Source organism: Pseudomonas sp. FBCC-B1565, from assembly GCF_059133265.1.
The window spans coordinates 2,057,806-2,285,222 of the sequence record NZ_CP101438.1 but is presented as its reverse complement, the minus strand read 5'-3'; the positions used below and the strand labels follow the sequence as shown (position 1 = coordinate 2,285,222).

At 61.2% G+C, this 227,417-nt stretch carries 216 protein-coding genes, 9 tRNA genes, 5 pseudogenes and 1 riboswitch (2 of these 231 only partly in view); of the genes and pseudogenes, 92 read left to right on the top strand and 138 right to left on the bottom strand.

Annotated features, from left to right (window positions below; all coding sequences use genetic code 11):
- The 11 genes from NL123_RS10850 to NL123_RS10800 all read left to right on the top strand — a co-directional run.
- A protein-coding gene (locus tag NL123_RS10850) for an alpha/beta hydrolase family protein (RefSeq protein WP_494357745.1) crosses the window boundary here: on the top strand, positions 1–69 show its final stretch. 681 nt of this gene lie to the left of the window's left edge; the window shows 69 of its 750 coding nt (coding positions 682–750); its start codon lies beyond the left edge, outside the window; the stop codon is at positions 67–69.
- Positions 70–176: 107 nt separating this feature from the next.
- Positions 177–944, top strand: a complete 768-nt coding sequence (locus NL123_RS10845) for a FadR/GntR family transcriptional regulator (protein ID WP_248482596.1) — start codon at positions 177–179, stop codon at positions 942–944.
- Positions 945–1,169: 225 nt separating this feature from the next.
- The gene (locus tag NL123_RS10840) at positions 1,170–2,372 is read left to right on the top strand and encodes an ABC transporter substrate-binding protein (RefSeq protein WP_494357744.1); all 1,203 of its coding nucleotides are present in this window, start codon (positions 1,170–1,172) and stop codon (positions 2,370–2,372) included.
- Between the two features lie 57 nt (positions 2,373–2,429).
- Positions 2,430–3,290 carry a branched-chain amino acid ABC transporter permease gene (locus NL123_RS10835; RefSeq protein WP_015884776.1) on the top strand — a complete coding sequence of 287 codons (861 nt, stop codon included), beginning with the start codon at positions 2,430–2,432 and terminating at the stop codon, positions 3,288–3,290.
- Between the two features lies 1 nt (position 3,291).
- Complete coding sequence (locus NL123_RS10830) at positions 3,292–4,302, top strand: branched-chain amino acid ABC transporter permease (RefSeq protein ID WP_248482599.1); 1,011 nt, start codon at positions 3,292–3,294, stop codon at positions 4,300–4,302.
- On the top strand, positions 4,299–5,048 hold the full coding sequence (locus NL123_RS10825) for an ABC transporter ATP-binding protein (protein ID WP_248482601.1): 750 nt from the start codon (positions 4,299–4,301) through the stop codon (positions 5,046–5,048). Before NL123_RS10830 ends, NL123_RS10825 begins: the two co-directional genes overlap by 4 nt.
- On the top strand, positions 5,048–5,743 hold the full coding sequence (locus tag NL123_RS10820; protein ID WP_028617000.1) for an ABC transporter ATP-binding protein: 696 nt from the start codon (positions 5,048–5,050) through the stop codon (positions 5,741–5,743). Before NL123_RS10825 ends, NL123_RS10820 begins: the two co-directional genes overlap by 1 nt.
- 13 nt (positions 5,744–5,756) lie before the next feature.
- A complete protein-coding gene (locus tag NL123_RS10815; RefSeq protein ID WP_494357743.1) occupies positions 5,757–7,025 on the top strand; it encodes a Zn-dependent hydrolase in 1,269 nt (422 codons plus the stop codon).
- Positions 7,022–8,428: an amidase gene (locus NL123_RS10810; protein WP_494357742.1), complete on the top strand. Its 1,407-nt coding sequence runs from the start codon at positions 7,022–7,024 to the stop codon at positions 8,426–8,428. Before NL123_RS10815 ends, NL123_RS10810 begins: the two co-directional genes overlap by 4 nt.
- A gap of 175 nt (positions 8,429–8,603) precedes the next feature.
- Complete coding sequence (locus tag NL123_RS10805; RefSeq protein ID WP_248482607.1) at positions 8,604–9,467, top strand: LysR family transcriptional regulator; 864 nt, start codon at positions 8,604–8,606, stop codon at positions 9,465–9,467.
- 58 nt (positions 9,468–9,525) lie between these two features.
- Positions 9,526–10,530: a LacI family DNA-binding transcriptional regulator gene (locus NL123_RS10800; protein WP_071495890.1), complete on the top strand. Its 1,005-nt coding sequence runs from the start codon at positions 9,526–9,528 to the stop codon at positions 10,528–10,530.
- Here the strand turns inward: NL123_RS10800 and NL123_RS10795 are convergent.
- From NL123_RS10795 to NL123_RS10765, 7 genes are all read right to left on the bottom strand, one after another.
- On the bottom strand, positions 10,527–11,252 hold the full coding sequence (locus NL123_RS10795) for an SDR family oxidoreductase (protein ID WP_248482609.1): 726 nt from the start codon (positions 11,250–11,252) through the stop codon (positions 10,527–10,529). The genes NL123_RS10800 and NL123_RS10795 overlap by 4 nt on opposite strands.
- Entirely contained in the window at positions 11,253–12,785 is a 1,533-nt protein-coding gene (locus NL123_RS10790; protein ID WP_494357741.1) for an FGGY-family carbohydrate kinase, read from the bottom strand.
- Positions 12,786–12,787: 2 nt separating this feature from the next.
- Positions 12,788–13,867 (bottom strand): alcohol dehydrogenase catalytic domain-containing protein, encoded by a 1,080-nt coding sequence (locus NL123_RS10785; RefSeq protein ID WP_071495893.1) that lies wholly within the window; start codon positions 13,865–13,867, stop codon positions 12,788–12,790.
- A gap of 28 nt (positions 13,868–13,895) precedes the next feature.
- On the bottom strand, positions 13,896–14,888 hold the full coding sequence (locus tag NL123_RS10780; protein ID WP_248482613.1) for an ABC transporter permease: 993 nt from the start codon (positions 14,886–14,888) through the stop codon (positions 13,896–13,898).
- Positions 14,854–16,362: a sugar ABC transporter ATP-binding protein gene (locus NL123_RS10775; RefSeq protein WP_494357740.1), complete on the bottom strand. Its 1,509-nt coding sequence runs from the start codon at positions 16,360–16,362 to the stop codon at positions 14,854–14,856. Before NL123_RS10775 ends, NL123_RS10780 begins: the two co-directional genes overlap by 35 nt.
- A gap of 63 nt (positions 16,363–16,425) precedes the next feature.
- Positions 16,426–17,349, bottom strand: a complete 924-nt coding sequence (locus NL123_RS10770; protein WP_248482617.1) for a substrate-binding domain-containing protein — start codon at positions 17,347–17,349, stop codon at positions 16,426–16,428.
- A gap of 177 nt (positions 17,350–17,526) precedes the next feature.
- Positions 17,527–18,786, bottom strand: coding sequence for an IS256 family transposase (locus NL123_RS10765; protein WP_494357739.1), 1,260 nt, complete (start codon positions 18,784–18,786; stop codon positions 17,527–17,529).
- A gap of 219 nt (positions 18,787–19,005) precedes the next feature.
- Here NL123_RS10765 and NL123_RS10760 point away from each other — a divergent pair, with 219 nt between their 5' ends.
- A complete protein-coding gene (locus NL123_RS10760; RefSeq protein ID WP_494357738.1) occupies positions 19,006–19,683 on the top strand; it encodes a sterol desaturase family protein in 678 nt (225 codons plus the stop codon).
- Complete coding sequence (locus NL123_RS10755; RefSeq protein ID WP_494357737.1) at positions 19,680–20,777, top strand: SMP-30/gluconolactonase/LRE family protein; 1,098 nt, start codon at positions 19,680–19,682, stop codon at positions 20,775–20,777. Before NL123_RS10760 ends, NL123_RS10755 begins: the two co-directional genes overlap by 4 nt.
- Before the next feature lie 60 nt (positions 20,778–20,837).
- Here the strand turns inward: NL123_RS10755 and NL123_RS10750 are convergent, their stop codons facing one another.
- From NL123_RS10750 to NL123_RS10725, 6 genes are all read right to left on the bottom strand, one after another.
- The gene (locus NL123_RS10750; protein WP_494357736.1) at positions 20,838–22,349 is read right to left on the bottom strand and encodes a hypothetical protein; all 1,512 of its coding nucleotides are present in this window, start codon (positions 22,347–22,349) and stop codon (positions 20,838–20,840) included.
- A 113-nt stretch (positions 22,350–22,462) separates the two neighbouring features.
- The gene (locus tag NL123_RS10745) at positions 22,463–22,843 is read right to left on the bottom strand and encodes a hypothetical protein (RefSeq protein WP_179029066.1); all 381 of its coding nucleotides are present in this window, start codon (positions 22,841–22,843) and stop codon (positions 22,463–22,465) included.
- Between the two features lie 2 nt (positions 22,844–22,845).
- Positions 22,846–23,841: a hypothetical protein gene (locus tag NL123_RS10740; protein ID WP_494357735.1), complete on the bottom strand. Its 996-nt coding sequence runs from the start codon at positions 23,839–23,841 to the stop codon at positions 22,846–22,848.
- 137 nt (positions 23,842–23,978) lie between these two features.
- Positions 23,979–25,040, bottom strand: coding sequence for a lipocalin-like domain-containing protein (locus NL123_RS10735; protein ID WP_494357734.1), 1,062 nt, complete (start codon positions 25,038–25,040; stop codon positions 23,979–23,981).
- A complete protein-coding gene (locus tag NL123_RS10730) occupies positions 25,030–27,492 on the bottom strand; it encodes an ABC transporter permease (protein ID WP_494357733.1) in 2,463 nt (820 codons plus the stop codon). Before NL123_RS10730 ends, NL123_RS10735 begins: the two co-directional genes overlap by 11 nt.
- A gap of 1 nt (position 27,493) precedes the next feature.
- Entirely contained in the window at positions 27,494–28,162 is a 669-nt protein-coding gene (locus tag NL123_RS10725; RefSeq protein WP_248482632.1) for an ABC transporter ATP-binding protein, read from the bottom strand.
- 275 nt (positions 28,163–28,437) lie between these two features.
- Here NL123_RS10725 and pmrG point away from each other — a divergent pair, with 275 nt between their 5' ends.
- The 3 genes from pmrG to NL123_RS10710 all read left to right on the top strand — a co-directional run bounded on the left by pmrG (position 28,438) and on the right by NL123_RS10710 (position 32,465).
- Entirely contained in the window at positions 28,438–29,115 is a 678-nt protein-coding gene (gene pmrG, locus NL123_RS10720) for a lipopolysaccharide core heptose(II)-phosphate phosphatase PmrG (RefSeq protein ID WP_248488231.1), read from the top strand.
- A gap of 174 nt (positions 29,116–29,289) precedes the next feature.
- On the top strand, positions 29,290–30,945 hold the full coding sequence (arnT, locus tag NL123_RS10715; protein WP_494357732.1) for a lipid IV(A) 4-amino-4-deoxy-L-arabinosyltransferase: 1,656 nt from the start codon (positions 29,290–29,292) through the stop codon (positions 30,943–30,945).
- Entirely contained in the window at positions 30,945–32,465 is a 1,521-nt protein-coding gene (locus NL123_RS10710; RefSeq protein WP_494357731.1) for an ArnT family glycosyltransferase, read from the top strand. Before arnT ends, NL123_RS10710 begins: the two co-directional genes overlap by 1 nt.
- A gap of 9 nt (positions 32,466–32,474) precedes the next feature.
- On the opposite strand, the gene NL123_RS10705 is transcribed toward NL123_RS10710, so the two are convergent.
- The 7 genes from NL123_RS10705 to NL123_RS10675 form a co-directional block, all read right to left on the bottom strand.
- Positions 32,475–33,185: an AAA family ATPase gene (locus tag NL123_RS10705; RefSeq protein ID WP_494357730.1), complete on the bottom strand. Its 711-nt coding sequence runs from the start codon at positions 33,183–33,185 to the stop codon at positions 32,475–32,477.
- Positions 33,185–33,928, bottom strand: a complete 744-nt coding sequence (locus tag NL123_RS10700; protein WP_494357729.1) for an ABC transporter permease — start codon at positions 33,926–33,928, stop codon at positions 33,185–33,187. The genes NL123_RS10705 and NL123_RS10700 overlap by 1 nt, the downstream gene beginning before the upstream one ends.
- An 8-nt stretch (positions 33,929–33,936) precedes the next feature.
- Entirely contained in the window at positions 33,937–35,130 is a 1,194-nt protein-coding gene (locus tag NL123_RS10695; RefSeq protein WP_494357728.1) for a YcaO-like family protein, read from the bottom strand.
- Entirely contained in the window at positions 35,117–35,923 is an 807-nt protein-coding gene (locus tag NL123_RS10690) for a SagB/ThcOx family dehydrogenase (RefSeq protein ID WP_494357727.1), read from the bottom strand. Before NL123_RS10690 ends, NL123_RS10695 begins: the two co-directional genes overlap by 14 nt.
- On the bottom strand, positions 35,920–36,486 hold the full coding sequence (locus NL123_RS10685; RefSeq protein WP_494358296.1) for an McbB family protein: 567 nt from the start codon (positions 36,484–36,486) through the stop codon (positions 35,920–35,922). Before NL123_RS10685 ends, NL123_RS10690 begins: the two co-directional genes overlap by 4 nt.
- Positions 36,487–36,541: 55 nt before the next feature.
- Positions 36,542–36,781 (bottom strand): hypothetical protein, encoded by a 240-nt coding sequence (locus tag NL123_RS10680; RefSeq protein WP_494357726.1) that lies wholly within the window; start codon positions 36,779–36,781, stop codon positions 36,542–36,544.
- Between the two features lie 698 nt (positions 36,782–37,479).
- Positions 37,480–38,409 (bottom strand): ATP-binding cassette domain-containing protein, encoded by a 930-nt coding sequence (locus tag NL123_RS10675; protein WP_494357725.1) that lies wholly within the window; start codon positions 38,407–38,409, stop codon positions 37,480–37,482.
- Between the two features lie 561 nt (positions 38,410–38,970).
- Here NL123_RS10675 and NL123_RS10670 point away from each other — a divergent pair.
- Positions 38,971–39,279, top strand: coding sequence for a DUF6124 family protein (locus NL123_RS10670; protein ID WP_248482644.1), 309 nt, complete (start codon positions 38,971–38,973; stop codon positions 39,277–39,279).
- Between the two features lie 302 nt (positions 39,280–39,581).
- Here NL123_RS10670 and NL123_RS10665 read toward each other — a convergent pair whose 3' ends face one another.
- Positions 39,582–45,791, bottom strand: a complete 6,210-nt coding sequence (locus NL123_RS10665) for an amino acid adenylation domain-containing protein (protein ID WP_494357724.1) — start codon at positions 45,789–45,791, stop codon at positions 39,582–39,584.
- 489 nt (positions 45,792–46,280) lie between these two features.
- Between NL123_RS10665 and NL123_RS10660 the strand changes: the two genes are divergently transcribed.
- The gene (locus NL123_RS10660; protein WP_248482648.1) at positions 46,281–47,072 is read left to right on the top strand and encodes a helix-turn-helix transcriptional regulator; all 792 of its coding nucleotides are present in this window, start codon (positions 46,281–46,283) and stop codon (positions 47,070–47,072) included.
- A complete protein-coding gene (locus NL123_RS10655; protein WP_248482650.1) occupies positions 47,072–48,523 on the top strand; it encodes an efflux transporter outer membrane subunit in 1,452 nt (483 codons plus the stop codon). Before NL123_RS10660 ends, NL123_RS10655 begins: the two co-directional genes overlap by 1 nt.
- On the opposite strand, the gene hpaA is transcribed toward NL123_RS10655, so the two are convergent.
- On the bottom strand, positions 48,450–49,310 hold the full coding sequence (gene hpaA / locus NL123_RS10650; RefSeq protein WP_248482652.1) for a 4-hydroxyphenylacetate catabolism regulatory protein HpaA: 861 nt from the start codon (positions 49,308–49,310) through the stop codon (positions 48,450–48,452). The two genes, NL123_RS10655 and hpaA, sit on opposite strands and share 74 nt — an antisense overlap.
- A gap of 128 nt (positions 49,311–49,438) precedes the next feature.
- Between hpaA and NL123_RS10645 the strand changes: the two genes are divergently transcribed.
- Genes NL123_RS10645 through hpaI form a run of 8 tightly spaced genes read left to right on the top strand, consistent with a single transcriptional unit; the run spans position 49,439 to position 56,632 of the window.
- Positions 49,439–50,104, top strand: a complete 666-nt coding sequence (locus NL123_RS10645) for a fumarylacetoacetate hydrolase family protein (protein WP_494357723.1) — start codon at positions 49,439–49,441, stop codon at positions 50,102–50,104.
- Positions 50,101–50,871 (top strand): fumarylacetoacetate hydrolase family protein, encoded by a 771-nt coding sequence (locus NL123_RS10640; RefSeq protein WP_248482656.1) that lies wholly within the window; start codon positions 50,101–50,103, stop codon positions 50,869–50,871. The genes NL123_RS10645 and NL123_RS10640 overlap by 4 nt, the downstream gene beginning before the upstream one ends.
- A gap of 5 nt (positions 50,872–50,876) precedes the next feature.
- The gene (gene hpaE, locus NL123_RS10635; RefSeq protein ID WP_248488232.1) at positions 50,877–52,337 is read left to right on the top strand and encodes a 5-carboxymethyl-2-hydroxymuconate semialdehyde dehydrogenase; all 1,461 of its coding nucleotides are present in this window, start codon (positions 50,877–50,879) and stop codon (positions 52,335–52,337) included.
- Positions 52,338–52,384: 47 nt separating this feature from the next.
- Positions 52,385–53,242, top strand: coding sequence for a 3,4-dihydroxyphenylacetate 2,3-dioxygenase (gene hpaD / locus NL123_RS10630; protein WP_058426096.1), 858 nt, complete (start codon positions 52,385–52,387; stop codon positions 53,240–53,242).
- A gap of 15 nt (positions 53,243–53,257) precedes the next feature.
- Entirely contained in the window at positions 53,258–53,650 is a 393-nt protein-coding gene (locus NL123_RS10625) for a 5-carboxymethyl-2-hydroxymuconate Delta-isomerase (protein ID WP_248482658.1), read from the top strand.
- A gap of 45 nt (positions 53,651–53,695) precedes the next feature.
- Positions 53,696–55,000 (top strand): MFS transporter, encoded by a 1,305-nt coding sequence (locus NL123_RS10620; protein WP_494357722.1) that lies wholly within the window; start codon positions 53,696–53,698, stop codon positions 54,998–55,000.
- Between the two features lie 11 nt (positions 55,001–55,011).
- Entirely contained in the window at positions 55,012–55,815 is an 804-nt protein-coding gene (gene hpaH / locus NL123_RS10615) for a 2-oxo-hept-4-ene-1,7-dioate hydratase (RefSeq protein WP_071495921.1), read from the top strand.
- Positions 55,816–55,831: 16 nt separating this feature from the next.
- Complete coding sequence (hpaI, locus tag NL123_RS10610; protein ID WP_494357721.1) at positions 55,832–56,632, top strand: 4-hydroxy-2-oxoheptanedioate aldolase; 801 nt, start codon at positions 55,832–55,834, stop codon at positions 56,630–56,632.
- Positions 56,633–56,696: 64 nt separating this feature from the next.
- Here the strand turns inward: hpaI and hpaR are convergent, their stop codons facing one another.
- Positions 56,697–57,119, bottom strand: a complete 423-nt coding sequence (gene hpaR / locus NL123_RS10605; protein WP_058426101.1) for a homoprotocatechuate degradation operon regulator HpaR — start codon at positions 57,117–57,119, stop codon at positions 56,697–56,699.
- A gap of 206 nt (positions 57,120–57,325) precedes the next feature.
- On the opposite strand from hpaR, the gene NL123_RS10600 reads away from it, so the two are divergent.
- Genes NL123_RS10600 through NL123_RS10590 form a run of 3 tightly spaced genes read left to right on the top strand, consistent with a single transcriptional unit; the run spans position 57,326 to position 59,855 of the window.
- The gene (locus NL123_RS10600) at positions 57,326–58,624 is read left to right on the top strand and encodes an NAD(P)/FAD-dependent oxidoreductase (protein WP_494357720.1); all 1,299 of its coding nucleotides are present in this window, start codon (positions 57,326–57,328) and stop codon (positions 58,622–58,624) included.
- A gap of 30 nt (positions 58,625–58,654) precedes the next feature.
- On the top strand, positions 58,655–59,020 hold the full coding sequence (locus NL123_RS10595) for a cupin domain-containing protein (RefSeq protein ID WP_248482666.1): 366 nt from the start codon (positions 58,655–58,657) through the stop codon (positions 59,018–59,020).
- Positions 59,021–59,033: 13 nt separating this feature from the next.
- Positions 59,034–59,855 carry a molybdenum cofactor biosynthesis F family protein gene (locus NL123_RS10590; RefSeq protein WP_248482668.1) on the top strand — a complete coding sequence of 274 codons (822 nt, stop codon included), beginning with the start codon at positions 59,034–59,036 and terminating at the stop codon, positions 59,853–59,855.
- 135 nt (positions 59,856–59,990) lie between these two features.
- Here the strand turns inward: NL123_RS10590 and feaR are convergent, their stop codons facing one another.
- The 3 genes from feaR to NL123_RS10575 all read right to left on the bottom strand — a co-directional run bounded on the left by feaR (position 59,991) and on the right by NL123_RS10575 (position 63,074).
- On the bottom strand, positions 59,991–60,932 hold the full coding sequence (feaR, locus tag NL123_RS10585; protein ID WP_248482671.1) for a transcriptional regulator FeaR: 942 nt from the start codon (positions 60,930–60,932) through the stop codon (positions 59,991–59,993).
- 113 nt (positions 60,933–61,045) lie between these two features.
- The gene (locus NL123_RS10580; protein ID WP_494357719.1) at positions 61,046–61,612 is read right to left on the bottom strand and encodes a DUF3156 family protein; all 567 of its coding nucleotides are present in this window, start codon (positions 61,610–61,612) and stop codon (positions 61,046–61,048) included.
- Complete coding sequence (locus NL123_RS10575; RefSeq protein WP_248482674.1) at positions 61,575–63,074, bottom strand: APC family permease; 1,500 nt, start codon at positions 63,072–63,074, stop codon at positions 61,575–61,577. Before NL123_RS10575 ends, NL123_RS10580 begins: the two co-directional genes overlap by 38 nt.
- 217 nt (positions 63,075–63,291) lie before the next feature.
- Between NL123_RS10575 and NL123_RS10570 the strand changes: the two genes are divergently transcribed.
- Positions 63,292–64,614, top strand: coding sequence for an alginate export family protein (locus tag NL123_RS10570; RefSeq protein ID WP_248482676.1), 1,323 nt, complete (start codon positions 63,292–63,294; stop codon positions 64,612–64,614).
- 32 nt (positions 64,615–64,646) lie between these two features.
- Here the strand turns inward: NL123_RS10570 and NL123_RS10565 are convergent.
- Together NL123_RS10565 and NL123_RS10560 are read right to left on the bottom strand one after the other, a co-directional pair.
- Positions 64,647–65,126, bottom strand: a pseudogene (locus NL123_RS10565) (flavin reductase family protein); the annotation flags it as partial.
- A gap of 57 nt (positions 65,127–65,183) precedes the next feature.
- Positions 65,184–66,353: a p-hydroxyphenylacetate 3-hydroxylase oxygenase component gene (locus NL123_RS10560; RefSeq protein WP_494357718.1), complete on the bottom strand. Its 1,170-nt coding sequence runs from the start codon at positions 66,351–66,353 to the stop codon at positions 65,184–65,186.
- 236 nt (positions 66,354–66,589) lie between these two features.
- Here NL123_RS10560 and NL123_RS10555 point away from each other — a divergent pair, with 236 nt between their 5' ends.
- Complete coding sequence (locus NL123_RS10555) at positions 66,590–68,077, top strand: aldehyde dehydrogenase family protein (RefSeq protein ID WP_494357717.1); 1,488 nt, start codon at positions 66,590–66,592, stop codon at positions 68,075–68,077.
- A gap of 262 nt (positions 68,078–68,339) precedes the next feature.
- Here the strand turns inward: NL123_RS10555 and NL123_RS10550 are convergent, their stop codons facing one another.
- From NL123_RS10550 to NL123_RS10520, 7 genes are all read right to left on the bottom strand, one after another.
- Positions 68,340–68,744: a RidA family protein gene (locus NL123_RS10550; RefSeq protein WP_494357716.1), complete on the bottom strand. Its 405-nt coding sequence runs from the start codon at positions 68,742–68,744 to the stop codon at positions 68,340–68,342.
- Positions 68,745–68,852: 108 nt separating this feature from the next.
- A complete protein-coding gene (locus tag NL123_RS10545) occupies positions 68,853–69,785 on the bottom strand; it encodes a pyridoxamine 5'-phosphate oxidase family protein (protein ID WP_248482684.1) in 933 nt (310 codons plus the stop codon).
- Between the two features lie 79 nt (positions 69,786–69,864).
- The gene (locus NL123_RS10540) at positions 69,865–70,749 is read right to left on the bottom strand and encodes a LysR family transcriptional regulator (RefSeq protein ID WP_494357715.1); all 885 of its coding nucleotides are present in this window, start codon (positions 70,747–70,749) and stop codon (positions 69,865–69,867) included.
- Positions 70,749–71,669 carry a LysR family transcriptional regulator gene (locus NL123_RS10535; RefSeq protein ID WP_248482688.1) on the bottom strand — a complete coding sequence of 307 codons (921 nt, stop codon included), beginning with the start codon at positions 71,667–71,669 and terminating at the stop codon, positions 70,749–70,751. The genes NL123_RS10540 and NL123_RS10535 overlap by 1 nt, the downstream gene beginning before the upstream one ends.
- A 178-nt stretch (positions 71,670–71,847) precedes the next feature.
- Positions 71,848–72,468, bottom strand: a complete 621-nt coding sequence (locus tag NL123_RS10530) for a glutathione S-transferase family protein (RefSeq protein ID WP_248482690.1) — start codon at positions 72,466–72,468, stop codon at positions 71,848–71,850.
- 112 nt (positions 72,469–72,580) lie between these two features.
- Positions 72,581–73,372 carry an ABC transporter permease gene (locus NL123_RS10525; protein WP_058426118.1) on the bottom strand — a complete coding sequence of 264 codons (792 nt, stop codon included), beginning with the start codon at positions 73,370–73,372 and terminating at the stop codon, positions 72,581–72,583.
- On the bottom strand, positions 73,369–74,052 hold the full coding sequence (locus tag NL123_RS10520; RefSeq protein ID WP_248482692.1) for an ABC transporter ATP-binding protein: 684 nt from the start codon (positions 74,050–74,052) through the stop codon (positions 73,369–73,371). The genes NL123_RS10525 and NL123_RS10520 overlap by 4 nt, the downstream gene beginning before the upstream one ends.
- Before the next feature lie 174 nt (positions 74,053–74,226).
- On the opposite strand from NL123_RS10520, the gene NL123_RS10515 reads away from it, so the two are divergent.
- From NL123_RS10515 to NL123_RS10505, 3 genes are all read left to right on the top strand, one after another.
- Positions 74,227–75,423 carry a DUF1835 domain-containing protein gene (locus NL123_RS10515; RefSeq protein ID WP_248482694.1) on the top strand — a complete coding sequence of 399 codons (1,197 nt, stop codon included), beginning with the start codon at positions 74,227–74,229 and terminating at the stop codon, positions 75,421–75,423.
- Between the two features lie 46 nt (positions 75,424–75,469).
- Positions 75,470–76,294 carry a 5'-nucleotidase, lipoprotein e(P4) family gene (locus NL123_RS10510; protein ID WP_248482695.1) on the top strand — a complete coding sequence of 275 codons (825 nt, stop codon included), beginning with the start codon at positions 75,470–75,472 and terminating at the stop codon, positions 76,292–76,294.
- 72 nt (positions 76,295–76,366) lie between these two features.
- Positions 76,367–76,744 carry a c-type cytochrome gene (locus NL123_RS10505; RefSeq protein WP_494357714.1) on the top strand — a complete coding sequence of 126 codons (378 nt, stop codon included), beginning with the start codon at positions 76,367–76,369 and terminating at the stop codon, positions 76,742–76,744.
- Between the two features lie 3 nt (positions 76,745–76,747).
- On the opposite strand, the gene NL123_RS10500 is transcribed toward NL123_RS10505, so the two are convergent.
- From NL123_RS10500 to NL123_RS10390, 23 genes are all read right to left on the bottom strand, one after another.
- Positions 76,748–77,011 carry a RidA family protein gene (locus NL123_RS10500; protein WP_494357713.1) on the bottom strand — a complete coding sequence of 88 codons (264 nt, stop codon included), beginning with the start codon at positions 77,009–77,011 and terminating at the stop codon, positions 76,748–76,750.
- 393 nt (positions 77,012–77,404) lie between these two features.
- Entirely contained in the window at positions 77,405–79,516 is a 2,112-nt protein-coding gene (gspD, locus tag NL123_RS10495; protein WP_494358295.1) for a type II secretion system secretin GspD, read from the bottom strand.
- A 5-nt stretch (positions 79,517–79,521) separates the two neighbouring features.
- On the bottom strand, positions 79,522–80,040 hold the full coding sequence (locus NL123_RS10490; protein WP_494357712.1) for a type II secretion system protein, XpsN-like: 519 nt from the start codon (positions 80,038–80,040) through the stop codon (positions 79,522–79,524).
- The gene (gene gspM, locus NL123_RS10485) at positions 80,037–80,639 is read right to left on the bottom strand and encodes a type II secretion system protein GspM (RefSeq protein WP_494357711.1); all 603 of its coding nucleotides are present in this window, start codon (positions 80,637–80,639) and stop codon (positions 80,037–80,039) included. The genes NL123_RS10490 and gspM overlap by 4 nt, the downstream gene beginning before the upstream one ends.
- On the bottom strand, positions 80,614–81,603 hold the full coding sequence (locus NL123_RS10480; RefSeq protein ID WP_494357710.1) for a PilN domain-containing protein: 990 nt from the start codon (positions 81,601–81,603) through the stop codon (positions 80,614–80,616). The genes gspM and NL123_RS10480 overlap by 26 nt, the downstream gene beginning before the upstream one ends.
- Positions 81,600–82,301, bottom strand: coding sequence for a type II secretion system minor pseudopilin GspK (locus NL123_RS10475; protein ID WP_494357709.1), 702 nt, complete (start codon positions 82,299–82,301; stop codon positions 81,600–81,602). The genes NL123_RS10480 and NL123_RS10475 overlap by 4 nt, the downstream gene beginning before the upstream one ends.
- The gene (locus tag NL123_RS10470; protein WP_248482708.1) at positions 82,298–82,867 is read right to left on the bottom strand and encodes a type II secretion system protein GspJ; all 570 of its coding nucleotides are present in this window, start codon (positions 82,865–82,867) and stop codon (positions 82,298–82,300) included. The genes NL123_RS10475 and NL123_RS10470 overlap by 4 nt, the downstream gene beginning before the upstream one ends.
- A complete protein-coding gene (locus NL123_RS10465; protein WP_248482710.1) occupies positions 82,864–83,196 on the bottom strand; it encodes a type II secretion system protein in 333 nt (110 codons plus the stop codon). Before NL123_RS10465 ends, NL123_RS10470 begins: the two co-directional genes overlap by 4 nt.
- Positions 83,193–83,618, bottom strand: a complete 426-nt coding sequence (locus tag NL123_RS10460; RefSeq protein WP_248482712.1) for a GspH/FimT family pseudopilin — start codon at positions 83,616–83,618, stop codon at positions 83,193–83,195. The genes NL123_RS10465 and NL123_RS10460 overlap by 4 nt, the downstream gene beginning before the upstream one ends.
- A gap of 7 nt (positions 83,619–83,625) precedes the next feature.
- The gene (locus tag NL123_RS10455; protein ID WP_248482713.1) at positions 83,626–84,015 is read right to left on the bottom strand and encodes a type II secretion system protein GspG; all 390 of its coding nucleotides are present in this window, start codon (positions 84,013–84,015) and stop codon (positions 83,626–83,628) included.
- Positions 84,016–84,028: 13 nt separating this feature from the next.
- Entirely contained in the window at positions 84,029–85,225 is a 1,197-nt protein-coding gene (gspF, locus tag NL123_RS10450) for a type II secretion system inner membrane protein GspF (RefSeq protein ID WP_248482715.1), read from the bottom strand.
- The gene (locus NL123_RS10445; protein ID WP_494357708.1) at positions 85,222–86,913 is read right to left on the bottom strand and encodes a GspE/PulE family protein; all 1,692 of its coding nucleotides are present in this window, start codon (positions 86,911–86,913) and stop codon (positions 85,222–85,224) included. The genes gspF and NL123_RS10445 overlap by 4 nt, the downstream gene beginning before the upstream one ends.
- 510 nt (positions 86,914–87,423) lie before the next feature.
- Complete coding sequence (fecE, locus tag NL123_RS10440) at positions 87,424–88,215, bottom strand: Fe(3+) dicitrate ABC transporter ATP-binding protein FecE (RefSeq protein ID WP_494357707.1); 792 nt, start codon at positions 88,213–88,215, stop codon at positions 87,424–87,426.
- Between the two features lie 4 nt (positions 88,216–88,219).
- Entirely contained in the window at positions 88,220–89,188 is a 969-nt protein-coding gene (locus NL123_RS10435; RefSeq protein ID WP_494357706.1) for an iron chelate uptake ABC transporter family permease subunit, read from the bottom strand.
- On the bottom strand, positions 89,185–90,174 hold the full coding sequence (gene fecC, locus NL123_RS10430) for an iron-dicitrate ABC transporter permease FecC (RefSeq protein ID WP_494357705.1): 990 nt from the start codon (positions 90,172–90,174) through the stop codon (positions 89,185–89,187). The genes NL123_RS10435 and fecC overlap by 4 nt, the downstream gene beginning before the upstream one ends.
- 2 nt (positions 90,175–90,176) lie before the next feature.
- Positions 90,177–91,091, bottom strand: a complete 915-nt coding sequence (locus NL123_RS10425; RefSeq protein WP_494358294.1) for a Fe(3+) dicitrate ABC transporter substrate-binding protein FecB — start codon at positions 91,089–91,091, stop codon at positions 90,177–90,179.
- A 337-nt stretch (positions 91,092–91,428) separates the two neighbouring features.
- Positions 91,429–93,819: a TonB-dependent siderophore receptor gene (locus NL123_RS10420; RefSeq protein WP_494357704.1), complete on the bottom strand. Its 2,391-nt coding sequence runs from the start codon at positions 93,817–93,819 to the stop codon at positions 91,429–91,431.
- A gap of 84 nt (positions 93,820–93,903) precedes the next feature.
- Positions 93,904–95,514, bottom strand: a complete 1,611-nt coding sequence (locus NL123_RS10415) for a gamma-glutamyltransferase family protein (protein ID WP_494357703.1) — start codon at positions 95,512–95,514, stop codon at positions 93,904–93,906.
- A 30-nt stretch (positions 95,515–95,544) separates the two neighbouring features.
- Positions 95,545–96,324 carry an amino acid ABC transporter ATP-binding protein gene (locus tag NL123_RS10410; RefSeq protein WP_494357702.1) on the bottom strand — a complete coding sequence of 260 codons (780 nt, stop codon included), beginning with the start codon at positions 96,322–96,324 and terminating at the stop codon, positions 95,545–95,547.
- 2 nt (positions 96,325–96,326) lie between these two features.
- A complete protein-coding gene (locus NL123_RS10405; RefSeq protein WP_058426249.1) occupies positions 96,327–97,103 on the bottom strand; it encodes an amino acid ABC transporter permease in 777 nt (258 codons plus the stop codon).
- Positions 97,104–97,115: 12 nt separating this feature from the next.
- Positions 97,116–97,922, bottom strand: coding sequence for an ABC transporter substrate-binding protein (locus NL123_RS10400; protein ID WP_494357701.1), 807 nt, complete (start codon positions 97,920–97,922; stop codon positions 97,116–97,118).
- Between the two features lie 65 nt (positions 97,923–97,987).
- Positions 97,988–98,662 carry a GntR family transcriptional regulator gene (locus NL123_RS10395; protein ID WP_494357700.1) on the bottom strand — a complete coding sequence of 225 codons (675 nt, stop codon included), beginning with the start codon at positions 98,660–98,662 and terminating at the stop codon, positions 97,988–97,990.
- Positions 98,663–98,947: 285 nt separating this feature from the next.
- Positions 98,948–99,838: a LysR family transcriptional regulator gene (locus NL123_RS10390; RefSeq protein WP_071492172.1), complete on the bottom strand. Its 891-nt coding sequence runs from the start codon at positions 99,836–99,838 to the stop codon at positions 98,948–98,950.
- Positions 99,839–100,003: 165 nt separating this feature from the next.
- Here NL123_RS10390 and NL123_RS10385 point away from each other — a divergent pair, with 165 nt between their 5' ends.
- The 5 genes from NL123_RS10385 to NL123_RS10365 all read left to right on the top strand — a co-directional run bounded on the left by NL123_RS10385 (position 100,004) and on the right by NL123_RS10365 (position 105,730).
- Positions 100,004–101,086, top strand: a complete 1,083-nt coding sequence (locus NL123_RS10385; RefSeq protein WP_248482733.1) for a 4-oxalomesaconate tautomerase — start codon at positions 100,004–100,006, stop codon at positions 101,084–101,086.
- 43 nt (positions 101,087–101,129) lie between these two features.
- Positions 101,130–102,443: a dicarboxylate/amino acid:cation symporter gene (locus tag NL123_RS10380; RefSeq protein WP_248482735.1), complete on the top strand. Its 1,314-nt coding sequence runs from the start codon at positions 101,130–101,132 to the stop codon at positions 102,441–102,443.
- A gap of 128 nt (positions 102,444–102,571) precedes the next feature.
- A complete protein-coding gene (locus NL123_RS10375; RefSeq protein WP_248482737.1) occupies positions 102,572–103,876 on the top strand; it encodes a CitMHS family transporter in 1,305 nt (434 codons plus the stop codon).
- A gap of 100 nt (positions 103,877–103,976) precedes the next feature.
- The gene (locus NL123_RS10370; protein WP_494358293.1) at positions 103,977–105,221 is read left to right on the top strand and encodes an OprD family porin; all 1,245 of its coding nucleotides are present in this window, start codon (positions 103,977–103,979) and stop codon (positions 105,219–105,221) included.
- Positions 105,222–105,430: 209 nt separating this feature from the next.
- Positions 105,431–105,730, top strand: coding sequence for a superinfection immunity protein (locus NL123_RS10365; RefSeq protein WP_248482741.1), 300 nt, complete (start codon positions 105,431–105,433; stop codon positions 105,728–105,730).
- Positions 105,731–106,064: 334 nt separating this feature from the next.
- Here the strand turns inward: NL123_RS10365 and NL123_RS10360 are convergent, their stop codons facing one another.
- On the bottom strand, positions 106,065–107,000 hold the full coding sequence (locus NL123_RS10360; protein ID WP_248482743.1) for an AraC-like ligand-binding domain-containing protein: 936 nt from the start codon (positions 106,998–107,000) through the stop codon (positions 106,065–106,067).
- A 521-nt stretch (positions 107,001–107,521) separates the two neighbouring features.
- Between NL123_RS10360 and oxdA the strand changes: the two genes are divergently transcribed.
- The 10 genes and pseudogenes from oxdA to NL123_RS10310 all read left to right on the top strand — a co-directional run bounded on the left by oxdA (position 107,522) and on the right by NL123_RS10310 (position 117,336).
- Positions 107,522–108,589, top strand: a complete 1,068-nt coding sequence (gene oxdA / locus NL123_RS10355) for an aliphatic aldoxime dehydratase (protein WP_494357699.1) — start codon at positions 107,522–107,524, stop codon at positions 108,587–108,589.
- The gene (locus tag NL123_RS10350) at positions 108,586–109,455 is read left to right on the top strand and encodes a transporter (RefSeq protein WP_248482747.1); all 870 of its coding nucleotides are present in this window, start codon (positions 108,586–108,588) and stop codon (positions 109,453–109,455) included. Before oxdA ends, NL123_RS10350 begins: the two co-directional genes overlap by 4 nt.
- Positions 109,456–109,573: 118 nt before the next feature.
- Complete coding sequence (locus NL123_RS10345) at positions 109,574–111,088, top strand: amidase (protein WP_494357698.1); 1,515 nt, start codon at positions 109,574–109,576, stop codon at positions 111,086–111,088.
- Between the two features lie 79 nt (positions 111,089–111,167).
- Positions 111,168–111,770, top strand: coding sequence for a nitrile hydratase subunit alpha (nthA, locus tag NL123_RS10340; RefSeq protein WP_494357697.1), 603 nt, complete (start codon positions 111,168–111,170; stop codon positions 111,768–111,770).
- Positions 111,771–111,811: 41 nt separating this feature from the next.
- Positions 111,812–112,474: a nitrile hydratase subunit beta gene (gene nthB, locus NL123_RS10335; RefSeq protein ID WP_248482752.1), complete on the top strand. Its 663-nt coding sequence runs from the start codon at positions 111,812–111,814 to the stop codon at positions 112,472–112,474.
- Positions 112,471–113,718, top strand: a complete 1,248-nt coding sequence (locus tag NL123_RS10330) for a GTP-binding protein (RefSeq protein WP_248482754.1) — start codon at positions 112,471–112,473, stop codon at positions 113,716–113,718. The genes nthB and NL123_RS10330 overlap by 4 nt, the downstream gene beginning before the upstream one ends.
- Before the next feature lie 17 nt (positions 113,719–113,735).
- A pseudogene (locus NL123_RS10325) lies at positions 113,736–114,686 on the top strand (PAS domain-containing protein); the annotation flags it as partial.
- A gap of 102 nt (positions 114,687–114,788) precedes the next feature.
- Positions 114,789–115,022, top strand: a pseudogene (locus NL123_RS10320) (methyl-accepting chemotaxis protein); the annotation flags it as partial.
- Positions 115,023–115,093: 71 nt separating this feature from the next.
- Positions 115,094–116,734: an AMP-binding protein gene (locus NL123_RS10315; RefSeq protein WP_494357696.1), complete on the top strand. Its 1,641-nt coding sequence runs from the start codon at positions 115,094–115,096 to the stop codon at positions 116,732–116,734.
- 11 nt (positions 116,735–116,745) lie between these two features.
- Positions 116,746–117,336, top strand: a complete 591-nt coding sequence (locus tag NL123_RS10310; RefSeq protein WP_494357695.1) for a TetR/AcrR family transcriptional regulator — start codon at positions 116,746–116,748, stop codon at positions 117,334–117,336.
- A 64-nt stretch (positions 117,337–117,400) separates the two neighbouring features.
- Here the strand turns inward: NL123_RS10310 and NL123_RS10305 are convergent.
- From NL123_RS10305 to thrS, 11 genes and pseudogenes are all read right to left on the bottom strand, one after another.
- A pseudogene (locus NL123_RS10305) lies at positions 117,401–117,835 on the bottom strand (methyl-accepting chemotaxis protein); the annotation flags it as partial.
- 153 nt (positions 117,836–117,988) lie between these two features.
- Positions 117,989–118,588, bottom strand: a pseudogene (locus NL123_RS10300) (PAS domain-containing protein); the annotation flags it as partial.
- A gap of 341 nt (positions 118,589–118,929) precedes the next feature.
- A tRNA-Pro gene (locus NL123_RS10295) sits at positions 118,930–119,006 on the bottom strand.
- A gap of 90 nt (positions 119,007–119,096) precedes the next feature.
- Positions 119,097–119,453, bottom strand: a complete 357-nt coding sequence (locus NL123_RS10290) for a MerR family transcriptional regulator (RefSeq protein ID WP_010209127.1) — start codon at positions 119,451–119,453, stop codon at positions 119,097–119,099.
- Entirely contained in the window at positions 119,434–119,736 is a 303-nt protein-coding gene (ihfA, locus tag NL123_RS10285; protein WP_002553164.1) for an integration host factor subunit alpha, read from the bottom strand. The genes NL123_RS10290 and ihfA overlap by 20 nt, the downstream gene beginning before the upstream one ends.
- 3 nt (positions 119,737–119,739) lie before the next feature.
- Entirely contained in the window at positions 119,740–122,118 is a 2,379-nt protein-coding gene (pheT, locus tag NL123_RS10280) for a phenylalanine--tRNA ligase subunit beta (RefSeq protein ID WP_494357694.1), read from the bottom strand.
- 26 nt (positions 122,119–122,144) lie between these two features.
- The gene (gene pheS / locus NL123_RS10275) at positions 122,145–123,161 is read right to left on the bottom strand and encodes a phenylalanine--tRNA ligase subunit alpha (RefSeq protein ID WP_003192486.1); all 1,017 of its coding nucleotides are present in this window, start codon (positions 123,159–123,161) and stop codon (positions 122,145–122,147) included.
- A gap of 108 nt (positions 123,162–123,269) precedes the next feature.
- The gene (gene rplT, locus NL123_RS10270; RefSeq protein ID WP_002553161.1) at positions 123,270–123,626 is read right to left on the bottom strand and encodes a 50S ribosomal protein L20; all 357 of its coding nucleotides are present in this window, start codon (positions 123,624–123,626) and stop codon (positions 123,270–123,272) included.
- Positions 123,627–123,656: 30 nt separating this feature from the next.
- Positions 123,657–123,851 (bottom strand): 50S ribosomal protein L35, encoded by a 195-nt coding sequence (gene rpmI, locus NL123_RS10265; RefSeq protein ID WP_002553160.1) that lies wholly within the window; start codon positions 123,849–123,851, stop codon positions 123,657–123,659.
- A 60-nt stretch (positions 123,852–123,911) separates the two neighbouring features.
- Positions 123,912–124,463, bottom strand: a complete 552-nt coding sequence (gene infC, locus NL123_RS10260) for a translation initiation factor IF-3 (protein WP_169850653.1) — start codon at positions 124,461–124,463, stop codon at positions 123,912–123,914.
- A complete protein-coding gene (gene thrS, locus NL123_RS10255) occupies positions 124,463–126,385 on the bottom strand; it encodes a threonine--tRNA ligase (RefSeq protein WP_248483038.1) in 1,923 nt (640 codons plus the stop codon). The genes infC and thrS overlap by 1 nt, the downstream gene beginning before the upstream one ends.
- 367 nt (positions 126,386–126,752) lie before the next feature.
- On the opposite strand from thrS, the gene NL123_RS10250 reads away from it, so the two are divergent.
- Positions 126,753–127,067: a hypothetical protein gene (locus NL123_RS10250; protein WP_081049314.1), complete on the top strand. Its 315-nt coding sequence runs from the start codon at positions 126,753–126,755 to the stop codon at positions 127,065–127,067.
- A gap of 289 nt (positions 127,068–127,356) precedes the next feature.
- The gene (locus NL123_RS10245) at positions 127,357–127,569 is read left to right on the top strand and encodes a cold-shock protein (protein ID WP_003234260.1); all 213 of its coding nucleotides are present in this window, start codon (positions 127,357–127,359) and stop codon (positions 127,567–127,569) included.
- A 73-nt stretch (positions 127,570–127,642) separates the two neighbouring features.
- Here the strand turns inward: NL123_RS10245 and NL123_RS10240 are convergent, their stop codons facing one another.
- Together NL123_RS10240 and NL123_RS10235 are read right to left on the bottom strand one after the other, a co-directional pair.
- Positions 127,643–127,963, bottom strand: coding sequence for an I78 family peptidase inhibitor (locus tag NL123_RS10240; protein WP_025857833.1), 321 nt, complete (start codon positions 127,961–127,963; stop codon positions 127,643–127,645).
- 144 nt (positions 127,964–128,107) lie between these two features.
- Positions 128,108–128,416, bottom strand: coding sequence for a hypothetical protein (locus NL123_RS10235; RefSeq protein WP_071492213.1), 309 nt, complete (start codon positions 128,414–128,416; stop codon positions 128,108–128,110).
- Positions 128,417–128,586: 170 nt separating this feature from the next.
- Between NL123_RS10235 and NL123_RS10230 the strand changes: the two genes are divergently transcribed.
- A complete protein-coding gene (locus NL123_RS10230) occupies positions 128,587–128,799 on the top strand; it encodes a hypothetical protein (protein ID WP_010209115.1) in 213 nt (70 codons plus the stop codon).
- Between the two features lie 33 nt (positions 128,800–128,832).
- On the opposite strand, the gene NL123_RS10225 is transcribed toward NL123_RS10230, so the two are convergent.
- The 7 genes from NL123_RS10225 to NL123_RS10195 are packed head-to-tail and all read right to left on the bottom strand — an operon-like array spanning position 128,833 to position 135,796.
- Positions 128,833–129,861: a nucleoside hydrolase gene (locus NL123_RS10225; RefSeq protein WP_179029782.1), complete on the bottom strand. Its 1,029-nt coding sequence runs from the start codon at positions 129,859–129,861 to the stop codon at positions 128,833–128,835.
- A gap of 25 nt (positions 129,862–129,886) precedes the next feature.
- A complete protein-coding gene (gene rbsD, locus NL123_RS10220) occupies positions 129,887–130,291 on the bottom strand; it encodes a D-ribose pyranase (RefSeq protein WP_494357693.1) in 405 nt (134 codons plus the stop codon).
- On the bottom strand, positions 130,288–131,205 hold the full coding sequence (rbsK, locus tag NL123_RS10215) for a ribokinase (protein ID WP_248483042.1): 918 nt from the start codon (positions 131,203–131,205) through the stop codon (positions 130,288–130,290). Before rbsK ends, rbsD begins: the two co-directional genes overlap by 4 nt.
- A 23-nt stretch (positions 131,206–131,228) precedes the next feature.
- Entirely contained in the window at positions 131,229–132,251 is a 1,023-nt protein-coding gene (locus NL123_RS10210; protein ID WP_248483044.1) for a LacI family DNA-binding transcriptional regulator, read from the bottom strand.
- Between the two features lie 3 nt (positions 132,252–132,254).
- Positions 132,255–133,232, bottom strand: coding sequence for an ABC transporter permease (locus tag NL123_RS10205; protein ID WP_010209107.1), 978 nt, complete (start codon positions 133,230–133,232; stop codon positions 132,255–132,257).
- Complete coding sequence (locus tag NL123_RS10200; protein WP_058426259.1) at positions 133,229–134,782, bottom strand: sugar ABC transporter ATP-binding protein; 1,554 nt, start codon at positions 134,780–134,782, stop codon at positions 133,229–133,231. The genes NL123_RS10205 and NL123_RS10200 overlap by 4 nt, the downstream gene beginning before the upstream one ends.
- Positions 134,783–134,839: 57 nt before the next feature.
- Positions 134,840–135,796: a sugar ABC transporter substrate-binding protein gene (locus NL123_RS10195; RefSeq protein WP_248483046.1), complete on the bottom strand. Its 957-nt coding sequence runs from the start codon at positions 135,794–135,796 to the stop codon at positions 134,840–134,842.
- Between the two features lie 553 nt (positions 135,797–136,349).
- Between NL123_RS10195 and NL123_RS10190 the strand changes: the two genes are divergently transcribed.
- The 3 genes from NL123_RS10190 (at position 136,350) to NL123_RS10180 (ending at position 138,555) form a co-directional block, all read left to right on the top strand.
- Positions 136,350–137,438, top strand: a complete 1,089-nt coding sequence (locus NL123_RS10190) for an asparaginase (RefSeq protein ID WP_058426261.1) — start codon at positions 136,350–136,352, stop codon at positions 137,436–137,438.
- A gap of 171 nt (positions 137,439–137,609) precedes the next feature.
- Complete coding sequence (locus NL123_RS10185; protein WP_083351486.1) at positions 137,610–137,861, top strand: DUF1654 domain-containing protein; 252 nt, start codon at positions 137,610–137,612, stop codon at positions 137,859–137,861.
- 4 nt (positions 137,862–137,865) lie between these two features.
- Positions 137,866–138,555 carry an endonuclease gene (locus tag NL123_RS10180; protein ID WP_071492196.1) on the top strand — a complete coding sequence of 230 codons (690 nt, stop codon included), beginning with the start codon at positions 137,866–137,868 and terminating at the stop codon, positions 138,553–138,555.
- Between the two features lie 31 nt (positions 138,556–138,586).
- Here NL123_RS10180 and NL123_RS10175 read toward each other — a convergent pair whose 3' ends face one another.
- Positions 138,587–138,952 (bottom strand): SPOR domain-containing protein, encoded by a 366-nt coding sequence (locus NL123_RS10175; protein WP_494358292.1) that lies wholly within the window; start codon positions 138,950–138,952, stop codon positions 138,587–138,589.
- 263 nt (positions 138,953–139,215) lie between these two features.
- On the opposite strand from NL123_RS10175, the gene csrA reads away from it, so the two are divergent.
- Positions 139,216–139,410 carry a carbon storage regulator CsrA gene (gene csrA, locus NL123_RS10170; RefSeq protein ID WP_003192511.1) on the top strand — a complete coding sequence of 65 codons (195 nt, stop codon included), beginning with the start codon at positions 139,216–139,218 and terminating at the stop codon, positions 139,408–139,410.
- Positions 139,411–139,927: 517 nt separating this feature from the next.
- On the opposite strand, the gene NL123_RS10165 is transcribed toward csrA, so the two are convergent.
- A complete protein-coding gene (locus NL123_RS10165) occupies positions 139,928–140,605 on the bottom strand; it encodes an HAD-IA family hydrolase (protein WP_248483055.1) in 678 nt (225 codons plus the stop codon).
- Between the two features lie 205 nt (positions 140,606–140,810).
- Here NL123_RS10165 and NL123_RS10160 point away from each other — a divergent pair, with 205 nt between their 5' ends.
- From NL123_RS10160 to NL123_RS10140, 5 genes are all read left to right on the top strand, one after another.
- Complete coding sequence (locus NL123_RS10160) at positions 140,811–141,581, top strand: alpha/beta fold hydrolase (RefSeq protein WP_058426268.1); 771 nt, start codon at positions 140,811–140,813, stop codon at positions 141,579–141,581.
- Between the two features lie 111 nt (positions 141,582–141,692).
- Complete coding sequence (locus tag NL123_RS10155; protein WP_248483057.1) at positions 141,693–141,938, top strand: DUF2790 domain-containing protein; 246 nt, start codon at positions 141,693–141,695, stop codon at positions 141,936–141,938.
- A 42-nt stretch (positions 141,939–141,980) separates the two neighbouring features.
- Positions 141,981–142,652 (top strand): heavy metal response regulator transcription factor, encoded by a 672-nt coding sequence (locus NL123_RS10150; protein WP_015884955.1) that lies wholly within the window; start codon positions 141,981–141,983, stop codon positions 142,650–142,652.
- Positions 142,649–144,049 carry a heavy metal sensor histidine kinase gene (locus NL123_RS10145; protein ID WP_494357692.1) on the top strand — a complete coding sequence of 467 codons (1,401 nt, stop codon included), beginning with the start codon at positions 142,649–142,651 and terminating at the stop codon, positions 144,047–144,049. The genes NL123_RS10150 and NL123_RS10145 overlap by 4 nt, the downstream gene beginning before the upstream one ends.
- A gap of 125 nt (positions 144,050–144,174) precedes the next feature.
- The gene (locus tag NL123_RS10140; protein WP_248483061.1) at positions 144,175–144,393 is read left to right on the top strand and encodes a hypothetical protein; all 219 of its coding nucleotides are present in this window, start codon (positions 144,175–144,177) and stop codon (positions 144,391–144,393) included.
- A gap of 15 nt (positions 144,394–144,408) precedes the next feature.
- On the opposite strand, the gene pcp is transcribed toward NL123_RS10140, so the two are convergent.
- The 3 genes from pcp to NL123_RS10125 are packed head-to-tail and all read right to left on the bottom strand — an operon-like array spanning position 144,409 to position 146,721.
- Positions 144,409–145,050 carry a pyroglutamyl-peptidase I gene (pcp, locus tag NL123_RS10135; RefSeq protein ID WP_248483063.1) on the bottom strand — a complete coding sequence of 214 codons (642 nt, stop codon included), beginning with the start codon at positions 145,048–145,050 and terminating at the stop codon, positions 144,409–144,411.
- A 7-nt stretch (positions 145,051–145,057) separates the two neighbouring features.
- The gene (locus NL123_RS10130; protein ID WP_248483065.1) at positions 145,058–146,008 is read right to left on the bottom strand and encodes a DUF979 domain-containing protein; all 951 of its coding nucleotides are present in this window, start codon (positions 146,006–146,008) and stop codon (positions 145,058–145,060) included.
- Positions 146,005–146,721 carry a DUF969 domain-containing protein gene (locus tag NL123_RS10125; protein WP_248483067.1) on the bottom strand — a complete coding sequence of 239 codons (717 nt, stop codon included), beginning with the start codon at positions 146,719–146,721 and terminating at the stop codon, positions 146,005–146,007. The genes NL123_RS10130 and NL123_RS10125 overlap by 4 nt, the downstream gene beginning before the upstream one ends.
- A gap of 340 nt (positions 146,722–147,061) precedes the next feature.
- Between NL123_RS10125 and NL123_RS10120 the strand changes: the two genes are divergently transcribed.
- Positions 147,062–147,607 carry a hypothetical protein gene (locus NL123_RS10120; protein ID WP_494357691.1) on the top strand — a complete coding sequence of 182 codons (546 nt, stop codon included), beginning with the start codon at positions 147,062–147,064 and terminating at the stop codon, positions 147,605–147,607.
- Positions 147,608–147,616: 9 nt separating this feature from the next.
- Positions 147,617–147,781, top strand: a complete 165-nt coding sequence (locus NL123_RS10115; RefSeq protein WP_248483071.1) for a hypothetical protein — start codon at positions 147,617–147,619, stop codon at positions 147,779–147,781.
- Between the two features lie 97 nt (positions 147,782–147,878).
- On the opposite strand, the gene NL123_RS10110 is transcribed toward NL123_RS10115, so the two are convergent.
- Positions 147,879–147,955 (bottom strand) — tRNA-Val (locus NL123_RS10110).
- Between the two features lie 184 nt (positions 147,956–148,139).
- Here NL123_RS10110 and NL123_RS10105 point away from each other — a divergent pair.
- On the top strand, positions 148,140–149,423 hold the full coding sequence (locus NL123_RS10105; protein ID WP_248483072.1) for an NAD(P)/FAD-dependent oxidoreductase: 1,284 nt from the start codon (positions 148,140–148,142) through the stop codon (positions 149,421–149,423).
- A gap of 161 nt (positions 149,424–149,584) precedes the next feature.
- On the opposite strand, the gene NL123_RS10100 is transcribed toward NL123_RS10105, so the two are convergent.
- From NL123_RS10100 to leuC, 19 genes are all read right to left on the bottom strand, one after another.
- Positions 149,585–149,661 (bottom strand) — tRNA-Asp (locus tag NL123_RS10100).
- A 105-nt stretch (positions 149,662–149,766) separates the two neighbouring features.
- A tRNA-Asp gene (locus NL123_RS10095) sits at positions 149,767–149,843 on the bottom strand.
- 55 nt (positions 149,844–149,898) lie between these two features.
- Positions 149,899–149,974: transfer RNA gene (locus tag NL123_RS10090), tRNA-Val, on the bottom strand.
- 107 nt (positions 149,975–150,081) lie between these two features.
- On the bottom strand, positions 150,082–150,846 hold the full coding sequence (locus NL123_RS10085) for an SDR family oxidoreductase (RefSeq protein WP_033901791.1): 765 nt from the start codon (positions 150,844–150,846) through the stop codon (positions 150,082–150,084).
- Between the two features lie 11 nt (positions 150,847–150,857).
- Positions 150,858–152,069 (bottom strand): O-succinylhomoserine sulfhydrylase, encoded by a 1,212-nt coding sequence (locus NL123_RS10080; RefSeq protein ID WP_248483074.1) that lies wholly within the window; start codon positions 152,067–152,069, stop codon positions 150,858–150,860.
- A gap of 65 nt (positions 152,070–152,134) precedes the next feature.
- On the bottom strand, positions 152,135–153,640 hold the full coding sequence (purF, locus tag NL123_RS10075) for an amidophosphoribosyltransferase (protein ID WP_058426877.1): 1,506 nt from the start codon (positions 153,638–153,640) through the stop codon (positions 152,135–152,137).
- A 41-nt stretch (positions 153,641–153,681) separates the two neighbouring features.
- Entirely contained in the window at positions 153,682–154,239 is a 558-nt protein-coding gene (locus NL123_RS10070) for a CvpA family protein (protein WP_003192538.1), read from the bottom strand.
- Between the two features lie 195 nt (positions 154,240–154,434).
- Positions 154,435–155,094, bottom strand: a complete 660-nt coding sequence (locus NL123_RS10065; protein WP_494357690.1) for an SPOR domain-containing protein — start codon at positions 155,092–155,094, stop codon at positions 154,435–154,437.
- Positions 155,078–156,385, bottom strand: a complete 1,308-nt coding sequence (gene folC / locus NL123_RS10060; protein ID WP_494357689.1) for a bifunctional tetrahydrofolate synthase/dihydrofolate synthase — start codon at positions 156,383–156,385, stop codon at positions 155,078–155,080. The genes NL123_RS10065 and folC overlap by 17 nt, the downstream gene beginning before the upstream one ends.
- Positions 156,382–157,302, bottom strand: a complete 921-nt coding sequence (accD, locus tag NL123_RS10055; RefSeq protein ID WP_058426880.1) for an acetyl-CoA carboxylase, carboxyltransferase subunit beta — start codon at positions 157,300–157,302, stop codon at positions 156,382–156,384. The genes folC and accD overlap by 4 nt, the downstream gene beginning before the upstream one ends.
- 243 nt (positions 157,303–157,545) lie before the next feature.
- Positions 157,546–158,178, bottom strand: a complete 633-nt coding sequence (locus tag NL123_RS10050) for a phosphoribosylanthranilate isomerase (protein WP_248483081.1) — start codon at positions 158,176–158,178, stop codon at positions 157,546–157,548.
- 63 nt (positions 158,179–158,241) lie between these two features.
- Complete coding sequence (gene truA, locus NL123_RS10045) at positions 158,242–159,066, bottom strand: tRNA pseudouridine(38-40) synthase TruA (protein ID WP_248488244.1); 825 nt, start codon at positions 159,064–159,066, stop codon at positions 158,242–158,244.
- A 141-nt stretch (positions 159,067–159,207) separates the two neighbouring features.
- Positions 159,208–161,757, bottom strand: a complete 2,550-nt coding sequence (locus NL123_RS10040; RefSeq protein WP_494357688.1) for a FimV/HubP family polar landmark protein — start codon at positions 161,755–161,757, stop codon at positions 159,208–159,210.
- 162 nt (positions 161,758–161,919) lie between these two features.
- A complete protein-coding gene (locus tag NL123_RS10035; protein ID WP_494357687.1) occupies positions 161,920–162,930 on the bottom strand; it encodes an aspartate-semialdehyde dehydrogenase in 1,011 nt (336 codons plus the stop codon).
- 239 nt (positions 162,931–163,169) lie between these two features.
- Positions 163,170–164,282 carry an aspartate-semialdehyde dehydrogenase gene (gene asd / locus NL123_RS10030; RefSeq protein ID WP_058426885.1) on the bottom strand — a complete coding sequence of 371 codons (1,113 nt, stop codon included), beginning with the start codon at positions 164,280–164,282 and terminating at the stop codon, positions 163,170–163,172.
- Between the two features lie 64 nt (positions 164,283–164,346).
- Positions 164,347–165,429, bottom strand: a complete 1,083-nt coding sequence (gene leuB / locus NL123_RS10025; protein WP_017737859.1) for a 3-isopropylmalate dehydrogenase — start codon at positions 165,427–165,429, stop codon at positions 164,347–164,349.
- Between the two features lie 53 nt (positions 165,430–165,482).
- On the bottom strand, positions 165,483–166,247 hold the full coding sequence (locus tag NL123_RS10020) for a class I SAM-dependent methyltransferase (protein ID WP_248483087.1): 765 nt from the start codon (positions 166,245–166,247) through the stop codon (positions 165,483–165,485).
- A 128-nt stretch (positions 166,248–166,375) separates the two neighbouring features.
- Positions 166,376–167,020 carry a 3-isopropylmalate dehydratase small subunit gene (leuD, locus tag NL123_RS10015; protein ID WP_058426887.1) on the bottom strand — a complete coding sequence of 215 codons (645 nt, stop codon included), beginning with the start codon at positions 167,018–167,020 and terminating at the stop codon, positions 166,376–166,378.
- 10 nt (positions 167,021–167,030) lie between these two features.
- Entirely contained in the window at positions 167,031–168,449 is a 1,419-nt protein-coding gene (leuC, locus tag NL123_RS10010) for a 3-isopropylmalate dehydratase large subunit (RefSeq protein WP_058426888.1), read from the bottom strand.
- A 140-nt stretch (positions 168,450–168,589) separates the two neighbouring features.
- Between leuC and NL123_RS10005 the strand changes: the two genes are divergently transcribed.
- Together NL123_RS10005 and NL123_RS10000 are read left to right on the top strand one after the other, a co-directional pair.
- Positions 168,590–169,480, top strand: a complete 891-nt coding sequence (locus NL123_RS10005) for a LysR family transcriptional regulator (RefSeq protein WP_248483090.1) — start codon at positions 168,590–168,592, stop codon at positions 169,478–169,480.
- 66 nt (positions 169,481–169,546) lie between these two features.
- Entirely contained in the window at positions 169,547–172,825 is a 3,279-nt protein-coding gene (locus tag NL123_RS10000) for an EAL domain-containing protein (protein ID WP_494357686.1), read from the top strand.
- A gap of 3 nt (positions 172,826–172,828) precedes the next feature.
- On the opposite strand, the gene NL123_RS09995 is transcribed toward NL123_RS10000, so the two are convergent.
- From NL123_RS09995 to uvrB, 12 genes are all read right to left on the bottom strand, one after another.
- Complete coding sequence (locus NL123_RS09995) at positions 172,829–174,127, bottom strand: hypothetical protein (RefSeq protein WP_248483094.1); 1,299 nt, start codon at positions 174,125–174,127, stop codon at positions 172,829–172,831.
- A gap of 140 nt (positions 174,128–174,267) precedes the next feature.
- Positions 174,268–175,524, bottom strand: a complete 1,257-nt coding sequence (locus tag NL123_RS09990; protein ID WP_494357685.1) for a hypothetical protein — start codon at positions 175,522–175,524, stop codon at positions 174,268–174,270.
- 555 nt (positions 175,525–176,079) lie between these two features.
- Positions 176,080–177,039, bottom strand: a complete 960-nt coding sequence (locus NL123_RS09985; RefSeq protein WP_248483098.1) for a tRNA dihydrouridine synthase — start codon at positions 177,037–177,039, stop codon at positions 176,080–176,082.
- A gap of 55 nt (positions 177,040–177,094) precedes the next feature.
- A complete protein-coding gene (locus NL123_RS09980) occupies positions 177,095–177,529 on the bottom strand; it encodes an acyl-CoA thioesterase (RefSeq protein ID WP_033901813.1) in 435 nt (144 codons plus the stop codon).
- A 40-nt stretch (positions 177,530–177,569) separates the two neighbouring features.
- Positions 177,570–178,403 carry an alpha/beta hydrolase gene (locus NL123_RS09975; RefSeq protein ID WP_494358291.1) on the bottom strand — a complete coding sequence of 278 codons (834 nt, stop codon included), beginning with the start codon at positions 178,401–178,403 and terminating at the stop codon, positions 177,570–177,572.
- 14 nt (positions 178,404–178,417) lie between these two features.
- Positions 178,418–178,957, bottom strand: coding sequence for a TetR/AcrR family transcriptional regulator (locus NL123_RS09970; RefSeq protein ID WP_058426896.1), 540 nt, complete (start codon positions 178,955–178,957; stop codon positions 178,418–178,420).
- 181 nt (positions 178,958–179,138) lie between these two features.
- Positions 179,139–179,214: transfer RNA gene (locus tag NL123_RS09965), tRNA-Glu, on the bottom strand.
- Positions 179,215–179,291: 77 nt separating this feature from the next.
- A tRNA-Ala gene (locus NL123_RS09960) sits at positions 179,292–179,367 on the bottom strand.
- Between the two features lie 50 nt (positions 179,368–179,417).
- A tRNA-Glu gene (locus tag NL123_RS09955) sits at positions 179,418–179,493 on the bottom strand.
- 78 nt (positions 179,494–179,571) lie between these two features.
- A tRNA-Ala gene (locus NL123_RS09950) sits at positions 179,572–179,647 on the bottom strand.
- A 147-nt stretch (positions 179,648–179,794) separates the two neighbouring features.
- Positions 179,795–181,276, bottom strand: a complete 1,482-nt coding sequence (gltX, locus tag NL123_RS09945) for a glutamate--tRNA ligase (protein ID WP_248483100.1) — start codon at positions 181,274–181,276, stop codon at positions 179,795–179,797.
- A 176-nt stretch (positions 181,277–181,452) separates the two neighbouring features.
- Positions 181,453–183,468 (bottom strand): excinuclease ABC subunit UvrB, encoded by a 2,016-nt coding sequence (uvrB, locus tag NL123_RS09940; protein WP_248483102.1) that lies wholly within the window; start codon positions 183,466–183,468, stop codon positions 181,453–181,455.
- Between the two features lie 343 nt (positions 183,469–183,811).
- Between uvrB and NL123_RS09935 the strand changes: the two genes are divergently transcribed.
- Together NL123_RS09935 and NL123_RS09930 are read left to right on the top strand one after the other, a co-directional pair.
- The gene (locus tag NL123_RS09935; RefSeq protein ID WP_248483105.1) at positions 183,812–185,008 is read left to right on the top strand and encodes an amino acid aminotransferase; all 1,197 of its coding nucleotides are present in this window, start codon (positions 183,812–183,814) and stop codon (positions 185,006–185,008) included.
- A 100-nt stretch (positions 185,009–185,108) separates the two neighbouring features.
- The gene (locus NL123_RS09930; RefSeq protein WP_092250320.1) at positions 185,109–185,318 is read left to right on the top strand and encodes a hypothetical protein; all 210 of its coding nucleotides are present in this window, start codon (positions 185,109–185,111) and stop codon (positions 185,316–185,318) included.
- A gap of 13 nt (positions 185,319–185,331) precedes the next feature.
- Here NL123_RS09930 and ptrR read toward each other — a convergent pair whose 3' ends face one another.
- The gene (gene ptrR, locus NL123_RS09925; RefSeq protein ID WP_494357684.1) at positions 185,332–186,204 is read right to left on the bottom strand and encodes a putrescine utilization regulator PtrR; all 873 of its coding nucleotides are present in this window, start codon (positions 186,202–186,204) and stop codon (positions 185,332–185,334) included.
- 103 nt (positions 186,205–186,307) lie between these two features.
- Here ptrR and NL123_RS09920 point away from each other — a divergent pair, with 103 nt between their 5' ends.
- A complete protein-coding gene (locus tag NL123_RS09920; protein ID WP_494357683.1) occupies positions 186,308–187,690 on the top strand; it encodes an aldehyde dehydrogenase family protein in 1,383 nt (460 codons plus the stop codon).
- A gap of 56 nt (positions 187,691–187,746) precedes the next feature.
- Here the strand turns inward: NL123_RS09920 and NL123_RS09915 are convergent, their stop codons facing one another.
- Positions 187,747–188,052: a protealysin inhibitor emfourin gene (locus NL123_RS09915; protein WP_071490119.1), complete on the bottom strand. Its 306-nt coding sequence runs from the start codon at positions 188,050–188,052 to the stop codon at positions 187,747–187,749.
- Positions 188,053–188,066: 14 nt separating this feature from the next.
- Positions 188,067–189,128, bottom strand: a complete 1,062-nt coding sequence (locus NL123_RS09910) for a M4 family metallopeptidase (RefSeq protein WP_494357682.1) — start codon at positions 189,126–189,128, stop codon at positions 188,067–188,069.
- Between the two features lie 130 nt (positions 189,129–189,258).
- Between NL123_RS09910 and NL123_RS09905 the strand changes: the two genes are divergently transcribed.
- Positions 189,259–190,185: a DNA/RNA non-specific endonuclease gene (locus NL123_RS09905; protein WP_494357681.1), complete on the top strand. Its 927-nt coding sequence runs from the start codon at positions 189,259–189,261 to the stop codon at positions 190,183–190,185.
- Between the two features lie 149 nt (positions 190,186–190,334).
- Here the strand turns inward: NL123_RS09905 and NL123_RS09900 are convergent, their stop codons facing one another.
- The gene (locus NL123_RS09900; RefSeq protein ID WP_248483116.1) at positions 190,335–190,778 is read right to left on the bottom strand and encodes a hypothetical protein; all 444 of its coding nucleotides are present in this window, start codon (positions 190,776–190,778) and stop codon (positions 190,335–190,337) included.
- A gap of 103 nt (positions 190,779–190,881) precedes the next feature.
- A riboswitch (cobalamin riboswitch) is annotated at positions 190,882–191,076 on the top strand.
- A 103-nt stretch (positions 191,077–191,179) separates the two neighbouring features.
- Here NL123_RS09900 and NL123_RS09895 point away from each other — a divergent pair.
- The 3 genes from NL123_RS09895 to NL123_RS09885 are packed head-to-tail and all read left to right on the top strand — an operon-like array spanning position 191,180 to position 193,952.
- Positions 191,180–192,190: an ABC transporter substrate-binding protein gene (locus NL123_RS09895; protein ID WP_494357680.1), complete on the top strand. Its 1,011-nt coding sequence runs from the start codon at positions 191,180–191,182 to the stop codon at positions 192,188–192,190.
- The gene (locus NL123_RS09890) at positions 192,187–193,191 is read left to right on the top strand and encodes a FecCD family ABC transporter permease (RefSeq protein ID WP_248483120.1); all 1,005 of its coding nucleotides are present in this window, start codon (positions 192,187–192,189) and stop codon (positions 193,189–193,191) included. Before NL123_RS09895 ends, NL123_RS09890 begins: the two co-directional genes overlap by 4 nt.
- Complete coding sequence (locus NL123_RS09885; RefSeq protein WP_494357679.1) at positions 193,188–193,952, top strand: ABC transporter ATP-binding protein; 765 nt, start codon at positions 193,188–193,190, stop codon at positions 193,950–193,952. Before NL123_RS09890 ends, NL123_RS09885 begins: the two co-directional genes overlap by 4 nt.
- Positions 193,953–194,144: 192 nt before the next feature.
- Here the strand turns inward: NL123_RS09885 and NL123_RS09880 are convergent, their stop codons facing one another.
- Both NL123_RS09880 and NL123_RS09875 read right to left on the bottom strand, forming a co-directional pair.
- Positions 194,145–194,609: a GNAT family N-acetyltransferase gene (locus NL123_RS09880; RefSeq protein ID WP_494357678.1), complete on the bottom strand. Its 465-nt coding sequence runs from the start codon at positions 194,607–194,609 to the stop codon at positions 194,145–194,147.
- Positions 194,610–194,626: 17 nt separating this feature from the next.
- A complete protein-coding gene (locus NL123_RS09875; protein WP_248483125.1) occupies positions 194,627–195,166 on the bottom strand; it encodes a hypothetical protein in 540 nt (179 codons plus the stop codon).
- 146 nt (positions 195,167–195,312) lie between these two features.
- On the opposite strand from NL123_RS09875, the gene NL123_RS09870 reads away from it, so the two are divergent.
- Complete coding sequence (locus NL123_RS09870) at positions 195,313–195,747, top strand: DUF6678 family protein (protein WP_494357677.1); 435 nt, start codon at positions 195,313–195,315, stop codon at positions 195,745–195,747.
- Between the two features lie 216 nt (positions 195,748–195,963).
- Here the strand turns inward: NL123_RS09870 and NL123_RS09865 are convergent, their stop codons facing one another.
- Together NL123_RS09865 and tspO are read right to left on the bottom strand one after the other, a co-directional pair.
- The gene (locus NL123_RS09865) at positions 195,964–196,881 is read right to left on the bottom strand and encodes an alpha/beta hydrolase fold domain-containing protein (protein WP_494357676.1); all 918 of its coding nucleotides are present in this window, start codon (positions 196,879–196,881) and stop codon (positions 195,964–195,966) included.
- Complete coding sequence (gene tspO, locus NL123_RS09860) at positions 196,881–197,321, bottom strand: tryptophan-rich sensory protein TspO (RefSeq protein ID WP_222540100.1); 441 nt, start codon at positions 197,319–197,321, stop codon at positions 196,881–196,883. The genes NL123_RS09865 and tspO overlap by 1 nt, the downstream gene beginning before the upstream one ends.
- A gap of 195 nt (positions 197,322–197,516) precedes the next feature.
- Here tspO and chrA point away from each other — a divergent pair, with 195 nt between their 5' ends.
- A complete protein-coding gene (chrA, locus tag NL123_RS09855; RefSeq protein ID WP_494357675.1) occupies positions 197,517–198,704 on the top strand; it encodes a chromate efflux transporter in 1,188 nt (395 codons plus the stop codon).
- Here the strand turns inward: chrA and NL123_RS09850 are convergent.
- The 3 genes from NL123_RS09850 to NL123_RS09840 form a co-directional block, all read right to left on the bottom strand.
- The gene (locus tag NL123_RS09850) at positions 198,693–199,265 is read right to left on the bottom strand and encodes a nucleotidyltransferase family protein (protein ID WP_494357674.1); all 573 of its coding nucleotides are present in this window, start codon (positions 199,263–199,265) and stop codon (positions 198,693–198,695) included. The genes chrA and NL123_RS09850 overlap by 12 nt on opposite strands.
- A gap of 138 nt (positions 199,266–199,403) precedes the next feature.
- The gene (locus NL123_RS09845) at positions 199,404–200,036 is read right to left on the bottom strand and encodes a hypothetical protein (protein ID WP_248483135.1); all 633 of its coding nucleotides are present in this window, start codon (positions 200,034–200,036) and stop codon (positions 199,404–199,406) included.
- A 102-nt stretch (positions 200,037–200,138) separates the two neighbouring features.
- A complete protein-coding gene (locus NL123_RS09840; protein ID WP_494357673.1) occupies positions 200,139–200,372 on the bottom strand; it encodes a hypothetical protein in 234 nt (77 codons plus the stop codon).
- Positions 200,373–200,532: 160 nt separating this feature from the next.
- On the opposite strand from NL123_RS09840, the gene NL123_RS09835 reads away from it, so the two are divergent.
- The 4 genes from NL123_RS09835 (at position 200,533) to NL123_RS09820 (ending at position 203,038) form a co-directional block, all read left to right on the top strand.
- Complete coding sequence (locus tag NL123_RS09835) at positions 200,533–200,964, top strand: YeeE/YedE family protein (protein ID WP_494357672.1); 432 nt, start codon at positions 200,533–200,535, stop codon at positions 200,962–200,964.
- Positions 200,965–200,966: 2 nt separating this feature from the next.
- Entirely contained in the window at positions 200,967–201,392 is a 426-nt protein-coding gene (locus tag NL123_RS09830; RefSeq protein WP_494357671.1) for a DUF6691 family protein, read from the top strand.
- Positions 201,393–201,477: 85 nt separating this feature from the next.
- Positions 201,478–202,467, top strand: coding sequence for a zinc-dependent alcohol dehydrogenase family protein (locus NL123_RS09825; RefSeq protein ID WP_494357670.1), 990 nt, complete (start codon positions 201,478–201,480; stop codon positions 202,465–202,467).
- Between the two features lie 340 nt (positions 202,468–202,807).
- Positions 202,808–203,038 carry a DUF6124 family protein gene (locus tag NL123_RS09820; protein WP_494357669.1) on the top strand — a complete coding sequence of 77 codons (231 nt, stop codon included), beginning with the start codon at positions 202,808–202,810 and terminating at the stop codon, positions 203,036–203,038.
- 115 nt (positions 203,039–203,153) lie between these two features.
- On the opposite strand, the gene NL123_RS09815 is transcribed toward NL123_RS09820, so the two are convergent.
- The gene (locus NL123_RS09815) at positions 203,154–205,154 is read right to left on the bottom strand and encodes an AAA family ATPase (protein ID WP_494357668.1); all 2,001 of its coding nucleotides are present in this window, start codon (positions 205,152–205,154) and stop codon (positions 203,154–203,156) included.
- Positions 205,155–205,367: 213 nt separating this feature from the next.
- Positions 205,368–207,206, bottom strand: coding sequence for an ATP-binding protein (locus NL123_RS09810; RefSeq protein ID WP_494357667.1), 1,839 nt, complete (start codon positions 207,204–207,206; stop codon positions 205,368–205,370).
- 274 nt (positions 207,207–207,480) lie between these two features.
- On the opposite strand from NL123_RS09810, the gene NL123_RS09805 reads away from it, so the two are divergent.
- From NL123_RS09805 to NL123_RS09785, 5 genes are all read left to right on the top strand, one after another.
- The gene (locus tag NL123_RS09805) at positions 207,481–208,389 is read left to right on the top strand and encodes a helix-turn-helix transcriptional regulator (protein ID WP_494357666.1); all 909 of its coding nucleotides are present in this window, start codon (positions 207,481–207,483) and stop codon (positions 208,387–208,389) included.
- Positions 208,386–209,966, top strand: a complete 1,581-nt coding sequence (locus NL123_RS09800) for a hypothetical protein (protein WP_494357665.1) — start codon at positions 208,386–208,388, stop codon at positions 209,964–209,966. The genes NL123_RS09805 and NL123_RS09800 overlap by 4 nt, the downstream gene beginning before the upstream one ends.
- Positions 209,963–212,743, top strand: coding sequence for an AAA family ATPase (locus NL123_RS09795; RefSeq protein ID WP_494357664.1), 2,781 nt, complete (start codon positions 209,963–209,965; stop codon positions 212,741–212,743). Before NL123_RS09800 ends, NL123_RS09795 begins: the two co-directional genes overlap by 4 nt.
- A gap of 342 nt (positions 212,744–213,085) precedes the next feature.
- Positions 213,086–213,712 carry a LysE family translocator gene (locus NL123_RS09790; protein ID WP_494357663.1) on the top strand — a complete coding sequence of 209 codons (627 nt, stop codon included), beginning with the start codon at positions 213,086–213,088 and terminating at the stop codon, positions 213,710–213,712.
- A gap of 306 nt (positions 213,713–214,018) precedes the next feature.
- Positions 214,019–214,612 carry a hypothetical protein gene (locus tag NL123_RS09785; protein WP_494357662.1) on the top strand — a complete coding sequence of 198 codons (594 nt, stop codon included), beginning with the start codon at positions 214,019–214,021 and terminating at the stop codon, positions 214,610–214,612.
- Here the strand turns inward: NL123_RS09785 and NL123_RS09780 are convergent.
- Positions 214,597–214,932: a hypothetical protein gene (locus NL123_RS09780; protein WP_494357661.1), complete on the bottom strand. Its 336-nt coding sequence runs from the start codon at positions 214,930–214,932 to the stop codon at positions 214,597–214,599. The two genes, NL123_RS09785 and NL123_RS09780, sit on opposite strands and share 16 nt — an antisense overlap.
- Positions 214,933–215,147: 215 nt before the next feature.
- Here NL123_RS09780 and NL123_RS09775 point away from each other — a divergent pair, with 215 nt between their 5' ends.
- The gene (locus NL123_RS09775) at positions 215,148–215,684 is read left to right on the top strand and encodes a hypothetical protein (RefSeq protein ID WP_494357660.1); all 537 of its coding nucleotides are present in this window, start codon (positions 215,148–215,150) and stop codon (positions 215,682–215,684) included.
- Positions 215,685–215,698: 14 nt separating this feature from the next.
- On the opposite strand, the gene NL123_RS09770 is transcribed toward NL123_RS09775, so the two are convergent.
- Positions 215,699–216,307, bottom strand: a complete 609-nt coding sequence (locus NL123_RS09770; RefSeq protein WP_494357659.1) for a LysE family translocator — start codon at positions 216,305–216,307, stop codon at positions 215,699–215,701.
- Between the two features lie 111 nt (positions 216,308–216,418).
- Here NL123_RS09770 and NL123_RS09765 point away from each other — a divergent pair, with 111 nt between their 5' ends.
- From NL123_RS09765 to NL123_RS09755, 3 genes are all read left to right on the top strand, one after another.
- The gene (locus NL123_RS09765; protein ID WP_494357658.1) at positions 216,419–217,282 is read left to right on the top strand and encodes a LysR family transcriptional regulator; all 864 of its coding nucleotides are present in this window, start codon (positions 216,419–216,421) and stop codon (positions 217,280–217,282) included.
- Positions 217,283–217,379: 97 nt separating this feature from the next.
- On the top strand, positions 217,380–217,742 hold the full coding sequence (locus tag NL123_RS09760) for a hypothetical protein (RefSeq protein ID WP_494357657.1): 363 nt from the start codon (positions 217,380–217,382) through the stop codon (positions 217,740–217,742).
- Positions 217,743–217,811: 69 nt separating this feature from the next.
- Positions 217,812–219,059 carry a hypothetical protein gene (locus NL123_RS09755; protein WP_494357656.1) on the top strand — a complete coding sequence of 416 codons (1,248 nt, stop codon included), beginning with the start codon at positions 217,812–217,814 and terminating at the stop codon, positions 219,057–219,059.
- A 338-nt stretch (positions 219,060–219,397) separates the two neighbouring features.
- Here NL123_RS09755 and NL123_RS09750 read toward each other — a convergent pair whose 3' ends face one another.
- Positions 219,398–220,123: a BPL-N domain-containing protein gene (locus NL123_RS09750; protein ID WP_248483165.1), complete on the bottom strand. Its 726-nt coding sequence runs from the start codon at positions 220,121–220,123 to the stop codon at positions 219,398–219,400.
- A gap of 125 nt (positions 220,124–220,248) precedes the next feature.
- On the opposite strand from NL123_RS09750, the gene NL123_RS09745 reads away from it, so the two are divergent.
- A complete protein-coding gene (locus tag NL123_RS09745; RefSeq protein WP_248483167.1) occupies positions 220,249–220,875 on the top strand; it encodes a LysE family translocator in 627 nt (208 codons plus the stop codon).
- Here NL123_RS09745 and NL123_RS09740 read toward each other — a convergent pair whose 3' ends face one another.
- Entirely contained in the window at positions 220,876–221,502 is a 627-nt protein-coding gene (locus NL123_RS09740) for a glutathione S-transferase family protein (RefSeq protein WP_494357655.1), read from the bottom strand.
- A 131-nt stretch (positions 221,503–221,633) separates the two neighbouring features.
- Here NL123_RS09740 and NL123_RS09735 point away from each other — a divergent pair, with 131 nt between their 5' ends.
- Entirely contained in the window at positions 221,634–222,089 is a 456-nt protein-coding gene (locus tag NL123_RS09735) for a VOC family protein (protein ID WP_058425639.1), read from the top strand.
- On the opposite strand, the gene NL123_RS09730 is transcribed toward NL123_RS09735, so the two are convergent.
- A complete protein-coding gene (locus NL123_RS09730; RefSeq protein ID WP_494357654.1) occupies positions 222,067–222,693 on the bottom strand; it encodes a TetR/AcrR family transcriptional regulator in 627 nt (208 codons plus the stop codon). The two genes, NL123_RS09735 and NL123_RS09730, sit on opposite strands and share 23 nt — an antisense overlap.
- Positions 222,694–222,827: 134 nt before the next feature.
- On the opposite strand from NL123_RS09730, the gene NL123_RS09725 reads away from it, so the two are divergent.
- Positions 222,828–223,268: a hotdog fold domain-containing protein gene (locus tag NL123_RS09725; RefSeq protein WP_248483173.1), complete on the top strand. Its 441-nt coding sequence runs from the start codon at positions 222,828–222,830 to the stop codon at positions 223,266–223,268.
- A 173-nt stretch (positions 223,269–223,441) separates the two neighbouring features.
- Here the strand turns inward: NL123_RS09725 and NL123_RS09720 are convergent, their stop codons facing one another.
- The 4 genes from NL123_RS09720 to NL123_RS09705 all read right to left on the bottom strand — a co-directional run.
- Positions 223,442–225,499, bottom strand: coding sequence for a methyl-accepting chemotaxis protein (locus NL123_RS09720; RefSeq protein ID WP_494357653.1), 2,058 nt, complete (start codon positions 225,497–225,499; stop codon positions 223,442–223,444).
- Positions 225,500–225,844: 345 nt separating this feature from the next.
- The gene (locus NL123_RS09715; RefSeq protein WP_494357652.1) at positions 225,845–226,144 is read right to left on the bottom strand and encodes a DUF3144 domain-containing protein; all 300 of its coding nucleotides are present in this window, start codon (positions 226,142–226,144) and stop codon (positions 225,845–225,847) included.
- Positions 226,145–226,183: 39 nt separating this feature from the next.
- A complete protein-coding gene (locus NL123_RS09710; RefSeq protein WP_494357651.1) occupies positions 226,184–226,879 on the bottom strand; it encodes a tRNA (adenine(22)-N(1))-methyltransferase in 696 nt (231 codons plus the stop codon).
- A protein-coding gene (locus NL123_RS09705) for a FadR/GntR family transcriptional regulator (RefSeq protein WP_248483181.1) crosses the window boundary here: on the bottom strand, positions 226,876–227,417 show its 3' portion. 178 nt of this gene lie beyond the right edge of the window; 542 of the gene's 720 nt are visible here — the last part of the coding sequence; its start codon lies off the right edge, out of view; the stop codon is at positions 226,876–226,878. The genes NL123_RS09710 and NL123_RS09705 overlap by 4 nt, the downstream gene beginning before the upstream one ends.

Genomic DNA, 227,417 nt, shown 5'->3' with positions numbered 1-227,417 from the left:
GACTTCCTGGTCTACGGCAAGCAACCTCCACGCTCCACGCGCTGCCTGGATTCCGCCGACAGGCAGTAACCCCCCGTTTGCGACCTGTTGGCCTCAAAAACGACACCCGGCGTTGACGCTGGGGGGCGATCGTTATTAAGTGCTATTTATCCGCATTAATACGATAAATCGAACCCATGCTAAGCCGCCCGCTACGACGCAAACGCCAGAAGCTGTCCGATGTGATTGTCGAGTCGGTCAAGCGCTCCATCGTCACCGACGCCTTGAAGCCCGGCGACCGCCTGCCCACCGAGCGTGAGCTGATGGAAAGCTTCCAGTGCTCCAAGGGCTCTGCCCGCGAAGCACTCAAGGCCCTGGAAGTGGAAGGCCTGGTGAGCACCCGCACCGGCCCCAGCGGTGGCGCCTACCTGAACCAGGCCGGCACCGAACCGGCCAGCCGTGCACTGCGCAACTACCTGCACTTCCAGCACCTGGACGGCGAGCAGGTGTACCAACTGCGCAAAGTCATCGAAGTGGAACTGGCGGTGTCGGTGCTGGGGCGCCTCAGCGAAGACGATTATCAAGCCCTGCAAGACAACGTGGATTTCTGCAGCGCCCCGGAAGACAGCGAAGCCGGCCAGCGCGAGCAACGCCTGGCGGAACTGGAGTTCCATAACCTGCTGGCCAAGGCCTGCCCCAACCCGCTGCTGAGTTTCATGGCGCAGTTTCTCAACGACCTGCTGCGCGACCTGGTGGTGCTGAAAAAAGCCTACAAGCCCAAGCGCAAGCAGTTCGACGCGGCCAACCTGGATTATCACAAGCAGTTGCTGATCGCCTTTCGTGCCGGGGATGAACGTGCGGTACGCAGCTTGATGCATGAACACATGTGCGATGCCGAACACCACATGACCGCCCTTGAAGGCCAGGTCAGCCCGCATTTTCTACTGGAGTTCGATCACTCTTAAGGAACACCACAGACCCCATGTGGGAGGGGGCTTGCCCCCGATGACGCCAGCACACTCAACATTCATGTCGACTGACACACCGCCATCGGAGGCAAGCCACCTCCCACAGTTGGGCTGCATTTCAACCACACACCGTTTCATCCAATAACAGGCCTGCCCACAGGCCCTTGCTCCACCGTATCGCCATTGCCACTCCTGCCAATAACTAAACCAGGGAGTCACCCCATGCAGCGTCGTACGTTGTTGAAAGCCAGTCTCACCGCAGCCGCCGCCCTCAGCCTCCCGCTGAGCGTGCGTTCGGCATTTGCCGCCGAGCCCTTTACCTTTTACGGCCTCAAGTCCATGTCTGGCGCGTTTGCCAGCTATGGCAAGTTTGCCGACATGGGTTCGCGCCTGGCGGTGGAACAGCACCCCGAGGTGCTGGGTCGCCCGTTGAACTACAAAGTCATCGACACCGAAGGCAACGCCGGCAAGGCGGTGCGCAAGGTCCAGGAAGCCATCCAGCAGGATGGCGCGCGGTTCTTCCAGGGGTGCACCTTGTCGTCGTCGGCACTGGCGGTGGCCAAGGAAGTCGACAAGGTCGGTGGCGTGTTCATGACCCCGGTGGGCGCCGATGAAGTCACCGGCAAGGACTGCAACAAGGCAACCTTCCGCTGGTCGGTGCCCACCTACGGCGCGATCCGCGAAACCCTGGTGCCGCTGATCAAGCTGCTGCCCGACGCCAAGCGCTGGTACACCATCACCCCGCAATACGTGTTCGGCGAAGCCCTGCTCGAAGGCGCCAAAAACGTGCTCAAGGAACACGGCCTGGAGCATGTCGGCAACAGCTACCACTCGCTGCAGGAGCAGGAATTTTCCGGCTACCTGACCAACGCGATCTCGACCAAACCCGACGTGCTGGTGCTGCTCAACTTCGGCAGCCAGTCGTCCAACACCCTGCGCCAGGCGGTGAATTTCGGCATCAAGGAGCGCATGAAAGTGCTACTGGTGTGGTCCGCCGGCCTCGACCAGTTCCAGGAATTGGGCAGCGACGTGCTGGAAGGCGTGTACCTCGGCGCGCAGTACTGGCACCAGGTCGACACCCCGCTCAACCGTGAACTGGTCAAGCTCACCCAGGCCAAGTACGGCATCAACCCCACCTACCCGCTGGCCGCCGATTACATCAGCACCAAGGTCATGCTCGAAACCATCATTGCCACCGGCAGCTTCGACGGGCCGACCGTGGCCAAGGCCATGCAGGGCCTGAGTTTCGAAGGGCCGACCGGCAAGGAATCGATCCGCGCCGGTGACCACCAGGTGATCAAGGATTACTACCTGCTGATCGGCAAGGCCAGCAACGACATGGCCGACAAGGATGACCTGGCCAAAGTGCTCAGCGCCGGCCAGTCGTTCCCGCCGGTGGACGCCACGGGCTGCACGCTCGGCTGATCCGCTGAATTTTGTAGCGCAGGGCCGCGCAAGCGGCGTCCTGCCGAGGGTTCCTGCATGCTTAATCTTTACCTGTTCCAGATCCTCAACGGCCTTGGGCTGGGGATGATCTACTTCCTCATTGCGGTCGGGCTGACGATCATTTTCGGCCTGCTCAATTTCGTCAACTTCGCCCACGGCGCGTTCTTTCTGCTCGGTGCCTACATCTGCTACACCGCCGTGAGCCTCACCGGCAACTTCTGGCTGGCGCTGCTGATCGCGCCACTGGTGGTGGCTGCGTTGGCCTGGGTGATCGAGCGCCTGTTGATCCAGCGCATCTACCACTTGCCGCACATGTTCCAGATCCTGGTGACCCTGGGCATCGCGCTGATCATCCAGGAGGCCAGCGTGATGATCTGGGGCCCGGTGGGCAAGAGCGTCGCGGTGCCGGAACTGCTGCGCGGCGTGCTGGTGGTGGGTGATTTCGTCTACCCCTACTACCGCCTGTTCCTCATTGTGTTTTCCGGGCTGGTCGGCCTGGGCCTGTGGCTGCTGCTGGAACGCACGCGCTTCGGCGCCCTGGTGCGCGCCGGCAGTGAAAGCACCGAAACCGTGTCGCTGCTGGGCACCAATATTTTCCGCCTGTTCTCCATGACCTTCGCCCTCGGCGTGGCCCTGGCCGGCGTCGCCGGTGTGCTGTTTGCACCGTTGCGCGGCGCGCAGCCCTTTGTCGGCCCGGAGATTCTCGGCGTGGCCTTCGTGGTGGTGGTGATCGGCGGCATGGGCTCGTTCAGCGGTGCGCTGGTCGGCGGTTTGCTGGTGGGCGTAGTGCAAAGCCTGATGACCACACTCTGGCCCCAGGGTGCGAGCCTGATGATCTACGGCGCGATGGCCGTGGTGATTCTGGTGCGCCCTTACGGCCTGTTCGGGAGAGCCTGACATGAGCGAGAAAAATCCCCTGCCGTTTGCCAAGACGCAATCGCGCGCCATGTTGCTGTGGGTGCTGGCGGTACTGATCGGCCTGCCGTTGATATTGCCCTCAGCAACCCTGGCCACCGAGATCCTGATCTTTGCCATGGCCGCCCTGGCCTGCAACCTGTTGCTGGGCTACACCGGGCTGCTGTCGTTTGGCCAAGGCATTTTCTTCGGCGCCGGCGCGTATTGCGCGGCGCTGCTGATGATCCACCTGCAACTGGGCCTGTTCACTGCGTTGCTCGGCGCCGCCATCGCCGGTGGCTTGCTGGCCTTGCTGGTGGGCGCCCTGGCGATCCGCCGTACCGGCATCTACTTCGTGATGCTGACCCTGGCCTTCAGCCAGATGGCGTATTTTGTCGCCTACACCCTCAGCGACTGGACCGGCGGCGACAACGGCCTGCTCAGCGTGCCGCGCCCGGAAATCCGCCTGGGCGACACCGTGCTGTTGTCCCTGGCCGACGCCCGCGCGTTCTACGGTTTTGTCGCGGTACTGTTCCTGCTGATCTTCATCGGTGCGCGCCGGGTGATCGCCTCGCCGTTCGGCAGCACGCTGATGGCGATCCGCGAAAACGAAACCCGTGCCTCGGCCATCGGCTACGACACGCGGCACTTCAAGATCCTGGTGTTTGTGCTGTCCGGCGCCGTCACCGGGATTGCCGGGGCGCTGTACGCCATGCTGCTGCACTTTGTGCCGCTGTCGAACATCGACCTGGCGATGTCCGAGAACATCCTGATCATGACCATCGTCGGCGGCACCGGTTCGCTGTTCGGCTCGCTGCTGGGCGCCGGTTCCATCGTGCTGCTCGGGGATTTTCTCTCCGACCTGTGGCCGCGCTGGCTGATGCTGCTGGGGGTGATCCTGATCCTGGTGGTGATCTTCATGCGCGGTGGTTTGTGGGGCGGCCTGGCGTCGCTGTTCGAGAAGGTGCGCGGCAGCCGCAAGAGCGTGGTTGTCGCCAAGGAGGAAGGGCTATGAGCATCCTGCTGGAAACCCAGGACCTGGAACTGGCCTATGGTGCGTTCCATGCGGTGAATGGCGTCAACCTCAAGGTCGAGGCCGGCACCATCCACACCATTATCGGCCCCAACGGCGCCGGCAAGACCAGCCTGTTCCACTGCCTCACCGGCGAGCGCCAGGCCACCGCCGGGGCGATCCATTTCGACGGCCGGAACCTGATGCGCAAACCCGCCCACGGCCGTGTCGGCCTGGGCATGGCGCGCTCGTTCCAGCTCACCAGCCTGTTCCAGAACCTCAGCGTGCGCGAGAACCTGCGCCTGGCCGCCCAAGGCCGTGACGGCGCACGCGCCCTCAACTTCTGGCGCCGCGTAGACAGCCAGCGCGAACACCTGGAAATGGCCGACCAGGTGCTGGAGCGCCTGCAACTCACCGCCCGCGCCGACACCCTGGCCGGCGAGTTGTCCCACGGCCAGCAACGGGTGCTGGAGGTGGGCATGTCGATCTGCTCCAAGCCCAAACTATTGATGCTCGACGAACCCACCTCGGGCATGGGCATCGATGACATCCCGATCATGACCCAACTGATCAGCGACCTTGGCCGCGACCACACGGTGCTGTTGATCGAACACAACATGAGCATTGTCATGTCCATCAGCCAACGCATCACGGTGATGAGCCACGGCCAGATCCTGGTGGAGGGCACGCCGGAATTCGTGCGCGCCGATGAACGTGTGCGCACCGCGTACCTTGGGGAGGCTGCCTGATGCTGATCGTCGAGAATATCCATTCGTACTACGACAAGAGCCACGTACTGGAAGGCGTGTCGCTCACCGTCAACCCCGGCGAACTGGTGACACTGCTGGGGCGCAATGGCGCCGGCAAGACCACCACCCTGCGCAGTATCCTCGGCATCATCTGCCCGCGCCAAGGCCAGATCCACTTCAACGGCCAGGCGCTGGTCGGGCAGAAGATCTTCGAAATCGCCCGCCAGGGTTTGGCATTGGTGCCGGAGAACCGCGGGATTTTCCGCTTGCTCACCGTCGAGGAAAACCTGCGCATCGCCGCCCGAAAGACCAGCCGCTGGCAGCTTGAAGACGTCTACGCCATGTTCCCGCGCCTCAAGGAGCGGCGCAAAAACGCCGGCCACGCGCTGTCTGGCGGCGAGCAACAGATGCTCGCCATCGCCCGCGCGCTGCTCAACGACCCCAAGCTGCTGATCCTCGATGAACCCACCGAGGGCTTGGCCCCGGTGATCGTCGACGAACTGGTGAAGATCCTGCGTAAGGTCAAGGACGACGGCCTGCCGGTGCTGCTGGTGGAACAGAACCTGATGGTCTGCGACAAACTCGCCGACCGCCATTACGTGCTTGAACAGGGCCGCGTGGTCTACGAAGGCAGCGCCGAAGCCTTCCGTGCCGACCCTACGATCAAAAACCGTTATTTGGCCCTGAGTGCCTGACCGGAGACTGCTAATGAACAGTTTTACGCAACCGCTCCAGAGCAACGCCCCGCTGATCAACCGCGACCGCCTGTGGCAATCGCTGATGGATTTGGCCCAACTGGGCGCCACGGTAAAAGGCGGCGTGTGCCGCCTGGCCCTCACCGACCTCGACCGCCAGGCCCGCGACCTGTTTGTGCAATGGTGCGAGGCGGCCGGGTGCAGCGTCAGCGTTGACGCCATCGGCAATATCTTTGCGCGCCGTGCCGGGCGCAACCCTGCCCTGCCTCCGGTGATGACCGGCAGCCATATCGACACCCAGCCCACCGGCGGCAAGTTCGACGGGTGCTACGGGGTGATGGCCGGGCTGGAAGTGATCCGCACCCTGAATGATTTAAAGATTGAAACCCAAGCACCGCTTGAAGTGGTGGTGTGGACCAACGAAGAAGGCTCGCGCTTTCCACCGTGCATGATGGGCTCCGGGGTGTTTGCCGGTAAGTTCGACTTGCAGGACACACTCGACAAAGTCGATGACCAGGGCCTGTCGGTGGGCGCCGAATTGCAGCGCATCGGTTACGCCGGCTCCCGCGCCGTGCTCGGCCACCCGGTGGGCGCGTATTTCGAGGCGCATATCGAACAGGGCCCGGTGCTCGAGGACCAGGCCACCACGATTGGCGTGGTCATGGGGTGCCTGGGCCAGAAGTGGTTCGACCTGACCTTCACCGGCGTCGAAGCCCACGCCGGCCCGACGCCGATGCACCTGCGCAAGGACGCCCTGGTCGGCGCCGCCGAGGTGGTCAGCGCGGTCAACCGCATCGCCCATCAACAGCAGCCCCACGCCTGCGGCACGGTGGGTTGCCTGAGCCTGCACCCAGGCTCGCGCAACGTGATTCCCGGCGAGGTGCACATGACCATCGACCTGCGCCACCTGCACGCGGACACGCTGCAAGCCATGGTCGATGAAGTGCGCGGCGTGATCGAAGCCACCGCCCAGCGACACGGCCTGACCTTTGAACTGACGCCCACCGCCGATTTCCCACCGCTGGACTTCGCCCCGACCTGCGTCAACGCGGTGCGTGACGGTGCCGAGGCCCTGGGCTTGAGCCATATGGACATCGTCAGTGGTGCCGGGCACGACGCGATCTTCGTCGCCGAACTCGGCCCGGCCGGGATGATCTTTGTGCCGTGCGAAGGCGGCATCAGCCATAACGAAATTGAAAACGCCGCGCCGGACGACCTGGCGGCGGGCTGCGCGGTATTGCTGCGCGCCATGGTCAATGCGGCACAGGGGGAAACGGCATGAGTGAGATCGGCCAACTGACGGCGGTGCAACTGCTGCAGCATTTTCGCGACAAGACCTTGTCGCCGGTGGAGGTTACCGAAGACGCCTTGCTGCGTATCGAACGCTACAACCCGGTGGTGAACGCCTATTGCCACGTCGACCCGGAAGGCGCGCTGAGTGCGGCGCGCGCCTCGGAACAACGTTGGCTCGACGGCCGACCCTGCGGTGCGTTGGACGGTGTGCCGGCGTCGATCAAAGACCTGACGCTGACGATCGGCATGCCGACCCGCAAGGGCTCGCGCACCTCATCCGCCGAAGGGCCGTGGGACGTCGACGCGCCCTTCACAGCCTTTATGCGCAAGGCCGGCGCGGTGCTGCTGGGCAAGACCACCACCCCGGAATTCGGCTGGAAAGGCGTGACCGACAACCCGCTGTACGGCATCACCCGCAACCCCTGGGACACGCGCACCACGGCGGGCGGCTCGTCCGGCGGCGCAGGCGCAGCGGCGGCGTTGAACCTCGGCGTGTTGCACCAGGGCAGCGATGCGGGCGGTTCGATCCGGATTCCCTGTGCGTTTACCGGCACCTTCGGCATCAAGCCGACCTTCGGTTATGTGCCGCAATGGCCGGCCAGCTCCATGACGATTCTGTCGCACCTGGGGCCGATGACCCGCACGGTGGAAGACAGTGTGCTGATGCTGCAGACCATCGCCCAACCGGACGCACGGGATGGCTTGATCGGTGCTCCACGCACCACACCATGGCTGACGCCGGGTACGGATTTGAAAGGCTTGCGCGTGGCCTACAGCCCGACCTTCGGTTACGTCGATGTCGACCCACAGGTGGCCAAGGTAGTTGCCGAAGCGGTTCGAGGCCTGGAACAACTGGGCGCCCATGTCGAGCAGATCGACCCAGGGTTCAGCGACCCGCTGGAAGTGTTCAGCACCTTATGGGCAGCCGGCGCAGCGCGCCTGACCGGCGCCATGAGCGAGGCACAAAAACAGCTGCTGGACCCCGGACTGTTAAAGATTGCAAAACGTGGCGAACAGCTGAGCCTGGACGACTTCAGTGCCGCCCTTGAAGCCCGCGCCGCATTGGTAGCGCGCATGGCCGCGTTCCATGAGCATTACGATGTACTGGTGTCGCCGATGATGCCGATCACCGCATTCGAAGCCGGGCACGACGTACCGCCCGGCTCCGGCTTGCAGGCATGGACACAGTGGACCCCCTTCACCTACCCCTTCAACCTGACCCAGCAACCGGCGGCGTCGGTGCCGTGTGGGTTGGCGGCGAATGGCTTGCCGGTGGGGTTGCATGTGGTGGGCGCGCGGTTTGCCGATGAGCAGGTGTTGCGGGTGTGCCAGGTGTATGCAAAGGCATTCCCGACCAAGCACCTGCAGGCCCCAATCACCAGAACACCGTAGGACCCCATGTGGGAGGGGGTACACGCAGATGGTCCTGGCCCTATCTGGCTGAGGACGAACACTGCAACTGTGGGTACTTTTCGCCAGTTCTACCTAAAGACCTTGGGAGCAAGCCTCCTTCCACAGTATCGGGCGCATTCCTTTACACTGTCCCCCATTCATCCCCGGGGGCTTCATGGACATCGAACTGGCACGCACCTTCCTCGAAATCACCCGCTGCGGCAGCCTCGCCGCAGCGGCCGAGAAACTGCACGTCACCCAGACCGCCATCACCGCACGGGTCAAGAGCCTGGAAAGCCAATTGGGCAGCACACTGTTCGTGCGCAACCGCGCCGGCGCCCGGCTGACCGCCGATGGCGAGGCCTTCGTGGTGTACGCCAACCAGTTGCTGCAGACCTGGGAGGCCGCCAAACGCGACCTGCCGCTGCCCGATGGCTATCGCAACGTGCTGCACATCGGTGGCGAAGTCAGCCTGTGCAACCCGCTGATGCTCGGCTGGGCCCAGGCCCTGCGCCAGAACATCCCCGGCCACGCCCTGCGCACCGAAATCCGCGAAGGCGAATACCTGCTGCGCCAACTGGAGCTGGGTGTACTGGACGCCGCCCTGGTGTTCCAGCCGCAGTACTGGCCGGGCTTGCAGGTGGAGCAGGTGCTGGAGGAAAAACTGATTCTGGTGCAGCTGGTGAGCAACCCGGCGCCCTATGTGTACATCGATTGGGGACCCGGTTTTCGTCAACAACACGACGCCGCCCTGCCCGACAAGGCCCGCGCCGCGCTGAGTTTCAACCTGGGGCCGCTGGCGTTGCAGTACATCCTTGAGAACGGCGGCGCCGGCTATTTCCGGACCCGCGTGGTGCAGAGCTACCTGGACAGCGGCGTGATGCAACGCGTGCCCAAGGCGCCGGAGTTCAGCTTCCCCACCTACCTGGTGTATTCACGGGCGCGAGACTCGGCGGTGTTGCAACAGGCGCTGGGGTTGCTGCGCGAGGTGGTCAAGGCCGAAAGCGACTGGTCGCAACGCTGGGACCCGCTGATTTGAAGCAACAATATCCGCCGCGCATGCTAGCCTGCGGGTGTTTCCTTTTGCAGCCTTACCGATGAACAAGAAAAAGTCCGTCACCATCAGCGACATCGCCAAACAGGTCGGCATGACCACCATCACGGTGTCACGGGCGCTGAGCAAACCTGACCTGGTCAAGCCGGCCACCCTGGCACGCATCCTCGAAGTGGCGCGGGAGCTGGACTACGTGCCCAACGCCTTCGCCCGCGGGCTCAAGCGCAGTGAAAGCCTGATCATCGGCGTGATCACGGCGTCGGTGGACAACCCGTTCTACAGTGAAATGATCAAGGCGATTTCCCGCGAGGCCAAGCAGCACGGCTACACCATCATGCTGGTGGACACCGATGAGCTGGAAGAACTGGAAAGCAAGGCCGTGGACACCCTGTTGGGCTACCGCGTGGCGGGGATCATCCTGTCGCCGGTCTCGGATGAACCGGGCTACCAGCCCGACTACCTCGAACGCCTGGCCAACGGCAAGACCCCAGTGGTGCTGCTCGACCGCACGATCCACGACAGCCCGTTCAGCCGTGTGGTGCTCGACAACTACCACAGCGGCATCCAGGCCGCGCACTACCTGCTGCGCCAGACGCCCGACCTCAGGCGCCTGCTGGTGCTGACCGGCCCCGAACATTCACGCATCACCGTGGAGCGCCTCAAGGGCCTGCGCGAAGTGCTGGCCGAACACCCGCAGGTGCAGGTCGAAGTGCAGGCCGGCGACTACACGCTGATGCCCTCCTACCTGCATACCCTCGACTACCTGGCCGAACACTCCGCGCCGGACGCGATCATGGGGTTCAACCAGTTGATCACCCTCGGCGCGCTGCGCGCGTTGCGCATGCACAACATCCCCCACGACAGCCTGACCATCTGTGGCATCGACCGCCTGCCCTTCGCCGATATCTTCGGCGTGCCCATCGCCTGCGTGGCCCATGATGCGTCCCTGGCCGGCAGCAGCGCGGTACGCCTGCTGCTCGACCGCCTCGAAGACCCGAGCAAGCCGCGGGACAAGGTGGTCATCGCTGGCCAGTTGGAAAACGGCTAACGACTGGTATAACCGCCGTCGATGGGCAGGCTGACGCCGCTGATCATGCTCGCCGCGCGGCTCAGCAGGAACAGCACCGGCAGGGCCACTTCCGCGGTTTGCGCAAAACGCCCCAAAGGAATCGCCGCCAGCGCCGGGTCACGCTTGGCCGGTGCGGACCACGCCATGGTCGCCATCGGTGTGAGCGTGACCGTTGGGTTGACGCTGTTGACGCGAATGCCGAAGCGGCCCCACTCGGCACATTGCACGCGGGTGATCGCATCCAGCGCCGCCTTGGAGGCACAGTAGCCGAGGTGATCGTCCAGCGCCACCAACGAGGCCTGGCTGGAGACGTTGACGATGCTGCCGGCGATCTGCGCTTCGATCATTTTCGCCGCCACACGGCTGGCGACCTGCGCAGCGGCGCGGGCATTGACGTTCATCACCTGGTCAAACGCCTCGGCGCTGATGGCAGCGGCAGGTTCCAGGCGCGAGATGCCGGCGCAGTTGACCAGGCCGTGCAGCGGCGGCAGGTCTTGCAGGGCTTTGTCGAGGGCCGTGCTGTCAGCGATGTCCAGGCAGAGGCTGTGGCAACCGAGTTGGGCCAGGGCCTGCGCGTCGCGGCCGAGGGCAAACACGTCGGCGCCGCTGGCGATCAGTTGCAGGGCGATTTCACGGCCAATGCCGCTGCTGGCGCCGGTGACGAGGATGCGGTGGTGGGTGAAGTCGAAGGCGGCGTTCATTCAGTTCTCCTGCAGGCTGTGCATGATCGGTTTCAGGGCCGGATAAAGCTTCAGGTATTCGCCGAATGCACGGTCATACGCCTCGACGTTTTGCGCCTTGGGCTCAGCGCGCAGCTCCAGTTGCACCCAGCCCTTGTCCATCGCCGCATCACTCACCAACCCCACCGTATGCGCCGCCAGCAACGCCGCGCCCAACGCCGCCTCAACCTCCTGAACGATGGTGTACACCGGGTACCGCGTGACGTCGGCGATGATCTGCATCCACAGGTCCGAATGGCTCGCCCCGCCCACCACGATCAAGCGCGGGTCCAGGGAGTGCGCACCGCGCGTACCCGCTTCGATGTTATGCCGCAAGGCAAAACTCACGCCTTCCAGCACGGCGCGGTACAGGTGGATCCTGGTGTGGTACAGGTTCAAGCCGACAAAACTGCCACTGGCGCGGTCATCCCACACCGGGCTGCGCTCGCCCATCAGGTAGGGCAAGAACAACAGGCCCTCACTGCCTGCCGGGATGTGCATCGCCCGCTGCTCCAGCAGCACCAGGCTGTCCTGGCCGCTGGCCTTGGCCTGTTGCTCTTCGGCCTGGCAGAACTGCTCGCGAAACCAGCTCACCGAAGCCCCGGCGGTGATCGCACCACCGAAGATGTACAGGTCACGGTGGCCGTTGTAGACGTGGGGCATGCTGACCAGGCCATGGCGCGCATCCACCTGCTGGTTGAGGTAACCCCAGCACATGCTGGTGCCGATCATCGCCACGTGGCTGCCCGGTTGTGTCACCCCCGCCGCCAGCGTGGCCATGGCCGCATCGACGCCACCCGCCAGGATCGGCGTGCCGGCCTGCAGGCCCAGGCGTGTCGCCCAGGCCTCAAGCAAACCACCGACCACCTCCCCGGAATGCACCAAGCGCTGCGGCATCATGGCCTGCGGGATACCCAGCGCATCGAGCATCTCGGCCGACCAGCCACGCGCCTTCACGTCGTAGACGCCACCAATGTTGCCGGCACTGCTGTGGTCCACCGCCAACTCACCGGTGAAGCACCAGTTGAGATAGCTGTTCGGCGGCAGCAGGTAGCGGGTCTTGGCCCACACTTCGGGTTGGTGCTGCTTGAGCCAGAGCATCTTGGTGAAGCCGTAGTAGCTGTCCACCGAGTTGCCGGTCACCTCGAACAGGCGCTCCAGGTCCACATGCTCGCGCACCCAGGCCACTTGCTCGCCGGCGCGGCGGTCCATCCAGATCAGGCACGGGTGCAGCGGTGTGAGCTGCGCATCCACCGCAATCCCCGAGCCGCCATACAGGCTGCTGATGCACAGCGCCTTGACCTGGTCTTTCGCCACAGCGGCCTTGGCCATGCACTGCGCCACGCAGGCCTCGACGGCGTCCAGCCAGACCTGCGGCCATTGTTCGGCCCAGCGCACTTTCGGGGTATCCACGCGATACCCCTGGCTGTGCTGGGCGATGATCGTGCCTTGAGCATCCACCAGCAGCGCCTTGGTGCTCTGGGTTCCGATGTCGACCCCCATCACGTAATTCATGTTCAAACCACCGGCTTCAACAGCACCTTGATCGACTTGGTCGAGTTGGCCAACTCAAAGGCTTCGGCCCAGTCGTCCAGCGGGAAGTCATGGGTGACGATGCCTTTGGAGGTGACCAGGCCGCGCTCGAACAGGTCGATGGCGATCGGGTAGCAATACGGGCCGAGGTGCGCGCCGCGTACGTCCAGTTCCTTGCGGTCGCCGATGATCGACCAGTCGACGCTGGTCTCGGCGCCGAACACGCTGAACTCGACAAAACGCCCGAGCTTGCGGATCAGGTCCAGGCCCTGGGTGACGCCGGCCGGTACGCCAGTGGTTTCGATGTAGACGTCGCAGCCGTAGTTGTCGGTGAGGCCGTTGATGATCTCGCGGGCGTTGTCGCGGGCCGGGTTGATCACCACGTCGGCGCCAAATTGCTTCGCCAGTTCCAGGCGCTCGTCGACCATGTCGATCACCACCAGTTTCTTCGGGGTCTTCAACGCGGCGACCTGGACCATGCACAGGCCGAGGGTGCCTGCGCCGGCGATCACCACCACGTCGTCAAGCTGGATATCGCCACGGTTGACGGTGTGGATCGAGCAGGCCATCGGCTCCACCAGCGCCGAGTCTTCCAGCGACACCGACTCGGGAATCTTGTGCACGATGGCAGTCTTGGGGATGCGCATGTACTGGGCCATGCCGCCTTCGGCCACTTCGCGCTGGAAGCCGAAGATGTTGTGCACTTCGCACATCCAGTACTTGCCGGATTTGCAGAAACGGCACTTGCCACAGGGCACGATCTGCTCGGCGATCACCTTGTCGCCGACCGCGACTTCAAAGTGCTCGGCGGCGCCCTCGCCGACTTCCACCACATAACCGAAAAACTCGTGCCCCGGCACCACCGGCGCCTTGACCCAGGGGTTGTCGCCGCCCCAGAACATCGCAGCGCCCGAGTGGCACTTGCAGTCACTGGCGCAGATGCCGCAGGCGGCGATGCGGATCACCAGTTCATTGGCGCGGGCCTGGGGTTTACCGATGCGTTCCAGGCGGTAGTCTTTGGGGCCGTGGCAGACGACGGCTTGCATGTCGGTGTGCTTGTCCATGGTGTCGAGTCCTGTGCTTGTTAGGAGTTTATTTGTGGCGCTGACGGCTGATGAAAATCGCCAGCAAAATGATCGCGCCCTTGATCACGCTCTGGACGTAGGGCGACACGCCAAGCATGTTCAGGCCGTTGTTCAGCACGCCAAGCAGCATGGCGCCGAGCAAGGTGCCGACGATCACGCCGCGCCCGCCGGCAATCGACGCGCCGCCGAGTACCACGGCGGCAATCGCATCCAGCTCGAACGACACGCCGGCATTCGGCTGGCCGCTCATCAGGCGTGAAGTGAGCACCAGCCCGGCAATCGCTGCGGTCAGGCCGCTGATGCCATACACCAGCAGTTTGAAGCGCGCGGCACGCACGCCGGAGAGGCGCACCGCTTCTTCATTGCCGCCGATGGCGTAGATGTAGCGGCCGATGCGCGTGTGTTGCAGCAGCACATAGGCGGCGGCGTAGGTAATCAGCATGATCAGGATCGGCACTTCGATGCCGAACAGGCTCTGACGGCCGAAGAAGCCAAACCACTCCGGCAGCCCGGAAATCGGGTAGCCGTCGGTGTACATCAGGCCCAGGCCCCGAGCGATGCCCATGGTCGCCAGGGTCACGATGATCGGCGGCATGTGCAGGTAGGCGACGAACAGGCCGTTGCCGATGCCGAAGGCCACGCCGATCAACATCCCCGCGCCAATCGCCAGGCCCGGCGGCAGGCCCGCGACCATCAACCCGGCGGTGAGCGTGCCGGACAACGCCATCACCGGCCCCACCGACAGATCGATGCCGCCGGTGAGAATCACGCAGGTCATGCCCACCGCGATGATCGCGTTGATCGACACCTGGCGGGCGATGTTCGACAGGTTACTGGCGGTGAGGAAGGTGTCGCTGGCGAGGATCATCACCAGGGTCACCACCACTAACCCCACGAACGGATAGAACGCCGGCGAGCGCACCAGCCGCGCCAGGTTCAGGCGCAGCCGGCTGCTGTCGACGGTGTTAATGGACGTATTCACTTGAGCCCCCTGTTGCATGGCGCATGACCTCTTGAGGATTGACGGCGGACGCTTCGAGGACCTTGACGATCGCGCCCTTGTGAAACACGGCGACGCGGTCGCACATGCCGATGACTTCCGGCAGCTCGGAGGAAATCATGATGATTGCGTAGCCCTGTTCGGTGAGGCTGCGCATCAGCGCGTAGATCTGCGCCTTGGCCCCCACGTCGATGCCACGGGTGGGTTCGTCGAACACCAGCACGTCGCAGTGGTGGTTGATCCAGCGGGCGATCACCACCTTCTGCTGGTTGCCGCCACTGAGGTTGAACACCCGGCTTTCGCCGCTGGGGGCCTTGATCGACAGCTGGCGCATCAGGTCTTCGACACTGGCGCATTCCCTGGCCTTGTCGATCAGGCCCGAGGCGTTCTGGTATTTGGGCAGGTTGTTCAGCGAGATGTTTTCACGAATGCTGAAATCGGTGATCAGCCCTTCGCTCTTGCGGCTTTCCGGCAGCAGGCCGATGCCGTGGGCGAGCGCCTGGGCCGGGTCATCCAGGGTAATTTTCTCACCGCGTAGCCACACGTCTTTGCTCACCGACGGCAGCGCGCCCATCATGCCCAGGGCCAGCTCGGTGCGACCGGAACCGACCAGACCGGCAAAGCCGAGGATCTCGCCCTTGTGCAGTTGGAAGCTGTTGCGGGGGCCGTTGCGCACCAGCTGAATATCCTTGACCTCCAGCAACAGCGGGCCGCGTGCGCTGCTCGGTTTGGGCGGAAAACTGCATGCCAGGCGGCGCCCGACCATCATCTCGACCAGGCGGTCGATGTCACTGTCGGCCACATCGGTGACGCCGACATTGCCGCCGTCGCGCAACACGCTGATGCGGTCGCACACCTGGAAAATCTCCTCCAGGTGATGGGAGATAAAAATCACCGCCACGCCCTGGCGCTTGAGCTCGCGCATGATCTCGAACAGCAGCTCGGCTTCGCTTGGCGTAAGGGTGGCGGTGGGTTCGTCGAGCACCAGCAGGCGCGCATCCAGGGCCAGGGCCTTGGCGATTTCGACAAACTGCTGCTCGGCCACGCTCAGGTGCTTGACTGCGCATTGCAGGTCGATGATCACGCCGAGGCGCTTGAACAGCGCCTCGCTGGCCTCGACCATTTCGCGCTTGCGCAGCAGGCCTAAGCGGTTGCTGAGCTCATGGCCGAGGAAGATGTTTTCCACGGCCGTGAGGTACGGAATCAGGCTGAATTCCTGGAACACGATGCCAATGCCGGCGGCGATTGCATCGCGGTAGGTCGCGAACTGCCGGGCCTGGCCATCGATCAGGATCTGGCCTTCGTCCTGACGCTCGACGCCGCCGAGGATCTTCATCAGGGTCGATTTGCCCGCGCCATTTTCGCCGAGCAAGGCATGGATCTCGCCGCGCTCGACCTGCAGGTTGATGGACTTGAGGGCCTGTACGCCCGGGTACCGCTTACAGATGTTTTCCAGCTTCAGAAGACTGCTCATGCCGCCGACCTCGTATTCAGAAGGAGACCGCAAACCCCACGGATGGCGTGGGGCCTGGGTGGTTTACCAGCTGAAATCCTTGGCCTTGGCCTGGTCGATCAAGGTGATGTCCACCGGGATGGTGGCCGGCACTTGCGAGCCCCACTTCTTGGCCAGGGCGATGCCCAGGGCAAGGCGGATCTGGTCACGAGGGTATTGCGCCGAGGTGGCGATGAATTTGCTGCCGGGTTTCTGGATCGCCTTGATCGCTTCCGGCGCGCCGTCGACGCTGACCAGTTTCACGTCCAGGCCGCTGGCTTCGATGGCCGAGAGTGCGCCGAGGGAGCCGTTGTCATTCACGCTGAAAATGCCCTTGAGGGTGGGCTGGGCCTGCAGCATATTTTCGGTGACGGTCAGCGCCTGGTCACGTTCCTGCTTGCCGTTCTGGATGCTGACAATCTTGATGTCCGGGTGCTTGGCCACGGCTTCTTTGCAACCACGCACACGCTCCAGGATCGGCACCACGGCAATGCCGTCGAGGATCGCGATATTGCCTTTGTCGCCGATGCTCTTGGCCAGGTATTCACAGGCCTGGAAGCCGGCGTCGAAGTTTTTCGAACCGACGAAGGAGTCCAGCGGGCCGTCCGCCTGGGCGTCTACCGCAACCACCACCACACCGGCGGCGTGGGCGGATTTGACGGCCGATTGCACGCCGACCGAGTCGGTGGGGTTGATCAGCAGGATATCGATGCCTTTTTGCAGCATGTCTTCAACGTCGCTGACCTGCTTGGACACGTCGTGGCGGGCGTCGGTGATGATCAGTTTCGCACCGATGGTCGCCCCGGCTTCTTCCAGGGCGTTTTTCATGGTGACGAAATAGGGGTTGTTGATTTCCTGGAAGGACGCGCCGATGCGGATCGGCTTGGCGGCGTCGGCAAAAGCGGGGGCAGCGGTACCGAGGGTGATGCTTACAGCCAATAAACACAGGGTTTTCGGGAGCATTTTCATGGCGTGGTTCTCTGTTTTGTTTTTATTGTTAGAGCAAATGTTATCGTTAACATTTTGCGAGAAGCTAACAAGGAAATTCGGGTGACGCAAGGGGCCACTGGTCGGCTTCGGTCGGAAGGGAGTATCAGTTTTTTTGTGTTCGGGCTGATTGGGCCTGCCGTCAGGTAGGCCATTGTTTTACCAGCTCGGCCTGGTAAATCGGTCTCCGTAGAGAATCGCAAACTGGTTAAGCGCCACTTTCCAGTCGTGTGCCGCTCGGCTCCAGTCAGCAGTGATATTGCGCAACGCTAGCCAGATCAACTTTGTCGCGGCGTCGTCGGTCGGGAAATGCCCACGAGTCTTGATGATCTTGCGTAACTGAGCATTGATGCTTTCGATGGCGTTGGTCGTGTAGACCACCTTGCGGATGGCTGGAGGGAAGACAAAGAACGGGATCACCCGGTCCCAGGCTCGACGCCACGCAGCGACCACCGTCGGGTATTGCTTGCCCCAAGGCCCTGCTTCAAAAGCGTTTAACTCTTGCTCTGCAGCATCGGCATTAATCGCCTGGTAAATCGGTTTGAGCGCCTTGGCCAGCGGGCGGCGCTTATCCCAAGCCGCGTAATCCAGACTGTTTCGTATCAGATGCACGATGCAGGTTTGCAGCGTGGTGGCAGGAAAAACTGCTCCCAAGGCCTCGGGTATGCCTTTGAGACCATCGGTGACGGCGATCAAAACATCTTCAACGCCTCGCGTCTTGAGGTCGTTGAACACCTTCATCCAGAACTTCGCGCCCTCTGTGTTCTCAATCCAGATACCCAAAATGTCGCGCGTACCATCAGGCAGTACGCCCAGCGCCAGATAGATGGCCTTGTTGCGCACTAAGCCCTCGTCACGGACCTTAACTCTCAGCGCATCAAAGAAAATGACCGGATACATGGGTTCCAGAGGGCGTTGTTGCCATGCGCCAACCTCATCCAGAACAGCATCAGTCACTGAGCTGATGAAGTCATGCGACACATCGGTTCCGTACTGCTCCGCCAGAAACGCGCGGATTTCACGTACCGTCATGCCGCGGGCGTACATGGCGATGATCTTGTCGTCAAAACCGGTAAATCGACGTTCGTGTTTCGGGATCAGGATCGGCGCGAAGCTACCTTCTCGATCCCTGGGGATTTCCAGTCGAAGCGGCCCATCGTCTGTGAGCACCGTCTTGCCGCTTTTACCGTTGCGCTGGTTGGTTGAATCCTCGGGGCGCTCCGCGCCCTGAGGATAACCAAGGTGGTGCCCCAGTTCGGCCCCCAAGGCTCGCTCAATCAGCGCTTTTTTGAACGCCATGGAGGCGTCCTGAATGGCTTCGGCACTCATCGGCCCCTTGACGAACTGGTCGATGAGCTCCTGTGGGATCGAGGGCAACTCCCTCGCTGTTGCACTGGCAGCTTTCTTTTTGGTCGGCATACATGCACCTCTAGCTACATGTTATGCCCGAACACAAAATTTCTGACAGTCCCGGTCGGAATGTCACACGGGGGGCTGCTTCGCAGCCCAACGCGGGGCAAGCCCGCTCGCCACAGCAAGCCCCCTCCCACACGTGTTCATGTGTGCACCACAAAACCTCGCACAATCTTGAGTAACAACTAAGCTCAGCCTCCAACAAAAAAGACCGAGCTGCCTGCCATGGCCCATCCCACCGAGACCTTTCGCGCCCGTTACCGCGCCCAAGTCGCGCCCCACTACAACCCCTGGCTCCACGCCAGTTTCGTGTTCGGCTACGGCATCGCGTGCATCAGCCTGGCCTGGTCATCGACGCACCAGATCACCGCGCTGCAATGGCTGACCGTGCCCGCGACGCTGGTGTTCTTCAACCTGTGTATCTACCTGGTACACCGCCACCTCGGCCACCACAAACACGCCCTGGCCCGCCTGTTCTATGCGCGCCACACCGGCGATCACCACAGTTTTTTCACCCCCGGCCACATGACCTACGACAGCCCTAGGGACTGGCGCGTCATTCTGTTTCCGGCCTGGCTGATCGTGCTGCACAGCCTGGCGATCACCCTGCCCGCCTGGTGGCTGCTCCAGCAGTTGAGCCCCAACGTCGCCGGATTGTTCGCCGGGTGCATGCTCCTCGGATATTTGCTTTACGAATTGTTTCACGCCTGCGAACACCTGCCCGCCGACCACCCAGTGGCACGGCTGCCGTGGCTGCGCCAGATGCACCAGTTGCATGCCCTGCACCACCGCCGTGAGCTGATGCAGGGGCACAATTTCAATATCGTCCTCCCGCTGATGGATTACTTGTTCGGCACCCTGTACTGGGAGCCGGACCCCCACGACAACCAGGAATCGTCATGAGTACCCGTCCCAAAAAACTGCGTCATCTGTTGTTTGTGCTGTTTCTGCTGGTGATCGCCTTCTTGCTGTTGATGCCCACCAAAGTGCAACCGGTGAACTGGACACCGCCCAAGCCGCCGTCGCTGAAGGACGGCCCCTACGCCGAAAACCAGCGCCTCAAGGGCGTGCAGAAGATCGGCGCGCAGGACATCGCCGGGCCCGAAGCCTTGCTGCTGGATGCCCAGGGTTATCTGATCAGTGGCTTGCATGACGGGCGCATCATCCGCACCGCACCCGACAGCCGCAGCCTGGAGGTACTGGCCAATACCGGCGGTCGGCCCCTGGGAATAGCGCTGCACCCGGATGGGCGCTTGATCATTGCCGATGGCATCAAGGGCCTGCTCGCCCTGGATGCAAACCGCCAACTCACTACCTTGAGCACGGGAGCCAATAACGTCCCCTTCGGTTTCACCAATGACGTCACCGTGGACGCCAGCGGGCGTTATGCCTACTTCAGCGATGCATCGAGCCGCTGGGGTTATGGGCAGGACGGCGAAGCGGTGATCGAACATGGCGGCGATGGTCGGCTACTGCGCTATGACTTCAGCAACGGCACCACCGAGGTGCTGCTCGACCAGCTGCAATTCGCCAATGGCGTGGCCCTGGGCCCGGATGAACATTATGTACTGGTCAATGAGACCGGCGCCTATCGCATCAGCCGGTATTGGCTCAAGGGCGAACGTGCCGGCAGCCATGACCTGTTTATCGACAACCTGCCCGGCCTGCCGGACAACCTCAGTTTCAACGGCCAGGACCGTTTCTGGGTAGCACTGTATTCACCGCGTAACCCGTTGCTGGACGGCTTCGCCGGCTACCCCTTGCTGCGCAAAGTGATGGTGCGGGCGTTGATGGTGGTGCCCAAGCCGATCGAGCGCAAAGCCTTTGTGCTGGGGTTGGATACGCAAGGCAAGGTGATTGCCAATTTGCAGGATGGCAGCGCGGGCAACTACTCGCCCATTACCACCGCTCGGGAATACGGCGAGTGGTTGTACCTGGGCTCGCTGAAGAGTACGAGCATGGCGCGCCTGCCGTTGGCACTGGCGTTGGCGCCCTGACGCAAAAAGGGCATACAGGCGCTCGGCCTGTATGCCCTGGTGGTTACCGGTTAAACACGCTTAGCTCTTGGTACTGCTGAGCAGGGTCTGCTTGCACAGGTGGCCAAAGCTGACGAACTGGACATTGTCACCGCCGACGCCAATACCCGGATATTCGAGCACTTCCATACGCCATACGCCGTAGTTGAAGTCGGTACGCCAGGTGTTTTTGTAGCCCTGGGCGTAGTCGACAAAGGTGGTCTGGAAGTCACCGAAGCAGGTGCCTACGTTGATCGTGCCCCCTGCCAGACCGGCGCTGTTGGTGGCCGCCGAATAGCCTTTGTAGACAATAGCGCCGGTGTCCGGGTTGATGTGTTGGTCGAGGTAGACGATCGGGTGCAGCCCCACCAACGGTGCGCCGGTGCTGTCCGACAGCCCCATGGTCCAGCTCAGGTCGCGATAGGCCTGGGTGGTCATGTAGCCATACCCCACGTTGGACGCGGAGGAAGGAATGCGCAACACGTTGCCTTCGCCTTTCACATCAGGGTTGTTCACCCGAGGGTTGGAACCGAAGGACAGGTTGTATTTGCCCGTCGCGCTCCAAGGCTCATTCGGGTGTTGGTTCGGACGAACACGCACCTTGACCACACCGCCGACACCCGGGTTCGGGATCGACGTCGACACGACATTCGCGCCCACGGTGACCCACTGGCTGCCATCGAAACGTTCAAGGATCCACTTGTTGCGCGTGCTGCCACTGGCCGCGTCGGCCGTCAGCGCGATACCCACGCTCTGGCCACGAACCGCCGTGAAATCAAAGTAGTCGACGTCGTTGAGGCTGTCGGCGTTGCCTTTGATGTAGTTCAGGGTATCCGGCAGTTGAAACGCCGTGTCAGGCGTGTCATTGGGCTCATAGGCATCGATATTGGCATCCACCGCCACACCGAACTGGAAGCTGGAACCCGGCACCGCTGCGTTGGCTTCCATGAACCAGTAGTAGTCACCGGCAGGCACCACACCGCTCAGGCTTTCATCGCCCGTGCCTGGGTTATTGGAGGTGCCCAGCGGGAGCGGATTGCCTTGGCCATCGTCCTGGAACAGGGTCAACGACATGTCGGTGCCTGCGGTCTGGCCCACCAGCAACGCGTTGATGCGCGCCTTCTGTGGCAGGTTGAAGTGGTAGCACAGCAGGTCACCGGTCTGCACGCCATTGAGGGTGTACAACTGGTTCACGTCCAGCGTGGTTTCGCAGCCCTGGACCAGTGCCGCCTGCACGGCGGCCGCTGCCTGGGCATCGGCTTTCCTGACCTGGGTCACCGGCGCCGGCGCGGCGTGATCTTCCACCACCGAATCGGCCTGGGCCTTGGCGGCGAACGCCGGTTTTTTCAGTTGAGCGCCCGCTTTGAGTTGCTGCTTGAGCGTCGCAGGGGCCTTGGTGGCCGGTACTTTACCGGCGGCCTTGAGGCTTTGCTTGATGTCAGTTTGAACGGCTTGGGCAGCCAGGTGAGGGTATTGCTCGGCCAGGGCGAAGGCCGAAACGAAGCAGGAGGCCGCCATGGCCGCGCCCAGCATAAAGGCTTTTTTCGATTTCATTTTTTATCCATCCATAGTTAAAAAGTGAAGCTCAGGTGACGTCCGGTCACCTGGGATGGAATGTAGGATATGACTGGATGGATGTACAGTATTTTTTGAAAGAATTTCAATTTCTATGGAATGGGGATGTCACACCACCAGCGCCAGAAGCTCCAGACAGCTGTTGCAATCAACCACATGAACCCAAGGTAATAGGGCCAAACCACCCAGCGCTTAAGCGATAAGGGAATGGAAGCCAGTTCGGCCTCAGTCACCAACCCAGCTTTCAGATGGCGCTTTGAATCTGAAAGTATTTCAGCAATCAGCATCATGCGATATTGCCTGTCGATCCAACGATTTCGGCTCCAAAATCGCTTATTGCCGCAGACCATTTCGTTTTGGCTGAAGTAACTCTCCACCTCGTCGAGCTTTGTATATTCGACAAAAAAACCCAGCCCCAAAACGACAAACACTCCTGCAAAATGCACAAGGGTGAAAGCAAGAAAAAACGACACCGTTAAGCTCCCTCCGGTACAAAGATCACGTCGCCATTGGCTTCTTGGATCTTTCCACCCAATAAAGCACTTTCATGACTAAAAGCATTACCTACGGTCTGCCCACCCGCAGCGCCGCCAATGATTGCGCATGCAAGCTCACCGCGCCCCTTCAGCGCAATCCCCAAAAACATGCGACAACCACGAATCGCAAGTTTGGCACCATACTTTCCCCCGACCGCAGCCCCCGCCACTGACCCCACCAACCTCCCCGTCTCCACATACTTCGCCCGTCTACACTGCGCCTCCCGCCCCTCCACACACGCCTCTTTGATCTCCAACCCCGCCACTCCCACATCCAGCGCCAACCCCACATAAGTCCCTTTACCCAACCACTTCGACATCTGCGCAATCTCCCGCATCCGCTTCGCATACCCGGCGATCTCACCTTTATGCAGATAGCTCTTGGTCGATAGGCCCAATACCTTTTTCAGCGACTCATTGCCCTGCAACCCCGTCCCCAACCGTGCCGCACCGTGCAGTTGCACCTCCAACCGCCGGAACAACCCCTGGCGCTGTTGAATAAACGCCGTCCTGTCCAACGCACCGTCCTTCAACCGCTGATGCAACCGCTCGATCTCCTCCAGCGTCTGCGCCACTTCATCCAGGTGCCGCGCCCAGGCCGACGTCGCGCTGCCGATGCCAATCGAGCCCTTCGCCATGAAACTCTGCAGCAAGTCATAGTTGTCGATCACCGTCGTGCCGGCCGCAGCACTTCCCTCCAGATGGCGACGTACCTTTTCGGCATGCCGCATCAACCAGGCCTCCTCGACCGAGCAATTCACGCTGTGGCTGTCGGGAATAATCACCAGTTGCCCCGGCGCCACCAGGCCGGGGCGCAGGTGCCGGTTCAACACATCAAAATGAGCGGAGCGCTGGCGGCTGGGGGCACCGCCCATCAGTCGGTTTTTCAAGCTCTGATAGTCCGTTACGCGGTTGTTGATAAAACTTTGCGCCATGCCTCACATCCTGTGAGCAGTGAAGATGGCGTCGAAATATAAGCAAGCACCTGCGCCCCGGACACACGTCCAGGGGGGGCGATTTACATTTGGGAAGCTGCCTACGCAGCATAGAAATACAGCCTACGGAAACAACCCTAATACCCAGTCATTTCCAGGTAACCCACCCCACCCTCGAACTGCACCGGGCCTTCCCAGTACGGGATACTCAGGTTCATCCAGGCATTCGGGTTGACCGCTTGCGTGGTGATATCCAGCTGCTTGCCGGGGATTTTCAGCGACCAGCGAGTGGGGATCTTGCGCCCTTCAATAGTCGTCGTATCCAGAGGCGTCAGTTGGATATCTGCGTTGTGCAGGGTTTGTGTATGGCCCTCGCGATCAATCCAGGTGCCGGTCAGGTAGGACGTGCCATCGGTTTGCCGTACACGAAACAGCATCAATTGCTCGCCCCGGTCCAGGTGCAGGGAAAACCAGTCCCAGCCGGTCTGGCTGGCGGTCAGCGGTTGGCTGCTCCATTCGCGGTCGAGCCAGGCCGGGCCGCTGACTTGATACACCCTGCCGTCAATGCTGACGCTGCCACGGGCACTGAAAAATGGCTGGCTGTAGTAGTACGAAGCCTGGCCCTGGTCGGATTTTCGGCTGTAGCCGTGGTCGCCCTGCAGCACCAATGGACGGCCGGACGTCAGGTGCAGGTCGTAGGCGAATTGCGCACCGCTGGCCTTGAGTTGCATGTCCGCAAGAGGGCTCTCGGCACCGGGTCGGGCGACGAAATTCCAGTCGTCGATCCAGGCATTGAACGGCACTGCCTGAGCTCCGGCCTGGCCGACGCCGCCGCGTGCGTAACGTTCGGCAGCGTAATGGCGTGTGGCGGACGTAACGGCGGCGTGGCCGAGCCACACGGTGGAGTCGTGCCAGCCCGCTTGCACTGGCCCGGCCTTGAGCGCGTTGCGAAACAGCGTCCACTGCACGCCGAAGACATTGCCTTGCGCGTCCTTGAGGTTGGCGGTGACGTACCACCATTCGATACGAAAGCCCGCATGGGGGCCGTGATCCTCGGGGAAGCTGAACACCTTGCCCGGCACCACCTGGGAAAAATCCGTCGCGTCGCTGCCCAGACCGGCAAAGCTCTCTTGCGGCGCGGGCACTTTGTCGCAAGCGGCCAGTAACAGACACGCCAACAACAGGGGCTTAATCTTCATTGGCAAACGTCCTCAACAAATCCGCAGGACGGCTGCGGTACAACTGCCACAACGGCCAGGCCGACGCCAGCAGGGTCGCCAGCATCGCCAGCCCGAGCAATTGCGCCAGCTGCCACGGGAACACCTGCAGCGGCAGGCGCCAGCCAAACGCCTGCACGTTGATCACTGCATCCAGGCACCAGGCCAACAGCAGGCCGAGCGGTACCGCCAGGACCAATGTGAGCACCGCCAGCAGCCAGGTCTGGCCGAGGTTGAGCAGCATCAATTGCCGACGCGTGACGCCCAATGCCCACAGCGGTGCAAGCTGGCCCAGGCGGCTCTGGCTCTGGGTCAACAGGCTGATGAACAACGCCAAGCCGGCCACGCCCAAGGTCAGGCTGTTCAGCGCGGCAGTGGCGGCGAAGGTGCGTTCGAACACCTGGCTCGACCAGCCCTTGAGTTGTTGCTGATCGACGATACGGCTGTCGTCCAGGGCAAAGGCGCGTTGCACCTCACGTACCAGCGGCGCCACGTCCGGCGGCGAGACCCGCAGGTTGAAACGCGCCGGTGACAGCGTCGGCCAGTGCGCCAGCAGATGTTGTGAATTGACCAGCACATGCCCCTTGGGGTTGCCGTAGTCGGCGTAAACCCCCACCACCTTCGGCGACCACACACCTTGAGGCGTGGGGATATTCACGGCATCGCCCAGCTTCACCCCAAGCCGGCGCGCCAGCTGCTCGCTGAGCATCAAGGTGTCGCCCTTCTGCAACTGGTCCCAGGGTTCGCTCGTGGCCTCCAGCAGCGGCCAATGCTGGCGGTAGGTGGGATCATCGACCACACCAAACAGGTCCGCCGGCCAACCCTGCACTTGCACGGCGACCTGCCAGGTGGGCAGCACGGTCTGCACCAACGGCTGTTGCGCCAGCCAGGTGCCGAGTTGTTCGGCCTGGGCAGGGGTTTGTGGGTTGAGATACAGCTCGGCGGTCAGACGTTGCTCCAGCCAGTTGTTGAAGGTATGCCGAAAACCCGAGGTCATGGAGCCCGCGCCGATGTTTGCGGCCAGCGCCAAGAGCAACGCCATCAGGGCCAGGCTCAAGGCCGGCAACTGCTGGCGGCAGTCGGCGAGAAACCACTGGCCGAGCACCGAACTGCTACGCCCCAACACGGCCTTGAGCAGGCCGTTGAGCAGCACCGGCAAACCGAGCGCCGCACCCAGCAGCAAGGCGGCCATCAGCACAAACCCGGCAGCCAGGCTATTGCCCAGCCACAGCGCCAGCAAGGCGATCAGCAAGGCGGCGCCAGCCACCCACGCTTGACGGCGCAACCAGCGCCCGTGGGCTTCATGCCAAGCCTGGGCATTGGCCAGCGCCAGCAAGGGCAGGCGCGCTGCCCGCCACAGGCTACTGGCACCGGCGAGCAGCGCACCGATCAGGCTCAAGCCCAGCCCTGCGCCCCACCACCAGGGGCTGAGGCTCAACTGCCCCGGGACTTCGGCGCCATACAAACCACGCAGGCTGGCGGCCACATCGGGCAATAACAGACTGGCCAGCAAGTAGCCACTGGCGACGCCCAGCACACCTCCCAGCAACGAGAGCACGCCCAGCTCCACACTCAGGCTCACAATCAGCATGCGCACGCTGACCCCACAAGCGCGCAACGTACGCAGCAACCCGCGCCGTTGCTCCAGGGCCAGGCCGATGGCGGCATGCACAATGAACAGCCCCACCACAAAGGACAGGAAGCCCAGCGCGTCGAGGTTCAGGTGAAAGCTCTCGGTAAGGCGTGCGAGGTTGTTGTCCTCGCCTTGCTTGAGCTGCAACCCGGCGGGCGGCGTGGGCTGGCTGGCGGCGAATGCCTTGTCCACCAGCAGGCGCGACAGGCGCTCGGGCATCTCCAGCACAGGCTGGGCAAACCCGATGTCGGTGAGCAACAGGCCGGGCGCCATGTCTGGTTGGGCTTGCAATGGCGGCAGTGTGCGGCCGCCCACGGTGGTCGGTTGCTGGCCTTCGCGCAGTCCCAAGGCCTGCAAGGTCTGCGGCGCGATCCAGGTACGCCCCGGCGGATCAAAGAAGGCGAGCATCTGCGCCTGCCTCAAGCGCTGCCCCGCCACGGCGCCGCTGCCGGGCAACGACAACGGGTCGATGCCCATCAACTGCAGGCGTACCTCTTCCAGGCCCTTGAGCTGCACTCGCCCCTGCACCACCGGCGAGACCGGCCACCCGGCGCGGCGCAATTGGGCGAAGATCGCCTGGGGGAAACTCGCCCCGTCCGGCGCACCGAGGCTGGCCTGGGGTTCACCGCCGATCAATTGGCTGGCACGGGCATAGCTGTCACGCGCCTGGCTGTTGAGGGCTTGCACGCCGATCAACAGTGCGGTGGCCAGCCAAAGGCCGGTGAGCACGCTGAAAAACTGCACAGGATGCCGTCGCCAGTGGCTGAGCAATGCGCGCAAGGTCCACTGAAATACCGCCATCTCAGGCGGCGCCTGCGGCTAGAACGCGCCCACGCTGCAACACCACCTGGCGGTCCAGCCGTGCAGCGATGCGCGGGCTGTGGGTGACCATCAACAAGCTGGTGGGACTGTCCCGCAAAAGGTCCAGCAACAGTTGCAGCACTTCGTCGCTGGTCGCCTCGTCCAAGTTGCCGGTGGGCTCGTCGGCCAACAACAGGCCCGGCCGCGACGCCAATGCGCGCCCCACCGCCACCCGTTGCTGCTGGCCGCCAGAGAGCTGTTCCGGGTAGCGCTTGAGCAAATCCCCCAGGCCCAGGCGCTCGATCAACTGCGCCTGCCACTGCGGGTCAAAGCGCCCCGCCAGCCGCGCCTGGAACGCCAGGTTGTCCTCGACCCGCAAGCTGCCGATCAGGTTGAACTGCTGGAACACCAGGCCGATTTCGGTACGTCGCCAATGGGCCAGTTGCGCTTCGCTCAGTTGATCAAGGCGCTGCTCGCCCACCTGAATGCTGCCGCCATCCACACGGTCGAGCCCGGCCACCAAGTGCAGCAAGGTGCTCTTGCCGCTGCCCGACTCGCCCATCAGCGCCAGGCTGCTGCGCTGGCCCAGGTGCAGATCGACACCGGCCAGCACCGCCAACGGCCCCTGGGGGGTGGCATAGCTTTTGATCACACCTTGCACCTGCAACATGACAACACTCGTTTGATGGGCGGCCATCGAGAATAACGGCTGCCGACCAAGGCCACGCAAATTTTTCACATCGATTTCACCAGCTGCCCACCCGTGCCTCATTAAATTACCCACCAAGCCTCACTTGCCGGCAACTTGTTAGTTGTCCTTTTTCACAACTTTTTACATGCAAGGTGTTCAGCGAAAAGACAGCCGTCGTGTGACAGCCTCTGGTCCCACTAAGGACATTCGCTAAAACGTTGCGCCTAATTAATACAAGACTGCCAACAATGCCCATGGTGAATGAAGTGGTTGACCTTACCCTGACCAAACCGCGCTCGCCCCGGGACTTTTTCAAGCGTTTGCAACGACTCTGGCTGGGACTTGCGGTGGTTGGCCTGCTGCTGGTGTGCAGCCTGTTCTGGCCGGCGTCGCCACGGGACCTGGGCATCGGCAACCGCCTGCTGACCTCGCAAGTGATGCCGCTGTGGCGCGACGGCGACCTGATCGTACTGGTGCGCCATGAGGAGCGTTGCGATCGCTCCGCCAACCCGTGCCTGGGCCCGATGGAAGGCCTCACGGTACACGGCAGCCAACAGGCCGAAAAGCTCGGCAACGCCTTTAAATCCATGGGGATGGACACCAGCGATGTGCTCGCCAGTCCCGCTATCCGCACGGCGCAGACCCTGCGTTTCATGTTCGACAAAAACGAGCTGACCTCGGGCCAACAGGCCATCTGCGGCACGGCCATGGGCGAGGAATTGCTCAGTCAAAAGACCCCCGGACGCAATCTGGTGTTCGTTACCCACAGCGGTTGCATCGCCGACTTCGAAAAAACCCAGGGCTTCCCCCATGCCGCGTTCCCCGAATACGGCAGCGCGTTGTTCGTGCAGGCATTGCCCAACGGCAAGTTGAAGATCCTGGGCATCGTCAACAATCCGGATTGGCCTGCCGCGCTAAAACAGACCCACTAACTTACTCCCCGCCCTGTTCAGCAAAAAGACAGCCCTGTTCTGGCATGTTTAGTTGCGCCTTTTAACTAAGGACGTCATGAATATTTTCTGCAATTGTGTGAACGCTGTGATTTTTTCCACTATTACTTCATCACTTGAAACCCACATCTCAGAGCGTCAGGGAGCGACGTTTGCATGACCCGACTAAAACCCCTGCCGGTATTACTGCTGGCCTTCGTTGCGTTTTACCTGCTGCCCCTGGGCCTGCATGGTTTGTGGATCCCGGACGAAACCCGCTACGCCCAGATCAGCCAGGAGATGCTTCAAACCGGCAACTGGGTGGCGCCGCATTTCATGGGCATCCGCTATTTCGAAAAACCCGCCGGCGGCTACTGGTTGATTGCCCTGGGCCAGGCGGTGTTCGGCCAAAACCTGTTCGGCGTGCGCATCGCCTCGGCGCTGACCACCGGCTTGAGTGTGCTGCTGGCCTACTTGATCGCCCGTCGCCTGTGGAATGACCCGCGCAAAAGCTTCGCCTGTGCCCTGCTCTACCTGAGCTTCGGCCTGGTGGCCGGGCAGGCGGGGTATTCCAACCTCGACCCGCAATTCACCTTCTGGGTCAACCTGAGCCTGGTGGCGCTGTGGTTTGCCCTCGATAGTGCCACGCTGCGCGGCCGCCTCTGGGCCTGGGTCGTCGTGGGCCTGGCCTGCGCCATGGGGTTCATGACCAAGGGCTTTTTGGCCTTGGCGCTGCCGGTGCTGATTGCCGTGCCGTACATGCTCTGGCAGCGTCGCCTGGGTGAGTTGCTGCGCTATGGCCCGTTGGCGATGGTGGTCGCAGTACTGGTGTGCCTGCCATGGGCGCTGGCCATCCATCTTCAGGAACCGGACTTCTGGCGCTTCTTTTTCTGGAATGAACACATTCGCCGCTTCAGCGCCGACAACGCGCAGCATGTGCGGCCGTGGTGGTTCTTCCTGCCGATCATCGCCGTGTCCAGCCTGCCGTGGGCCGGTCTGCTGCCAACGACTCTGCGCAAGACCTGGCAGGAAAAACGCCAGCCGGCGATCACCTTCCTGGCGTTGTGGCTGCTTCTGCCCCTGGGCCTGTTCAGCTTGAGCCGAGGCAAGCTGCCGACCTACATCATGCCGTGCCTGCTGCCCCTGGCACTGCTGATGGGCCATACGATGATCGACCTGGTCAAGCAGGGCAAAGCCCGCACGATCTGCCTCAATGGCCTGTTCAACTTCGTGATCGGCATGGCGGCCATGATCGGCCTGATCTACCTGCAAATCGCCCGGCCGCTGTACAGCAACAGCCACGCCGAGATGTTCAACTTGTCCCTGGCCTTCATCGTGCTGCTGGTGTGGATTCTCACCAACCTGCTGCAAGTGATTCGCCCACTGACGCTGTGGGCAATGCCTGCACTGGGCATCGGCCTGCTGGTGATCCTGTTGCCGGCGAGCATGCCGTCGTGGATTGCCGACAACGAAATGCCCGACCAGTTTGTGCTTGAACACCTGGAAGAACTGCAACAGACCCAGGCACTGCTGAGCAATGAACTGGGGAGTGCCAGCGCCCTGGCCTGGCGCCTGAAACGACCAGAAGTATCGCTGTATGACACCGAGGGCGAACTGCGCTACGGCTTGCAATACGCGGGCTCGGTGCATCGCAAAGTGGAACTGGACGGGGTCCAGGCCTGGCTCAAGGAGGCGCGCCAGCACGGCTCGGTGGGCGTGCTGCTGCGGGTCAACAGCACCAGTGAAATGCGCGAAGCCGGGCAACTGCCGCCAGGCGGCAAACGCTACTACAAGGGTTATCTCGAATTGATCATCTACCCGAGCCTGCCCTGATGACACCCTTCTGGAAGACCGAACGCGGCGCCCTGCTGCTGTTGCTGGGCGTCACCGCGCTGTTGCTGCTCACCGGCATCGGCGCACGCGACCTGTGGGGCCCGGAGACCCGCTGGGCGAACATCGCCTTGCAGATGCTACAGAGCGGGGACTACTTCGACCCCTACCTCAAGGGCACCCCCTATTACGACAAGCCCCTGCCCTCCTACTGGCTGATCACCGCCACGGCCCACCTGATGGGCGGCCTCGGGCCGTGGTCACTGCGCTTGCCCTCGGTGATCGGTGCGTGGCTGAGTGTGTGGCTGGTCTACCTGCTCGGTGAGCAACTGATGCGCAAGGGCACCGGGCTGATCGCCGGCTGGATGCTCGCCACCACCTTTTACTTTCTGTTCTGGGCGCGGGTGGCCACGGCGGATGTGCTGACGATGTGCGGCGTGCTGGCGGCCGTCTGGTGGTACTGGCGCGGGCCGGACGACACCCGGCTGGGTCGCTACACCGTGTTCTTCCTGTTGCTGGCCGTGACCTCGCTGTTCAAGGGCTTGATCGGTTTTGTGCTGCCGGGCCTGGTCCTGCTGCCGCACCTGCTCGGCGAGCAGCGCTACAAGCGCCATCTCAACCTGCGCTTGCTACTTGCGCTGCTGATCGCCGCCGCGGTATATGCCGTGCCGTTCGTGCTCTCGCATATCTACGGTGCGCCCACCTATGGGCAAAGCGGCCTGGCCCTGGTATTCCGCGAAAACGTGGTGCGATTCTTCGACCCCTTCGACCACATGGGGCCGATCTACACCTACCTGATCTACCTGCCCGCCTACACCCTGCCGTGGCTGCCGTGCTGGCTGCTCGGCCTGTGGCTGGCGCTGCGGCACTGGCGCCAGACCCCGCCCAACGTGCGATGGCTGGTGTGGGGCCTGGGCCTGTTGTTTGTGTTCTTCACCGCCAGTGGCAGCCGGCGCAGCTACTACGTGTTGCCGCTGGTGCCCTTCGCCCAGTTGCTCGGCGCCTGGTGGCTCAGCGAACGCCTGCAGGCCAGGCCCGCCAGCCGGCCGCGCTGGTACAAAGGGTTCGCCTGCGCCGCCGTGTTGATGCTGCTGGTCATTGGCGTGGCCTACCCATGGAGCAACGGCAATGGCGGCGTCACCCGCTTGGCCGAGGATGTGCGCAGCGAAGCGGTCAAAAGCGCGCCGTGGGAGCAATGGCAACTGGTGCTGGTGGAAGTGGACAACAAGGTACCGATGTACCTGCAAAACGCTGGCAAGCCGTTCTACTACGTGGCCGAGACCCAGGACTTCCCGCGCCAGGGCGACAGCGCAGCGTTCATGGCCTGGCTGCAGAAAACCAGCGGCAAGGCCTTCGACCCGCAGCGCACGATCATCGTCGCGCAGTATTCCAAGGACGACCCGACACCGTTGGCGTACCTGGGCGCGGATCACCAGGTCATCACCACCCAGCCGGACAATGGCGAGCGTTTGTTTCAAAAACGTGAGGGTGGCAGCGTGGCGTTCGTTCCCTTGTCCAAATAGACGACGGTCTTATCCTTTGCGGCTGGCGGCATGGATAAATGCCTCATCCAGGCTTTGGGCGTCGTACGCGTCCATGAAGCCTTGCGCGTCAGTGAACCGGTTGAATCGCCTTTGGCTCAGCATATAAAAATCATCGCAATGCGCGACGATCTCATCGACGTTATGTGATGAAACCAAGACCGCGACACCCTCTGCCGCAGCCCCCTCCAGACAGCGCCAAATGTGATAACGAAACTCCGGATCCACACCCGCAGTGGGCTCATCCAGTATCACCAAGTCCGCGTTGGCACAAAGCAACGACAACGTAAAAAACCAGCGTTTCTCTCCATAGCTGCACAGCGCAGATTTTTTGTTCCAGATCGCGCAGTAGCGCTCGGCGATGCCGGGGCTCCATTTTTCGATTTTATCGAGTGCATGTTGTTGGGTGACCCGGGTGTCGGAGCAAAACAGCATGGCCATTTTGAAGATGTCGAACATGCGAAATACAGGGGGTGTGCTGATGACCTGCGACAGGTACAGCAGCTTGGAGAAGGAGCTGCTTATTTCACCCCCCTCCACTTTCTTCAGACCGCACAGCACGTCAAAAAACGTCGTTTTACCGGAGCCGTTTGGGCCGAGAAGGCCTGATATGCAACCGGCCTCAACTGTCAGCGAAGCCTGATGAAACACGGTATGAGTTCCATACCTGACACCGAGAGAGTCTACGAGAAGCCTCGCCATCAATATCGACTCCAAACAGGATTAATCAACAAAAAACGACAGAGCACTAAAAACAACAACAGAAGGGAAAGGCTAACCACCCAGACAACCAACGCGCACTCCACCACGCCGCCCAACATTATTTTATTCGCCCACCACAGGGGGTTGAAAAAATTGACAATCGTTAATAGGGGATTGACTGAACCCATACTGACGATCCCAAGCGCCAACATCAAAAGGGACAGAATAGAAAAGAGCGTACTCGCATTTTGAAAACCTAATGGGACCAGCGTCAGCAATAACGCGGGTATAGAGAAAAGAACAAAGCAAACATAAAATCGCCCTACAACCATGAGGTATTCAGCACTATCAAGCCCCCCTGAATACATTCGCGTGAGCACATAAAATACAGAGCAATACACTATTGAAACAACTGAGTAAGCAAAAAACTGCCCAAGCAAAAACACAACCTTCGTACGGCCCGTATAAACAAAAGACCGAAGGAAGCCACTTTCCCTTCGCCCGACGATGTAAAAGGCCAGACCAAACAACGCCACATTGGAGGACACAAATGCGTAAAACCATGAAGTCCCCGAAAGATAATCCACAGCCTCACCACTCAGCGGCGCACGCGCATAGCTAATCAAGTAATAGGTCACCACGGGAGACACGACTGTCCACAACAATGCAACCGGTTCTCTGAGTTGCTCTTTTATGAATAACGCCGCTAGCACAGCCGGTCTTGACACAAAATAAAAGTCCATGATTGACCTCACGGAAACGGGACCATCACGCCTAGCCTAGTGCTGAGTATCGACGACTCAAACTCCTTGGAGTACTTATTTATCAAATTGAAATTCTGCGAATTATTCATATGAAGAAACAAATCAGGAGAGACAAACTTAACAAAAACGCCTGCCACTCCGTTAATTTCTTCTAATTTTGAGTAAAAATAGCCAGCGATATCTAATTGCTTCAGTACAAGCAAAAATTTAGGCAATGTAAAATCTTGTAGAGATCCCACACCTCCACACTCGAGCACATTGACGGTTTCCAGATAGGTCTCATAAGCATTGCAACTTAAAAAGTAACGAATATATGAGTCCTCAAGCTTTTCCTCGTCAGAGTCGGTTGCCTTGAACACATTCATAAAACGAAAAGTCTGCCAGAGTTCTAGCAAGGACTTTTCTAAAGCGAGCGTCATATTCGAAGAATAGGCCATACCAGCACAATAATTCACATGACGATCATTTCTTTCCTGTCCATACACAACCAATATGCAACACCCTGGAAATCTGGCATCCGATATATCTAAAAAAGTAATATCCCCGGAAATAGATAGAAGACCATATAAGTACCTGACTTCCCGACTCGCCAATAATTTCTTCACTTCTGTAGCCGGGATCAGTGAACGACACATTTTCGTTAACCAGAACCTGATAAGAAACTGACGTTCAAGGTATTCTTTTATCGCCCCTAGAAAGGCAGTATCTGGGCACCAGTGAAAACTGCACCCACAGGTATCCCGCAAAGGGTAGAACACGTTATCATCACCGACGCTATGGGACGAGAGCGAAATACAGACAGTAGGAATAAAACACGTAGAGAAGTCAGAGGCTCTGGCCACTTGACTTAAAGCAAATCTGTGCGCGCCAACCTCTGCTAGAGTGGTTTTCTTATTCGCAGTCTGAATGAATGCTTCCGCAAAACCCAGAGACTCGCTTCCTGATAGAGACTCACTAAGGCAACCACGTTCTTTTGCTAAAACTTCCCTATAGAAATGCCGGCGCTCGAAATACTCACCTGTAGCAGTTTTTATCGAATTCGAGCCTCCTCCGACACCAGATCCATTAACAGAAAGGAAATCCGATATTTCTACGGAGCTTGGCAGGCCGAGTATGCCCGCAGGCTGAAAAAGGAGTATCCCGGGCAAATCCGGATTATGCATACCATTAATAAGCTTCATGCTGCTTACCTACAAAATGAACGCACATCGGAAAAAACAGAGCAGGGTTAATTCCCAAAACTTTGCACAGCATAAGGTCTGTATAAGCCGACCATAGCCGACATGACAGCCCCAAGAGCTTTGCTTGCAGTTCGACAAGCATGTAAATTGAACCAACCTCCATCAATGCCATTCGATACGCACGATACCGATACTTGAAGAGATTTTTAGGCATATAGACCGCGTAAACTATTGCCAGACTGGGCGCTCCAATTTTATTAGAAGAGAACAGCAGTGCCGCTTTGAGTTCCTCTACGGCAACTTGAATTTGCATCACCTCAAATTTTCGAGACTTCGGAAGCAAATGGAGTACTTTTCCAGGACAAGGCCAAGTAGGATTATTCTCAATCATCGAACAGAGAAAAACCTCAGCCGGGTACAGTGCACCACCGCTCGGATATCCTCTTTTACAAGAGCCTAAATCCCGTGACAGTAATGGGAACATCAATTTTTCTACATCTGAAAACTCTAACGAGAGAGATGCAAAACCTTCACACGACTCATTCCTGTATAATGCTCCCTCTCTATCGTCTTGGGATATATTGATCGCCAGCGACAGATCCATATCGGGATAAAGCGCCAATTCATTACCCGTTAGTTGATCCAGACTTTTCTCATCCAACCGATGGAGAACTGTACGACCTTTAGTAGCGCCATGAAATGTAAAATTACCCTTATTATGAAATTCAAGCACCTCATCGTAAACTGACGACTCTATAAACCTAAGATAATAATCATGCGGTATATTTTTCATTTACCCGCCCTCAAACAATCACACATATACCAGTGCGAGTTAGATTCTTCTGACATCTGACCATCCACCAGTTGAATATATGAACCATGCAGAACATCATCCTGATATTTATGCATATCATTATACTCGGTGAAAAACTTAACCTTTTTGATAACCGCACCAACAACGATCATTTCCTGATAAAGACTGAGCGTCTTAGCGGGCACACCTATATGCTCATTCTTACAAAACGCCAAAACACTCGCCCAGTTATTCTTTGAAGCCGTCACTGACTGGTTATGAATAAGCCTGTCAACGCTACAAAAATGACACGGATTCCCTATCTCTGCGATATGAGGCTGACCAACGCAAAAAATGCTACCCATTTGCCAACAAACACTAATGGCGCTTTTAGGGGACGCGCGCGCAAGATCAAAATATAAACTTTTAACGCGATCATAATCATACGTATAGCACAACAGCACAATAAAACACCTAAGATTTCGCACTGACTCGACCAACTCACTTGAAAACGATTTAAACTCCAAACACGTGGAAAGCTCACATCTGAATAGGCGTTCGATATCAACCTGACCTGCCCACTCATGAACAACTATCGTTTTTTCAAAATATATTTCCTCAGCTAGTCGCAGGGGAACTACTCTTTCTAACTAAAAATTCAAAAGCACCACTTTGACTCAAACCATTTTCCGCCAGCACCTCTTCCAGCTCAACTTTCGTCATTAACTTCGACAGCTTTATTTGTCGAAGAGCATTCAGTAACGACTGAGAATGAATTTTCGAAATCCCAACATCGGAAATCAGCAGACTCTCCGTTTCGAAGTTCAATATTTCATAATTGGGTATGATTATATTCATTGTACGATCCCCTGTAGAGGTTTTCTGACAAACCAGAAAACCTCATTAGGTGAGTGAATACTGAATTTACTCATCCGTTGATGCAGGCTCCATTATCGAGTTATGGCAGCCCCCGCTTCCCCCATTACACCCACCGCCCCCACCACACCCTCCGCTACCACCGCACCCACCTTGACTTCCTGACGCTCCGGCATTACCTGCGTACGGGTTGAACCCTTCTTCACTTTCGAAACTAAAAACAATTTCTCCAAACTCTTCGCTGTTCATTTCGGGCCTCCAGTTTCAGCCTTATACATATATTGACTCAGGTTGCTCACCATCAAGCAACAAAACCAAAACTAGTCCAACTGGAGAATATCGCAACAACAATAAAAACCTCATGCAGGAAATATAACTACTAATTTTAGGAAATTTCACTCACACACTTCAGACGATCAACAATTGCCAAAAGCGTCAGAACCATCACACATCGCGCCTCAAAAAATCAATCCATGTAAATTTAACAACTTAGGGATTATCGAACTCACAGAAGCAACTAATACGCACGCAGGTGTCTTTTGCAAAACAGAACTCAGTCCTACAGACGCGAAGAAAAAAAACCGATAAACGGCACAGGTTATTTCTTAGGGTTTGTCACCCGTGCGAGTAAATACGATCCGCCCGCAGTAGGCATCACTCACTGCGCCATACGCCCGCAATCAAGTATCCGGATTGATCCTGCTTTTGCGCTCCGCATCGGCCTCGCCCGTGTCCATCCGCAAACCCTCCACCTGCTCCTGCACCGCCCGCCCCTCCGCCCGGTTGCGGATGAAACCGGCCCGGGTGAACCGTTCCAGAAACGGCACCGGCAAGGCTTTGTCGGCAGTTACCGCAGGTTGTTCAGCCACATCGCCAAACAAGGTGTACGCCGCACTCGGCAAGTGCCGGGTGTTGAGGTCGCTGGTCAGTCGGCCCGCTTGCAGGACGATAGCGCGGTTGGTCACCCGTTGCAGGTCAGACAAGCGTTGGGAAATATAGAGGATCGCCACGCCCCGGGCGCGCTGGCTGTCGATCAGGCCGAGCAGGCGTTCGGCGTCGGTTTCCGACAGGGCGGCGGTGGGTTCGTCGAGGATCAGCAACCTGGGTTGCAGGGCAAAGGCCCGGGCCAGTACCAGCAGTTGGCGCTCGGCCTGGCCAAGGCGTTCCACCGGGTGTTGCAGCGGCAGGTCCAGGCCCAGCCCGGCGGCGATGGCTTCGGCGCGTTGCAGCAGGCTTTTGCGGTTGAGCAGAAAATCCGCATCGGGTTGACCCAGTTCATCCAGCAACAGGTTCTCGGCCACACTCAGGCCAGGGGCGATGGCGTCGTCGGGGTCTTGGTGCACCGCCACGATGCCAACCCGCCGCGCCGACAACGGCGAGGCAAAGCGTTGGCGCTGCCCATCGACCCACACCTCACCGGCATCCGCCGCCAGGCTGCCGCTGAGGATCTTCACCAGCGTCGACTTGCCCGCCCCCGTGGCACCGAGCAACGCCACGCCCTCGCCCGAGTAAATATCCAGGCTGACCTGATCCAGCGCCCGTTGGGCACCAAAGGTCTTGCACAGGCCCAGCAGGCGGATCAGGGGCTCGGGGGCAACCGGGTTGCTCATGGCTAATCTCTAAGGCGGAACGATGACTCATTACAACGTGCGAACACGCTGATTTATTCCGAACAACAATGAGTTAGGCCCCGGATTAAATGCATTACCTCAAGAACAATCCAATAGCTGAATCGCATAGCCAAATTTTTTTGAGTTATAAGGCAGTTATTAGCAGCTTGAGGAATGCGTTCAGCAAAGCAACCCTGTGGACCACAGGGACGGCAACGGCATCGTTGAGCGGGAGGGTTAGTGGCATTTGGTCATGCTTTGTAAAGGGCCAGCAAGGCGTGTCGCTTTTAATTGCAGGACGTTTCCTAGACAATCTCCGCCGCCTTGTGCCTGCCGGAATCGGTGGCTAGTCTGCGGTCCGTCACTGGTTTTCAGTGATCGGGTTTAGTCGCCCGGAATGACACAAGGCGCATGGTCACATGAAGTTTTATGGTGGCTGTGCGCAGGGCACCTTCGGGTGCGCCGGATTTCCTTGTGGCCGGTCGACTAACCTGCGTACAGCCGCCACCCATCGTTTAGTCGCGCCAGGTGTTGGCTCCTATTCACACAAGGAACTACACCATGAACAAAGCCCTACCCGACCCACCAAAAGACCTCACCAAAGACCGCGCCTCCTTCAACCGCGCCATTGACCATTACCTGCCTTCACAGGGTTTCCACGCCCTCCACGAAGACCTGAGCTTCGAAGACGCCCTGCTCTACACCGCCAGTTTGCTCGACAGCGCATCCGCCACCGCGCTGGATTGTGGCGAGACACTGAGCAACCCCGAACGGGCGAGAATCCTGGCGGTCTGGCATTTGCTGGAGATCGCCAAGGCGACAGTAGATCGCTCCATCGAGTGCCTGAAACCTGCGCCTGCGACTGCCTGAACACGGTCCTACAAAGCAGCTTACCTATGTGCGTGAGCTGACTTGGTGAGTCATCCCGACAAGAGTGCTTTGGTTGCTTTCGACTGGGCAGGCATTCTGTGGCGAGCGGGCTTGCCCCGCGTTGGAGTGCGTAGCGCTCCCAGCTTTTTTGGGGCTGCTACGCAACCCAACGCGGGACAAGCCCGCTCGCCACAGTTGCAGTGTTCGCCCTTGATGGAATGGTATCAGCCAGATACTTGAAAGGGCTGGCCATAAGGGCGGAACCCTAAGCAGCGGTTACCTAAATAACGGATATGCCCCCGTCAAATCCGCCGCCGCCGCCCCAACTGCGGAATAGCCGCCTGAGGCACCTCCACCCGCTGAACCTGCGTCAACACACACACCGCCAATTGCGCCACCGTCGGATGACTGAACAACGCCCGCGCATCCACCTCCACCCCCGCCTTGCGCATCCGCGCCACCAGGTTCACCGCCAACAACGAATGCCCGCCCAGCTCAAAGAAATGATCGTGTCGCCCCACCCGCTCCAACTTCAGCACCTCAGCCCAGATCCCCGCCATCAACACCTCCACCGCCCCGACCGGCGCCGCATAGGCGCGGCTCACCACCGCCCCCACCCCCGGCTCCGGCAAGGCCTTGCGGTCGAGTTTGCCCGCTGGGTTGAGCGGTAATTCGTCGAGCTGCACAAACGCCGCCGGCACCATGAACTCCGGCAACTGCTCCAGCACATGGGCGCGTAATGCATCCAGGCTCGGCGCCTCGCCACGCACGGTGAAATACGCCACCAGGCGTTCATCGCGAATCAATACCGCCACCTCGCGCAACGCCGGATGCACCAGCAGCCGTGACTCGATCTCCCCCAGCTCCAGGCGCACACCGCGAAGTTTGACCTGGAAGTCGTTACGCCCGAGGAACTCCAGATTGCCGTCAGGCAGGTAACGCACCAGGTCGCCAGTGCGATACAGCCGATCACCGGCCACGAACGGGCTGTCGATAAAGCGCTCGGCGGTCATCTGCTCCAGCCCCAGGTAACCCCGGGCCACGCCGACGCCACCGATATGCAACTGACCGCTCACGCCCATCGGCACCGGCGCATCGTGTTCATCCAGCACATACAGGCGTGTATTGTTGATCGCCCGCCCAATCGGCAACTGCAATGCCGGCACCGGCGCGCCGGGTTCCAGGGTCCAGGCGCTGCTGTCCACTGTGGCTTCAGTGGGACCGTAGACGTTATGCAGGCGCACCTTGGGCAAGCGCGCCTGCACGCCACGGGCCAGGGCTTCGGTGAGTTCGCCGCCGCCGCACAACACATCGGTGAGGCTGCTGCACAGCGCGGACTCTTCCAGCTCAAGGAACTGCTGCAACATCGCCGGCACGAACTTGATCACCGTGATCTGCTGCTCACGTATCACCTGCGCCAGGTAGGCCGGTTCGCGATGGCCGTCGGGCCGTGCCAGCACCAGGCGCATGCCGTTGGTGAGCGGCCAGAACAGCTCCCACACCGAACCGTCGAAGCTGAACGGTGCCCGCTGCAACAGCGCGCCGCCCTCGGCATTGGGGCACAGCTGCGAGCCCCAGTGCATCAGGTTGCCGAGGCCACGGTGTTCGATCATCACGCCCTTGGGTGTGCCGGTGGAGCCCGAGGTGTACATCACATAGGCCAGGTTGGCCACGCTCAGCCCCGGCACCAACGGGTTGCCGACAGGTGCCTGGCTCCAGGCGCAGTGGTCGAAGTCGATCACCGGGATCGACACGTCACCCGGCACGTCACGGGTGGCGGCATGTACCAGCAGCGCCACCGGTTGGCTGTCGTGGAGCATGTAGGCCAGGCGCTCGCGCGGGTAGCCCGGATCCAGCGGCACATAGGCACCGCCGGCCTTGAGGATGGCCAACAGGCCCACCACCAGCTCCAGCCCGCGTTCGACGCACAGCGCGACGCGGGCGTCCGGTTGCACACCGCGCTCACGCAGGTGGAAGGCCAGTTGGTTGGCGCGTTCGTTGAGTTCGCGGTAGGTCAGTTGCAACTCGCCGGCCTGCACGGCGATGGCATGGGGGATATGCCGTGCGTGGGCTTCGAACAGCGCCTGCACCGTGAAAGTGTCGGGGTAGTCGGTGTCGGTCGCGTTGAAGTCCACCAGCAGGGTTTTCAGCTCGCCGGCGGGCAGTACCTGGACGTCGCGCAACGGTGTCTGTGGCGCCTGGTCCAGCGTGTCCGCCAAGTTGATCAGTGTGTTTTCAAGGTAGTCGAGCAGCCGACCGGCGCCAATTTGCTGCGGCGCCTTGGCCTTGATCCGGAAACCCTTGGCCGTGTCGTCCACGGTCAGCATCAGCGGGTAGCTGAGGATGTCCTCACTGCTGAGCAAGGCAATGCCCGGCACCAGGGTCAGGTCACGCTCGGCGTCGGTGTGCCGGTAGTTGAGCAGGCTGTTGAACAACGGCGACGCGCCGCTGCAACGCTGGGCCAGCGCAAGGGAGGCTTGTTCATGGACGAGCAAGGCGCTGAGCCGGGCGTGGGTGCAAGTGAGCGCATCCGCCACCGTTCGCCCGGCCAGGCGCACCCGCAGCGGCAAGGTGTTGATGAACATGCCCAGGGCACGGTCGGCGCCCTCGCCCGCCTGCAAACGGCCGAGCAGCACGGTGCCGAAGACCACGTCATCACGGCCGGCGACACGGCTGAGCACCTGCGCCCAGGCCAGGTGGAACAGGCTGGCGGTGCTCACGCCCACGCCACGCGCCAGGGCACGCAAACGCTGATTGAGGCTGTCACTCAAGCCACGTTCGACTTGTTCGGTGTGCGCCCGATCCGCCTGGCGCTCCTGTAGACCGAAGGCCAGGGTCGGCTCGTCGACATCCCCCAACTGCTCGCGAAAGAACGCCTCGTGCGCCGCTTGACGTGCCGGCGAACGGGCTTGCACCACCACATTGCGATACGGCACCGGCGCCGGCAACTGCGCCTGCTGGCCGAGCAAGTGGGCGCGGATTTCCTGCATCAGGATCGTGGTGGAGGTGGCGTCATTGACCAGGTGATGGAACCGCAGCCGCGCCACCCAACGCGAGTGCTGCGGCTCTTCGGCATAGTCCAGGGCCATCAGCGGCGCCTGGCGCAAATCCAGCGGCGCAGGGTCTTCGCGCAGCGGCTCAACGCGTAATTGCGCCTGACGCCACACCACCTGCATCGGTTGCTCCAGGGCCTCCCACACCAGGCTGGTGCGCAGGATGTCGTGGCGGTTGATCACCTGTTGCAGGGCCTGGGCAAATGCGTCCAACTGCTCGCGCTGCGCAAAGCTGAACAGCGCCTGTTGCTGATAAGGATCGCGTTCATCGGTGATGTGGTGGTAGAGCAAGCCTTCCTGCAACGGCGCCAGCGGGTAGATGTCCTGCACATTGGCCGCGCCGCCGGGGATGCGCGCGACGATAGGCGCCAGGCTGGCGGGGTCGAGTTCGGCCAGCTCCGGCGCGTCCACGTCACTGAGTTCACTCGCCGCCGCCAGGGCCGCCAGGGTCGGCTGGCCGAACAGCACCTGGACATCGGCGCGCAGCCCGACCTGGCGCATGCGTTGCACCAATTGCACGGCCAGCAATGAATGCCCGCCCAGTTCGAAGAAGTGGTCGTGGCGCCCGACCTGCTGCACCTGCAACAGCTCGGCCCAGATCTGCGCGAGTACGCTTTCCGCGCCGGCGTGCGGTGCTTCGTACAGGCGGGTGACGAATGCGTCTTGGGTGGGTGTGGGCAGCGCCTTGCGATCCAGCTTGCCGTTGGCGGTCAGAGGCAACACGTCCAGCTGTACGTAGGCGGCCGGCAGCATGTAGTCGGGCAGCGACGCTTGCAGGTGGGCGCGCAGGGCTTCGATCGGCACCGCTTCACGCGGGACGAACCAGGCCAGCAACTGCCCTTCGCGGGCTTGCACCACGGCGTCCTGAATATGCGGATGCGTGGCCAGGGCCGTTTCGATTTCGCCCAACTCAATGCGCACGCCACGGATTTTCACCTGGTCGTCGTTGCGCCCCAGGTATTCAAGGTTGCCGTCCGGCAGCCAGCGCACCAGGTCGCCGGTGCGGTACATGCGCCCCTGGGTGAAGGGATCGTCGAGGAAACGCTCGGCACTGAGGTCGGGACGCTTGAGATACCCGCGCGCGATGCCGTTGCCGCCCACGTACAACTCCCCTGCCACGCCGATGGGCAGCGGCTGTTGCTGCGCGTCCAGCACGTACACCGTGGCATTGCCGATGGGTGCGCCGATATGCAATGGCCGGCCGACAGCCATGGGGCCAGAGGTGGCGACCACCGTGGCTTCGGTAGGGCCATAGTTGTTGATCACAGCGAAGGACTGCGCCTGGGTGAACGCGCGCAAGCGGTCGCCGCCGATCAGCAGGGTGCGCAGTGTCGGGTGGTGCAGGCCCTGGCTGAAGGCGTACTCGGCCACGGGCGTCGGCAGGAAGCACACGTCCAGCGGCTGCGCCTGCCACCAACCGAGCAGCGCGTCGATGTCTTCGGCGCCGTCATGGGCCGGCGGCAGGTGCAGCGTGGCGCCCACGCACAACGCCGGCCAGACCTCCCAGGCCATCGCGTCAAAACCAAAACCGGCAACGCTGGCGGTGTGGCTGCCGGCATGCAGGTCGAAGGCCCGGCAGTGCCAGTCCACCAGGTTCGAGACGCTGTGGTGCTCGACCATTACACCCTTGGGCAAACCGGTGGAGCCCGAGGTGTAGATCACATAGGCGAGGTGGGAGGGGCTGACCGCTACGCGGGGGTTGGTGCCCAGGTGGAAGGTCGGGCGGTCAAGCTGAATCACCGGCACCGTCAAGGGCGGCAACCGATGCAGCAAATCGTGCTGGGTCAGCACCACTACCGGGTCGCTGTCGTGCAGCAAGTAATTCAGGCGCTCGGCGGGATGGGCCGGGTCCACCGGCACGTAGCAGGCGCCAGACTTGAGGACCGCCAGCAACCCCACCAACGTGTCCAGCCCACGCCGCGCCAGGATCACCACCCGGTCGTCCGGCCGCACGCCGCGCTCCAGCAGTTGATGGGCCAGCGCGTTGGCCTGCTGGTTGAGTTGGGCGTAGCTCAGGTGCCGCCCCTGATACACCGCCGCCACGGCGTCCGGCGCGCGCGCAGCCTGGGCTTCGATGCGCGCGTGTAGGGTCTGCGGCGGCGTGACGGGCTGGGTGGTGGCGTTCCATTGTTGCAACCGCGCCTGTTCGGCGGGTGTCACCAGAGAGAAATCGCGGATCGTCAGCGCGGTGTCTGCCAGCCCCTGCTCCAGCAGCCAGGTAAAACGTTGCGCCAGGGCCGCCACTTCATCGTGCTGGAAGTACGCCTCGTTGTAGACGCAATGCAGGCACGCGGTGTCCTGGTAGCGATTGCTGCGCAGGTGGATGGCCAGCGGCAGCGGCTCGTGGTGGTTGGACACCTTGACTGCACGGGCCACTGTCGTGCCGTAGCGCAGTTCATGGTCGTCCTGCTCGAAGGACACCGACAGGTCGAACAGCTGGCCGCGATCGCTGCGACGCAGGCCCAACTCACGGTTCATCTCGCTCAGAGGGAAACGCTGGTGGCGGAAATCCTGCTTGAGCTGGTCGCGCACCCCACGCACCAACGCGCTGAACGGCAACTGCTCATCAAACTGCAAGCGCACGGCGCTGACCTGGGTGAACAGCCCGACGGTGGAACGAAACCGCGCATTGGAACGATTGAGAATCGGCAACCCCACGACCCACTCCTGGCGTTGGGCGGTGCGGGTGAAATACACATACAGCGCCGCCAGCAGCACATGAAACGCCGACGCCTGGTAACGGTTGGCCACCTGTTCCATGCGGTTGAGCAGTGCCACCGGAAACGCCTGCGCCAGGGTATTGCTCGTGGCCTTGGCCGTGTGTCGCGGGGTCAACAGCGGCTCGGGAATCAGCCGGTACTTGCCCAGCCAATAGGCGCGGTCGCGGGCATAACGGGCTGACGCGTGGTAGTGCTGGTCTGCGTCGATAAAGTCGATGTAGGACGGCGCCGGCGACTCCGCTTGCCGGCCTTGCACCAGGGCGGTGTACAGCTGCGCGAGGGATTGCAGCATCTGGCCGAAGCCCCAGCCGTCGAGGATCAGGTGGTGGGCCTGGGTGCCGAGGCGATAGTGGTTGTCGTCGAGCTTGACCAGGAAAAAGCGGAACAGCGGCGCGCCCTGCATCGCATAAGGCCGGGCCATTTGCGCCTGCATCAGGGCGTGGCTCGCGGCCTGCGGATCAGCACAAGCTGACACGTCATGCCGCGCCAGTTCCACAGCCAACGTCGCAGCGAAAGTCTGGCGAGGCAAGCCGTCGGCGTCGCTGTGCAGTTGGGTGCGCAACGCGTCGTGCCTGGCGACCAGAAGTTCGACAGCGCGCTGCATCAGGCCGGGGTCGATGGCGCCGGCAAAGTCCACATAACCACCGATGTTGTACAGCGGCGAGTCGCCTGCGCGCAGTTGGTCGAGCCAGATGTCCTGCTGGGCGGCGGTGAGGGGGAAGCTGGGTGAATGCTTCATAAGATCCTTCTCATGGAGGTCAGGCACTGGCCGCGCAGGGGTGCCCATTTCGACGAATGGGCCGGATTGGAGCATGGGGGCCAGGGGCTGTCTGTCACCCTAAACCCGGACATTCAAATGGATAGACCAGGCTTGGCTGATGGTTCACTGCTGAAACGATTAAAGAGTTGTAGGACATTGGCTATATTTGGCCGATGCCGGTTTGAATTGAACATTTCAAAAAATATATTTTTATCTTATTTATCATAGAGTTAATTAACCCTAAAAAATCCGCTTGGTGACTCGTAGTCGGAATTACCTCTCAGAAACGTCGAATTAATGACGCGGTTTCTATGGCAGGTTGTGTCCCTCGTTTCCGCTACATACGTAGGACAAATCCACTGGCTAAATACACTTTCGAATACCGACTCTGGTGTGTGAGCAACGGATCGCCCCCGCAGAGGCCCAGAGCGTCTGTACACGGTTTTCGATATCAAGGATGAGAAGGCTATGAGTTTGACCAGCAGTATTGCCAACACCCAAAGCCCGCATTTCTACGCTGAAATGGGCGAGTTGATTGCCAGCAGTGGCCACCCGGGCTTTGCCGCCCACATGCTGCACCTGGTGGACAAGTGGGTGCCGATCCACCTGGTGGATCTGAGCGAATGGACCCTCGACGAGCTGCGCGATCGCGTGCTCGATATCACGCTGCTGGGCAGCGCCGGCCAGACGCAGGACCTGCCGCCCCTGGCGCTGAATTCCATGGACGACCACCCGCTGCTGCGTGAGATGCTGGGTATGCAGGACCCGCTGCTCATACAGTTGAAGGCCAAGGCCAACAGCGCTCACCCGCGCGGCACCTCGCACCAGTGCAACCTGGTGTCGCGCCAGGGCAATCGGCGCTGTGTGATTTCGTTTTATCGCCCGCCGACCCAGCGCGGGTTTTCCCTGGCCGAGTTGTCGTTTCTCAAGTGCCTGTCGGACACGCTGCTGCCGCTGATCGAGTGCCACGCCCAGAGCCTGCGCCAGGCACCGCACACCGAGGTCGAACCGGCCCACACGTTGCTGGAGCAGTCGCAATTGCAACGTGAGTTCTACAAGCGCCTGTCCCTGGGCGACATCACGTTGTCGGCGCGCGAGCAGGAGGTGTGCCTCGGCTTGCTGACCGGCGGCACCGTGCCGCAGATCGCGGAGAAACTCAGCGTGAAGAACAGCTCCATCGAGACCTACCTCAAGCGCGCCGCCGCCAAGTTGGGCGTGAGTGGCCGGCACGGTCTGGCCAAGTGGATGGTGGGCGCCTGATGCATAAATTGAGCTCCTTCGCGATGGCCTGGATGCTCGGCGGCTGCTCGCTGATCCCGGACTACCAACGGCCTGCGGCGCCCGTGCCTGCGCAGTATCCCCAGGCTGGCGTGTATGCGCTGGCGCAGGCCGGCACGTCGGACTGGCAGCAGCTGTTCCACGACCCGGCGCTGCAAGGGTTGATTGGCGATGCGCTGGTCAATAACCGCGACTTGCGCGTGGCCGCGCTGAACGTCGAGGCGTTCCAGGCGCAGTACCGTATCCAGCGTGCCGACCTGTTCCCGGCCGTGTCGGCGACCGGCGCCGGGCAGCGCCGGCGTGTGCCGGGCGACGTGACCGGCACGGGCAAGGCCGCCATCACCTCCAGCTATTCCGCGACCCTGGGCATCAGCGCCTACGAGCTGGACCTGTTCGGCCGCATCCGCAGCCTCAGCGAACAGGCCATGCTCACCTACCTGGGCACCGAAGAGGCGCGGCGCACTGCACAGCTGAGCCTGGTCGCCAACGTCGCCAATGCCTACCTGACCTGGCGCGCCGACCAGGAACTGCTGGCCCTGGCCCGGCAAACCCTGGTGGCCAACGAACACAGCCTGCGCCTCACCGGCCGCAGTAAAACCGCCGGCAAAGCCTCGGCGCTGGACGTGGTGCAAGCCACCACCAGCGTCGAAAGCACCCGCGCCAGCGTGGCCCGCTATGAGCGCCAGGTCGCCCAGGACCTCAACAACCTCGCCCTGCTGGTAGGCGGTCCGGTGGACGAACAGCTGCCGTCGCGTCCACTTGCCGCCGACCTGGTGGCGCGCGTACCGGCCGGCCTGCCCTCGGACTTGCTGCAACGCCGCCCGGATATCCTCCAGGCCGAATACCAGTTGCGCGCCGCCAACGCCAATATCGGTGCGGCCCGCGCAGCGTTTTTCCCGTCGGTGAGCCTGACCGCCAACGCCGGCAGCGCCAGCACCGAACTGTCGGGGCTGTTCAAGGGCGGCTCGGGCAGTTGGACGTTCCAGCCGCAGATCAACCTGCCGATCTTCAACGCCGGCAGCCTGCGCGCCAGCCTTGACTACGCCAAACTGCAAAAAGACATCAGCGTGGCGCAGTACGAAAAATCCATCCAGACCGCCTTCCAGGAAGTTGCCGATGGCCTGGCGGCGCGGCAAACCTATACCGACCAGTTGCAGGCGCAGCGGGATTTCGTCGCGGCCAACCAGCAGTATTACAACCTGGCCGAGCATCGCTACCGCAGTGGCGTCGACAGCAACCTCACCTTCCTGGATGCGCAGCGTGCGTTGTTCAGTTCGCAACAAGCGTTGATCGTCGACCGCCTGGCGCAACTGGTGGCGGAGGTGAAGTTGTACACGGCGCTGGGCGGCGCGTGGAACGTCAGTGCAAGCCCGACTGCCGCAGCCGATACTCCCCCGGCGTCACCTGGGCATACCGAAGGAAAAACCGGCTGAAATACGCCGGGTCCTTGAAGCCCAACTGGTAGCAGATTTCGTTGGCGGAACTGCCGGTGAACAGCAACAAGCGCTTGGCTTCCTGCATCACACGTTCCAGGATCAGGCGCTTGGACGGCAGGTCGGCCAGGCGCCGGCACACCTCATTGAGGCGCGCCTCGGTCACGCCAATCCCCTCGGCATAGCGCGACAGCGGCCAGTGCTCCAGATAGTGGGCCTCGATCAATTCGTTGAAGCGATGGAAGATGCGCAGGTCTTCGTGCCGGGTCGGGCGCGCCGGCAGTGAGTGGGCGCACAGGCGCAGCAGGCGAATCATGATCAGGCGCGTGAGGCTGTCCAATGCGGCGGCGCGCCCTGCCCGCGCGGCGTTGATCTCATCGTTGAGTTCTTCGAACAGTTGATCCAGGCCGTGGTCACCCGCCGTCAGCGCCACGCAGGCCGCGCCGGAAGCCAGGCTGGGGTCGGCGTCGATCAGTCCCCACACCAACTGCTGGCGCACCGTCAGCACATGCCCATCGGCATCCGCCTCGGTGACAAAGGCGTGGGGCACCGTGGGCGGCGTGAGGAAGAACATCGGCCCGGACTCCACGAACTGGCGGTCATCCAGGTACACCCGCACCGCGCCGCTCTTCACGTAATGCACCTGGAAAAACCGGTCATGCCGATGCACGGGCATGTTGCGCCCGAAAAATCCCGCCAGGTTGCCGAGCTTGTCGTAATGCACCTCGGCATCGCTGTAACGCTGGTCGTAGACCTGCCCGATGTTGATGTTGGGGATCGGCTTCACGGTGCCCTCTTCTTGTTGTTATGACGCCAGAGGATTTTGCCACGCTTGACGGTAGTTAACATATTAATTATAACGTTAACACATTAACGAACTGCCTATGCAGCAGTCGCCACCGCCAGGAGAAACGCATGAGCCGTACCCTGCATGATGTTGCCAGCGGCACCCTGTTCGGCGTCGCGCTGAACTACCAGGGCCTGCTGGACCAGCATCTCGCCGCCTTCCAGCAGGCGCCCTACCAGAAGCCGCCGAGCAAGCCGGTGCTGTTTATCAAGACCCCGAATACGCGCAACGAGCACGCTGGCGTGGTGCTGCACCCCGAGGGTGAACGCCTGCAACCCGGCCCCGCGTTAGGCGTGGTAATCGGCCAGCGCGCCAGTCGTGTCAGCCTGGAAAACGCCATGGCCCATGTGGCCGGCTATGTGGTGGTGAATGAATTCAGCCTGCCGGAAGACAGCTACTACCGCCCGGCCATCAAAGCCAAATGCCGCGATGGTTTTTGCGTCCTCGGGCCACAGTTAGTCCCACGGGACCAGCTCGCCAACCCCGGTCAACTGAGCCTCAAGATGTGGGTCAACGGCGAACTGCGCCAGGAAAACACCACGGCCAATTGGGTGCGCGATATCCCGCAACTGATCGCCGAAATCAGCGAATTCATGACCCTGCATCCCGGCGATGTGTTGATCACCGGCACCCCCGAAGGGCGCGTCGATGTGCTGCCGGGCGACAGGGTAGAAGTCGAGATCAGCGGCGTGGGCCGTCTGCTCAATCACATTCAAGCGGAGACCCCAGCATGAAACACGCCCGTATCCGCTTTGAAGGTGAAGTGCACGCCGTACAGGTGCAAGCCGACAACACCGTGCGTTTGAGCGATGGTCGCCTGCTCGTCGAAGACCAGGTGCAGTGGCTGCCACCGGCCACCGGCAACATGTTCGCCCTGGGCTTGAACTACGCCGACCATGCGGCCGAACTGGCCTTCACCCCACCCACCGAACCCCTGGCCTTCATCAAGTCCGTCGGCACCTACACCGGCCACCGCCAGGTCACCTGGCGCCCGGACAACGTCGCCTACATGCATTACGAGTGCGAGTTGGTGGCGGTGATCGGCAAGGCCGCGCGCAACGTCAAGCGCGCCGACGCCCTGGACTACCTGTCCGGCTACACGGTGTGCAACGACTACGCGATCCGCGACTACCTGGAAAACTACTACCGCCCCAACCTGCGCGTGAAAAACCGCGACGCCACCACCCCGGTCGGCCCGTGGATCGTTGATGTGGCCGATGTGCCCGACCCCGGCAACCTGACCCTGCGCACCTGGGTCAACGGTGAGCTGCGTCAGGAAGGCAGCACCCGCGACATGATCTTCGACATCCCCTACCTCATCGAATACCTGTCCAGTTTCATGACCCTGCAACCCGGCGACATGATCGCCACCGGCACGCCCGAAGGCCTGGCCGATGTGGTGCCCGGCGATGAAGTGGTGGTGGAAGTCGAAGGCGTGGGCCGTCTGGTCAACCGAATTGTCAGCGAGGCGGAGTTTTTCTCCGCCCGGAAAGAGGCGTGAGCAGCATGATCAAACACTGGATCAACGGCCGTGAGGTCGAAAGCAAAGACACCTTCATCAACTACAACCCGGCCACCGGCGAGGCGATTGGCGAAGTCGCCAGCGGCGGTGCCGAGGAAGTGGCCCAGGCCGTAGCGGCCGCCAAAGACGCGTTCCCGAAGTGGGCCAGCACCCCGGCCAAGGAACGCGCACGCCTGATGCGCAAGCTCGGCGAACTGATCGAACAGAACGTGCCGCACCTGGCCGAACTGGAGACCCTGGACACCGGCCTGCCGATCCACCAGACCAAGAATGTGTTGATTCCCCGGGCGTCGCACAACTTTGATTTCTTCGCAGAAGTCTGCACGCGCATGGATGGCCACAGCTACCCGGTGGACGACCAGATGCTCAACTACACCCTCTACCAGCCGGTGGGCGTGTGCGGGCTGGTGTCACCGTGGAATGTGCCGTTCATGACCGCCACCTGGAAGACCGCGCCGTGCCTGGCGCTGGGCAATACAGCGGTGTTGAAGATGTCCGAGCTGTCGCCGCTGACCGCCAATGAACTGGGACGCCTGGCGGTGGAAGCCGGGATTCCCAACGGCGTGCTCAACGTGATCCAGGGCTATGGCGCCACGGCCGGTGACGCGCTGGTGCGGCACCCGGATGTGCGCGCCATTTCGTTCACCGGCGGCACCGCCACCGGCAAGAAGATCATGCAGACCGCCGGCCTGAAAAAGTACTCCATGGAACTGGGCGGCAAGTCGCCGGTGCTGATCTTTGAGGATGCCGAGCTTGAGCGCGCCTTGGATGCGGCGCTGTTTACCATCTTTTCCCTGAATGGCGAACGTTGCACCGCCGGTAGCCGTATCTTTATCCAGGAAAGCGTCTACCCGCAGTTTGTCACCGAGTTCGCCGCCCGCGCCAAACGCTTGATCGTCGGTGACCCACAGGATCCGAAGACCCAGGTCGGCTCGATGATCACCCAGGCGCATTACGACAAGGTCACCGGCTACATCAAGATCGGCATCGAGGAAGGCGCCACCCTGCTCGCCGGTGGTCTGGAACGCCCGGCCAACCTGCCGGCGCACCTGAGCAAAGGCCAGTTCATCCAGCCGACCGTGTTTGCCGATGTGAACAACCGGATGCGCATCGCCCAGGAAGAAATCTTCGGCCCGGTGGTGTGCCTGATCCCCTTCAAGGACGAAGCCGAGGCCCTGCAACTGGCCAACGACACCGAGTACGGCCTGGCCTCCTACATCTGGACCCAGGACATCGGCAAGGCCCATCGCCTGGCGCGCGGGATCGAAGCCGGCATGGTATTTATCAACAGCCAGAACGTGCGCGACCTGCGCCAGCCATTTGGCGGGGTGAAAGGTTCCGGCACCGGGCGTGAAGGCGGCCAGTACAGCTTCGAAGTGTTTGCCGAGATCAAGAACGTGTGCATTTCCATGGGCAGCCATCACATTCCGCGTTGGGGTGTTTAACCCCCGCCAAGGCGCTCCAACAACAATAATGAACCTGGAGAATCATCATGGGCGAAGTGGTCCTGGCAGCGAAGATCTGCCACGTGCCGTCGATGTACCTGTCGGAACTGCCCGGCAAGCATCACGGCTGTCGCGAAGCGGCGATTGCCGGTCACAAGGAGATCGGCCGCCGCGCCCGCGAACTGGGCGCCGACACGGCAGTGGTGTTCGACGTGCACTGGCTGGTCAACAGCGGTTACCACGTCAATTGCGGCGAGCGGTTCCAGGGCACCTACACCAGCAACGAGCTGCCGCACTTCATCAAGAACATGGAGTACGCCTACCCCGGTTGTCCCGAGCTGGGCGCGTTGATCGCCGCCGAGGCCAACCTGGCCGGCGTGCGCAGCATGGCCCACAACATCCCGAGCCTGGAGCTGGAATACGGCACCCTGGTGCCCATGCGCTACATGCACATGGACGTGCCGGAGGCTGAGACATTCAAGGTCATTTCCATCGCCGCCTGGTGCGCCTGGCACCGCCTGGAAGACAGCTTCGCATTCGGTGCCGCCGTGCGCCGGGCCATCGAGAAGAGTGACCGCAAGGTGCTGGTGCTGGCCTCGGGCTCGCTGTCGCACCGCTTTTCGGACGACCGCCAGGCCGAGGCGAATATCCACACCTGGACCCGCGAATTCGACAAGCAAGTGGACCTGCACGTGGTGGAGATGTGGAAGCAAGGCCGCTTCAAGGAGTTCTGCGCGATGCTGCCGGACTACGCCGAGCACTGCTTCGGCGAAGGCAAGATGCACGACACCGCGATGCTCCTGGGGCTACTCGGCGGGCCGGATTACGCCAAGCCGGCGGAGATCATCACACCGCCGTTCGGCAGTTCGGGCACCGGCCAGATCAATGCGATTTTCCCCCTGTAGAACCGGGAGCAACCCATGCCGCACTTTATCGCCGAGTACACCGACAACCTCGAACCACAGGCCGACCTGCCCGGCCTGTTTGAAAAGATCCACCGCGTGCTGGGCGACAGTGGCGTGTTCCCCCTCGGCGGTATTCGCAGCCGTGGCGTACGCCTGGACACCTGGCGCATGGCCGATGGCAAGCACGACTACGCCTTTGTACACATGACCCTCAAGGTCGGCCATGGCCGCGACCTGGCCACGCGCCAGGCGGTGGCCGAAGCGGTGTTCGCGGTGATCAACGCGCACTTTGCCGAGTTGCAGGCGCAACGTTTGCTGGCGCTGTCATTCGAGATGGTCGAGCTGCATCCGCAACTCAATTTCAAACAGAACAATGTGCATGCGTTCCTGAATAACCCGGCGGGGTAAACCCGCTGTTCTCCCCACGGCCTCTCAGACAAAAAGTACAACATCATGAGCACAGCCCACTCCACCGCCAGCCGCGTGCTGGCCGAGCACGACCGTACCCATCGTTCAGTGACGTGGCGCCTGATGCCGCTGTTGCTGGTGTGTTACCTGTTCGCCCACCTGGACCGCATCAACATCGGCTTCGCCAAGATGCAGATGAGCAGCGACCTGCAGTTCAGCGACACGGTCTATGGCTTCGGCGCTGGGCTGTTTTTCATCGCCTATGCGCTGTTCGGGGTGCCGAGCAACATGGCCCTGGACCGCGTCGGCCCCAGGCGCTGGATCGCCAGCCTGATGGTGGTGTGGGGCCTGTTGTCCACTGGCATGTTGTGGGTGGAGAGCGCCCATGGTTTCTACGTGCTGCGCTTTTTGCTGGGGGTGGCCGAGGCCGGGTTTTTCCCGGGGATCCTGGTGTTTCTCAACCGCTGGTACCCGGCACGCCGTCGCGGCCAGGTCACCGCGTTATTTGCCATCGCCGTGCCCATGGCAGGGGTGTTGGGCGGGCCGTTGTCCGGGGCGATCCTGGAACACTTCCACGATGTCGGCGGAATGCGTGGCTGGCAGTGGATGTTCCTGATCGAAGGCCTGCCCGTGGTGCTGCTGGGGCTGGTGGTGCTCAAGTGGTTGCCGGACGGCTTCGACGCGGTGCACTGGCTGACCGCCGAGCAAAAACAACAGCTGCGCGACCAACTGCGCAGCGAGGAACAGCGCAAGACCATTACCTCGTTCGGCGGCATCCTGCGCGACCCGCAGGTATGGCTGCTGGTGGCGGTGTATTTCGCGGTGATGCTGGCGGTGAACACCCTGGCGTTCTGGATGCCCACGCTGATCCATGGCGCCGGCATCGGCCGCGACAGCCAGGTCGGCCTGCTCAGTGCCGTGCCGTACCTGGCCGGATGTTTCTTCATGATCGGCTGCGGGCGTTCCTCCGACCGCCATCGCGAACGCCGCTGGCACCTGTGCGTGCCACTGCTGATGGCGGCGGTCGGGATCGCCGTGGCGGGCCTGGCGCCGGGCAATCCGCTGCTGGTGATGGGCGGGCTGGTGCTGGCCGGCATGGGCGCCAGTGCCGCCCTGCCGATGTTCTGGCAACTGCCGCCGGCGTATCTGTCCACCACCACCCAGGCCGCCGGCATCGCCATGATCAGCTCGTTCGGCAGCGTTGCCGCGTTCCTCGCGCCGTACCTGATCGGCTGGATGCGCGACGCCACCCAGAGCGCCAGCCTGGCGCTGTACGTACTCGCCTTGTTCATCGCCCTCGGCGGCCTGCTGGTGCTGCGCACCCACGCCGCCATCGTCAACCCACATTAAGGACCGTTGCCATGCTCCCCCCCCAGCAAATTCTCCAGGCCGCTGCGCACCTGGACCGCGCCGAACGCAGCCGCGAACAGGTGCGCCAGTTTTCCCTCGACTACCCCGGCATCACCCTCGACGACGCCTACGCCATCCAGCGCGCCTGGGTCGCGCAAAAGATCAAGGACGGGCGCACCCTGAAGGGCCACAAGATCGGCCTCACATCGCGGGCCATGCAGGTCTCGTCGAACATCACCGAGCCCGACTACGGCGCCCTGCTCGATGACATGTTTTTCGACGAAGGCAGCGACATTCCCTTCGAACGCTTCATCGTGCCGCGAGTGGAAGTGGAGCTGGCGTTTATCCTCGGCAAACCGCTCAAGGGCCCCAACTGCACGGTGTTCGATGTGCTCGACGCCACCGAGTGGGTGATCCCGGCGCTGGAGATCATCGACGCGCGCATCCAGCAGGTCGACCCGCAGACCAACGCGACGCGCAAGGTGTTCGACACCATCTCCGACAACGCCGCCAATGCTGGCGTGGTGCTGGGCGGCCGTGCCGTGCGGCCGACCGAGATCGACCTGCGCAAGGTGCCGGCGGTGCTGTACCGCAATGGCGTGATCGAAGAGTCCGGCGTGTCGGCCGCCGTGCTCAACCACCCGGCCAAGGGCGTGGCCTGGCTGGCGAACAAACTGGCACCCTATGACGTGACCCTGCTGCCGGGGCAAGTGATCCTCGGCGGCTCCTTCACCCGCCCGGTCGCAGCCCGCCCTGGCGACACGTTCCATGTCGACTACGACCTGCTTGGGTCGATTGCCTGCCGCTTCGTCTGAACCCTGGAGGATTGCCATGGACCTGCCCATCAACCGCTTCAAACACCGCCTGCACAGCGGCGAGGTGCAGATCGGCCTGTGGCTCGGCCTGGCCGACGCCTATTGCGCAGAGTTGGCCGCCAATGCCGGTTTCGACTGGCTGCTGATCGACGGCGAACACGCGCCCAATCACCTGCAAGGCATGCTCGGCCAGTTGCAGGCCATCGCGCCCTATCCCAGCCAGGCGCTGATCCGCCCGGTAATCGGCGACAGTGCATTGATCAAGCAACTGCTGGATATCGGCGCCCAGACGCTGCTGGTGCCCATGGTCGAAAGCGCCGCCCAGGCGCGTGAGCTGGTGCGAGCGATGCGGTATCCACCCCTGGGCATTCGCGGTGTCGGCAGTGCCCTGGCGCGGGCGTCGCGCTGGAACAGCATTGCCGGTTACCTCGACCAGGCGGATGAACAGATGTGTCTGCTGGTGCAGATTGAAAACCGCGAAGGCCTGGCGAACCTGGACGAGATCGCCGCCGTCGAGGGTGTGGACGGTGTGTTTATCGGCCCGGCGGATTTGAGTGCGTCGCTGGGGCATCGGGGCAATCCGGGGCATCCCGAAGTCCAGGCGGCGATTGAAGACGCCATCGGGCGCATCGTGAAGTCGGGCAAGGCGGCTGGGATTCTGAGTGCCGATGAAAACCTGGCGCGGCGCTATATCGAATTGGGCGCGACCTTTGTCGCAGTGGGCGTGGATACCACTGTGTTGATGCGTGGGTTGCAGGCGCTGGCCGGGAAATTCAAAGGCTCGCCCACGGCCGGCCACGGTGGTGGCGTCTACTGAGGTCTCATGTGGGAGGGGGCTTGCCCCCTCCCACATTTTGCTCGGCGGTGACTCAGCTATGACCTCAGCGCTTGATGTTCTTCAAATCATCCAACAAGCCCAGCAGCGCCTCGAACTTCTCTTCGCCAAACTGATCCTGCAACCGCTGGTAGTTGGCCTCCATGCACTGGCTCATCGACTCGAAACTCGCCTTGCCCTTGTCAGCCAACGTCACCAGTACCCGGCGCTGGTCCTGCTCGGCCTTGCGCCGGTGCACCATGCCGGCGGTTTCCATGCGCACCAGCACGCCGGTCATGCTCGGCTTGAGGATGCAGGCCAGTTCCGCCAATTGGTAAATCTCCAGTTCACCGTACTGTTCGAGGATGCGGATGATCCGCCATTGCTGTTCGGTCAGGCCGTGTTCATTCAGGGACGGGCGGAAAAAACTCATGGCGGCTTCGCGGGCTTGCAGCAAGGCCAGGGTCAGGGATTGTCGAGGTTTGGACATAGGGATCAGGGTCACGAAGTATTTAGTTAATAATTTAACGAAACTCTAACATTCCCTGCCGGCGAGCGCGCTATAACTTGTCGAGTGCACCGCCCATGGCGCGCTGAATCAAATGCATGGGCACGCAGGGTCAAGACTTCCATCTCGCCAGGGCCCCTAATGGAGGTATCCGCTTTAGAGCCTTCCTTCACTTTTCAGGCTGCGCCATGATCAACATCGAAACCCCCACGTATTACACCGCCACCAAGAAATACAACTTGAGCTTTCCCACCCTGGAACAGGACATCGACGCCGATGTGGTGGTGATCGGCGGCGGTTTTTCCGGCATCAACACGGCCCTGGAACTGGCGGAAAAAGGCATCACCAATATCGTGGTGCTTGAAGCGCGCTACCTGGGTTTCGGCGGCACCGGTCGCAACGGCGGGCAGATCATGGCGGGCATCGGCCATGACCTGGAGAAGATCAAGAAGGACGTGGGCGAAGACGGCCTGCGCCAGGTGTTCGAGATCAGCGACCTGGGCGCGGACATCATCAAGAACCGCATCGCCAAGTACAACATCGACGCGGACTTCTGCCACGGCTACGGCTACATGGGCTTCAACGCCCGCCAGGAAAAAACCCTGCGCGCCTGGGAAAAGGACTTCAAGTCGATCAACAGCCAGCACGAAATCCGCTTTCTCGGCGGCGCGGATGTGCAACAGATCATCGGTTCCAAGGCCTACAGCAGCGCCCTGCTGCACATGGGCGGCGGGCATGTGCACTCGCTCAACCTGCTGCTGGGCGAAGCCACCGCACTGGCCGGCCATGGCGTGCGGATTTTCGAGAACAGCCCGGCGCTGGAAGTCAGCTACGGCGAACGCATCACCGTGCGCACCGGCCGTGGCTCGGTACGCGCCAGCAAACTGCTGTGGGCCTGCGACAGTTTCCTCAACAAGCTGGAGCCGGAGCTGCACCGTTCGACCATCAACACCTACGCGTTCCAGATGATGACCGAGCCGTTGTCCGAGGAGCTGATCCAGTGCATCAGCCCGATTCGGGGGGCCTACAGCGACATTCGCCCGGTGATCGACTACTACCGGGTGACCAACGAAAACCGCCTGCTGTTCGGCGCCGCAACGCCGTTGGTGGAGCATATTCCCGGCGACCTCAAGGCCTGGAACCGTCACCTCATGCTGAAGATCTTCCCCTACCTCAAGGACGTGAAAATCGACCTGGCCTGGGGCGGCCCGATGGCGTGCAGCCCCAACCTGTTCCCGCAGATCGGCACCTTGCCGGGGCGCAGCAACGCGTTTTTCGTGCAGGGCTATTCCGGTTTTGGCGTGACCCCGAGCCACATCATCTGCAAGGTCCTGGCCGAAGGCATGAGCGAAGGCTCGGCGCGCTACGACCTGGTCAGCTCGATTCATCGCCCGACCATCATCGGCAAGGACGCGATCCGCCCCTTGCTGCTGACGGCGGGCAAATCCTGGCACCAGCTTTCCGGCTATTGGAACGGGCGCCGCTAACCGCATTTTTTACTCAACTGGAGAACTGCCATGCCCCTCACCCCCCTCAAGCACAACGTCCAACTCTCGGAACTCGAACCTTGGGGCACCGTGGCCGACCTCGGCTCCGAGATCCTCGAAGGTGACGTGCGCGCCTTCGGCAAGATGACGTTCGGCGCGCCCACCGACCCGGTCAGCAGCGCTTATTTCGGTACCACCCAGGGCAAGTTCCGCATGGTTTATCCGTTTGCTGAACAAGCCACGGTGGTCACTGGGGAAGTGCTGCTGACCGACGAATCCACGGGCCACACCTCGCGCTACAAAGCCGGTGACAGCTGGTTCGTGACCAAAGGCACGCCCGTGCTGTGGGAAGTGCTCAGCGAAAGCTTCGTCAAACATTACTTCGCCGTCGTGTAAGGGAGGGGTTGCCATGACGAGTTCTCCCGACTGGATTACCGTCGGCGCACTGGCCGACGGTTTCGCTCCAGACGCCTTCATCCTGCCCAACCTGGCCGAGCTGGCGGGCCAGGCGTTCACCCTGCATTTCGCCAATGGCTGGCAGATCGAGCACCGTTTCGAGCAGGACCGCCTGGCCTGGCACGCCGCCGATGGCCACTCCAGCGGCAGCGCACCGTACCGCGCCACCTCGATTCGCCCGGGCCTGTACCTGGTGGATTTCATCAAGCACGAGGCCGGGCATAGCTGGTCGATCAGCCTGGTGCTGGACACACCAAACGCCTCGTTCACTGCCGTGATCGGGCGCCTGCCGGACCAGGCCGAGACCCACGAAGGCCTCTACCACCGTGCCCTGGCCGGCAAGCCGCTGACCTCGGTGGAAGTCGACTTCCTCCACGGCAGCCTCGACCGCCCGTGGCAGGCCGGCCACTGCCGGCATGCGCCCACCGAGGAACTGGTGGGCCTGCGCAACCGGTACCGCTACAGCCCCAGCGAAGTCTACGAGCACATCTACCTCAACGAGCGGTTCTATGCCTGGCAATGCCTCAAAGGCGTGGAGCAAGGCCTGTGCGACACCGACCGCTGCCATTACTACAAGATCGCCGAACAGCTGTACCTGTTCGTGTGGCAGGAGAAGATCGTGCCGACCCTCGGCCTGGTGCTGATCGACCTGCAACAGCACCGCAGCGACGGCAAGATCTTCGGCTATGCCGGTGCATCCTTCGATGCGCTGTCGAACTTCCCCATCAGCTCGTATTGCCAGGTGCTCAACCGCACGGAGTATCCCGATGACTGAGCCGCGCACGGTCTAAATGTGGGAGGGGGCTTGCCCCCGATAACAGTGTGTCAGTCACCACAGGCTTGGCTGAACCACCGCTATCGGGGGCAAGCCCCCTCCCACATTTGATCTCCTTTGTTTTGAAGATCCCGTTTATGCCCCCACCGCCTGCATCCGGCTCGAACGGAAATCCTTCGGCGACACCTCGAACTGCTTCTTGAACGACCGGCTGAAGTGCGCCGAGTCGGTAAAGCCCCACTTGTAGGCAATCGAGGTGATCGACTCGCTGCGCAGGCACGGGTTGGTCAAGTCATCCGCGCTGCGCTTGAGCCGCGCGCGCTGGATGTAGCGGCACACGCTGTCGTCCTGTTCTTCGAACAGACGGTACAGGTGGCGCACCGAGATATTCAGCCGGTTGGCCAGGCCGATCGGGCTGAGCCCCGGCTGGCTCAGGGATTCATCGATGACCTTCTGCACGTAGCTGCGCAGGTTGCTGCCCTGCAGCGCTGCCAGGCCGTCGCGGCACTCTTCGCCCTGCTCCAGGGCCGATCCCAGCAGCGACACGAAAGCCATCTGCAACGCCTCCACTTCACCCGCGCCGTCTGCGGTGGCGTCCTTGCACAGTTGATCCATCAGCACATGCAGCATGCGCCCGCAGGCTTTGGTCGAGGAGATCTTGCCGAAAGCCCGTGCGTCGCCGCCCAGGTGCTTGCACACCTGCGGCCGCGAGAGTGACAGCGAGGCGTGTTCGATCAGGCCGAAGGGGGTGATTTCGATGGAGCCCACCGAGTCCATCAACAGCATCTCGCCAGGCGCCAGTTGCAGGGTCTGGCCGTTCTGCGCGATCTGCGAATAGCCGCTGCGTTGGCTGACCAGGAAACAGTCCTGGTCGTTGTCATGGTCGGCGTGGTGCGCCGGGCGTTTGATCAGCCCGGCATTGGTGCGCAGGATGGCCACGCCGCGCGGCAAGTCTCGGATCTCGCCGATGAACAGCGAGCGGTTGAACGCCAGTTCCGTCTCGAAATAACCGCACGCGGCGCGTAGCTCGCGGTTCCAAGTGTCCAGCCCGTCGTGTGCATGCTGTGGGATGCTCATGGGGTGTCTCCGCAATGGCTTCTTTTTGTTGTTCTGATGCAATAGTTAACATGTTATCTATATGCACGCAACAACAACCTGTGTGCCCATTGCGCAAGCACTAATGATGCCAATCAGAGGTTCGACAACACCCGATTCAACCCGACCAGCGCCGCGAGCAAATGACTGCGCTGCACCGCGCTCAGGGCGATATAACGCCGAAACGCCGGCAGGCGATTGACCACCTCGCTGCCGCCCATATGCTCCAGGCGCACGCACCATTGCTGGTCGTGCAGCTCGATGCGCAGACGCTTGAAATCCAGCGGCATCAGCGCCTGGAACAACGCCTCATCGGCCAACAAGCGTGCCTGCAACTCACGGCCCAATGCCTGGTTGCCGGCACGGCGCTGCACACGAATTCCATGGCGCCGGATCGCGCCGCCATGGTGCACCGCGAAACTCGCCGTGCCGCCCGTCGTAGCCGGTACGCGCAGGACAAACTCGGTCAGCACCAGGTGCATCAAAAACTGCGACTCGGTGCGCTCGACAATCTCGAACGCCACGCCGTCCACTTCAAGCGTTGCCAGCCCAAGGTTGCGCCGCAGGTGCGCCAGGGTCACCCCCGGTCGATACCCCGACGGTGCACGATCGGCACGCCACAGCTCAAACAGTCTTTGCCGCAAAGTCGCCATAACCGTCATCAGCCTGCTCCGGTTGGTTACTGAACTCCTTTGCCAATACCTCCTCCACAGAGGCCGGCTTGAAGGGGTTGACCTTCTGCACCACCAGGGTCCAGAACAGTGCATACGCCGCCGTACCGGCCAGCATCACGCCAAACGGCACATAGATGTCCGCCGGGGTCATGCCCGGTGGCGTGATGAACCACATGCCCAGCAGGATGCCGATGCTCGACACGATCTGCGGCAGCGGGAACCACGGCGAGCGATAGGCCCGTGGCAAGTCCGGCCGCCGAATACGCAGGCTCACCACCGAGATCGTCACCAGCAGGTAGGCAAAGCTCCACGCACACACCGCTGCCAGCACCAGGTGCATGATGTTGTCGGTGTTGCCACCCAGGTACAGCGCGTGAAGGCAGGGAATCAGCATCGCCACCAGGATGCACAGCAGCGGCGTCTTGAAACGTGGGTGCAGGTAGGTGAAAACCTTGGGCAACGCCCCGTCCACCGCCATGCCGTAGAGAATCCGTGGCACGCCGGCCATCAAGGTATTGATGGTGGCCGCGCCGGCAAACAGAAAACCGATGCCCAGCCACAGCGGGCCGATCTGCCCCATCACCTGCTCGGCGAACCTGGGGATGGCCATGGGCGTGTCCAGCAGGTGCACGCCCGAGGCGGCATCGAGCACCACGTTTTCCACCTGGCGTTTCATCGCCGCGCCATAGATGAACATGCAGGTGGCCACACCCATCAGCCCCAGCATCATCGCGCGCGGCATCACCTTGGCCGATTGGCGCAGGTCCGGCGCCAGCGGCGTGACGAACTCGCAACCGACAAACATGAACATCGCCATGCCCACCAGCGACAGCACGGTGATCAGGTCGGTGCCCACCAGCGACTCACCGAACCAGCCTTCCAACTGCACAGCGGGCGCGGCGATCAAGCCCAGTACGCCAAACACCATCAGGGTGGTCCACATGCCGAAGGTGAGGATGATTTCCGCCCGGCCAAAAGCACTGACGCCAAACGCGTTCAGCACCCCAAAGACGATCACGAAACCCACGCCGAGCAACCATGACCCACCCGCCGATTCCGCCAGGGTGTTCAAGTGTTCGAAGTTCACCAGGGCCATGACCCCGGACAGGATGGTTTCAGCAGTGCCGGCAAACACATGCACGATCAGGTACGCCGACAAGGTGCCGGTGATCGCGAAAAACCGCCCCATGCCGCAATTGATGTAGTCGTACACCGAGCCGGTGGTGGGCAGGATCGAGGCGGCCTCGGCAAAGGTGGTGGCCTGGGCCAGCATCATTACCACGGCGATCAGCATCGCCAGGGCGAACGCACTGCCGCCGATGCCAAAGCCCATAGTGGCGGTGAGGATCACCGGGCTGGCCATGATCAGGCCAATGGTGCTGGCCAAGGCGGTGGGGAAACCTACCGTACCCCGGTTGAGGTGCGCGGTGAGTCGGTCGTTGATCGACATGGTGGGGTCCTCGAAGACGGTTTTTTTAATGTATCGGTACTCTGCGCCCCACTCGAATTGATCGTCTTGCCCCTGTCTGCCGCCGGTTTTGTTGCTCCCTGCCACAGCGGGCGGCGTGGCGGCCAGGGTCAATTCCCTGGCACGCAGAGAAAAGACTCAGGCCCCCGCCACTCGCCCTAATGCGCCCTCACTCTTAACCAAGCTGGGGACAATAACAATGGAGCACACACTGAAAAATCGCGGCCTGCGCCAGGCGGTCGGCCTGGGGATTGCGCTGCTGGTGGGCCAAGCCCAGGCGGTCGAGCTTTACGCCGATGCCGACACCCACGTCACCGGCAACTTCCTTGCCGTGTACGGGATGTTCAACAGCAAGAAGAACTACGACGGGCGCAACGGCGGTTCCACCTGGCGCGAGGCCTTCATCAAGTACGGCCTGAGCGTCGACCAGAGCCTGGGCCGCTTTGGCGGCGTGTATGGCACGGCCAACCTGGTGAGTTCCGGCACCTGGGGCGATGGCGATGCCTCCGGGGTCACCACGGGCAAGGAGCGCACCACCAAGTTCGACGAAGCCTTCGCCGGCTGGCGTTCGGGCGAGCTGTTCCCGGCCTTGGGCAAGGACGGCGTGGACCTGTCGTTCGGTCGGCAGATCATCATGCTGGGCGACGGTTTTCTCATCAACGACGACGGCCCCAATCTGGGCAAGGGCGTGGGTGACGGCGAGTTCAACCGCGGCGGCGCCTACTACATCGCTGCACGCCATGCCTTCGACAAGACTGCGGTGATTCGCCTCGGCGGCAAGGACGGCGTACATGGCAGCCTGATGTGGATCAAGTCCGACAACCCCGCCCAGGCCATGACCGAAATGGCCGCCGGCACCCTGGAGTACAGCGCCGCGCCGGGCACCCTGGGGCTCACGTATATTCATGGGATCGATGTGGACGAGCGCTTCGCCAGCGACGTGCAGCGCCAGCGCAAAGGCATGAACCTGTACAGCCTGCGCGGCGCCGGCAATGCCGGTATCGACAACGCGCACTTCGCCTTTGAACTGGCCCGCCAGAACCGCCGCGACAGCCAGCAGAACGCCGGCTACGCCGAAGCCGGCTACACCTTCGCCGACCTGCCCTGGTCGCCGGACTTGACCTACCGCTACGCGCGCTATTCAAAGAACTGGGACGCGATGTTCGCCGGCTTCAACCGCGGCTACGGCACCTGGGTGCAGGGTGAAGTGGCGGGCAACTACTCCGGCCCCTACAACACCAACACCTCCGTGCAACACGTGGCGCTCAAGGTCAAGCCACTGGAGAACCTCACCCTGGGTGCGCTGTTCTTCGACTACACCACCGTCAGCACCCGCGGCCAGCTGAACCTGGACGGTCGCGAGCTGGACCTGTACGCCGAGTGGGCGGTGAACGAGCACCTGATCATCACCCCGCTGCTGGGCCTCTACAAACCCGACAAGGATGCCGAAACCGGCGGCAACCAGGTCGGTGGCAACGGCACCAATGTCTACAGTCAGTTGGTGGTCGCCGTACCGTTCTGAACCGTCTCGGGCGCGCAGGGACGCAGCGCCTGGACCTCTGCATAAGCGCCCTGGTGATACAACAGCGGCGCACGCCCGAAATCGTCGAAGGCCACCACCTTGCCGATCATGATCCAGTGGTCGCCACCGTCCACCTGCTGGTATTTCTCACAGTGGAAGCGTGCCGAGCAATCGGCGAACACCGGTGAACCGCCCTCCCCCGGTTCGTACTCGATCAGCGCGAAGCGGTCTTCGCGTGGGCGCGCAAAGTTGTTGGACAGGTGCACCTGATCCGCCGCCAGCACATTTACCGCAAAGTGGCTGGCCTCCTCGAACACTTCGTGGCTGTTGGAGCGTTTGTCGATACTCCACAGCACCAGCGGTGGGTCGAGGGACACCGAGTTGAAACTGTTGGCGGTCACGCCCACCTTGCGCCCGGACGCGGTAGCGGCGGTGACCACGGTCACGCCAGTGGCGAAGTTGCCCAGGGCACGACGAAAGGCCCGTGGGTCGAAAAGGCTGTTGTCAGGCATGCAAGACTCCCGGGCGCCCTCGGACGGACGCCCTGATTGTTGTAGTGGAAGAACGGGTCACACCATGCTCGGGTCCGGCTCCAGGCCCATCAGCTCACGGCCGAGGATCTGCGCGCAGACGTCGTAGTCGGTGTAGGCATGGGCGCCGGTCATATGCGAATCGCGGAACAGGCGCTGCATTTCGTTGTGTTCGAACCAGGCATTGCCACCGGCTGCGGCGAACAGGCGGTCCACCGCCTCGATGCACATCTTGGTGGCGTAGGCCTGGTTGGTGCGCCAGAACGCCAGGGTTTCGCGGCTCGGGTAACGCTGGGCGGCGCTGTGTTCGGCGTGGTCCTGCCAGGTTTTTTCGAGGAATGCGCGGGCAGCGGCCACCTGGTGGGTGGACTCGGCCAGGCGCATCAACGCCGGCGTTGCCGCGCCCACGGCAGCACCAGTGTAGGCGCGCACGCGGGTTCTGGTTTTTTCGCGGAACACCTCCAGCATGCGCTCGGCCACGCCCAGGCTGACGGTGGAAAAACCACTGGCGAAATACGGCCGGTATGGCGCGTAGAAAATCTGGCTGTCGGGGTAGAGGCCAAAACCTGCGGACTTGCCCTCCATCATGTCCCTGGCCTTCTGGATCCGGTGCTCGGGCACCCAGGCATTGTCGATGACCAGGGTCTTGGTGCCGCTGCCCTTCATGCCGGCGGCGAACCAGTCATCGCGGATCTGGTAGTCGCTGCGCGGCAGCACGGCAAAGCAGTAATCCTGGGTGCCTTCGGCATTCTGTCGACGGCAGCCGACAATCGCCCATTCGCCGTGATCACAGCCGCTGCTCCAGCCCATTTCACCGCTGAAGTGCACACCGCCTTCGCCCTCCACCACGCGCCCGAACGGCGCAATACTGCTGCTGGCGGTGGCATCCGGGTTTTCGCCCCAGATTTCCTGCTGCAACCGGGCCGAAAACAGCGCCAGTTGGTGGCTGTGGGTGCACAGCAAGCTCATGGCCCAGGCGGTACTGGCACAGCTGCCGGCGAGCAAGGCGATGCAGTCGGCGAACTCGGGCAGCGACAGTTCCAGGCCACCAAAGGCCTTGGGTTGAAAGGCACGGTGCAGGCCGATGCTTTTGAGCAAGGCGATGTTCTCATCCGGCACCTGGCGTTGCTGTTCGGCACGCGTGGCATTCGCCGCGATCAGCGGCAGGAGGGGCTTAAGGTCTTCGAGGAGTGGGTTTGGCTTTTTCATGGACGGCCCTGCTTATTATTGGAAGTCCGGCAGCCGCTCCAAGTCGAGGAGCAGCGCTGGATGCAGGGCCAGTATCGAACGGCGCGGGCCGGTGGAAAATGCACGTTCCACAGGCAAGGTTGTACTTTTCACAGGCGCGGCAGCCACAGGCATGACGCCTGGCAGGCACAGTCAAGCCAGGCGCCGGTGGCTTGATTACCCTCGGCTTTTCTTTTGTGAACTGCCAGGAACCTGCCATGAGTGATATCCCGCTGCTGCCTCACGTCGAAGCGTTTTTACGTCGACCCCATGGGCTGTTCATCGACGGTGTCAACGTCCGCAGCCATTCCAGCCAGACGTTGGCGGTGACCAATCCGGCCACCGGTGAGGTGATCGCCCAGGTCGCCGATGCCGACCTGGCGGATATCGATGCGGCCGTAGACTCCGCCAACCGGGGCTTCCAGTTGTGGTCCCAGGCTGCGCCGGCGACACGCGGCAATGTGCTGCTCAAGCTCGCCGACCTGCTCGAACGCAACCGCGAAGAACTGGCGCAGATCGAGACCTGCCAGTCCGGCAAGATCATCCAGGTTGCTCGTGCGTTCGAGGTCGACCAGGCGGCGCACTTCCTGCGTTACTACGCAGGCTGGGCGACCAAGATCAGCGGCCAGACGCTCACCCCGTCGCTGCCCTCGTTCAATGGCGAACGCTACACCGCGTTCACCCTGCGCGAACCGGTGGGCGTGGTGGTAGGCATCGTGCCGTGGAATTTCTCGACCATGATCGCCATCTGGAAACTCGCCTCGGCACTGGTGACCGGCTGCAGCATCATCATCAAGCCCAGCGAATTTACGCCGCTGACCATACTGCGTATCGCTGAGCTGGCGATTGAGGCCGGCCTCCCGGCGGGTGTGCTCAACGTGTTGACGGGCGGCGGCCACGTCGGCAAAGGCCTGGTGGAACACCCCGGCACGCACAAGGTGTCCTTCACCGGTTCGGTGCCCACCGGCATCGCCGTAGGCCGCAGTGCCATGGGCGCCGGCCTCACCCGCGCGACCCTGGAACTGGGCGGCAAGAACGCCGCCGGCTTCCTGCGTGACGTGGACGTGGACAAGGCGGTGGACGGCATCATCGAAGCCGGTTTTTTGCATTCCGGGCAAATCTGCGCGGCGGCCGAACGTTTCTTCGTGCACCGCTCGCAGATAGACGCGGTGCTCGACAAACTCAGCCAGCGCCTCAGCCGCCTCACCATCGGCTCGCCGCTGGACGAACGCACCGAATTCGGCCCGGTCACCCACCATCAGCATCAACTCAAACTGCTCGGCTACTTCAGCCAGGCCCGCACCGAAAACAACCGGATCATCCACGGCGGCAAACTCATCGACCGCCCCGGCTGCTACGTCGAACCCACGGTGATCCTCGCCAACAGCATCAACGACACCCTGCTCAACGAAGAAACCTTCGGCCCGATCGCGACCTTCCTGCCCTACGACAGTGAAGACGAGCTGCTCGCGCTGATGAACAACGGCCCCTACGGCCTCAGCGCCAGCCTGTGGACCAATGACTTGGGCAAGGCCCTGCGCATGGTGCCGGCGATCAAGGCCGGCACGTTGTGGGTGAACATGCACACACTGCTCGACCCGGCAGTGCCGTTTGGGGGCAATAGGTCTTCGGGGGTTGGGCGGGAGTTTGGCAGTGCATTCATCGAGGATTACACCGAGCTCAAGTCGGTAATGATTCGGTACTGAGGGTCAGCCCTTTCAAGGTCTTTGAAAAACCGGCCATATCTGGCTGATACCCTCCCAATAGGGCGGACACTGCAACTGTGGCGAGCGGGCTTGCCCCGCGTTGGGCTGCGAAGCAGCCCCAAAACCAGGCGCCGAGGATTACCTGACACACCGCACGCTTCCGAACCTGGGGCCGCTTCGCGCCCCAACGCGGGGCAAGCCCGCTCGCCACAGAAAGCCCACTCACCACAAGAGGCCCGCCTGCCGATCCCCCTAATTGGATTTACGCCTGCGCAATCACCGCCTCCGCCTCGATCTCAATCAACCAATCCGGCAACGACAACCCGCTGACGATAATCCACGAAGACGGCGGCGGGTTGTGCGGGAAGCGCTCGCGCAGCGCTTGCGCGATCGGCTCCTGCTGGTCACGGGCGGACTCGGCGATGTACAGCCGCAACATGATCACGTGAGACAGGTCACCGCCGGCCTCGGCCAGCACCTTTTCGATGTTGTCCAAAGCGGCGGCGGTCTGTTGCGCAATACCCGGGCCGACGGTGCGCTCGTCAGCATCCACACCGACCTGGCCGGACAGCATGATGCGCCGGCCTTGCGGCACTTCCATGGCCTGGCTGAAGCCGTATTGCAGGGCGTTGAATACCGTTGTGGGATTAATGACCTTCCGTTGCATGACACTTCCTTGTTGTTTGTAGGAAAACAAGGCTAACCCAAAGCAATCGTTCAATCCGGCGGTTCAACATCCCGCAACATATCGGGGATCGTCGAGGGGCGGGACAGACTACCAACTCCCCATCGCCAGACTGAACGGCGAAAACTCCGCGAACTGCCACCGCAACGCCAACGCCGCCGGGCGCCGTACGACATGTTCCACGGTGACCGTCCACAAGCGCTGGGCGCCCTCGAACAGCGCCACTTCAGGGCCATCGAGGATCAGTGAAGTACGCCCAGCCACCTGCAGCACATCCCCCGATTCAAAATCGATAAACAACAACCCCGCCACCGGGTTCACCTGCAAATTACCCAAGGTGTTGAAGAACAGGTTGCCGGCAAAGTCAGGGATGGTCAGCACGTTGCCTTCGACCCGTACAAAACCCGTATTGCCGCCGCGATGGGAAACGTCCACCGAGCGCTGGCCATCCACCTCGACATAGCTGGCGACGAAGAAGGTATCGGCGTTGCGGATTGCCGCTTGGGCCGCCTCATCCAGGCTGCTGGAACGTTCGGCCACGCTACCGGGTTTACGTGCGACGGCATCCATCGGCCGCAGTTGAATGTACTTGGGGCAATTGCCGAACGTGTGCACCACGTCGACCGAAAAGCCCTCGTGATCGAGCACACCGATACGCCCATTCATACGGTTGCGACGGCGGGTGTTGAGGTCGATGCCCAGCAAGCCAATGGATGCGCCTTCACGCAAGGCATTGCGGGCAGGGTCGCTCGCGGATGGCAAGCTATCAACCTGCAAGGTCTGTGGGTCCGGCGAGTGGGCAAAGCCCGGCGCACCTTCAAGCATCGTCGCCCAGGGAATACCTTGCTCGTCCACCACACCCAGCATCAGGTACGGCAACAAGGGGTAGAAATCCCGATGCTGCTCGGGCAAATGGTCACGGATCACCTTGGGCCCGACCACGGCCATGCGCTCGGCGACGCCCACAGCTTCTTGCATGTGCCGTTCACCGGCATGCCAGGGGGATTGTTCGATCAGGTTCATGGCAAGCACCTCATGTTGGATAACCCGATGCTGCGCCCTGCCCGCCACCGAGGGAATCACCACGCCAGGCAATCCACTGTTACGCCAGCTGAAATGCCGGGTGTTCACGCAGCGCCGCCACGCAGTGGTCGACAAAGCTGCGCACGCGCATCGGTGCGTTGCGGCCTTGGCGATACACCACGTGCACGGGCAATGGCGGCTGTTCAAAACCCGGCAACAGGCGGCGCAATTGTCCATTCTGCAGATGCTCGTGAACCGGGTAACTCAGGCAGCGAATCACCCCCGCGCCATGCACCGCCGCATTGATCGCGCCCTGCACCGTGGCGCAGCCAAGGCGCGCACGGGCCTTGAGTTGATAACCCTGGAAATCCCAATGCACCTGATCGGCACTGGCAATCAGCCGATGCTGCTTGAGGTCGTGCGGGCGTTGGGGCTCGCCATGAACAGCGAGATAGTCGGGGCTGGCGCAAAGAATATTCCGCACCTGCCCCACGGGCCGGGCGATCAATGATGAGTCGGGCAGTTCACCGACGAGGATCGCCACGTCCAGCCCTTCTTCGTGCAGGTTTGGATAATAGTCGTGGTAATGCGCCGCTAGGCTCACCTCGGGATAACGGTCCAGGTAGTCGGCCAACACCGGCGCCATCACATAACGGCTGAACAGAAAGGGCAGAAACACCCGCAGGTTGCCCTGGGCCTGCACATGCAAGCCTTTGGCCGAGGCTTCGGCGGCGCCCACGGCGGCGAGCAGGCGCACGCAATCGGCCAGGTACGCGTTGCCGGCGTCGGTCAGGTTCACGCCGCGCGTGCTGCGCTCAAGCAACCGCACGCGTAGCCGCGCTTCCAGGCGGGCCACCGCACGGACCAGGGTTGGCCCGGACACCTGCACACTGCGCGCCGTGCCGGCCAGGCTCGAGTGCCCGGCCAGTGCTGCGAACAGTTGCATGTCGCGATAGCGCTCCATCAACCGCACCGTTTCATCGCCGGGTTCAGGGCAGCATCCTGGCCCAGGCGATGGCTGAGGAAGTCGACAAAGGTATTGATCTTGGCCGGTACACGGCCGCTCTTCTGGAACACCACCTGGATCGGTAACGGCTCAGCCTCATACGCTTGAAGGACGATCTCCAACTCGCCCGCCGCCACTGCCGTGGCGACCTGATAGGACAGCACCCGCGTCATGCCCCAGCCCAGGCGTGCCAGGTTGATCGCGGCATTGTTTGCCGTAACGACCAGGCGCGGCTCGATGGGCACGGTCAAGGGTTGGCCGGCGTCGACAAACTCCCAGCCACTCACCAGTTGGCTCGACGATGACGTGACGATCTTGGCCTCACGCAACTGCGACGGATGCTCCGGTCGCCCGTGCTGGTCGAGATAGGCTGGCGCTGCACAGACGACCCGGCGCACTTCACCGACCTTGATCGCCTGCTGGCCCGGCTCGTGCAGATGACCGATACGCACGGCTACATCGACGCCTTCGTCGACCAGGTTGACCACGCGGTCGACCAGCAACGCATTGATGTTCACCAACGGAAAGCGGTCCAGGTATTCCCCCAGCACCGGCGCCACATACAACTCGCCGAACAGCACCGGCGCGGTGACCGTCAGGTGGCCGCAGGGGATGGAGTAACTGCCCGCCGCCGCTTCTTCGGCTTCATCGAGTTCCGCCAGGATGCGCCGGCAATCTTCCAGGTAACGCTGGCCGGCTTCGGTCAGGTGCAAGCTACGGGTGGTGCGCGCCAGCAGTTGGGTACCGATGCGTTCCTCCATGGCGGCAATGGCCCGCGTGACGCTGGGCGGCGAGGTGTTCAGGCGGCGCGCGGCGGCGGCAAAGCCCTCCTCCTCGGCCACCGCCAGGAACACCTGCATTTCATGAAATCGGTCCATCGGCACTCCTCTCAAAAAACACCACCCTCACCTTGTAGTGAGCGAGCTCGTCTCGCGTTGGGGCGCGAAGCGGCCCTGAAACCTGCCACCGCGTATTTTCTGAAACAACGCAGCGGTCTTATTGGGTCTGCTTCGCAGCCCAGCGCGAGGCAAGCTCGCTCACTACATAGGGTTTGCGTTAATGGGATTGCAAGCCCACGGCTGTGCGTGGCATGCCGACGAACCCCGGCAACGCTTCAATGCTGGCAAGCCAGGCGCGCACCTGAGGGTAGTCAGCCAGCGACACATTGCCTTCGGGCGCATGGGCCACGTAGGTGTAGAACGCAATATCAGCAATAGAAGGCTGCTCGCCGGCCAGGAAACGGCTCTGACTCAGTTGTGCCTCCACCAGCTTCAGCAGGGCATGGGAACGAGCAATGGCGGCGACGGTGTCGACCTCGGCACCAAACACGGTGGCGAGCCGCGCCGACGCAGGCCCTGCGCTCAGTTGACCGGCGGCCGCCGAGAGCCAGCGCTGCACTCGGGCCTGCCCCACAGGATCGCCCGGCAGCCATTGGCCCTTGCCGTAGGTGTTGGCCAGGTAAACCAGGATCGCATTGGAGTCGGCCAGCACCACACCGTTGTCATCGATCGCCGGCACCTGGCCGAAGCTGTTGATCGTGGCCAGATAGTCGGCGGTCTTGTGGGCACCTTGCTTGAGGTCCACCAGGTTGTATTCCACCGGCAAGCCCAGCAGGGACAGCATCAGTTCCACGCGGTGGGAGTGGCCGGACAACGGAAAACCATAGAGTTTGATCATGAAAGGCTCCAAAAGAAGGGGGTCTCGACGCCCCGCATACTCCACCGCTGCCCCGGCCGTTGGAATCACCAGGATTTACAATCGAGCATTTCACCCGATGAAACAATACCGCTCAGCGCTCCTCGAGCCTGTCCCTCAGGAACCGATGACTCACCGAAAACAACCGCCGATAGGTCAGCAGCACCGCCCCCACCGTACCCAACGCCGACGATGCGGCAATCAGGAACATGATCACGATCTGATACCGCACCGCGTCCACCGGGCTCTCTCCCGCCAGCACCTGCCCGGTCATCATGCCGGGCAGGCTGACGATGCCGACCACCGTCATTTGGTTCAGCGTCGGGATCATCCCCGCACGCACCGCCTGGCGGATAGCTTCCTGCGCGGCCTCCCAGCGTGAACCGCCGAGGGCCAGGATCATTTCGATGGTGTTGCGCCCCGAGGTCAGTTCCTGGGTCATGCGTTCGATGCCCAGGGAGACGCCGGTCAAGGTGTTGCCGAGGATCATGCCGAGGATCGGGATCGCGTACTGCGGCTCGTACCAGGGGTGGATGCGGATCACCGCAAACAAGCCCACGGCGGTGACCAGCCACGAACTGCCCCACACCGACAGGATGCTGTCGACCCGCTGGCCCCGGTAAGTCCGCCGCCCACGCCCGGCAGCGGAGAGGCCGGCGATCAGGGTCATGGCGCACATCAGCGGCAGCACCACGTACCAGTAGGCGAACTCGAACACCCAGCCCAGCAGGTAACCGATGGCCAGCAGTTGCACCACGGTGCGCACCGCCGCCCACAGCAATTGGCGGCCCAGGCCCAGGCGCAACAGCAGCGACAGCGCGCCATTGATCAGGATCAGCGAGGCGGCAATGCCCATGTCCAGCGCGGTGAGATTTTGATAGTTCATGGCTGGGCCGCTCCGCTCAACACACCGGCACTCATCTGCAAGTGGAGGTCACTCATGCGCCGGGCCTGGTCCAGGTCGTGGGAGACCCAGATACAGGCACGGGAACGATCCCCGGCAAACCAGGCGTCGATCAGCGCTTCCACTTCGCGGGATGAGCTGGGATCGAGGGCGGCGGTGGGTTCATCGAGCAACAGCACTTCGGGGTTGAGCTGCAGGGTGCGGATCAGCGAAACCACCTGGGACTCACCGCCCGACAGGTCGGCGGCGCGCTTGGCCAGAAAGTCCGGCGTCTTGCCGGCGTGGCCCAGCAGTGTGGTCACTGTCGCCAGATCGAAGCTGCGCTTGCGCGAGGTGTTGAGGCTGAAGGGGAAGCGCAGGTTGTCCTCCACAGTGCCGTCGAGCAGCGCCGGGCGTTGGGACAGGTAGCTGATATGGCAGCGGTAGTGGGGAATCTGCGCGTTGCCGATCGGCTGGCCGTTCCACAGGACCTGCCCGGAGGTGGGCGCATCCAGCAGCGCCAGTGCGCGCAGGAACACACTTTTGCCGGAGCCGGATGAGCCGGTGATCGACACGCGGTCGCCGGCCTGCAGGCTGAAATCGGTGGGCTGGAGCAACGGCACCTGGCGGCGCTCGTCCAGGCGCGTGAGGGCGCGGGTTTCGATTAACGGGGTGTCGGTCATGAACTCATTACTCGGTTGAACGGCTTGCAATCAAAAACCTCACTGCCTATATTCCCTGCCTGGCGCTCTCTACGCCACCTTCCGCGGAAAGGGCTGCGCCCAGGACACTGCAACATCCTCTTTTTTCTACGACTCCCCACCTTGAAGCGGAAAAGGTTTGTGCAAGGAGATCGTATGTCCCAACCCTTCAACACCGATGGCCGTCTCAACCTTGAGCAACAGCGCAAGCGCGCCAAGGAACTGCTGCCGCGCCTCAAAGCCCAAGACCCGAACGCTACCTTGTCCCAGGCCCAATGGGAAATCGCCAAGCAGCTGGGCTTCAGCAGTTGGCCAAAGCTCAAGGCCCATGTCGATGCCATCGACTTCGCCACCCGCCACCCCGATTTTGCCGCCAGCGATGAAGCCCGCACCACCCACTGGCGCTGCGGCAATGACATTGCCCACAGCCTGCAACTGGCGGGGTTCAAAGGTCAGTTCCGGATGCTCACCGACCCGCTGTGCATGGGGCCGGTCCGCAATCTGCCCCGCCAAGCCTTCCGCGCCCTGCGCAGCGCTTTTATCAGCCAGGCCTTTGCCATTGATGCAGCCGATGCAGCTCGTCGCGTCGACGCCGAATACGACCACCTCGAAGCATTGGCCAGCGCCGACCACAGTGTGCTGTGGTGCGAAGCGGATGCCTATGACCAACTGTTCCTGATCCGCGCACTCGCCGGCCTTGAACACGCGCCGCGCGCACTGGAACTCATCGAGGTGGACCGCATTCCCGGCGTGCAGCGCTTTATCGGCATCGGCCAACTGGCGCCGGATGTGTTGGCGTGGCTGTGGCCGCAGCGGCGCTTGATCGGGGATGATGCGGTGCAATTGGCCAAACAGGCCTGGTCGGCGTATTGCGACAGCTCACCCGTCCAATGGGCGCAACTGGCCCACGACAACCACCCCGCCTTGCCGTTGCTTGCCCCGGCGTTGTTGCGCCAATTACAGGAACTGCCCGGTCTGCATGACGGCCTTTCGTTGACCGAGCGCCTGGCCCTGACGTACCTCGCCGAGAACGGGCCAACGCCGTTTGGTCGGGTGTTTGCCGAACTGATGGCCAAGCGTGAACCGCTGCCGTTTCTGGGCGACATGATGTTTCATGCGCTGTTGCAACCGCTGCTCGATGGCGACAAGCCTTTACTCACGGCCACCGAGACGCACCTGGAATGGCCGCGCCAGGTGCTGGCGTTGACTGCGCTGGGGCAAGCCGTGCTGAACGGTCACGCCAACTGGCTGGATCACGCCAGCCATGTGCGATGGGTGGGTGGGGTATGCCTGCGACCTCGCCAACCCCACTGGGCGATTGATGAGCACATCATGCCGGTCTGGCGCCCGTGATTACGCTAACGTGCTGCCCATTCAACCTTCACTTGCGAGACTGCCCATGCGCAACCTGATCTTCGCCAGCCTGCTTCTGCTGGCGGGCTGCCAACAAACGCCGCCGGCCAATGACCAACTCGATGCCGTGCTCTGGACCCAGACCTCTATCGAGCATGAGTTGATTTACCGACAGCTTTTCGCCAATGCCACCCGCCAACTTGACGTGGCGTTGGCCGATCCCACCTGGGATGCCCTGCCCTTTGCGCCACGCAACCTGAACGGGTTGCCGCCGGCGGTGGTGGTCGATATCGACGAAACCTTGCTGGACAACGTGCCGCTCAACGCCCGCGACGTGGTCAACAACCAAGTCTATTCCTACGACCGCTGGAACACCTGGGTCGACCAGGCCAAGGCCCAGGCCTTACCCGGTGCCGTGGCGTTCCTGCAAGCGGCCCGGCAAAAAGGCATCAAGGTCTATTACCTGACCAACCGCGAACACAGCCAGGTCGCCGCCACGGTGAAGAACCTGCGCCTGCGCGGTTTCCCAATCGAAAGCGACGAACAGGTCTTGGCCGCCAGCACCCCCACCGGTCACTGCGAAAGCGCCGGCTACGGCAAGAACTGCCGCCGCCAATGGGTCGCCGCCCATGCCCGCGTGTTATTGATGGCCGGGGATTCCCTGGGGGATTTCGTGCAGGCCGACCACAACACCCTCGCGGATCAGCGCAAGGCGGTGGAGCCCTATATGCACTGGTTGGGACAACGCTGGTTCTTGTTGCCCAACCCGACCTATGGCAACTGGTACAGCGCGCCGTATGAGGATGATGAGAAGCTGCCGTTCGAGCAAAAGCGCAAGCTCAAGCAGCGGGCGTTGCAGTTGCAGGAGTAATCAGCCTTGGCTGGCCCACCGTCCTTGACGCCATCGGCTCACATCTGATTGACACACTAAGGCCATATGGAAATGAAACGAGTACTTATCACATCGCTCGGCGCTCTATCGCTGCTCCAACCGTCATTCTCTTCGGCGGATAACACCAACGGGAAAACCCTCTTCACCCAGCGGTGTGCGATGTGCCATGGCGCCGATATCAAAGGCACAGGCCCCCTGGCCAACAAGAGCAATCCCCCGACACCTGACCTGACCACCGCCACGTTCAAAAAACGCCTGAATGACTACCCAGGCGTTATCGTCTCTTCAATCATCCTTCGCCCCAATGGCGACCTGATCCCGAGGACGTTGCGAGAGAACGGCGTGAAGCTAGCGCCATTCGCGTGGAGGGTTAGCGACTTCCGCGATTTGAATCAATACATGAGCGGTGTGATTGCCAAGACGCGTTGAGTCTCACAGCGTTCTTGCAGCGATCGCCTCCACTTCAACCAACGCACCGGGCAATGGCAACGCCACCACTTGCAGCGCCGTACGTGCGGGCTTGTTCGGTTGCACTTCGGTAATGCCATCGGCCGCCGGTGTGCCTGCCGGGGCGCTGGCATCGTGCAGGTCAGGCAAGGCGCCGCTGATGAAGATCAGGCTGGCGGATGCCGGCACCGTGACGGTCTGGAAAATCGGGAAGTCGCCGACGCTGGTACGTTGAATGCGGTCGCTCATGATGAATCGCCTTCAATGACGCATGGGTCACTAAACCACCTTCAAAAACCGCCAACGCCCCTTGTTGTGGCGAGCGGGCTTGCCCCGCGTTGGGCTGCGCAGCAGCCCCAGACCAGACGCCGCGTTCTAGCCATAAAGACTTCGTAGCCTTGATGGGGCCGCTTCGCAGCCCAACGCGGGGCAAGCCCGCTCGCCACAGTAAGTCGGTTACACAGAACAAAAAACGTATCTACGATGCGAAGCGAGTCGCTCTTGCTTTTGATCTTGGGCGCCCCGTCAAACACGCTGGCCGAACGCAGGCTTGAATCCGTGGGTAACCCGGCAGGACGCCGGGTTAGCCGCCTTAAGGGCGGAACCATAAGCCGCCGTTACCGAAGAAACGGATATGTACACCTACCTACCCGGCCGCAACAACTGCATCTGCTGCCGATAATCATCCGTCACCTGCCGAGCCTGCCCACTACTGGTAATCACCCTGGGCGTAATCAACACAATCAACTCCGTCCGATCCTTGGACTTGCTGGTACTCCCAAACAACCAGCGCAACCCCGGGATCTTTCCCAGATACGGTACGGCACTGACACTCTCCCCGTTGTCCTGCTTGATCAACCCCCCCAGCAACACCGTCTGCCCACTCTGCACCGCCACCTGCGTCGACACCGAACGCGTCGAAATACGCGGATTCACCGGCGTATCGCTGGTACCACTCTGGCTCTCGGCATCACTGACCTGCTGCTGGATATCCATGTACACCAACCCCCCCGGATTGATCCGCGGCACCACATCCAGGATCACCCCGGTCTGCACATACTCGACGCTGCTCAACGTGGTATCGGCATCCCCGGTGTTGACGGTGGTCTGGCTGATGGGAATGTTGTCCCCCACCTGAATCTGCGCCGGCTGGTTGTTCATCACCACCAGCGACGGCGCCGAGAGCACCTGGGTGCGTCCATTGGTTTCCAGCGCATGCAACGCCACCTGCAGATTCGAACTGACAAATGAGTAGAACAACGAGTCCGTCGCCCCCAGCCCTGCCCCGCCACCGCCCAGCGCGCCCTGGCTGCCGGAGGCATTGGCCACCGTGGTGCTGCCAGAATTGCCCGCCAGGCGGCCCAAGTACCACTGCACCCCCAGGTCCAGCTCACCGGTGAGCTTGACCTCAAGAATCCGTGTCTCGATCTGCACTTGCAGCGGTGGGTTGTCGAGGCGCTTGATCGCCGCTTCGATCTCTTTCCACTGCGCAGGACGAGTGCGCACCAACAGTTGGTTGCTGCTCTTTTGCGCGGTGATACGCGTGCCGGCCTCCAGGGCGTTGGTGGCAGCGACCGGCTGCTCTTCCGGCTCGGGTTCTTCAACGGCAGGAGGGTTGTTCTGCAAGCCACCGGTATTGAGTGACGACAGGGTCGTCGTGCGCAACCCCGGCGCGACCTTGGCCGGCGTGTCGTCCTTGATCGCGCCGGTGCCGTAGATCTGCCGCAGGTACTTGGCCAGGTCGACGGCCTTCATGTTGCGCACGTCGTAGACGTACATCTGTGGCTCGTTGCCGCCGCCCTCGTCGATGGTGCGGATCCAGGCGCCGACTTCGCTGAGGTACTGGGGCTGGGAAGAAATCGCTACCACCGAGTTGGTCCGTTCAATCGGCAGAAAGCGCAGCATGCCCGCCAGGGGCATGCCGCTGTCCGGGCCGAACAGGCTTTGCAGCTGAGGCATCAGCTCGGCCACCGACGCGCGTTGCAGGCCGAACACGCCCACCGACATGCCCTTGAGCCAGTCCACGTCGAAGGTGTCGATGGTGTCCTGGTAGTTGGCCAGTTCATCCGGCGTACCGGCCAGGCTCAGCACATTGCGCGCCGGGTCGACCAGCAGAAACGCATTCTCGCGGGCGAAGGGCTTGAGCAGTTTCTGCATCTCGGTGGCGGAGATGTAGCGCAGCGGAAACAGCCGCGCCGACAAGCCGCTGGAAGGTTGCGCCACGCTCATCTGCGGCACCAGCTTGCCCGCCACCGCCTGGCTGGCTGGCAGGATCACGTAGCGGTCGCCCTGCTTGATCATCGCGTTGTCGGTCCAGGACAACAGGGTTTCGAGGATCGACAAGGCCTGCTGCTTGTCCACCGGCTTGGAGGTGGAAAAGCTGACGTTGCCCTTCACGCCCTGGGCGATGCTGTAGTTTTCGTGCAGCAGGTCGCCCATCACGCTGTTGATCACCGCTTCGATGGGTTGGTCGGCGAAGTTGAACACGATGTCGCCGCCCTCTGCCTTCGCACCCGGCGTGGCCGCCGGCGCACGCACGAACTGTTGGTTGCCCCGGATCAACTGGCGCTGCGCGGGAGACTTGACCAAGGGCTGGGCAACTTCCGTTGGGGGCGCCTCGCTGGGTGGGCGTTGCGCGCCGGTGCCCTGCATGGCCTCGTGCAGAAGCTCATCATCCGGTTCGAGACGGTCGGGAAAGCTGCCACAGCCGCCCAGGGCAAGGGCGGTGGCCAGGCATAACGTGGAGGTGCGCATGTCGATCAAGGGAGGGGCTCGCGGGGCAAAGTAAGGGGGGGTCGCTTGGACGGTGGCGGCAAGCGCTTGGCGTAGAAGCTCAAGGTCTGGGTGCGACCGTCCAGGCTGAAACGGGCGGATTGCGGAGTGAGGTGTTCCAGGCGCCAGCCGTTGGGCAGGGTCTGGCCCAGGCGCACGGTCAGCAGCGGGCCGTCGACCTGCTTGAGCATGGCCATCTGCAGGTTGCCGGTGATCATGATGCCGCTGAGGGTGAGATGGGCCAGGCTGCTGACCTGCGCCTTGCCCACCACACGATCCGGGCTGCGATCCGGGCTGAACAGCGGCGCTTGCCACGTGGCGGCCAGGTTGTCCAACGGCACACTGGGCAGCCCCTGCATTTGAGCGGTGGGATGGGCGCGCACAGGTGCTTCGGGCAGCCATTGCGGTTCATCACCCAGGCTGCTGAGGATCACCGCCATCAGCACGCCCAGCAACCCCGACAGGCCGAGCAAGCCCCACTCCACGGGGCGCAACCGGCTCATCATGGCGTCACCCGCGACGGTTGCAGGTAGCCGCGCACCAGCAGGTGCACCACCAGCTTGCCCGCACCACCACTGGCCGGCGCCTGCTGGCTGCGGCGGATGCGCAGCTCATCCACAAACAGGAACGGCGGTTGGTATTCGAGCTCATGCAGCAGCGCTTCCAGGGGCTCGATGGCGCAATCGAGTGTGAGGCTGACCTTGACCTGGCGATACGGCTCGCCGTCGTCCTGCTCCGGGGTGATGGGCTTGCGTTGGCTCAGGCTGCACCCGCCGCCGAGGTTGGCGTGGCTATTGATCAGGTCAGCGAGGCGCTGCATCAGATCGGCGGCGACCACGTCCGGGTCGTCCCCCGGCAGCAGGCTGGTGCTGCTGGCGGGGTCCTGGCGGGCTTGCTCAAGCTGTTGGCGTAACGCATCGCGTTGGCGCAACACACCGGCATAACGTTGCTGTTGCTCGCGCAGTTGTTCGGCCTGTTCACCCATGTCACGCAAGGGGCCGGCAAACCAGCTGTCGACCAACAGCCAGTAAGCCGCGCCGACCACCACGGCCAGCAGCAACAAGGCCGCGCCGCGACGTTCACGGGGTGTGAGGGGTCGGCGCATCGGCAGCCTCCTGGCGTAGGTGGGCGCGCAGGGCAAACTGGTCCTTGCCGGTGCGCGCATCGGGTTGGATCACCCCTTCGAACTGGGCGTTTTCCAGACTGCGGCAACCCTTGATGCGAGTGATCAGCGCACTGGCCTTGGCGCTCTGGCCGGCGATGGAAATCTCGCCGTCCTTCACGTCCAGTTGATCCAGCCAGGTGTCGGCGGGCAGGCAGGTGGTCAGGTCGTTGAGCAACGCTGCCAGTGGCGGTTGCGCCAGTTTGCGCCGGGTGAGGTACTGCGCCGCGCCGCGGGTATTGAGCAGTTGCTGGCGCAGCGCATGCACCTCGGCGACCTCGGCTTTTTGCTGTTGGACGCTGGCGTGCATAACGTCGATAACGCGCTGGCGGTCGTTGAGCCACAGCAGCATCGCCGCGATCAGCAACGCCCCGCACAGCCACGCCAGGCTGCGTTGCAAGCCCATGCCGGCGGGCCGCTGCGGGCGCAATGGCGCGGGCAGCAGGTCGACGCCGAGGTCCGCCGCATCCACGCGATGGGGATGCAGGCCCAGGGTGGCGCAGTCGGCGAGGATCTGGTCCAGGCGTTCGCGCAGGATCGCCACCAACGTCACCTCAAGGTGGGTGGAAGTACGTCGCTCCTGACGCGCCACAAAGTAGAGTTGGTCGGCCTCGAACGGGGTGTAGCGGTCCAGCTCGTAGCCGACCACGGCGCTGAGATTGCGCCCGGCCGCCAAGGGCAGTCGTACGCTTTGCACCAGCACGGCGTCGGCGCCGAGCATCAGCACCTGGCGCGTGCTGCCCGTTGCGACCGGCGCGTTCAATGGCCAGTGATGAATCTGCTCGGGTGGCTCTTGCCACGCCAGCCAAACGGGTACACAGGCGCGCAACTCCGCGATCCATGCCTGCCAACCCTGTTGCAGCAGGCTGCCGCGCCAGTGTCGGGCGATGGGTTCCAGTCGATTCATTCTTGCCAACGCAACACCCGGTAGGGTTGTGCGCTGTCCTCCGATGGGCTCAATAAAACGGTGACTTGCAGCCGCGCCTGATAACCGCCGGGCCGCTCGGCGCGGCTATCGACCACCAGCACTTCGCCGGGGTCCACGCCTTCGGCGTTCTGGCGCGGCAGGTTCAGCGCCTTGCGCATCAGCGGGCTGGCGAAGGCGGGATCGGGGCGGTCCAGGTCGCTCCACAAGGTGATCTCGGGCAGCAAGCGGCTGTAGAGGGTTTGCGTCATGCCGGGCAATTGGCGTACTTCTTCCAGCACCCGCAACGGCGCCAGGCCCTGGTTACGTCGTGCTTCGAGGGCCGTGGCCAGTTGTGTGGCCTGGGCCGGGGTAGCGCCACAGGCCAGGGCCAGGCGCGTGAAGTCCTGGGCATCAGCGTTGATCAGGTAGAGCTTGCCGCGCTCGCTGCGCAGGCTCACGTGCAATTGGGCGTCGTCAAAGGCCAGGGGGATGTCGCGACCATCGGCAACCCAATGCCGATCGGCCATGACCTGCGCGATACCGGCTTCGGCGGCCAACACGGTCTGGGTGTGCTGGCGCAGCCACAGGGCCTGGCGACTTTCCAGCTGTACCCAGCCGGCCAGACCGCCGAGCAACACGCTGAGCAACGCCAGTACCCACAGCACCAGTAGCAACGCAGCACCACGTTGGCGCTTCATTCTTCAACACTCCCGCTGGACAGGTTCAAGCGCAAGGCAATCACCTGGGTGACCCAGGGCACCGGCCCCGCCACGCTGGCAGCGATGCGCACGGCCGAAGGCAAGCGCCTGGGCCAGGGCCATTCACTCACCCAGCCGGTGGGCTGGCCCAGCGGTGACTCGCCGCGATAACTGAACTGCAACGCCTCGATGTTGTTCAGCAGCACCTGGGGTTCACGTTGAGAAAACCCCACCTGCAACGCCTGTTCGACCCGTTGCAGGCTGAACCGATGGATCCCGCCACCAAGCACACCAGGCAAGGTCGAGACAAATTCCAGACGCTGCGCCGTGCCCACGAAAAAACCATCGCCCTCGCCCACCGCCAGCGGCAACGCCTCGCTGATCGCCGTGCGCAAAAACTGTTGGGCGGCGCGCACTTCATCCAGGCTCACCGTGTACGCCTGGGCCTTGGACACGGCGCGATTGGCCCCCAGCAATGCGCCGCCGACCAGCACCAGCAAAACGCCGAGCAAGCTGAGCACCACAAGGATCTCCAGCAAAGTGAAACCCTGCTCGCGGCGCTTCACAGGCGCGCCTTCAAGGTGCTGAAGCGGGCCTGGTGCGAGCCTTCGCTGAGGACCAGGTCGAGACGCACGATCCGCGCTTGCTGCCGGGTGCTGATCAGTTGCCAATGGATGCCGTCGAGTTCGCCCTGGCTGACGCCGTTGCTCAAGCGCCCCGCCGCTTCCTGGTCGAAAATCGTCAGCGCCGCGTGGGTCAGCCGGTCACTGTGGGCCACCTGGGACAACGAGCGCGCACTCTGGCCAAAGGCAACCAGCAGCACCGTGCTGCACACCGCCATCAGCGTGAGGGCGGCGAGCATTTCCAGCAGGGTGAAACCGGCCTGGCGCTTCATGGCAGCGCCTTGGCTTGCACGCTGCCGGTGAGCCAGCCGATATCGATGCGCCAACGCCGGGCACCATTGGCCACGAGGAGATTGCCGCCGGTGGAACTGCCGTCGGGGTAGAACTCGACACCAGGGCCGACCTGTTCGGCGGTGTGCAGCGTCACATGCAACTCGGACGGCCACCGTTGCACCGCTCGCCCCGGCGCCTGGAACGTACGGTCGCTCAGATCGAACACGGTACGCGCAGGCTGCCCACTGACAATCGCCCCTGCCCGCGTGGTGCGCAGCGCCTCCACCATCTGCCCCACCGCATGGCGTTCCTTTGCCACCTGCAAGCCCTGGCGCACACCCAGCCCCAGCACGCTGGCAGCCAGGCTGATCAGCAGGATCACCACCAGCATTTCCAGCAGGGTGAAGCCGCGCTGGAGCATGGCGGCCCTACTCCCAATTGCCCAGGTCGGCACTGTAGCCTTCGCCGCCCGGCTGGCCGTCCTGGCCATAGAAGATCAGGTCGAACGCGCCGTGTTCGCCAGGAAAGCGATAACCGAAGGCGTGCCCGAACGGGTCCTTGAGGTCCGACGGCTTGGCATAGCCACCGGGCCTGTCCACCAGCTGTTGCAGGCTGGTGGGCGGTGCGCCGACGTCGAGGGCGTAGCTGTCGATCTTCATGCTCAGGCTAGCCAATTGGGCCTTGCCGGCGCCGTACTTGCCCTTGTCCACATTACCGCCGACCTGGCGCACGACGATGGTGGCGACGATGCCCAGCAGCACGATCACCGCGAGCATTTCCAACAGGGTGAAACCGCCTTGGCGGCGTGGTTTTTTCATGGGGTCAGCTCCTTTATATATTGCTGGTCAGGCTCGTCAGCGGCAGCATGATCGCCAGCATGATCACCGCCACCAGCACCGCCATGACCAGGGTCAGGGACGGCACCAGCGCGGCCAGCAGGCGGTCGATGCCGCGCTTGGCTTCGACGTCGAAGATGTCGGCGACCTTGAGCAACATGCCGTCGAGTTCGCCGGCCTGTTCGCCGACTTCAATCATTTGCACGGCCAGCTCGGGCAGCAGCGGCTGGCTGCCAAACGCACTGGCGAGGGTGCCGCCGGCTTTTACCGATTCCGCCGCACGCCCGACCTGGGCCTGCAACGCATGGTTGGTACAGACTTGCCGCGCAATCACCAAGGCCTGCAGCAACGCCACGCCATTGCTCAGCAGCGTGCCGAGGGTACGGGCCAGGCGTGCCGCTTCGACGCGTTGCAGCAACGGGCCGACCACACGAATACCGAGCAGACGCCGGTCGTAGCGCTCGCGAAACAGCGGATCGCGCAGGCGTGCGGCCCCCAACCAAACGATCACGCTCAACCCGGCCAACAGCGCCAGGCCATAGGCGCCGAGAAACGTCCCGAGGGCCAGGATCACCTCGGTGATCAGCGGAATCGGCACGCCCAGGTCCTGGAAGATCGGCACGAACTGCGGCACCACATACGCCAGCAGCAACGCCAGGGAACCCAGCACGCCCACCACCAGGAACGCCGGGTAGATCAGCGCATTGATCACTTCGCCACGCAGCAATTGGCTGCGTTCCAGGTAATCACTGAGTTGGCGCAACGTCCCTTCCAGCGCGCCACCGGCCTCACCGGCCCGCACCATGCTCAGGTACAACGACGAGAACGCCGGACCCTCTTCTTCCAGCGCGGCGGACAACGGCTTGCCGGCCTTGACCCGGTCGCGCAGGCGTTCGATCAACGCGCGCACCTGGGGTGGGCCGGGCTGCTTGAGCAGCAGGCTCAACGAGCGCTCAAGCGGCTGACCGGCCCCCAGCAGCGTCGCCAATTGCTGGGTAAACCTCACCAACGCCTGGCCCTTCAACGGCCCGCGTGCCCTGCGCAGGCCGGGGCCGCCGGCCGGTTCGATGTGCAACAGCAGCCAACCGCGCTTGTGCAGGGTCGCCACCGCAGCGGTTTGATCGGTGGCCTCCAGCGTACCGTTCTGCGGCGCGCCCTGGCTGTCCAGGGCACGGTAGCTGAACAGGCTCAAGCGTCCTCTCCACGGGTCACGCGCAGCACTTCTTCCAGCGAAGTAATCCCCGCCAGTGCCTGGCGCAAGCCTTCTTCATACAAAGTGCGCAAACCGGCGCGGCGTGCGGCCTGTTCCAGGGTCGAGGCGTCGGCGTGGCGCATCAGCAGGCTGCGCAGTTCGTCGTTCATCACCAGCAGTTCGGTGAGGGCGCTGCGGCCGTGATAGTCCCCGCGATAGAGCAGGATCGGGCGTTGTTCGGTGAGGCGGTCCAGGCCGTGTTCGGCGATCAGTTCGGGCGGCGCTTCGAAAGCGACACACGTGGCCGGGTCCAGGCGCCGCACCAGGCGCTGGGCGAGGATGCCGCTGACAGTCGAGGCGATCAGGTAGCTTTCCACGCCCATGTCCAGCAGCCGCGTGATGCTGGCGGCGGCGCTGTTGGTGTGCAGGGTGGAGAGCACCAGGTGCCCGGTGAGGGACGATTGGATGGCGATGCGGCAGGTTTCCAGGTCGCGGATCTCGCCGATCATGATCACGTCCGGGTCCTGGCGCACGATGGAGCGCAACGCCCCGGCGAAGTCCAGGCCGATGGCGGGCTTGACCTGGATCTGGTTGATGCCTTCGAGCTGGTACTCCACCGGGTCTTCCACGGTGATGATCTTGCGCTCGGCGGTGTTGAGCCGCGACAGCGCGGTGTAGAGCGTGGTGGTCTTGCCGGAGCCGGTGGGCCCGGTGACCAGCAGGATGCCGTGGGGCCGCGCCAGCAGGTCGAGGAAGGCGGCCAGGCGCTGGCCGTCGAAGCCCAGGCTGGGAAAGTCGAACTGCACGGTCTGCCGGTCCAGCAGGCGCAGCACCACCGACTCGCCGAAACTGGTGGGCACCGTGGACACCCGCAGGTCCAGTTCCTTGCCCTGGATACGCAGCATGATGCGTCCGTCCTGCGGCAACCGGCGCTCGGCGATGTCCAGCCGCGCCATGATCTTCACCCGCGAAATCACCGCCGCCGACGAACTGGCCGGCGGCGCTTCGGCGTCGTGCAACACACCGTCGATGCGGTAGCGCACCTTGAGCTGGTGTTCGAAAGGTTCGATGTGAATATCCGAAGCACGTTGCTCCACCGCGCGTTGCAGGATCAGGTTGACCAGGCGGATCACCGGCGCTTCCGAGGCAAGGTCCTTGAGGTGTTCGATATCGTCCTGGGCACCACCTTGTTCATCGAGGTTTTCGATCAACGTGCCCATGGCCGAACGGCCCTGGCCGTAGTAACGCTCGATCAGCGTGTCGACCTCAGTGCGCGGGCCGATCGCCAGCCACACCGGCACCTGGCACGCATAGGCCAGGGCCTGGAACGGATAACGCAGCGCCGGGTTGGCGGCCAGCACGCGCAGGCCACCCTGGGTCCAGCCCATGGGCACCACCTGATAGTGACGCATAAAGCGTTCAGTCAGGGCGGGCAAAGGATCGAGCAACGGCGGCGCAGCGTCGGCCAGCAACAGCGGCGCACCGAGCAAAGCCGCCCAGGCACGGGCCAATTCAATATCGGAAACCAGGCCCAGGCGGGTCAGCAGGCTTAGCAGGTCATCCGACGGCAAGCGCCGGGCGCGCTCCAGGTCCACCGTTTTCAACCCGGCATGCTGCATCAGCCACACACACACCTGGTCGGTGTGCGGGATCTGCATCTGGCAGGCATCGATAGGCGCTGACGACATAAGGTTGAGGTATCTAGTATTGCGAAAAAGTATGGCTATTTGGAACTACTTAAACATGCCATTAGTTAGCCATAACCCAAGGGAGAACAAGCCGGGGTTATCGACTGGAAGTTATAGCGCTAGTTCCTGAAGAGGGGGAATAAAATAGACACAATGACCGAGAACCCCGTGACAGAGCCTTAGCAGCTAATAGCCACTACTTCGCTAGTTGCAATTAGCCACTTATGCGCTTTCACGCAATTAAATGGCAGCCCAATAAACTCACTGGACTTACTTCACCTTCGACGCGGAGCACACTCGCACTTTCGAGTGGCCGTTAACCAGGATTATCGAGCATTGAAATGTGGGAGTGCGTTGGCATGCCTGCGTGAGTGGTTTGGGGGCTGCTTCGCAGCCCAACGCGGGGCAAGCCCGCTCGCCACAGCAGGCCCGCTCGCCACAGGAGGCCGGGCCGGCTACACAGAACAAAAACCGTATCCACGATGCGAAGCGAGTCGGTCTTGATCTTGATCAGGCCTTGGCCCGAGTGCTTTTTTCAACCAGGCACATCGGCGTCCCAGCGACCGGCTCTTGCATCACCCGCACCTGCACCTCAAACACCCGCCGCATCAGCTCTGCACTGACCACCTCCCCCGGCACACCATCGGCCACCAACTTACCGCCGTGCATCACCGCCAAGTGATCGGCATACCGGCACGCCTGGTTGATGTCATGCAGCACAGTGATCACGGTCTTGCCCTCGGCAGCCAGTTCGCCCATCAGGTCGAGCAATTCGACCTGATGGCTGATATCGAGATAAGTGGTAGGTTCGTCGAGCAACACCACCGGCGCATTCTGCGCCAACACCATCGCCAGCCAGGCACGCTGGCGCTGGCCGCCGGACAAGTCCGCCAGGGCGCGATCAGCCAACACGTCCAGTTCCAGGCGCTGCATGGCTTGGCTTACGTGAGCCTGATCACTGCCGCTCAAGCGCCCCCACAGCGAGTTATGCGGGCTGCGACCATAGGCAACCAACTGGCGCACGCTGACGCCTTCGGGCACTGGCAACACTTGCGGCAAGAACGCGATCTGCCGTGCCAACTTCCGGGCAGACAGGCTGGCATAGGCCTGGCCATCCAGGGTCAACTCGCCCTGGGTCGGCTTGAGGATGCGCGCGAAGGCCTTGAGCAAGGTGGACTTGCCGCAGCCATTAGGGCCGATCAACGCGGTGACCTTGCCGGCGGGCGGTGCAAAGGACAGACCTTGCACGATACGGCTGGCGCCGTAGCCGATGTCCAGCTCGCGTGCCTGGAGAATACTCATGTCATCAACCCTTGAACCGTGCCAGCAACCAAAGAAAATACGGCGCGCCGATCACCGCCGTAAGCACCCCGGCGGGGATTTCGCTGGGCGCGATCAGCGTGCGCCCCAGCGTATCGGCGAGCACCAGCAGCAACGCGCCGATCAGCATCGCGGCCGGCAGCAGGTACTGGTGATGCCCGCCCACCAGCCGCCGCGCCATGTGCGGCGCGACCAGGCCGATAAAGCCAATCGGACCGATCACCCCCACGCCCAGGCTGGTGAGCAACACCGCGCAGGCCATCGCCGACCAACGCGTACGGCTCAGCGCGGTGCCCAGGCTGTGGGCCGCCTCATCGCCCAAGGCGATCAGGTTGAGCGGCTTGGCCAGGCACAGGCCCACGGGGATCAATACGAGGAACGGCAACACCAGCGCCACATGGTGCCAGTTGCGACTCCACAGGCTGCCGGTCAGCGCAAGCAGCGCGGTGTTGATATCCAAGGGGTGAGAGAGGATCAGAAACTCGGTGACGCTGGACAAGGTCACCGCAATCGCCACTCCGGACAACGCAAAGCGCACCCCGGAAAAACTCACGCCGGTGTTGTACAGCGCCAGCAGCAACGCGCCGCCGGCCCCGCCGAGGCAAGCCACCAGCGGCAGCCAGGCAATCGGCAGGTGTGGCCAGCCGATGATCGCCACGGTCAGCGCCAACCCGGCGCCTTGGGTCACGCCGAGGATCTCCGGCGAGGCCAGCGGGTTGCGGATCACGCCCTGCACAATCGCCCCGGCCAGGCCGAAGGCCGCACCCGCGAGGATCGCGATCAGGCTGCGCGGCAGGCGGTGGTTCCACACTTCGAAGTCGAGGGCGTCGTGGGCCAGCAGGCGTTCCAGAACGGTGTGCGGCGTGAGCCACAGCGTGCCGGCGCTGAGGCTGACCCCGGTTGCCAGCAGCAACAGGCCGAGCAGCATCCACAGGCGCAGTCGTGGGCGGATCATAGGGCGCGCCTGGCAAGAAAGAGGAAAAACGGTGCGCCGATCAGCGCGGTGACCACCCCCGCCGGCGTTTCCACCGGGAAGGCCACGGCGCGGCTGAGCAGGTCGGCCCCCAGCACGATCACCGCGCCCAATGCGGCGCTCAGCGGGATCAGCCAGCGGTAGTCATTGCCCAGGAACTGACGCAGGATATTCGGCGCGATCAGCCCGACAAACCCGATCGGCCCCACCGCACACACGCTGGCGCCCACCAGCAGCAAACTGGCGACAAACACTTGCAGACGCAGGCTGGCGATGCCCACGCCCAACGAGCGCGCGGCGTCTTCGCCAAGGTTGATCAGGTTCAGGCGCGGCGCACACCAGAGTGCCCACAGGCCGCCGATCAAGGTGCACGGCCAGAGCAACTGCACCTGCGCAGCGCCGACATTGGCCAGGGAGCCGGCCAGCCAGTTGAGTACACTTTGCGCCTGGGCCTCGACCAGGATCACCGTGAGCCGGGTCAAGGCCGCGCACAACGCCGCCACGGCCACGCCGGCCAATACCAGGCGGCCCTGGGCCGTGGTCGGCGACCAGGCACCGCCGAGGCTGAACACCGTGATCCAGGCCAGCGCGCCGCCCAGGCAGGTCATCAACAGCGCACCACCGGCAAAGGGCAGTGCGACCAGGCCGGTGGAAAACAGCGCCAGTCCCAATGCGGCGCCCGCCGTCACACCAAACAGGGACGGCGACGCCAGACGATTGCGCGTAATGCCCTGCATCAGCGCGCCGGCGAGGCCCAGGCAGGCGCCGACCAACGCGGCACACACGGCCCGTGGCACACGCAACTGGGCGACGATATAGGCCATGTTGCCGCCAACGCTGCCCTGGTGCACCAGGTCATTCCAGGCATCCGTCGCCGTCAGGGTGAAGGGTGACCAGCTGTACAGCGACAGCCAGAACAACACGGCACCCAACAGCAGAATGCCAATGGCGGCGAAACTGCGTTGCACGGTTATTGGCTCAATACGGCTTTGCCGCCTTTAAGAATCGCCAGCGCGTCCTCGGCGATCTGCTCCGACGCCAGCACGCCACGGTTGCGTGCCCAGCTGTCGCCATCCACTTCGGCCACGTGCTGATTGCGCACGGCGCCGAGCACTTGCCACAACGGCTGCTTGCTCCAGCTGTCGACGATGCTGGGGCGACGGTAATGACCGACCAGCAACCAGCCCGGATCGAGGGCCAGCAATTGTTCCAGGCTGACGAACTCGGTGGGTGCGGCATTGGCGCGTACCGCTGGGACTTTCAGGCCGATGGCCTCAAGCACGCTGCCGGCGTAGGAGTCCGGGCCATGCACGGAGAAGCTGTCCTCACGCGCCACACCAAACAACACGCTGGCGCCGGCCGGGATCTGTTGTGCAATGGCCTTAAGGTTTTCACGGTTCTTCTGGATACGCGCCTCCATCTGCGCACTCTTGCCGAGGGCCTTGCCGATCAGCTCGGCGGATTTGAGGCTGCCCTGGTAATCCTCGCCACGGGACGGCAACAGCAAGGTCGGCGCGATGCTCGCCAGGTCGCTGTACAGCGCCTGGTGGCGATTGAGATCAGCGACGATCAGGTCGGGCTTGAGCCGGGCGATTTCCTCGATGCTCGGCTGCGAACGCAGGCCCACCGACTTCCACTGGCCGATGGCCTGGCGTACGCGGGGCAACACGCGGTTGGCATCGCCATCATCGGCGGCGCCGACCGGGGTGACGTCAACGGCGGCCAGGCTGTCGAGAAAGGAAAACTCCAGCACCACCACGCGCTTGGGGGCATCGGGCAGATGCACGGCGTGCTGGCCATCGTTGAGGTCGATGGGGGCGGCGCTCAGCAGGCTGGACGAGAACGCCAAGACACAGGCGGCCAGGGTGGGGATGGAACGCAGCATTCGCATGACAAGGACCTCGGCGTTAACACACCCCAGCTAGACAGGCCGGGGAAAACGGCGGGTACTATTCCATATCGGGGCGGCGTGATCAAAAAACATTCTCATTTAAGACCTGCTCGGCCATGTGGATGCTGGGCTGTGCGGTGAGCGGGCCTCTGTGGTGAGCGGGCTTGCCCCGCGTTGGGTGGCGAAGCCGCCCCAAAACCTGGCACCGCGTTCTACCTGGCACGATGTGATGTTCTTGTTGGGGCTGCTGCGCAGCCCAGCGCGGGGCAAGCCCGCTCACCACGGGAAGCGCGCTCACCACAGAGGCTCGCTCACCACAGCAAGCCCCGTGTCAGAAGTCGACGGTGGCCGACAGCAGGTAGGTGCGCGGCGTCGACAGGGTCAGCCCCGGCTCGCTGTCATCCGATGCACCGGCCGAGCTCCAGTAGCGTTTATCGGCGACGTTCTCCACGTTCGCCCGCAGGGTGATGTGCTTGTCATCCACCTTGAAGCCATATCGTGCGCCGACGTCGAGGCGGTTCCAGGCGTCGATTTCCTTGACGTTGGACTGGTCCAGGTACTGTGAGCTGGAGTAGATGCCACGGCTGGTCAACGTCAGGCCTTCCAGGCCCGGCACGTCCCATTCGGCGCCGAGGTTGACGTTGTACTTGGGCGTCGCCGGCGCGCGGTTGCCGTCCCAGGTGCCATTGGTGGTGTCTTTGAGTGTGCTGTCGATGTACATCACCCCACCCAGCAGGCGGAAGCCCTTGAGTGGCTCGCCGAACACGCTCAACTCCACGCCGGAGTTCTCACGCTTGCCATTGGGCCCGAACAGCCGCGTGGTCGCATTGGTTTCATAGGCCGGCTGCTTGATGCGAAACACGGCGGCGGTCACCGCGAAGGCACCGGCATCGTACTTGGCACCCACTTCCACCTGGCGGCTGATGAACGGCGGGAAGATCTCGTCTTCGTTTCTCGAGGTCGACGGCGCGATCTTGCCCTGGCTCAGGCCTTCCATGTAATTGGCGTACAACGACAGCTTGTCGGTGGCCTTGAACAGGAGGCCGCCCGACGGCGACACCTTTTCTTCGTCATAGGCGGTGTCGCCTTTGATTCCGTCGCTCCAGTCAGTCACCTTGACCCGCTGCCAGCGCGCACCGAGGGTGAGCAACAGGCGGTCGTCGAAAAAGCCCAGGGTGTCGGACAAGGCCACGCCACTGAATTTGTTTTCGGTATAGACCTTGGGATCGAAGCGAGTCGGCCGTGACGGCGTCTGCGACTGCACCGGGTTGTAGAGATTGCTCGACGGCGCCGTATACCGCGCACCGCCGTTGGTGAAGTCCATGTCGAAGTAGCTGGCGGCCAGGTTGACCTCATGGCTCACCGGCCCGGTGTGGAACCAGTTGCGCACGCCGGCGGTATAGGTGCGCACGTTTTCATCACGGGTGAAGTCCCGCGGCTGCACGCTGAAATCGCCGGCCGCATTGGTCACTGAAACCGCGTGGCGCAGGAAGTCGTGGTTGCTTTTGCGCGCGCCCACGCCACCGTAGAGCATCACGTTGTCGCTGAGGTCGTACTCGGCGTTGACCGTACCAAAGGTGTCATTGGTGCGCGCCTTGCTCCACGACTGCGCATAGTTGCGGCGCACATCGTTGGCACTCGGTACCGGCGCAGCGGCCGCCACCTGCACGCGCTCCTGCGGGGCATCAGTGTCGCGCTCGGTATGGCCGATATCGGTGGAAAGGCGCAGGCGCTCGCCGCGAAAATCCAGGCCCAGCACGGCCATTTCGCGGTCGACGCTCTGGTGGTCCCAGGCGGTGTCGCCGGACTGCTTCACGCCGTTGAAGCGAATGCCGTACTGGTTGTCCTCGCCAAAGCGTCGGCCAATGTCGACCGCGCCGCCGGCCTGGCTGTCGGACGCCCAGTTGCCGGTAAACGAGTTGATGTCCTTGTCGGTGGCGCGCTTGGGCACCACGTTGATCCCGCCGCCGACGCTGCCACGCGGCGAGATGCCGTTGATCAACTGGCTCGGGCCTTTGAGGATGTCGACGCGGTCGGCCATTTCCATGTCGATGGTGTATGTCGGCAGCACGCCGTACAGGCCGTTGTAGGCCACGTCACTGTTGAAAAGGCTGAACCCGCGAATGGTGAATTGCTCGTAGCGCCCACCGGCCGGGTTGGTGGCGCGCACCGAGGGGTCGGCGCTGATCAGGTCGCCGAGGGTGCGCGCCTGCTGGTTCTTCACCGCTTCCTGGGTGTAGGTGGTGATGCTGAACGGGGTCTCCATGAAGTCCCGCGTGCCCAGCATGCCCTGCGCCGTGCGGCGCGCCACCTGGCCACCGGCGTAGGTGTCGCCGTCGTACAGGCCGGTGGTGCCGAGGATCGACGTGGGCGCCAACTCCAGGCTGCTGCCCTCCGGCACCGGCACCAGCATGTAGGCCTGCTCACCCATGGCTTGCAGTTGCAGGCCGGAGCCTTGCAGCAGGCGGGCAAAGCCCTCCTCCACGCCGTATTCGCCGGACAGGCCAGTGCTGCTGCGCCCGCTGACCAGCGCCGGGTCCACCGACAGGTTGACCCCCGACAGCCCGGCAAAACGCGTCAGCGCCGCACTCAGGCTGCCCGCCGGCACTTGGTAACTGCGGCGGACGGCGGTGTCTTCGGCGTAGCTGACGGCGGCGAAAAACGGGCTGGCGCTGAGGCTCAGCATCAGGCTCAGTTTGAGCAAGGGGCGGACTGCGGGCATTGGCGGAAGCTCTCGATGTTGTTCACTTGCCTGGAATGACAGGCGAGGTGAAAAAAAGGGACAGCCTTCAGCCAATTTTTTCGCTTACCACACTGCGATCGTTGAATCCGTCCTTGGCTCCGTTCCGCCGCACAATACACCACTGACCGGATCACGCAGGATGATCTGCCCACGCCCGTAGTCGGTGAGGTCGCTGACGATCTGCACCTGATGCCCGCGCCGCGCCAGGGCATTGGCCAGGTCACTAGAGGCACCGTGTTCGATGCCGACCTTCATGTCGCCCAGCCATTGCCAGCGCGGCGCGTCAAGGGCCGCTTGCGGGTTGAGGCCGAAGTCCACCAGGTTCATCACCATCTGCACATGACCCTGGGGTTGCATGTAGCCGCCCATCACGCCGAATGGGCCGAGGGCCTGTCCGTCCTTGGTGAGGAAGCCGGGGATGATGGTGTGGAAGGTTTTCTTGCCCGGTGCCAGGCAGTTGGCGTGGCTCGGATCGAGGCTGAATTCCTGCCCACGGTTCTGCAGGGCGATGCCGCTGTCGGGCAGCACCACGCCGGAGCCGAAGCCGTGGTAGTTGCTCTGGATGAACGAGACCATATTGCCCTCGGCATCCGCCGTGGCCAGGTACACCGTGCCGCTGGCATGGGGGTCGCCGGGCTTGGGCGGCTGCGCCTGTTCGCCGATCTGCCCACGGCGGCGGGTGCTATAGGCATCGCTGAGCAGGTCGGCGACGGCCACGCGCATGTGCAGCGGGTCGGTGATGTAGTGCAGGCCATCGCTGTAGGCGAGTTTCATCGCTTCCAACTGGCGGTGCCAGGTCTGCTGGCTGTCGCGGTGATCGAAGCTGAAGCCTTCGAGGATTTTCAACGCCATCAGCGCCACCAGGCCCTGGCCGCTGGGCGGGATTTCCCAGACGTCCACCCCCCGGTAGTTGATGTGGATCGGGTCCACCCATTGGGCGCGATAATCCTGGAGGTCGCTGGCGCGCAGGTAGCCGCCACTGGCCTTGGAATGGGCATCCAGGCGTTCGGCCAGGGCGCCGCGATACAGGCTTTCGCAACGGGTCGCGGCGAGTTCTTCCAAGGTGCGCGCCTGGGCCGGGTTGCGGAATATCTCACCGGCCCGTGGCGCACGGCCGTCGATCAGGAACGTGTCGAACCAGGCGTCCAGGGCCGAGTCGCGATGGGGGCTGAATTCATCCAGCGCGACCTGCCATAGCTGCGCGATCACCGGCGACAACGGGAAGCCGTCACGTGCCAGGCTGATAGCGGGTTGCAGCAACTCGGCAAACGGCAATTTGCCGAAGCGCTCGGACAGCTCGGCCCAGGCCGAGGGGCAACCGGGCACGGTGACCGGTGTCCAGCCATACAGCGGCATGCGGTCATGCCCCGCCGCCTTGACCGCCTCGATACTCAAGGCCGCCGGCGCGTGGCCGTTGCCATTCAGGCCGTGCAACCGGCCCTTGCACCAGACCAACGCGAACGCATCGCCGCCCAAGCCACAGCCGGTGGGCTCCACCACCGTGAGCGCGGCCGCCGTGGCAATCGCCGCGTCGATGGCGTTACCGCCCTGTTGCATGATCTGGATACCGGCCTGGGCCGCCAGGGGCTGGGACGCCGCAACCATGCCGCGACGGGCAAATACGCTTTGGCGTTGCGAGGGATAGGGGTACTCGTGAGCAGAAAATTTCAACATGGCAAAGGCTCTTCCACACAAGGTTTCGGGTCATAACACACGGCTGAGAAACGCTCGGGTCCGCGGGTGGCTGGGGTGGCTGAAGATCTGTTCCGGCGGCCCTTGCTCGATGAGTTCGCCCTGGTCGAGCACCACCACGCGGTCGGCGACTTCACGGGCAAAGCCCATTTCGTGGGTGACCACCACCATGGTCATGCCCTCCTCGGCCAGCTCCTTCATCACCTGCAGCACCTCACCGACGGTTTCCGGGTCGAGGGCGCTGGTGGGCTCGTCGAACAGCATGGCCTGGGGTTTCATCGCCAGGGCGCGGGCAATCGCCACGCGCTGCTGCTGGCCGCCGGAAAGCATCGACGGGTAGTGGCCGGCCTTGTCCGCCAGGCCGACCCGCGCCAGCAATCCACGGGCTTGCTCCAGGGCTTCGGCGCGCGGTGTGCCAAGCACCTGGATCGGCGCTTCGATGATGTTTTCCAGCGCGGTCATGTGCGGGAACAGGTTGAAACGCTGGAACACCATGCCGATGTCGCGGCGCTGACGCGCGATGTTGCGCTCCGAATCACGCACCAGGCTGCCGTCGCTGCGCTCGCGATAGCCCATGGCACGACCGTTGACGCGGATGCGCCCGCCCTGGATGTCTTCCAGCAGGTTGATGCAGCGGATAAAGGTGGTCTTGCCCGAGCCGGAGGCGCCGATCAGCACCACCACTTCGCCGCGCCGCACTTGCAGGGAGATGCCCTTGAGGATCTGCAGCGTGCCGAACGACTTGTGGATGTCCAGCGCCTCGATGATCAGTTCTTCACTCTGGTGCGCCATGGTTATCGTCCCCTCAGCAGTTTCAAGGTGCTGCGCCCGAACATGCGGCTGGACGCCGGTGGCGGCGCGGATGGCCGGTCGGACTGGCCGAAGCGCGCCTCCAGCCAGCGCTGGAAAAAACCCCACAAGGTGGTGAGCATCAAGAAGTAAATCGCGACCACCAGGTACAACTCGAACACGCGGAACGTCGCCGAGGTGACCATCTGCGTGCTGAGCAGCAACTCCTGCACGCCGATCACGCTGACCAGGGTGGTGTTCTTGAGCATCACGTTGAACTCATTGCCCAGCGGCGGCACGATCACGCGGAACGCCTGGGGCAGCACGATGCGCCGCATCAGCTTGGCAAAGCCCATGCCCAGGGAGCGCCCGGCTTCGTACTGGCCCTTGTCCACCGCACCGATGCCGGCGCGGATAATCTCGGCCATGTACGCGCCTTCGTTCAAGCCCAGGGCAATGATCGCCGCCTGGATATTGCCGGGGATGACCAGGCCGAACAGCGCGATATCCTCGAAGCGGAAAATCCCGCCCGCTGCCAACGCGGTGTACAGGAATACGATCTGCACCAGCAGCGGCGTACCGCGCATCAGCCACACATAAAAACGTACCGGCAAGTGCAACAGCGGGTTCTTCGACAAGCGCAGCAGCGCCGCCGCCAACCCCAGCACACAGCCCAGCAGCATCGCCGACACCGCGATCAGGCAGGTCAGCCACAGCCCGGTGAGGTACACCCCGCTCGGCTGCAACAGGTACTGCCAGAACACATCCCAATTGAAATTCATCGCCGGTGTGCCTCAGTCGAGTGTGTCGCTGCTGACATGCCACTTGTTCAGCAACTGGACGTAGCTGCCGTCGCTGCGCATGTCGCTGATCACTTGCTGCACGGCGGCGCTGAGTTGCGGATCATCTTTGCGCATGCCCAGACCGGTGAGGATGCGGCTGAACGCTGGCACGCCTTCCTGGAACAGCTCCGGGGCCATCGCCGCGTAATAACCGGCGGTTTCCACGGTGGTGCCGTAGGCATCAACCTGGCTGATGCGCAGGGCCTGGAAGGCGTCGGTATCGGTGTTGTACACCACCAGTTTCATCGGTGGTTTGCCGGCCTTGGCCAGGCTGTCGTTCTGCGCGTCCAGCAGGGTCTTGATGGTAGAGCCGTTGAGCACCGCGACCTTGTGCCCGGAGAGATCATCCAGGCTCTTGATGCCCTTGGGGTTGCCCTTGGGCACCACCACCGACTGGCTGGAATACATGTAGTTGACGATGTCGATCACCTGGCGCCGTTCGGGTTTGTCGAACAGTTGGTCGACAATCATGTCGCACTGCTGGGCGAGCAGCGCCGGCACCAGGCCAGAGAACGGAATCACCCGCCACTGCACCTGTTTGTCGCCCAGGCGCTTGGCGATCTCCAGGCCCAGGTCGACGGTGAGCCCGCGGGGTTTCTGTGCTTCATCGAAGGACACCAGAGGCGGTGAATCCATCCCCGAGCAATAGGTGAGTTTGTCGACGTTCTTCAGGCGCTCCGGCACCTGGGGCGCGGCGACGGCCCATTGGGTACAGAGGCCGAGGGAGACAGCCACCAGCAAGGCGCGGTGTTTATGCATGACCAGACACTCCAGTTCGTTGATTAACGGGGCAGGACTCAACGTCAACACACAGCAGGTGTTTCTTATTGTTGTTGTTCGCTTTGCAGGAACTGGATCAGCGCCGGCACGGTGCCTTCGATATGTTCGCGCACCACGGCTTCGGCGCGGGCGGCGTCACCGGCACGGATCGCGTCGAGAATCACCGCGTGTTCCTGGCGGGCACTGAGAGGTTTTTCGCCGTGTTGCAACCACAGGCGCATCGGCGCTTCGACCAGTGAGTACAGCGCCGAGATCTGCTTCATCAGGCGCGGGCGGCCACTAAGGCTGCACAGGTATTCGTGGAAGGCACGGTGGCGACTGACCCAGGCGGCGCTGTCGTCACGGTAGTCGTCCATCGCGTCGAGCAAGCGCTCCAGCGCGGCCAACTGGCGCTCGCCGATGCGCCCCACCGCTACGCGCACCGCCAGGCCTTCGAGGGCGCTGCGCATTTCGAACACTTCGTGCAGTTCATCGATATCCAGGCCGCTGACGATGGCACCGCGATTGGGCCGCAAGTTCACCAGGCCCTGGGCGTCCAGGCGGCGAAAGGCTTCGCGCACCGGCATGCGGCTCATGCCGATCTCGCTGGCGATGTCTTCGGCGATCAGACGGTCGCCTTTGCGGTAACGACCGCCGCAAATGGCATCGAGCAGGAAGTTGTAGGCCTCCTCCTCGGCAGTGAGGGGCTGGCGGTCAACGTAAGCGGGGGCAAATTGCATCGGCAGCACCTTTTGAATTTTTGTATCCAATTATCCATGGATACGAAAAAGCAGGATGTGTGCCAAGTGAAGTCATGATGAGCCAAGCGCTTGATTCGAATGAAATAGACCCGTTCGTCACCGGAAAACATGAAGCGATCGTGCAGAAGCCCGCTACCTAACCGCTCAGAAAACGCCCCATCAGTGGGCAGAAGTAACAAGCGAGGGCACGCCCGGGAATGCCTCACTCGCAGACGGCAGCTCACTCATGCGTATGACCGCCAGTGGACGGCCACACGCGGCCGCTCACTGTGGCCATTGCTCAAGCAGTATCGAGACGAATTTTTCCGCCGCAGGCGAAAGCGATGAGCCTCGGCGGTAGACCAAGCCCAAAGAACGGTTAACCACTGGCTCGATCAACGGGACGCTGACCAAGGTGGGATGATCATCAGCCGGCATGGCCAGGCTTGGCATCGCCGAAACCCCCAGGCCGGCCTCCACCAGGCCCAATGAAGTCGAAAGGTGCTGGACTTCATAGAACCATTGCGGCCGCCAACTCAAACCCGATAGAGCGTGGTCGAGCAGCATGCGGTTGCCGCTCAAACGCCCTACCCCGATAAGGCGGTAATCGCTCAATTCAGACCAGGTGACCGAACTGCGACCTGCCAGCTCGTGATCACGCCGGCACGCCAATACAAAGGGCTCACTGACCAATGGCACGAACTCAATGTCCGGATGCTGCCCACTCATCATGTTGATACCGAAGTCGGCTTCCCCGCGCAGTACCGCTTCAAGGCCCTCATTCGCACTCAAATCCAGCAGACGTATGCGGATTTTTGGATAGCGCTCGTTGTACAGACGGATCACTGAAGGCAGGAAATAGAACGCGGCGGTAGGGATACACGCCAGGGTTACACGACCGATCTGGCGTTCGGCCAGTTCACGGATATTAAGAATCGACTCGTCGAAGTCATCCAGCAACCGGCGCGCCTTGGGAAGAAAGTCACGCCCGACGCTGGTAAGGCTGACTTTGCGGGTGGTGCGATCCAGCAACGCCGTGCCCAGCCCCTCTTCCAGTTTTTTTATCCGCCGGCTGAGTGCAGGTTGAGACAGATGCAAAGCATCGGCCGCTTCGTGAAAGCTACCCAATTCGGCGATTTTCACGAAAGATCGGATGTCGTTTAGCTCATAGTCCATGTCCAGTCTCGTCAGCCAAGGAAATAGGGAAGTCGTTTAGCGCACTTTTATCATTCGCCAAACGCAATAATAACGTCAATTTTTGCATTGGAAACATTTTTCAAAGCTTGAGACTCTTGCTCCCAGAGCATCAATTACCTCGATTGATCAACAAGAGTCAGTATTATGCAAAGAATCCCCTGTGTGCTGATGCGCGGTGGTACCTCCAAAGGTCCGGTTTTTCTCGACTGGGATTTGCCGTCGTCCATCGAGGCCCGCGACGAACTGCTACTCAACCTGATGGGCTCCGGTCATGAACTGGAGATCGACGGAATCGGCGGTGGCAGCCCGCAAACCAGCAAGGTTGCGATTGTCAGCCCTTCACTGCACCCGGATGCGGACGTTGATTACTTGTTTGTCCAGGTGATGGTTTCGCAGCGCAGAGTCGACAGCGCACCTAATTGCGGCAACATGCTGTGTGCGGTTGGCCCGTTCGCCATCGAACAGGGCCTGGTCAAAGCCACCCCCGGACGCACCCGTGTGCGCATTCGCAACGTCAACACCGGGACCTTCATCCATTCCGAGGTGTACACACCGGATGGCAAAGTCAGTTATGAGGGCGATACCGCCATTGATGGTGTGCCCGGCACCGCGGCGCCGGTGCAACTGACCTTCCTGGATGCAGCCGGCAGCAAGACGGGCAAACTCTTTCCCACCGGCAACACGCAGGACGTCATTGATGGCATTGCGGTGACCTGTATCGACATGGCCATGCCCATGGTGCTCGTCGAAGCCAGTCAACTGGGCAAGCGTGGCGATGAGAGCCCAGCGGAACTGGACGCCGATAAAGAATTCCTGCGACGCCTTGAGACGCTGCGGCTGAAGGCCGGCCTGGCCATGGGCCTGGGCGATGTCAGCGGCAAAGTGATTCCCAAGCCGGTGCTGGTCTCGCCCGCGAAAGCTGGCGGTACGATTCAGGTTCGCTATTTCATGCCGCACAACTGCCACCGCGCGCTCGCCATTACCGGCTCGATTGGTCTGGCCACCGCGTGCGTGATAGAAGGCAGCATCGTCGCGCAGATGCTTGGCGGGGTCAGCACGCCGCGTCGTGAAGCGGTGCGTATCGAACACCCAAGCGGCGGGATTGATGTCGTATTGTCCTACACCGGCCGCAATGGTGAGACAATTCAAGCGTCCGTCGTACGCACCGCGCGCAGGCTGTTCTCCGGTTACGTCTACGCCACTGAGTCACAGCGCCTCGCCGGATAATTCCGGCGGTCGTTGGCATTTTTGCATCCGCACAATTCTAAAAATGGGTGATGCCATGAAAGTTGTTAAATCGCTCTACTTCCAGATCCTCTGCGCCGTGGTGCTGGGCATTGTGGTTGGGCATTTCTGGGCTCAGCAGGCCATCGCACTCAAACCACTGGGTGATGCGTTCATCAAGCTCATCAAGATGATGATTGCCCCCGTGGTGTTCTGCACCATCGTCACCGGCATCGCCGGAATGAGCGACAAACGCTCGCTCGGACGCCTGCTCAGCAAGACCATGCTGCTGTTTTTTGGCCTTACGGTGATCAGCCTGGTCATTGGCCTGGTGGCGGTATACGTGTTCCAGCCGGGCGTCGGCATGAACATTGATCCCACCCAACTGAGCACCAAAGGCTTGGCCCAGTACACCGAGTCGGCGGCAAAGCTTGGGGTTGTGGAGTTCTTCATGCACATCATCCCCGAAACCTTCGTGGGTGCCTTCAGTAAGGGGGAAGTGCTGCCGGTGCTCTTTATTGCGGTGTTATCCGGGTTTGCCTTGTCATCCCTGGGCGAGCGTGGCAAGCCGGTACTCGACGTACTCGAAGCCGCTTCGCAGATGGTCTTCAAGATCTTCGCGTACCTGATGCGTTTTGCCCCGGTCGGAGCCTTCGGCGCCCTGGCGTTCACCGTGGGTCAGTACGGCATCACTTCGCTGGGTTCGCTGGCGAAGTTGATCATGACCTTGTACATCGCCTGCGGCTTCTTCGTGTTCGTGATCCTGGGCAGCATTTGCCGTAGCAACGGCTTCAGCCTGTGGAAACTGTTGCGCTACTTCCGTGAAGAATTCCTGGTGGTGCTGGGCACGTCCTCCACGGAACCGGTCATGCCACGCATGCTGGAAAAACTCGAAGCGCTGGGCTGCAAGAAAGGCGTCGTGGGCCTGGTACTCCCCACCGGCTACTCGTTCAACCTGGACGGTACGGCCATTTACCTGTCGTTGGCGGCGATTTTCATTGCCCAGGCCTGCAACATTGACCTGAGCCTGACGCAAATCATCACCATGCTGGCGATCATGCTGTTGTCCTCCAAAGGTGCCGCCGGCGTGACGGGCAGCGGGTTCGTCGCGCTCGCTTCGACCTTGACGGTCATTCACGACATCCCGTTGGCCGGCCTGGCGCTGCTGATCGGGGTTGACCGCTTCATGTCCGAGGCGCGCGCCCTGACCAGCCTGGCCAGCAACGCCGTCGCGACGGTAGTGATTTCCCTATCGGAAAATGCCTGCCATCGCGAAACGCTGCACCGGATGCTCGACGCAAAACCCTCTGCGACGCCGGTAGAAGCCTGGGAAGACCTGAAAGTCCCCAAGCGCGTTTAACAATCACCGGGCAACGCCCCTCCCTGACTTGACCCCTCCTCCGCCAGGCGTCTTTGGCCGCCCGGCGGATCAGGGCGCGTGCGCCTCGGCGTCAGCCACTATTACGATAACAACAAGAGAATCGTCCTATGCTCGCTTTCCTTGGCCTGGCCATGGTGGTCGTATTTACCGTCCTCATCATGACGAAGCGTTTGTCGCCAATCGTCGCGCTCACCGTTGTACCTATCGTCTTCGCGGTGATTGGCGGTTTCGGTGGCACCACCGGCAAGATGATGCTCGACGGCCTGAAAATGGTCGCACCGTCTGCCGCACTGCTGTTGTTCGCGATCCTGTTCTTTGGCCTGATGATCGACGCAGGCTTGTTCGACCCGCTGATCCGCAAGATCCTCAAGCGGGTCAATGGCGACCCGATGAAGATCGCGGTCGGCACTGCCCTGCTGTCCTTGCTGGTCGCACTCGACGGCGACGGCACCACGACCTACATGATCACCTGCGCAGCGATGCTGCCGCTGTATAAGCGCATCGGCATGAACCCGATGATCCTGGCGACCATTTCCATGCTGTCGCTGAGCATCATGAGCGGCATGACCCCCTGGGGCGGCCCCGCGACACGGGCTATTGCCGCGCTGGGCCTGGATGCCGGCGAATACTTCGTGCCGTTGCTGCCGACCATGATCGGCGGCGCCCTGTGGGTGATCTTCACCGCCTTCCTGCTGGGACGTGCCGAGCGCAAGCGGATCGGCAATGTCCAACTGCAGAGCGGTGGCGGCGATTGCTACATCAACGCGATTCTTGAGGACACCCCCCACAAGCGTCCGAAACTGGCCTACGTCAACCTGGTGCTGGTCATTGCGGTGATGGCGGCCCTGGTGATGGGGTTGATGCACTCCGCGATCCTGTTCCTGATCGGCTTTGTGCTCGCGCTGATGATCAACTACCCGCAATTGGACATTCAGAAAGAACGCATCCTGGCGCACTCGGGTAACGCCATGACCGTGGTGTTGCTGGTATTCGCCGCCGGGATCTTTGCCGGGATTTTTTCCGGCACAAAGATGGTGGACGCCCTGGCACAGACCCTCGTCGACTGGATCCCGCCATCCTGGGGCCACCTGTTTCCATTGGTGGTGGCGATCACCAGCATGCCGCTGACGTTCGTGCTGTCCAATGACGCCTACTATTTTGGCGTGGTGCCGATCCTGGCCAATGCCGCCGCGGCGTATGGCATCGACCCGGTTGAAATTGCGCGCGCCTCGATCCTGGGGCAACCCGTCCACCTCATGAGCCCGCTAGTGGCCTCGACCCTGTTGCTGGTGGGCATGGTCGATCGCGATATCGGCGACTTCCAGAAGGCCACCGTCAAATGGGCAGTGCTGACCTCGCTGGTCGTCACCGCGCTGGCCTTGTTGACCGGGGCCATCAGCCTGTTCACCTGATCCACCCACAACCTCTGCTGTCTTTCAGCGCGCCTCGCTCACGGGGCGCGTGTCGCCCTGCACCCCAAATAACAACAAAGAGTCATTTGCCATGAACCCTATGTATGCCCGTCGGGCTTTGTTTTGCGCGTTAGGCCTGGTACCCGTCGCAGGAGCCAACGCCGAAGGTTTTATTGATGACAGCAAACTCAAGCTGCAACTGCGCAACGTGTATTTCAACGAGAACTTTCGCGACGAGCACGGCTTGAGTGCGCGAGCCGCCAGAACGGCAAAAAGCGAGCGTACCGAGTGGGCCCAGGGATTTCTGCTGGACTATCAGTCCGGATTTACGCCGGGCACCCTCGGCTTTGGCGTGGACGCCCTGGGGCTGTATGGCGTGAAGCTCGATTCAGGGCGCGGCCGCAGTGGCACCGGGCTCATGCCGGTGCACGATGACGGGCGAGCGGCCGACGAGTTCGCCAGCGCCGGCGCAACCGCAAAGGCCAGGTTCGCCAAAACCACGGTCAAGTACGGCACCTTGCTGCCCAAGACGCCGGTGCTGATTTACAACGATGCACGCTTGTTACCCCAGACCTACCAGGGCACCCAGGTCAGCAGCACCGACATCGACAACCTGACCGTCACCGGCGGGCACCTGGACCGTTTCAAACTACGCGACTCCACCAACAGCGTGCCGATCGTGCCCGACGGCTACAGCGGGGAAAAATCGGGAGATTTCAACTACGCCGGGGCTGAGTACAAATGGGGCAAAAACCTTCGCTTGAGTTATTTCTACGGGGAACTCGAGAACTTCTACCGACAGAACTTTGCCGGCATCCAGCACGACCTGCCACTGGCCGGTGGTGTGCTGACCAGCGACCTGCGCTACTTCAACAGTGTTGATAGCGGCGCTGGCTACGCGGGCAAAATCGACAATGACATGTTCAGCGGCCAGTTGTCCTACGTGATCGCAGGCCATACCGTCGGAGGGGGCTACCAGACCCTTCGCGGAGATGCCGGTCTGCCCTACATCAGCGGCGCCACCGTCTACTCATTCAGCAACGCCGGTATCGGCAAATTCATCGAGGAGGACGAGAAGACCTGGATGCTCAACTACGGCTACAACTTCGCCGCCGTCGGCGTACCCGGCCTGACCTTCTCGGCACGCTACCTGAGCGGCAATGACGGCAAGTCCACGACCACGGTCAAGGAATGGGAGCGTGATACCGAGCTGGCCTACGTGGTGCAGGCCGGCACGTTCAAGGGGCTGGGGGTGCGTATGCGCAACTACGTCTATCGCTCTGAATTCTCCCGGGGCCGCGATAGCAACCGCCTCTACCTCACCTATGACATTGCCCTCTGGTAAGTCGACGATCGCGGCCCTTGCGGCCGCTTTCCTTCAGGTTAAGGTGAGGACATCCCAACATGCAGTTCAAGAACAAATACTGATTCTGCCGGTGACCCTGCCCGTTCATGGCCTGCTCAACTGGAGCGCTTACCTGTTCAAGGACAAGGCATTGTGATATCACTGCTTCCAAGGCCGCGGCCTGAAGCGGCGGTTCTGGAGAGCGGTCGATGAGGGTATTTGGCCTGGCAATACTCATCCCAACATGCGCCGTCAGCTATCTCATCTGCACGGGTGACACAGCAATAGCGCTGGCGGCCAGCTTCTTGTTCTATCTCAGTGCGGTCCTGCTCTACATGTATCCGTCGGTTTGCGTAGCCCTCCTCCACCCTGATCCTCCCCGTGCCTTACTCACGAAAAATCTCCTTGCGGGCTGGACCGTCATCGGCTGGTTCAAGGCCTATCGTTGGGCCCTTGCCGAACTGCGCCAACACGAAGCAAATGCACTCAAGCGCGGAGATAGAAAGTGATGGCCTATTGGCACTTCTTCAAAAGGCGCAGGTCAATCGTGCATCACTACCCACGTTAGTACGTCATCATGCACAGCTGGAAGAAAATATCGCTGACCGAGGGTCTGGAGCGGAGCCTGCCGGGGCACAAGGTCGATTGCGTTCTGATCAATGGCTGGACTGCTACCGTCTTTGTCAGGTCGCCAGAAACCGAATCAATGTTTTGTACAACGGGTATCAACCTGGCCAAGCTTGCAGACCGCTCGAGCGTGCAGCAGCTTGCAGACGAGATAACATTTGAGATTGATATGTCCAGGACCAGGAGCGCCGGCTAGCGCTCCCCCTGCTTGATCATTCAATTTCGCTGCAACAAGGTGTTAGGCGCGACGCCGAACGCTTTGCGGAACGCATGGCTGAAATGGGAGAAGTCAGAAAACCCGAAGTCCAGCGCGGCCTGCGAGATACTGCGCACCTGGCCGCGCTCGATCGCTTCACGGCTGGCATTCAGGCGTTCCCTCCAAATCTCGGCGGCGGGGGTTTTCTGGTACCGCGCGAACGCGCGCGTGACGGTGCGGGTGGACACATTGTGGGCTTGAGCGATGACCTCAATCGACAGGTCCGGCTCGGCCAGATGCCGTTGGATGTACTGCATGATGCGGCCGTAAAGGTCCAGTTCCTGGTGAGTGGCCTTCAGGTCCTGGAGTTCCAGGCTGATCACCAGAAGGTCGAGCAACGCCTCTGAATAGCGACTGGAGATGCCCTGATCCTGCAAGGATGCCGGGGTAATCGCTGCTTGGCGCAGCATTTCACGCAAGGGAATCACGCCGGGCCGCCGATCATCGAGAACCATCGCGGTGTGCTCCGCAATACGCGGCAGGCGTTCAGTCAGCAATGCCCGCGGAATACGCACCAGGTGATTTTCGGTACCACCGAGGCTGAATCGGAACGGTTGCGTTGCGTCATAAAGAAACAAATTGCCAGTGGCCAGGCTGGCTTTTCTTCCGCTCTGTTCAATTTGCCCATGACCGTTCCGGGCGAACCCCAGCCATAAATCGTCGGCCGGACCGCTACGCAGATGTTGCGCGGAACGCTCCCAGTAATGCAGGGGCGATGACAGTGAACAGATGTCCAGACGGCCTAAGGTATTGACCGCAAGCACACCATCGAAACTGCTCTGGGACAAGGGTTTGCTATCGGCCGCCAGGCAATGGCGGCAGACCACTTCTTTCCAGTAATCAAAGCGACGTGGTGCAGCAACAGCAAGGGTCGAATACTGAGTGCTTGGATTCATGGCACTGACCTCGGTACGGCAATACAGTTAGAGCTCGAAAAGGTGTTACCGGCTTTTCAGCGCTAGCAATTAATAGGCCAGACACATTGACGGTCGCCCTCACGTACTCATAGCGACTTCCTGCGCCCGAGCGTCCCCAATAAGAGGCAAACAGGCCTGGGCTTTCGACACGGGCGCACCAACGCCGATCACCGGAGGGGTCCCCCCCGGGGTTGTCTTTTCCAACCAAACGGTTGTCTCGACGAACCAAGCGGCCTCTCGCCGTCACGCCTAATTTCCACCTCACAGCAGCTCAACCCCCGCTGATGAGGCACGCCATGCATCGACACTGTTCACACCCTTTGGCTGATGCCTCCTGGCTCCTGCACAGGCGCGACCTCGTGCCTGAAGAGTCGGCTTATTGGTTGATCGAGTGGGGGGCCATGAAGCTGCTGCGCCGACGACAGACCGCCAAGCGCGACCCGTCGCCCAAGCACTGATGCCCACCCGTAGGCCTGAACGAAAATAACGAGGAGCTCAACATGGAATCTGCAATCGACACACATCTCAGATGCCCACGCACCCTGTCGCGCCGCGTGCCCGACGAGTACCAGCCGCCCTTTGCCATGTGGGTTGCACGCGCCGACGAGCAATTGGAACAGGTGGTGATGGCCTACCTCGGCGTGCAGTACCGAGGGGAAGCGCAACGCGAAGTCGCGCTCCAGGCCATGCGTCACATCGTCGGCAGCTTCAGCCTGGCCGATGGCCCGCAGACCCATGACGTGACCCACCACACCGACAACAGCGGCTTTGATAACTTGATCGTGGTCGGCTACTGGAAAGACCCGGCTGCTCACTGCCGCTGGTTGCGCTGTGCTGCGGTCAACGACTGGTGGGCCTCCCAGGATCGCCTCAATGACGGGCTAGGCTATTTTCGTGAAATCAGCGCACCGCGCGCCGAGCAGTTCGAGACACTGTACGCCTTCCAGGACAATCTACCTGGTGTCGGCGCCGTCATGGACAAGACCAGTGGCGAAATCGAAGAGCACGGTTACTGGGGCTCGATGCGCGACCGCTTTGCGATCTCCCAGACCGACTGGATGAAGCCCACGAGTGAGCTGCAAGTGATCAGCGGTGATCCTGCCAGGGGCGGCCGGGTGGTGGTGCTGGGGCATGACAACCTCACGCTGATTCGTTCCGGCCAGGACTGGGCGGACGCCGAGGCGGATGAACGCTCGCTGTACCTCGACGAAATTCTACCGACGTTGCAGGACGGCATGGACTTCCTGCGTGACAACGGCCAGCCGTTGGGCTGCTACAGCAACCGGTTCGTGCGCAATATCGACCTGGACGGCAATTTTCTCGACATCAGCTACAACATCGGACACTGGCGCTCGGTGGAAAAACTCGAGCGCTGGGCCGAATCCCACCCGACCCACCTGCGTATTTTCGTGACGTTCTTCCGCGTGGCCGCCGGTTTGAAAAAGTTGCGGCTGTACCACGAAGTGTCAGTGTCAGACGCCAACAGCCAGATCTTCGAGTACATCAACTGCCATGCGCACACCGGAATGCTGCGCGATGCCGCTGCCGCACAAGGAGAACGGCCATGAAATTGAGTCGAGTCGTGTTGGTGCTGGGGATGTTGCCGTTTGCCAAAAGCCAGGCCCTCGAGGTCGCGCCGGGGGATTTCGAACCGCTGCCCGCCGGGGCCGATGCGGTGTTGTTTTACTACCAGCACGCCAACCGGTCCGAGCTGTATCAGAACGGCCATCGAACCTCCGACAACGCCAAGCTCAGCTCCGACGTAGGCATCCTGCGTTACATCCATGCCATAGGCCTTGGCGAAAACCTTTCATGGGAACCGCAGATCTTGCTGCCGTTCGGCTACATGAACGCCTCTGGCGACGTCGGCGCGCTGGGTGATGCACATGGCCTGGGTGACCCGATTCTCACCGCCCCGCTCAAGTGGACACTCCCCACCGCCAACAAGGATGTGTTTGCCCTGGCCCCCTACCTGTACATCCCCGTGGGCAGCTACGACAAAAACGACGCCTTGAACCTGGGCGAGAACCGCTGGCGGGCAACGTTACAAGCGGCCTATATCCACCACTTCTCAGCGCAGTGGGCATTGGACACCGTCGCCGACGTGTCCTGGGTTTCGACCAATCACGACTACGGTACCAGCAGCGCGAAACTCGAAGAAAACACGCGCTACGAGTACCAGGCCGCCGTGCGCTACAACTGGACCCCAAGCACCACGTTCGCCCTCGGTGGAGGCTATGTCACCGGGGCCGCAACCAGCATCGACGGCGTTGACCAGCACGATGGCGTGTCGACGTCCTACGCACGTTTCACAGTCACGCACTTTATTGATCCCACATTGCAGGTACAGGCGCAGCTCGGCAGGGATATCGAGGTGGAGCAAGGCTTCAAGGAAGGCGCGCGCCTGAATCTGCGCGTCTTGAAAGTGTTCTGAATGCCGCTGTCCTTTTCAGCCAAGTGCGTGTCCTGCTCAACCATGCGAATACGGTGATAGACGCCTAATTTGGTGTACATCACCACCCGGACTGAATCGATAAAAAGACAGGAAAATCATGGCCATTACTCGTCCCACGCTGGATCAGCTGTTAGCCATCGCGGCCCAGTTGAACATGCGACTGACCCAGGAACAGGCAGCGTCCTATCTGGATCTGATGCAACCAAGTTTCGATGCATACGATCTGGTCGACGAACTGTGTGATTTCGTTCCGCCGATACGTTACGAGCGCAGCTCAGGCTATCGCCCCTCGGCCAAGGAAAACCCGCTCAACGCCTGGTACTACCGGACTGAAGTGAATGGCGCCCGTGGCGGCCTGCTGGCCGGTAAAACCGTCGCGCTCAAAGACAACATCGCCCTGGCCGGCGTCCCGATGATGAACGGCGCCGCACCGCTGGAAGGTTTTGTACCGGGTTTCGATGCCACCGTGGTCACACGTCTGCTCGATGCCGGCGCGACCATCCTCGGCAAAGCCACTTGCGAACACTACTGCCTGTCGGGCGGCAGCCATACCTCTGACCCAGCCCCGGTACACAACCCCCATCGTCACGGGTATGCCGCCGGCGGGTCGTCATCGGGCAGCGCGGCCTTGGTCGCCGCCGGTGAAGTCAACATCGCCGTGGGCGGCGATCAAGGCGGCTCCATCCGCATCCCGTCGGCCTTCTGCGGCACCTATGGCATGAAACCGACCCATGGCCTGGTGCCCTACACCGGCATCATGGCGATTGAAGCGACGATTGATCATGTCGGTCCCATCACCGCCAACGTGCACGACAACGCGCTGATGCTGCAGGCCATGGCCGGTTCCGATGGCCTCGACCCACGCCAGGCGGCGCCTCAGGTCGATGACTATTGCAGTTATCTGGCGCGGGGGGTGAGCGGGCTCAGGATCGGTGTGTTGCAGGAGGGGTTCGCGCTGGCCAATCAGGATCCGCGCGTGGCGGACAAGGTGCGCGACGCTGTCGCCCGTCTCGAGGCGTTGGGCGCCCATGTCGAGACAGTGTCCGTTCCCGAACACAACCTGGCAGGTTCGTTGTGGCACCCCATCGGTTGTGAAGGCCTGACCATGCAGATGATGCATGGCAACGGCGCAGGCTTTAACTGGAAAGGCTTGTATGACGTCGGCCTGCTGGACAAACAGGCCGGCTGGCGCGAGCAGGCGGACCAATTATCCGCGTCGCTCAAGCTGTGCATGTTCGTCGGGCAGTACGGCCTGACCCACTACAACGGGCGGTATTACGCCAAGGCACAGAACCTCGCCCGCTTTGCCCGGCAAGGCTATGACAAGGCCTTGCAGAGCTATGACTTGCTGGTGATGCCGACCACGCCCATCACTGCCCAGCCCCACCCGCCGGCGGGCTGCGCGATCACTGAATACGTGGCCCGCGCCCTGGAAATGATCGGCAATACCGCGCCACAAGACATCACCGGGCATCCGGCCATGTCGATTCCCTGCGGCCTGGTGGACGGGCTGCCCGTCGGGTTGATGCTGGTCGCCAGGCACTACGCCGAAGGCACGATCTACCAGGCCGCGGCGGCGTTCGAAGCCGCGGTGGACTGGCGCACGCTCTGAGCGCCCAACCTGAAAACAATAAGAAAGACCGGCACGTTTCAACCACTCCACAACCGCGATGACTGACAGGAGATACCCCATGAGTCCATCTACTTCCACGCCTGCGAGCACTTCAACCCCCGGTGAACGGGCCTGGGCATTGTTCCAGGTCCTCAAGAGCAAGGACCTGATTCCAGAGGGCTACGTCGAGCAACTCACGCAATTGATGGAGCACGGCTGGAGCCCGGAGAACGGCGCCCGGGTGGTCGCCAAGGCCTGGGTCGATCCGCAGTTCCGGGCGCTGTTGCTCAAGGACGGCACCGCTGCATGTGCCCAGTTCGGCTATACCGGCCCGCAGGGCGAATACATCGTCGCGCTGGAAGACACGCCACAGGTAAAAAACGTGATTGTCTGCAGCCTGTGCTCATGCACCAACTGGCCGGTGCTCGGCCTGCCACCCGAGTGGTACAAGGGCTTCGAGTTTCGTGCCCGCCTGGTCCGGGAGGGGCGCACCGTGCTACGCGAACTGGGGACGGAGTTGCCAACCGACGTGGTGGTCAAGGTCTGGGATACCAGCGCCGAAACCCGCTACCTGGTGTTGCCGCTAAGGCCTGAAGGTTCCGAACACATGAGTGAAGAGCAGCTTCAGGCACTCGTGACCAAAGACGTGCTGATCGGCGTCGCCCTGCCCTGCGTTGGCTGAGAAAAACCACGCATCATCGTTCAACTCCCGGAGTTTCTATTATGGATGGCTTTCACGATCTCGGCGGTTTCCAAGGCTTTGGCAAAGTCCCTCACACCATCAATAGCCTGGACTACAAACAGGTATTCAAGCAGGACTGGGAGCACCTGGCGTACAGCTTGATGTTCGTCGGGGCCGATCATTTGAAAAAGTTCAGCGTGGACGAAGTGCGTCATGCCGTCGAACGCCTGGACGTACGCCAACATGTCGGCACCCAGTACTACGAACGCTATGTCATCGCAACCGCCACCTTGCTGGTCGAAACGGGCGTCATCACCCAGGCGGAGCTCGACCAGGCTTTGGGCTCTCACTTCAAGCTGGCAAATCCGGCACAGGCGGGAGGGCGTGCGGCGATCACCGGTCGCGCTCCGTTTGAGGTCGGCGACCGCGTGGTCGTGCGCGACGAGTACGTGGCCGGGCATATCCGCATGCCGGCCTATGTGCGCGGCAAGCAAGGCGTGGTGTTGCACCGCACTGCGGAAAAATGGCCGTTCCCGGACGCGATCGGCCATGGCGATACCAGCGCGGCGCATCAGCCGACCTACCATGTGGAGTTTGCGGTGAAAGACCTGTGGGGCGATGCAGCAGATGACGGCTTCGTGGTGGTCGATCTGTTCGAAAGCTACCTGGACCACGTCGATGCCCCTCGAGCGGTGAACGTATGATGGACGGCACCCAGGCGGGCCGACTGCCGGTGACGGTGCTTTCCGGCTTCCTCGGTGCCGGCAAGACCACGCTGCTCAACCATATCCTGCGCAATCGCGAAGGCCTGAGGGTGGCGGTCATCGTCAATGATATGAGCGACGTCAATATCGATGCCGCCGAGGTGCAGCGCGACGTGTCGCTGCACCGTGGTCGCGATGAGCTGATCGAAATGAGCAACGGCTGCATCTGCTGCACGCTACGCGCCGATCTGCTCGAACAGATCAGTGCCCTGGCGCGTCAGCAGCGTTTCGATTACCTGCTCATCGAATCCACGGGCATCTCGGAGCCAATGCCGGTCGCCGAGACGTTCGCCTTCCTTGACGCTGAAGGCTTCAGCCTCAGCGAACTGGCACGGCTCGACACCCTGGTGACGGTGGTCGATGGCAGCCGTTTTCAGGCGTTGCTCGCGTCACCGGACACCGTGGCCCGCGACGATACACAGGAGAACACCTCTGCACGCCCTTTGGCGGACCTGCTGATCGAGCAGGTGGAGTACGCCAACGTCATTCTCGTCAACAAACGGGACCTGATCGACGAGCCGGGTTATCAGGCCGTGCAGGCGGTCCTCGCAGGCCTTAACCCGACGGCGCGGATCATACCGATGGCCCACGGCCAGGTTGAGTTGACCCGCCTCCTCGACACCTATCTGTTTGACTTGCCCAGCCTTGCGGCGTCGCCGGGCTGGATGAGGAAAATGGAGGTTGAAGACGCTCCGGCCTCCGAGTCGGACACCTATGGCGTGACGTCCTGGGTGTACCGCGAACGCGCGCCCTTCCACCCACAACGCTTGCTCGATTTCCTCCAACAGCCCTGGAGCAACGGACGCCTGTTACGCAGCAAAGGTTATTTCTGGCTGGCCAGCCGGCACTTGGAAACCGGCCTGCTGGCGCAAAGCGGCGCGCAGTTCCAGTGGGACTATGTTGGGCACTGGTGGAACTTCATCGAGCAGTCGCAGTGGCCGCGGGATGAATACCGGTTGCAGAGCATCATGGCCAAGTGGGACAGCATCGTCGGCGACTGTCGGCAGGAGTGGGTGTTCATCGGCCAGGATCTCGATACCCACGCGTTGCAGCGTGAGCTCGACAACTGCCTGCTCAGTGCCGAAGAAATCGCCGCCGGACCGTCGGCCTGGCGAGCCCTGCCGGGGGCCGCGGCCTTTGATGCACAGGCCCTGTCGGCTCCCAGGCAGGCTGAATCCATTTGACGAGGTAGAGGTGTTCCATGCTCTTTTTCAGCCGAACCCACCGCTGGGTACTGACGCCGCTCGCCGACAGGCTGGAGCAGCCTGACCAGGCAAGCACGCCGCTGTCGTCGAATAACCCGATATTGCGCCGCATCCTGGCCGGCGTAGACCAACTGCTGCAGGAGCGGCGAACCCTGAAGGACCAAACACGCGCATTGGGCCTGGAAGTCGCCCGATTGGATCAGCGCCTGGCCGGCCGCGACACACAATTGCGCCAACTGGAAGCGCACTTGACCCTGATCACCCAGGGCGCCGGTGAACTGTTTTGGGCGCTGGAACTCGATGGAACCACTGCCCCTGCGCCGGACTGTGCGCTGCAATGGATGGGGTCGGCGTCGATCCAGCCCCAGGGTGTTGATCAACTGGGCCGTTGGAGTGAACAGTTGCACCCGGCTGACCAGCAAGCGCATCGGGAGGCGCTTACCCGGCATCTGGCCGATCGCAGCGGGCGTACACCCTTTGCGTTGGACGTGCGGATAAAGCCTGCAACCGGCGACGACTATCGCTGGTGCAGGATCAGCGGTGAGTCGCGGCGTGATGCGCAGGGCCTCGCGGTCGCCATCGGTGGCAGCGTACGTGACATTCATGAACAACGCCTGCACAACGAAACGCTCGAACTGGCGGCCACCCGTTTCGATATTTCCCGGGAGATGCTGCATGACGGGCTCTGGGACATCGAGGTGGTAGCGGGCGACCCGGCGAACCCGAAAAACACCATTTGGTGGTCGTCGCAAATGCGCCGGCTGCTGGGGTGCAGCACGGTTGAGGAGTTCCCCAACACCCTGGAAAGCTGGACCTCACGCCTGCATCCCGACGATAGCGCTCGGGCCATCGCAGCCTTTGTCGCCCATGTGGACGACCGCAGCGGCCGGACCCCATTTGACGTGGACTATCGACTCAAACACAAAAACGGCACCTACCGCTGGTTTCGCGGCCGCGGGCAAACACGTCGCGCCCCGGACGGCTCCCCGCAGAGGGTGGTGGGCGCCATTACCGATATCCATGCCCACCATGAAGAAAGTGCGATGCGCGAAACGCAGGCGCAACAGCATCGGGTGATGCAGGAGACCCTCAGCAAGCTGACGCAGATTGTCGCCACCATCCAGGGCATTGCCAGCCAGACCAACCTGCTGGCGTTGAATGCCGCCATCGAAGCGGCTCGCGCCGGCGAGGCCGGGCGCGGGTTCGCGGTGGTCGCCGATGAAGTGCGCAAGCTGGCCACCCGCACCAGCCAGGCGACCCAACAGGCGGCCGAGATGATAGACGGCTAACCACGTGCCCCCGCGCTGCGGGCGTGGGCAACGCACATATTCCAACAATAACAATCAGGTACGTTATGCGCGATTACAACTCAGCAGTGAGCTCCTTCGATTTTTTACGCTTGGCCGCGCAGGATTTACAGGGCGAGCTGAATGCCTTGAATGCCTGCGTCGAATGCTGCGACCGACACGCCGACGTAAATGCCGTGGCGTTGTATTGCGAAACGCGGGATGGCCGCGCCACGCACTACCGTTTCAGCGAACTGCAAGCCCACGCTGCGCGCTTCGGCAACTTTCTGCGGGAACAGGGGGTCAAGCCCGGAGACCGTGTCGCGGGCCTGATGCCACGCACGGTTGAACTGTTGATCGCCATTTTGGGCACCTGGCGTATCGGCGCAGTCTACCAGCCGCTCTTTACCGCGTTCGGTCCAAAGGCGATCGAGCAGCGATTGGGCTGCTCCAAGGCACGCTGGATCGTGACCGACGTGCACAACCGTTCCAAGCTGGACGACATCCCCGACTGCCCACGCATCCTGGTGACCGGCGATCATGCATGGACCCCAGGCGATTACGATTTCTGGAGCGCGCTGGATCGTCAACACGCCGAGTGCGCGCCCGCGTTGCTGGATGCCAGCGCGCCTTTTTTGCTGATGTGCACCTCAGGCACCACCGGGCCGGCCAAGCCGCTGGAAGTGCCTTTAAGCGCTCTCCTGGCCTTCAAGGGTTATATGCGTGATGCCATCGACTTGCGTGAGGAAGACCCGTTCTGGAACCTCGCCGACCCTGGCTGGGCGTACGGCCTGTATTACGCGGTGACCGGTCCATTGGCATGCGGCCATGCCACATTGTTCTATGACGGGCCGTTTTCGGTGGAGAGTACCTGCCGGATCATCGCGAAATACGGAATCCGCAACCTGGCCGGCTCACCGACGGCCTATCGCCTGCTGATCGCAGCAGGGGACGCGTTCGCCGACGCCGTGCGTGGTCACCTGCGTATCGTCAGCAGCGCCGGCGAGCCGCTTAACCCGCATGTCATCCGCTGGTTTGCCGAACAGCTCGGCGTGGTCATCCACGACCATTATGGCCAGACCGAAATCGGCATGGTGCTGTGCAATCACCATGGGCTAGACCACCCGATACGTGAGGGATCGGCCGGTTATGCGATGCCGGGATACCGCATTGTCGTGCTGGATGACGCCCACCGGGAATTGCCGACTGGCCAGCCAGGCGTGCTGGCGGTGGACCGCGAACGTTCGCCGCTGTGCTGGTTCAAGGGCTACTTCGCGATGCCGACCAAAGCCTTTGTCAGCGGCTATTACTTGAGCGGCGATATTGTGGAGTTGAATGACGATGGCAGTATCAGCTTCGTCGGCCGTAACGACGACGTGATCACCACCTCGGGCTATCGCGTCGGACCTTTCGATGTCGAGAGCGCGCTGATCGAACACCCGGCGGTGGTCGAGGCCGCCGTGGTCGGCAAACCCGACCCGCAGCGCACCGAGCTGATCAAGGCATTTATCGTATTGAATGGCCAGTACTCGCCCAGCGCCGAATTGGCGGAAGTCCTGCGCCTGCACGTGCGAGAGCGCCTGGCTGCACACGCTTACCCGCGGGAAATCGAGTTCGTCGAACAACTACCCAAGACGCCAAGTGGAAAGCTGCAGCGGTTCATTCTGCGCAGCCAGGAAATAGCCAAACAGCAGGCACTCGACACATGACTCACGGGCGGATGGTTCCTGTGCTGAGCCGAAGGGAGTTTCAGCGCAGAGCCCTGGAGTTGTTCAAGGAGCGCAGTTTCAGCCAAGTGAGCGTGCGTGAATTGGCGGCGCATATCGGCATAAGCCCGGGAGCGGTTTATCATCACGTCGAGAGTAAAGAGGCCATGCTGTTTGAATGGCTGATGGAGCTGTATCAGGCGTTGTTGTCGCATGTTGATTTGATCAAAACGCGAAGATTGACGCCCGCGCAACGCCTGACAACACTGATCGACGCTCACATCCAACTGTATGACCACATGACTGTGCACTTCAAGTTGGCCGTCATGGATGCCAATTGTCTAGGCGCAGCAATGCAGGCACGCGTTGAGCGATTGAAGCTTGCCTATGAGGCAGAATTCATAAAATGGGTCGACCAGGCTTGCCATCAGCCTGGCGGGCCGTTGCGCGAGTGTGCGCTCACAGCCATTTTGCCGATGCTCAATAGCCTGCCTGCATGGTTGAGCCCCATGATCGATAACGCTGAGCGTCGAGTGATCGCAAAGACCATCGCCGAAGCAGTACTACACGCGATAAACGCGCTTCCTTCCAACACGTCGCCCTGAACGGCGAGATGCGCTGCGCTGGGTGATGATAGACCCACCCAGCTTTGGCGAACCGTCCCGCGGGCTAAGCCACCTGGGTCGCAAACCTGCCAACGGCGTCGACCACCCGCTTGGCACCGTCCTGAATTTCAACAATCACCTGGCCTGCCTGAGTGGCAAGCTCAAGGCCTTGCTCGGCTTGGGACTTGCTGTTTGCCATCTCAGCGACGGTTTCATCGACCAACTTCTGATTCTGCAAGACAACCGACGCGATTTCTTCAGTCGCTGTGCTGGTCCGTCCAGCCAATTGTCGAACCTCATCAGCCACAACGGCAAATCCTCGACCTTGCTCACCTGCGCGAGCCGCTTCAATCGCCGCATTCAGAGCCAGAAGATTGGTTTGCTGCGCGATGCTGCTAATCGTCTGGATAATTGAGCTGATCAACAATGACTGTTTGCCCAGCGCTTCTACTCCCCCAGAGGCCGCCTGCATATCAACCGCGATTTTACGCATGGTATGCATCGTGTCGTTGACGACGACTGCGCCTCGTTGAGCGCTGACATCCGTTTGCTGAGATATTTCAAATGCCGTTTGGGCTGCCCCGCTCACTTCATGCTCACGGTCCACTTGATCGGTCACTACCGTCGCGAACTTCACTACTTTGCAAAGATTGCCTTCGGTGTCGTAAACCGGATTGTAGGTTGCCTCCAGCCACACCGTTTGTCCGCGACTGTCTATACGTTCGAACCGGCCAGCGACAAACTCACCTCTGTTCAGCTTTGCCCAGAAGTCCTTGTACTCCTGGGACGAAGTCAGCTCCGGTTTACAGAAAACACGGTGATGGCTCCCTTTTGCTTGTCCCAGGTTGTAGCCCATGGCTTGTAAAAACTGATCATTTGCCGTCAGTACATGCCCAGAGAGATCAAACTCGATCACCGCGGTAGAACGTAACAACGCCTCGATGAATGAGGCATTTTCCGAGGCTTTTTCTACTCGGGACGTAATGTTTGTCGCGTAGCAAGTGATGTGGCTCAGCTGGCCGCTCGCGTCCATGATGGGCTGCCAATGTGCATGAATCCACACCAACGAACCATCGGCATGAAGGTATCTGTAATCGTCGCTGATCGACTTCCCCGCGGCCACTGCAGCTCGAAAGTTATGAAAGCACGGCAGCTTGGAGACGTACTGGGGAACAATCTCGGCCATGGGGCGACCTACAAGCCGATCCGGAGCATAGCCCAGCGTATTTCCAAAGTTTTCGTTGCAGGCCATGATGTTAAATGAGGGATCGATACTTAACGTCAGCATTTCACGATCCAGGCCATCGCGCAGTTGGCGAAGCTCTAACAGTTCACTGTTCTGAGATTGAAGCTGTTTCTTAAGGCTTGCATTGAACATAGGAAGTCGCCTCTTGGGTCATACCTATCGTATCGGCGTCTCATGGCACAAATTGAGGGCGTGGACCAAGAATGACCGCTGGCCCCGTGAGGAAATCATCTGGTCCAAGGCAGTTGCGGACCTGAACATCAGCGAAATCACCGGGGAGTTTTGCGCAGGCACAAAAAAGCCGATCTAGTTGATCGGCTTAAGAGTCTGATTTTACTCAGGAATAATGGTCGGGACGGAGTGATTCGAACACTCGACCCCTAGCACCCCATGCTAGTGCGCTACCGGACTGCGCTACGCCCCGACTAGGCGTGTTACTGGGTTTGCTTCTTGACGAAGCGAACCGGAATATACCGCAAGCTTTTGAAATGTGGAAGTATTTTAAAAGCCGGAATTACTTTTTCAGAACCACCAGCACATCTTCGAGTTCGGCGATCATCTGGCGGATCATTTGTTTGTATTGGGTGGTGTCGTCTTTGGCTTCATCACCGGACATACGCTGGCGCGCGCCGCTGATGGTGAACCCCTGGTCGTAGAGCAACGCGCGGATCTGTCGGATCATCAGCACATCCTGGCGCTGATAATACCGACGGTTCCCGGTGCGTTTGACGGGGTTGAGTTGAGGAAACTCCTGCTCCCAATAGCGCAGCACGTGCGGTTTTACCGCACAGAGCTCGCTGACTTCACCAATGGTGAAGTAGCGTTTGCCTGGGATGACGGGTAGCTCGTCGTTATGACTTGGTTCCAGCATAAGCCTCAACTCGGGCCTTCAACTTCTGCCCTGGACGAAAGGTGACCACACGGCGAGCCGTGATCGGGATTTCTTCTCCCGTTTTTGGATTGCGGCCAGGCCGCTGGCGTTTGTCCCGCAGGTCAAAATTGCCGAAACCGGACAATTTGACCTGTTCGTTGTCTTCCAGAGCGTGTCTGATCTCTTCAAAAAACAGCTCGACCAATTCCTTGGCCTCGCGCTTGTTCAGACCCAACTCTTCGTACAGACGTTCCGCCATCTCAGCTTTCGTCAAAGCCCCCATACGTCACTTCCTTAACGTGGCGTTCAACCTTTGTTCGAGCGAGGTGAGGATATTTTGTGTCGTGGTATTCACCTCATCGTCATTAAGAGTGCGCGATGGATGCTGCCAGGTCAAGCCAACTGCAAGGCTTTTTCTATGCGGATCAATACCTTTACCCTGATAGACGTCAAATAGCCTGAGGTCTGTCAGCCATTCCCCTGCATTTTCACGAATTACATCCAGAACGGCAGTGGCGGCTACTTCACGATCGGCAATCAGCGCCAGGTCACGACGCACTTCAGGGAAGCGCGACAGCTCGCTGAATTTAGGCATTTTGCCCGAAGCCACTTCAGCCAGGAGCAGTTCGAACACAAATACCGGACGATCAAGACCGAGGGTTTTCGACAATTCAGGGTGAATGGCGCCGACGAAACCTACCAAACGCCCTTCGCGCTCAACGCGTGCAGTTTGGCCCGGGTGCAACGCCGGGTGGCTGCCTGGTACGAAGGTGAACGCGTCCAGTGCACCGGCAAAGCCCAGCACCGCTTCCACGTCAGCCTTGACGTCGAAGAAGTCCACGGCATCGCGGCCCTGCGCCCAACCTTCGGGCAGGCGGCTACCGCAAACAACACCGGCCAACATCGGCTCTTGCTTCAAGCCATCCAGTTGACCAACGAAACGCAGGCCACTTTCGAACATGCGCACACGGTCTTGCTGACGGTTCAGGTTATGGGAAAGTGCTTTCACCAGGCCTGGCCACAGGGACGAACGCATGGCTGCCATGTCGTTGGAGATCGGATTTGCCAGCAACAGCGGCTCGACGCCCGGGTTGAACAGTTCGAACTGCTTCGGATCGATGAAGCTGTAGGTCACGGCTTCCTGGTAGCCACGGGCAACCAGCAGGCGACGCAGTTCAGGCAAATGCGCACGCGCCTCGGCCTTAGGTTGCGGCGCCAGACGCGCTTGCGGGTAACGAACCGGCAGGCGGTTGTAGCCGTAGAGGCGAGCCAGCTCTTCGATCAGGTCGACTTCCAGGCTGATATCGAAGCGATGGCTTGGTACTTCAACGGTCCACTGCCCTTCCCCGCCTGCGGAAATACCCAGGCCGAGGGCGGACAACAGTTGCTCGATTTCAGCCGGTGCGATCACCAGGCCGAGCATCTGCTCGACGCTTTTGGCGCGCAGGGTGATCGGCGCAACCGACGGCAGGAACTGTTCATTGACGGTTTCGGTGATTGGGCCGGCTTCGCCGCCGGTGATTTCCAGCAGCAGGCCAGTGGCGCGCTCCATGGCTTCACGGGCGAGGTTCCAGTCCACGCCGCGCTCATAGCGGTGCGAGGCGTCGGTGTGCAGGCCATAGGAACGGGCCTTGCCGGCAATAGCGATCTGATCGAAGAATGCGCTTTCGAGGAATACGTCGCGAGTGGTCGCAGATACGCCGCTGTGCTCGCCACCCATCACGCCGGCAATTGCCAGGGCGCGGGAGTGGTCGGCGATGACCAGGGTATCGGCACGCAGGCTGACTTCCTGACCATCGAGCAGCACCAGTTTCTCGCCTTCTTCTGCCATGCGTACGCGGATGCCGCCGTTGATTTCGGCAAGGTCGAACGCGTGCAGCGGTTGACCCAGCTCCAGCATCACGTAGTTGGTGATGTCGACGGCAGCGTCGATGCTGCGCACGTCAGCACGGCGCAGGCGCTCAACCATCCACAGCGGGGTTGGCTTGGACAGGTCGACGTTGCGGATTACACGGCCCAGGTAACGCGGGCAGGCGTTGGGTGCCAGCACGTCGATCGGACGTACTTCGTCGTGCACAGCGGGTACAGCAGCAACGACCGGACGCGTGACCGGGGCGTTGTACAACGCGCCCACTTCACGCGCCAGGCCGGCCAGGGACAGGCAGTCGCCACGGTTCGGAGTCAGGTCGACCTCGATGCTGGCGTCTTCCAGTTCCAGGTAAACGCGGATGTCCTGGCCCACGGGCGCGTCGGCAGGCAGTTCCATCAGGCCATCATTGCCCTCGCCGACTTGCAGCTCGGCCTGGGAACACAGCATGCCATTGGACTCGACGCCACGCAGCTTGGCCTTCTTGATCTTGAAGTCGCCCGGCAGCTCGGCACCGATCATGGCGAACGGGATTTTCAGGCCCGGGCGCACATTAGGCGCTCCGCACACGACCTGGAAGGTTTCCGTGCCATTGCTGACCTGGCACACACGCAGCTTGTCGGCATCGGGGTGTTGCTCGGTGCTCAGCACCTCGCCCACTACCACACCACTGAAAACACCGGCGGCCGGGGTAACGCTATCGACCTCAAGACCGGCCATCGACAGACGAGCAACCAGCTCGTCGCGATCTACTTGCGGGCTTACCCAGCCACGCAGCCATTGTTCACTGAATTTCATCCTGCTCTCCTAAAGATTCGTTACGACTAGCGAAATTGCGCGAGGAACCGCAAGTCGTTGTCGAAGAACAGACGCAAGTCGTTCACGCCGTAACGCAGCATGGCCAGACGCTCTACACCCATGCCGAAGGCAAAGCCCGAGAATTCTTCCGGATCGATGCCGGACATGCGCAACACGTTGGGGTGAACCATGCCGCAGCCCATCACTTCCAGCCAGCCGGTCTGTTTGCAGACGCGGCAGCCTTTACCGCTGCACATCACGCATTCCATATCGACTTCAGCGGACGGCTCGGTGAACGGGAAGAACGAAGGACGGAAACGCACCGCCAGCTCCTTCTCGAAGAACACCCGCAGGAATTCTTCGATGGTGCCCTTGAGGTCGGCGAAGTTGATGTCGCGATCAACCAGTAGGCCTTCGACCTGGTGGAACATCGGCGAGTGGGTGATATCGGAGTCGCTGCGGTACACACGGCCTGGGCAGACGATGCGGATCGGCGGCTTGTTCGCTTCCATGGTGCGGACCTGTACCGGCGAGGTATGGGTGCGCAACAGCATGTTCGCGTTGAAATAGAAGGTGTCGTGCATCGACCGGGCCGGGTGGTGGCCTGGGATGTTGAGCGCCTCGAAGTTGTGATAGTCGTCTTCGACCTCAGGGCCTTCGGCAATGCCGTAGCCGATGTGGGTGAAGAACTGTTCGATACGTTCCAGAGTCCGGGTGATCGGATGCAGGCCACCCGAGGCCTGACCACGGCCAGGCAGGGTTACGTCAATGGACTCGGCGGCGAGCTTGGCCGCAAGATCGGCCTCCTCGAGCGACGCCTTGCGTGCATTGAGCACCTCTGTGACACGCTCCTTGGCGACGTTGATCAGCGCACCGACTTGCGGACGCTCTTCAGCCGGCAAATTCCCCAGGGTCTTCATCACCTGAGTCAATTCACCTTTTTTGCCAAGGTAGTGAACCCGGATTTGCTCCAGGGCATTTACATCTTCAGCGCTTTGCACAGCCTCAAGGGCTTGAGCGACGAGCGCGTCCAGGTTTTCCATGTACAGACTCCAGATACAAAATAGGGGAAGAGCTTGAAGGCTCTTCCCCTATTTATGACGTTTAACACCTTGGGCTACAGAGTAACCCAGGGTGACTGTCGGGGGTACTTAAGCCAAGGTGGCTTTAGCTTTCTCGACAATCGCAGCAAACGCCGCTTTTTCGTTCACTGCCAGATCAGCCAGAACCTTACGGTCGATCTCGATGGACGCTTTTTTCAGGCCAGCAATGAAACGGCTGTAGGACAGACCGTTAACACGTGCACCGGCGTTGATACGAGCGATCCACAGAGCGCGGAACTGACGTTTTTTCTGACGACGGTCACGGTAGGCGTATTGGCCTGCCTTGATTACCGCTTGCTTGGCAACACGGAATACGCGTGAACGCGCGCCGTAGTAGCCTTTAGCAAGTTTCAGAATTTTTTTGTGACGCTTACGGGCAATGACGCCACGCTTTACACGAGCCATGAGTTACTTCCTCTATTCTTGATCCAAAAATTAACGAAGGCGCAGCATGCGCTCGACCTTTGCCACGTCAGACGGATGCAGCAAGCTGCTACCGCGCAGTTGACGCTTACGCTTGGTCGACATTTTGGTCAGGATGTGGCTCTTGAAAGCGTGCTTGTGCTTGATACCGTTAGCAGTTTTCAGAAACCGCTTAGCAGCACCACTTTTAGTCTTCATCTTTGGCATGTTCGGATACTCCGCATTCAGTTGATAAACATAATCAGAAGGCCTGCCGTGCCCTGTTGATTACTTCTTCTTTTTCGGGGCGATGACCATGATCAGCTGGCGTCCTTCCATCTTAGGATGCTGTTCGACCGAACCGTACTCGAGCAGGTCAGCTTCAACCCGCTTGAGGAGTTCCATCCCCAGCTCCTGGTGGGCCATCTCACGGCCGCGGAATCGCAAGGATACCTTGGCCCTGTCCCCATCACTCAGGAAACGTACCAGGTTGCGCAGTTTTACCTGGTAATCCCCTTCCTCCGTCCCTGGACGAAACTTGATTTCTTTTACTTGAATCTGCTTCTGGTTCTTCTTCGCCGCAGCAATCTGCTTCTTCTTCTCGAAGATCGACTTGCCGTAGTCCATCACCCGGCAAACAGGCGGGACTGCGTCGGCGGAGATTTCCACCAGGTCCAATTTGGACTCTTCAGCGATACGAAGCGCTTCATCAATCGAGACGATGCCAATCTGCTCGCCGTCAGCGCCAATTAACCGAACCTCGCGTGCCGAGATATTCTCGTTGATCGGGGCTTTCGGTGCAGCTCGTTTATCTTGTCTCATTTCACGCTTAATAATAATTACTCCGAATCTGGGCGACCACGCCGGGAAACCGCTTGCGCGAGGAACTCAGCGAACTGGGCGACGGGCATCGAGCCCAGGTCAGCACCTTCACGAGTACGCACAGCGACAGTCTGCATCTCGACTTCCCGATCTCCGATAACCAAAAGATAGGGAACCTTGAGCAAAGTATGCTCGCGGATTTTAAAGCCGATCTTTTCATTTCTCAAGTCGGACTTGGCACGAAATCCGCTTTCGTTGAGTGTTTTTTCAACCTCAGCGGCAAAATCTGCCTGTTTATCAGTGATATTCATGATCACTGCCTGGGTCGGAGCCAGCCACGCAGGGAATGCACCCTCGTAGTGCTCGATCAGGATCCCGACGAACCGTTCGAACGAGCCAAGGATCGCCCGGTGCAGCATAACCGGGTGTTTACGGCTGTTGTCTTCGGACACATATTCGGCGCCCAGACGGATCGGCAGGTTAAAATCGAGCTGCAGGGTACCACACTGCCAGACGCGGCCAAGGCAATCTTTCAGCGAGAACTCGATCTTCGGACCGTAGAAAGCGCCCTCGCCCGGCTGCAGATCGTACGCAAGGCCCGCACTGTCGAGCGCAGCGGCCAGTGCAGCTTCGGCGCGGTCCCACAGTTCGTCGGAGCCGACGCGTTTTTCCGGACGAGTGGACAGCTTCATCTCGACGTCGGTAAAGCCGAAATCGCGATATACATCCATGGTCAGCTTGATGAACGCGGCGGATTCAGCCTGCATCTGCTCTTCGGTGCAGAAGATGTGGGCGTCGTCCTGAGTGAAGCCGCGCACGCGCATGATGCCGTGCAACGCACCCGATGGCTCGTTACGGTGGCAGGCACCGAATTCAGCCAGGCGCATCGGCAACTCGCGATAGCTCTTCAGGCCCTGGTTGAACACCTGCACGTGGCACGGGCAGTTCATCGGCTTGATGGCGTAATCGCGGTTTTCCGACTGGGTGGTGAACATGTTGTCGGCGTAGTTGGCCCAGTGCCCGGATTTCTCCCACAAGCTGCGGTCAACGACCTGGGGTGTCTTGATCTCCAGGTAGCCGTTCTCGCGCTGAACCTTGCGCATGTACTGCTCAAGCACCTGGTACAGGGTCCAGCCGTTCGGGTGCCAGAACACCATGCCCGGCGCTTCTTCCTGGAGGTGGAACAGGTTCAGGCGCTTGCCGATCTTGCGGTGGTCGCGCTTTTCGGCTTCTTCGATGCGCTGGATGTAGGCCGCCAGCTGCTTCTTGTCAGCCCAGGCGGTGCCGTAGATCCGCTGCAGTTGCTCGTTCTTCGCGTCGCCACGCCAGTAGGCGCCGGACAGTTTGGTCAGCTTGAAGGACTTGAGAAAGCGTGTGTTCGGCACGTGCGGGCCACGGCACATGTCGACGTATTCTTCGTGGTAGTACAGACCCATGGCCTGCTCGTCCGGCATGTCTTCCACTAGGCGTAGCTTGTAGTCTTCGCCACGGGCGGTGAACACGTCGATCACTTCGGCACGCGGCGTGACTTTCTTGATCACGTCGTAGTCTTTTTCGATCAACTGGTGCATGCGCTGTTCGATGGCCGCCAGGTCGTCCGGAGTGAAAGGACGCTCGTAGGCGATGTCGTAATAGAAGCCTTCGTCGATGACCGGGCCGATCACCATCTTCGCGGTTGGGTACAGTTGCTTGACCGCATGACCAATCAAGTGCGCGCAAGAGTGGCGAATGATCTCCAGCCCCTCTTGATCCTTGGGCGTGATGATTTGCAGGCTGGCATCGGAGGTGATCAGGTCGCTGGCATCGACCAGCTTGCCGTCGACCTTGCCGGCTACGGTAGCCTTGGCCAGGCCTGCACCAATGGATGCGGCGACCTCGGCTACGGAAACCGAATGATCGAATGAACGTTGACTGCCGTCGGGAAGAGTAATAGTTGGCATGGCGCCTCCTCTCCTAGTGGTGACCCCTACCAAAGGTCACGTGGGTTGGGATGAGCCAGTACAAGATCCAACACCAGGCCGTTCAATGATGAACGCCTGCCTTACAGCGGCAGGAGCCTTTCGGCCAACCGATAATCGAACCAGAGTGACTGGAGTGAGCTAAAAAGAACATGGCAAGGCGGCAATTGGCGCGCCTGGAAATAGCCAAGCGCAAGATGCTAGCACAGATGAACGGTCATCGCGGCGCTGCTATCTTGTGTAACGACAAAATCCGCGCTTTATAGCCGCAAAAGTGAACTTGAGCTGTACGCAATGCCTCAAACCCACTGAGAATCGCCGTTCGTCCTCGACCCAAAGGAGCATCCTCATGATGCGTTTTACCTCTACCCTCGCTCTCGCCGCTTCCCTGACCCTCCTTTCCCTCGGTGCACAGGCAGCCGCCCCGTCGAACTGGCCAGCCGGTGCCCGTGACAGCTTCGTCAACGACTGCAGCGCAGCCGCCAGCCAGAACGTAGACGTCAAGACCGCCAAAGACCACTGCGAATGTGGCGCTGACAAAATCAATGCCGAATTGAGCACTGCAGAAATCAAGGAACTCATGACCAACCCGAACGCCAAGCCTGAGCTTAAAAACAAAGCGGTCGCGGCTATTTCGTCCTGCAAAGTCGTGAAGAAAAAGTAAGATCGGCCACAGATCAGACGGCTTTTTATCGGGCAAAACAGCCTGAAAACTGCCATTTCTCACAAAATACGCAGCTTTTACGGCTTTTTTTACCAGTTGATATTTCGAGCGAAAGCCCCGTAGATCGGGGCTTTCAGCCGGGACAGGTATTAAACGCAACGCTATTGATTAGCAAACAATGCCTTGGGGGGGCTCCCAAGCCGAACATTTCGACTATGATAGCCCGGTGTGCCCAGTTGGCCTGAGCAGCACAGCACTACTGAAAATATATGTTTCTTGGAGATACACCATGTCTAATCGCCAAACCGGCACCGTTAAATGGTTCAACGATGAAAAAGGCTTCGGCTTCATCACTCCTCAAGGTGGCGGTGACGACCTGTTCGTACACTTCAAAGCTATCGAAAGCGACGGTTTCAAAAGCCTGAAAGAAGGCCAAACCGTTTCCTTCGTGGCTGAGAAAGGCCAAAAGGGTATGCAAGCTGCACAGGTTCGCGGCGAGTAATTCTCCGCTGAGCTAAAAAAACCCCGTCCATGTGACGGGGTTTTTTATGGGCACTGCAAAAGCCTTGAGAGACTTAGCCGCAATTGACCCGCGTGATCACCAGGTTGTCATCGGTGTTCAGGTTGAGGCGGTCGGAGCGGTATTCCAGGGTGATCATGTCGTTAGGCTTGAGGATACGTGCGTTCTGCGCACCGGCACGGGTACGCGCCTGTTCCAGCAACTGGGGCGAGGCTTTCTGGCCGATGGTGAATTCGGCGGCTTTCGACTCACAGCGGCTATGACCGGCATCGGCCACGGCGGCGTCTTTGGCTGGCTCAGAGGCACCCGGGGTGCTGCAACCCGCCAATGCGAGTGCCGCCAACAAAGTACCGAATGATGCGAGCTTCCAAGGCATGAAGCCTCCTATGATAAAAAATGGACAGAGATCGTGCGACAGCGATTGGGCGGATTGGTTTCAAGACGTAAACCGCCGCCGGGCAAGTTTGCCTGAGTCGGGACAGGCATTCGCCCGCTCAATCGTGACCGGATATGAATGTGCTCAGTAGATGTCGATGTAGTCGAATGCCGGCTTCGGCCAGTTTTCCTTCAGAGCATTGAAGATCTGTGTCACCCAGACTTCATCACTGGCGGCAACATTACCTACGTATCCGGAGCCCTTGGCCCAGGTCTCCAGGCGAAACAGCAGGCCGTCGATATCCACGCCACCTACAACCCTTCCTGAAGAGATATAGGCGATTCCGGCCTTGGTCACCCGCAACTGGGCATGTTCGTCGTCACTGGCACTGGCGAGAAGCTGGCGCACATTCGCCAGTGTCAGGTTCTCGGGGTTGTTCAAATCGATCTGCACGTGGTGTCCCCGGCAATTAAACAGGCGGACAGTGTCGCACAGCAGTAACGTCATGCCGAACCGCCCCATGCCTAAGTATCAGTGCCAAACGCAATGCAAAATGTTTAACTGGCCGGGTAAGAACCGCGTTCCAGCGCATTGCCCTGTATTTTCAGCCCCGTGAGACCTTCATGACCACCGTAACGCTCCAAGCCGATATCAAAGCCAAGTGGCCCCAAGGACAAAGCTCATACAGCCCCGGCAGCCCAGAGGAATTGGCGATTATCGGCATCGACCTGCTGGTCAAGGAACTGGGTACGCAGGCAGCGCAAGCGTTCATCGGCCAGATATTCGAGAAATACCCGGCCGATCACATGGGGGCACACGACCCCGAGCGCGAATAAGAACCGGCTGGCGCACGCCGACCGGTCAACCCATTACTTCAGACGCGCCAGGCGCTCGGTCAGCAGATCGAAGAAGCCCTGGGCATCACCGTTCTCCACCCAGAACGCGTTCTTCGGTTGTTTCAGGCCGTCGTACCAGTCGACGATGGTCTGGCCGAAGGTTGGACCTTCACGGCTATCCACCACCACATTGACTTCACGACCGCTGAACAGCGAAGGCTTGAGCAGGTAAGCCACGACGGTGGCGTCATGCACCGGGCCGCCGGGAATGCCGTAGTGCTCCATGTCGCCCTTGACGTATTCATTGAGAATATCGCCAACCACCTTGCTCGCGTTGTTCTTGAGGTCGGCGATCTTTTTCAGGCGGGCTTCGCTGGTCAGTACCTTGTGGGTCACGTCCAGCGGCAGGTAAGTCAGCTTGACGCCGCTCTTGAGCACAATTTCAGCCGCAACCGGGTCGGCGAACAGGTTGAACTCCGCCACCGGCGTGATATTGCCGCCGTTGAAGTGCGCGCCGCCCATCACAACGACCTCCTTGATGCCCTGGGTGATTTCCGGTGCCTGGGTCAGCGCCAGCGCCAGGTTGGTCTGCGGGCCGAGCATTGCGATGGTGATGCTGTGCGGCTTGGCAGTGCTGAGGGTCTTGATCAGGTAATCAACCGCATTGCCGTCAGCCAGGCCCTTTTTCGGCTCATGCACGGTGACGCCGGAAATGCCTTCCTTACCGTGAATATTCTCGGCGTAGATCGGCGTGCGCAGCAGCGGTGCGGGCGCACCAGCGTACACCGGGATGTCCTCGCGCCCCGCCCACTCACGGGCCAGGCGTGCATTGCGGGAGGTCTTGTCCAGGCGCACGTTGCCGGCGACGGTGGTGAGCGCGCGAATGTTCAGCTCATCCGGGGAGGCCATGGCGAACAGCAATGCGACCACATCGTCAGCACCTGGATCGGTGTCGATGATCAGGTCGATTTTTTCCGCCGCCTGGGCGCTTGCAGCAGTGAGCGCAGACAAAAGCAGGACACTCCGGAACAGGTTTTTCAGGGTTGGAAGACCATATTGCATAAAACACTCCTTGTCGTTGAGAACGCTAGAACGTTACGCCGGACACCAGCGCGATATTGCAGTAGGGCTGGCATTCACCGGTGCGCACTACCGCGCGCGCGTTGTGAGTGAGCTGCTTGAATTCGTCATGGCTGACCAGACGCCGCTCACCGAGGGCCGCCTGTTCTGTGAGCGCATTCAGCTCGGCCAAAGCCGGTGGTTGCTTGAGCAGGATTTCTTCCGCCAGCACATGGCGTTCAACCTGCATCTCGCTGAGCACGATACGCAAGGTGCTGATGAAATCCGGGATGCCCTGGGTCAACGCCAGGTCGATCAGCTCGACACCCGGCGGCACCGGCAGGCCAGCGTCACCGATCACGAGGATGTCACCATGCCCAAGCGAGGCGATCACGCGCGACAGGGCAATATTGAGCAGAGGTGTCTTTTTCATGAGGGCACAAAACCTTGTACGTCGTGCAGCGTTGGAATAGAGGGTTGCGCACCGGCGCGGGTGACCGACAACGCCGCCGCGACCTGGCCAAAACGAATGGCCTCGGCCTCGCTCTTGCCGTTGGCCAACGCCGCCGCAAAGCCACCGACGAACGTATCACCCGCTGCCGTTGTGTCTACCGCCTTGACCTTGGGCGCAAGCAGGTGCTCGAAATTCAGGCCGTCGGTAAACAGTGCGCCCTGGGAGCCCAAGGTAATGATGACTTTGCCGGCGCCCGCCTGGATCAGGTGGGTGGCCGCGGCCTTGGCACTGTCAATGGAGTCGACGGCCACACCACTCAGTGCGGCAGCTTCGCTTTCATTGGGTATCAGGTAATCAATCGAGGCGTACCACTCAGCCGGCAACGGCGCGCTGGCCGGTGCAGGGTTGAGGATCACCGTCTTGCCCAGCTCACGACCGCGCTTGAGGGCATAGCCCACCGTATTCATCGGCACTTCCAGCTGGCAGACGATCACCTCAGCCGCCTGCAGCACCGCATCAAACGCCTGCAATGAGGCTGGCGTCAGTTCGCCGTTACTGCCCGCCACGATCACAATCGCGTTCTGGCTGCTGTCATCGACCACGATCAAGGCCACGCCACTGGAACCGTCCACGGTGCTGACGGCCTGGCAATCGATGCCTTCCACCACCAACGCATCGCGCAACTGGATGCCATAGGCATCGCTGCCGACACAGCCGATCATCGACACATCGGCCCCCAAGCGTGCGGAGGCTACCGCCTGGTTCGCACCCTTGCCACCAGGCACGGTTGAGAATGTCTGGCCGATCAAGGTTTCACCGGCACGGGGCAACCGGCTGGCACGGGTGACCAGGTCCATGTTCAAGCTGCCTATTACCACTACTTTTGCTGGCATACATCAGTACTCATCAATTCGGTTCAGCGGTATTGGGCGAACGTACCGGAGACAGGTGCCGTCGACTCACGCAACACGATGCTCGGCGTCACGATGCGTTGATCAATCGGCATTTGGGGTGTTGCAATTCTTCGCAGTAAAAGTTCGGCCGCCGTCTCGCCCAGTTGCACGATCGACTGCCCGACCGTGGTCAGCGCCGGGTAGACGTAACGGCTCATTTGAATATCATCGAAACCGATCACCGACAGCTCACCCGGTACGCGGATATTGCGCTCTGCCGCTGCACGCAACACGCCAAAACCAATCATGTCGTTACTGGCAAAAATCGCACTGGGCGGGTTTTGCGCCAGCAAATGCACAGCGGCGGCATAACCGCCCGTGCTGGTGAAATCGCTTTCCTGGGTGCGGTTGGCGGCCACCTCGACACCGGCCTCTCGCAGCGCACGGTGATAGCCCGCCAAACGCATTTGCGCGACACGGGTATGGGCAGGGCCGCCGATGCAAGCAATGTCGCGATGGCCCAGTTCGAGCAAGTGCCGGGTCGCCAGATAGGCGCCCTCCTCGTGATCGATACGCACCAGGTCCACATCAATGCCATCCAGCGCCCGGTCGACAATCACCATGGGCGTGCGCACCGCGCTCAAGCCAGCGGCAAGGCCACTGTCGTCACCGCCCACCGAGGTCACGATCAAGCCGTCGACGCGCTTTTCCAACAGCACGCGCAAATAGTTGCGTTGCTTTTCAGCATTGTCGTCGGAGTTGCAGAGGATCACGCAGTAGCCGTTACGCTCGCAGTAATCCTCGATGCCGCGAGCCAATTCCGCAAAATACGGGTTGAGGCTGTTGGGCACCAGCAAACCGATCGTGGCCGTGGTCTTGGCCTTGAGTGAGCGCGCGACGGCACTGGGCACATAGTCGAGCTGCTTGATCGCCGCTTCAACCTTGATGCGCACCGGCTCACTGACCGGGCGAGTCTTGTTCACCACATGGGACACCGTGGTGTAGGAAATACCCGCAAGCGCTGCCACATCCTTGATCGTTGCCATAGGTCAGCCCCGCCGACTGGCGCGCTGGCTGCGGTAGGTGTCGAGGACCACGGCGATCACGATTACGGCACCGGTGATGATGCGCTTGGTCGGTTCCGTGGCCCCGATCTGCGCCAGGCCAGCCGCCAGTACCGAAATAATCAACACACCAAAGAAGGTACTGATCACCGAGCCGCGCCCGCCCATCAGGCTGGTGCCGCCGATCACCACTGCCGCAATCACTTGCAGCTCCAGGCCGGAACCGGCGTTCGGGTCCGCCGCTTCCAGGCGCGAAATCTGGAACAGCGCCGCCACGCCGGCCAGCAGGCCCATGAGGCTGAACACCAGGATCTTGTAAGGTTTTGGATTGATCCCCGCCAGGCGCACAGCCTCTTCGTTGGTGCCGATGCCGATCAGGTAGCGACCAAACACAGTGCGGGTGAGCACCAGCTGCGCGGCGATGATTACCAGCAACGCGATGATGAACGACGGTGAAATACCAAAGGCAATCGGGTTGGACAGCCAGGCAAACGAATCCCCGATGTAAGCGGTGCGCGAGCCGGTCATCTGGTATGCGACGCCTCGGGCCATTTCCAGCACGCCGAGGGACACGATGAACGATGGTATGCGCCAGGCCACGGTGATCGAGCCGGTGATGGTACCGGCCAACGCCGCGCAGCCCATGCCCAGCACGGCAGCCGGCAACACGCTCCAGCCCCAGCCGAGGATCGCTACGCTGACGGCCGATGCAGCCAGTGCCAGCACCGAGCCCACCGACAGGTCGATCCCACCGATGATCAGGATGAAGGTCATGCCCACCGCCAGTACCATCAGGTCCGGAATCTGGTTGGCCAGGGTGCTGAAGGTGTCATAGGACAGGAAGTGATCGCTGAGCACCGAGAACAGCGCAATCATCGCCAGCAAGGCACCCGCAAGACCCAGGTAGGTGCCCAGGCCATAGAAGTTGCCGCCGGTCTTGCCAGGGGAAGTTGTGGTTTTCATGGGGTATCCCTAAGCACTGCGTCGTTGAGCAGCGCATCACGTTTCTGATAGCCAGCAAAGGCGGCGGCGAGCAATTCGTCCTGGGTCCAGCTGTCGCGCTCGAAGGTCTCGATCAAGCGCCCGGCGGACAACACGCCGATGCGGTCGCAGATCAGCATGAGTTCACGCAGATCACTGGACACCACCACCAGCGCTTTGCCCTGGCGGGTCAATTCGCCCAGCAAGGCATAAATATCGAACTTGGCACCCACGTCGATGCCGCGGGTTGGCTCATCGAACAGCATCACCGAGCAGTCGCGCTCCAGCCAGCGGCCAATCACTACCTTCTGCTGGTTACCGCCGGACAGTTCGGAAACCAACTGCGCCGGACTGGAACTGCGGATGCGCATGGCGTCGATCTGACGCTTGGCCAAGGCGGTCTCGTCGCGGCTGTTGACCACGCCACCGCCGGAGATTTCCGGCATGTTGCCCAGGGCAATGTTGGCGCTGATGGACTGGGTCAGCAGCAGGCCCTCACCCTTGCGGTCTTCGGTGATCAGGGCAATACCGTGGCCCACCGCATCCACGGGCGAGCGGATGCTCACCACCTGGGCTGGCGAACCAAGCGCCACGGTGCCGCTGTCGGCCAGGTCGGCGCCGAAGATCAGGCGCAACAACTCTGTACGACCGGCACCTATCAGGCCGGAGATACCGTAGATCTCACCGGCGCGCACTTCAAAGGACACGTCGCGGACCTTGTCCGAGCGAGTCAGGCCTTTTACCGTCAAGGCCGGACCACCAATGGAGCGCGGGCCCAGGTCGATGTGCTCGCCCAGCTCACGACCGACCATCAAGGTGACCAGTTGCTCACTGTTGTAATTGGCCATCGGCTCGACACAGACCAGTTTGCCGTCGCGCAGTACCGCAATGCGCTGGGCAACACGGGCCAGCTCTTCCAGCCGGTGCGAAATGTAAATGATCGCCACGCCCCGGGCCTGCAAGCGGGTGATTTGTTCAAACAGCATCTCGACTTCACGGGCCGTCAGCATGGCCGTGGGTTCGTCAAGGATCAGTACGTGGCAGTCGCCGATCAGGTTGCGGGCGATTTCGACCATTTGCTGATGGCCAATACCCAGGCTGCCAACCAGCGTGTCCGGATCGATGGCATCCAGCCCGACCTGGGCCATGGCCTCGATTGCAGCCTTGCGCAGTTGCTTGCGGCTGATCCAGCCACAGTGGCTGGGCAGGTTATCCAGGAACAGGTTTTCGGCAACAGTCAGTGTCGGCAGCAGGTTGAGCTCCTGCATGACCATACGCACGCCCAACTCTTCAGCCTGGGTGCGGCTGCCAGGGCGAAAATCCTGGCCGTTGAACTGCATGTGCCCGGTAGTCGGCGTGACCAGCCCGCCGATGATCTTCGACAAGGTACTTTTGCCTGCGCCGTTCTCTCCGGTCAGCGCCAGCACTTCCCCGCGATTGAGCGTCAGGGTGATGTCGGACAGAACCGGTTGGGCATAGGTCTTGCCGATACCGCTGACCGAGAGGACAGCGTTCGGGGCGGAAGATGACATAGGAAAATCTCCAGGCGCCCGCCCAGGACGAGCGGGCGCTGTTGGGTGCTGCCAGGATTACTTCTTGAGGACGAGTTCGACCGGGGTTTCGATCACGCCATCTTTGGCATCGACTTTCTCACCCTTGACCAGCTTGAGCGCATTCTGGATACCGAACACGGCTTGCTGGGCAGCAGCCTGGTCAGCGGTCGCCAGGACACGGCCGTCCTGCAGCATCGGCTTGATGGCTTCGATGTTGTCGTAGCCTACGACCAGCACCTTGCCAGCCTTGCCGGCCGCGCGCACGGCAGAGACGGCGCCCAGGGCCATGTTGTCGTTACCGGCCAGCAGGGCCTTGAGGTCGGGGTATTCACTCAGCATGGCGGATGCCACTTTCTGACCCTGGTCGATTTCCCAGTTGCCGGATTGGGTGGAGACGATCTTCATGCCGGCAGCGTCCATCGCATCCTTGTAGCCTGCGGTACGTTGCTGGGCGTTGGTGGTCGTCGGAACACCCTCGATGATACCGACCTTGTCACCCGAGGCCAGTTGCTTGGCCAGGTAGTCGCCGACCAGCTTGGAGCCTTTGCGGTTGTCCGGGCCTACGAAGGGGATGTCGAGGTTCTTGCTTTTGAGCACGTCCGGGTCCAGGCGGTTGTCGATGTTGACGACCTTGATACCGGCGTCCGAAGCTTTCTTCAGCACGGTGACAAGTGCCTTGGAGTCGGCAGGCGCGATGACGATGGCGTTGACCTTGGCGAGGATCATCTGGTTGACGATGTCGATCTGCGCGCTGGTATCGGTTTCGTTCTTGATCCCGTTGGTGATCATGTCGAAATCGGTGGCGTGTTCTTTCTGATACGCCTTGGCACCATCCTGCATGGTGACGAAGAATTCATTGGCAAGGGATTTCATGACCAGGCCGACCTTGGGTTTGGCGGCGTCATCGGCAAATGCAGAGGAGAGAGGCAGGGCAGCAGATGCAGCAGCAAGCACAGCGACAGCAAGAAGACGTCCAGCGAATGGCAGCTTCATGGGTTCACTCCGATCTTATGATTATTGTGAGCAACGCTTGCACCGAAGACCCCTTCGGCAGCCTTCCCACCCGGGCGGCTGATACGAGCTGTCACGATACTCAAGGAGTGCTCCGTGAAACATCTCGCAAACGTTTGCGTTATTCAAACTATGAGAACCTTGTCGAGATTTGTCAACGGTTGAAAACAGCCTTTCATCCACGCCCTCCCTCCCGCTTGAGCATAGGTGCAGTTAAACATCGCACCCTCTCGGTCGCTCCTTAAAACGACAGGCTGGTGCGCATCATTCATGCATCCCCCAAAGCCTGGCGGTCAACTTTTTCGGACAACCGAACACAATGCAGTCCGATGTTCGGAAAGCCGGACACCCACATTATCAACAAACCCGAAAAATCAATATTAATTGTTATAAATCAATCATTTAAATTGTTTTAGCGATCACGCTGAGCCTGGTACAGATCCTGCTCTACCCCATCACCTCGTGGCATTCAGAACCGCCCGGGTGTTCTAGATGAACCTGCTACAGCACTCATCAAAAACCAGAGAGAAAAATAATGAAATCTGCACTGAAGACTTTTGTTCCGGGCGCGTTAGCCCTCCTGCTGTTGTTCCCCGTTGCCGCCCAGGCAAAGGAAGTTGAAACCAAGACCAAACTGTCCAACGTGGTGATCCTCGCCACCGGCGGCACCATTGCTGGCGCCGGTGCCAGCGCAGCCAACAGCGCCACCTACCAGGCAGCGAAAGTCGGTATCGAGCAATTGATCGCGGGTGTTCCTGAGCTTAGCCAGATCGCCAATGTGCGTGGCGAGCAAGTGATGCAAATTGCGTCCGAAAGCATCAACAATGAAAACCTGCTGCAACTGGGTCGCCGCGTCGCCGAACTGGCCGACAGCAAGGACGTGGACGGCATCGTGATCACCCACGGTACCGACACCCTGGAAGAAACCGCCTACTTCCTGAACCTGGTGGAGAAAACCGACAAGCCAATCGTGGTGGTCGGTTCCATGCGACCAGGCACCGCCATGTCGGCGGATGGCATGCTCAACCTGTACAACGCTGTGGCCGTGGCCGGCAGTAAGGATGCACGCGGCAAAGGCGTGCTGGTCACCATGAACGACGAGATCCAGTCGGGTCGCGACGTCAGCAAGATGATCAATATCAAGACCGAAGCGTTCAAGAGCCCATGGGGCCCACTGGGCATGGTGGTTGAAGGCAAATCCTACTGGTTCCGCTTGCCGGCCAAGCGTCACACCATGGATTCGGAATTCGATATCAAGAACATCAAGAGCCTGCCGGACGTCGAGATCGCCTATGGCTACGGCAACGTGAGCGACACTGCCTACAAGGCCCTGGCTCAAGCAGGCGCCAAAGCCATCATCCACGCCGGCACTGGCAACGGCTCCGTGTCCTCGAAAGTCGTACCTGCCCTGGTGGAACTGCGCAAGCAGGGTGTACAGATCATTCGCTCTTCCCACGTGAATGCCGGCGGCATGGTTCTGCGCAACGCCGAACAGCCTGACGACAAATACGACTGGGTCGCTGCACTCGACCTGAACCCGCAGAAAGCCCGCATCCTGGCCATGGTCGCCTTGACCAAGACCCAAGACAGCAAAGAGCTGCAGCGGATGTTCTGGGAATACTGATTCCTGACTGCCCCCCTGTAGGAGCGAGTTTGCTCGCTCCTACACCCTCACGCTCCGCCCTACATCCAATTGCCTGAATTGCTGTAAGACGAACTTCTTGAATTTTAAGTAGTTGCGAAATCACCTACAGTTAAATACTGTATGTGCGTACAGCTTATTAAGGAATACTCCGTGGCAAAGTCCTCTTCCGCAGTGCCCACCGCACCTGATGCCTACGAACGCCTGGCTATTCGCGTGCAAAAGATCATCAATTCAACCAACGCCCAGAAAGCCAAGGCAGCGTTGATCTTCCGTTTGCCGGACGAGCCTGAGGATGAATGGGCGCGCTTACTGGAGGAAATCGCAGAGAACGACAATGTCACCCTCGCCTATCGTGACGACGGTGGCGTACAGATTTTCTGGGTTGTACCGAAGGAAGATTGATTCAATGAGTGTCCGTTTTATCGCGGTGTGCTGCCTGTTTTTTGCCGTCACCGCCCACGCCCAGGCGCCACGCACGTTCAGTGAAGCCAAGAAAATCGCCTGGAAGCTCTACGCTCCACAATCCACCGAGTTCTATTGCGGCTGCAAGTACACGGGCAATCGCGTGGACTTGAAAGCCTGTGGCTACATCCCCCGCAAAAACGCCAATCGTGCCGCACGCATCGAATGGGAGCACATTGTTCCCGCCTGGCAGATCGGGCATCAGCGCCAATGCTGGCAGGACGGTGGGCGTAAGAACTGCACGCGCCATGATGACGTGTTCAAGCGCGCCGAAGCGGACCTGCATAACCTGGTGCCAAGCATCGGCGAGGTCAACGGTGACCGTAATAACTTCAGTTTTGGCTGGCTGCCGGTACAAAGCGGGCAGTACGGGTCTTGCCTGACTCAAGTGGATTTCAAGGCCAAGAAGGTCATGCCGCGCCCTTCCATCCGGGGAATGATCGCCCGCACCTATTTTTATATGAGCAAACAGTACGGCTTGCGACTGTCGAAACAGGATCGCCAGTTGTACGAAGCCTGGAACAAGACCTACCCGGTGCAGGCCTGGGAGCGCCAGCGTAACCAGACAGTGGCGTGTGTGATGGGGCGCGGCAATGAGTTTGTCGGCCCGGTGAATCTGAAAGCCTGTAGTTGAAAATGGGCGAAACTCCCGCCCACCCGGCGCGTTACTGTGCAGCCTTGTGCTCGACAACCTGCGATTCAGTATCGGTTTTCTTGGCGCGCGCCATTTTCTCGTTGAGCAGTGCTTGCTTGGCCTCGGCTTCAGCCTTGGTCGCGAACGGCCCCAGCAGGACTTCGTCCTTGCCGTCAACCTTCACGATGTAAAAGTTGAAACCATGTTCCAGCAACCAGGCCGTAAGGTCGGTGATGGCCTGTAGCTTGTGGTCCGGCGGCCCTACCCATACATCCCATTCCTGGGCAGCAATCGCGCCGGTTTGCGGCTGGGTTTCGGTCACGGCAGGCTTGCTCCTGGGGGCCTCGACGCGTTTGCCCTCACCGCAACCGGCCAATGCCAACACCGCCATTGCCATCGCTACTTTACGCACTGCCCTGCTCCTTTAAAGATAAAGAGGCGACTTTATCATTCACTGTCTATTCTGGCCGTCATAAACGTTGGCTTAAACAATGCGAATCATGTATCGCAGACCTGTATGATGCCGCCATGGGAATTAATGTCGCCTCTATGCGTCCTAAAAAGAGGCAGTCACAGGGAAGCGCTTAGCAGTAAGCTACACACATCCGACACCTGCCCTGTCTGAAACATGTGTCCTTAAAAGTAATCAAGGAGAAGTCCATGCTGATACTCACCCGCAAAGTTGGTGAAAGCATAAACATCGGTGATGACATCACGATCACCATCCTGGGCGTCAGCGGCCAGCAAGTACGAATCGGCATCAACGCACCCAAGGATGTTGCCGTGCATCGCGAGGAAATCTACCAGCGCATCCAGGCCGGTTTGACTGCCCCGGACAAAAACCAGACGCCTTGAAGCGCCCTCAGTAGCCAGCCCTTTCGTACACTGTAATGGCTGGCGAAAACCTCTTCACACCGCTCTTGTCATTGCTGCGTGACTGACGCCACCAATGCGTTCATCTTCATGGAAAGATGAAACTGTCTTCACGCCCGGAACTTGTTGTTTCATTCTCAGCCGAATCTTCTGACTGACACTCAGCCATCCGTGTGCATTCAGGAGCACGTCGATGCGGCCCAGACCCCCACCGCCATTTGCCTACACGTCTTGGATGATCGCCTTATCGATAGGATGGGTCTTCGCAGGGCTGGCCTATGGTTTGAAGTATGCAATCGAAGGCTCCGGCTCCACCGCCCCTCGTTCAGGGCTGGACTTGGCGCTGCTGCTTTGCGGGTACTTGTTCCTGTTTTGTCTCAAACCTATCCAGAAGTCCGTGCAACGCAGGTTGTGTCGGCAAACGCTTCAGTGACATCGCGCTCATCGCCAGTAGACACCGGCATCAACAGCGTCACAGCGCGAGCTTGGCCTTTTCGTATCAGCCCGCCCCCCTCTGCAAGTACAACAAGCCGTCCGCGTCACGCTGTACGTCTAACTGCTGATACCCGTCTATCGAAGGATGGTCAGTGGTCATAGGCGTGTGATGCGTCGACGTCACGACCATCACATCCGCGCCTGCGGCCTCTCCCGCACGAATACCCACCGTTGCATCTTCAAACACCAGGCATTCATGCACCGGCACACCCAGGCGTTGCGCCCCCAAAACGTAACAAGCCGGATTCGGTTTGCCGAGGGCCACATCTTCAGCCGTCACCAATACCGCCGGCGGCGCAATGCCCGCGGCTTGCAGTCGACGCAACGCCAACTCCCTTGGAGCAGAAGTGACCAACGCCCATTGATCACCCGGCAGGCGGTTCAGAAACGCCACGGCGCCGGAAATCGCCACAACACCTTCGACATCATTGATTTCAGCCTCGGTGATCCACTGCGCTTCAACCTCAGGATCGACGCCCGGCAAGGCCTGGCGTGTGATGGTGTCGATCGCGCGGGCACCGTGAATAGTCGTCAAGAAAGCCGCCACATCCAGGCCATGACGTTCAGCCCAGATGCTCCACACCCGCTCGGCAGCGGCAATGGAGTTGAGCAAGGTCCCATCCATATCAAACAAAAAGGCACGGTAACGGCGATTGAACACGGCTGAACCTCGGATAGACACTGAGCGAATTCCTCATGAGCGGAAAAATGATAGGCCCGATGCAATCTACGGATCGCCTTGGTGCTTGTAAACGCTACCGAGGTCGATTGCATTACAGGTTTGTAATGGAGCGGTAAGCCTTACCAGCACCCTCACTTCATACAGTGGAGTCGTCAGTCACCCACACCGGATGACGCCACTTCCTACTGATGAAAAGGGTCCCCCCATGAAGCCTGCAAGCAAACTCTGCCTGATCGCCGCCAGCCTGCTGATGCTGGGCACAGGTACCGCCATGGCCGGCACCGTGGCGCCGGTCAAAGCCAATAACGTGGTGCTGGTGCACGGTTCCTGGGCTGACGGCTCAAGTTGGTCCGAGGTGATCACCCGCCTCCAGGCCGCCGGTCTGCATGTCACTGCAGTACAAAACCCGCTGACCTCGGTGGCCGACGATGTCGCCGCCACCAACCGTGTACTAGCCCAGCAAGACGGCCCCACTGTTCTGGTCGGCCACTCCTACGCCGGCACCGTGGTCAGCGACGCTGGGGCCAACCCGAAGGTCAGCGCCCTGGTGTACGTGGCCGCACGCGCGCCGGACGCCAATGAAGACTTTGTCGCGCTCTCGGCAAAGTATCCGAGCATGCCGGTGCGGGCCGGCGTTGAAGACCACGACGGCTACCTCACCCTGAGCCAGGAGGCCTTCCTCAAGTATTTTGCCGGCGATGTGCCGCATGCCAAGGCCCTGGAGTTGTACGCCGTGCAGCAGCCCATCACCAAGACCCTGTTCAGCGGTCGCACTGTCAACGCCGCCTGGCACACCAAGCCTTCCTGGTATGCGGTGTCGGCGAATGACCAGACCATCAATCCAGACCTGGAGCGCTTCCTCGCCAAGCGCATGAACGCCACCACCATCGAGCTGCCTTCGAGCCACCTGTCGCTGGTGTCCCACGCCAAGGAAATCACCGACCTGATCCTCGAAGCCTCCGGCCGCCAGCCCTGAGCCCTGCATTACAAACTTGTCATCATCCTGTTGGTTGGCTGTTCGGGGTGCCTGGTTACTGTGAACTCAACGCCACGATCTGGCAGCCAACCCCTTAAGAGAGATACCGCCATGAAACTGTTTATCCTCGGCTTTGCCGCTCTGCTCGCTACCGGTTCCGTGTTTGCAACTGAACCTGTGATCCATGACAAAACCGGCTTCTTCGTACACCTGGATGTGGCCAAAGTGCTGTCGAGCACCGACACCTACGGCCAATGCGGCATTGTCCCGGCGCGCCTCGACTACCTGGACAGCCAGGGTCGCGAACATGTGTTGGACTACCAGGTCCAGGGCATCGGTTGCGCCAGTGACAATTGATCGGGCTACACTTGCGCCACGCATTGAGACGGGGCACTTCCCATGAACATTCTTGTAGTCGAAGACGAACCCAAGGCCGGCAATTACCTGCTCAACGGCCTGCAGGAACTGGGTTACTCCGTCAGCCTCGCCCGTGATGGCGTGGACGGTTTGCACCAGGCCCTGGAAACACCGTTCGACGTGATCGTGCTGGATGTGATGATGCCGAAAATGGACGGCTGGGAAGTGCTGCGTCGCCTGCGCAAGGAAGCGGATACGCCGGTACTTTTTCTGACGGCTCGCGATGACATTGCCGACCGCATCAAGGGCTTGGAGCTAGGTGCCGATGATTACCTGATCAAGCCTTTTTCCTTCGCTGAACTGGTGGCACGCTTGCGAACCCTGACCCGTCGCGGCCCAAGCCGCGAAGAGGAACAACTGCAGATCGCCGACTTGCAAATCGATGTGCTCAAGCGTCGCGTCACCCGGGCAGGCACCCGTATCACCCTGACCAACAAAGAGTTCGCCTTACTGCACCTGTTCGCAACTCATCAGGACCAGGTGCTGTCCCGTTCGCTGATCGCGTCGCGGGTGTGGGACATGAATTTCGACAGCGACACCAATGTGGTGGACGTCGCTGTACGACGCCTGCGCCTGAAAATCGACGACCCTTTCCAGCTCAAGCTGATCCACAGCGTGCGTGGCATCGGCTACCGCTTCGATACCCAACCATGAACACACGCCGTCATTACTCCCTGACCCTGCGCCTGGCGTTGATCTTCGCCCTGCTCGCCTTCGCCCTGCTGGCGACCCTCGGCGTGGCGCTGTATCGCGAGTTGGAGCGTGAACTGATCATGCGTGACGACGCAGCCTTGATCTACCGCATCGATCAATTGCGCAACCTGCTCAATGACAGCAACACCCTGGACCTGATCAAGACCAAGCCGGAGTTGTTCCAGAACATGCTCGGCAACCGCGAGTCAGTGCTGAGCATCGCCGCGCCAGGCCAGAAGCCCCTGCTGACGGTCAACCCCGGCAATATCGACCTGCCAGACGTTCCGCCGGTCCCCAAGAACCACGAACTGACGTTCGCCGACGTGCACCATTTTCCCGGCATCAATGGGGTACCCTTTGCAACCCTGGGCGCGTCCATCGACTCCGGTGACCTGGGCAGCCTGCAAGTCACCACGGGGCGCCTGATGACCGAACGCACCGCCGTACTCGCCAGCTATCGCTTGAGCGTTTATATCCTGGCGAGCATTGCTGCAATTATCCTGGCAGTGGTCGGTTACCTGCTGGTTCATCGTGGGCTGGTGCCGTTGCGCCGCTTGGCCCGGCACGCCCAGGGCATTGGTGTCGGCAACCTTGCCGAACGCCTCGACAGCCACGGTGCGCCGAAAGAACTGCTGCCGATGATAGATTCGTTCAACACCATGCTTGAGCGGCTGGCCAAGGGCTTTGTGCAACTGGGCCAGGTGTCCACCGACATGGCCCACGAACTGCGCACGCCCATCAACAATTTGCTGGGGGAAACCCAGGTCGCCCTGCAACAGCACCGCAGCATTGAAAGTTACCAGCAGTTGCTTGCGTCCAATGTCGAAGAGCTTGAACGCCTGGCGCGGATGCTCGACAACATGCTGTTCCTCGCGCGCACCGACCCGGCGAGTGCTTTGCGTCAACGCCAGGAACTCAGTGCCGTGGATGAGGTGGAACGCATCGCCGAGTACTTTGAGGGCTTGGCGGGTGATGTGGATATCAGCATTCGTGCCGAAGGTGAAGGCGTGATCTGGGCGGAGCCGATGCTGCTGCGCAGAGCCCTGGCAAATCTGTGTGCCAATGCCATCAAATATGGTGCACCGAGTACCGAGCTGGAGATCCGCGCCGTGCCAAGCGCCGAGGGCATTCACCTGAGGGTCAGCAACCAAGGAGAGACCATCGCCGCCGAGCATCTGCCGCGCCTGTTCGAACGGTTTTACCGAGTGGATGAGTCACGGGAACGTTCGGCGCAGTCCAACGGGTTGGGGTTATCGATTGTGGCAACCATCATGCAACTGCACAACGGACGGTACAGCGTGAGCAGTGAGGCAGGCGTGACGTGTTTTGAGTTGTTCTTTCCGAAACGGGAAGATTGAGCGCAAACGCCCGGTGTTATTTTGCAAAGGTTTGTCTCTTAACCGCTCGACGCAAGCCAGGCTAATTTTGCTTCCCAATGGGCTCAAGGTAGAGCCGGCAGCGGTAAAACAATGGAGATTCCAAAATGGAAATGCGCTTACTGGAAAAGGGGCTGGCTGAAATGAATGAGAAGCTGATCACCGTTTCGAGCAAGGCAGACGCCATGGATAAGCACTTCGCGTCCAAGGCCGACCTGGCAACCACTGAACTGAACCTTATCAAGTGGTACGTGGCAACCGCATTCGCCATGACAGGCCTGGCCTGCGCGATCACCTTCGGGCTCACCCGACTGTTTGCGACTTGAGGAGCAGCGGGCTGATCAACTGACCTGCCCGCCCGCTTCCTTTGCATCGACGGATGTTTGCCACGCCGCCAGCACAGCTGTCTGCAGCCCCGCAACCAATGTATCCAGCGCCATTGAGGGCCGCTGTGAATCTGCCACCTGCTCTGGCAGAAAAGGTACGTGGATGAACCCACTGCGCACCCCAGAACCTGCGAGCGCATGCTGCAACAGATAAAACACCTGGTTACACACAAATGTCCCAGCCGTCTGCGATACCGAGGCCGCGACTCCCGCCTCACGCACGGCCTTGACCATCGCCTTGATCGGCAAGGTCGTGAAGTAGGCCGCCGGGCCGCCGTCTACAACTGCCGTATCGATAGGTTGCTCCCCGAGGTTATCGGGGATGCGTGCATCATTGACATTGATCGCCACCCGCTCGATTGAGATATCGCTACGCCCAGGCCCCAGGCCAGTCGCAATTACCATCGCCGGGTGCAACTCTTCGATCAGCCCGGCCAGGCACGGGCCCGCTGTGGCAAATGCGCAAGGCAGTCGACGCGCAACAATCTGCACGTCGCTGCCCAGCTGCACGCCGTCCAGTTGGCGCACGGCTTCCCAGGAGGGGTTGACCGGGTCTTGATCAAAGGGCTCGAAACCCGTCAGCAGAACTATTTGCATAACGGCCTCACATCAACAGGTAAAGCAGCACAATATTGACCACCAGCATCATCAACGCGGTCGGCAGCTGAGCCTTGATCACCGCGTTCTTGTCCGGCAGCTCGAGCAATGCCGCCGGGACGATATTGAAGTTGGCGGCCATAGGGGTCATCAGGGTACCGCAGTAGCCGGAGAACATGCCGATCGCCGCCATCACCGCCGGGTTACCACCATAGATGCCGACCAGCACCGGCACGCCGACACCGCCAGTCATCACCGGGAAAGCCGCGAAGCCATTACCCATGATCACCGTAAACAACGCCATGCCCAGCACGTAGACCATCACCGCCACCAACTTGTAATCCAGGTTGATATAAGTGGTGGTGACATGCGCGACAGCCGTACCAACCCCAGCTTCGTTGAACAGTAAGCCCAGCATTGCCAACATCTGCGGCAGCACCATGGCCCAGCCCAGCGCTTCAGTCAGGCGACGGGATTCACGCAAGGCTTGCACCGGCGTATCGCGGGTCAACCAGCACGCCAGGCCAAGGGCGATCAGGCAGCCGATACCAAGGGAGACAAAGGTGGTGTTTTTCGGGTCCAGCAACGGCACTCCGCCAATCTCGGTGTGCTTGAGCAATACCGAGCCGATCACCGTGGTCAGCGGAATCGCCAACGCCGGGATGAACAGCTTGTGCCCCAGGCGACCCGCACTGGCACGGGATGCCTTGTCGTGCAACTCGGCATGCTTGCCACGGCCGACGCCGCCCATGCCGGCAATCAAGGCCATGACCACTATGCCTACCCCGATAGCCACCGAAGGCAGACGCTCACCGATCAGGAATGGAATGGCGAACAACAGCCAGAACAATGCACTGGACCAACGCTTGGGATGGGTGCGGTCCATCAGGATCATGCAAGCCGTGATCAGCAGCAGGACCCCGGCCAGCCAGTACAGGTATTGAATGGAAATAATCATTGTGCAGCCTCCACGGATGCAGCTGCCGGCGTCATCTCTCGGGTGAGCCTGCGGTCAAACCGATGCAGGCGGATCGCGTGAATGATGAAGGCGCAGATCGCGGTAGGAATCCCCCACACCGCAATATGCAGCGGCTCCACATCAATCCCCGACCCAAGCAGGAAGGTATGCATCAAGGCGATTGCACCAAAGGCGACAAAGATATCCTCACCAAAAAACAGGCCGACATTGTCAGTCGCCGCGCACATCGCCAGCACTTTATGACGCAGTTTGTCAGGAAGTTTGCCGTAGCGTTTTTCCGCTGCACCCTCAGCCATCGGCGCCAGCAACGGACGCACCATCTGCGGATGCCCGCCCAGGCTGGTCAGGCCCATGGCAGCCGTGGATTCACGCACAAACAAATAGATGATCAACAAACGCCCGACCGTGGCGCGCTCGAACCGTGCAATCCAGTTCTGCGCATGCAGGCGCAACCCATGGCGCTCCAACAGGCCAATGACCGCCAGAGGCAGCAACAGAATCAATTGCAGGGCACGGGTCTGAAGGAAGCCATCGCCCATGGTGGCGAGGATTTTTTCCAGGGGAAAATGGGCGGCAAGCCCGGTAGCGATAGCGGCCGCGGTGACCACCAACAGAGGGTTGATGCGCAAAACAAAGCCAACCACGATCACAAGTACGCCGATCAACGGCCATAAGTTCACAACAGTTTGCATGGCGGTGAGGTCCTTAAGTGCGCGCTGCGGCGCCATTACAGCAGGATGTGAACAAAGGGTTCACAGCAGGAAGTGGCGTGCAGTCGGCTCGGTTTTTTATTGTTGACCCGGAAGGTCGAGCGTCAGTGGCGGCAACTTTGCTGCCTGGGGACGGGAGGTGTCCAACAAGAAAAATTGTTGCTGCGAACCAATAAATTTTGTGGGTGATTGCACAGCATGCATGTAACGAGATGTGGACAGACCCGCAGGGATTCGCGCATCTTAGCGCCGCCTGTCTTATCAGGCGTGCACCTCAAATCAGCACACTCTTCCCGATTACTGTTGTGGATATGGAAATTCAATGAAAACCCAAAAGGTCCTGATCGCCCTCTCCTGCGCAGTTGCGCTGTCCATGCTGGGTGGTTGCGCCGCCAAGGTAAAAAGTGGCGGCAGCGCAGCGCTGGCGATCCCGGACTCCGCGAAACACAACCTCGTGGTCAGCATCAAGGGCGAAGGCCAGGTCGAGCAAAACCCGGACTGGAACCTGCTCAAGCGTGACTGGAACAACGCGCTGCAAGTGGAGGCCCGCCAGGCCGGTTTCAACGTCACTGAAAGCCCTGCAGTGGTTCCGAGTGGTGAAGAAGGTGTCGGCATCAAGATCAATGTGAGCAAGTTTCGCTACATCGAGCCGGGCTCACGGTATGTAGCCGGCGCGCTGGTAGGTAACGCCTGGGTGTTCTCCCGCGCAGATTACTCGGACCTCAAATCCGGCACGCCGATTGGCTCGCGCACCTACGACACCTCGTCATCCGCCTGGGAAGGCATTGCCTCGGCCATGACGCAGAAGCAGGTGCAGGCGATTGCCAAACAGATGATCAGCGATATCAAGAACGCCAAAGCCAAGTAAGCCGCCATCGTGAGCGAGTTTCTCGAATTCATCTGGAAGCTGCTTGAGTTCGCAGGCGACTACACCCCACCACGGCGAAAACGCGTGTTCTCACTCGGGTTCGTGATGTTTTTGCTGCTGGTGGCGGTTGTTGAACTGGTGTTGCTGCAGATTTTTCTTGGAGATACGGGCTGAAGAGAGGGTTTGCAAAAGTTTTGCAAATCGCAGGCAACAAAAAAGGGCCCACCTTTCGGTGAGCCCTTCTAGACCGCCCAGCAGAGCGGATTTTGTTTGGTAGGCGCGATTGGACTCGAACCAACGACCCCCACCATGTCAAGGTGGTGCTCTAACCAACTGAGCTACGTGCCTGCTGTGAGGCGGCATTCTACGGAATTCCGGAGGGGTGTCAACATCTTTTTTTCAGCTAACCCTATGAATATGCGAATTTTTTATTTGCGCGGGGCACACCCGCGGATTTCGGGTGGCTGGCAGGCAATTTTCAACTCAGGTAGGATCGGCGCACTCGTAAAAAATATAAAACAGAGGTTCCAGGATGGCGAACACCCCCTATCCCCAGTCGTATTACGCCGCTTCCGCGAATGCCGTTCCCCCTCGCCCGGTCCTGCAAGGCGAAGTCGAAACCGATGTGTGCGTGATCGGCGCAGGCTACACCGGCCTCTCCAGTGCGCTGTTCCTGCTGGAGAACGGTTTTCGCGTAACGGTGCTGGAAGCCGCCAAGGTGGGTTTTGGCGCCTCGGGCCGTAACGGCGGGCAGATCGTCAACAGCTACAGCCGGGATATCGATGTGATCGAGCGCAGCGTTGGGCCCAAGCAGGCGCAACTGCTGGGGCAGATGGCGTTCGAGGGCGGCAAGATTATCCGTGAGCGCGTGGCCAAGTATCAGATTCAGTGCGACCTGAAGGACGGCGGTGTATTCGCCGCGCTCAACAGCAAGCATATGGGCCACCTGGAGTCGCAGAAGCGCCTGTGGGAGCGCTACGGCCACACTCAACTGGAGCTGCTGGACGAACGCCGTATTCGCGAAGTAGTGGCCTGTGACAACTACGTCGGCGGCCTGCTGGACATGAGCGGTGGGCACATCCACCCGCTCAATCTGGCACTCGGCGAAGCGGCCGCCGTGGAGTCCCTGGGCGGTACGATCTACGAGCAATCCGCTGCCGTGCGTATCGAGCGCGGCGCCAACCCGGTGGTGCATACCGCCGAGGGCAAGGTCAGGGCCAAGTTCATCATCGTCGCGGGGAATGCCTACCTGGGCAACCTGGTGCCGGAGTTGGCCGCCAAGTCGATGCCGTGCGGCACGCAAGTAATCACCACCGCCCCCTTGGGCGACGAGCTGGCGAAAACTTTGCTGCCGCAGGATTACTGCGTCGAAGACTGCAACTACCTGCTCGACTACTACCGCCTCACCAACGACAAGCGCCTGATCTTCGGCGGCGGCGTGGTGTATGGCGCACGCGACCCGGCAAACATCGAAGCGATCATCCGCCCGAAGATGCTCAAGGCCTTCCCACAGCTCAAAGACGTGAAGATTGACTACGCTTGGACCGGAAACTTCCTGCTGACCCTGTCGCGCTTGCCGCAGGTAGGTCGCCTGGGCGACAACATCTACTACTCACAGGGCTGCAGCGGCCATGGCGTGACGTATACGCACCTGGCGGGCAAGGTACTGGCGGAGGCACTGCGAGGCCAGGCAGAGCGTTTTGACGCGTTTGCCGACCTGCCACACTACCCGTTCCCGGGCGGGCAACTGTTGCGCACACCGTTTGCGGCAATGGGCGCCTGGTACTACGGGCTACGCGACAAATTGGGATTCTGACTCGAACCTGCAGGAGCTCGTTTGCGGGCTCCTCCAGGTTGCATTATCAAATCGCAGACACAAAAAACCCCGGTCTTTCGACCAGGGTCTTTGCTATCGGATCAAAGTAGCCAGAGGCTTGCTTTGTGCTCCAAGGCGTTCAGTGGGCCTTGAGGCAGATATGGCGCAGCGGACGGGACTCGAACCCGCGACCCCCGGCGTGACAGGCCGGTATTCTAACCGACTGAACTACCGCTGCGTATCGCTTGACCGGTTGAGCGTAAACCCTCAACCGTCTTTAAACATCTGATTGATCAGCCTTGGCTGTTCAATCTCAAGTCCGACACATCGAACCTGGATAATATGGCGCAGCGGACGGGACTCGAACCCGCGACCCCCGGCGTGACAGGCCGGTATTCTAACCGACTGAACTACCGCTGCGCGTCGGTGCAACCTTTAACGTTGCGTCTTACCGTGAAGCAAAACTCTCAAGAAGTGGTGGGTGATGACGGGATCGAACCGCCGACCCTCTGCTTGTAAGGCAGATGCTCTCCCAGCTGAGCTAATCACCCTTTGCTTCGTTGAGGCCGCGAAATTTACGCAGGTAGCAGACCTAAGTCAATAGCCTGCTTGAAGTTTTTCTGAAAAAGACAAAATTGCTTCAAGACGGCTATCCGCCCTACTCGCTGTAAATCATCTTCTTGCTCATGCCACCGTCCACGACAAACTCTTGCCCGGTGACAAACCCCGCCTGGCGCGACAGCAGCCATGCCACCATCGCCGCCACATCTTCCACGGTCCCCACCCTACCCGCCGGATGCTGGGCGTGATCGGCGTCACTCAACGGCTCGGCACGCCGGGCCGCCGGGTCACGCGCATCGATCCAGCCGGGGCTGACCGCATTGACCCGCACTTCCGGCCCCAGGCTCATCGCCAGGGCGTGCGTCAGGGCCAGCAGGCCACCCTTGCTCGCCGCATAGGCCTCGGTGTCCGGCTCCGACTGGCGAGCCCGGGTCGACGCCAGGTTGACGATGGCGCCGCCGTGGGCACGCAGATACGGCGCACAGTGCTTGGCCAACAACATCGGCCCACTGAGGTTCACCGCCAGCACCCGATTCCAGTACGCCAGGTCCAGGCTTTCCAGGGTGATGTTACGCGGGTCGGCCACCGCCGCGTTGCAGACCAACGCGTCCAGGCGCCCAAACTGCCCCAACACCTCGGCAACACCCTGGGCGACTTGCTTCTCGTCGGCCACATCCATGCTGATAAACCAGGCGTTGTCTCCCAGTACCTTGGACACCTTGGAACCGCGCTCGCGGTCCAGGTCGGTCAACACCACCTGCCAACCTTCGCTGATCAGCCACGCGGCAATCCCGAGGCCAATGCCGCGCGCAGCACCCGTCACCAGCGCGACACGCCCGTTACTGGCCGCTGCCGCTTCCATGGACCACTCGATCACAAGGCCGCCAGCCCGCGAGCCAGGTCAGCTTGCAAGTCAGCCACGTCTTCCAGGCCTACCGCGATGCGGATCAGGCTGTCACGGATACCCGCTGCCTCACGCTCCTGCGGCGCCAGGCGACCGTGGGAGGTGGTGCTCGGGTGGGTAATGGTGGTCTTGCTGTCACCCAGGTTGGCAGTGATGGAGATCAGGCGTGTCGCATCGATAAAGCGCCAGGCGCCCTCTTTGCCGCCCTTTACTTCAAAGCTAACCACAGCACCGAAACCACGCTGCTGACGCTGAGCCAATTCGTGTTGTGGGTGGCTCTTGAGACCGGCGTAGTGCACCTTCTCGATACCGTCCTGTTGCTCCAGCCACTCGGCCAGGGCCTGGGCGTTGGCACAATGGGCCTTCATGCGCAGGCTCAGGGTTTCCAGGCCTTTGAGGAAGATCCAGGCGTTGAACGGGCTCAAGGTCGGGCCAGCGGTGCGCAGGAAGCCGACAACTTCCTTCATCTGTTCGCTGCGCCCCGCAACCACACCGCCCATGCAGCGGCCCTGGCCGTCGATGAACTTGGTGGCCGAGTGCACAACGATATCCGCGCCCAGCTTCAACGGCTGTTGCAGCGCCGGGGTGCAGAAGCAGTTGTCGACCACCAGCATTGCGCCCTTGGCGTGCGCCACTTCGGACAACGCCGCGATATCCACCAGTTCGGCCAGTGGGTTGGACGGCGACTCGACGAACAGCAGCCTGGTGTTGACCTTGATCGCCGCATCCCAGCCGGACAGGTCCGCCAGGGGCACGTAGTCCACTTCAATGCCGAAGCGCTTGAAGTACTTCTCGAACAGGCTAATGGTCGAACCGAACACGCTGCGCGACACCAGCACATGGTCGCCAGCGCTGCACAGGCTCATCACCACCGCCAGGATGGCTGCCATGCCGGTCGCCGTTGCAACCGCCTGCTCAGCGCCTTCCAGCGCCGCGATACGCTCTTCGAACGCACGCACGGTCGGGTTGGTGTAACGCGAATAGACGTTGCCCGGCACTTCGCCGGCAAAGCGCGCAGCGGCATCAGCCGCAGTACGGAACACGTAGCTGGAGGTGAAGAACATCGGATCACCGTGCTCACCTTCCGGGGTGCGGTGCTGGCCGGCGCGCACAGCCAGGGTATCGAAAGCTACGCCATCGAGGTCGCTGTCCAACCGACCGGCATCCCATTCCTGACTCATGCTGCCACTCCTTACTCGATTCTTTATTTAAGATACAAAACCGGCCCCTCAGGGCCGGTTGTCACTCAGTTGTTGTACAGGTCGATGATCGCGCTGACCGCCTGGGTCTTGATCTTCGACGAGTCGTTGCGCGCCTGCTCGATCTTGTTCAGGTAGGCCTCGTCAACGTCGCCGGTCACGTACTTGCCGTCGAATACCGCGCAGTCGAACTGCTCGATCTTGATCTTGCCACCGCCGACCGCCTCGATCAGGTCTGGCAGGTCCTGGTAGATCAACCAGTCGGCGCCGATCAGGTCGGCCACGTCCTGTGTCGAACGGTTGTGCGCGATCAGCTCGTGGGCGCTCGGCATGTCGATGCCGTACACGTTCGGGTAACGCACGGCAGGCGCTGCGGAACAGAAGTAGACGTTCTTCGCACCGGCTTCGCGGGCCATCTGGATGATCTGCTTGCAGGTGGTGCCACGCACGATGGAGTCATCCACCAGCATCACGTTCTTGCCGCGGAACTCCAGCTCGATGGCGTTGAGCTTCTGGCGTACCGACTTCTTGCGCGCCGCCTGGCCCGGCATGATGAACGTGCGGCCAATGTAGCGGTTCTTCACGAAGCCTTCGCGGAACTTGACGCCCAGGTGGTTGGCCAGCTCCAGCGCAGCGGTACGGCTGGTGTCCGGGATCGGGATCACCACGTCGATATCATGCTCGGGACGCTCGCGCAGGATCTTCTCGGCCAGCTTCTCGCCCATGCGCAGGCGTGCCTTGTAGACCGAAACGCCGTCGATGATCGAATCCGGACGCGCCAGGTAGACGTGTTCGAAGATGCACGGGGTGAGTTTCGGTGCCACAGCGCACTGGCGGGTGTGCAGCTTGCCGTCTTCGGTGATGTACACCGCTTCGCCCGGCGCGAGGTCGCGGATCAGGGTAAAGCCCAGCACGTCCAGGGACACGCTTTCGGAAGCGATCATGTACTCGACGCCTTCGTCGGTGTGACGCTGGCCGAACACGATCGGGCGAATGCCGTGCGGGTCACGGAAACCGACGATGCCATAGCCGGTGACCATGGCCACTACCGCGTAACCACCGACGCAACGGTTATGCACGTCAGTCACGGCGGCAAATACGTCTTCTTCGGTCGGCTGCAGCTTGCCGCGCTGGGCCAGCTCGTGGGCGAACACGTTGAGCAGCACTTCCGAGTCGGAGCTGGTGTTGACGTGGCGCAGGTCAGATTCGTAAATCTCCTTGGCCAGTTGTTCAACGTTGGTCAGGTTGCCGTTGTGCGCCAGGGTAATGCCGTAAGGCGAGTTGACGTAGAACGGTTGAGCTTCGGCCGAAGTCGAGCTACCGGCAGTCGGATAACGCACATGGCCAATACCCATGTGCCCGACCAGGCGCTGCATGTGACGCTGATGGAACACGTCACGTACCAGGCCATTGTCCTTGCGCAGGAATAACCGGCCGTCGTGGCTGGTCACAATACCGGCAGCGTCCTGGCCGCGGTGCTGGAGGACGGTTAGCGCGTCATACAGCGCCTGATTGACGTTCGACTTACCGACGATACCGACGATGCCACACATGCGACGCAACCCCTACTTAATGAATCTTGACTGAACACAACTTACTGAGGCGTTTTGGCCGGCAAGAGGTGTTCCTTGAACGGAAGATCAGCGGGTACGCTGATTCCGCTGGCCAGCCACTGACTGCTCCACCCCAGAATGAGGTTCTTGGACCAGTCTGCAACCAATAGAAATTTTGGCACGAGTACCGACTCCTGCCACCACGAATCCTGCTGTACCGGCCCCAGGCTCAACAGGCCGACCGCCACGACCACCAGCAACGCGCCACGCGCGGCACCGAAGGCCATGCCGAGAAATCGATCGGTCCCGGAGAGGCCGGTGACACGTATCAACTCGCCAATAAGATAATTGACCATTGCCCCCACCAGCAGCGTGGCGATGAACATGATGGCGCAGCCCGCGATGACGCGAGCCGAAGGTGTCTCGATGTATCCAGCCAGGTAGACCGACAATGAACCACCGAACATCCAGGCTACGACTCCTGCGATGATCCAAGTCAGCAACGACAGTGCTTCCTTAACGAAGCCGCGGCTTAGACTGATCAAAGCGGAGATGGCGACGATTGCAACAATCGCCCAATCAACCCAGGTAAATGGCACGTTGTAGCCTACGGACAGATGAGGCGGCGCATTTTAGCAGAGCGTCGGGCTGTCGGTAAGCTGTGATTGTGGCTGCCTTGCAAATCAGTAGTTTGGGACGAGTGAATCCAATTTCAAGCACACCCCGAAACAACTGTGGGAGGGGTAATCCCCCTCCCACACTTGACCGCATTTCAAACTCAAGCCGCTGCGAAATCAACCGCGCTCAGGCTGGAACCGGGTCACGAAACCCTTGAGGTTCTGCTGGCGATCCAGCAAATCGCGCAGGCGATCCGCCTCGGCACGCTCGATCAGCGGCCCGATAAACACCCGGTTCTTGCCATCGGCACTACGGATATAGGCATTGTAGCCTTGGCTACGCAGCTTCTTCTGCAACGCGTCGGCCCCCTCGCGGTTACCCAGGCTGGCCACCTGGATCGACCAACTGACCGGCAAGCCATTCGGATCGATGCGGCTCTGGCCGACGTCCGGCTTGCCTGGCGCGGCAGGCTGCGGCGCAACCGGCTTGGGCGCAGGTGCGGGCGCAGCAGGCTTGGCCGCTACAGTCGGCGCAGGCGCCGGCTTCACCACCGGCACACTTGGCTGTACCGGCATCGACGGTGCCTGCTGTGCAGCCACCTCATCATTGGTCGGCACGGGCTCGTCCTCGGGTAACGCCTGGGGCTCAGGCACCACCACCGGCTGAACCTGCACCTGAGGCACTGCAGGCGCCTGCGGCGAGGCCGGTGCCTCGACAACGACCTGACGCTCTTCATCCTGGCGGGAAAACAGCATCGGCAGGAAGATCACCGCCAATGCCACCAGCACCAGGGCACCGACCATTCGCTGCTTGTATGCGCTATCCAGTAATGCCATGTGCAGCTTCCTCCGTGGAGCGCCGGGCCAACCACTCAAGCGCCTCGGCAACACAATAAAATGACCCGAACAACAGAATCTCATCGTCGGGCGTGGCAATGGCGCACTGTGCTTCAAGGGCATCGGTGACGCTTGCATACGACGTCACGGGCGCAGCAAGGTTCTGCAAGGCCACTTCCAGCTCGGCGGCCGGGCGGCTACGCGAAGTATCCAACGGCGCGACGGCCCAGGCCTGGACACTGCCCAGCAATGGCGCGACCACGCCGTCCAGGTCCTTGTCGGCCAGCAAACCGAATACGGCAAGGCGACGACCGACCGGCGCTGTGCGCGACAGGCGTTGCGCCAGGTACTCCGCTGCATGAGGGTTATGCCCCACATCCAGCAGCAGGTTCAGGCGCTTGCCCTGCCAATCGAACTCACGACGGTCCAGACGCCCCACCACGCGAGTCGCCAGCAAGGTGGTGGCGATCTGCTCGGCATTCCACGGCAGATCAAGCAACAGATACGCTTGCAGCGCCAGCGCGGCGTTTTCCATCGGCAGGTTCAGCAACGGCAAATCGCGCAGTTCTACGGCCTGGCCACGGGCATCGCGCCCACGCCATTGCCAGTGCTGATCACCGATCTCAAGGTTGAATTCGCGGCCCCGCAGGAAAAATGGGCAATCCAGCTCACGCACCTTGTCCAGCAAGGTGTACGGCGGGTCAATGTCACCACACAGCGCAGGCTTGCCCTGGCGGAAGATCCCGGCCTTTTCATAGGCCACGGACTCACGGGTATTGCCCAGGTAGTCGGCGTGATCCACCCCAATACTGGTGACCAACGCCAAATCGGCGTCCACCACGTTGACCGTGTCCAGGCGCCCACCCAGGCCGACTTCCAGCACCACCACATCCAGTTGCGCACGCTCGAACAGCCAGAACGCCGCCAGGGTGCCCATCTCGAAGTAAGTCAGGGAGATCTCGCCCCGGCCCGCATCGAGTGCGGCGAAGGCTTCGCAGAGTTGCTCGTCGGTGGCTTCGACACCATTGAGCTGCACCCGCTCGTTGTAACGCAGCAGGTGCGGGGAATTATAGACGCCGACTTTCAGCCCCTGGGCCTGCAGCAGCGCCGCGACAAAGGCGCAGGTAGAGCCTTTGCCGTTGGTACCGGTCACCGTGATCACGCGCGGCGCCGGGCGGCCCAACCCGAGGCGGGCCGCTACCTGTTGCGAGCGCTCCAGGCCCATGTCGATGGCGGACGGATGCAACTGCTCAAGGTAGGCGAGCCATTCGCCCAGGGTACGTTGGGTCATAGGTTTGCAGGCACCGGCGGTACGACGATCGGCTCGACTTTAGGCGCGACGTACACCGGGGTCGGCAGGCCCATCATTTGCGCCAGCAGGTTACCCAGGCGTGGACGCAACTCACCGCGCGGGATGATCAGGTCGATCGCGCCGTGCTCCAGCAGGAACTCGCTACGCTGGAAACCTTCCGGCAGTTTTTCACGCACGGTCTGCTCGATCACGCGAGGACCGGCAAAGCCGATCAGCGCCTTGGGCTCGCCGACGATCACATCACCCAGCATGGCCAGGCTGGCGGATACGCCACCGTAGACCGGGTCGGTCAGCACGGAGATGAACGGGATGCCTTCTTCACGCAGACGCGCCAGTACCGCAGAGGTCTTGGCCATTTGCATCAGGGAGATCAGGGCTTCCTGCATGCGCGCACCACCGGAGGCAGCGAAGCAGATCATCGGGCAGCGGTTTTCCAGCGCGTAGTTGGCGGCGCGAACAAAGCGCTCACCGACAATGGCACCCATGGAGCCGCCCATGAAGGAGAACTCGAACGCCGACACCACGACTGGCATGCCCAGCAATTTGCCGCTGACGGAGATCAGCGCGTCTTTCTCACCGGTCTGCTTCTGCGCGGCAACCAGGCGGTCCTTGTACTTCTTGCCATCGCGGAACTTCAGACGGTCAACCGGCTCCAGGTCGGCGCCCAGTTCGTTACGGCCTTCGGCGTCCAGGAAGATGTCGATGCGGGCGCGGGCGCCGATACGCATGTGGTGGTTGCACTTGGGGCAAACGTCCAGGGTCTTTTCCAGCTCCGGGCGGTACAACACCGCGTCGCAGGATGGGCACTTATGCCACAGACCTTCAGGAACCGAGCTTTTCTTCACCTCGGAACGCATGATCGAAGGGATCAGTTTGTCTACTAACCAGTTGCTCATGCTTTCTTTCTCCAGTACCGGTGGCTTGAACACAGCCCCGCGTATGCCCTTGAGCTAAATTCATATGTGGCGATGACACAGGCTGGACGGGGTCAGACGTTCGACCGGCCTTTTCCTGCCTGTATCCTCAGCCTTCCAGACAACCTGCCAGCGCAGGGTTGCCACTTCGTTTCCGGGCCACCACAGGCGGCGCCGGGCTGTTTTACACAGTGGTAGTTATGGACGGCGGCAGACTGCCAGCCGTCACATTGCACCACTGCTGTTGCGCACGGCCTGCATGAATGCGCGAATCTTGCTGTGATCCTTGATGCCCTTGCCCTGCTCCACCCCGCCGCTGACATCCACGGCATACGGCCGCACCTGCTCGATTGCCGCCCCGACATTCGCGGGGTTGAGCCCGCCGGCCAGGATGATCGGCTTGCTCAAGCCAGCGGGAATCAGCGACCAGTCGAACGCTTCGCCGGTACCGCCGGGTACGCCTTCGACATAGGTGTCCAGCAGAATCCCGCGAGCACCACCGTAGGCGGCACACGCCGCCGCGATATCATCCCCGGCCTTGACGCGCAGCGCCTTGATGTAGGGACGCTGATAACTTTCACATTCGTCAGGCGTTTCGTCGCCGTGGAACTGCAACATGTCCAAGGGTACGGCATCCAGGGTTTCGTTGAGTTCGCAGCGGCTGGCGTCGACGAACAAACCCACAGTGGTCACGAATGGCGGCAAAGCCGCGATGATCGCCCGCGCCTGCACCACATTCACCGCCCGCGGGCTCTTGGCATAAAACACGAAACCGATGGCATCCGCCCCTGCCTCGACCGCCGCCAGCGCGTCTTCTATGCGGGTAATCCCGCAAATCTTGCTGCGAACGGCTGACATGTCGTGAAAACTCCAGGGTTGGACCGAGAAAGTCCCGGATGGTAACAAAAGCTATTCCGGGCGTCAGCCGCCAAGTTCGCTGAAACCTGTGAGGAAGTGTGGCCCGATGAAGCGCTCCGGCAACTCGAACTCGTCGCGGTACTCCACATCCACCAGGTACAGGCCGAACGGATGTGCCGTGACCCCACCCGTGCGACGAACGCGGCTTTCCAGCACTTCCCTGGCCCACTCCACCGGGCGCTCGCCGGTACCAATGGTCATCAGCACCCCGGCGATGTTGCGCACCATGTGATGCAGGAAGGCCCCGGCGCGGATATCCAGCACGATCATCTTGCCGTGGCGGGTTACCCGCAGGTGGTGGACTTCCTTGATCGGCGACTTGGCCTGGCACTGGCCGGCACGGAAGGCGCTGAAATCATGCACACCCACCAGGTGCTGCGCGGCCTCGGCCATGCGCTCGGCATCCAGCGGGCGGTGGTTCCAGGTGATTTCTTCGTTGAGGTGCGCCGGGCGGATCTGGTCGTTGTAGATCACATAGCGATAGCGCCGGGCGATGGCCTTGAAACGCGCATGAAAGTGCGCTGGCATGACCTTGGCCCAACTGACGCTGACGTCATGGGGCAAATTGATATTGGCGCCCATCACCCAGGCCTTCATTGACCGCTCAGCCTGAGTATCGAAGTGCACCACCTGGCCACACGCATGCACACCGGCGTCGGTACGTCCGGCGCACATCAGCGATACCGGTGAATTGGCGACTTTCGACAGGGCATTTTCCAGGGTTTCCTGCACCGTCAGCACGCCGGATGCCTGGCGCTGCCAGCCGCGATAGCGCGAGCCCTTGTATTCCACGCCCAAGGCGATGCGGTAAAAGCCTGCGGCCGCCATTTCGGCGGTCGGGTTATCTATATTTGCCAAGAACTGAGAGCCTGATGAGTTGCGCAAAGGCGGCCATTATGCCGGTTTGCAGGGGAGCCCACAAAAGCAAAACGGCGACCCGAAGGTCGCCGCTGTTTGAACAACGGGCTGTTACGCCAACCGGCCGAGCATTTCCTTGGCCTCGCCGCGTTGAACCTCATCGCCTTCGGTCAACACTTCGGAAAGGATATCCCGCGCGCCGTCCGCATCCCCCATGTCGATATAGGCCTGGGCGAGGTCGAGCTTGGTGGCCACCTCATCCGTGCCGGAGAGGAAGTCGAATTCCGGCTCATCATCGCCCAGCGCCGCGTCTTCTGCGGTAAAGGACGGCTCAATGGACGGATGCTCCAGGCTCTGGGACAGGCGATCCAGCTCGGCGTTGACATCATCCAGCTCCGACGTGAAAGCATCGGGCTTGGCGGCGGCTTCCGGCTCATCAGCCAGGGACAGGTCGAAATCTTCCGGCAAATCGAAGTCATCCAGCGCCGCAGGCGTGAGGGTCGGCGGCTCGACGGCCGGCACGTCCTTCATCTGTTCTTCCAGGCCCGAAAGGAAGTCGTCATCGGATTGCGCCGAAGCCGGGGCATCCAGTTGCAGGTCCAGATCGAAGTCCGACAGGTCATCCGGGCTGGCCTTGGCTTCGGTCTGCTGCTGCAGCAGCGACTCGAACGTCTGCTGATCGCCCTTGACCTCGGCCGGGGACGCCTGCTCAAGCTCGTCGAGGCTCAGATCGAAATCAGTGTCAAAGACCTCCGGCTGCGCAGGCGCAGGTTTGTCTTCGAGCAAATCCTTGACGTACTGAGCGTCCAGGGCAGCTGCAGCCACGGCGGCGCTGACACCCGCCGCCAACACCGCCATGGCCGGGAAGCGACTCTTGAGCTGTTCGACCTGGGCATGGTTTTCACCATTGGCCACCAGTTGACGCTCCTGGGTCACAAAGCCGTCCTTGTCGTTTTGCAGGCCGTAGACTTCCATCAGCTTCAAGCGCAGGTCGCTGCGCTTGGGCTCATGCTTGATCGCTTGCTCCAGTACGTCGGCTGCCTGGTTCAGGTGACCACGGTCGATATGGGACTGGGCTTGGGCCAGCGCATCGTTTGAGTTCACCGGAGCCACGGCAACCGCCAGCGGCGCCAGTACGGAAGCAACGGTCGGCACAACAACCGCCGGTTCAACCACCGGAGCCGGGGCCGGTGCGGCGGCCAGCTTTACGCTGGGCGGCGGCGTCTCCAGACCTTCGAAGCTGCTCGGCGGCAGGTCGTCATGGAGGTTCGAGGTGAACTCCGGTTCTTCAGCCAGGGCCCGCGCCATGCGCAGGTGTTTTTCCTCTTCGCGGCGCGCATTGCGATGGCGCGCCCACAACAGCAGGAGCAACAACACCAGTAAACCCGCCGCACCGCCGATCACACCGAGCACGATCGGGTTGGTGAGCAGGTCATTGAATTTGCCGTCGGCGCTGGCCGGTGCCGGGTCCGCCTTGACCGGCTCAGGCGCTGGCGCGACGGGTGCAGGGGTGACGGCCTCGGGCGTAGCAGGTGCAGTGGATGGCTCGCCTGCCAACTGCGCAGGCATTGCTGCAGTCGCCGGAGCAGCCGGAACACCCTTTTCAGCCTGCAAACGCGCCAGTTGATCGTTTTTCAGTTGAATCAGTTTTTGCAGCTTGTCCAACTGGCTTTGCAGGTCTGCCGCGCGGCTTTTCAGCTCTTCGTTGTCGCGTCGGGTGGTGTCCAGTTGCTCCTGGGTCATCGCCAACTTGTCGCTGAGTGCCGCGCTGTCGCCCGCCTTGCCCTTGGCGCCCTTCTTGGCGGCTTCGGCCGACACCAGGCTCAAGTTGTCCTTGGCATTGGTGCTTGCAGGCGCGTTGCCTGCCTGGGTGCGCTTGGTGGCGTCCAGTTGCTGTTTGCCCGCTGCCGGGTTGGTGGCGACGCGTCGACCCTGGCGCCAGGCGGCATTTTGCGCGCTCACCTCAGCAATTGCCTGGGGTTGCGGCAGCGCAGTGCTTTGTACGGCGTCCGGCAGGCGCAGGACCTGGCCGGTTTTCAGACGGTTGATATTGCCGTCGATGAACGCATTCGGGTTCAGCGCCTGGATCGCCAGCATGGTTTGCTGCACAGAGCCGCCATTGCGGTGCTTCTCGGCGATTTCCCACAGAGTGTCGCGGGACGTGGTGGTGTGCTGTGCCGGTCTGCTCGCGGCGGGCGCGGTGCTGGCCGGTGCGGCCAGACGCGGCGCAGGCGCGGCGGTCGTCGGTGCCGGCTGGTCGAACTTGGCCGGGTCGAGCAACACGCTGTAGTCACGCATCAGACGGCCATTCGGCCATTGCACCTGCAACAGGAAACGTACGTAGGAGTCCGGCAACGGCTTGCTGGAGGTAACACGCACCACGCTGCGGCCATTGGGGTTGATCACCGGGGTGAACGTCAGGTCATTGAGAAACGCCTGGCGATCGACGCCGGCGTCCACAAATGCCTGGTCAGAAGCCAGGCTTGGCGTGATCTCGGTAGCGGTGAGGCCACCGACATCGAGCAATTCGATTTCCACCGCCAACGGCTGGTTCAACTTCGACTTGAGGGTCATCTCCCCCAGCTGCAGCGCCTGCGCCATACCGGAGGACAGCGCCGAGGCGGCCGCTATTGCTAACACCAGTTTGCGAACTTGAACCATAGCCTCATCCTTTGTTTGAACACTCCCCGGCCTGCGAGAAGGTTGGTAACCGCTGCCATAAGGCATGGCGAGCCGATAGGTCACCGACGCGCAACTTTTCCTGCCTGGGGCCAAGCATAGCGCCTGGCTAGAATCAATCTACAAATTGCCGCCAAGTATCTTTTACGCAAGGCCTTTTATCAACAACTGCGCCAGCTGTACTGCATTCAGTGCGGCGCCTTTGCGTACGTTATCTGACGTCAGCCACAGATTTAGTTCCGCCGGGTCATCCACACCTGCCCGGACGCGACCGACGTAGACCACATCCTGGCCCACTGCATCGCCGACGGCTGTAGGAAAATCCCCTTCATCTACGAGCTCGATGCTCGGCGCAGCCTCAAGTGCGCGGTTCACCGCAGCCAGATCGACCGCCGCGCCCAGTTGCAAGGACACTGTCAGGCTATCGCCAAAAAACACCGGGGCTTGAACGCAGGTTGCGGAAATCTTTAGCAAAGGTAATTCCAGCACTGCGCGCAACTCGTGGACCAGGCGTTTTTCCAGGGCCGTATGCCCCTGAGCATCTGGCGTGCCAACCTGCGCCAACAGGTTGAAGGCGACCTGCCGATCAAAGAACTTCGGCTCCAGCGGGCGCATATTCAGCAGCTCGGCGGTTTGCCGGGCCAGTTCGCTGACGGCTTCACGCCCCTGGGCCGACATCGCCAGGCTGGCGGTGACGCTCACCCGCTGGATATCCAGCAAGCCCCGCAAAGGCGCCAGCACCACCGCCAGGTTGGTCGCCGACGGGCTCGGGCTGCCGAGCTGGAACGGCTTCTTCAGACCTTCCAGCACGTGGGCATTGGCCTCCGGCACCACCTGCGGCGCCTGCTCGGCCGGCAACGCACCGGATAAGTCGATCACCGAGCACCCCGCCGCCGTGGCACGCGGCGCAAAACTCAGGGTGACAGCCGGCCCCGCCGCAAAGAACGCCAGCTGCGCCTTGCTGAAGTCAAATTCGTCGACTTCCTTGACCCGCACATTCTTGCCGCGAAAGGGCACGGAGGCGCCGGCCGAGTTGTTGCCCGCCAGCAAATACAGGGTGCCTACCGGAAAATCCAGCTCTTCGAGGATCTGCACCAGGGTTTCACCGACGGTGCCGGTGGCGCCGATCACGGCGATTTCAAAGGTCTGGGTCATGGGGGCTGCCTCGGGCATCGCGGGGGGAGCGGCACTTTACCGGGTGACTGGGGGTGAGGCAATTAAGCTGGGATTTGTGGTGGGGCTGATGGCCTTATCGGGGGCAAGCCCCCTCCCACACTCGAACGGGTTCACAGGTCAAAATGTGGGAGGGGGCTTGCCCCCGATGAAGCCCGACCAAACAACAAAAAACCCGCGCCTGTCATCAGAACGCGGGTTTCTCTCATTGCCTTACGCGATCAACGCTCCAGCAAAATCCGCAACATGCGGCGCAGCGGTTCGGCCGCGCCCCACAGCAGCTGGTCGCCCACGGTGAATGCACCGAGGAACTGGCTGCCCATGTTCAGTTTGCGCAGACGGCCCACCGGCACATTCAGGGTGCCGGTGACCTTGGTCGGGCTCAGCTCCTGCATACTGATATCACGGTTGTTCGGCACCAGCTTGACCCAAGGGTTGTGCTGGCTGATCAACGCTTCGATATCGGCGATCGGCACATCTTTGTTCAGCTTGATGGTCAGCGCCTGGCTGTGGCAGCGCATCGCGCCGATACGCACGCAGATGCCGTCAACCGGGATCGGGCTCTTGAAGCGGCCGAGGATCTTGTTGGTCTCGGCCTGGGCCTTCCACTCTTCGCGGCTCTGGCCGTTCGGCAGTTCCTTGTCGATCCATGGGATCAGGCTACCGGCCAACGGCACGCCGAAGTTTTCGGTCGGGTAGGCATCGCTGCGCATGGCTTCGGCCACGCGGCGGTCGATGTCGAGGATCGCGCTGGCCGGGTCGGCCAGTTGATCGGCGACCGCGGCGTGGGTCGCACCCATCTGCTTGATCAGCTCACGCATGTTCTGCGCGCCGGCCCCAGAGGCCGCCTGATAGGTCATGGCACTCATCCACTCGACCAGGCCAGCTTCGAACAAGCCGCCCAGGCCCATCAGCATCAGGCTGACGGTGCAGTTGCCGCCGACGTAGTTCTTGGTACCGGCATCCAACTGCTGGTCGATGACCTTGCGGTTGACCGGGTCGAGGATGATCACCGCGTCATCCTGCATGCGCAGGCTCGACGCGGCGTCGATCCAGTAGCCCTGCCAGCCGGCTTCGCGCAGCTTGGGGAAGACTTCGCTGGTGTAGTCGCCACCCTGACAGGTCAGAATCACGTCGAGGGTTTTCAGCTCTTCAATGTTGTAGGCGTCCTTGAGCGGAGCAATATCCTTGCCCACGGACGGCCCCTGGCCACCCACATTCGAAGTGGTGAAAAACACCGGCTCAATAAGATCGAAATCCTGCTCTTCCAGCATCCGCTGCATGAGCACGGAACCGACCATACCGCGCCAACCGATCAGACCTACACGTTTCATCGCAACTACACCTTGTTAAAAAGTGGGCCGCCTTGCAGCAACAACTGCAAGCGGGCCCGAGAGATTACAGATTCCGCAGCGCGGCGACTACTGCGTCGCCCATTTCTTGCGTACCGACCTTGGTGCAACCCTGCGACCAGATGTCGCCGGTGCGCAAACCCTGATCCAGCACCAGGCTCACGGCCTGCTCGATGGCATCCGCCGCATCGCTCAAATTGAAGCTGTAACGCAGCATCATCGACACCGACAAAATGGTCGCCAGCGGGTTGGCAATGCCCTGGCCCGCGATGTCCGGCGCCGAACCGTGGCACGGCTCGTACATGCCCTTGTTATTGGTGTCCAGGGACGCCGACGGCAGCATGCCGATGGAACCGGTGAGCATCGACGCCTGGTCGGACAGGATGTCGCCGAACAGGTTGTCGGTGACGATCACGTCGAACTGCTTCGGCGCGCGCACCAGCTGCATGGCGGCGTTGTCGACGTACATGTGGCTCAGTTCGACGTCGGGGTAGTCCTTGGCCACTTCCTCGACGATTTCGCGCCACAGCTGGCTGGAGGCCAGCACGTTGGCTTTATCCACCGAGCAGACCTTCTTGCCACGCACGCGGGCCATGTCGAAGCCGACACGGGCGATACGGCGGATTTCGCTCTCGCTGTACGGCAAGGTGTCGTAGGCCTGGCGCTCGCCATTTTCCAGCTCGCGTACACCGCGTGGCGAGCCGAAGTAGATACCGCCGGTCAGCTCACGCACGATCAGGATATCCAGGCCCGCCACCACTTCCGGCTTGAGGCTCGAGGCGTCGGCCAGTTGCGGGTAGAGGATCGCCGGGCGCAGGTTGCCGAACAGGCCCAGTTGCGCGCGGATTTTCAGCAGGCCGCGCTCAGGGCGGATGTCTCGTTCGATCTTGTCCCACTTCGGGCCACCCACTGCGCCGAGCAGCACGGCGTCGGCCGCGCGGGCGCGGTCCAGGGTCTCGTCGGCCAGCGGTACGCCGTGCTTGTCGATGGCGGCGCCGCCGATCACGTCGTGGCTCAGTTCAAAGCCCAGGCTGTACTTGCTGTTGGCCAGTTCCAGCACCTTGACCGCTTCGGCCATGATTTCCGGACCAATGCCGTCGCCAGGGAGAATCAGAATCTGCTTGCTCATGGGTTCCTCATTTCATCAAGCGACCCGCCCGTGGGCAGGTCGGGAAAAATCAATCAGCGTTCGGCAAACACCACCAGCACGTCGGTGCTGAAGGTGCCGTCGGCTTGAATTTCGTAATAATCACGCACTTCCTGGCCCATCGCCTTTTGCAGCTCAAGGATCGCGGCGCGCAGGACCTGCGGCGTGCGCATGCGCTCGACCCACGAGGTGTATTCCAGGCGCAGGCGCTGGCGACTGCTGGTGCGCACATGCAGGCCGGACTCGCTGAGCTGCTGCATCCACTCGGCGGCGGCGTAGTCGCGCACGTGGCTGGTGTCGCGCAGCACTTCGACGGTTTGCAGGTAAGTGTCCAACAGCGGGCTGCCCGGTGACAAGACATCCACGAAAGCCGCCACACCACCCGGCTTGAGCACCCGACGCACTTCACGCAAGGCCAGGCCGAGGTCGCTCCAGTGGTGGGCCGAGTAGCGGCTGAACACGAAGTCGAACTCGCCATCGGCGAACGGCAGGCGCTCAGCGGCGCCGTTCACGGTGCGGATGTTGTCCAGGCCACGGTCCGTGGCAGCGGCGGCGACCACGTCGAGCATCTGTTGGGACAGGTCGTAGGCGACCACTTCCTTGACCAGTGGCGCAACGTGGAAGCTGACATGACCGGCACCGCAGCCCAGGTCCAGCAGTCGCGCACCGCCCTGCCCGGCCAGTTCGGCCTGGAGCAGCGCGAATTCGGTGCCCTGGGCGTGCACGGCACTGCTCAGGTAGGCGGAGGCTTGCTCGCCGAATTGTTTTTGCACGACTTGGGTGTGGGCGGTGGTGGTCATGGTGGTTTCCTTGGGTTTTGGGGTGTTGGTACTGGCGCTATCGCAGGCAAGCCAGCTCCCACAGTTGGAATGCAGTCCAATGTGGGAGTCGGGCTTGCCCGCGATGGGGCCCGCACGGTTACCGCCAATCAGGCATCGCGAAACAACCAAGGCTGGCTCGCCCGGTGCCTGGCTTCAAACGCGGCAATCGCATCGCCGTCCTGCAAGGTCAGGCCGATATCGTCCAGGCCATTGATCAGGCAATGCTTGCGGAAGGCATCCACCTCAAAGTGGTACACCTTGCCATCTGGGCGGGTCACGGTCTGCGCGGCCAGGTCGACGGTCAGTTGGTAGCCCTCTTCGGCCTCAACCTGCTTGAACAGCTCGTCCACTTCGGCATCGCTCAAGATGATCGGCAGCAAGCCGTTCTTGAAGCTGTTGTTGAAGAAGATGTCGGCGTAGCTCGGCGCGATGATGCTGCGAAAGCCATACTCTTCCAGAGCCCATGGCGCGTGTTCACGGCTGGAACCGCAGCCGAAGTTTTCCCGGGCCAGCAAGACGCTGGCGCCCTGGTAACGCTCGGCATTGAGCACGAAGTCCTTGTTCAGCGGGCGCTTGGAGTTGTCCTGGTAGGCGTAGCCCACGTCCAGGTAGCGCCACTCGTCGAACAGGTTCGGGCCGAAGCCGGTGCGCTTGATCGATTTCAAGAACTGCTTGGGGATGATCTGGTCGGTGTCGACGTTGGCGCGATCCAAAGGGGCGACAAGGCCGGTGTGTTGGGTAAAAGCACGCATCGGGTAATCCTCAGATCAATTCGCGAACGTCGATGAAACGACCGTTGACGGCAGCCGCAGCGGCCATGGCCGGGCTGACCAGGTGGGTACGCCCACCGGCGCCCTGGCGCCCTTCGAAGTTACGGTTGGAGGTGGACGCGCAATGCTCACCCGACTCCAGGCGGTCCGGGTTCATCGCCAGGCACATCGAGCAGCCCGGCTCACGCCATTCAAAACCGGCTTCGAGGAAGATCTTGTCCAGGCCTTCGGCTTCAGCCTGCGCTTTGACCAGGCCCGAGCCCGGCACCACGATGGCTTGCTTGATGGTCGAAGCCACTTTGCGACCCTTGGCGATCACCGCCGCGGCGCGCAGGTCTTCGATCCGCGAGTTGGTGCAGGAACCGATGAACACGCGATCCAACTGGATGTCGGTAATCGCCTGGTTGGCTTTCAAGCCCATGTACTTCAAGGCGCGTTCGATGGAACCACGCTTGACCAGGTCGGCCTCCTGAGCCGGGTCCGGCACGTTCTGGTCGACGGCCAGGACCATCTCCGGCGAAGTGCCCCAGCTGACTTGCGGCTTGATCTGGGCAGCGTCGAGCTCGACCACGGTGTCGAACACCGCATCGGCGTCGGAGACCAGGTCTTTCCAGGCTTCGACAGCGGCGTCCCAATCCTTGCCTTGTGGGGCAAATGGACGGCCCTTGACATATTCAACGGTCTTTTCGTCCGCCGCCACCATGCCCACGCGGGCGCCGGCTTCGATGGACATGTTGCAGATGGTCATGCGGCCTTCGATGGACAGGTCGCGAATCGCGCTGCCGGCGAACTCGATGGCATGGCCGTTACCGCCGGCGGTGCCGATCTTGCCGATCACAGCGAGCACGATGTCCTTGGCGGTCACGCCGAACGGCAACTGGCCTTCGACTTTAACCAACATGTTCTTCATCTTCTTGGCGACCAGGCACTGTGTGGCGAACACATGTTCCACCTCGGAGGTGCCGATGCCGTGGGCCAGGGCGCCGAACGCACCGTGGGTGGAGGTGTGGGAGTCGCCGCAGACCACGGTCATGCCCGGCAAGGTGGCGCCCTGCTCCGGGCCGATCACGTGCACGATGCCTTGACGCACGTCATTCATCTTGAATTCGGTGATGCCATATTCGTCGCAGTAGTCATCGAGGGTCTGTACCTGCAAACGCGACACCTGGTCGGCAATGGCTTCGATGCCGCCCTTGCGCTCAGGGGTGGTCGGTACGTTGTGGTCCGGGGTGGCGATGATGGAGTCGACGCGCCAAGGCTTGCGCCCGGCCAGCCGCAGGCCTTCGAACGCTTGGGGCGAGGTCACTTCATGGATGATGTGACGGTCGATATAGATCAGCGACGAACCATCGTCGCGCCGTTTCACTTCATGGGAATCCCAAAGCTTGTCGTAAAGCGTTTTGCCGGCCATCAGTCGGTCCTCATCAGCGGTGTTTCTCTATGCCGGGCTTTTCAATAACCCTTTGGCTTGTGAGGCTGATGGTATGGCGCTACATTAAATAACTCAAATTCATATTTTTTATGCTTTGGATTACCAACTGGAATACAACCATGGACCTGGCCAACCTCAATGCTTTTATCGCCATCGCCGAGACCGGTAGCTTCTCGGGCGCCGGTGAACGCCTGCACCTGACCCAGCCAGCCATCAGCAAACGCATTGCCGGCCTGGAGCAACAGTTGAAGGTGCGTTTGTTCGACCGCCTGGGCCGCGAAGTCGGCCTGACCGAGGCCGGACGGGCCTTGCTGCCACGCGCCTATCAGATCCTCAACGTGCTGGACGACACCCGCCGCGCCCTCACCAACCTGACCGGCGAAGTCAGCGGGCGCCTGACCCTGGCCACCAGCCACCATATCGGCCTGCATCGTTTACCGCCGGTGCTGCGCGCATTCACCCGGGAATACCCGAATGTGGCGCTGGATATTCAGTTCCTCGATTCGGAAGTGGCCTACGAAGAAATCCTCCACGGCCGCGCCGAAGTGGCGGTGATCACCCTGGCACCCGATCCCCACAATCTGGTGCGCGCCACCCCGGTGTGGGACGACCCGCTGGATTTCGTGGTGGCGCCGGAGCACAGCCTGATCAGCAACGGCCACGTCAGCCTGGCCGATATTGCCGGGCACCCGGCGGTGTTCCCCGGCGGCAACACCTTCACCCACCATATTGTCAGCCGGCTGTTCGAGGCCCAGGGCCTCACGCCAAATATCGCGATGAGTACTAACTACCTGGAAACGATCAAGATGATGGTGTCGATCGGCCTGGCCTGGAGCGTCCTGCCGCGCACCATGCTCGATGATCAGGTGGCAAGTATCGCTTTGCCGGGCATACAACTCAGTCGCCAGCTAGGCTATATCGTGCACACCGAAAGGACGCTGTCGAATGCTGCGCGGGCTTTCATGAGCCTATTGGATGCACAGGTCGATCTGCCAGGGATACCGGCATGAAACCGTGCGGCCTCCAGGTCTGAACTGAACCGCGCCTTACGCCCATCGAGCCAAGGCCCTTTGATAATGCGCAACCCCGTCGACTCCGTGCCACCCCTGCCCCGCATTTACGCCCTGGACCCTCAAGAGGCGGAACAAAGCTGGGACAGTGCCCCGCAACTGCTGGCCGCGCTCAATGCTGCCCGGCTGGGCGCCTGGTGCTGGGAAATCGACACCGGCAGGATAAGCTGGTCGCGGGGCACCCAGGCGCTGTTCGGCTTTGACCCGCGCCAGCCACTGCCCAAGGACCTGGACTACCTCGACCTGCTCGCGCCACAGGATCGTGCCCGCGTGGTGCGGGCCTTTCACGCGGTATTGGCCGGCGAGCCGTTCGAACAGGCGATGCATCACCATATCCAGTGGCCGGACGGCACCCACCACTGGCTGGAAATCAATGGCAGCCTGGCACCTGACAAAGCCGGGCGGCGGCGCATGATCGGGGTGATCCGCGAGACCACCCGCCAGCGCGAACGGGAGCACGCCCTCAGCCACTCGGAAAAACGCTTCGCCACGCTGTTTCACCTGTGCCCCAACATGGTCTTGCTGACGCGCCAGTCCGACGGATTGATCAGCGAGGCCAACCAGTATTTCGAGATGCTCTTCGGCTGGCCGGTCGCCGATGCCATCGGCCGCACCACCCTGGACCTGGGCCTGTGGCGCCATCCGGAACAGCGTGCGCAACTGGTCAAGGCGACCCAGCGCAAAGGCCTGCCCATCACCATGGAGGTGCAGTTCTGCGCCAGCAACGGCCAGATCCACGACGGCACCCTCAGCGCACAAAAGGTGGAGTTGGACGGCGAGGCTTACCTGCTCAGCACGTTCCTGGATACCACAGAGCGCAAAATAGCCGAGCAGGCCCTCAAGGACAGCCAGGAACGCCTCGACCTGGCCCTGGACTCGGCGCAACTGGGCACCTGGGACTGGCACATCCCCACCGGCATGCTCTACGGCTCAGCCCGCGCCGCCCAATTGCATGGCCTGCCGCCGGAGCCGTTCCATGAGTTCTTCGACGCCTTCTTTGACGGAATGCCCAATGACGAGCGCGAGAGCATGCGCAACGCTTATCGCACCCTGCGCGAAGGCCCGGCCGGCAACTATCAGCTGACGTATCGCGTGCCCATGGAAGACGGCAGCTCACGCTACCTCGAAAGCCGCGCCCGCCTGTACCGTGATGAGCACGGCGCGCCGCTGCGTATGGCCGGCACTCTGCTGGATATCACCGACCAAGTGGAACGCGAACAACGCCTGACCGCCTCCGAAGAGAAATTTGCCAGCCTGTTCCAGGCCAGCCCGGACCCGATCTGCGTTACCTGCCTGGAGGGCGGCGCGTTTATCGAAATCAACCCCGCGTTTACCCAGACCTTTGGCTGGACGGCTGCCGAGGTCATCGACAAAAGTGCCGAGCAGATCGGCCTATGGGACGAGTCGAGCAAGCGCCTGCAGCGTATCGAGCGGATGATCCGCGAGCAGGCATTGAACAATGTGGCGATCGTGGTGCATCACAAAAGCGGCCAAAGCCTGACCTGCGTGATTTCCAGCCGCCTGATCAAGGTGGGCGACCAGCCGTGCATCGTCACCACGCTACGCGATATCACCCAGCAGCAGCGCTCGGAAGCGGCGCTCAAGGCCAGCGAAGAGAAATTCGCCAAGGCCTTCCATTCCAGCCCCGATGCCATTTCCATCACTGAGCGCGACACCGGTCGATATGTGGAGGTCAATGACGGCTTCTGCCGCCTGACCGGTTATCGCGCCGAGGAAGCCATCGGCCTGACGCTGTATCAGATCGGCATCTGGGCCGATGAAAACCAGCGCGCCGCGCTGCTGGCCGAGTTGCAGATCAAGGGCCGCATTCATCATCTGGAAATGCTCTGGCACAACAAGCGCGGCGAGTTGCTGGCGGTGGAAGTCTCGGTGGAGCCCATCACCCTGAATGAAACCCCGTGCCTGTTGCTGACCGCCCGCGACGTGAGCCTGCTGAAAAATGCCCAGGCGCAGATCCGCCACCTGGCCTATCACGACCCGCTGACCAACCTGCCCAACCGCGCCCTGCTGATGGACCGCCTGAGCCAGCAGATCGCCCTGCTCAAGCGGCATAACTTGCGTGGCGCACTGCTGTTTCTTGACCTCGACCACTTCAAGCACATCAACGACTCCCTCGGTCATCCAGTGGGCGACACGGTGTTGAAGATTGTCACCGCGCGCCTGGAAGCCAGCGTGCGCATGGAAGACACCGTGGCGCGCCTGGGCGGTGATGAATTTGTGGTGCTGCTCAGCGGCCTGGAAGGGTCACGCATGGAAGTCAGCGGCCAGGTGCAGGCGTTGGCTGACACCTTGCGTGAATTGCTCTCGGAGCCGATGTTCCTCGACGGTCATCGCCTGCAGGTCACGCCAAGCATCGGCGTGGCACTGATTCCCGATCACGGCTCCACGCCGGCGGACTTGCTCAAGCGTGCCGATATCGCCCTGTATCGCGCAAAGGATTCGGGGCGCAACACCACGCAGATGTTTCACAACAGCATGCAAAAAACCGCCAGCGAACGCCTGCGCATGGAGACAGACTTGCGCCTGGCCTTGTCACGTGGCGAGTTCAGTGTGCATTACCAACCCCAGGTGGACGCGCGCGGCAACAAGATCGTCGGCGCCGAGGCCCTGGTGCGCTGGCAACACCCGCAACTGGGCGCGCAGTCGCCTTCCGAATTCATCAAGGTGCTGGAAGACAGCGGCCTGATCCTTGAGGTGGGCACCTGGATCCTGGATGAAGCCTGCGCGGCCTTTCAACAGCTGATCCACGAAGGCTTGGTAGACCCACTGAATTTCAGCCTGTGCGTGAACATCAGCCCCCGGCAGTTTCGCCAGAACGACTTCGTGGAGCGGGTGGAGCGCAGCCTCAAGCAACACCAGTTGCCGTTCAGCCTGTTGAAACTGGAGATCACCGAAGGCATCGTGATCCAGAACCTGGACGACACCATCAGCAAAATGCGCCGCCTGAAAAAGCTCGGCGTGAGCTTTGCGATGGATGACTTCGGTACTGGCTATTCATCACTCACCTACCTCAAGCGGCTGCCGGTGGATGCGCTGAAGATCGACCAGTCCTTTGTGCGCGACGCGACCCATGACCCCAACGACGCAGAAATCATCCGCGCCATTGTGGCCATGGCCCGCAGTTTGAATCTGGAGGTGATTGCCGAAGGCGTGGAGACCCCGGAGCAACTGGCGTTCCTGCAAAAACTGGGCTGCCATTTGTTCCAGGGTTATTTGCATAGCCGACCCTTGCCGATCGAGGGGTTCCGGCAACTGCTGAGGTAGCCCTCACACCAGTTTCAATGCCCACATTGCTCTATCGGACCACCCCGATGACGTCAAGCCGAGCTTTTGGCCGTACATGTCCACCGAGCCGTTTAATGCCAGCACCGAATGCGTATCGTCAGCGAGAGTACCAATGGCGCCGCCGGCCAACTCTTGCGCACTGCTCTGCCGCACATGGGCAATCAACCCCAGCCTGCGCAACGCCTGGCCTGGCGCTTCTCCGTCATTCAACGAGTGCATGGCATCCTCAAAACTGCGACCGGCACGCATGTCGTTGTTCTCCAGTTGCGCACGCTTGGCGCTCACGGCGTACAAAAAGTTGGCATCGTCCTTGAGCGCCAGGTCAGAACCGGCCAGGTTTGACCCCTGCTCGGCCTTGCGCCGCTCTTCATGGCTCAGAAACAGCTTGAAGCCATCGCGCATGATCACGTCAAAACCACCCGGTACAGCGCTGATGTTTTTGTAAATACCCGCAGGATTCTGACCAAATTTCATCATTGCGGCCTTGATCGCCGATATCGTGACGCAATTGCCCTCGGCACCTTGATAAAAGCCGCCCCATATATCCTTCGGTTTCATACCGACTGGCATCTGTGAAACAACCGTGTCATTGCTGAAGGGCGAAACCGTTTCGGGCCGGGGTTTGTCGTTGAACAGGCGGTAGCCGTAGCCTCGGCCAACACGGCGCCTTTCGGTGTAGTCGTGCACGACGCCACCGAGGACAAACGCACTGCCTCGGCTATGCGTCTCCAGCACTCCCGCCACCCCATCCCCGACCATCTGATGAGCCGAAACATATTGCGACAGCCCGTACAAGCCCATGCCCCGCAGGCACCGCAGGGTCGTCTCACCCTGCAAGGTATCAGCCAGGGCGCCGTCGAAACTGTGATAGCCGCCCGTAATCTGCTTGCGCTTGACATAGGCGGCAAGTGCGACGTTGGCGCTGTCAACGGCGCCACTGTCCGCACCGGTGAAGCGGGAAGCGCGCCTTGTCTGTTCGAGTTCATGTTGGGAAATCACCACCTTGAACTCGTCTTTCATGGTGATGGCGTACCCCCCCGCAACCGGCGTGAATTGGGTAAACATGTCTTTCGGGCTTGACCCAAAGGTTGCCATCATCATCTTGATGACCGCCGCATGGGTGCTGGTATCAAAATTCTCGCCAAAATGACGCCGAGAAGCTTCAAAACCGACGCCCTTTGCGGTCGGTTTGGCAACCGCCTGTCCCGTAGCGTGGGTAACGTGCCTGTAGTCCGGTGAACTCCACCAGCCGACAGGAGGAGCAAAGACAGCAAAGGTCATAAACCCTCCGAAACCAAATTGAATGAGTGAAAAAACGCTGCCCCCAACCAGCCCTCCCCAATCGCACCTGTGATCGGGGAGGCTGGATCCCTCATCAAGCTTTTAAGACGAGCCGGCTGACATCAAGACTCGTCTGCACCTCAGGCCCTTACCCCTTCCAATCGAGGATTCATGACCCTGCGGAGGACGGTGGGGGTTTTCACTTCTACAGTTGGCTCTGCATCAACCTTGTCCGAAGGTTGTGGCCCTGGAGTGGCCGGCGTCTGGACCTTCGGCTCTGCACCGACTGCTACCTCAGCCTTTTGCTCCCCGTTCGACTCGCCATTCACCTTGGGTTCAGTATCCGCTATCGCCTCTGCCTTCGACTGAGAAATGGTCTTTACTTCCGCGTCCGGCTGCGTATCCAGCGCCACGCGCGTCGACTGCCTCGGGGTAATGTCACGGATTTTTACTGGTTGGTTCTCCCCCCACCCCTCTGAACTAATCCGCACGTTGACACCGGCCTCCACGCGTACCCTGAACTGTTTACCTTCCTCAGCTGTAACGCTCACTTGCGTACTGCCATCTGGCATAACCTGCACCTGGGCATCACCACCCGACGTACCCACCTGCGCGTCACCGCCAACTTTCCCCTGAACGCTATTTCCGACAGTCTCCGCCGACGAACGATTGCTAAAACCCGTGATTTTCATCTGCGCGCCGCCACTCGCGTCGGCCTTGACATTACCGTCCTTGCCGGTTGTCACTGTGGTCGATTTATTATTATCGTCAGCAGTCTTCACTTGCATGGAGGTATCTGCACCGACGCTTACATTGCCGTCCTTGCCCACAGTAACTGTTGCCGTTTTATTGTCGCCGGTGGCTTTAACTTGCACAGAGCCGTCAGCACCAATACTGACTTTAGCGTCCTTATCCGCAGTAACTGTCGAGATATTATTATCGCTAGCAGTCTTCACTTGCGTGGAGCCATCTGCATTGATACTCACACTCGCAATACCACCGGAGAACCGTTCACTGTTCTTGGCAAAAGGTAACGGCTTCCCTTTGGAATTCACCCCGCCCTCCACAGACACTTCAATACCACTCTCCGTCATTGCGGTATGCGGAACTACTGTTGCGGCTTGAGAACTGAATGCCCTGCCGGACAAGAGGCTGCGCATGGCCTTGAAGACCAGATCAAACATCTCAAATAATTTTTCCAGCGCATCAGAGTTAACGGAAATCTCCTTTGCTCCCGTCAAAGGTTGATTAACGTCTCGGGCAGCACCTTTAATACCGAGATCCGTAGCGAGCGTGCTCACGCGCTCAACATCTTTCAGAAGACCAGTAGAACGTTGGCTTGCCGATTGGAGTTCCGGAACAAAAGCCTTAGGAGTGCCAAGCGATACATTGGACATCTTGTAACCTCATGATTAGTTATGTGCTGCCTCGAAGCATTTAGAAACTCGGACAGCAATTAATATAAAACTGGAAACAATCATCATCTCGCAGTCCCTATTTTCGTGGACCAAAACACGATCAAGTTCCAATAATCCAACTTCACATAAGGCAAACAAAATTGAAAATCAGATTTTAGCCTATGGCTGTTTGAGGAAACGCTCTACACCCACTGCGCCAGCGAACGCCGCATGGACAAACAAGGTAACAACCAAGCCCAAATCAAAAACAATGAAACCATTAACCCCCAACAAAACCCAACACTTATGCTAATTGCGCACAAGCACGTATCAGAAAACAATTAACTTGCGCTTCCCCCGGAAAACTAAAGCAGCAATCAAATAACTGCCTACATTCACGCTCCCACAATCAACATCAGTAAACATGAATGCCCTTGCCCTTCAGGCCCGGGAACATTCACTTAAACAGCGCACAAAAAAGGGCGCCAAGGGCGCCCACTCATCGATGCTTTTGCAAACTTATTAAATATGAACGCTATTTTTCAGCGCCGTCACTCACTGCGAGTCTACCGGCACCATACCGAGCAAACGACTCACTTGGGCCAACTCGGTTTCCCGGCGCATGGCCGTAAACAGCTCCACCGCTTCCGGATAGTTGCGCGTCAGCATCGCCAGCCATTGTTTCAAACGACCTGGTGCCTGACGCTCGGTCAGTTGCGCCACCGACTGGGTCCAGAAGTCCTGGAGCATGGGCTGCATCTGCGCCCAGGTCATTTCAACCACCTCCTCACCCGCCCGCGCCGCAGCGATCTGCCGCGCCAGGTCCGGGCGCGCCACCAGGCCACGGCCCAGCATGATGTCTTCGGCACCGCTGATTTCGCGGCAACGCTTCCAGTCTTCGACGCTCCAGATATCGCCATTGGCGAACACCGGCACCTTGACCACATCCTGCACCCGCGGGATCCATTCCCAGTGAGCGGGCGGCTTGTAGCCATCCGTCTTGGTACGCGCATGCACCACGATATGCGCGGCACCACCCTCGGCCAACGCGGTGGCACAGACCAGGGCGCCGTCCGGGCTGTCGAAACCCAGGCGCATCTTGGCCGTCACCGGGATGTGCGCCGGCACAGCACGGCGTACGTGCTCGACGATCTGGTTGAGCAACTCCGGCTCCTTGAGCAGCACCGCACCGCCACGGGACTTGTTGACGGTCTTGGCCGGGCAGCCGAAGTTGAGGTCGATGACCTGCGAACCGAGCTCACAGGCCAGGGCAGCGTTTTCCGCCAGGCACACCGGGTCGGAGCCGAGCAATTGCACGCGCAGCGGCACACCGGCAGCGGTGTGGGCACCGTGCAGCAGTTCCGGGGCGAGCTTGTGGAAATACGCGGGGGTGAGCAGGCGGTCGTTGACGCGGATGAACTCGGTCACGCACCAGTCGATACCGCCCACACGGGTCAGCACGTCCCGCAGGATGTTGTCGACCAACCCCTCCATGGGCGCCAAAGCAATTTGCATGGAAAACACTCAACAAAAATCGTGGCGCAGTTTACTGGGTTTCCCACAGCAACCGTTAACCCCCTGTCAGGGCGGGGCCATAACCGTCAAGGAATTCAGCCGGCATGCGCTTGGGCTTGCCAGTGGACAGCTCAATGCAGACGAAGGTGGTTTGTGCGCGCAACAGGGTCGCGCCGTCACGGGGGCGGACCAGTTGGAAGCGCCGGGTCATTTTCAGGCGCTGGTCCCAGTCGACGATCCAGGTGGCCAGTTGCAGCTCATCGCCTTCATAGCCAGCGGCCAGGTAATCGATCTCATGGCGCACCACCGCCATGGCGCGATCCAGGCGGCGATATTCGGTCAGGTCCAGGCCCAGGCGCTGGGAGTGGCGCCAGGCGCAGCGCTCCAGCCAGGACACGTATACCGCGTTATTGGCGTGCCCCAGGCCGTCGATATCTTCAGGAGCAACCTGCAGATCGATGATAAACGGCGTTGCCAAATCCCAGCCCATGCCTTGCTCCCAGTCGATTAATGTCGGCGGGGAGAGTGTATCAGGCGCTTTGCCGCTCCTGTAGACGACGGCCGGCCAACAACGCCAGCACAGCGTCGATCACGCGCGGATCGGCCAGGACTTTCTGGTGACCACCCTGCTCCAGGCGCAACAGGCGACTGTCGAACCAGGCTTCGTGGATGGCCTGAGAGGCTTTGACCGGGACGAAGGTGTCGTCTTCGGCATGGACGATCAGGCCCGGGATATTCATCTGATAGTGGGCCACGTCCAAATGCTTGAGCGGCATGCCGAAGGTCAGCTCGACCTCCTGGATAAACGCCGAACGTGCCCGCGCCGGCAAGCCGACCATCTTGGTAAAGCCGCGCAATACATCCAGAAACCGTGAGGGTGCAGCAATGCTCACCAACGCCTCCGTGCGCAGCCCCAACTGCACCGCCAACATCGCACTGGCACCGCCCATGGAGTGGCCGATGACGGCGTGCAGCGGCGGCAACTCGGCGGCAGCTTCAAACATGGCACGGGCAAACAGCAGCACATGGGCTTCACGCCCCGGCGAACGGCCGTGGGCCGGACCGTCGAGGGCAATCACCGAGTAGCCGTTGTCGACCAATGCGCTGATCAGGCTGGCAAACTGGGTAGGTCGGCCTTCCCAGCCGTGCATCAACAACACGGCAGGCCCCTGACCCCAGCGCAACGCGGACAAGCCGAAACGCAGGGTGATGCGCTCCGATTGCGCCAGCAGCGGCAGTTCCCAGTCACGTGGCGGCAGGTCGCGGGGCGTCATGAAGGCGCGACGCATGCGATTGGCGACCGTTTGTGGTGCCAGGTGCCCCAGCGTGCCGTTGAAACGACGAATCCAGGTAAGCGTGCCCATCATGCAGCCCTCTTCTAGCGCACAGCCGACTTGGCGGCGCGCAGCACACGGTCAGACAACTCGCCCGGTCCCAAGGCGCGGGCCAGGGCCAGGCCACCGATCATCAGCGCCATGTCAGCCAGGGCTTTGTCGGTGTCCTCGGGGCTGGCAGCCAACTGGGCGGCCATCAGTTCACAGTGCTCATTCAGTGCCTGGCGGAACTCATCCGGCAGGCGGCTCATTTCGCCGACCGTGGCGGGAATCGGGCAGGCCTGGGCGGTGGAGTCGCGGTGCTTGCGCGACAGGTAGAACGCCGCCACCAGGCTTCTGCGCTCCTCTCCGGTCAGTTGTGAGTCCATGTCATCAATCGACGCACGACGCTTGGCCAGCAACTGAGTGAAGGCCTCCAGCATCAATGCATCCTTGCTTTCGAAGTGCGCATAGAAACCACCGACCGTCAGCCCCGCCGCACCCATCACTTCACCCACACTCGGTTCGGCCGGGCCACGCTGGATCAGCGCGGCGCTGGCGGCCTGCAAAATGCGTTCGCGGGTTTGCGCTTTTTTATCGCTCATCATTGCCTCCGATGTTCATGGGTTGAATATTATTACCATAATAATATTTGGCAAGCGACAGGCATGACCGTTGGTCAGAAGAAAAAGCAAGGAGGGCAAAAGAATTGGCCAAACGCCAGACAAACAAAAGGGCCATTCAATAATTGAATGACCCTTAAAAATCCCGCAGAGCGGGTAATCGTGGCGTCCCCTAGGGGACTCGAACCCCTGTTACCGCCGTGAAAGGGCGGTGTCCTAGGCCACTAGACGAAGGGGACACAAACCTTCTGTACACTGATCAGGCTGAGGCTGATCGATCCAAGGACGGTGTGGCCGGAACCTTGGAACTGTAAATTGGTGGAGCTAAACGGGATCGAACCGTTGACCTCTTGCATGCCATGCAAGCGCTCTCCCAGCTGAGCTATAGCCCCGGATTTTTCGTCTCGCGACGTAGCAGGCCTTTCGAACTGCTTGGTGAAACTGGCGTCCCCTAGGGGACTCGAACCCCTGTTACCGCCGTGAAAGGGCGGTGTCCTAGGCCACTAGACGAAGGGGACAAAACCTTCTGTACAGCTGATCAGCGCTGAGAGCTGATCGATTCAAGGACGGTGTGGCCAGACCTTGAACCTGTAAATTGGTGGAGCTAAACGGGATCGAACCGTTGACCTCTTGCATGCCATGCAAGCGCTCTCCCAGCTGAGCTATAGCCCCTCATCGGTGAGGACGGGGCGAATCTTAATGGCGGTTTGGAAGTGTGTCAAATTTATTTTCAACAATTTCCAAAATTTTTTGCCGGGATAACAATCACTTACCGGCGTAACCCCGGAAAACCGGGGTTTCGTCGTTTCAACCGTGTGCTCAGGCGATGGCGCCCAGCAGCTTTTCCCACTCTTTGTTTTCTTTCTTCGACACACCACCAAGCAAATCAAGGGCTTGGCGCAGACGGAAACGCGTCAGGTCCGGGCCCAGGATTTCCATCGCATCAAGCACCGACACCGAACTGGCCTGCCCGGTGATCGCGGCAAACATCAACGGCATGGCATCACGCAATTTCAATTCCAGGGATTCCACCACCGCCTGGATCGTCGCGGTGATCGCATCCTTCTCCCACTGGCGCAGGCTTTCCAGCTTCCACAGGATCAACTGCATCAGTTGGCGAACCTGGTCGCCCGAGAGTTTCTTGGATTCAAACAGCTTGGCATCCGGGCTCACGCCCCCAGCAAAGAAGAAGCTGGCCAACGGCGCGACCTGGCTGAACGTCTCCACCCTGCCCTGCACCAGCGGCGCGATCTTCATCATGTACTCAGGGTTCAACGCCCACTGCTGCACACGGCTGGCGAACTCTTCCACCGGCAGATCACGCAGCCACTGGCCGTTGAGCCACGACAGCTTCTCGATGTCGAAGATCGGCCCGCCCAGCGACACACGCGACAGGTCAAAGTTGTCGACCATTTCTTGCAGCGAAAACTTCTCGCGCTCATCCGGCATCGACCAGCCCATGCGGCCCAGGTAGTTGAGCATCGCCTCAGGCATGAAACCCATGCGTTCGTAGAAGGTCACCGAAGTCGGATTCTTGCGCTTGGACAGCTTGCTCTTGTCCGGGTTACGCAGCAGCGGCATGTAGCACAGCTGCGGTTGTTCCCAGCCGAAGTACTCGTAGAGCAGGATCAGCTTCGGCGCCGACGGCAGCCATTCTTCGCCGCGCAATACGTGGGTGATGCCCATCAGATGGTCATCGACCACGTTGGCCAGGAAGTACGTCGGCAAGCCGTCGGTCTTCATCAGCACCTGCATGTCCATGCGGTCCCACGGGATCTCGACGTCACCGCGCAGCATGTCCGGCACCACGCACACGCCTTCGCTCGGCACTTTCATGCGGATTACGTGAGGCTCGCCGGCAGCCAGGCGCCGGGCCACCTCTTCTTTCGACAGCAGCAGCGCGCGGCCATCGTAGCGTGGGGTTTCGCCGCGAGCCTGTTGCTCGGCACGCATCTGGTCCAGTTCTTCGGCGGTGCAGAAGCACGGGAACGCATGGCCCATGTCGACCAGCTGCTGGGTGTACTGCTTGTAGATGTCGCTGCGCTCGCTCTGGCGATACGGGCCGTGCGGGCCGCCGACGTCCGGACCTTCCGCCCACGTAATGCCCAGCCAGCGCAAGGCATCGAAAATCTGCTGTTCCGACTCGCGGGTGGAACGCAATTGGTCGGTGTCTTCGATCCGCAGGATGAATTCACCGCCGTGCTGCTTGGCAAAGCAGTAGTTGAACAAGGCGATGTAAGCAGTGCCGACGTGGGGATCCCCAGTAGGCGATGGCGCGATGCGCGTGCGGACGGTGGTCATGGCAGGTCTCGAATGGGCGATAAAACTGAAAATTGAAACAAGGGGCGAATGGTAACAGCCTGGGGGATTTCTGGAAAACCGCGGCGCGGCTATCGGGGGCAAGCCCCCTCCCACATTTGACGGTGTTCACATATCGACTGTGGGAGGGGGCTTGCCCCCGATGAAACCACCGCAAATCAAACGGCCAGCAAGCGCTCACGCAACTTGCCGATCTCATCCCGCGTCTGCGCCGCCGCCTCGAACTCCAGGTCCCGCGCCAGCTGGTACATCTTCTCTTCCAGTTGCCGGATGCGCTTGGTGATCTCGCTCGGCGAGCGCAATTCGTTCTCGTACTTGGCGCTTTCCTCGGCAGCCTTGGCCATGCCCTTGCGCTTCTTGCTGCGCGAGCCCGGCACGGTGGCGCCCTCCATGATGTCGGCGACGTCCTTGAACACGCCCTTGGGCGTGATGCCATTTTCCAGGTTGAACGCGATCTGCTTGTCGCGACGGCGCTGGGTCTCGCCAATCGCCCGCTCCATGGAACCGGTGATGCGGTCGGCGTACAGGATCGCCCGGCCATTGAGGTTACGCGCGGCACGGCCGATGGTCTGGATCAGCGAGCGCTCGGAGCGCAAAAAGCCTTCTTTATCGGCATCGAGGATCGCCACCAGCGACACCTCCGGCATGTCCAAACCTTCACGCAGCAGGTTGATCCCCACCAGCACATCGAAGGTGCCCAGGCGCAGGTCGCGGATGATCTCCACGCGCTCCACGGTGTCGATGTCCGAGTGCAGGTAGCGCACCCGCACGCCGTGGTCGGCCAGGTAGTCGGTCAAGTCTTCGGACATGCGCTTGGTCAGCGTGGTGACCAGCACCCGCTCTTCCAGGGCCACGCGCTTGTTGATTTCCGAGAGCAAGTCGTCGACCTGGGTCAACGCCGGGCGGATTTCGATTTCCGGGTCGACCAGGCCGGTCGGGCGCACCAGTTGCTCGATCACACGGCCCGCATGCTCGGCCTCGTAGTTACCCGGCGTGGCGGACACAAAAATAGTCTGCGGGCTGATGGCTTCCCACTCATCAAAGCGCATCGGCCGGTTATCCAGCGCCGACGGCAGGCGGAAACCGTACTCCACCAACGTCTCCTTACGCGACCGGTCCCCCTTATACATCGCGCCGACCTGCGGCACGCTGACGTGGGATTCGTCGATCACCAGCAGCGCATCCGGCGGCAGGTAATCGTAGAGGGTCGGCGGCGGCGCCCCGGATTCGCGGCCCGACAGGTAGCGCGAGTAGTTTTCGATACCGTTGCAGTAGCCCAGCTCCAGGATCATCTCCAGGTCAAAGCGGGTGCGCTGCTCCAAACGCTGGGCTTCGACCAGTTTGTTGTTGGAACGCAGGTACTCCAGGCGCTCGGCCAGCTCGACCTTGATGCCCTCGATGGCGCCCATCAGGGTTTCACGCGGGGTCACGTAGTGGCTTTTCGGATAGAAGGTGAAGCGCGGCAGCTTGCGGATCACCTCGCCGGTCAACGGGTCGAAGGCCGACAGGCTCTCGACTTCATCATCGAACAGCTCGATGCGGATCGCTTCCAGGTCGGATTCGGCCGGGTAGATGTCGATCACGTCGCCCCGCACCCGGAAGGTCGCGCGGGCAAAGTCCATGTCGTTGCGGGTGTATTGCAGGCTGGCCAGGCGGCGCAGCAGTTCGCGCTGGTCGAGTTTGTCGCCGCGATCGACGTGCAGCACCATCTTCAAATAGGTTTCCGGGCTGCCCAGGCCGTAGATGCACGACACCGTGGTGACGATGATCGCGTCCTTGCGCTCCAGCAGCGCCTTGGTCGCCGACAGCCGCATCTGCTCGATGTGGTCGTTGATCGACGCATCCTTCTCGATAAAGGTGTCGGAGGACGGCACATAAGCTTCAGGCTGGTAGTAGTCGTAGTAGGAAACGAAGTACTCCACCGCGTTGTTCGGAAAGAACGCCTTGAACTCGCCATAGAGCTGCGCGGCCAGGGTCTTGTTCGGCGCCAGCACCAGGGTAGGACGATTGATTTGCGCGATCACGTTGGCGATGCTGAAGGTCTTGCCCGAACCGGTCACCCCGAGCAGCGTCTGGTGCGCCAGGCCGGCTTCGATGCCTTCGACCATCTGGCGAATGGCTTCCGGCTGATCGCCAGCGGGTTCAAAACGGGTGACGAGTTGGAAATCCGACATAACGTACCTCGTGTAGTCACCCCAGACTCGAAACCGCCAGGGACGAAATAGCTCAGCAACCCGCGAATGATCATCGCAGGTTGCAGGAAAAAACCATGATAGCTGTAGAAGTGGTGCCGAATGTGACGGGTTTCAAGACCATCGTCCTACGTGCCGTGCCGGATCAATGTTGCAATAAGACTAACGGTCAGCAAATAAACCGAAAAACTTGGCCGAAAAGCCATTTCGGCTGTCGCCCTCAGCAGTGATGGGCTCTATACTAGCTCCCCGTTTGTGCACCGCTCTAGTGCATTCGGCTGGAGCGCGACACGTCCCTCCTACCCCCCATAGAGCTGCCGCAAAAATGAGCCTGTTCTCCGCTGTCGAAATGGCACCACGCGATCCTATCCTGGGCCTCAACGAAGCATTCAACGCCGATACACGAACCACCAAGGTCAACCTTGGCGTGGGCGTTTACTGCAACGAGGAGGGGAAGATTCCACTCTTGCGTGCCGTTGCCGAAGCGGAAGCCATTCGCGTGGCACAACACGCCGCCCGTGGCTACCTGCCGATCGATGGCATCGCCGCCTACGACAAGGCTGTGCAAACCCTGCTGTTCGGCGCTGAATCGCCACTGCTGAACGCTGGCCGCGTCACCACCGTACAAGCGGTCGGCGGCACCGGCGCACTGAAAATCGGCGCTGACTTCCTCAAGCAACTGCTGCCCAACGCTGTCGTCGCCATCAGCGACCCGAGCTGGGAAAACCACCGCGCGCTGTTCGAAACCGCCGGTTTCCCGGTGCAGAACTACCGCTACTATGACGCCGCCACCCACGACGTGAACCGTGCCGGCCTGCTCGAAGACCTCAACGCCCTGCCGCCAAAGTCCATTGTGGTGCTGCACGCCTGCTGCCACAACCCGACCGGCGTCGACCTGAGCCCGGCCGACTGGCAGAACGTGCTGGACGTGGTCAAGGCCAAGAACCTGGTGCCGTTCCTCGACATGGCCTACCAGGGCTTTGGCGACGGCATCCACGAAGACGCCGCAGCGGTGCGCCTGTTCGCTGAATCGGGCCTGACCTTCTTTGTGTCCAGCTCGTTCTCCAAGTCGTTCTCCCTGTATGGCGAACGGGTGGGCGCACTGTCCATCGTCGGCGAGTCCAAGGAAGAAAGCGCGCGCATCCTGTCCCAGGTCAAGCGTGTGATCCGCACCAACTACTCCAACCCGCCCACCCACGGCGCGGCGATTGTTGCCGCAGTGCTGAACAGCCCTGAGCTGCGCGCCCAGTGGGAAGCCGAACTGGCCGAAATGCGCCTGCGCATCCGTGGCATGCGCGAGCAGATGGTCGCAACCCTGGCCAAGGCTGCTCCGGGCCACGACTTCAGCTTCGTCGGCCGCCAGCGCGGGATGTTCTCCTACTCTGGCCTGACCGTTGAGCAAGTTACCCGCCTGCGCAGCGAATTCGGCATCTACGCACTGGATACCGGTCGTATCTGTGTGGCGGCGTTGAACCAGTCGAACATTGATGCAGTCACAAAGGCAATCGTTCAGGTGCTGTAAACCTGTAGCCGTTGCACCAGAAGGGGAAGCCGATGGCTTCCCCTTTTTCGTCTCCAGCCCCTAGACTGAACCTCGACCGCCCCTTTGCTGTGAGTACCTTATGAGAAACGACGACCTGGACCTGCGTGCCGACCGCGACGAGCTGGACCACTTCCCCCCGCGTGCACCGCAAGCAAAGCGCCAGAAGAGCCTGGTACTGCAAGTGGCGCTCGGTGTATTCCTTGGCGGCCTGGCGCTGTGGCTGGTGCAGTTGGGCGCAACTGCAATCATGGCAAAACTGGCCATGGGCACCCTGCAATTCGGCGGCTGATACCAATCACAATCTAGGAAGCAACCAGATCGCGTTCCTCCAACAGCTTTACAAAGCTGTTGAGGCTCTGCGACACCGTCCCGCGCCGCCAGATCAGCCAGGTATTCAAAATCCGGAAGTTGTCCGTCAGCGGCCACACACTCACCGCCGCCGACCCCGGCATGCTCTCGAGCATGCTGCGCGGCATCAGCGCCAGCCCGGCGCCGGCACTGACGCAGGCGAGCATGCCGTGGTACGACTCAATCTCGAAGATCTTGCCCGGCACCGCGCCGTCCTGTGAGAACCAGCGCTCAAAATGGTGCCGATACGAGCAGTTGGAGCGGAAGGTGTAGATGTTCTCGCCATTCACATCCTGACCACGCTTGATCGGCGCATGATGCAGCGGCGCAATCACCACCATCTCTTCTTCAAACACCACCACCCCCTCCAGCGTGGCATGCAGCACCGGCCCATCGACAAACGCCGCCGCCAGCCGTCCCGATAACACCCCTTCGATCATCGTGCCCGACGGTCCGGTGCTCAGGTCCAGCTCGACCTTGGTGTGCTTCTGGTTGTACGCCGCGAGCAACGCCGGGATACGCACCGCCGCCGTGCTTTCCAGCGAACCGAGGGCAAACGCGCCCTGGGGTTCCTCCCCCGCCACGGTCGCGCGGGCTTCCTGCACCAGGTCGAGGATGCGCCGCGCATAGCCGAGGAAATTCCAGCCCGCCGGCGACAGGCGCAAGCGGCTTTTCTCGCGGATAAACAATTCCACGCCCAGGTCCTGCTCCAGCTGCTTGATACGCGTGGTCAGGTTCGACGGCACGCGGTGAATCAACTGCGCGGCGGCGCTGATGCTGCCTTGCTCGGCAACGGCCTTGAAGATTTCCAGCTGCACCAGGTCCAAGTCATTCTCCAATCGTGAATGTATTGCTTAATATTATTCAGTTTCCAGAAAAGAGCTAGCCCCGTAGGCTGAACCCAATCTCATCATTCAGCAGGACGGTGCCATGAACGCGACTACCCACGCCCTCTCGATCAACCCGGCCACCGGCGAAACGGTCGGCAGCTACCCGTATGAAACCGCGCAGCAACTGGACGCCGCCCTCGAGCGCGCCACCCTCGCCTTCCGCACCTGGCGCCGCCAGCCGGTCAGCCAGCGCGCCGAGTTGCTGCTGAGCCTGGCCAGCGCTCTGCGCGAACAAGCCGAAGACATGGCGCAGATGATCACCCTGGAAATGGGCAAACCCATCGCCCAGGCCCGTGCCGAAATCGAAAAGTGCGCGCAGCTCAGCGAGTGGTACGCCGCCCACGGCCCGGCCATGCTCGCCCCGGAACCGACCCTGGTGGACAACGGCAGCGCCCAGATCGAATACCGCCCGCTGGGCCCGATCTTCGCCGTGATGCCGTGGAACTTCCCGGTGTGGCAAGTCCTGCGTGGCGCCGTACCGACCATGCTGGCCGGCAACACCTACGTGCTCAAACACGCGCCGAATGTGATGGGCAGCGCTTACCTGATCCAACAGGCGTTCCGCAAAGCCGGTTTCGACGAAGGCCTGTTTGAAGTGGTCAACGTGACCAACGACGGTGTGTCCAAGGCCATCGCCGACCCACGCATCGCCGCCGTCACCCTCACCGGCAGCGTGCGCGCCGGTATCGCCATCGGCTCCCAGGCCGGCGCCGCGTTGAAAAAATGCGTGCTGGAACTGGGCGGCTCCGACCCGTTCATCGTGCTCAACGACGCCGACCTCGACGCCGCCGTGCAAGCCGCCCTGATCGGCCGTTTCCAGAACAGCGGCCAGGTCTGTGCCGCCGCCAAGCGCCTGATCATCGAGGAAGGCGTGGTGGAAGCCTTCACCGCCAAATTCCTCGAAGCCAGCCGCGCCATGGTGATGGGCGACCCGACTTCAGCCGCCACCTACATCGGCCCGATGGCCCGCTTCGACCTGCGCGACGAGTTGCACGGCCAGGTCCAGGCCACCCTGGAAGAAGGTGCGACCCTGCTGCTGGGCGGCCATAAAGTACCCGGTGCCGGCAATTACTATGCGCCGACCGTACTGGCCAACGTCACCGACCAGATGACCTCGTTCAAACAGGAACTGTTCGGCCCCGTGGCCTCGATCATCACCGCCCGCGACGCCGACCATGCGGTGGCCCTGGCGAATGACAGCGAGTTCGGCCTTACCGCGAGCATCTTCACCAGCGACCCGGCGAAGGCGCGGGACATCGCCAATCAGCTGGAAACCGGCGGCATCTTCGTCAATGCCTTCAGTGTTTCAGACCCACGGGTGGCGTTTGGTGGGATCAAGAAGAGTGGCTTCGGGCGTGAGTTGTCGCACTTCGGCGTACGGGAGTTCTGCAATGCCCAGACCGTGTGGCTGGATCGCAAATAAATCAGAGCAGCGCCTGACCTGTGGCTCACCACAGGCATGCGGTGGCCTGAAATTGTTTATGCACGAATATGCCGCCGCACACACTGCACCAACCCCTCCAGCGCCTGCGACTTCACTGGCGCGAGCACACAGACCGTGTGTTCGCGCTGGTCCTCCTTCACCGTCAGGGTGTAATGCACCTGGCCCGGGTTACCGGGCGCGGGTTCACTGCTTTGCGGCAGCTGAAAGAAGTCGCACGCCTCGACCAACTGCCGCAACTCCTGCTGGTCCTGCTCGGGCAGGCTGTCCAACTCAACTGTACGCGGCTTGGCCAGGCCCGGAAAAAAAGCAGGCCCGCCGTTTTCCTTCAGCGAAATTTGCATGGCTGTTCCTCACGTCAGACCGAAATACCGACCGCCTTCCAGCCCTCCTTGACCGCCTTCTGCTCATCCTTGTTCGCACCGTAGAGTCGACCGGCAACATCGTAGGTAATGCGCGCAAAGCGCAAAAACCCTGAGTTCGGTCGCAACCGCGCATCGCGCAATGCGTCGTACCAGATGCGCCCGGCACGCTCCCAGGCAAACCCGCCGATGTTTGTCGCCACCTGGTAGAACGCATGGTTGGGAATGCCGGAATTGATATGCACCCCGCCATTGTCCTCGTAGGTCTGCACAAAATCATCCATGTGCCCGGGCTGAGGGTCCTTGCCCAGCAGCTTGTCGTTAAACGCGGTGCCCGGGGCTTTCATCGAGCGCAGCGCGGTGCCTTTGATCTTTTTGGTAAACAGCCCTTTGCCGATCAGCCAATCGGCGTCCTCGGCCTTTTGCTTCAACGCATACTGCTTGATCAACGAACCGAACACGTCCGACAGCGACTCGTTCAACGCCCCGGACTGGTTGAAATACATCAGCTTGGCCTCATCCTCGGTGACACCGTGGGCCAGTTCATGGCCAATCACGTCGAGGGCTACCGTAAAGCGGTTGAACAGCTCGCCGTCCCCATCACCGAACACCATCTGGGTCGAGTTCCAGAACGCATTGTTGTAGTTCTGGCCAAAGTGCACGGTAGCGTCCAGGGCCATGCCGGCATCGTCGATGGAGTTGCGATCGAACACCTGGTCGAAAAAATCGAAAGTGGCGCCCAAGCCATAATAGGCCTCGTCCACCGCCGCGTCGCCACTGATGGGCTGGCCTTCGCCACGGATCAGTTTGCCCGGCAGGCTGTCGGTGCCCTCGGCGCTGTAGATCGAACGCCGTTTGTCGGCGCCCATCGCCAGCGCCAGGTGCGCCGGCCCCTTGGCAGGCACCGCGACCATGCGCAGTGAGCGGAACGTGCTGTCCTTGGCGCGGGTACGCAGCGCGACATCCCGTTGCGCTTTGTCACCGTTACGCGCGATCTGGTCGAGCATATACGGCGGAATCAGGCAGAAAATCGGGTTTCGGTAATGGCGATCACACATTGGCTGGCTCCTTGTTGGCGTGTGCTGAACGTCCGGGTGACCGTTTGAGGATAGCCCCCAGGGGTTGGTGCGCATGATCAATTGTCATTAACCTATGTTGCAGTCGTGTTTATCCAAGGAGGACTGACCGATGCCCGCACGTAAAACCAAAATCGACCTCGCCTACCGCCCCCGGCTCGCCGACCTGCGCCCGTTGATCGCGCCGAGCCCCACGCTGCTGGAGGCCAGGGCAGCGACACCCCGCGTCACCCCGGCCAAAGACTTGAAGGACCGGCGCGGTTACGCAGAAGACTTTCTCGGCAGCTTCGGAGTGCCCTGGCCCACGCTGGAAGAAGCGTTGGCGAGCGATGCCCAGAAGCGCCTGGACTACACGCACTTCTCCATCACGATGTCACGTGCCAAGCGCCTCGCGCTGTATGTGGGCGTGAACATCGATGGCGGGCAGCATGTGGACATCATCCGCAGCAACGACACCTGGGCCTACGATGGCCGCCTGCCGGTCGACGCCCAAGTCGGCGAAGCGCTGTATGCCAGCAACGGCCTCGACCGCGGCCACCTGGTGCGCCGCCAAGACCCCAATTGGGGCGATGTGGCGCAAACCGCCAACCTCGACACCTTCCACTTCACCAACTGCTCACCGCAGATGAGCGGGTTCAACCAGAAGACCTGGCTGGAACTCGAAGACTACATCCTCGACAACACCCAGCGCTGGAAAGCCCGGGCCACGGTGTTCAGCGGCCCGGTGTTCGCCGACGACGACCGCGTGTACCGGGGCGTGCAGATCCCCAAGGCGTTCTGGAAGGTGGTCGCCTACCTCAGCGATGACGGCAAACCTTCGGCCAGCGCCTACATGATCGATCAGAGCCGCGAACTGGGCCAGTTGGAGCTGGTGTTCGGCCAGCTGCGCACCTACCAGCGCAGTGTGATCCAGATCGAGCGCCTGACCGGCATCCGCTTCGGCAACCTGGCCGACTACGACGGCTTCAGCAACGAAGAACGCGCCACCGGCACGCGGATTGAAGCGCTGATCCAGGGGCCTGAAGACATTCGTCTTTGATCAACGCTTCACAGGTTGATCCGCGTTGACAACTGACACTCACCACGACGCGAGGCGAGCCGCTCTTGATCTGGCTGATACGATTCCATCAAGGGTGAACACTGCATCCGTGGCGAGCGCCGTACCCAGGCGAGTCAACGGGCTAGCCATCATTGCGCGTTGATGTAATGAAACTGTGCCTGCGTTTTCTCGACTGCCGCACGCACGGCGTCTTTCTGCGCCTCGGTGCCCGAGTAGTAAATCTGCATACCCTTCAAGTTTTGCCCTTCGACTGCTTTGCCGATCACCGCAACATCAACCGGCGTGCTGGCACCGATAATCAAAAAGAACACATCGCCCAAGCGTTTGGCATCGAGCAGCTCTGCCCTGAGGTGCGCGGCATTTTGCTCACCCGCCATGGAAATCGCCAGGGTATCGCCGAACATACCGCTTTTGGGGATGCTCATCGTATGCAGCCGGAGCTTGTCCGACCCCGCCGGCATCGACTTGACATAGGCGGAGGCGGCCTCATCAAGAATCTGCTGTTCAGATTTACCTTGGGTGGCACAACCGACGAGAGCGGCGGCGAGGGCGAGCGCGACGAATAATTTCACTGTCTATTCCTTGTGATAAAGCGATCCATTGGCTGCGCATCATAGGAGCCCCACCTTCAAAGAGCCACCGTTGGTTTCACGGCCTCCCGCTCGACCGCGTGATCGACTACCATACCGCGCCGGTTCCCAAACGGGACTAATAGGGAATCCGAGGCGCGGTACACCCGCGCCAATCGGAACTGCCCCCGCAACTGTAGGTGCTGAGCCTGCTCCTCGATGCCACTGGACCTCGTCCGGGAAGGCTGGAGCGTGGCGACGACGCATCAGTCAGGAGACCTGCCGGCCCAAGCTCAATCACTAACCGGCGGGGTGTCCGGGAAGGACATTCTTGCCTGTCGCGCCCCCCGGCGCCCGAGAGTGGATTTCCGAATGGCACGTACGCTTCACTCGGAGATCGCCCCATGCTGCCACGCGTTATCGCCCTGCTTACAGGTGTTGGCTTCTGTGCCCTGGCCCACGCCGCGCCCACTCACTACCCGCTGACCGTGGAAAACTGCGGCAGCCCGATCACCTTCCCGCAAGCCCCCGCCCGCAGCGTGACCATCGGCCAGGCGGCCACCGAGATGCTCTACGCCCTGGGCGTAGGCGATAAAGTGGTCGGCACTTCGCTGTGGTTCAACAGCGTGCTGCCGCAGTACAAGGCGCAGAACGACAACATCGAGCGCCTGGCCAACAACGAACCGAGCTTCGAAGCAGTGATCGCCAAACGCCCGCAGCTGGTGGCCGCCGAGCTGGAATGGGTGGTGGGGCCGCAAGGCGTGGTTGGCACCCGCGAGCAGTTCCATGAACTGAAGATTCCCACCTACCTGCTACCCTCCGACTGCGAAGGCAAGGACAACCTGGTGGGCGCCGACGGCACGCGGCTGGAGCCGTTTCGCATCGAGACCATCTATAAAAGCATCCGCCAATTGGCGCAGATCTTCGACGTACAGGAGCGCGGCCAGCAGTTGAATGACGAGCTCAAGGCGCGCCTGGCCAGATCCGTCGCCACCGTGCAGGGCAAAGGCCTCAAGCAGGCCAGCGCGCTGGTGTGGTTTTCCAGTGCCGAGATGGCCAGCGACCCGTACGTGGCTGGCCACAAGGGTATCCCCGAATTCATGCTGCAAACCCTCGGCCTCTCCAATGTGGTGCAGTCCGATGAAGAGTGGCCTGCCGTCGGTTGGGAAACCATCGCCAAGGCCAACCCGACGTTCCTGGTGATCGCGCGCATGGACCGCCGCCGCTACCCGGCCGACGACCATGAAAAGAAACTCGCCTTCCTGCGCAGCGACCCGGTCACGCGCAACATGGACGCGGTGAAAAACAACCGCATCATCATCCTCGACGCCTTGGCGTTGCAGGCTAGCATCCGCATGTTCGACGGCCTTGAACAACTGGCCACGGCCATCGACGGCTACGACCTGCCAAAATGATGCGCACCCTGCTCGCCCTGGCCCTGCTCCTGATTGCCGTGCTCGCCGGCGTGGCCATCGGCGAAACCGCCATCTCGCCGCAGGTGGTGCTCCAGGTACTCGCCAACAAACTGTGGGGCGCCGGCTACGTGCTCGACCCCATCGATGAAGGCGTGGTGTGGAACTACCGCCTCACCCGCGCCCTGGTCGCTGCGGCCTGCGGTGCCGGGCTGGCGACCTGCGGGGTGATCCTGCAATCGCTGTTGCGCAACCCGCTGGCCGATCCCTACCTGCTGGGCATCAGCGCCGGCGCTTCGACCGGTGCGGTGCTGGTGGCGTTGATGGGGGTGGGCGGCGGCTTGGTGTCGTTGTCGGCGGGCGCATTTGTCGGCGCGATGGCGGCGTTTGCCCTGGTAATCCTGTTGGCACGGGCCAGCGGTTCGGCCAGTGGCACCGGGCAGATCATCCTCGCCGGCATTGCCGGCTCGCAGCTGTTCAATGCGCTCACCGCGTTCCTGATCACCAAGTCGGCCAGTTCCGAACAGGCCCGCGGCATTATGTTCTGGCTGCTCGGCAACCTCAGCGGCGTGCGCTGGCCCTCGGTGTGGCTGGCGGTGCCGGTGGCAGTCGTCGGCTTGGCTGTGTGCCTGTGGCATCGGCGCGCGCTGGATGCGTTTACCTTTGGCAGCGACTCGGCGGCGTCCCTCGGCATCCCGGTGCGTCGCGTGCAGTTTGTGCTGGTGGGCTGCGCGGCGCTGGTGACGGCGGTGATGGTGTCGATTGTCGGCTCTATCGGCTTTGTCGGGCTGGTGATTCCCCACGCCGTGCGCCTGTTGCTTGGCACCGGGCATTCGCGGCTGTTGCCCGCCAGCGCGTTGGGTGGCGCGTTGTTTCTGATCGCGGCGGATGTGCTGTCGCGCACGCTGATCAAGGGCCAGGTGATTCCGGTCGGTGTGGTCACCGCGCTGGTCGGTGCGCCGGTGTTTGCGCTGATCCTGATTGGCCGGAGGAACGCGCGATGAGCGTATTGAGCTGCCGCGGGCTGGGCTTCAAGGTGCGCGAGGCCGAGTTGCTGCGGGATGTTCATCTGGACGTGCAGTTGGGTGAAACCCTCGGGATTGTCGGACCGAACGGCTCAGGTAAATCCACCTTGCTCAAGCTGCTCGCCGGCTTGCGTGCACCCGCATCCGGCGAAGTGCTGCTGGGCGGCCAGCGCCTGGGCACGCTGTCCCGCCGCGTCATCGCCCAGCAACTGGCGGTGGTGGAGCAACAGGCCGACACCGACGACGCCATCCGCGTGTTCGACGCCGTGGCCCTGGGCCGTACGCCATGGTTGTCGGCGCTGAGCCCGTGGTCCGTTGAGGACGACGCCATCGTGAAGCAAGCCCTGCAGGACGTCGACGCCACCCACCTGAGCCACCGCGCCTGGCGCAGCCTCTCGGGCGGGGAACGCCAACGCGTGCACATCGCCCGCGCATTGGCGCAACGGCCGCAGATTCTGTTGCTGGATGAGCCGACCAACCACCTGGATATCCAGCATCAGCTGGCGATCTTGAAGGGTGTGCAGGCGCTGCCCGTGACCACCTTGATTGCGTTGCATGACCTTAACCAGGCGCTGACCTGTGACCGCCTGGCAGTGTTGGATCGCGGGCGGTTGGTGGCCCTGGGCAAACCGCTGGAAGTACTGACGCCACAACGGTTGCAGGAGACGTTCGGGGTGCAGGCGCATTACCTGACGGACCCGCTTGATGGGGCGAAGATCCTGCGGCTGCGCCCCGCTTAATACTGGAATAGCGGTTTATCGTGGCGAGCGGGCTTGCCCCGCGTTGGGCTGCGAAGCAGCCCCAATAAAGCCGCTGCATTCCTCCAGGTCGAACCGAGGCGCAGGGTTTCAGGGCTGCTTCGCAGCCCAACGCGGGGCAAGCCCGCTCGCCACAACAAGCCCACTTGCCACAAAAGCCCGCTCGCCACAGGCCTACAGGAACTGCTGCATATGCGCCGTCCGCCAGACCGGGTCTGCTTCCACATCTACGACCTCGAAGCCCTGCCGAACCCAGAACTCAATCGCCCCCGGCAAAAACGGGTGGGTATGCAAGTACATCACCTCAACCCCATCCGCCTGCGCCATCGCTTCCAACGCACGGTACAACTGCCCCGCCAAGCCAAAACGACGAAACCCTGGCGCTACGAACAAGCGCACCACTTCCACCGTCTTGCGGCCCTGGTAGTCCAACTGCGGGAAACGCCCGTCATAGGGCAGATAGCCGATGGCCGCAACAATTTCGCCACCGTTACGGGCGATCAAAAATCGGCCTTCGCCCTGAAGATAAATCGCCGCAAAGTGCGCGAGATCAGCCGGTAAGCCGGCATCGCGCAACTTGGGGAACATCTCCGCACGCGCCTGCAGCACAAAGTCCAGCACCTGTGGCACATCCCCCATTGCAACTGGCCGGATGATCACTGGCGCAACTCACACACCGCATTGCCCTTCATGCCCGACGCATGCACGCTCACATGGCGCACCGTAAAACCGGGCTTCACCACCAGCTTCTTCTCTTCCCAGGTGCCGCCGTTTTCAACCTGGTAACCGATGGCGCCATCGGCTTGCCAGGTCAGGCGCAGGGTGTACACGCCGTTATGATCGAGTGTTTGATGAATCGGCGTATCGATGATCGGCTTGGCCTTATTGAACGTACGCAGGTTGAAAATCCGCTGATCCGTACCGGCTGGCGAATAGCTGGAGAGAAACAACGTATCGTCTTCGGCCGCATCCTCGGCGGCCGCCAGGATCACCGACGGCACCCACTTCTCGCCACGGTCCTGGGTGTCGGTGACGACCTTGCAGGTCAACTGGCCCTTGCCGGTGACGTTCTGGCGCCAGCCCGTTTCGTAAAAACCGTAGGGCACATCGAAGCGCAGGGTCTTCTCGGTGACTTGCTCGCAGCCGGCCAACAGGTAGAGCGCTGATAAAGCGATGACTCCTTTTAGAAACTTCACGTGCTGTCCTTGGCTTGAATAGGTGGGGCCGAGAGATTACCCGCGCAGTCAGATAAAGTGGATAGATTTAGCGGGCTGCCGTGTCGTGATATACCTGCGCCCGTCATTGATTTCAAACCCGACGGGTTAAAGGAGATGAGCAGAAAATGACTGAACTACCCATGGCTGACGCGCGCCAGAATGATAAAAGCCGCAAGGTCATCCAGACCGCTATCAAAGAACGAAACCTGGCAGGCGCGGCAAACAACACCAAGTGGAACGAACTGATTACACACATGCGCCAGCGCTCGGGGTGGGTACCGTCTTATCGCTCAAAATCCATCACAGGCCATATCTCGGGATGGGATGTGGAATGGTTTTACCACCTACCTTTCCCTTTTGCGTATGTCGAATGGCTCGACATCGGCTTGTGGCAAGAAGCGCCTTCGTTAGGCGTATTACTGCCACGAACGTATATTGACCATACCGAGGAAATCTCTCAGGTTATCTCGCAGATAGGCTTCGAATTTGAAGTGAAGGCCGACGTACTGAGAATTTGGGGATACCTTCCAAAATCCTTCGATGACTTTCCGCCGGCATAACGTACAGCGGCGGATCCTGCGGCTACGCCCGAACTAACGCCTTGCCACTGCTGGCCCTGCTCAGCCACCGTCACTGTAGTGAGCGGGCTTGCCCCGCGCTGGGTGGCGAAGCCGCCCCAAACCCAGGCGCCTCGGTGTGCCTGGGGTCCCGTTGCGAACCTGGCGCGGGGCAAGCCCGCTCACTACAAGTTACAGTCGGCATGGCGGTTTGAATGATCATCTCCCTAGTAGGGCACTGATCCACTGGTGGCTATAAGCAAGCACGCGCCCCCCCATCACCACCGGAAAATGAATAAACCCATGCGCCGCCTCCGGCAACAGATGCGCCTCAGCCCCCGGCCACCGCTCAGCGATCAACAGCGTGTCATCCTTCAACGGGTCCAACGCCCCCACAAACATCAACGCCGGTGGCAAGCCTTCGAAGTCGCCATACAACGGCGATAACGGCGGCTGCCGACGCTCATCATCGCTCAGGCCCGGCGTCAGCATGCGCAACGCCTCGACCATGCCTGGCCCGTCCAGCAACAAGGTGTCCGGCCCCGCCGCACGTACGCTCGGGGTGCCGGTCAAGTCGTACACGCCGTAATACAACACCGCCCCGCACACGCGCTGGAGCAGTTGCGGCCATTGCTTCAACGCCAGCAACGTCGCCGCCGCCAAATGCCCACCGGCCGATTCGCCGACCACGAACACCGGCAGGCCGGCAAATTCATCGGCCGTGAGCAACCAACGCGCCGCCGCCAGGCAATCGTCCATCAGCCCTTCGACCGGCGTGTCGACCGCCAACCGATAATCCACCGACACCACCGCCACCTCGCAGGCGTTGACCATGCCCAGGTTGAGGTCGTCATCCATCTGCGCATTGCCGATTACCCAACCGCCACCGTGGATATCCAGCACCACGCCCTTGGGCTTGCCGCTCGGCCGCAGGATGCGCACGGGTACTGAGTCGACCACCTTGCACTCAGCAGCCGGCGCTTTCTTGAGCATTTGGCTGGTGCGCAACAGCGCCTGGATCAGGCGCGGTGTGACGCGATTACGGATCTTGAAGCGCGGCATCCAGGCAAGCTTCTGGTTGAAGCGACGCATCTCGGCCAGTTCCGGGTCACTGGCGGGCCAGGGTGTATAGGCCATCAACGGTTATTCCGCAGGATCGAAAAGTTCAGCGCCGCCGCCACGCACAGCCACGCCAGGTAGGGGAACAGGATCAAGCCGGTGATCAAATCCAGTTGCACTGCCAGTACCACCATGGTCGCCACGGTCAGCCACAGCACCGCAATAATCACCATCCCGGCCAGGATGCGATGGGCGCCGAAGAACACCGGCGTCCACAAGGTGTTCAAGGCGATCTGCGCGGCCCACAAGGCCAGCACCATTTGGCTGCCCGGGATGAGGCTGAGGCGATAACCGGCCCAGGCCAGCAACAGGTAAATAATCGTCCACGCCACCGGGAACAACCAGTTGGGTGGGGTGAAGCTGGGTTTGACCAGGGATTCGTACCAGGCTCCCGGCTTGAAGATGATGCCGGTACTGGCAGCGGCGGCGCAGGCGAGCAGGAAGATGAAGAAGGTCATGGGCGGTCCTTGGCTGTCGTCAGCGGTTGTGAGGGGAAGGCGTTGTCCGTGCTTTATCAATGACTCAAACGCTCGCGCAAAAATTCAATCCTGCGTGGCAAATCGCATACAACAGCGCTCCTACTTCATGTCATCAAAATTCGCTAAGGTGCTTCGACACCCTAACCTGTTTGCTCACCAGCGAGATCGCCTGCCTTGACCCATGCCTCCACCCCACCCTGGAAGGTGTTCCTGATCTTCCTGCGCCTGGGCCTCACCTGCTTCGGCGGCCCGATTGCACACTTGGGTTATTTTCGCGAAGAGTTCGTGGCACGCCGCCGCTGGTTGAGCGAGCGCAGTTACGCGGAGCTGGTCGCACTGTGCCAATTCCTCCCCGGACCGGCCAGCAGCCAGGTGGGCATTGCGCTCGGTTTGTCACGGGCGGGTTACGGCGGCGCATTGGCTGCCTGGGCCGGGTTCACCTTACCGTCGGCCCTCATCCTGATCCTGTTCGCCCTGGGCATTGCCCACCACGGCTCGGTGATCCCTGCGGGGGCGTTGCATGGCCTCAAGGTGGTTGCGGTGGCCGTAGTGGCACAGGCGGTGTGGGGCATGGCGCGCAACCTGTGCCGAGGCGTCGCCCACGTCATGCTGATGCTGATAGCGGCCGGTGTGGCCCTGCTGGAACCCTCCGCCTGGGCCCAGGTCAGTGTGATCGCCGCCGCAGGCCTGGCCGGCGTGATGTTGTTCAAACCCGAGTCGAGTGCCGGACATGACGCGCTGCCGATCCCCCTCAGCCGCCGAGCGGGGGCGCTGTGGCTGGGCGCTTTTTTTGGGGTATTGGTGGGCTTGCCGATCCTGGCCGACTGGCTGCCCAACACCACCCTGGCGCTGCTGGATGCCTTCTACCGCACCGGTTCGCTGGTATTCGGTGGCGGCCACGTGGTGTTGCCCCTGCTGCAGGCCGAGGTGGTGCCAACGCACTGGGTGAGCAACGACGTGTTCCTTGCCGGTTACGGTGCCACCCAAGCCGTGCCCGGGCCGCTCTTTACCTTTGCCGCCTTCCTCGGTGCCTCGATGAACCAGCCACCCACCGGCTGGCTGGGCGGCGTGGTCGCCCTGCTGGCGATCTTCGCCCCGTCGTTTCTGCTGATCTTTGGCGCCTTGCCCTTCTGGGCCAGCCTGCGCCGCAGCCCACGCACCCAGGCCGCACTGGTCGGAGTGAACGCAGCGGTGGTAGGCCTGCTGCTGGCGGCGCTGTATCAGCCGGTATGGACCAGCGCGATAGTGACCGGGTACGACCTTGGCCTGGCGCTGCTCGCATTCATCGCCCTGCTAGTCTGGAAGCTACCGCCGTGGCTGGTGGTGGCTGGCAGTGCAGCGCTGGGATGCCTATTGGGATAACCCCGGCTCCACAATTCGCAGCCATGGCCAGCGCGCCTGATAACTGCGGGCCTTCTGCACAAACAACGCCGGCTCCGGATGCAGCGGGTTGATGCGCAACACGCCCTGCTCCACATCCTCCAACCCATAAGGCGCATACACCTCGCCCGTGGCAATCTCCAGGCCGATGCATGTGCCCGCCACCAGGTAACGGTCAATCCCCTGCCTGGCCGTGTGCAACTGCGGGTAAGGCCGGCCAAAGCGCTCGCCGTACCACAGATGCACCCGCGCCTGGTTCTTCACCTCGACATTGACGCCCAGGTCTTGGAACAAGCGCTTGGCCGCACGGATGACTGCGTCTTCAGCCTCGTAGGACAGGTCGGTATCGAAGTAGAAAACGTCGTAGTCCTTTACGCCCTGGGCCGCCGGCAAATTCGAGTGATGATTCCACACCGCCTGGAACAGGCAGCCCGCCGTGAGGAAGCACTGGTCCACGCCCAGGTCGGGCAGGCGCGCGGTGATTTCGGCGTTGATGGGGTTGGCCATGGCCAGGTTGAGCAGGGTTTCGACAGTCAATGTCATGGGCTCTCCGTTATCCGTGACGCGCTCGAACGGCAGAGGTTACACCACGGCGTGGAGGGTTTCGTGACCCGCGCTTTTCGATCTCACGCGGGATCAGCGTAAACCAGGACTTGCGGCAGCACCGCCCTTGCCCCCCCTTCAATGAGAAGCTTCAGCCTCGGTCAGCGGCTGGCGCTTGGCCCACTCCATCAGTTCCAGATTGGGAATGTGAATAACGCCATCCACACGAATAATGTAATTGGGCCAAGGAATATCCACCCCCGCCCTCTGCAAATTGGCAATGCGCCCCGCCGCATGGCGATCGACCTTGTAGCAATCGAACGCATACTTTGAAGTCTCGTCCTTGGAATTGTATTGCCGGTACTTCACCACAACGGTGCATTTTTTCTGCGGCAGGTCCGTAACCTCGCTGAGTTCAGCAACGCTCGCAGGGATCAGCAGCCCGTTCGTTGCATTCACCAGGACCTGCTCGCTCGCCTTGATCAGCCTATGCCCTTTCGGGATGTTGAACAGACTCATGTCCGGGCTTTTGTCAGCGGCGGTTTCAAGCACCAGCCCCGTCAGGATGGCCGCACGATTGCCGACATTCGTCACCAACACCTCCATCCGGTCAAAATCGCTGTAAGCCAGCGTGATGTCCAGTTTTGAATAGTCCCCTTTCAACCAACTCCAGGCGGGAGGAACAACCACAGAGGCTATAGATACAAGGGCCACTGGCAGTCCGAAAAGCAGACTCAACCGTTCCAGCTTGCCCTTAGTCAACTTCTTCACTCGATTCCCTCTTACACATAGGCTGATGTCACGGCCAGATAGTGGCACTTAACCATCATGCCATGCCTTGGCTCGACCATCAGCCGCCTGAGAGGGGTGTTTTCACGCCTGCAACTCACCCGCCCGATGCGCCGCCGCGTCGTCGTACACCACATACAACGACTCGGCGACCTGGCTCTTGATGGCCTTGGTGGACTCAAGACCCAGCACAAAACCCTCGGCCTTGCCGCCGGCGCGATTGAGTGCTTCAGGGGTGGCGGCGCCGGTGATGGCGTCGAACAGCTTGGTGGCATGTGGGCCGACGCCCTTGGGCAGGCTGATCTGGTCGATGGACATGGGCGATACCTTGTAGGAGAGAGATCGGTAGCGCGTGGAACCACTGCCGGGGTGGCATGGTAGACCGGCAGGCTGAGAAAGGGGGCTTTTTCATGACCCTCCCCACACCACCGTGATAGCGCTAAGCTACATCCCCCTCCCGCCCCGCAGGCCCAGCACCATGACCCTCTCCCCCGATTTCACCCCCTGGGCCTCGCTGCTCGGCGGCGCCCTGATCGGCCTCAGCGCCGGCCTGTTCATCCTGCTCAACGGGCGCATCGCCGGTATCAGCGGCCTGCTCGGCAGCCTGCTGGCCAAACACGCTGAAGGCCGCGCTGAAAAAGCCCTGTTCCTGCTCGGCCTGCTCGCCTCGCCCTGGCTGTGGTCACTGTTCGGCAGCTTGCCCGGCGCGTCGATCCAGGCCGGTGGCGCTGCATTGGTGCTGGCGGGGCTGCTGGTGGGCCTCGGCACACGCTACGGCGCCGGCTGCACCAGCGGGCACGGGATCTGCGGGCTGTCACGCCTGTCGCTGCGCTCGCTGGTGGCGGTGGCGTGCTTCATGGGCAGCGGGTTTGCCACTGTCTACCTCATCCGCCATCTGATCGGAGCCTGAGCATGCGCAAATTGACCGCGTTGATCGCCGGCCTGATCTTCGGCCTGGGGCTGTACCTCAGCGGCATGACCAACCCGGCCAAGGTGCTCGGGTTTCTCGACCTGGCCGGCGAATGGGACCCGTCCCTGGCGCTGGTCATGCTCGGCGCGCTCGCCGTCAGCAGCGTGTTCTTCTTTTTCGCCAGGCAGCGCCGCACCGCGTTGCTGGGCGCGCCGATGCAGATGCCGACCAAGCGCACCCTCGACCGCCGGCTGGTGCTCGGCAGTGTGGTGTTTGGTGTTGGCTGGGGGATCGCCGGGCTGTGCCCCGGGCCGGCGGTGGCGTTGTTGCTGACCGGGCAATGGCAGGTAGGAGTGTTCGTGCTGGCCATGGCGTTGGGGATGTGGCTGTTTGAGCGGATTGAGGCGCGCAGATTGGCCAAGGCTTGAGGCGCGGGCGGGAGGTTGTGCTTTATCTCCACCCGCCCCCGGCCTACATTGAACGCCTTATCGATCAACCCCGAGGTCAGCCCCCATGGCACGCATCGTCCGGATTCACGCCTACGGCGACGCCAGCGTCTTGAAACTCGAAGACGTCGACGTCCCCGCCCCCGCCGCCGATGAAGTCCAAATCGACGTCAAAGCCTTCGGCCTCAACCGCGCCGAAGTGATGTTCCGCAACCACGCCTACCTGCAAGAAGCCGAATTCCCCAGCCGCCTGGGCTACGAAGCGGCTGGCGTGGTGATCGCCGTCGGCGCCGATGTCAGCGACCTGCAGGTGGGCGACGCCGTCAGCGTCATCCCACCGCTGGACATCGCCCGCTGGGGCACCTACGGCGAAGTCGCCAACGTGCCCGCCCACCTCACCGTCAAACACCCGCAAACCCTCAGCTTCGTACAAGCCGCCGCGTGCTGGATGCAATACGTCACCGCCTGGGGCGCCCTGGTGGAACAGGCCAAACTGACCCAGGGCGACACCGTGCTGGTCACCGCCGCCTCCAGCAGCGTCGGCCTCGCCGCCTTCCAGATCGCCCGCAGCGTCGGCGCCACCGCCATCGGCGTGACCCGCACCCGTGCCAAACAACAAGCCCTGCTCGACGCCGGCGCCCACCACGTCATCGTCAGCGACGAAGAAGACCTAGTGGAACGCGTGATGCAACTCACCCACGACCAAGGCGCCCGCGTGGTGTTCGACCCCATCGGCGGGCCGGGCGTTGAAGCCCTCACCCAGAGCATGGCCCGGGGCGGCATCTTGCTGGAGTACGGCGCGCTGAGTGCGGAGCCGACGCCGTTTCCGTTGTTTACCGTGTTGGGCAAATGTTTGACGCTCAAGGGGTATCTGTACGCCGAGATCGTCGCCAACCCGGCGGCGTTGGCGCGGGCCAAGGCGTTCATTCTGGACGGGCTGGCCTCGGGCGCGTTGGCGCCGGTGATTGCGAAGACGTTTGCGTTGGATGAAGTGCAGGAAGCGCATCGGTTTTTGGAGGCGAACCAGCAGGTGGGGAAAATCGTGGTAACGGTGTGAGGGCGGTGTCCTAGGACAATTCCCAAAGCTGGGCAGTGGGTTGCCCGATTACCTACGCGTGGGTCAGAATCCGCCGGCTTGTGCGCTGGGGTGGTGGAATCTATGGTTGCGCGGTCGCTGAATTTCTCGGTGATCGGGTTTAGTAGCCCACGATTTAACCTAACAAGTGCATGAGCTTCATCTATCAGGCTTCCCAGCCTGTGCTTGATGGTGGCTGTGCGCAGGGCGCCCTCGGGCGCGCCGGTTTTGTTAGGTTCCACCGGTCTACTAACCTGCGTACAGCTGCCGCCTTTTCGTTTAGTAGCGATGGGGTGGTGGCATCAAGGTAAGGAACTTAACGATGGTTAATGATTCGACCACGCTCTTCACCGTCGCTGCCGACGTCAGCAACGAAGCTCTCATTATCAATAGCTACGAGACCTTCACCTCGGTCAGTGCGCTTCTGCTCGACCTCTCGGAAGACCTCAGCGGCAAACACCGTGACGTTGCGCTGGCAATTCACCAACTGAGTGAGTTAGGAGTACTGCTGATATCCAAACTTCTAGACCGTTCAGAGCCTTACATTATCTGACCACCAAACATTCAAAACCCAGAACCGAGTAATGGTTGTGTCTTAGTACAAAAAAGAGGGCGGACTAATTTAAAAATTAATCCGTCCGCCTTTTCGACCACCTTTCCACCCAATTCTAATTTCGGTCAACTTCATCAGCGAGAAGACCTTCAAAAGTTAAAAGCAAATCTTTAGGAATAAACCCAGGATGATCCTTCAAAACATTATCAATTATATATTGCATAAGCCCGCCACCTTTGCTTTTCGGCTTAATAAACCCAAATAGATCTACCAGCTTATTTTCAAGACGATGATCATCAAAATGTAGATAATCCTGCCTTACCTTGAGACGAATTCCAGATAAATACTCGATCTCAATAACAGTGCCTGATTGCTGCAGCTCTCCCAAAATATAATTTTGCAAGGCATCAATATGCGGCTGCCAAAAGCCTTCACTCCAACTCGCGAGAGATGTATAAGATTCGTTTTCCGGAAAAAACCCTTTATCAACCATATATACAACGTTTTCTCTAACAAGCAGTGTGAACAATAGAAGCGGATCATATAGGAGTGATTCCAGGCCATCCCTTACTCCATGGGAAAGAACATGGACTCTGTCTGTAGCCTGTCTCTCACCATCCCAGTCAACCAATCCCAATACGCTATGATTCCCACCTTGCGCCAGATCATTCACTAGCCTTAAAACCTGCGAACAGCCAGCGTTTTGTTCAACACCCTCTGTATTCACCCTACCAACCTCAACGAACGCTAACGAGCGCTCAGAATCCAGAAAACCCTTATACTTCTGATATAAAGAGTCATAGATTTTCGCATCCCGGAAACTTTCAACAAAAACTTGTCGCCTACCATCAAAGGAAACGGAAAGCGTCGGCACTCCAGCCGTTAATATTGAAAGCGCTGCACCTTTAGATGTTTTGACTATTCGCGGCCCTTTGGGATCCATCACGTAAATTGAATCTTCGGGCGCTAGCGCAACAGTCGATGGGCTATGAGTCGTCATTATTACAGCGACTCGACGCTCATCTACTAAGACGTTCTTAATTGTGGCCAGAAGCGAGGCCGCCATCGAGGGGTGCAGAGGGGCATCAATCTCGTCCAGTAAAAGCAATTTAGGAAAATTTTTCTCCTGCCGTTTTTCCTTCGTATTGTAAAGACATAGAGCGAAGGACATCAGAACCTTCTCCCCTGAAGAAAGATCTTGAAATCTCATTTCGACGTCTGAAGAAACCTTGGTTAACTTTGGCTCGTAAGAAGACATCTCATGAAGAGGAGGAGAGTCCACTCTAAAGTCCAACTTCGACTCTTCCAGTATCCTATTAACAAATTCCCATGGTGGAGTACCATACTCAGATTCAAACTCCTCCGAAGTTAGATACTTTTCCTTAGCATCAACCCCAGGAGGAAACTCTCTATAAATTAGATTATCATGCAGCAACTTCCTGTAAGTGACAAAAACCTGGCCAAACGCTTGCTGGAAAGGGTCAACATCATTCCACAACAGAGTAGGATTTCGATAAAATTCGTCAGCGGAGGAATAAAGATAAGCCCTTGGATTCTCAGTACCTATCCTCCGCATTTTATTTCGCCACTTCTCATCACCATTTTGCCCGAGAAAGTTAGCAAGAACACTATCGGCATGCTGCTTAACATGAGCCTGGAATGCTTCCCAATGTTTCTCTGCCAAAACTTCATCTTTCAAAAATAGTTGAAACACCTGCTTGTTAACTGCTTCAAGTTTCTCTAGCGAAGAACAATAAATCGCAGGTACACCTAAGCCAATTGCCGCCTGGCGCAGCCCTGGAAATACTGCTTCCCGATGATTTTTCATAGCCTGAAAGTAATTTGATCTTTGGGCGTGAAATTGATGCGGATCAAAAACCCCAGTATCAGTAGGAACAATATTTGCAGAGTCGAATAACCGCACGTCATTAGCATAGTCAACTGCTAAGCTAGACCGAACATTACCGCCTTTTATTGCAGAAAGTAGATGAGTTTTACCTGAGCCATTAATTCCAGTCAAAACAACAAGCCCAGGGAGCAAAGCCGTTTCAAAGCTCGTAATGGATTTATACAAACTACCGAATGTTAGTTGATTTTTCAAATCAAGCTCTTCCATGACGCCCTCGAAATCACTAATAAAGTCTAATGGCCATCACACTATAAAAAATCTTAGCCCCTCGCAAGTAGATTCGAATTCAAAATTTCGGTGGTATGCATAAAAAATAAAAATCCTCCTTAGTTACAAAATAAAACCTTTAGCCAGTACCGGACATTCATCCATGAAGAGTTGAGCCTCAAAAGCGCCCTGTTCGAGAGGACGCCATCGACCCTACCTCCCCAACAACTCCCTAACCCTCCCCCCCAAAACCTCCACCGCAAACGGCTTCATCAACACCCCCATCCCCTCCCCCAGCTGCCCATACCCCATCACCGCATTCTCCGCATACCCGGTAATAAACAACGTCTTCAACCCCGGCCTCAGCTCCATCCCCGCTTCCGCCATCTGCCGCCCATTCATCCCGCCTGGCAGCCCCACATCCGTCACCAGCAAATCAATCGGCACATCCGAGCGCAGCAGTTTCAGGCCCGCCGCGCTGTCGGCTGCTTCGATCACGGTGTAGCCCAGTTCGCCCAGGACGTCGGCGAGCAGCATGCGCACGGTGGATTCGTCGTCCACCAGCAGTACGGTTTCGCCGTGTTGGGCGACTTCGATGTCCACTTGCCCCGGTGCCAGTTCATCACCTGGCGCGGCGCCGTGGTGGCGTGGGAGGTAGAGGGACACGCAGGTGCCTTCGCCTTCGGTGGAGTGGATGTGCACTTGGCCGCCGGATTGTTGGGCGAAGCCGTAGATCATCGACAGACCCAGGCCGGTGCCTTGGCCGAGGGGTTTGGTGGTGTAGAAGGGTTCGAAGGCGTGGGCCATGACGTCGGCGGGCATGCCGGTGCCGGTGTCGGTGACGCTCAGGCGCAGGTACGGGCCTTCGCGCAGGTCGTGGGCGCGGGCGCTGTGGGCGTCGAGCCAGTGGTTGCTGGTTTCGAGCAGGATGCGCCCGCCTTCGGGCATGGCGTCGCGGGCGTTGATGCACAGGTTGAGCAGCGCATTTTCCAGTTGGCTGACGTCGACGAAGGCGGTCCAGGCGTCGGGCGCGCCGAGGGTTTCGATCTGGATGGCGGGGCCGACGGTGCGCTGGATGAGGTCGGCCATGCCGTACATCAGGCGGTTGATGGAGGTGGCGCGAGGTTCCAGGGTTTGCCGGCGCGAGAAGGCCAGCAGGCGCTGGGTGAGCACGGCGGCGCGCTTGGTCGAGCCTTGGGCGGCGACCATGTATTTGTCGACGTCGGCGAGGCGGCCCTGGGCGAGGCGGCGGTTCATCAGTTCGAGTGCGCCGGAGATGCCGGCGAGCAGGTTGTTGAAGTCGTGGGCCAGGCCGTCGGTGAGTTGGCCGACGGCTTCCATTTTTTGCGATTGGCGCAGTTTGTCTTCGGCCTGCATGAGCAGCGCGGTGCGTTCGGCCACGCGTTGTTCAAGGGTGTCGTTGAGGGCGCGCAGTTCGGCCTGGGTGTCGCGCAGGGCTTCGTCGGCGAGGGTGCGTTCGAGCAGGTCGGCGGCTTGGCGGGCGAGGATGTCGAGCAGGCGCAGGTCGCGTTCTGTCGGCTGGTGCGGCGTGCTCCAGTGGGTGGAAATCATGCCGAGCAGGCGCCCCTCGCGGGACAGCAACGGGGTGGTCTGGGCTGCGCGAATGCCGGTGTTGCGGAAGGCTTGCAGGTCTTCGGTGCTGGCGATGTCTGCCCATAGCTCAAAGTCGGGGATGATGGCGCGCTGGCCCAGTTTGAGGGCCTGGGTGCAACTGCTGTAGGCCAGGGGGCTTACCCATTGCCAGAAGCCTACCGCCTCCGGTGGCAGGCCGCGTGAACACAAGAGCTGCAACTGGCCGCCATGGCCGGACGGGTGCCCTTCGGGACACAACAGTTGCATGGTGCCGAACTGCGAGCCGGTGATGGACACGGCGGCGTCGACGATCTTGCCGTAGAGCGCTTCCAGGTCTTGTTCGCCGATCAGGTCGAGGCTGATGCGGTGCAGGAATTCGATGTCCGACAGAGCGGTTTCCGAGTCATGGGCAGTGCCACGGGGGAACGCGGTCGGGAAGGCGGTGCGTAGGGTTTTCATGGGGCGACCAAGGGGATGGCATTGAGCTATTAGCGAGCGTATCAGCAAAGCTGTGACCGCGCGCTATGGGCAGACATTCACCCCAGCGCCGGTCTCCGAAGCCCAGCGTCCCTGCCGTGCCATCGCTGCGAACAAGATGCCCTCCCTACCAAAAAAACCTTGATTCGCTTTGAATTAATGGCACATTGACACCTTCGGATCGAACCCACTGACATCACCTGTCAGTGGTGAGCTTCATGCTCAGTGACTCTTCAAACGGATTTGGGCAGCAATCATGGCCGCACCGCTACACGACACCCTGGCCATTCGGCTGGCGGATATCCTTTTGCAGCTCAATCACGGCGAGTCCTTGTGCCGTTACGACTTGGCGCAACAATTCGGTGTCAGTGAACGCACCATTTACCGTGATCTGAACCGGCTTGCCGATGTTGTCGTGCGCCTGCCCGATGGGCGTTACCTGCTCGCCAAGGAACATCAAGGCAAGCTGCAACCGCGAGACCTTGAGGCGTTCGCCAAGGTCACTGGGGTCAGTCGGTTGTTTCCAAACAGTGGGCATCGCTTTTTTCGTTCGCTGCTGGCGCCGGATGAGCAGCGCAACTTTCTGGTCAAGAACCATCATCACGAAAACGTCGAGCCGCATGATCAGCCGTTCCGGCAATTGAAAGACGCCATTCGCCAACAGGTGCAGTGCCGGCTTACCTATGCCGAAAAACTGCGCACGCTGTGCCCCTACCGCCTCGTCAATAACAAAGGCATCTGGTATCTGGCGGCCACCGAAAATGGCCAGTTGAAAGCCTTTACCCTGGGCCGCATCCGCGCCTTGCAGGTCACCGACCAGACCTTCGTTCCGCAGCCACAGGTGCATCGTCAGATTGAGGACGACGATGACATCTGGTTCAGCAAGACCAAGACCCTGGTACACCTGCGCGTTGCACCCGCCATTGCGTACTACTTTCTGCGCCGCCCGGTAGTGCCTGGACAACAGCTTGTCCAGACCCTGGACAGTGGCGAGTTGATTGTCAGCAGCACGATCAGTCATGCCAACCAGATTTTACCGATCATCCAATTCTGGATACCTCACGTGCGTGTGGTGGAACCGGCTTGGCTTGCGGCGCAGTTGAACAGCGACCTCCACCATTACTTGCACTCTACAACCCAGCCCCTGACAGGAACCGAGCAATGAACCCACCGGTAAACGCGACTGAGTCCAACACACTTGTTCCATTGGACGGCGTTGTGCTGAGCAGCGAGGCACATCAGGAACAACAGGCGCAAGCCATCGAAAACCAGATGTGGGGCGGCGCGGATAACACTCAGGCCACTGCCCGCTTGTTGTCCGACTTCGTGCACTCCAGCGAGCAGCATGCAGACATGCCCGTTGAAGCCTGGTTGGCCGAAGAGTTCGGCAAGCACCCTGCCCTCTGGCAAAACGATGTCGAGCGGCTGTCTACTGCCAAAGAGGTGGTGGCATCGGTCATTCGCTTCAATGACGCTGCGGGTGCTTTGCAGGGGCACTTGCAACGCGGTCAAAGCGAAGCCAGCTGGATCGCCCGCGAAATGGAAAAAGGTGCGGCGGTCAGTGGCGCATTGGGTGTGGGCCAGTACGCCACGCGCATCGACGTGGCACTGGCTGAGGCCACAGCTGGCGCAAGGGTGATGATCACCAACAGCAACGGTGATATCAGCTTCTCTCCCAACCTTGATGGATTCATTGCCGAACAGCATCACGTCGACACGTTTAACATCGATGCAGTGACCAAGGGCAGCGAATATCGGGCCAAGGTCGTCAATTCCAATGGGCTGAATTCCGTCGACATCGTCATCGTCGACGGCCAAGGCAATGTGGTGCACGAGTACCAGTCCAAATACGGCAGCGACGCCAAGGCCACCGAGCAGTTGTTTAAGCGTGGTGAGTACGGCGAACAAAAGAAACTGGTGCCCGAAGGACAGGCCAAAGACATTGCCGACAGCGCTGAAGTTATCGAGATCGACGGTGTGCGCTCCGAGCCGCTGAGCAAAGAGCAGGCCCTGGAGTGGCAACGCAAGGCGCGCGAAGAAGCCGAGGCGCGCCAGTATGAATGGAGTGACACTAACCGCATCAACGTGGCCAAACAGATCGGCAAGCAGGCATTGATCGGGGCGAGTATCGCAGCCGGCCTGCAAGGCGCACGTATCCTTGCACGGCGCACGTGGAATGCATTCAAGGGCAGGGAAAACCCTCCGGCCAGCGTCGATCTCAAAGACTTCGTCACCAGCACCATGAGCAGCACAGCCCAGGTATTCACCCAGGTGGCCGTCAGCGGCGCGCTGGTGGTTGCGGCGAAAAATGGCTTGCTGGGGAGTGTGATGAAACGGACGCCTGCAGGCCAGATCGCCAACATCGCCTGCATCGCACTGGCTAATACGAAAATCCTCTACCAACTTGCCACGGGCCAGCTGTCCAAGGAGGAAGCGCTCAACCGTATGGGCCAAACCACCACCTCGGCCGTGTTTGCCCTGGCGGCGGGTTCCAAAGGCAGCGCGCTGGGCATGGCGATCGGCACCGTATTCGGGCCGCCCGGTATCGCCGCTGGTGGGTTTATCGGCGGTATGGTTGGCGCCATGGCGGGCGGCGTTATCGGTGAGCAATTGTTCGAGGCCGGGAAGAGCCTGGTCCAGACTTCGGCTGCTGTGGTCAATCGTGTGGCATCAAGCGTCGTGGAAGGTGCCAAGGCGATTGCCGCCAGCCTGGGTAACTTTGCCAAGGGGTTGTTTGCATGAGCCTTCCCAATGCGTCGCTGCACGACAAACTCCACACCCATCTGAGCGCCGGCTACCCGGGCTTCTATATACAGTCCAGTGAAGAAGCACGGGTTGACCGGATTCTTGCGCAGACAGGCAGCAGCCTGCAGTTGCACGTCATGGAGTGGAACCTGGCCTACGGGTGGGTGGACTTTCACACCAAGCAACCGCGCACCGACACCACCCAGACCGAATTGGCCCACTGCCTCCCAGCCCTGGCAGACGAAGACTTGAGCCAGAAGTTGATCGTGATCAAGGACGCCAAGTCGGCGCTGGAAAACCAACCACTGGCCATCGCGCGCCTTAAACAACTGCTCAACCGCATCCAGCGCCATCATCGGGGGGAATGTGCAGTAGTGTTGGTGGCTGAGAGCCTGTTCATTGCCCCTCAGGTGGAAGCACAAATTACGTTGTTGACGCTTCCCTTGCCGGGGCGTGAAGACATCCTCGGGCAGATCGAGGCGTTCTCCGCCGAGCATAACCTGACTATCCCTGCGAACCTGTTGCCGCGCCTCGCCGCGACCTGCAGCGGGCTGAGCGAAGCAGAAATCCGCCAAGTTCTGTCGTTGGTGCGTCAACCGCACCCAGAGTTGAACGATGCCGCACTCGGCCTGATTCATTACGAGAAAGAACAGATCATCGCCAAAAGCGGCGTGTTGGAAATGGTCAAGGTTGGTGAGACCGCCCACGATATCGGCGGTCTGGAGAACCTCAAGCATTGGCTCAAGCGTCGCGCCGAAATCTTCCGCCGCCTGGACGAAGCAGAGCGCGCCAGGGTGACAGCCCCAAAAGGCGTGCTGATCGCGGGGATGCCCGGTTGCGGCAAGTCCCTCACGGCCAAAGCCGCTGCGCACCTGTTCCAATTGCCGCTGCTACGCCTAGATATCGGTTCACTTCTGGGCAAATACGTTGGCGAAAGCGAACACAACATGCGCCGCGCACTGACCATGGCCGAAAGTGTCAGCCCGTGCATTTTGTGGATCGACGAGCTGGAAAAGGCCTTCGTCGGGATGGGCAGCGGAGAAGGTTCGGAGGTGTCGTCCAGGTTGTTCGGCTATTTCCTGACCTGGATGCAGGAAAAGACCGGCGCGGTATTCGTGATTGCCACAGCCAACAATATCAGCGCCCTTCCCGCCGAGCTGCTGCGCAAAGGGCGTTTCGATGAAGTGTTCTACGTAGGTTTCCCGAATGCCAAGGAGCGCTCGGCCATCCTCGGCATTCACCTCAAGGACGACTGGCAACAGTTCACTGAACAACAACAGCAGACACTGGCAGCACTTTGTCGCGATTACTCCGGCGCCGATATCCAGAACGCCGTGGGCGAGGCTCGAGAAAGTGCATTCCTGGATGGGCAACCGCTGACCCACGATGACGTCGAACGCGCCATCCGTACCACCGTACCGCTGCGTGAAACGCTACGGGAGCAGGTTGGCAAATACGAAGTGCTATTTGAAAAGCTCAAGCTCAAACCAGCCTCAAGAACCGACGGGCTAAGCATCGCCCAGATGATTCAACTGGCCGACAGCCCCAACCCGGTACGCCGAAAAGAAGTGGCCTGCCACTTGGAGTGCCCGGATGACCTACTGGAAAAGCTCAGTACGGACACCGACCCTGACGTACGCCTGAGCGTATACCGCAACCCCAATTGCACCGAACGCCTGCTAGCAAGCTACTTGAGCAAAGACGACAACGCTGCCGACTTTGACCTGAACATCTATCAGCTCAGTTGCCTGCACCCAAGGGCACCTCAGGACCTGCTGGCCAGTGAGTTGGGCAAATGGGACGGCAGCGCATATATCGAGGAAGAGAAACTGCTCGCGTGCTCACACCTCGCCGATGAAGTTACGCTGGCTCTGTTCAACAACAGCAAAAAGCACCCGACTCGCCTGGATATCTGCCAACGGACGACCTTGTCTGTTGAACTACAGGGGCAGCTGATTGAAAGCCTATGGGATGTAAAGCTGACCAACGACGCGACCCAGTTCGTTGCGCTCATCAGCAACCCGGCACTGGATCCGTCTCATCACAAGAAAATCGCGAGCCACCCCAAGCACCACATCATGAATGCGTTGCTGACACTGGAGAACCTTTCCACTGACGCACAAATGCTGATATTGGCTGACGAAAACCACCTGTTCAAACTTGCCAAAAACCCAAATATCAGTAACCACGCTCAGCTGTCGCTGCTGTTGCAGGCCTTGACTGGATCACAGGCCCAAACTGTTCTGGAGTGGCTCAAGTCCGACGCTGATGCGGCGTCATTCCCTGAGGAAATCGATGCCTATACGTTTCGCGACAGCGGTTTTGAAGAGGCTTACTCGGAGCTTGCGGCCAACCCAGGCCTGAGTGCCGATGCCTTCAACGTGCTGATAGCGGTTGAGCGAAACAACCGGGACTCGCGAGTCATACACAGCCTTGCCTCCAACCCGATATTGCCGCAGCACTGGCAGCTGGAGTTTGCCAACAGCGACAACCTGACACTCCAAACCTGCCTTGCGAGTAACCCCAACCTTTGCGACGCGGCACGAGCCTTTTTGCTGGAGCAAGGTTTCAAACCGGATGCACGCCGCAATGAGCCTGCGCGCAAAGGCCCGGCGAAAGCGCCAGCCAAACCTCGCATTGCTGTAAACGCAAGCGCCAAGGGCACGCCCACAGGGTCAGTGATAGCTTCAGCCCTGGCCGGGTCTCTTTTGGGCAGTGAGATAAAGCTGCAGAGTGGCTTTTTCCCATCCTGGTTCAAGGGGGATAAGTCCTGACAGGCACACCTAGCACGGCGCCCTTCGAACACTACTCGGATGCCACGGCAATGAGTGAGCTACGGGTGCCTGCCGGGCAGCCCATTGCATTTGGAGAATTGGGAGAATTGGGGTCAGACCACGTTTTCAATAATGCTGGTCTGACCCCAATTTCGCCAATTTCGCCCCCCATTTCGTGAAAATACTACCGCCAAACCGGGCACTCCCAATAAAACCGCAGCCGTTGTGAAAGCGGCCGTTCTGGGCGTGCTGGGTTTATGAGCCTGCTATCCTCTCGTCACGCCGCATGGCGCTCATCGCGAAAGCGTCTGGCGGGCGCCCAAACACAAAAGGAGAATAATTGTGTTCCCATTGGATATTTGGCTGACCTATACCGCCGCCTGTCTGTTACTGGTGCTTTCCCCCGGGCCGGATAACCTGCTGGCAATCGCCAGGGGACTCAGCCAGGGCAGATTGGCGGCAGCCATTTCAGGAATGGCGTCGGGCACCGGCATCCTGTTTCACGTAGCAACTGCTTCCCTGGGATTAACCCTCCTGATGCAGACCTCGGTGCTGGCCTTCTGGATCGTCAAGGTGATCGGGGCCAGCTATCTGCTGTGGCTGGGCATCAAAGTCTTGCGTTCGCGCAACCTGATCAACTTCCAGCCAGCAGCACGCCAGCCCCTGAGAAATATCTTCCTCACCGGTTTTCTGTCGGCGGCCCTGAACCCAAAGCCGGGCCTCTTCGTGCTCGCTTTCATTCCCCAGTTCGTCAATCCCAAGCTGGGCTCGGTCACGGTGCAAATGATGGTATATGGCGCCTGGTTCGCGGGATTGACCGCCCTAGGCTTTGCCCTCATGGGAATTTTTGCGACAGGTCTTTCGGCGTGGTTACAGCGCAAGCCGAAGGTGGTCAACGGGCTTAACCTGGGCGCGGGCTTTACGTTTGTGGCCTCGGGGCTGTCGATCGCAGCGCTGAGTCAAAAGTAAAAGAAGTTCATGGCCGGGCAACCCCGGCCAACTTCAAGGCAACAAACATGATGCTAGCGTCGAAGGCCAAAGCCTCATCTTTTCCTTCGTGGATTCCCACGTGAAAACGGAAAATTTGGGTCAGACCACGTTATCAATAATGGTGTACTGCCCCCTATTCCCCCTGACCAACCCGCTTGCTGTGGGACTTGTTGTTGCTGAAATTGAGATCGCAGGTACAACCGCGATCTGACCCACTTTGCGTCGACTACGGAATGCACCTGTTTTCTTGCGGTCTGTAGCACAACGCTGCAAAGGACTCGCGCCATGTCGATTCGCCCCACGCTCTGCCTGTTGATCCTGCCACTATTTGCCGGCTGCCAGTTTTTCCCACAGACCCATTACTTCACCGCCCCCGACAACGAGCCGAACCCCGCCTGGGTACGCATCGTCAATTTCACGCAGCACGCCGATATCTACCAATACGAAAACGGTGTGCGCTCGGGCGGTGTCATCCGTAGCGGGCCGCTGCCCTTCATCCATACGCAGGATCAGGGCATGCCCAAAGCCGGGCAGCATTTGACGTACGACTATTATGAAACCCGCGTGCGGCCCGGCATCGAAACCCATGTGGGGCTGTTCTGGGAGGGGCCGCGCACTCAATCCTGTTTTGTCACGGTGCAGTTCACGCCGCAGGCTGGGCGTTACTATCAGTTCAGCCTGACGTCGGGCTCCAGCGGCACCTGCACGGCCAGGCCTTCGCTGATCGAGCGCGATAAAGCGGGGGCGGGATGGCATCTCACGCCTAATCCGCAGGTGACTTACTCGCCTGTCGGCCCCACCGCCAAAACCCACTACAACAACAGTCGCTTCGAGGACCCGGATTACCAGCCGCCTCCCGGTCTCTATCCGGGGATGTAGGGATCAGCGACCAGCGCCAGCAACTCATTCACCAATTCAAAGGCTTCCTGCTGATAGCCCTCGCGCCAGCGGGCTGAGAAATCCTCCGGCCTGCCCTGCTCTTCCCACTCGGCCAACGCCAGGCCATTGATAATTTCCAGCTCGAACCATTGGCGCTGCCAGGCGGCAACGTCGGTCACCAGCGTGGTGTCCTGCCATAGGCATTCGGTGTGCGCGACAAATTGGCTCCACGCAAACAGCCCGTGTGAAGCCTTTTCGCCCTGCGCGATCAATTGCGCTTTGTTCACCTTCAGTCCCCGCGTTTGCAATTCAATCCCCACTGAAATAGCGCCATGCCTATAACCCGCGCCGTGGGGTAAGGCAGTAGACCCTTTGCGCTGGCAAGAGAATAAGTGCGCAGGAGCCTTCGGACCACCCCACGATTACACACGGGGGATTAAGGCGACGGATTTGGTTTACCACGTTTACACTGGCGCCTTTTGCGCCACTCACTCAGGCACGCTTATCGCCCCCCCTTACGAATGGAATCGACACAATGCTCAACTCCCCGCGCCCGCTCAAACCGCTCACCTGCCTCCCCCTCCTCGCCGCCCTCAGCGGCTGCGGCGCGTTGACCGATGTGCGCTCCTTCTCCACGCCCTACGCCACGCCCACCAGCGCTGAAACCGTGCGCCTGCGTGTGATGAGCGATGGCATGGTGCGCGCTGTGCCCAATTCCAACTGCATCAACTTCCGCCTGCCCGGCGCGGGGGTGATGGTGGCCAACCGAGAGGGCTACGCAGACCGCAACGGCGAAAGCCTGGGCATGGCGCCCGTGCAGCGGTCTTCGGAGGCCACGGTGATGAGTGAACTGCGGGTGCCGGCCGGGCAGCCCATCGCGTTTCATTACATCGGCAATCGTTGCTACAACATGTTTACCTTCGTGCCTGAGGCGGGGATGGATTACGAACTGGATGCAGCGGGGCGCTATAAGTGCGGGGTGACGCTCAAGCGCATGTTGGTCGGCAAGACTGAGGGCACTCGGGTGCCGTTGGGTGAGAGCAAGTTGTGCAATTGGGGCGATAACTTCTGAGTCACGCCTCGCCCTCAGCTATGCAACGGCAACGCCACCCCGAACAGCACGAAGAACCCACCACAGACTTTATTGAACCGCCGCCCGGTGCGTGCCAACCAGGGCCGTACCCGGTGCGCGGCGCTGGCCACCAGGTATTCGACCGCAAACTCCACCACGGCGTAGGTCAGCGCGATGATCGCGGTCTGCGTGATGATGTTTCTGTGGGGATCGAGGAAGGGTGGGATAAAGGCGGTGAACAGCAGCAGCGCCTTGGGGTTCGAGAGGGCCGAGACCAACCCTTGGCGGAACAGCGACCAGCGGCGCAGGCTGGAAGGGGCCGCTGTTTCCAGGCTGACGGGGGCGGCGCGCCACAGTCCGTAGCCCAGCCAGATCAGGTAGAGCCCGCCGGCAATCTTCAAAGCCGTGAACGCGCTGGCCGAGGCCTGGATCAGTGCGCCCAGGCCCAGCGCGCACAGCGCAAGCACCAAGGCAAAGCCGAGCACGCCGCCGCTGATGGTGAACAAGGTTCTGCGACTGCCGTGCAGCGCGCCATGGGTCAGCGCCAGCAACGCATTCGGGCCTGGCACCACGGATATCCCGCAGCAGGTGATCAGGTAGAGCAACCAGGTCTCGAAGGGCATGATCAAGTCCGCAATGGGTGGTTTTGGCTGCTATCTTGCAAATGAACAACGACCGTGAAAAGCGCATAATTCACGTCGCAGCCATTCGATTAACGAATAAAGGTAACCGCCATGTCTTCCAGCGATTTGCAGATCGATTGGCTCAAGTGCTTCGTCGCCGTGGTGGATGCCGGTTCGCTGTCGGGGGCGGCCCATGAGGTGAACCGCTCGCAGTCCGCCGTCAGCATGCAGATGAAAAAACTCGAGGCGGCCCTGGGCCGGCCCTTGCTCAACCGTGGCCCGCGGCACCTGCAACTGACCGATGACGGCCAGACGTTGCTGGGCTATGCCCGTCGCATGCTCGCCCTGCACGCCGAGACCCAGGCGGCGTTTCACGGCGAGGCGTTGACCGGGCGCATCCGTCTGGGGGTTGCCGAGGACTACGCCGCCAGGTACCTCACGCCGCTGCTCAAACGTTTTGCACCGCGTTATGCGGGGGTGGACATCGAGCTGACCTGTGAACAGTCGACCGCCCTGATCCCGCGTGTGCGCAGCGGAGATCTTGATCTTGCGCTGGTGTCCAGGGACTCGCCGCACACGGGGACGTTTCTGTTCAAGGAGCCGATGGTGTGGGTCGGCTCCGCGCAATTCGAACTATGGCGCCGGGACCCGGTGCCTATCGCCGTCTACGAAAGCGAAAGCCTGGCGCGCCGGTATGCGGTGAATTCGCTGGCGCAACAGGGCCGCCAGTTCAAGGTGGTGTACAACAGCTCCAGCCTGGCCGGCCAACTCGCGGCCGTGGAAGGTGGGCTGGCGATTGCTGCGATTACAGAGTGCACCGTGCAGCCATCCTTGCAGGTCTTGAGCAGCGAACATGGCTTGGGCGCTATCGAACCGATGGAGGTGTCGATTCTACGTAGCCGGGCTTCGCGCGGGTCCAAGGCGGTCAACAGCCTGCATGGGTTTATCATCAGTGCGCTTAGAGCTCAGGCGTAGCCCTGGCGCGTAGCGCTATCTAGACACCGAGGTGATCCCATAGCAGCCTCGCTGAAGCTCGACAGCTCCTACAATTGATCTGCATTCGGAGCTATACATGGCCCTGTCCAAACGTGAAACCGTTGGTATCGAACGCCAGCTGGTCGCTGCACTGACTGACGCCTGCGAAAAGGCGAAGGCTGAAATCCCGGGGTATGAATGGCTGACGCACACGGTCAACTACGCCGACTTCCCGCAAAGCCTGCGCATCACCTGGGTCTTCGACACCCGCGCCAACAAAGACCACGCGGTGGCGACCGGGTTGGACGCACGCATCCGCGAACTCACGGCCGCAGCCCTGCACGATGCGCAAATCCCACCCGTGCCGTTGCCGCGCTGCGTTCAACTTGACTCCGAAGAAGCCTGCCAAACCCAACACGGCGGCAATTGGCGTTTGCGCCTGACCCGCTCAGCCAACTAGAGCCTGGCGCCCAACTGCTGGATAATGCCTCGCCCTGTTCTCCGCCCGCTGAAAAGGAAATCCCGCCCCATGAAGTTGCCGCTTTCCGCCGCCCTGCTTGCGCCTGCCCTGCTGTCGCCTTCGATGGCCCACGCCGACGACGCCGCTTTGATCGACACGCTCAAGGCCTTCACCCGCTGCGACGCGAGTTTTTTCAGCAGCCTGAACACCCACCGCGACGCCTGGCAGGCCTACGCCCCGCTCAAGCAAGAGAAGGACTTCAGCTGGATCGCGGTGCGCGATCGCACCGACCCCAAGGCCACCGCAGTGCCGGTGAGCGCACCAGCCATCGCCGGCTTGAAGTTGCTGTCGTACAACGATGAGGTCAGCGATCTCGGCCCGTTGGGCCTGTATTACTTCTGGGGTTTCACGGTGGACGGCAACATTGATGAGGTCGCGCAGCGCTTTGCCGCACTGCTGGACCAACCCGCAGCGCTGCAAAAAGGCGAAGGGCAATACACCCGCAGCGAGCTGAAGGTGGGCAACAGCTGGCAGGCGATCAAGCCGATGCCGGGCAAGGCACCGGGGCTGCGCCATGTGGAGCGGGTGCTGATCGTGGAACCGGAGGGCACGCACTCGCGTGTGAGCTGTTCGGTGCAGGGCGGGGTGACTCCCGGTTTGGTGGCGCTGCTGCGGCCGGACATTGCGCCGGTCGATTACCCGCGTACGGTGGCCGACACCCATCTCGCCGACGTGCCGGTGCCGCCCACTGTGCTCCAGGGCCTCGACGCGCCGTTATTGCGGCCCAGGTTCAAGACGTTGAGCTACACCTACCTGTCGAAGAATGACGCGGGCAAGGACGCGCCGATCACCATCCGGTTCAAGGCCGAGGGCGGTTTGCTGGTCAAGAATGAGGCCTATGGCAACGCCTTCAATATGGACCGGTTAATGCTGGCAGACCTGATCCAGCTGAAATCGAAAATGAACGGTGTGGGCGAAGGCCAGGTGCTGCAGACCCGCGAGGCCGAGGTCAAACTGCCGACCAGTTGGGCACCGGGCCAGACCCTGAGTGCGCACCTGAAGATGGCCAATGTGCCGGTCAAGCCCACTGACAAACCGACCGAAACCACCTTGACCTGCAAAGTCGGCGAGCGCTTCCCGGCGCGCCAGGTGTTTGCGTCGTTGACGGGCGATGCCATCCGGCTGGCCTGCGAGCAGGACGGCTACACGTCGTCGCGCGCGTTTATCGAGGACCTGGGGGTGGCCCTGACGCTGGAGTCGACGTCGAGCCAGACCCACTATGTGAATGAAATCCAGACGCTGGACGTTGTGCGCTGATTAGGGCTCCACGCCACGCAAGAACACATCGAAGCGGCGACTGATCGCCCGTTGTGTTTAGCCGCAGTCGCACTCAACGTGTGATGAGCCGGCTTATTGTGGCGAGCGGGTCCGTTGTGGCGAGCGGGCTTGTTGTGGTGAGCGGGCTTGCCCCGCGTTGGGTGGCGCAGCCGCCCCAATAAATACACCGCATTCTTTCAGACAGAATGCGGTGCCTGGTCTGGGGCCGCTTCGCGCCCCAACGCGGGGCAAGCCCGCTCGCCACAACAAGCCCGCTCACCACAGATAAGTTTGAACAACCACAGCAAGCCCGCTCACCACAAGGGATTAGGGGGCAGTTAGAAGTGGCGTATGAGCGAACCAAACAGGTCGCCCCGGGGCATTTGGCTCAACGGGATTTCGGCGTTCTCGAACCACTGCGCACTGGCTTCCGGATGGGGGCCGCTCAGTATCACTACGCCTTTCTCGAAGGTATACCGCGCCGCCGCGACGTCGCCGTTGCGGTAGGTCGCGATGGCCGTGTAGGGCGCGACTTTGGGAAAATACGGACCGTCCTGGAAGAACACCTGGTCAGGCTTGCCGTCCCACGTGACCTGCACGGCGGCGTCGGCGCTGTCGGGCACTTCGAAACCGGGGCGGCCGGCTTCGCCGTCGAGGTCCACGGGGATCAGGCCGAGGTTGCTGTCATCCGCCAGGTAGGCGCCCATGCACAAGCCCAGGTAGCGCCCGCCGTTGGCCACGTAATCGCGGATCGCCTCGCTGCGCGCATCGCCCAGGCTGCGCAGGGCGCCGGGGATGTCCTGGCCGCCGCCGGGTTGCACGTAGAGGTCGTAGCGCGCCAGGGTTTGCGGGGTGATGTCGATGGGCTCGTCGGCGCCCACGAAGTCGATACGGTAGTTGGGGTTGATGCGCTGCAGGGCCTTTGCCACGTTTTCCGAACAATCATCGCAGCCTGCCGGGCCACGGTAGATGGCGACACGGGTGATAGGCGCCGAGGCTTCGGCCGGTGACGGCAGCAAAAGGGCAAAGGCAAACAGCGTGGCGACGACAGCTCGCAGGTTCATGGTCAAGGACTCCTGAAGGACCACGCAAAGCCTATAGCGATTGCGCCGTTGAATCCGTTAACAGTTGTAAACGACGTTCAGTTGGGGATAACTGGTGGTCGAGCCCCGTTCCGAGAGTGCCCATCATGTTTGAACTCGCCGCCCTCATCACCTATATCGCCGTCGTGATCGGCCTGTTCCTGATCCCCGGCCCGTCCGTGTTGCTGGTGATCACCCGCACCGTGCAGGGCGGCCGCAAGGTCGGGGTCGCCACCGGCCTGGGGGTGGCGTGCGGCGACCTGCTGCATACCCTGGGCGCGGCACTGGGCTTGTCCGCGATCCTGATGACCTCGGCTACCGCATTCAACGCGGTGAAGTGGGCTGGCGCGGCTTACCTGATCTACCTGGGCATCCGCGCGTTCATGGCCAAGACCGGCACACAGAAAGGGCTGACGTTGCCTGCGGTCACGCCGCGCCAGGCGTTTTTCCAGGCGGTCGGTGCCGAGTTGCTCAACCCGAAAACCGCGATTTTCTTCCTGGCCTTCCTGCCGCAATTCGTGCACCCGGAAGCCGGCTCATCACTGGTGCAGTTCGCGGTGCTGGGTTTGATTTTCTCGGTGCTCAGTGCGGTGTACACCAGCCTGCTCGCCCTCGCCATCCGCCCCTTGAGCCGAGGCATCAAGGGGCTGTCCAAACTGCGGCGCTGGGAAGGAAAAATCATCGGCACGCTGTTTATGGGGCTGGGGCTGAAGGTGGCGTTGCAGCAGCGTTAGTCACTTGGCAAACGCATACTCCCCACCCTGCTCCACCGCCTTGCGATAGGCAGGTCGGGCCTGGAATTTTTCTACCCACGCCGCCAGATGCGGGTAGGCCTGCAACTTGCCCTGGGCCTTGGCGATTTCGCCGATAAAGCTCATCTGGATATCCGCACCGCTCAGCTCCTCGCCCAGCAGGTACGTTTTATCGGCCAGCACGTCGTTCAGGTAACCCAAATAGTTGGCCACTTCCGATTCGATACGCGGATGCAACGGCGCGCCGGCTTCACCCAGGCGGCCAACATAGAGGTTGAGCATCAGCGGCAACATGGCCGAGCCTTCGGCGAAGTGCAGCCACTGCACGTAGGTGTCATAGGCGGCGCTGGTTGGGTCCGGTTGCAGGCGGCCCTGGCCGTGATGGCGGATCAGGTAGTCGATGATCGCGGCGGATTCGATCAACACCTGGCCACCGTCTTCGATCACCGGGGATTTGCCCAACGGGTGGATGGCCTTGAGTTCCGGCGGCGCCAGGTTGGTTTTCGGGTCGCGCTGGTAGCGCTTGATCTCGTAAGGCAGGCCGAGTTCTTCGAGCAGCCACAGGATGCGTTGGGAACGTGAGTTGTTGAGGTGATGGACGATGATCATGGCGTGCTCCGCAGGGCGAGAGGGATGTCTTGGAAACAGACTACGCCAGCGTCCGGGAGTGCCGACAATTAAATTTCAACGCGACAAACACCCGTGGTTACCATGGGGATCGATTCCACAGGAGTTTCGCCATGGACCTGAAGTTCAGTCACGTCGACATACTGGTTGAAAACCTCGAGGAGGCCTGCGCCTATTACGCAAACATCCTCAAGGCACGCATCTCCAAGACCTTTGTGTGGGAACGCGGCGGTCTGCATGTGCGTTATGCCGTGGTGCTGATGGGGCAAGAGCGGTTCATGCTGGTGCAGCCGATTGCCGGGAATCTGCGCGAGCTGTTGGACGCCCACGGCGAAGGCATGATTTACCGTCACTGCTACACCACGCCGGACATCGAGGTCGCCTATGACGAGCTGATCGCCGCCGGTGTGCAGCCCGAGAATGAAAACGGCGTGCCCCTGGCCCGCGAGAACCTGCAGTCGCCTTCCGGCGGGCGCATTATCTGGCTACCCAAGCGCTTCGGGCACTTTTCCATGGAGATCCTGGAAGAGAAGACACTCGAGGCGTTTATTGTGGAGGCGTTTGGCTGATCGACGCCCACGCCGCCTGGGCCAGTAACTGCGCATAGGCATTCGGGCTGTTCTTGACCCGCCCGGACAACCACGCCCGGGCGTAGTTTTCTGCCGCGCCAACGATCAGCGAGAGCAAAAGCTCGGCGGGAATGTGGCTGAACGCTTGAGCGCGGCCCTCCTCGCTCATCCACTCGGTCAATTGCCGATTGCGCTGTTTGTTGCGGGTGAGCAATTCATCCTTGAACGGGCCGTTGGCCACGGCGAAACGGCTCTGGAACACAAAGCGCGCCCAGTCGGGTTGCGCGTCTACCCACTCCACATAGCTGCGCACCAATGCCTCCACGCCTGCCTGGGCGGTTTGCGCCTGGGTCAGGTAGTGCTCACGCAGGGCGGCCTGGTCCTCCAACGCGGCAAAAAACAGCGCGGCGACGATGCCTTCCTTGCTGCCGAAATGGTGGTAGATGGCACCCACGCTGGTGTCGCACCGCGCGCGGATGGTTTCGATGTTCGTGGCTTCAATACCCACTTCGTTAAAGCAGGCCAGCGCCTCGCGCAGGATGCTGCGCTTGAGGTCGCTGCGCCGGCCCGGGAAGGTGCGCTCGATCAGATCAGGTGCGTGCATGAAGTCGCTCGCCAAATGTGCGGAGTCTAAAGGTACGGCAGCCGCGAGAGAAGGCATGGCTTGACACTCTTGAGATTTACAGAATATTGTTCCGTCACAGAATATTATTCTGCAAACCTATCCGGAGGAAATCCATGAGTCAGTTTCTCAGCATGTTCAACAGCGCAGGTCCAGCCGCCTTCAGCCAGATGGCCTGCCAGGTGGCGCCCTACTTCAGCACCATCAACCCTGAAATCGCCGAACTACGCCCAGGCCACGCGGTGGTCAACGTGCCGTTTCGCAAGGAAATCACCAACCACCTGGCCTCGGTGCATGCCATTGCGTTGTGCAACGCAGCGGAACTGGCCGGTGGCACGATGACCGATGTGTCGATCCCCCAAGGCGCCAAATGGATTCCCAAAGGCATGACCGTGGAGTACCTGGCAAAGGCCAAGTCGAACATCCGTGCGGTGGCGGATGGCAGTGGCATTGACTGGGCAACGGCTGGCGACAAGATCGTGCCGGTGGATATTTTCGATGAGGGCGGGGTGAAGGTGTTTACGGCGAAGATCACCATGAATGTGAAGATCGCCTGAGGCCACGGCAGCAGGAGGAGGACCTGACCCGATGCTGAAAACAGCGCAGGACAAAATGTGGGAGGGGGCTTGCCCCCGAATGCGGTGTGTCAGTCGCTGAATCTGTTGACTGGTACACCGCAATCGGGGGCAAGCCCCCTCCCACATAGGATCTGGTTTGTTTGGAAGACAGCTCAGCCCAGGCGGAACCGCGCAGTGTTGTCACTCAGTGCCTGGCTGCCTTTGCTCAGGGTGTCGGCTGCGCGGTTCACTGCCCGCGCACCGTCGAGCAAGCGCCCGGCGGCCTGGTCCACTTGCTGGATGTTGCCACTCACTTCATCCGCCGTCGCCGCTTGTTCCTCGACGGCGGTGGCGATCTGCGCCAGGGTGTCGGTCACGTGCTGCACCGCCCCGGCGATCTCGCCCAAACGGGTGCCCAGCCCGGTGACGGACTCCGCGTCCGTCAACGCTTGTTCACACGCGGCGCCCATCAGGGTCACCGCCTGGCTGACCGTGGCGCGCAGGCTGTCGACGGTGCCGGCGATCTGCGCGGTGGAGGCTTGGGTGCGTTGCGACAGGCTGCGTACTTCATCGGCCACCACCGCAAAACCACGGCCCTGCTCGCCGGCGCGCGCGGCTTCGATGGCGGCGTTGAGGGCCAGCAGGTTGGTCTGTTCGGCGATGCCGCGAATGGTGTCGACCACCGATTGAATCTGCTGGCCCTGCTGGCTGACTTGCTCCAGCGCATCGGCGGTGTCGGTCAGGCGTTGGTTGAGCTGCTGGATGCTGGCCGTGGTGCGCTGGCTATCGCGGCTGCTGTCTTCAGCAATACGCCGGGTCTGCTGGGCGCTGCCCGAGGCCTGTTCGCAGCTTTTGGCGACGCCCAGGGAGGTCGCCGCCAGCTGGGTCGCGGCGGCGGCAATCTGGCTGATTTGGTGTTGCTGGTCTTCGACTTCGGTGAGGGTGCTGCCCGATTGCGAATTGAGGGTAAGCACCGCCGAGCCGAGCTGCTGCGTCTCGTGGTTGACCCCCAGCAGACTGGTGCGCAGTTGCACCACCGCCACGTTGAGCGCGGTGCTGATGGCCGCCAGTTCGTCGCGCCCTTCCACCGCCACCTCCACGCACAGGTTGCCGTCGCGCAGGGACTCGGCCAGGGTGGTGATGCCGCTGGCACTGCGGCGGATCGAGGCTTGCAGGCACATGAACAGGTACAACGCGGCCAGGGCCAGCAGGCTGAATGTCGCCGCGACGGGGACGAACTTCTGCAACGAGCGATCGCGGTAGTGACCCAGGCGCGCATCCAGCGAATCGAGGGATTGGTTGCGCAGCGCACCCAGGCTGTCAAGCATGCCGTCGACACTGGTTTCGAAGGCGGCGGTGTCGAGCTTGATGGTGCCGCCGAACACGCCGTCGTCGAGTACTTTGAGTTGGTTGTCCAGGCGTTGCAGGCTGGTGTCGTACTGGGTGGTCCAGGGTTCCAGGCCGGCGTACGGCTTGGCCTTGAGCGATGCCGCCGCCTTGACCAACTGGTCGCGCGCATCGCCGATACGGCCGCGCAGATCACGCATCTGCAAACGGCTTTGCAAGGTGAATTGCCCCGAGGCGATGGACGACTGGCCGACACTGGCCATGCGTCCGATGCGCTCGATCAGGTCCGGTGTGTGCTGGGTGGACATCTGCATCAACAGGTAGGTTTCCAGCCATGGGTCGAGAATCAGGCCGGCGTCCAGGGTGATCTGTTCGCGCAGGGTTAGCATGGCGGTCAGGGCCGAGGTGAAACGGTCGTAACCGTCCGGCCACCAGCCCACGGTGCGCAGGGACTGGGAGTCCATGCCCTTGACCGTGGCCTGCAACGCTTCGAAGCGAGCCAGCACGTCGGCGCCGGCATGCTGGGCCTTGAGTGAATCCCCCAGGGTTTGCAGGCTCTGCAGGATCAGCGGGAAATTCGCATCGACCTTGTCCATCGCCGCCTTCGCCGCCGGAGTCGGGGCGTGCAGGATGTCGGCGGCTTTCCAGCGCGCGGCCAGGTTGCGCTGCGCCGTCAACTGGCCGTCCAGCCCATCCAGGGCCAGCAGTTGGCGAACGCCGGATTGCTCGCTGGAAATCACGGTCAGCTTGTCTCGATAGTCCGCGCCGATCATCCACAGGCTGCCCGCCAGGGGCAGCATGAACAGGAAGAACAGAATCTGGAACTTGCGCGCAAAGCCGAACCGCCCCAGCAGGCGGATACCCGGTGATAAAAGGCTGTGCATGTGCAAACACTCCCCAAAAACGACCCAGGCGGTGCACCGCTGGGTGAAGCCTTGAAATGACTAACGGCAAAATGCCATGTCATTGATTGGGAAGGCACTAGCAAGATGTGGGCCGCTGGTGGAGAGGCCGGATACAGGCGGGGTGGCACACTGACGGTGCACGCAAAGCGCCCTGAAATGGGGCGAAAGCACCCATCACTGCGCGCAGATATGTAACCACGCCACAAACCCAAGGTGGGAAGGGGCTTGCCCCCGATGGCAGTGTGTCATTAAGCACATTCTTCGCTGGCCCACCGCAATCGGGGGCAAGCCCCCTCCCACATTTTCAACCCCCGACAGCCTCGCTTACCCTTGCGCCTGCCCGGCCATGTACCGGCTGAAGTTATTGATGTGATCATCCAGATTATCCTCAAGCATCATCCGGTACTGATCGCAGAAGTACTTCAACATGGCCTCCCGCGCATCGGCCATTTCTGCACCGGACTTGAAGTTGCGTGCACTGGCCCAGGCATTGAAACGCGTGGTGCCAAACATCATCGAGGCGCTGACCTGGCCGAGGTTTTCGTGGGCCTGGAGCTGCTCGTTCGACAGTTCGATATGCGCGTCGGCACGGTCGTAGAAGGTGGGGTCGATGGCGTCTGCCATGGTGGTTTTCCTTGGTCATCAGGTTTGAATGAGGGTCTGTCAAGCCAGCAGCGCGGTTATCCACCTGGCCTGCTGGGAAATTTCTTGCCACTTTTCTGGCGGCACTGCCTGCCGCGCCTGCTCGAAGCTGGCCAGGGTCTTGTGCTTTTGCTGCAACAGGCGCTGCCACTTGGCAAGGAACGCCGGGCTACGCGCCTGCATTTGCAGGGGGCCGAAGTACAGCTGTTCGGCGGTGTACGCCACCGGCCCGGTGCGCTCGGCGACGATGATTTCGTAGTAGAAACGGTTCTCGCGCAGCAGCTCTTCATGGAGGATGGAGTAACCGTTGTGCATCAGCCATTGGCGCAGCGCTTGTTCGCCACCGTTAGGTTGCAGGATCAGGCGTTCCTGGCCGCTCAGGTGCAGTTTGCCGTTTTCAAGAATGTCGCGGATCGTCTCGCCGCCCATGCCGCAGACGCTGATGGCGGTGATGCCGTCATGGGGTTCGATGGCCGCCAGACCATCGGCCAGGCGCACGGTGACCTGCTGCTCCAGGCCGTTGTCGCGTACGGTACGTTGCGCCGCATGAAAGGGCGTGGTCGCGACCTCCCCCGCCAGCGCCGCCGTGATCGCACCTCGGCGCATCAACGCCACCGGCAGGTAAGCGTGATCGGAACCGATGTCGGCCAGTCGCGCGCCAGCCGGTACGTTGGCGGCCACGCGCTCCAGGCGCTGGGATAAGGTGTGTTCGTTCAACGGCCCTGCTCCCCGGAAAACCGATCGCGGCTGTTGGTCAGGTGCAACACCATGGCGGCGCGGGCGGCATCCGGGTCCTGGCGCTTGACCGCGTTGAAGATTGCCTCGTGCTCCAGGTTCGCCAACTGCCCCAGCTTGGCAAAATCGGCGCCGCCACGTTCATCGTTCTTCACCTGGGTACGCGGGATCATCGCATTGCCCAGGTGCAGCATGATTTCGGTGAAGAAGGTGTTGCCGGTGGCCTCGGCGATCAGTTGGTGAAAACGTTTGTCTTCCTCCACGCAGCTGTCGTTATTGGCCAGGGAAGCCTGGTAGTCGTCCAGGGCCTGGCGCATGTGAGCCAGTTGGGCGTCGGTCCTGCGAACCGCCGCCAGAGCAACGGCTTGTACTTCAAGGCCCAGGCGCAACTCCAGCATGTTGCGCACGCTGGCCACCGTGTCCACGTGCAAGCGCAACCCCTGCTGGGCCTGCTGCTCCAACACAAAGGTGCCAATACCGTGGCGGGTCTCGACCAGGCCGGACGCCTGCAACTTGGAGA

What these genes read in the sequence shown, in the direction of transcription:
- gspD (WP_494358295.1), bottom strand. Translation starts at nt 79,516, where the DNA reads ATGCGCACCTCCACGTTATGCCTGGCCACCGCCCTTGCCCTGGGCGGC.
- NL123_RS10830 (WP_248482599.1), top strand. Translation starts at nt 3,292, where the DNA reads ATGAGCGAGAAAAATCCCCTGCCGTTTGCCAAGACGCAATCGCGCGCC.
- pmrG (WP_248488231.1), top strand. Translation starts at nt 28,438, where the DNA reads ATGGTGAATGAAGTGGTTGACCTTACCCTGACCAAACCGCGCTCGCCC.
- purF (WP_058426877.1), bottom strand. Translation starts at nt 153,640, where the DNA reads ATGTGTGGCATCGTCGGTATCGTCGGTAAGTCGAACGTCAATCAGGCG.
- hpaD (WP_058426096.1), top strand. Translation starts at nt 52,385, where the DNA reads ATGGGCGAAGTGGTCCTGGCAGCGAAGATCTGCCACGTGCCGTCGATG.
- NL123_RS10310 (WP_494357695.1), top strand. Translation starts at nt 116,746, where the DNA reads ATGGTTCCTGTGCTGAGCCGAAGGGAGTTTCAGCGCAGAGCCCTGGAG.
- NL123_RS10200 (WP_058426259.1), bottom strand. Translation starts at nt 134,782, where the DNA reads ATGTCATCTTCCGCCCCGAACGCTGTCCTCTCGGTCAGCGGTATCGGC.
- NL123_RS09795 (WP_494357664.1), top strand. Translation starts at nt 209,963, where the DNA reads ATGAGCCTTCCCAATGCGTCGCTGCACGACAAACTCCACACCCATCTG.
- NL123_RS10175 (WP_494358292.1), bottom strand. Translation starts at nt 138,952, where the DNA reads ATGGCAATGGCGGTGTTGGCATTGGCCGGTTGCGGTGAGGGCAAACGC.
- csrA (WP_003192511.1), top strand. Translation starts at nt 139,216, where the DNA reads ATGCTGATACTCACCCGCAAAGTTGGTGAAAGCATAAACATCGGTGAT.
- NL123_RS10570 (WP_248482676.1), top strand. Translation starts at nt 63,292, where the DNA reads ATGGAGCACACACTGAAAAATCGCGGCCTGCGCCAGGCGGTCGGCCTG.
- NL123_RS10195 (WP_248483046.1), bottom strand. Translation starts at nt 135,796, where the DNA reads ATGAAGCTGCCATTCGCTGGACGTCTTCTTGCTGTCGCTGTGCTTGCT.
- rpmI (WP_002553160.1), bottom strand. Translation starts at nt 123,851, where the DNA reads ATGCCAAAGATGAAGACTAAAAGTGGTGCTGCTAAGCGGTTTCTGAAA.
- NL123_RS10520 (WP_248482692.1), bottom strand. Translation starts at nt 74,052, where the DNA reads ATGACCGACACCCCGTTAATCGAAACCCGCGCCCTCACGCGCCTGGAC.
- NL123_RS09990 (WP_494357685.1), bottom strand. Translation starts at nt 175,524, where the DNA reads ATGTCCAATGTATCGCTTGGCACTCCTAAGGCTTTTGTTCCGGAACTC.
- NL123_RS10765 (WP_494357739.1), bottom strand. Translation starts at nt 18,786, where the DNA reads ATGCCGACCAAAAAGAAAGCTGCCAGTGCAACAGCGAGGGAGTTGCCC.
- NL123_RS10390 (WP_071492172.1), bottom strand. Translation starts at nt 99,838, where the DNA reads ATGGACTATGAGCTAAACGACATCCGATCTTTCGTGAAAATCGCCGAA.
- pcp (WP_248483063.1), bottom strand. Translation starts at nt 145,050, where the DNA reads ATGCAAATAGTTCTGCTGACGGGTTTCGAGCCCTTTGATCAAGACCCG.
- NL123_RS09880 (WP_494357678.1), bottom strand. Translation starts at nt 194,609, where the DNA reads ATGGGGGATGTGCCACAGGTGCTGGACTTTGTGCTGCAGGCGCGTGCG.
- NL123_RS10785 (WP_071495893.1), bottom strand. Translation starts at nt 13,867, where the DNA reads ATGGACAAGCACACCGACATGCAAGCCGTCGTCTGCCACGGCCCCAAA.
- NL123_RS10730 (WP_494357733.1), bottom strand. Translation starts at nt 27,492, where the DNA reads ATGGCGGTATTTCAGTGGACCTTGCGCGCATTGCTCAGCCACTGGCGA.
- NL123_RS10050 (WP_248483081.1), bottom strand. Translation starts at nt 158,178, where the DNA reads ATGTCAGCCGTTCGCAGCAAGATTTGCGGGATTACCCGCATAGAAGAC.
- NL123_RS09815 (WP_494357668.1), bottom strand. Translation starts at nt 205,154, where the DNA reads ATGGAAGAGCTTGATTTGAAAAATCAACTAACATTCGGTAGTTTGTAT.
- NL123_RS10555 (WP_494357717.1), top strand. Translation starts at nt 66,590, where the DNA reads ATGAGTGATATCCCGCTGCTGCCTCACGTCGAAGCGTTTTTACGTCGA.
- NL123_RS10400 (WP_494357701.1), bottom strand. Translation starts at nt 97,922, where the DNA reads ATGCATAAACACCGCGCCTTGCTGGTGGCTGTCTCCCTCGGCCTCTGT.
- NL123_RS10775 (WP_494357740.1), bottom strand. Translation starts at nt 16,362, where the DNA reads ATGAGCAGTCTTCTGAAGCTGGAAAACATCTGTAAGCGGTACCCGGGC.
- accD (WP_058426880.1), bottom strand. Translation starts at nt 157,302, where the DNA reads ATGAGCAACTGGTTAGTAGACAAACTGATCCCTTCGATCATGCGTTCC.
- NL123_RS10750 (WP_494357736.1), bottom strand. Translation starts at nt 22,349, where the DNA reads ATGAAATCGAAAAAAGCCTTTATGCTGGGCGCGGCCATGGCGGCCTCC.
- NL123_RS10380 (WP_248482735.1), top strand. Translation starts at nt 101,130, where the DNA reads ATGGGTGATGCCATGAAAGTTGTTAAATCGCTCTACTTCCAGATCCTC.
- NL123_RS10670 (WP_248482644.1), top strand. Translation starts at nt 38,971, where the DNA reads ATGAACAAAGCCCTACCCGACCCACCAAAAGACCTCACCAAAGACCGC.
- thrS (WP_248483038.1), bottom strand. Translation starts at nt 126,385, where the DNA reads ATGCCAACTATTACTCTTCCCGACGGCAGTCAACGTTCATTCGATCAT.
- NL123_RS09935 (WP_248483105.1), top strand. Translation starts at nt 183,812, where the DNA reads ATGAGCCTGTTCTCCGCTGTCGAAATGGCACCACGCGATCCTATCCTG.
- NL123_RS10000 (WP_494357686.1), top strand. Translation starts at nt 169,547, where the DNA reads ATGCGCAACCCCGTCGACTCCGTGCCACCCCTGCCCCGCATTTACGCC.
- NL123_RS10845 (WP_248482596.1), top strand. Translation starts at nt 177, where the DNA reads ATGCTAAGCCGCCCGCTACGACGCAAACGCCAGAAGCTGTCCGATGTG.
- NL123_RS10550 (WP_494357716.1), bottom strand. Translation starts at nt 68,744, where the DNA reads ATGCAACGGAAGGTCATTAATCCCACAACGGTATTCAACGCCCTGCAA.
- NL123_RS09820 (WP_494357669.1), top strand. Translation starts at nt 202,808, where the DNA reads ATGGTTAATGATTCGACCACGCTCTTCACCGTCGCTGCCGACGTCAGC.
- leuB (WP_017737859.1), bottom strand. Translation starts at nt 165,429, where the DNA reads ATGAGCAAGCAGATTCTGATTCTCCCTGGCGACGGCATTGGTCCGGAA.
- NL123_RS10405 (WP_058426249.1), bottom strand. Translation starts at nt 97,103, where the DNA reads ATGAATTTCAATTGGGATGTGTTCTGGCAGTACCTGTTGCAGCCGAGC.
- NL123_RS10415 (WP_494357703.1), bottom strand. Translation starts at nt 95,514, where the DNA reads ATGTTGAAATTTTCTGCTCACGAGTACCCCTATCCCTCGCAACGCCAA.
- NL123_RS10290 (WP_010209127.1), bottom strand. Translation starts at nt 119,453, where the DNA reads ATGCTGGAACCAAGTCATAACGACGAGCTACCCGTCATCCCAGGCAAA.
- NL123_RS10655 (WP_248482650.1), top strand. Translation starts at nt 47,072, where the DNA reads ATGCATAAATTGAGCTCCTTCGCGATGGCCTGGATGCTCGGCGGCTGC.
- NL123_RS10435 (WP_494357706.1), bottom strand. Translation starts at nt 89,188, where the DNA reads ATGATCCGCCCACGACTGCGCCTGTGGATGCTGCTCGGCCTGTTGCTG.
- NL123_RS09715 (WP_494357652.1), bottom strand. Translation starts at nt 226,144, where the DNA reads ATGGCAGACGCCATCGACCCCACCTTCTACGACCGTGCCGACGCGCAT.
- NL123_RS10590 (WP_248482668.1), top strand. Translation starts at nt 59,034, where the DNA reads ATGACGAGTTCTCCCGACTGGATTACCGTCGGCGCACTGGCCGACGGT.
- NL123_RS09755 (WP_494357656.1), top strand. Translation starts at nt 217,812, where the DNA reads ATGAAGTTGCCGCTTTCCGCCGCCCTGCTTGCGCCTGCCCTGCTGTCG.
- NL123_RS10735 (WP_494357734.1), bottom strand. Translation starts at nt 25,040, where the DNA reads ATGAAGATTAAGCCCCTGTTGTTGGCGTGTCTGTTACTGGCCGCTTGC.
- arnT (WP_494357732.1), top strand. Translation starts at nt 29,290, where the DNA reads ATGACCCGACTAAAACCCCTGCCGGTATTACTGCTGGCCTTCGTTGCG.
- feaR (WP_248482671.1), bottom strand. Translation starts at nt 60,932, where the DNA reads ATGAGCATCCCACAGCATGCACACGACGGGCTGGACACTTGGAACCGC.
- NL123_RS09975 (WP_494358291.1), bottom strand. Translation starts at nt 178,403, where the DNA reads ATGGGCACGCTTACCTGGATTCGTCGTTTCAACGGCACGCTGGGGCAC.
- NL123_RS09720 (WP_494357653.1), bottom strand. Translation starts at nt 225,499, where the DNA reads ATGCACAGCCTTTTATCACCGGGTATCCGCCTGCTGGGGCGGTTCGGC.
- NL123_RS09810 (WP_494357667.1), bottom strand. Translation starts at nt 207,206, where the DNA reads ATGAAAACCCTACGCACCGCCTTCCCGACCGCGTTCCCCCGTGGCACT.
- NL123_RS10005 (WP_248483090.1), top strand. Translation starts at nt 168,590, where the DNA reads ATGGACCTGGCCAACCTCAATGCTTTTATCGCCATCGCCGAGACCGGT.
- ihfA (WP_002553164.1), bottom strand. Translation starts at nt 119,736, where the DNA reads ATGGGGGCTTTGACGAAAGCTGAGATGGCGGAACGTCTGTACGAAGAG.
- NL123_RS09805 (WP_494357666.1), top strand. Translation starts at nt 207,481, where the DNA reads ATGGCCGCACCGCTACACGACACCCTGGCCATTCGGCTGGCGGATATC.
- truA (WP_248488244.1), bottom strand. Translation starts at nt 159,066, where the DNA reads ATGGCGGCCGCAGGCTTTTACCGCATCGCCTTGGGCGTGGAATACAAG.
- oxdA (WP_494357699.1), top strand. Translation starts at nt 107,522, where the DNA reads ATGGAATCTGCAATCGACACACATCTCAGATGCCCACGCACCCTGTCG.
- NL123_RS10315 (WP_494357696.1), top strand. Translation starts at nt 115,094, where the DNA reads ATGCGCGATTACAACTCAGCAGTGAGCTCCTTCGATTTTTTACGCTTG.
- NL123_RS09885 (WP_494357679.1), top strand. Translation starts at nt 193,188, where the DNA reads ATGAGCGTATTGAGCTGCCGCGGGCTGGGCTTCAAGGTGCGCGAGGCC.
- hpaE (WP_248488232.1), top strand. Translation starts at nt 50,877, where the DNA reads ATGATCAAACACTGGATCAACGGCCGTGAGGTCGAAAGCAAAGACACC.
- NL123_RS10675 (WP_494357725.1), bottom strand. Translation starts at nt 38,409, where the DNA reads ATGAGCAACCCGGTTGCCCCCGAGCCCCTGATCCGCCTGCTGGGCCTG.
- NL123_RS09725 (WP_248483173.1), top strand. Translation starts at nt 222,828, where the DNA reads ATGAGTCAGTTTCTCAGCATGTTCAACAGCGCAGGTCCAGCCGCCTTC.
- asd (WP_058426885.1), bottom strand. Translation starts at nt 164,282, where the DNA reads ATGAAACGTGTAGGTCTGATCGGTTGGCGCGGTATGGTCGGTTCCGTG.
- NL123_RS09765 (WP_494357658.1), top strand. Translation starts at nt 216,419, where the DNA reads ATGTCTTCCAGCGATTTGCAGATCGATTGGCTCAAGTGCTTCGTCGCC.
- NL123_RS10130 (WP_248483065.1), bottom strand. Translation starts at nt 146,008, where the DNA reads ATGATTATTTCCATTCAATACCTGTACTGGCTGGCCGGGGTCCTGCTG.
- NL123_RS09905 (WP_494357681.1), top strand. Translation starts at nt 189,259, where the DNA reads ATGCCCGCACGTAAAACCAAAATCGACCTCGCCTACCGCCCCCGGCTC.
- NL123_RS10560 (WP_494357718.1), bottom strand. Translation starts at nt 66,353, where the DNA reads ATGAAAAAGCCAAACCCACTCCTCGAAGACCTTAAGCCCCTCCTGCCG.
- NL123_RS10680 (WP_494357726.1), bottom strand. Translation starts at nt 36,781, where the DNA reads ATGAATATAATCATACCCAATTATGAAATATTGAACTTCGAAACGGAG.
- NL123_RS10065 (WP_494357690.1), bottom strand. Translation starts at nt 155,094, where the DNA reads ATGGCATTACTGGATAGCGCATACAAGCAGCGAATGGTCGGTGCCCTG.
- NL123_RS10160 (WP_058426268.1), top strand. Translation starts at nt 140,811, where the DNA reads ATGAAGCCTGCAAGCAAACTCTGCCTGATCGCCGCCAGCCTGCTGATG.
- NL123_RS10575 (WP_248482674.1), bottom strand. Translation starts at nt 63,074, where the DNA reads ATGTCGATCAACGACCGACTCACCGCGCACCTCAACCGGGGTACGGTA.
- rbsD (WP_494357693.1), bottom strand. Translation starts at nt 130,291, where the DNA reads ATGAAAAAGACACCTCTGCTCAATATTGCCCTGTCGCGCGTGATCGCC.
- uvrB (WP_248483102.1), bottom strand. Translation starts at nt 183,468, where the DNA reads ATGTCGGATTTCCAACTCGTCACCCGTTTTGAACCCGCTGGCGATCAG.
- NL123_RS10825 (WP_248482601.1), top strand. Translation starts at nt 4,299, where the DNA reads ATGAGCATCCTGCTGGAAACCCAGGACCTGGAACTGGCCTATGGTGCG.
- rplT (WP_002553161.1), bottom strand. Translation starts at nt 123,626, where the DNA reads ATGGCTCGTGTAAAGCGTGGCGTCATTGCCCGTAAGCGTCACAAAAAA.
- NL123_RS09895 (WP_494357680.1), top strand. Translation starts at nt 191,180, where the DNA reads ATGCTGCCACGCGTTATCGCCCTGCTTACAGGTGTTGGCTTCTGTGCC.
- NL123_RS10770 (WP_248482617.1), bottom strand. Translation starts at nt 17,349, where the DNA reads ATGAAAATGCTCCCGAAAACCCTGTGTTTATTGGCTGTAAGCATCACC.
- NL123_RS10500 (WP_494357713.1), bottom strand. Translation starts at nt 77,011, where the DNA reads ATGAGCGACCGCATTCAACGTACCAGCGTCGGCGACTTCCCGATTTTC.
- NL123_RS10820 (WP_028617000.1), top strand. Translation starts at nt 5,048, where the DNA reads ATGCTGATCGTCGAGAATATCCATTCGTACTACGACAAGAGCCACGTA.
- NL123_RS09995 (WP_248483094.1), bottom strand. Translation starts at nt 174,127, where the DNA reads ATGACCTTTGCTGTCTTTGCTCCTCCTGTCGGCTGGTGGAGTTCACCG.
- NL123_RS10375 (WP_248482737.1), top strand. Translation starts at nt 102,572, where the DNA reads ATGCTCGCTTTCCTTGGCCTGGCCATGGTGGTCGTATTTACCGTCCTC.
- nthB (WP_248482752.1), top strand. Translation starts at nt 111,812, where the DNA reads ATGGATGGCTTTCACGATCTCGGCGGTTTCCAAGGCTTTGGCAAAGTC.
- NL123_RS09930 (WP_092250320.1), top strand. Translation starts at nt 185,109, where the DNA reads ATGAGAAACGACGACCTGGACCTGCGTGCCGACCGCGACGAGCTGGAC.
- NL123_RS10815 (WP_494357743.1), top strand. Translation starts at nt 5,757, where the DNA reads ATGAACAGTTTTACGCAACCGCTCCAGAGCAACGCCCCGCTGATCAAC.
- NL123_RS09735 (WP_058425639.1), top strand. Translation starts at nt 221,634, where the DNA reads ATGGACCTGAAGTTCAGTCACGTCGACATACTGGTTGAAAACCTCGAG.
- nthA (WP_494357697.1), top strand. Translation starts at nt 111,168, where the DNA reads ATGAGTCCATCTACTTCCACGCCTGCGAGCACTTCAACCCCCGGTGAA.
- NL123_RS09740 (WP_494357655.1), bottom strand. Translation starts at nt 221,502, where the DNA reads ATGATCATCGTCCATCACCTCAACAACTCACGTTCCCAACGCATCCTG.
- NL123_RS09770 (WP_494357659.1), bottom strand. Translation starts at nt 216,307, where the DNA reads ATGCCCTTCGAGACCTGGTTGCTCTACCTGATCACCTGCTGCGGGATA.
- NL123_RS10480 (WP_494357710.1), bottom strand. Translation starts at nt 81,603, where the DNA reads ATGAATCGACTGGAACCCATCGCCCGACACTGGCGCGGCAGCCTGCTG.
- NL123_RS10795 (WP_248482609.1), bottom strand. Translation starts at nt 11,252, where the DNA reads ATGAACGCCGCCTTCGACTTCACCCACCACCGCATCCTCGTCACCGGC.
- NL123_RS10365 (WP_248482741.1), top strand. Translation starts at nt 105,431, where the DNA reads ATGAGGGTATTTGGCCTGGCAATACTCATCCCAACATGCGCCGTCAGC.
- NL123_RS10210 (WP_248483044.1), bottom strand. Translation starts at nt 132,251, where the DNA reads ATGGCAACGATCAAGGATGTGGCAGCGCTTGCGGGTATTTCCTACACC.
- NL123_RS10420 (WP_494357704.1), bottom strand. Translation starts at nt 93,819, where the DNA reads ATGCCCGCAGTCCGCCCCTTGCTCAAACTGAGCCTGATGCTGAGCCTC.
- NL123_RS09915 (WP_071490119.1), bottom strand. Translation starts at nt 188,052, where the DNA reads ATGCAAATTTCGCTGAAGGAAAACGGCGGGCCTGCTTTTTTTCCGGGC.
- NL123_RS09750 (WP_248483165.1), bottom strand. Translation starts at nt 220,123, where the DNA reads ATGAACCTGCGAGCTGTCGTCGCCACGCTGTTTGCCTTTGCCCTTTTG.
- NL123_RS10455 (WP_248482713.1), bottom strand. Translation starts at nt 84,015, where the DNA reads ATGAAAAAACCACGCCGCCAAGGCGGTTTCACCCTGTTGGAAATGCTC.
- NL123_RS10515 (WP_248482694.1), top strand. Translation starts at nt 74,227, where the DNA reads ATGTCCCAACCCTTCAACACCGATGGCCGTCTCAACCTTGAGCAACAG.
- leuC (WP_058426888.1), bottom strand. Translation starts at nt 168,449, where the DNA reads ATGGCCGGCAAAACGCTTTACGACAAGCTTTGGGATTCCCATGAAGTG.
- NL123_RS10645 (WP_494357723.1), top strand. Translation starts at nt 49,439, where the DNA reads ATGAGCCGTACCCTGCATGATGTTGCCAGCGGCACCCTGTTCGGCGTC.
- NL123_RS09730 (WP_494357654.1), bottom strand. Translation starts at nt 222,693, where the DNA reads ATGCACGCACCTGATCTGATCGAGCGCACCTTCCCGGGCCGGCGCAGC.
- folC (WP_494357689.1), bottom strand. Translation starts at nt 156,385, where the DNA reads ATGACCCAACGTACCCTGGGCGAATGGCTCGCCTACCTTGAGCAGTTG.
- rbsK (WP_248483042.1), bottom strand. Translation starts at nt 131,205, where the DNA reads ATGCCAGCAAAAGTAGTGGTAATAGGCAGCTTGAACATGGACCTGGTC.
- NL123_RS10120 (WP_494357691.1), top strand. Translation starts at nt 147,062, where the DNA reads ATGAAAACCCAAAAGGTCCTGATCGCCCTCTCCTGCGCAGTTGCGCTG.
- NL123_RS10360 (WP_248482743.1), bottom strand. Translation starts at nt 107,000, where the DNA reads ATGAATCCAAGCACTCAGTATTCGACCCTTGCTGTTGCTGCACCACGT.
- NL123_RS10525 (WP_058426118.1), bottom strand. Translation starts at nt 73,372, where the DNA reads ATGAACTATCAAAATCTCACCGCGCTGGACATGGGCATTGCCGCCTCG.
- NL123_RS10410 (WP_494357702.1), bottom strand. Translation starts at nt 96,324, where the DNA reads ATGGCGCACCAGAGTGAAGAACTGATCATCGAGGCGCTGGACATCCAC.
- NL123_RS10190 (WP_058426261.1), top strand. Translation starts at nt 136,350, where the DNA reads ATGAAATCTGCACTGAAGACTTTTGTTCCGGGCGCGTTAGCCCTCCTG.
- NL123_RS10040 (WP_494357688.1), bottom strand. Translation starts at nt 161,757, where the DNA reads ATGGTTCAAGTTCGCAAACTGGTGTTAGCAATAGCGGCCGCCTCGGCG.
- NL123_RS10580 (WP_494357719.1), bottom strand. Translation starts at nt 61,612, where the DNA reads ATGACGGTTATGGCGACTTTGCGGCAAAGACTGTTTGAGCTGTGGCGT.
- NL123_RS10545 (WP_248482684.1), bottom strand. Translation starts at nt 69,785, where the DNA reads ATGAACCTGATCGAACAATCCCCCTGGCATGCCGGTGAACGGCACATG.
- NL123_RS09745 (WP_248483167.1), top strand. Translation starts at nt 220,249, where the DNA reads ATGTTTGAACTCGCCGCCCTCATCACCTATATCGCCGTCGTGATCGGC.
- NL123_RS10740 (WP_494357735.1), bottom strand. Translation starts at nt 23,841, where the DNA reads ATGGCGCAAAGTTTTATCAACAACCGCGTAACGGACTATCAGAGCTTG.
- hpaH (WP_071495921.1), top strand. Translation starts at nt 55,012, where the DNA reads ATGCTCCCCCCCCAGCAAATTCTCCAGGCCGCTGCGCACCTGGACCGC.
- leuD (WP_058426887.1), bottom strand. Translation starts at nt 167,020, where the DNA reads ATGCGTGCTTTTACCCAACACACCGGCCTTGTCGCCCCTTTGGATCGC.
- pheS (WP_003192486.1), bottom strand. Translation starts at nt 123,161, where the DNA reads ATGGAAAACCTGGACGCGCTCGTCGCTCAAGCCCTTGAGGCTGTGCAA.
- NL123_RS09985 (WP_248483098.1), bottom strand. Translation starts at nt 177,039, where the DNA reads ATGCAAATTGCTTTGGCGCCCATGGAGGGGTTGGTCGACAACATCCTG.
- NL123_RS10445 (WP_494357708.1), bottom strand. Translation starts at nt 86,913, where the DNA reads ATGTCGTCAGCGCCTATCGATGCCTGCCAGATGCAGATCCCGCACACC.
- NL123_RS10240 (WP_025857833.1), bottom strand. Translation starts at nt 127,963, where the DNA reads ATGCCTTGGAAGCTCGCATCATTCGGTACTTTGTTGGCGGCACTCGCA.
- NL123_RS09890 (WP_248483120.1), top strand. Translation starts at nt 192,187, where the DNA reads ATGATGCGCACCCTGCTCGCCCTGGCCCTGCTCCTGATTGCCGTGCTC.
- NL123_RS10035 (WP_494357687.1), bottom strand. Translation starts at nt 162,930, where the DNA reads ATGACCCAGACCTTTGAAATCGCCGTGATCGGCGCCACCGGCACCGTC.
- NL123_RS10250 (WP_081049314.1), top strand. Translation starts at nt 126,753, where the DNA reads ATGATGCGTTTTACCTCTACCCTCGCTCTCGCCGCTTCCCTGACCCTC.
- NL123_RS10530 (WP_248482690.1), bottom strand. Translation starts at nt 72,468, where the DNA reads ATGATCAAACTCTATGGTTTTCCGTTGTCCGGCCACTCCCACCGCGTG.
- NL123_RS10465 (WP_248482710.1), bottom strand. Translation starts at nt 83,196, where the DNA reads ATGAAGCGCCAGGCCGGTTTCACCCTGCTGGAAATGCTCGCCGCCCTC.
- NL123_RS10425 (WP_494358294.1), bottom strand. Translation starts at nt 91,091, where the DNA reads ATGCTGCGTTCCATCCCCACCCTGGCCGCCTGTGTCTTGGCGTTCTCG.
- gltX (WP_248483100.1), bottom strand. Translation starts at nt 181,276, where the DNA reads ATGACCACCGTCCGCACGCGCATCGCGCCATCGCCTACTGGGGATCCC.
- NL123_RS09825 (WP_494357670.1), top strand. Translation starts at nt 201,478, where the DNA reads ATGGCACGCATCGTCCGGATTCACGCCTACGGCGACGCCAGCGTCTTG.
- NL123_RS09865 (WP_494357676.1), bottom strand. Translation starts at nt 196,881, where the DNA reads ATGGCCTATACACCCTGGCCCGCCAGTGACCCGGAACTGGCCGAGATG.
- NL123_RS10225 (WP_179029782.1), bottom strand. Translation starts at nt 129,861, where the DNA reads ATGCAATATGGTCTTCCAACCCTGAAAAACCTGTTCCGGAGTGTCCTG.
- NL123_RS10780 (WP_248482613.1), bottom strand. Translation starts at nt 14,888, where the DNA reads ATGCAACAGGGGGCTCAAGTGAATACGTCCATTAACACCGTCGACAGC.
- NL123_RS10345 (WP_494357698.1), top strand. Translation starts at nt 109,574, where the DNA reads ATGGCCATTACTCGTCCCACGCTGGATCAGCTGTTAGCCATCGCGGCC.
- NL123_RS09830 (WP_494357671.1), top strand. Translation starts at nt 200,967, where the DNA reads ATGCGCAAATTGACCGCGTTGATCGCCGGCCTGATCTTCGGCCTGGGG.
- NL123_RS09970 (WP_058426896.1), bottom strand. Translation starts at nt 178,957, where the DNA reads ATGAGCGATAAAAAAGCGCAAACCCGCGAACGCATTTTGCAGGCCGCC.
- NL123_RS10505 (WP_494357714.1), top strand. Translation starts at nt 76,367, where the DNA reads ATGAAACGAGTACTTATCACATCGCTCGGCGCTCTATCGCTGCTCCAA.
- NL123_RS10245 (WP_003234260.1), top strand. Translation starts at nt 127,357, where the DNA reads ATGTCTAATCGCCAAACCGGCACCGTTAAATGGTTCAACGATGAAAAA.
- NL123_RS10460 (WP_248482712.1), bottom strand. Translation starts at nt 83,618, where the DNA reads ATGCTCCAGCGCGGCTTCACCCTGCTGGAAATGCTGGTGGTGATCCTG.
- NL123_RS10705 (WP_494357730.1), bottom strand. Translation starts at nt 33,185, where the DNA reads ATGGCGAGGCTTCTCGTAGACTCTCTCGGTGTCAGGTATGGAACTCAT.
- NL123_RS09835 (WP_494357672.1), top strand. Translation starts at nt 200,533, where the DNA reads ATGACCCTCTCCCCCGATTTCACCCCCTGGGCCTCGCTGCTCGGCGGC.
- NL123_RS10760 (WP_494357738.1), top strand. Translation starts at nt 19,006, where the DNA reads ATGGCCCATCCCACCGAGACCTTTCGCGCCCGTTACCGCGCCCAAGTC.
- NL123_RS10665 (WP_494357724.1), bottom strand. Translation starts at nt 45,791, where the DNA reads ATGAAGCATTCACCCAGCTTCCCCCTCACCGCCGCCCAGCAGGACATC.
- NL123_RS10180 (WP_071492196.1), top strand. Translation starts at nt 137,866, where the DNA reads ATGAGTGTCCGTTTTATCGCGGTGTGCTGCCTGTTTTTTGCCGTCACC.
- NL123_RS10835 (WP_015884776.1), top strand. Translation starts at nt 2,430, where the DNA reads ATGCTTAATCTTTACCTGTTCCAGATCCTCAACGGCCTTGGGCTGGGG.
- NL123_RS10805 (WP_248482607.1), top strand. Translation starts at nt 8,604, where the DNA reads ATGGACATCGAACTGGCACGCACCTTCCTCGAAATCACCCGCTGCGGC.
- NL123_RS10840 (WP_494357744.1), top strand. Translation starts at nt 1,170, where the DNA reads ATGCAGCGTCGTACGTTGTTGAAAGCCAGTCTCACCGCAGCCGCCGCC.
- NL123_RS10800 (WP_071495890.1), top strand. Translation starts at nt 9,526, where the DNA reads ATGAACAAGAAAAAGTCCGTCACCATCAGCGACATCGCCAAACAGGTC.
- NL123_RS10385 (WP_248482733.1), top strand. Translation starts at nt 100,004, where the DNA reads ATGCAAAGAATCCCCTGTGTGCTGATGCGCGGTGGTACCTCCAAAGGT.
- NL123_RS10700 (WP_494357729.1), bottom strand. Translation starts at nt 33,928, where the DNA reads ATGGACTTTTATTTTGTGTCAAGACCGGCTGTGCTAGCGGCGTTATTC.
- NL123_RS10145 (WP_494357692.1), top strand. Translation starts at nt 142,649, where the DNA reads ATGAACACACGCCGTCATTACTCCCTGACCCTGCGCCTGGCGTTGATC.
- NL123_RS10205 (WP_010209107.1), bottom strand. Translation starts at nt 133,232, where the DNA reads ATGAAAACCACAACTTCCCCTGGCAAGACCGGCGGCAACTTCTATGGC.
- NL123_RS10105 (WP_248483072.1), top strand. Translation starts at nt 148,140, where the DNA reads ATGGCGAACACCCCCTATCCCCAGTCGTATTACGCCGCTTCCGCGAAT.
- gspM (WP_494357711.1), bottom strand. Translation starts at nt 80,639, where the DNA reads ATGCGCCGACCCCTCACACCCCGTGAACGTCGCGGCGCGGCCTTGTTG.
- tspO (WP_222540100.1), bottom strand. Translation starts at nt 197,321, where the DNA reads ATGACCTTCTTCATCTTCCTGCTCGCCTGCGCCGCCGCTGCCAGTACC.
- NL123_RS10710 (WP_494357731.1), top strand. Translation starts at nt 30,945, where the DNA reads ATGACACCCTTCTGGAAGACCGAACGCGGCGCCCTGCTGCTGTTGCTG.
- NL123_RS10690 (WP_494357727.1), bottom strand. Translation starts at nt 35,923, where the DNA reads ATGAAAAATATACCGCATGATTATTATCTTAGGTTTATAGAGTCGTCA.
- NL123_RS10810 (WP_494357742.1), top strand. Translation starts at nt 7,022, where the DNA reads ATGAGTGAGATCGGCCAACTGACGGCGGTGCAACTGCTGCAGCATTTT.
- NL123_RS10230 (WP_010209115.1), top strand. Translation starts at nt 128,587, where the DNA reads ATGACCACCGTAACGCTCCAAGCCGATATCAAAGCCAAGTGGCCCCAA.
- fecE (WP_494357707.1), bottom strand. Translation starts at nt 88,215, where the DNA reads ATGAGTATTCTCCAGGCACGCGAGCTGGACATCGGCTACGGCGCCAGC.
- NL123_RS10350 (WP_248482747.1), top strand. Translation starts at nt 108,586, where the DNA reads ATGAAATTGAGTCGAGTCGTGTTGGTGCTGGGGATGTTGCCGTTTGCC.
- NL123_RS10540 (WP_494357715.1), bottom strand. Translation starts at nt 70,749, where the DNA reads ATGGAGCGCTATCGCGACATGCAACTGTTCGCAGCACTGGCCGGGCAC.
- NL123_RS09870 (WP_494357677.1), top strand. Translation starts at nt 195,313, where the DNA reads ATGACTGAACTACCCATGGCTGACGCGCGCCAGAATGATAAAAGCCGC.
- NL123_RS10660 (WP_248482648.1), top strand. Translation starts at nt 46,281, where the DNA reads ATGAGTTTGACCAGCAGTATTGCCAACACCCAAAGCCCGCATTTCTAC.
- NL123_RS10755 (WP_494357737.1), top strand. Translation starts at nt 19,680, where the DNA reads ATGAGTACCCGTCCCAAAAAACTGCGTCATCTGTTGTTTGTGCTGTTT.
- NL123_RS10125 (WP_248483067.1), bottom strand. Translation starts at nt 146,721, where the DNA reads ATGCAAACTGTTGTGAACTTATGGCCGTTGATCGGCGTACTTGTGATC.
- NL123_RS09775 (WP_494357660.1), top strand. Translation starts at nt 215,148, where the DNA reads ATGCTCAACTCCCCGCGCCCGCTCAAACCGCTCACCTGCCTCCCCCTC.
- NL123_RS10510 (WP_248482695.1), top strand. Translation starts at nt 75,470, where the DNA reads ATGCGCAACCTGATCTTCGCCAGCCTGCTTCTGCTGGCGGGCTGCCAA.
- NL123_RS10625 (WP_248482658.1), top strand. Translation starts at nt 53,258, where the DNA reads ATGCCGCACTTTATCGCCGAGTACACCGACAACCTCGAACCACAGGCC.
- NL123_RS10330 (WP_248482754.1), top strand. Translation starts at nt 112,471, where the DNA reads ATGATGGACGGCACCCAGGCGGGCCGACTGCCGGTGACGGTGCTTTCC.
- NL123_RS10020 (WP_248483087.1), bottom strand. Translation starts at nt 166,247, where the DNA reads ATGACCACCACCGCCCACACCCAAGTCGTGCAAAAACAATTCGGCGAG.
- NL123_RS10600 (WP_494357720.1), top strand. Translation starts at nt 57,326, where the DNA reads ATGATCAACATCGAAACCCCCACGTATTACACCGCCACCAAGAAATAC.
- NL123_RS10595 (WP_248482666.1), top strand. Translation starts at nt 58,655, where the DNA reads ATGCCCCTCACCCCCCTCAAGCACAACGTCCAACTCTCGGAACTCGAA.
- NL123_RS09910 (WP_494357682.1), bottom strand. Translation starts at nt 189,128, where the DNA reads ATGTGTGATCGCCATTACCGAAACCCGATTTTCTGCCTGATTCCGCCG.
- NL123_RS10790 (WP_494357741.1), bottom strand. Translation starts at nt 12,785, where the DNA reads ATGAATTACGTGATGGGGGTCGACATCGGAACCCAGAGCACCAAGGCG.
- NL123_RS10395 (WP_494357700.1), bottom strand. Translation starts at nt 98,662, where the DNA reads ATGCAATTTGCCCCCGCTTACGTTGACCGCCAGCCCCTCACTGCCGAG.
- hpaR (WP_058426101.1), bottom strand. Translation starts at nt 57,119, where the DNA reads ATGTCCAAACCTCGACAATCCCTGACCCTGGCCTTGCTGCAAGCCCGC.
- NL123_RS10085 (WP_033901791.1), bottom strand. Translation starts at nt 150,846, where the DNA reads ATGGAAGCGGCAGCGGCCAGTAACGGGCGTGTCGCGCTGGTGACGGGT.
- NL123_RS09760 (WP_494357657.1), top strand. Translation starts at nt 217,380, where the DNA reads ATGGCCCTGTCCAAACGTGAAACCGTTGGTATCGAACGCCAGCTGGTC.
- NL123_RS09850 (WP_494357674.1), bottom strand. Translation starts at nt 199,265, where the DNA reads ATGACATTGACTGTCGAAACCCTGCTCAACCTGGCCATGGCCAACCCC.
- NL123_RS10155 (WP_248483057.1), top strand. Translation starts at nt 141,693, where the DNA reads ATGAAACTGTTTATCCTCGGCTTTGCCGCTCTGCTCGCTACCGGTTCC.
- NL123_RS09785 (WP_494357662.1), top strand. Translation starts at nt 214,019, where the DNA reads ATGTCGATTCGCCCCACGCTCTGCCTGTTGATCCTGCCACTATTTGCC.
- NL123_RS10370 (WP_494358293.1), top strand. Translation starts at nt 103,977, where the DNA reads ATGTATGCCCGTCGGGCTTTGTTTTGCGCGTTAGGCCTGGTACCCGTC.
- pheT (WP_494357694.1), bottom strand. Translation starts at nt 122,118, where the DNA reads ATGAAATTCAGTGAACAATGGCTGCGTGGCTGGGTAAGCCCGCAAGTA.
- NL123_RS10490 (WP_494357712.1), bottom strand. Translation starts at nt 80,040, where the DNA reads ATGATGAGCCGGTTGCGCCCCGTGGAGTGGGGCTTGCTCGGCCTGTCG.
- NL123_RS10475 (WP_494357709.1), bottom strand. Translation starts at nt 82,301, where the DNA reads ATGAAGCGCCAACGTGGTGCTGCGTTGCTACTGGTGCTGTGGGTACTG.
- NL123_RS09800 (WP_494357665.1), top strand. Translation starts at nt 208,386, where the DNA reads ATGAACCCACCGGTAAACGCGACTGAGTCCAACACACTTGTTCCATTG.
- NL123_RS09840 (WP_494357673.1), bottom strand. Translation starts at nt 200,372, where the DNA reads ATGTCCATCGACCAGATCAGCCTGCCCAAGGGCGTCGGCCCACATGCC.
- NL123_RS10080 (WP_248483074.1), bottom strand. Translation starts at nt 152,069, where the DNA reads ATGAGTCAGGAATGGGATGCCGGTCGGTTGGACAGCGACCTCGATGGC.
- NL123_RS10620 (WP_494357722.1), top strand. Translation starts at nt 53,696, where the DNA reads ATGAGCACAGCCCACTCCACCGCCAGCCGCGTGCTGGCCGAGCACGAC.
- hpaI (WP_494357721.1), top strand. Translation starts at nt 55,832, where the DNA reads ATGGACCTGCCCATCAACCGCTTCAAACACCGCCTGCACAGCGGCGAG.
- NL123_RS10640 (WP_248482656.1), top strand. Translation starts at nt 50,101, where the DNA reads ATGAAACACGCCCGTATCCGCTTTGAAGGTGAAGTGCACGCCGTACAG.
- NL123_RS10535 (WP_248482688.1), bottom strand. Translation starts at nt 71,669, where the DNA reads ATGGACCGATTTCATGAAATGCAGGTGTTCCTGGCGGTGGCCGAGGAG.
- NL123_RS10725 (WP_248482632.1), bottom strand. Translation starts at nt 28,162, where the DNA reads ATGTTGCAGGTGCAAGGTGTGATCAAAAGCTATGCCACCCCCCAGGGG.
- NL123_RS10150 (WP_015884955.1), top strand. Translation starts at nt 141,981, where the DNA reads ATGAACATTCTTGTAGTCGAAGACGAACCCAAGGCCGGCAATTACCTG.
- NL123_RS09980 (WP_033901813.1), bottom strand. Translation starts at nt 177,529, where the DNA reads ATGGGCTGGGATTTGGCAACGCCGTTTATCATCGATCTGCAGGTTGCT.
- NL123_RS10695 (WP_494357728.1), bottom strand. Translation starts at nt 35,130, where the DNA reads ATGAAGCTTATTAATGGTATGCATAATCCGGATTTGCCCGGGATACTC.
- NL123_RS10140 (WP_248483061.1), top strand. Translation starts at nt 144,175, where the DNA reads ATGGAAATGCGCTTACTGGAAAAGGGGCTGGCTGAAATGAATGAGAAG.
- NL123_RS09920 (WP_494357683.1), top strand. Translation starts at nt 186,308, where the DNA reads ATGAACGCGACTACCCACGCCCTCTCGATCAACCCGGCCACCGGCGAA.